General features: G+C 57.0%; 203 protein-coding genes, 4 tRNA genes and 1 riboswitch (1 of these 208 cut by a window edge). Of the genes, 126 read left to right on the top strand and 81 right to left on the bottom strand.

The window, feature by feature from the left end; genetic code table 11:
- From Q666_RS57940 to Q666_RS57915, 5 genes are all read right to left on the bottom strand, one after another.
- Positions 1-962 (bottom strand): tyrosine-type recombinase/integrase (locus Q666_RS57940; RefSeq protein WP_022998894.1); only part of this gene is annotated, 962 nt, incomplete at its 3' end.
- A 232-nt stretch (positions 963-1,194) separates the two neighbouring features.
- A complete protein-coding gene (locus Q666_RS57935; RefSeq protein ID WP_022998893.1) occupies positions 1,195-1,821 on the bottom strand; it encodes a hypothetical protein in 627 nt (208 codons plus the stop codon).
- On the bottom strand, positions 1,818-2,081 hold the full coding sequence (locus Q666_RS57930; RefSeq protein ID WP_022998892.1) for a hypothetical protein: 264 nt from the start codon (positions 2,079-2,081) through the stop codon (positions 1,818-1,820). The genes Q666_RS57935 and Q666_RS57930 overlap by 4 nt, the downstream gene beginning before the upstream one ends.
- Positions 2,081-2,389, bottom strand: coding sequence for a DUF2312 domain-containing protein (locus tag Q666_RS57925; protein ID WP_031268618.1), 309 nt, complete (start codon positions 2,387-2,389; stop codon positions 2,081-2,083). Before Q666_RS57925 ends, Q666_RS57930 begins: the two co-directional genes overlap by 1 nt.
- Before the next feature lie 479 nt (positions 2,390-2,868).
- Positions 2,869-3,327: a hypothetical protein gene (locus Q666_RS57915; protein WP_022998889.1), complete on the bottom strand. Its 459-nt coding sequence runs from the start codon at positions 3,325-3,327 to the stop codon at positions 2,869-2,871.
- Between the two features lie 293 nt (positions 3,328-3,620).
- Between Q666_RS57915 and Q666_RS57910 the strand changes: the two genes are divergently transcribed.
- Complete coding sequence (locus Q666_RS57910) at positions 3,621-4,349, top strand: hypothetical protein (RefSeq protein WP_022998888.1); 729 nt, start codon at positions 3,621-3,623, stop codon at positions 4,347-4,349.
- 910 nt (positions 4,350-5,259) lie between these two features.
- On the opposite strand, the gene Q666_RS57900 is transcribed toward Q666_RS57910, so the two are convergent.
- Positions 5,260-6,138, bottom strand: a complete 879-nt coding sequence (locus Q666_RS57900; RefSeq protein WP_152533434.1) for a helix-turn-helix transcriptional regulator — start codon at positions 6,136-6,138, stop codon at positions 5,260-5,262.
- A 119-nt stretch (positions 6,139-6,257) separates the two neighbouring features.
- Between Q666_RS57900 and Q666_RS66075 the strand changes: the two genes are divergently transcribed.
- Positions 6,258-6,740, top strand: coding sequence for a phage regulatory CII family protein (locus tag Q666_RS66075; protein WP_031268617.1), 483 nt, complete (start codon positions 6,258-6,260; stop codon positions 6,738-6,740).
- 11 nt (positions 6,741-6,751) lie between these two features.
- Here the strand turns inward: Q666_RS66075 and Q666_RS57890 are convergent, their stop codons facing one another.
- Together Q666_RS57890 and Q666_RS57885 are read right to left on the bottom strand one after the other, a co-directional pair.
- Positions 6,752-7,432 carry a hypothetical protein gene (locus Q666_RS57890; protein ID WP_152533433.1) on the bottom strand — a complete coding sequence of 227 codons (681 nt, stop codon included), beginning with the start codon at positions 7,430-7,432 and terminating at the stop codon, positions 6,752-6,754.
- Positions 7,433-7,600: 168 nt separating this feature from the next.
- Positions 7,601-7,945 (bottom strand): hypothetical protein, encoded by a 345-nt coding sequence (locus tag Q666_RS57885; protein WP_022998883.1) that lies wholly within the window; start codon positions 7,943-7,945, stop codon positions 7,601-7,603.
- 113 nt (positions 7,946-8,058) lie between these two features.
- Between Q666_RS57885 and Q666_RS57880 the strand changes: the two genes are divergently transcribed.
- Genes Q666_RS57880 through Q666_RS57870 form a run of 3 tightly spaced genes read left to right on the top strand, consistent with a single transcriptional unit; the run spans position 8,059 to position 9,523 of the window.
- A complete protein-coding gene (locus tag Q666_RS57880) occupies positions 8,059-8,553 on the top strand; it encodes a hypothetical protein (protein WP_022998882.1) in 495 nt (164 codons plus the stop codon).
- Positions 8,550-8,771, top strand: coding sequence for a hypothetical protein (locus Q666_RS57875; RefSeq protein WP_022998881.1), 222 nt, complete (start codon positions 8,550-8,552; stop codon positions 8,769-8,771). The genes Q666_RS57880 and Q666_RS57875 overlap by 4 nt, the downstream gene beginning before the upstream one ends.
- Entirely contained in the window at positions 8,765-9,523 is a 759-nt protein-coding gene (locus tag Q666_RS57870; RefSeq protein ID WP_022998880.1) for a DNA methyltransferase, read from the top strand. Before Q666_RS57875 ends, Q666_RS57870 begins: the two co-directional genes overlap by 7 nt.
- Positions 9,524-9,657: 134 nt before the next feature.
- Here the strand turns inward: Q666_RS57870 and Q666_RS57865 are convergent, their stop codons facing one another.
- Positions 9,658-10,857, bottom strand: coding sequence for a hypothetical protein (locus Q666_RS57865; RefSeq protein ID WP_022998879.1), 1,200 nt, complete (start codon positions 10,855-10,857; stop codon positions 9,658-9,660).
- Positions 10,858-10,964: 107 nt separating this feature from the next.
- On the opposite strand from Q666_RS57865, the gene Q666_RS57860 reads away from it, so the two are divergent.
- The 34 genes from Q666_RS57860 (at position 10,965) to Q666_RS57705 (ending at position 41,137) form a co-directional block, all read left to right on the top strand.
- Complete coding sequence (locus tag Q666_RS57860) at positions 10,965-12,173, top strand: CHC2 zinc finger domain-containing protein (RefSeq protein ID WP_022998878.1); 1,209 nt, start codon at positions 10,965-10,967, stop codon at positions 12,171-12,173.
- Positions 12,170-13,831: a primase-helicase family protein gene (locus tag Q666_RS57855; RefSeq protein WP_022998877.1), complete on the top strand. Its 1,662-nt coding sequence runs from the start codon at positions 12,170-12,172 to the stop codon at positions 13,829-13,831. The genes Q666_RS57860 and Q666_RS57855 overlap by 4 nt, the downstream gene beginning before the upstream one ends.
- A 334-nt stretch (positions 13,832-14,165) precedes the next feature.
- A complete protein-coding gene (locus Q666_RS57850; protein ID WP_022998876.1) occupies positions 14,166-15,011 on the top strand; it encodes a hypothetical protein in 846 nt (281 codons plus the stop codon).
- 157 nt (positions 15,012-15,168) lie between these two features.
- A complete protein-coding gene (locus Q666_RS57845) occupies positions 15,169-15,744 on the top strand; it encodes a hypothetical protein (protein WP_031268614.1) in 576 nt (191 codons plus the stop codon).
- A gap of 144 nt (positions 15,745-15,888) precedes the next feature.
- A complete protein-coding gene (locus tag Q666_RS57840) occupies positions 15,889-16,572 on the top strand; it encodes a hypothetical protein (RefSeq protein WP_208993808.1) in 684 nt (227 codons plus the stop codon).
- Positions 16,569-18,533 (top strand): terminase gpA endonuclease subunit, encoded by a 1,965-nt coding sequence (locus tag Q666_RS57835; RefSeq protein ID WP_022998873.1) that lies wholly within the window; start codon positions 16,569-16,571, stop codon positions 18,531-18,533. Before Q666_RS57840 ends, Q666_RS57835 begins: the two co-directional genes overlap by 4 nt.
- Positions 18,512-20,125: a phage portal protein gene (locus tag Q666_RS57830; RefSeq protein ID WP_022998872.1), complete on the top strand. Its 1,614-nt coding sequence runs from the start codon at positions 18,512-18,514 to the stop codon at positions 20,123-20,125. The genes Q666_RS57835 and Q666_RS57830 overlap by 22 nt, the downstream gene beginning before the upstream one ends.
- Positions 20,122-20,388 carry a hypothetical protein gene (locus Q666_RS57825; protein ID WP_022998871.1) on the top strand — a complete coding sequence of 89 codons (267 nt, stop codon included), beginning with the start codon at positions 20,122-20,124 and terminating at the stop codon, positions 20,386-20,388. The genes Q666_RS57830 and Q666_RS57825 overlap by 4 nt, the downstream gene beginning before the upstream one ends.
- 15 nt (positions 20,389-20,403) lie before the next feature.
- Positions 20,404-21,447, top strand: coding sequence for a head maturation protease, ClpP-related (locus Q666_RS57820; protein WP_022998870.1), 1,044 nt, complete (start codon positions 20,404-20,406; stop codon positions 21,445-21,447).
- A 3-nt stretch (positions 21,448-21,450) separates the two neighbouring features.
- Complete coding sequence (locus tag Q666_RS57815; RefSeq protein WP_022998869.1) at positions 21,451-21,831, top strand: head decoration protein; 381 nt, start codon at positions 21,451-21,453, stop codon at positions 21,829-21,831.
- A 12-nt stretch (positions 21,832-21,843) separates the two neighbouring features.
- Positions 21,844-22,857 carry a major capsid protein gene (locus tag Q666_RS57810; protein ID WP_022998868.1) on the top strand — a complete coding sequence of 338 codons (1,014 nt, stop codon included), beginning with the start codon at positions 21,844-21,846 and terminating at the stop codon, positions 22,855-22,857.
- A 101-nt stretch (positions 22,858-22,958) separates the two neighbouring features.
- On the top strand, positions 22,959-23,312 hold the full coding sequence (locus Q666_RS57805; protein WP_152533432.1) for a hypothetical protein: 354 nt from the start codon (positions 22,959-22,961) through the stop codon (positions 23,310-23,312).
- Positions 23,313-23,330: 18 nt separating this feature from the next.
- Positions 23,331-23,705 (top strand): hypothetical protein, encoded by a 375-nt coding sequence (locus Q666_RS57800; RefSeq protein WP_022998866.1) that lies wholly within the window; start codon positions 23,331-23,333, stop codon positions 23,703-23,705.
- Complete coding sequence (locus Q666_RS57795) at positions 23,639-24,520, top strand: hypothetical protein (protein ID WP_152533431.1); 882 nt, start codon at positions 23,639-23,641, stop codon at positions 24,518-24,520. Before Q666_RS57800 ends, Q666_RS57795 begins: the two co-directional genes overlap by 67 nt.
- The gene (locus Q666_RS57790; RefSeq protein WP_022998864.1) at positions 24,517-25,068 is read left to right on the top strand and encodes a phage baseplate assembly protein V; all 552 of its coding nucleotides are present in this window, start codon (positions 24,517-24,519) and stop codon (positions 25,066-25,068) included. The genes Q666_RS57795 and Q666_RS57790 overlap by 4 nt, the downstream gene beginning before the upstream one ends.
- 9 nt (positions 25,069-25,077) lie before the next feature.
- Positions 25,078-25,263 (top strand): hypothetical protein, encoded by a 186-nt coding sequence (locus Q666_RS57785; protein ID WP_022998863.1) that lies wholly within the window; start codon positions 25,078-25,080, stop codon positions 25,261-25,263.
- A gap of 3 nt (positions 25,264-25,266) precedes the next feature.
- The gene (locus Q666_RS57780) at positions 25,267-25,665 is read left to right on the top strand and encodes a GPW/gp25 family protein (protein WP_031268609.1); all 399 of its coding nucleotides are present in this window, start codon (positions 25,267-25,269) and stop codon (positions 25,663-25,665) included.
- A gap of 93 nt (positions 25,666-25,758) precedes the next feature.
- Positions 25,759-26,526, top strand: coding sequence for a baseplate J/gp47 family protein (locus Q666_RS57775; RefSeq protein WP_286133744.1), 768 nt, complete (start codon positions 25,759-25,761; stop codon positions 26,524-26,526).
- The gene (locus Q666_RS57770) at positions 26,523-27,626 is read left to right on the top strand and encodes a phage tail protein (protein ID WP_022998860.1); all 1,104 of its coding nucleotides are present in this window, start codon (positions 26,523-26,525) and stop codon (positions 27,624-27,626) included. Before Q666_RS57775 ends, Q666_RS57770 begins: the two co-directional genes overlap by 4 nt.
- Complete coding sequence (locus Q666_RS57765) at positions 27,626-30,910, top strand: DUF4815 domain-containing protein (RefSeq protein ID WP_022998859.1); 3,285 nt, start codon at positions 27,626-27,628, stop codon at positions 30,908-30,910. Before Q666_RS57770 ends, Q666_RS57765 begins: the two co-directional genes overlap by 1 nt.
- 81 nt (positions 30,911-30,991) lie before the next feature.
- On the top strand, positions 30,992-31,999 hold the full coding sequence (locus Q666_RS57760) for a hypothetical protein (protein ID WP_152533430.1): 1,008 nt from the start codon (positions 30,992-30,994) through the stop codon (positions 31,997-31,999).
- A complete protein-coding gene (locus Q666_RS65175) occupies positions 31,999-32,508 on the top strand; it encodes a hypothetical protein (protein WP_022998857.1) in 510 nt (169 codons plus the stop codon). Before Q666_RS57760 ends, Q666_RS65175 begins: the two co-directional genes overlap by 1 nt.
- Positions 32,509-32,573: 65 nt before the next feature.
- A complete protein-coding gene (locus tag Q666_RS57755; protein WP_152533429.1) occupies positions 32,574-33,173 on the top strand; it encodes a hypothetical protein in 600 nt (199 codons plus the stop codon).
- 68 nt (positions 33,174-33,241) lie between these two features.
- On the top strand, positions 33,242-34,477 hold the full coding sequence (locus Q666_RS57750; RefSeq protein ID WP_022998855.1) for a tail sheath protein: 1,236 nt from the start codon (positions 33,242-33,244) through the stop codon (positions 34,475-34,477).
- A 52-nt stretch (positions 34,478-34,529) separates the two neighbouring features.
- Positions 34,530-35,042, top strand: a complete 513-nt coding sequence (locus Q666_RS57745) for a phage major tail tube protein (RefSeq protein ID WP_022998854.1) — start codon at positions 34,530-34,532, stop codon at positions 35,040-35,042.
- Positions 35,043-35,108: 66 nt separating this feature from the next.
- A complete protein-coding gene (locus Q666_RS57740; RefSeq protein WP_022998853.1) occupies positions 35,109-35,474 on the top strand; it encodes a phage tail assembly protein in 366 nt (121 codons plus the stop codon).
- Positions 35,474-35,626: a hypothetical protein gene (locus Q666_RS66460; protein WP_022998852.1), complete on the top strand. Its 153-nt coding sequence runs from the start codon at positions 35,474-35,476 to the stop codon at positions 35,624-35,626. The genes Q666_RS57740 and Q666_RS66460 overlap by 1 nt, the downstream gene beginning before the upstream one ends.
- 74 nt (positions 35,627-35,700) lie before the next feature.
- Entirely contained in the window at positions 35,701-38,064 is a 2,364-nt protein-coding gene (locus Q666_RS57735) for a phage tail tape measure protein (RefSeq protein ID WP_031268603.1), read from the top strand.
- 10 nt (positions 38,065-38,074) lie between these two features.
- Positions 38,075-38,512: a phage tail protein gene (locus Q666_RS57730; protein ID WP_022998850.1), complete on the top strand. Its 438-nt coding sequence runs from the start codon at positions 38,075-38,077 to the stop codon at positions 38,510-38,512.
- Positions 38,513-38,514: 2 nt separating this feature from the next.
- Complete coding sequence (locus tag Q666_RS57725) at positions 38,515-38,730, top strand: tail protein X (RefSeq protein ID WP_031268601.1); 216 nt, start codon at positions 38,515-38,517, stop codon at positions 38,728-38,730.
- 4 nt (positions 38,731-38,734) lie between these two features.
- Entirely contained in the window at positions 38,735-39,751 is a 1,017-nt protein-coding gene (locus Q666_RS57720; RefSeq protein WP_022998848.1) for a hypothetical protein, read from the top strand.
- A 79-nt stretch (positions 39,752-39,830) separates the two neighbouring features.
- Positions 39,831-40,556 (top strand): M15 family metallopeptidase, encoded by a 726-nt coding sequence (locus tag Q666_RS57715; protein WP_022998847.1) that lies wholly within the window; start codon positions 39,831-39,833, stop codon positions 40,554-40,556.
- Between the two features lie 12 nt (positions 40,557-40,568).
- The gene (locus tag Q666_RS57710) at positions 40,569-40,787 is read left to right on the top strand and encodes a hypothetical protein (RefSeq protein WP_022998846.1); all 219 of its coding nucleotides are present in this window, start codon (positions 40,569-40,571) and stop codon (positions 40,785-40,787) included.
- A complete protein-coding gene (locus tag Q666_RS57705; protein ID WP_022998845.1) occupies positions 40,787-41,137 on the top strand; it encodes a hypothetical protein in 351 nt (116 codons plus the stop codon). The genes Q666_RS57710 and Q666_RS57705 overlap by 1 nt, the downstream gene beginning before the upstream one ends.
- Positions 41,138-41,186: 49 nt before the next feature.
- On the opposite strand, the gene Q666_RS66305 is transcribed toward Q666_RS57705, so the two are convergent.
- The gene (locus Q666_RS66305) at positions 41,187-41,336 is read right to left on the bottom strand and encodes a hypothetical protein (protein ID WP_161633208.1); all 150 of its coding nucleotides are present in this window, start codon (positions 41,334-41,336) and stop codon (positions 41,187-41,189) included.
- Between the two features lie 35 nt (positions 41,337-41,371).
- Here Q666_RS66305 and Q666_RS57695 point away from each other — a divergent pair, with 35 nt between their 5' ends.
- Positions 41,372-41,701 (top strand): hypothetical protein, encoded by a 330-nt coding sequence (locus Q666_RS57695; RefSeq protein ID WP_006933115.1) that lies wholly within the window; start codon positions 41,372-41,374, stop codon positions 41,699-41,701.
- 162 nt (positions 41,702-41,863) lie between these two features.
- Here Q666_RS57695 and Q666_RS57690 read toward each other — a convergent pair whose 3' ends face one another.
- From Q666_RS57690 to Q666_RS57665, 5 genes are all read right to left on the bottom strand, one after another.
- Positions 41,864-42,256, bottom strand: a complete 393-nt coding sequence (locus Q666_RS57690; protein WP_022998843.1) for a type II toxin-antitoxin system HicB family antitoxin — start codon at positions 42,254-42,256, stop codon at positions 41,864-41,866.
- Positions 42,257-42,273: 17 nt separating this feature from the next.
- Positions 42,274-42,456, bottom strand: a complete 183-nt coding sequence (locus tag Q666_RS57685) for a type II toxin-antitoxin system HicA family toxin (RefSeq protein ID WP_022998842.1) — start codon at positions 42,454-42,456, stop codon at positions 42,274-42,276.
- 283 nt (positions 42,457-42,739) lie between these two features.
- Positions 42,740-43,303: a TetR/AcrR family transcriptional regulator gene (locus Q666_RS57680; protein ID WP_031268599.1), complete on the bottom strand. Its 564-nt coding sequence runs from the start codon at positions 43,301-43,303 to the stop codon at positions 42,740-42,742.
- Entirely contained in the window at positions 43,300-43,836 is a 537-nt protein-coding gene (locus Q666_RS57675; RefSeq protein WP_022998840.1) for a dihydrofolate reductase family protein, read from the bottom strand. Before Q666_RS57675 ends, Q666_RS57680 begins: the two co-directional genes overlap by 4 nt.
- Before the next feature lie 898 nt (positions 43,837-44,734).
- Entirely contained in the window at positions 44,735-46,246 is a 1,512-nt protein-coding gene (locus tag Q666_RS57665) for an amidase family protein (RefSeq protein WP_022998838.1), read from the bottom strand.
- Positions 46,247-46,770: 524 nt separating this feature from the next.
- Here Q666_RS57665 and Q666_RS57660 point away from each other — a divergent pair.
- A complete protein-coding gene (locus Q666_RS57660; RefSeq protein WP_022998837.1) occupies positions 46,771-47,280 on the top strand; it encodes a CYTH domain-containing protein in 510 nt (169 codons plus the stop codon).
- A 42-nt stretch (positions 47,281-47,322) separates the two neighbouring features.
- On the opposite strand, the gene Q666_RS0133940 is transcribed toward Q666_RS57660, so the two are convergent.
- Together Q666_RS0133940 and Q666_RS57655 are read right to left on the bottom strand one after the other, a co-directional pair.
- On the bottom strand, positions 47,323-47,838 hold the full coding sequence (locus tag Q666_RS0133940) for an arsenate reductase ArsC (protein ID WP_022998836.1): 516 nt from the start codon (positions 47,836-47,838) through the stop codon (positions 47,323-47,325).
- A gap of 6 nt (positions 47,839-47,844) precedes the next feature.
- Positions 47,845-48,177 (bottom strand): metalloregulator ArsR/SmtB family transcription factor, encoded by a 333-nt coding sequence (locus tag Q666_RS57655; protein WP_022998835.1) that lies wholly within the window; start codon positions 48,175-48,177, stop codon positions 47,845-47,847.
- Positions 48,178-48,413: 236 nt separating this feature from the next.
- On the opposite strand from Q666_RS57655, the gene Q666_RS57650 reads away from it, so the two are divergent.
- Together Q666_RS57650 and Q666_RS57645 are read left to right on the top strand one after the other, a co-directional pair.
- A tRNA-Pro gene (locus Q666_RS57650) sits at positions 48,414-48,490 on the top strand.
- A 231-nt stretch (positions 48,491-48,721) separates the two neighbouring features.
- Positions 48,722-49,432, top strand: coding sequence for a hypothetical protein (locus tag Q666_RS57645; RefSeq protein WP_031268595.1), 711 nt, complete (start codon positions 48,722-48,724; stop codon positions 49,430-49,432).
- Here the strand turns inward: Q666_RS57645 and Q666_RS57640 are convergent.
- Both Q666_RS57640 and Q666_RS57635 read right to left on the bottom strand, forming a co-directional pair.
- A complete protein-coding gene (locus Q666_RS57640) occupies positions 49,404-49,910 on the bottom strand; it encodes a hypothetical protein (protein WP_022998833.1) in 507 nt (168 codons plus the stop codon). The two genes, Q666_RS57645 and Q666_RS57640, sit on opposite strands and share 29 nt — an antisense overlap.
- An 87-nt stretch (positions 49,911-49,997) precedes the next feature.
- Positions 49,998-50,246, bottom strand: a complete 249-nt coding sequence (locus tag Q666_RS57635) for a hypothetical protein (protein WP_022998832.1) — start codon at positions 50,244-50,246, stop codon at positions 49,998-50,000.
- A gap of 348 nt (positions 50,247-50,594) precedes the next feature.
- On the opposite strand from Q666_RS57635, the gene Q666_RS57630 reads away from it, so the two are divergent.
- A complete protein-coding gene (locus tag Q666_RS57630) occupies positions 50,595-50,900 on the top strand; it encodes an ETC complex I subunit (RefSeq protein WP_022998830.1) in 306 nt (101 codons plus the stop codon).
- A 236-nt stretch (positions 50,901-51,136) separates the two neighbouring features.
- Positions 51,137-51,213: transfer RNA gene (locus Q666_RS57625), tRNA-Arg, on the top strand.
- A 193-nt stretch (positions 51,214-51,406) separates the two neighbouring features.
- Here the strand turns inward: Q666_RS57625 and Q666_RS0133935 are convergent.
- Complete coding sequence (locus Q666_RS0133935) at positions 51,407-51,661, bottom strand: hypothetical protein (protein WP_022998829.1); 255 nt, start codon at positions 51,659-51,661, stop codon at positions 51,407-51,409.
- Positions 51,662-51,940: 279 nt separating this feature from the next.
- Between Q666_RS0133935 and Q666_RS57620 the strand changes: the two genes are divergently transcribed.
- Positions 51,941-53,836, top strand: coding sequence for a BTAD domain-containing putative transcriptional regulator (locus tag Q666_RS57620; protein WP_161633207.1), 1,896 nt, complete (start codon positions 51,941-51,943; stop codon positions 53,834-53,836).
- Here the strand turns inward: Q666_RS57620 and Q666_RS57615 are convergent.
- Positions 53,828-54,115, bottom strand: a complete 288-nt coding sequence (locus Q666_RS57615) for a hypothetical protein (protein WP_022998827.1) — start codon at positions 54,113-54,115, stop codon at positions 53,828-53,830. The genes Q666_RS57620 and Q666_RS57615 overlap by 9 nt on opposite strands.
- Positions 54,116-54,195: 80 nt before the next feature.
- Positions 54,196-54,486: a hypothetical protein gene (locus Q666_RS57610; RefSeq protein WP_022998826.1), complete on the bottom strand. Its 291-nt coding sequence runs from the start codon at positions 54,484-54,486 to the stop codon at positions 54,196-54,198.
- Between the two features lie 284 nt (positions 54,487-54,770).
- Between Q666_RS57610 and Q666_RS65170 the strand changes: the two genes are divergently transcribed.
- On the top strand, positions 54,771-56,144 hold the full coding sequence (locus Q666_RS65170; RefSeq protein WP_022998825.1) for a YcaO-like family protein: 1,374 nt from the start codon (positions 54,771-54,773) through the stop codon (positions 56,142-56,144).
- Between the two features lie 151 nt (positions 56,145-56,295).
- On the opposite strand, the gene Q666_RS57600 is transcribed toward Q666_RS65170, so the two are convergent.
- A complete protein-coding gene (locus Q666_RS57600; RefSeq protein WP_022998824.1) occupies positions 56,296-56,844 on the bottom strand; it encodes a CAP domain-containing protein in 549 nt (182 codons plus the stop codon).
- Positions 56,844-57,662, bottom strand: coding sequence for a phosphodiesterase (locus Q666_RS57595; RefSeq protein WP_022998823.1), 819 nt, complete (start codon positions 57,660-57,662; stop codon positions 56,844-56,846). The genes Q666_RS57600 and Q666_RS57595 overlap by 1 nt, the downstream gene beginning before the upstream one ends.
- A gap of 212 nt (positions 57,663-57,874) precedes the next feature.
- Here Q666_RS57595 and Q666_RS57590 point away from each other — a divergent pair, with 212 nt between their 5' ends.
- From Q666_RS57590 to Q666_RS57575, 4 genes are all read left to right on the top strand, one after another.
- Positions 57,875-59,692 carry a glycosyltransferase family 39 protein gene (locus tag Q666_RS57590; RefSeq protein ID WP_022998822.1) on the top strand — a complete coding sequence of 606 codons (1,818 nt, stop codon included), beginning with the start codon at positions 57,875-57,877 and terminating at the stop codon, positions 59,690-59,692.
- On the top strand, positions 59,676-60,587 hold the full coding sequence (locus tag Q666_RS57585; protein ID WP_022998821.1) for a phosphatase PAP2 family protein: 912 nt from the start codon (positions 59,676-59,678) through the stop codon (positions 60,585-60,587). Before Q666_RS57590 ends, Q666_RS57585 begins: the two co-directional genes overlap by 17 nt.
- Complete coding sequence (locus Q666_RS57580) at positions 60,584-61,345, top strand: glycosyltransferase family 2 protein (protein WP_022998820.1); 762 nt, start codon at positions 60,584-60,586, stop codon at positions 61,343-61,345. Before Q666_RS57585 ends, Q666_RS57580 begins: the two co-directional genes overlap by 4 nt.
- A gap of 64 nt (positions 61,346-61,409) precedes the next feature.
- A complete protein-coding gene (locus Q666_RS57575; RefSeq protein ID WP_022998819.1) occupies positions 61,410-61,724 on the top strand; it encodes a lipid-A-disaccharide synthase N-terminal domain-containing protein in 315 nt (104 codons plus the stop codon).
- Between the two features lie 28 nt (positions 61,725-61,752).
- On the opposite strand, the gene metC is transcribed toward Q666_RS57575, so the two are convergent.
- On the bottom strand, positions 61,753-62,931 hold the full coding sequence (gene metC, locus Q666_RS57570; protein ID WP_022998818.1) for a cystathionine beta-lyase: 1,179 nt from the start codon (positions 62,929-62,931) through the stop codon (positions 61,753-61,755).
- Positions 62,932-63,400: 469 nt separating this feature from the next.
- On the opposite strand from metC, the gene Q666_RS57565 reads away from it, so the two are divergent.
- The 5 genes from Q666_RS57565 (at position 63,401) to Q666_RS57545 (ending at position 68,620) form a co-directional block, all read left to right on the top strand.
- On the top strand, positions 63,401-64,420 hold the full coding sequence (locus Q666_RS57565) for an amino acid ABC transporter substrate-binding protein (protein ID WP_031268586.1): 1,020 nt from the start codon (positions 63,401-63,403) through the stop codon (positions 64,418-64,420).
- Between the two features lie 228 nt (positions 64,421-64,648).
- Positions 64,649-65,863, top strand: coding sequence for an amino acid ABC transporter permease (locus tag Q666_RS57560; protein ID WP_081713351.1), 1,215 nt, complete (start codon positions 64,649-64,651; stop codon positions 65,861-65,863).
- A 10-nt stretch (positions 65,864-65,873) separates the two neighbouring features.
- Positions 65,874-67,025 (top strand): amino acid ABC transporter permease, encoded by a 1,152-nt coding sequence (locus tag Q666_RS57555; RefSeq protein WP_031268584.1) that lies wholly within the window; start codon positions 65,874-65,876, stop codon positions 67,023-67,025.
- 69 nt (positions 67,026-67,094) lie between these two features.
- Complete coding sequence (locus Q666_RS57550; RefSeq protein WP_022998815.1) at positions 67,095-67,898, top strand: amino acid ABC transporter ATP-binding protein; 804 nt, start codon at positions 67,095-67,097, stop codon at positions 67,896-67,898.
- Positions 67,899-67,915: 17 nt separating this feature from the next.
- Positions 67,916-68,620 carry a TIGR02117 family protein gene (locus Q666_RS57545; RefSeq protein ID WP_022998814.1) on the top strand — a complete coding sequence of 235 codons (705 nt, stop codon included), beginning with the start codon at positions 67,916-67,918 and terminating at the stop codon, positions 68,618-68,620.
- Here Q666_RS57545 and Q666_RS57540 read toward each other — a convergent pair.
- Positions 68,603-69,235 (bottom strand): TetR/AcrR family transcriptional regulator, encoded by a 633-nt coding sequence (locus Q666_RS57540; protein ID WP_022998813.1) that lies wholly within the window; start codon positions 69,233-69,235, stop codon positions 68,603-68,605. The genes Q666_RS57545 and Q666_RS57540 overlap by 18 nt on opposite strands.
- 73 nt (positions 69,236-69,308) lie before the next feature.
- Between Q666_RS57540 and Q666_RS57535 the strand changes: the two genes are divergently transcribed.
- Entirely contained in the window at positions 69,309-70,118 is an 810-nt protein-coding gene (locus Q666_RS57535; RefSeq protein WP_022998812.1) for an HD domain-containing protein, read from the top strand.
- 266 nt (positions 70,119-70,384) lie between these two features.
- A complete protein-coding gene (locus tag Q666_RS57530) occupies positions 70,385-71,725 on the top strand; it encodes a globin-coupled sensor protein (RefSeq protein WP_022998811.1) in 1,341 nt (446 codons plus the stop codon).
- Between the two features lie 20 nt (positions 71,726-71,745).
- On the opposite strand, the gene sseA is transcribed toward Q666_RS57530, so the two are convergent.
- The 4 genes from sseA to Q666_RS57510 all read right to left on the bottom strand — a co-directional run bounded on the left by sseA (position 71,746) and on the right by Q666_RS57510 (position 74,384).
- A complete protein-coding gene (sseA, locus tag Q666_RS57525) occupies positions 71,746-72,591 on the bottom strand; it encodes a 3-mercaptopyruvate sulfurtransferase (RefSeq protein ID WP_022998810.1) in 846 nt (281 codons plus the stop codon).
- A 9-nt stretch (positions 72,592-72,600) separates the two neighbouring features.
- Positions 72,601-73,074, bottom strand: a complete 474-nt coding sequence (locus Q666_RS57520) for a GFA family protein (protein ID WP_031268580.1) — start codon at positions 73,072-73,074, stop codon at positions 72,601-72,603.
- A 22-nt stretch (positions 73,075-73,096) separates the two neighbouring features.
- Positions 73,097-73,813: an alanyl-tRNA editing protein gene (locus tag Q666_RS57515; protein WP_031268578.1), complete on the bottom strand. Its 717-nt coding sequence runs from the start codon at positions 73,811-73,813 to the stop codon at positions 73,097-73,099.
- Between the two features lie 145 nt (positions 73,814-73,958).
- Positions 73,959-74,384: a hypothetical protein gene (locus Q666_RS57510; protein ID WP_139314165.1), complete on the bottom strand. Its 426-nt coding sequence runs from the start codon at positions 74,382-74,384 to the stop codon at positions 73,959-73,961.
- A 575-nt stretch (positions 74,385-74,959) separates the two neighbouring features.
- Here Q666_RS57510 and Q666_RS66300 point away from each other — a divergent pair.
- Positions 74,960-75,538 carry an AraC family transcriptional regulator gene (locus Q666_RS66300; RefSeq protein ID WP_161633206.1) on the top strand — a complete coding sequence of 193 codons (579 nt, stop codon included), beginning with the start codon at positions 74,960-74,962 and terminating at the stop codon, positions 75,536-75,538.
- A gap of 53 nt (positions 75,539-75,591) precedes the next feature.
- On the opposite strand, the gene Q666_RS57500 is transcribed toward Q666_RS66300, so the two are convergent.
- The 3 genes from Q666_RS57500 to Q666_RS57490 all read right to left on the bottom strand — a co-directional run bounded on the left by Q666_RS57500 (position 75,592) and on the right by Q666_RS57490 (position 78,993).
- Positions 75,592-76,236 (bottom strand): LysE family translocator, encoded by a 645-nt coding sequence (locus tag Q666_RS57500; RefSeq protein ID WP_022998805.1) that lies wholly within the window; start codon positions 76,234-76,236, stop codon positions 75,592-75,594.
- A gap of 183 nt (positions 76,237-76,419) precedes the next feature.
- Positions 76,420-77,934: a cardiolipin synthase gene (cls, locus tag Q666_RS57495; RefSeq protein WP_022998804.1), complete on the bottom strand. Its 1,515-nt coding sequence runs from the start codon at positions 77,932-77,934 to the stop codon at positions 76,420-76,422.
- 24 nt (positions 77,935-77,958) lie between these two features.
- Entirely contained in the window at positions 77,959-78,993 is a 1,035-nt protein-coding gene (locus tag Q666_RS57490) for a cysteine synthase A (protein ID WP_022998803.1), read from the bottom strand.
- 314 nt (positions 78,994-79,307) lie between these two features.
- Here Q666_RS57490 and Q666_RS57485 point away from each other — a divergent pair, with 314 nt between their 5' ends.
- Together Q666_RS57485 and Q666_RS57480 are read left to right on the top strand one after the other, a co-directional pair.
- Positions 79,308-79,964 (top strand): ChrR family anti-sigma-E factor, encoded by a 657-nt coding sequence (locus Q666_RS57485; RefSeq protein WP_022998802.1) that lies wholly within the window; start codon positions 79,308-79,310, stop codon positions 79,962-79,964.
- Between the two features lie 58 nt (positions 79,965-80,022).
- Positions 80,023-80,829: an SDR family NAD(P)-dependent oxidoreductase gene (locus Q666_RS57480; protein ID WP_022998801.1), complete on the top strand. Its 807-nt coding sequence runs from the start codon at positions 80,023-80,025 to the stop codon at positions 80,827-80,829.
- Positions 80,830-80,868: 39 nt separating this feature from the next.
- Here the strand turns inward: Q666_RS57480 and Q666_RS57475 are convergent, their stop codons facing one another.
- From Q666_RS57475 to Q666_RS57435, 9 genes are all read right to left on the bottom strand, one after another.
- Entirely contained in the window at positions 80,869-82,098 is a 1,230-nt protein-coding gene (locus Q666_RS57475) for a cyclopropane-fatty-acyl-phospholipid synthase family protein (RefSeq protein ID WP_022998800.1), read from the bottom strand.
- 19 nt (positions 82,099-82,117) lie between these two features.
- Positions 82,118-82,900: a DUF1365 domain-containing protein gene (locus Q666_RS57470; protein WP_286133747.1), complete on the bottom strand. Its 783-nt coding sequence runs from the start codon at positions 82,898-82,900 to the stop codon at positions 82,118-82,120.
- A gap of 65 nt (positions 82,901-82,965) precedes the next feature.
- Positions 82,966-84,264, bottom strand: coding sequence for an FAD-dependent oxidoreductase (locus Q666_RS57465; protein WP_022998798.1), 1,299 nt, complete (start codon positions 84,262-84,264; stop codon positions 82,966-82,968).
- Between the two features lie 294 nt (positions 84,265-84,558).
- Positions 84,559-85,158, bottom strand: a complete 600-nt coding sequence (locus tag Q666_RS57460; protein ID WP_022998797.1) for a hypothetical protein — start codon at positions 85,156-85,158, stop codon at positions 84,559-84,561.
- A gap of 911 nt (positions 85,159-86,069) precedes the next feature.
- Positions 86,070-87,506, bottom strand: a complete 1,437-nt coding sequence (locus Q666_RS57455) for a M81 family metallopeptidase (RefSeq protein ID WP_022998796.1) — start codon at positions 87,504-87,506, stop codon at positions 86,070-86,072.
- Between the two features lie 20 nt (positions 87,507-87,526).
- Positions 87,527-89,437: a beta-N-acetylhexosaminidase gene (locus Q666_RS57450; RefSeq protein ID WP_022998795.1), complete on the bottom strand. Its 1,911-nt coding sequence runs from the start codon at positions 89,435-89,437 to the stop codon at positions 87,527-87,529.
- Between the two features lie 3 nt (positions 89,438-89,440).
- Positions 89,441-90,241 carry an SDR family oxidoreductase gene (locus Q666_RS57445; protein WP_031268572.1) on the bottom strand — a complete coding sequence of 267 codons (801 nt, stop codon included), beginning with the start codon at positions 90,239-90,241 and terminating at the stop codon, positions 89,441-89,443.
- Positions 90,234-91,100: a MurR/RpiR family transcriptional regulator gene (locus tag Q666_RS57440; protein ID WP_022998793.1), complete on the bottom strand. Its 867-nt coding sequence runs from the start codon at positions 91,098-91,100 to the stop codon at positions 90,234-90,236. The genes Q666_RS57445 and Q666_RS57440 overlap by 8 nt, the downstream gene beginning before the upstream one ends.
- A 4-nt stretch (positions 91,101-91,104) precedes the next feature.
- Positions 91,105-91,491 carry a RidA family protein gene (locus Q666_RS57435; RefSeq protein ID WP_022998792.1) on the bottom strand — a complete coding sequence of 129 codons (387 nt, stop codon included), beginning with the start codon at positions 91,489-91,491 and terminating at the stop codon, positions 91,105-91,107.
- A gap of 87 nt (positions 91,492-91,578) precedes the next feature.
- Here Q666_RS57435 and Q666_RS57430 point away from each other — a divergent pair, with 87 nt between their 5' ends.
- Genes Q666_RS57430 through Q666_RS57420 form a run of 3 tightly spaced genes read left to right on the top strand, consistent with a single transcriptional unit; the run spans position 91,579 to position 94,691 of the window.
- The gene (locus tag Q666_RS57430) at positions 91,579-92,100 is read left to right on the top strand and encodes a hypothetical protein (RefSeq protein WP_022998791.1); all 522 of its coding nucleotides are present in this window, start codon (positions 91,579-91,581) and stop codon (positions 92,098-92,100) included.
- 2 nt (positions 92,101-92,102) lie between these two features.
- A complete protein-coding gene (locus Q666_RS57425; RefSeq protein ID WP_022998790.1) occupies positions 92,103-93,620 on the top strand; it encodes a M81 family metallopeptidase in 1,518 nt (505 codons plus the stop codon).
- 3 nt (positions 93,621-93,623) lie between these two features.
- Entirely contained in the window at positions 93,624-94,691 is a 1,068-nt protein-coding gene (locus tag Q666_RS57420; RefSeq protein WP_022998789.1) for a D-TA family PLP-dependent enzyme, read from the top strand.
- A 91-nt stretch (positions 94,692-94,782) separates the two neighbouring features.
- On the opposite strand, the gene ugpC is transcribed toward Q666_RS57420, so the two are convergent.
- The 8 genes from ugpC to Q666_RS57385 all read right to left on the bottom strand — a co-directional run bounded on the left by ugpC (position 94,783) and on the right by Q666_RS57385 (position 102,923).
- Entirely contained in the window at positions 94,783-95,910 is a 1,128-nt protein-coding gene (gene ugpC / locus Q666_RS57415) for a sn-glycerol-3-phosphate ABC transporter ATP-binding protein UgpC (RefSeq protein ID WP_031268568.1), read from the bottom strand.
- Between the two features lie 72 nt (positions 95,911-95,982).
- Complete coding sequence (locus Q666_RS57410; RefSeq protein ID WP_031268566.1) at positions 95,983-97,194, bottom strand: sugar ABC transporter substrate-binding protein; 1,212 nt, start codon at positions 97,192-97,194, stop codon at positions 95,983-95,985.
- A 35-nt stretch (positions 97,195-97,229) separates the two neighbouring features.
- Positions 97,230-98,072 carry a carbohydrate ABC transporter permease gene (locus Q666_RS57405; protein ID WP_022998786.1) on the bottom strand — a complete coding sequence of 281 codons (843 nt, stop codon included), beginning with the start codon at positions 98,070-98,072 and terminating at the stop codon, positions 97,230-97,232.
- The gene (locus tag Q666_RS57400; protein ID WP_022998785.1) at positions 98,062-98,958 is read right to left on the bottom strand and encodes a sugar ABC transporter permease; all 897 of its coding nucleotides are present in this window, start codon (positions 98,956-98,958) and stop codon (positions 98,062-98,064) included. The genes Q666_RS57405 and Q666_RS57400 overlap by 11 nt, the downstream gene beginning before the upstream one ends.
- Before the next feature lie 8 nt (positions 98,959-98,966).
- Positions 98,967-100,136 (bottom strand): Gfo/Idh/MocA family oxidoreductase, encoded by a 1,170-nt coding sequence (locus tag Q666_RS57395; protein ID WP_022998784.1) that lies wholly within the window; start codon positions 100,134-100,136, stop codon positions 98,967-98,969.
- Entirely contained in the window at positions 100,133-100,879 is a 747-nt protein-coding gene (locus Q666_RS0133930; protein ID WP_031268565.1) for a copper homeostasis protein CutC, read from the bottom strand. The genes Q666_RS57395 and Q666_RS0133930 overlap by 4 nt, the downstream gene beginning before the upstream one ends.
- Complete coding sequence (locus Q666_RS57390; protein WP_022998782.1) at positions 100,876-101,787, bottom strand: ROK family protein; 912 nt, start codon at positions 101,785-101,787, stop codon at positions 100,876-100,878. The genes Q666_RS0133930 and Q666_RS57390 overlap by 4 nt, the downstream gene beginning before the upstream one ends.
- A gap of 254 nt (positions 101,788-102,041) precedes the next feature.
- Positions 102,042-102,923: an N-acetylmuramic acid 6-phosphate etherase gene (locus tag Q666_RS57385; RefSeq protein ID WP_022998781.1), complete on the bottom strand. Its 882-nt coding sequence runs from the start codon at positions 102,921-102,923 to the stop codon at positions 102,042-102,044.
- Between the two features lie 205 nt (positions 102,924-103,128).
- Here Q666_RS57385 and Q666_RS57380 point away from each other — a divergent pair, with 205 nt between their 5' ends.
- Genes Q666_RS57380 through nagA form a run of 3 tightly spaced genes read left to right on the top strand, consistent with a single transcriptional unit; the run spans position 103,129 to position 106,087 of the window.
- Positions 103,129-103,890: a GntR family transcriptional regulator gene (locus Q666_RS57380; RefSeq protein WP_022998780.1), complete on the top strand. Its 762-nt coding sequence runs from the start codon at positions 103,129-103,131 to the stop codon at positions 103,888-103,890.
- A gap of 5 nt (positions 103,891-103,895) precedes the next feature.
- Entirely contained in the window at positions 103,896-104,936 is a 1,041-nt protein-coding gene (locus tag Q666_RS57375; protein ID WP_022998779.1) for an SIS domain-containing protein, read from the top strand.
- Positions 104,933-106,087, top strand: coding sequence for an N-acetylglucosamine-6-phosphate deacetylase (nagA, locus tag Q666_RS57370; protein WP_022998778.1), 1,155 nt, complete (start codon positions 104,933-104,935; stop codon positions 106,085-106,087). The genes Q666_RS57375 and nagA overlap by 4 nt, the downstream gene beginning before the upstream one ends.
- 66 nt (positions 106,088-106,153) lie before the next feature.
- On the opposite strand, the gene Q666_RS57365 is transcribed toward nagA, so the two are convergent.
- Entirely contained in the window at positions 106,154-107,062 is a 909-nt protein-coding gene (locus tag Q666_RS57365) for a cupin-like domain-containing protein (RefSeq protein ID WP_022998777.1), read from the bottom strand.
- A gap of 681 nt (positions 107,063-107,743) precedes the next feature.
- Between Q666_RS57365 and hsdR the strand changes: the two genes are divergently transcribed.
- The 7 genes from hsdR (at position 107,744) to Q666_RS57335 (ending at position 117,857) form a co-directional block, all read left to right on the top strand.
- The gene (gene hsdR / locus Q666_RS57360) at positions 107,744-111,151 is read left to right on the top strand and encodes a type I restriction-modification system endonuclease (protein WP_022998776.1); all 3,408 of its coding nucleotides are present in this window, start codon (positions 107,744-107,746) and stop codon (positions 111,149-111,151) included.
- Between the two features lie 64 nt (positions 111,152-111,215).
- On the top strand, positions 111,216-112,679 hold the full coding sequence (locus Q666_RS57355) for an N-6 DNA methylase (RefSeq protein ID WP_022998775.1): 1,464 nt from the start codon (positions 111,216-111,218) through the stop codon (positions 112,677-112,679).
- On the top strand, positions 112,676-114,151 hold the full coding sequence (locus Q666_RS57350) for a restriction endonuclease subunit S (RefSeq protein WP_022998774.1): 1,476 nt from the start codon (positions 112,676-112,678) through the stop codon (positions 114,149-114,151). The genes Q666_RS57355 and Q666_RS57350 overlap by 4 nt, the downstream gene beginning before the upstream one ends.
- Before the next feature lie 18 nt (positions 114,152-114,169).
- Positions 114,170-115,417 carry a GIY-YIG nuclease family protein gene (locus tag Q666_RS65160; RefSeq protein WP_022998773.1) on the top strand — a complete coding sequence of 416 codons (1,248 nt, stop codon included), beginning with the start codon at positions 114,170-114,172 and terminating at the stop codon, positions 115,415-115,417.
- A gap of 11 nt (positions 115,418-115,428) precedes the next feature.
- Complete coding sequence (locus tag Q666_RS57345; RefSeq protein ID WP_022998772.1) at positions 115,429-116,358, top strand: restriction endonuclease; 930 nt, start codon at positions 115,429-115,431, stop codon at positions 116,356-116,358.
- 121 nt (positions 116,359-116,479) lie between these two features.
- Positions 116,480-117,187, top strand: a complete 708-nt coding sequence (locus Q666_RS57340; protein WP_022998771.1) for a hypothetical protein — start codon at positions 116,480-116,482, stop codon at positions 117,185-117,187.
- A gap of 112 nt (positions 117,188-117,299) precedes the next feature.
- Positions 117,300-117,857 (top strand): recombinase family protein, encoded by a 558-nt coding sequence (locus Q666_RS57335; RefSeq protein ID WP_022998770.1) that lies wholly within the window; start codon positions 117,300-117,302, stop codon positions 117,855-117,857.
- Between the two features lie 1,122 nt (positions 117,858-118,979).
- Here Q666_RS57335 and Q666_RS57330 read toward each other — a convergent pair.
- The gene (locus Q666_RS57330; protein ID WP_081713350.1) at positions 118,980-120,374 is read right to left on the bottom strand and encodes a site-specific integrase; all 1,395 of its coding nucleotides are present in this window, start codon (positions 120,372-120,374) and stop codon (positions 118,980-118,982) included.
- 92 nt (positions 120,375-120,466) lie between these two features.
- Positions 120,467-120,542, bottom strand: a tRNA-Asn gene (locus Q666_RS57325).
- Between the two features lie 334 nt (positions 120,543-120,876).
- A riboswitch (cobalamin riboswitch) is annotated at positions 120,877-121,095 on the top strand.
- A 32-nt stretch (positions 121,096-121,127) separates the two neighbouring features.
- Here Q666_RS57325 and cobU point away from each other — a divergent pair.
- From cobU to Q666_RS57300, 6 genes are read left to right on the top strand one after another with little or no spacing between them, the layout of a single operon-like run.
- Positions 121,128-121,679, top strand: a complete 552-nt coding sequence (cobU, locus tag Q666_RS57320; protein WP_031268561.1) for a bifunctional adenosylcobinamide kinase/adenosylcobinamide-phosphate guanylyltransferase — start codon at positions 121,128-121,130, stop codon at positions 121,677-121,679.
- Entirely contained in the window at positions 121,676-122,794 is a 1,119-nt protein-coding gene (cobW, locus tag Q666_RS0133920; protein WP_031268560.1) for a cobalamin biosynthesis protein CobW, read from the top strand. Before cobU ends, cobW begins: the two co-directional genes overlap by 4 nt.
- A gap of 34 nt (positions 122,795-122,828) precedes the next feature.
- Positions 122,829-126,587, top strand: a complete 3,759-nt coding sequence (gene cobN, locus Q666_RS57315) for a cobaltochelatase subunit CobN (RefSeq protein ID WP_022998765.1) — start codon at positions 122,829-122,831, stop codon at positions 126,585-126,587.
- Positions 126,584-127,222 carry a cob(I)yrinic acid a,c-diamide adenosyltransferase gene (gene cobO, locus Q666_RS57310; RefSeq protein WP_022998764.1) on the top strand — a complete coding sequence of 213 codons (639 nt, stop codon included), beginning with the start codon at positions 126,584-126,586 and terminating at the stop codon, positions 127,220-127,222. Before cobN ends, cobO begins: the two co-directional genes overlap by 4 nt.
- Positions 127,223-127,272: 50 nt before the next feature.
- The gene (locus Q666_RS57305; protein ID WP_022998763.1) at positions 127,273-127,572 is read left to right on the top strand and encodes a YrhK family protein; all 300 of its coding nucleotides are present in this window, start codon (positions 127,273-127,275) and stop codon (positions 127,570-127,572) included.
- 6 nt (positions 127,573-127,578) lie between these two features.
- Positions 127,579-129,060: a cobyric acid synthase gene (locus Q666_RS57300; RefSeq protein ID WP_022998762.1), complete on the top strand. Its 1,482-nt coding sequence runs from the start codon at positions 127,579-127,581 to the stop codon at positions 129,058-129,060.
- Positions 129,061-129,070: 10 nt separating this feature from the next.
- Here Q666_RS57300 and cbiB read toward each other — a convergent pair whose 3' ends face one another.
- Together cbiB and cobD are read right to left on the bottom strand one after the other, a co-directional pair.
- Positions 129,071-130,048, bottom strand: a complete 978-nt coding sequence (gene cbiB, locus Q666_RS57295) for an adenosylcobinamide-phosphate synthase CbiB (protein WP_022998761.1) — start codon at positions 130,046-130,048, stop codon at positions 129,071-129,073.
- A gap of 9 nt (positions 130,049-130,057) precedes the next feature.
- A complete protein-coding gene (gene cobD / locus Q666_RS57290) occupies positions 130,058-131,059 on the bottom strand; it encodes a threonine-phosphate decarboxylase CobD (RefSeq protein ID WP_022998760.1) in 1,002 nt (333 codons plus the stop codon).
- Positions 131,060-131,384: 325 nt separating this feature from the next.
- Here cobD and Q666_RS57285 point away from each other — a divergent pair, with 325 nt between their 5' ends.
- Positions 131,385-131,627, top strand: coding sequence for a hypothetical protein (locus Q666_RS57285; protein WP_031268556.1), 243 nt, complete (start codon positions 131,385-131,387; stop codon positions 131,625-131,627).
- 32 nt (positions 131,628-131,659) lie between these two features.
- On the opposite strand, the gene Q666_RS57280 is transcribed toward Q666_RS57285, so the two are convergent.
- The 3 genes from Q666_RS57280 to Q666_RS57270 form a co-directional block, all read right to left on the bottom strand.
- Positions 131,660-132,790: a carboxylate-amine ligase gene (locus tag Q666_RS57280; protein WP_031268555.1), complete on the bottom strand. Its 1,131-nt coding sequence runs from the start codon at positions 132,788-132,790 to the stop codon at positions 131,660-131,662.
- Positions 132,791-132,887: 97 nt separating this feature from the next.
- A complete protein-coding gene (locus Q666_RS57275; RefSeq protein ID WP_022998757.1) occupies positions 132,888-133,253 on the bottom strand; it encodes a hypothetical protein in 366 nt (121 codons plus the stop codon).
- A 187-nt stretch (positions 133,254-133,440) separates the two neighbouring features.
- Positions 133,441-133,514, bottom strand: a tRNA-Cys gene (locus Q666_RS57270).
- Positions 133,515-133,764: 250 nt separating this feature from the next.
- Between Q666_RS57270 and Q666_RS57265 the strand changes: the two genes are divergently transcribed.
- From Q666_RS57265 to Q666_RS57255, 3 genes are all read left to right on the top strand, one after another.
- Entirely contained in the window at positions 133,765-134,427 is a 663-nt protein-coding gene (locus Q666_RS57265; protein ID WP_031268553.1) for a protein-L-isoaspartate O-methyltransferase, read from the top strand.
- A 210-nt stretch (positions 134,428-134,637) separates the two neighbouring features.
- Complete coding sequence (locus Q666_RS57260; protein ID WP_228148040.1) at positions 134,638-136,029, top strand: TolC family outer membrane protein; 1,392 nt, start codon at positions 134,638-134,640, stop codon at positions 136,027-136,029.
- Between the two features lie 284 nt (positions 136,030-136,313).
- Positions 136,314-137,057, top strand: coding sequence for a DUF2497 domain-containing protein (locus Q666_RS57255; protein ID WP_022998753.1), 744 nt, complete (start codon positions 136,314-136,316; stop codon positions 137,055-137,057).
- Positions 137,058-137,077: 20 nt separating this feature from the next.
- Here the strand turns inward: Q666_RS57255 and Q666_RS57250 are convergent, their stop codons facing one another.
- Entirely contained in the window at positions 137,078-137,470 is a 393-nt protein-coding gene (locus tag Q666_RS57250) for a DUF1284 domain-containing protein (protein ID WP_286133743.1), read from the bottom strand.
- 219 nt (positions 137,471-137,689) lie between these two features.
- Here Q666_RS57250 and Q666_RS57245 point away from each other — a divergent pair, with 219 nt between their 5' ends.
- Together Q666_RS57245 and Q666_RS57240 are read left to right on the top strand one after the other, a co-directional pair.
- On the top strand, positions 137,690-140,620 hold the full coding sequence (locus Q666_RS57245) for a valine--tRNA ligase (protein ID WP_022998751.1): 2,931 nt from the start codon (positions 137,690-137,692) through the stop codon (positions 140,618-140,620).
- 177 nt (positions 140,621-140,797) lie between these two features.
- On the top strand, positions 140,798-141,280 hold the full coding sequence (locus Q666_RS57240) for a DUF2155 domain-containing protein (RefSeq protein WP_088665247.1): 483 nt from the start codon (positions 140,798-140,800) through the stop codon (positions 141,278-141,280).
- Positions 141,281-141,307: 27 nt separating this feature from the next.
- Here the strand turns inward: Q666_RS57240 and Q666_RS57235 are convergent, their stop codons facing one another.
- The 3 genes from Q666_RS57235 to Q666_RS57225 all read right to left on the bottom strand — a co-directional run bounded on the left by Q666_RS57235 (position 141,308) and on the right by Q666_RS57225 (position 143,402).
- Positions 141,308-142,099 carry a GNAT family N-acetyltransferase gene (locus Q666_RS57235; protein ID WP_022998749.1) on the bottom strand — a complete coding sequence of 264 codons (792 nt, stop codon included), beginning with the start codon at positions 142,097-142,099 and terminating at the stop codon, positions 141,308-141,310.
- 97 nt (positions 142,100-142,196) lie between these two features.
- Entirely contained in the window at positions 142,197-142,673 is a 477-nt protein-coding gene (locus tag Q666_RS57230) for a GNAT family N-acetyltransferase (protein WP_022998748.1), read from the bottom strand.
- Positions 142,674-142,733: 60 nt separating this feature from the next.
- Positions 142,734-143,402 (bottom strand): alpha/beta hydrolase, encoded by a 669-nt coding sequence (locus tag Q666_RS57225; RefSeq protein WP_022998747.1) that lies wholly within the window; start codon positions 143,400-143,402, stop codon positions 142,734-142,736.
- Between the two features lie 299 nt (positions 143,403-143,701).
- Here Q666_RS57225 and Q666_RS57220 point away from each other — a divergent pair, with 299 nt between their 5' ends.
- The 8 genes from Q666_RS57220 to tenA all read left to right on the top strand — a co-directional run bounded on the left by Q666_RS57220 (position 143,702) and on the right by tenA (position 151,448).
- On the top strand, positions 143,702-144,871 hold the full coding sequence (locus Q666_RS57220) for a cysteine desulfurase family protein (protein ID WP_022998746.1): 1,170 nt from the start codon (positions 143,702-143,704) through the stop codon (positions 144,869-144,871).
- A 103-nt stretch (positions 144,872-144,974) separates the two neighbouring features.
- Positions 144,975-146,447, top strand: a complete 1,473-nt coding sequence (gene sufB / locus Q666_RS57215) for a Fe-S cluster assembly protein SufB (protein WP_031268546.1) — start codon at positions 144,975-144,977, stop codon at positions 146,445-146,447.
- A gap of 66 nt (positions 146,448-146,513) precedes the next feature.
- Positions 146,514-147,269, top strand: coding sequence for a Fe-S cluster assembly ATPase SufC (sufC, locus tag Q666_RS57210; protein ID WP_006933229.1), 756 nt, complete (start codon positions 146,514-146,516; stop codon positions 147,267-147,269).
- A gap of 14 nt (positions 147,270-147,283) precedes the next feature.
- Positions 147,284-148,603 (top strand): SufD family Fe-S cluster assembly protein, encoded by a 1,320-nt coding sequence (locus Q666_RS57205; RefSeq protein WP_022998744.1) that lies wholly within the window; start codon positions 147,284-147,286, stop codon positions 148,601-148,603.
- A gap of 35 nt (positions 148,604-148,638) precedes the next feature.
- A complete protein-coding gene (locus Q666_RS57200) occupies positions 148,639-149,895 on the top strand; it encodes a cysteine desulfurase (protein ID WP_022998743.1) in 1,257 nt (418 codons plus the stop codon).
- Between the two features lie 11 nt (positions 149,896-149,906).
- On the top strand, positions 149,907-150,302 hold the full coding sequence (locus Q666_RS57195; protein WP_006933232.1) for an SUF system Fe-S cluster assembly protein: 396 nt from the start codon (positions 149,907-149,909) through the stop codon (positions 150,300-150,302).
- A gap of 73 nt (positions 150,303-150,375) precedes the next feature.
- Positions 150,376-150,753 carry a Fe-S cluster assembly scaffold SufA gene (sufA, locus tag Q666_RS57190; RefSeq protein ID WP_022998742.1) on the top strand — a complete coding sequence of 126 codons (378 nt, stop codon included), beginning with the start codon at positions 150,376-150,378 and terminating at the stop codon, positions 150,751-150,753.
- A gap of 32 nt (positions 150,754-150,785) precedes the next feature.
- Complete coding sequence (gene tenA / locus Q666_RS57185; protein WP_022998741.1) at positions 150,786-151,448, top strand: thiaminase II; 663 nt, start codon at positions 150,786-150,788, stop codon at positions 151,446-151,448.
- A 74-nt stretch (positions 151,449-151,522) separates the two neighbouring features.
- Here the strand turns inward: tenA and Q666_RS57180 are convergent, their stop codons facing one another.
- The 4 genes from Q666_RS57180 to parE all read right to left on the bottom strand — a co-directional run bounded on the left by Q666_RS57180 (position 151,523) and on the right by parE (position 157,329).
- Positions 151,523-152,602 (bottom strand): GGDEF domain-containing protein, encoded by a 1,080-nt coding sequence (locus Q666_RS57180; RefSeq protein WP_208984159.1) that lies wholly within the window; start codon positions 152,600-152,602, stop codon positions 151,523-151,525.
- 105 nt (positions 152,603-152,707) lie between these two features.
- Positions 152,708-154,156: a DEAD/DEAH box helicase gene (locus Q666_RS57175; protein WP_022998739.1), complete on the bottom strand. Its 1,449-nt coding sequence runs from the start codon at positions 154,154-154,156 to the stop codon at positions 152,708-152,710.
- A 299-nt stretch (positions 154,157-154,455) separates the two neighbouring features.
- The gene (locus tag Q666_RS57170; RefSeq protein ID WP_152533427.1) at positions 154,456-155,184 is read right to left on the bottom strand and encodes a sulfotransferase family 2 domain-containing protein; all 729 of its coding nucleotides are present in this window, start codon (positions 155,182-155,184) and stop codon (positions 154,456-154,458) included.
- A 99-nt stretch (positions 155,185-155,283) separates the two neighbouring features.
- Positions 155,284-157,329 carry a DNA topoisomerase IV subunit B gene (gene parE, locus Q666_RS57165; RefSeq protein ID WP_022998737.1) on the bottom strand — a complete coding sequence of 682 codons (2,046 nt, stop codon included), beginning with the start codon at positions 157,327-157,329 and terminating at the stop codon, positions 155,284-155,286.
- Between the two features lie 587 nt (positions 157,330-157,916).
- Here parE and Q666_RS57160 point away from each other — a divergent pair.
- Positions 157,917-158,774: a tetratricopeptide repeat protein gene (locus tag Q666_RS57160; protein ID WP_173013998.1), complete on the top strand. Its 858-nt coding sequence runs from the start codon at positions 157,917-157,919 to the stop codon at positions 158,772-158,774.
- A gap of 655 nt (positions 158,775-159,429) precedes the next feature.
- On the opposite strand, the gene xth is transcribed toward Q666_RS57160, so the two are convergent.
- Together xth and erpA are read right to left on the bottom strand one after the other, a co-directional pair.
- Positions 159,430-160,212: an exodeoxyribonuclease III gene (gene xth / locus Q666_RS57155; protein ID WP_022998734.1), complete on the bottom strand. Its 783-nt coding sequence runs from the start codon at positions 160,210-160,212 to the stop codon at positions 159,430-159,432.
- A 67-nt stretch (positions 160,213-160,279) separates the two neighbouring features.
- A complete protein-coding gene (erpA, locus tag Q666_RS57150; RefSeq protein ID WP_022998733.1) occupies positions 160,280-160,621 on the bottom strand; it encodes an iron-sulfur cluster insertion protein ErpA in 342 nt (113 codons plus the stop codon).
- 154 nt (positions 160,622-160,775) lie between these two features.
- On the opposite strand from erpA, the gene Q666_RS57145 reads away from it, so the two are divergent.
- The 3 genes from Q666_RS57145 (at position 160,776) to Q666_RS57135 (ending at position 166,465) form a co-directional block, all read left to right on the top strand.
- Positions 160,776-161,993, top strand: a complete 1,218-nt coding sequence (locus Q666_RS57145) for a deoxyguanosinetriphosphate triphosphohydrolase (protein ID WP_031268542.1) — start codon at positions 160,776-160,778, stop codon at positions 161,991-161,993.
- Positions 161,994-162,090: 97 nt separating this feature from the next.
- Positions 162,091-163,860, top strand: a complete 1,770-nt coding sequence (gene argS, locus Q666_RS57140) for an arginine--tRNA ligase (protein WP_022998731.1) — start codon at positions 162,091-162,093, stop codon at positions 163,858-163,860.
- 208 nt (positions 163,861-164,068) lie between these two features.
- Complete coding sequence (locus Q666_RS57135) at positions 164,069-166,465, top strand: SPOR domain-containing protein (protein ID WP_161633205.1); 2,397 nt, start codon at positions 164,069-164,071, stop codon at positions 166,463-166,465.
- Between the two features lie 56 nt (positions 166,466-166,521).
- Here Q666_RS57135 and Q666_RS57130 read toward each other — a convergent pair whose 3' ends face one another.
- Positions 166,522-167,439 (bottom strand): LysR family transcriptional regulator, encoded by a 918-nt coding sequence (locus Q666_RS57130; protein ID WP_022998729.1) that lies wholly within the window; start codon positions 167,437-167,439, stop codon positions 166,522-166,524.
- A gap of 132 nt (positions 167,440-167,571) precedes the next feature.
- On the opposite strand from Q666_RS57130, the gene Q666_RS57125 reads away from it, so the two are divergent.
- Positions 167,572-168,495, top strand: coding sequence for a DMT family transporter (locus Q666_RS57125; RefSeq protein ID WP_022998728.1), 924 nt, complete (start codon positions 167,572-167,574; stop codon positions 168,493-168,495).
- Between the two features lie 18 nt (positions 168,496-168,513).
- Here Q666_RS57125 and Q666_RS57120 read toward each other — a convergent pair whose 3' ends face one another.
- Positions 168,514-169,527, bottom strand: coding sequence for an alpha/beta hydrolase-fold protein (locus tag Q666_RS57120; RefSeq protein WP_022998727.1), 1,014 nt, complete (start codon positions 169,525-169,527; stop codon positions 168,514-168,516).
- 117 nt (positions 169,528-169,644) lie between these two features.
- Here Q666_RS57120 and nagZ point away from each other — a divergent pair, with 117 nt between their 5' ends.
- From nagZ to Q666_RS0133910, 11 genes are all read left to right on the top strand, one after another.
- Positions 169,645-170,664: a beta-N-acetylhexosaminidase gene (gene nagZ, locus Q666_RS57115; protein WP_022998726.1), complete on the top strand. Its 1,020-nt coding sequence runs from the start codon at positions 169,645-169,647 to the stop codon at positions 170,662-170,664.
- A 20-nt stretch (positions 170,665-170,684) separates the two neighbouring features.
- Positions 170,685-171,515 (top strand): ScpA family protein, encoded by an 831-nt coding sequence (locus Q666_RS57110; RefSeq protein WP_035909502.1) that lies wholly within the window; start codon positions 170,685-170,687, stop codon positions 171,513-171,515.
- Complete coding sequence (gene scpB / locus Q666_RS57105) at positions 171,505-172,212, top strand: SMC-Scp complex subunit ScpB (RefSeq protein WP_022998724.1); 708 nt, start codon at positions 171,505-171,507, stop codon at positions 172,210-172,212. The genes Q666_RS57110 and scpB overlap by 11 nt, the downstream gene beginning before the upstream one ends.
- Complete coding sequence (locus Q666_RS57100) at positions 172,212-173,351, top strand: ABC transporter ATP-binding protein (RefSeq protein WP_022998723.1); 1,140 nt, start codon at positions 172,212-172,214, stop codon at positions 173,349-173,351. The genes scpB and Q666_RS57100 overlap by 1 nt, the downstream gene beginning before the upstream one ends.
- Before the next feature lie 126 nt (positions 173,352-173,477).
- Positions 173,478-173,702 carry a twin-arginine translocase TatA/TatE family subunit gene (locus tag Q666_RS57095; RefSeq protein WP_022998722.1) on the top strand — a complete coding sequence of 75 codons (225 nt, stop codon included), beginning with the start codon at positions 173,478-173,480 and terminating at the stop codon, positions 173,700-173,702.
- 41 nt (positions 173,703-173,743) lie between these two features.
- Positions 173,744-174,172, top strand: a complete 429-nt coding sequence (tatB, locus tag Q666_RS57090) for a Sec-independent protein translocase protein TatB (protein WP_022998721.1) — start codon at positions 173,744-173,746, stop codon at positions 174,170-174,172.
- On the top strand, positions 174,169-174,969 hold the full coding sequence (tatC, locus tag Q666_RS57085) for a twin-arginine translocase subunit TatC (protein ID WP_022998720.1): 801 nt from the start codon (positions 174,169-174,171) through the stop codon (positions 174,967-174,969). The genes tatB and tatC overlap by 4 nt, the downstream gene beginning before the upstream one ends.
- Before the next feature lie 71 nt (positions 174,970-175,040).
- The gene (gene serS / locus Q666_RS57080) at positions 175,041-176,321 is read left to right on the top strand and encodes a serine--tRNA ligase (protein WP_022998719.1); all 1,281 of its coding nucleotides are present in this window, start codon (positions 175,041-175,043) and stop codon (positions 176,319-176,321) included.
- 189 nt (positions 176,322-176,510) lie between these two features.
- Positions 176,511-177,269 carry a 5'/3'-nucleotidase SurE gene (gene surE, locus Q666_RS57075; protein ID WP_022998718.1) on the top strand — a complete coding sequence of 253 codons (759 nt, stop codon included), beginning with the start codon at positions 176,511-176,513 and terminating at the stop codon, positions 177,267-177,269.
- A gap of 20 nt (positions 177,270-177,289) precedes the next feature.
- Positions 177,290-177,982: a protein-L-isoaspartate(D-aspartate) O-methyltransferase gene (locus tag Q666_RS57070; RefSeq protein ID WP_022998717.1), complete on the top strand. Its 693-nt coding sequence runs from the start codon at positions 177,290-177,292 to the stop codon at positions 177,980-177,982.
- Positions 177,983-178,209: 227 nt separating this feature from the next.
- The gene (locus tag Q666_RS0133910) at positions 178,210-179,640 is read left to right on the top strand and encodes a peptidoglycan DD-metalloendopeptidase family protein (protein ID WP_031268538.1); all 1,431 of its coding nucleotides are present in this window, start codon (positions 178,210-178,212) and stop codon (positions 179,638-179,640) included.
- Between the two features lie 118 nt (positions 179,641-179,758).
- Here the strand turns inward: Q666_RS0133910 and Q666_RS57065 are convergent, their stop codons facing one another.
- Complete coding sequence (locus Q666_RS57065) at positions 179,759-180,631, bottom strand: ATP-binding protein (protein WP_022998715.1); 873 nt, start codon at positions 180,629-180,631, stop codon at positions 179,759-179,761.
- A gap of 243 nt (positions 180,632-180,874) precedes the next feature.
- On the opposite strand from Q666_RS57065, the gene yajC reads away from it, so the two are divergent.
- The 5 genes from yajC (at position 180,875) to Q666_RS57040 (ending at position 185,124) form a co-directional block, all read left to right on the top strand.
- Positions 180,875-181,210 carry a preprotein translocase subunit YajC gene (yajC, locus tag Q666_RS57060; RefSeq protein WP_022998714.1) on the top strand — a complete coding sequence of 112 codons (336 nt, stop codon included), beginning with the start codon at positions 180,875-180,877 and terminating at the stop codon, positions 181,208-181,210.
- A 71-nt stretch (positions 181,211-181,281) separates the two neighbouring features.
- Positions 181,282-182,892 (top strand): protein translocase subunit SecD, encoded by a 1,611-nt coding sequence (gene secD, locus Q666_RS66850; protein ID WP_022998713.1) that lies wholly within the window; start codon positions 181,282-181,284, stop codon positions 182,890-182,892.
- 16 nt (positions 182,893-182,908) lie between these two features.
- The gene (gene secF, locus Q666_RS66845) at positions 182,909-183,859 is read left to right on the top strand and encodes a protein translocase subunit SecF (protein ID WP_022998712.1); all 951 of its coding nucleotides are present in this window, start codon (positions 182,909-182,911) and stop codon (positions 183,857-183,859) included.
- A 10-nt stretch (positions 183,860-183,869) separates the two neighbouring features.
- Entirely contained in the window at positions 183,870-184,247 is a 378-nt protein-coding gene (locus Q666_RS57045) for an Mth938-like domain-containing protein (protein WP_022998711.1), read from the top strand.
- Between the two features lie 25 nt (positions 184,248-184,272).
- Entirely contained in the window at positions 184,273-185,124 is an 852-nt protein-coding gene (locus Q666_RS57040) for a phytoene/squalene synthase family protein (protein ID WP_022998710.1), read from the top strand.
- Positions 185,125-185,251: 127 nt separating this feature from the next.
- On the opposite strand, the gene trmFO is transcribed toward Q666_RS57040, so the two are convergent.
- The 4 genes from trmFO to uvrA form a co-directional block, all read right to left on the bottom strand.
- Positions 185,252-186,670: a methylenetetrahydrofolate--tRNA-(uracil(54)-C(5))-methyltransferase (FADH(2)-oxidizing) TrmFO gene (trmFO, locus tag Q666_RS57035; protein ID WP_031268536.1), complete on the bottom strand. Its 1,419-nt coding sequence runs from the start codon at positions 186,668-186,670 to the stop codon at positions 185,252-185,254.
- Between the two features lie 294 nt (positions 186,671-186,964).
- The gene (locus tag Q666_RS65705) at positions 186,965-187,114 is read right to left on the bottom strand and encodes a DUF1127 domain-containing protein (protein ID WP_006933293.1); all 150 of its coding nucleotides are present in this window, start codon (positions 187,112-187,114) and stop codon (positions 186,965-186,967) included.
- 822 nt (positions 187,115-187,936) lie between these two features.
- Complete coding sequence (locus Q666_RS65700) at positions 187,937-188,086, bottom strand: DUF1127 domain-containing protein (RefSeq protein WP_006933294.1); 150 nt, start codon at positions 188,084-188,086, stop codon at positions 187,937-187,939.
- A gap of 244 nt (positions 188,087-188,330) precedes the next feature.
- A complete protein-coding gene (gene uvrA, locus Q666_RS57025; protein WP_022998707.1) occupies positions 188,331-191,261 on the bottom strand; it encodes an excinuclease ABC subunit UvrA in 2,931 nt (976 codons plus the stop codon).
- 584 nt (positions 191,262-191,845) lie between these two features.
- On the opposite strand from uvrA, the gene Q666_RS57020 reads away from it, so the two are divergent.
- Entirely contained in the window at positions 191,846-192,406 is a 561-nt protein-coding gene (locus Q666_RS57020; protein WP_022998706.1) for a single-stranded DNA-binding protein, read from the top strand.
- Between the two features lie 61 nt (positions 192,407-192,467).
- On the opposite strand, the gene Q666_RS57015 is transcribed toward Q666_RS57020, so the two are convergent.
- Positions 192,468-192,944, bottom strand: a complete 477-nt coding sequence (locus Q666_RS57015) for a hypothetical protein (protein ID WP_022998705.1) — start codon at positions 192,942-192,944, stop codon at positions 192,468-192,470.
- Positions 192,945-193,475: 531 nt separating this feature from the next.
- On the opposite strand from Q666_RS57015, the gene Q666_RS57010 reads away from it, so the two are divergent.
- Entirely contained in the window at positions 193,476-195,365 is a 1,890-nt protein-coding gene (locus Q666_RS57010; protein ID WP_022998704.1) for a L,D-transpeptidase family protein, read from the top strand.
- A gap of 80 nt (positions 195,366-195,445) precedes the next feature.
- On the opposite strand, the gene Q666_RS57005 is transcribed toward Q666_RS57010, so the two are convergent.
- Entirely contained in the window at positions 195,446-196,597 is a 1,152-nt protein-coding gene (locus Q666_RS57005) for a zinc ABC transporter substrate-binding protein (RefSeq protein ID WP_022998703.1), read from the bottom strand.
- Between the two features lie 171 nt (positions 196,598-196,768).
- Here Q666_RS57005 and Q666_RS57000 point away from each other — a divergent pair, with 171 nt between their 5' ends.
- From Q666_RS57000 to paaZ, 8 genes are all read left to right on the top strand, one after another.
- A complete protein-coding gene (locus Q666_RS57000; RefSeq protein WP_022998702.1) occupies positions 196,769-197,629 on the top strand; it encodes a PaaX family transcriptional regulator C-terminal domain-containing protein in 861 nt (286 codons plus the stop codon).
- Between the two features lie 129 nt (positions 197,630-197,758).
- Positions 197,759-198,751: a 1,2-phenylacetyl-CoA epoxidase subunit PaaA gene (paaA, locus tag Q666_RS56995; protein WP_022998701.1), complete on the top strand. Its 993-nt coding sequence runs from the start codon at positions 197,759-197,761 to the stop codon at positions 198,749-198,751.
- Positions 198,752-198,756: 5 nt separating this feature from the next.
- Positions 198,757-199,239: a DUF3291 domain-containing protein gene (locus Q666_RS56990; RefSeq protein WP_022998700.1), complete on the top strand. Its 483-nt coding sequence runs from the start codon at positions 198,757-198,759 to the stop codon at positions 199,237-199,239.
- 16 nt (positions 199,240-199,255) lie between these two features.
- Positions 199,256-199,540 (top strand): 1,2-phenylacetyl-CoA epoxidase subunit PaaB, encoded by a 285-nt coding sequence (gene paaB / locus Q666_RS56985; protein ID WP_006933303.1) that lies wholly within the window; start codon positions 199,256-199,258, stop codon positions 199,538-199,540.
- Entirely contained in the window at positions 199,540-200,316 is a 777-nt protein-coding gene (gene paaC, locus Q666_RS56980) for a 1,2-phenylacetyl-CoA epoxidase subunit PaaC (protein ID WP_022998699.1), read from the top strand. The genes paaB and paaC overlap by 1 nt, the downstream gene beginning before the upstream one ends.
- Positions 200,317-200,320: 4 nt before the next feature.
- A complete protein-coding gene (gene paaD / locus Q666_RS56975) occupies positions 200,321-200,833 on the top strand; it encodes a 1,2-phenylacetyl-CoA epoxidase subunit PaaD (RefSeq protein ID WP_031268525.1) in 513 nt (170 codons plus the stop codon).
- A gap of 128 nt (positions 200,834-200,961) precedes the next feature.
- Positions 200,962-202,035, top strand: coding sequence for a 1,2-phenylacetyl-CoA epoxidase subunit PaaE (gene paaE, locus Q666_RS56970; protein WP_022998697.1), 1,074 nt, complete (start codon positions 200,962-200,964; stop codon positions 202,033-202,035).
- A gap of 31 nt (positions 202,036-202,066) precedes the next feature.
- Entirely contained in the window at positions 202,067-204,115 is a 2,049-nt protein-coding gene (paaZ, locus tag Q666_RS56965) for a phenylacetic acid degradation bifunctional protein PaaZ (RefSeq protein ID WP_022998696.1), read from the top strand.
- Positions 204,116-204,247: 132 nt separating this feature from the next.
- Here paaZ and paaK read toward each other — a convergent pair whose 3' ends face one another.
- The 3 genes from paaK to paaG are packed head-to-tail and all read right to left on the bottom strand — an operon-like array spanning position 204,248 to position 206,829.
- Positions 204,248-205,558: a phenylacetate--CoA ligase PaaK gene (gene paaK / locus Q666_RS56960; protein WP_031268523.1), complete on the bottom strand. Its 1,311-nt coding sequence runs from the start codon at positions 205,556-205,558 to the stop codon at positions 204,248-204,250.
- 38 nt (positions 205,559-205,596) lie between these two features.
- Positions 205,597-206,022, bottom strand: a complete 426-nt coding sequence (gene paaI, locus Q666_RS56955) for a hydroxyphenylacetyl-CoA thioesterase PaaI (protein ID WP_022998694.1) — start codon at positions 206,020-206,022, stop codon at positions 205,597-205,599.
- Between the two features lie 12 nt (positions 206,023-206,034).
- Positions 206,035-206,829 carry a 2-(1,2-epoxy-1,2-dihydrophenyl)acetyl-CoA isomerase PaaG gene (paaG, locus tag Q666_RS56950; protein ID WP_022998693.1) on the bottom strand — a complete coding sequence of 265 codons (795 nt, stop codon included), beginning with the start codon at positions 206,827-206,829 and terminating at the stop codon, positions 206,035-206,037.
- A 292-nt stretch (positions 206,830-207,121) separates the two neighbouring features.
- Here paaG and Q666_RS56945 point away from each other — a divergent pair, with 292 nt between their 5' ends.
- Positions 207,122-208,405 (top strand): HlyD family type I secretion periplasmic adaptor subunit, encoded by a 1,284-nt coding sequence (locus Q666_RS56945; protein WP_208993806.1) that lies wholly within the window; start codon positions 207,122-207,124, stop codon positions 208,403-208,405.
- Positions 208,406-208,517: 112 nt separating this feature from the next.
- Here Q666_RS56945 and Q666_RS66840 read toward each other — a convergent pair whose 3' ends face one another.
- A protein-coding gene (locus tag Q666_RS66840) for a cadherin domain-containing protein (RefSeq protein ID WP_022998691.1) crosses the window boundary here: on the bottom strand, positions 208,518-218,164 show its 3' portion. Its footprint extends 535 nt past the window's final position; only the last 9,647 of its 10,182 coding nucleotides appear in the window; the start codon falls outside the window, past its right edge; it ends in the stop codon at positions 208,518-208,520.

The raw sequence follows: 218,164 nt of genomic DNA, 5'->3' as shown, positions 1-218,164 counted from the left end.
GGGCCGCAGACGGCGCTTACGCGTAAGTCGTGGATGCGGAAATCATTGATGCCGGCGGCTTTCAGGGCTGTGGACATGGTGCGGCGAAAGCCGGTGTAGGTGATTGGTTGGCGTTTGCCGCGGTTCGGGTGGCGCTGCATTTCGTAGCTCCAGACGGCTTTGCCGGGAGCCTTCTTTGCTTCCTGGGTGATGACGGTCATCTGTTCCCTGGTGACCGGAACCCAGACCCAGCCTTCACCCTTGATCCAGATCTGGATCCGGTAGCGTGGTTCGTCCAGGCGGTCTTTTGACATGCCGACGGCAGCATTGACGCGCAAGCCGCGGGACAGAAGGAACCAGACGAATGGGCCATAGTCTGGGCGCATTGCCTCCCAGAACCGGTCGGCTTCGTCGCCGACGAATTCCCGCACGCGTTCTTTGGGTTCCTTGAGCCGCATGCCAGCCCAATCGAAGGCGTCGAGATCGATCCGCACGTGCCAGACGCGTTTCGCGCGCTTCAGCACTTTGCGCATGATCTCGATGATCTGGCGGTTGACGGTTGCCGGCGCGACCAGGGACTTGTTCTTCTTGCCCTTGGTTTCACCCGCGCGTTTGCGGACGGCGATCGCGATGTCGTCAGTTGTGAGGGAGGTCAGGTGTCGATCGCTGCCAATCAGACGGCAGCAGTGTTTGATGGCGATCAGCTCGTCGACCTCGGAGGACTTACCCTTGATGAGTTCCTCATGATAGCGCAGGCACGCCTGGCCGAGGGTCATGTGGTCATTCGGGCCCTGGTCCCTTACGCGCCGTTTTTCCTTTTCTTCGAATTTTTGCGCGCGTCCTTTTGTCGTTTCTCCAGTTGAGCCATGAAATCGACGACGTGTCCCGTTGATCGTGAGGACGAAATCGAAGTGGTAATACGGCGAAGTGTAGACCCATTCGCCGCTTTCCGGGTCGCGTTTGCGCTTCCTGAAGACTGACATGTCGAGCTTCCTGTCATGGCCGCGGCAATGTCTTCTTTTGCATATGCGCGCCGCGATCCGCGAAGTCTGTAGAAAATCTGGCCATCATCACCCCAGCGTGTCAACGTCTTCGAATGCACCCCAAGAAACCGGGCGGCCGCAGCGTGACCGACTAACGGTCCGCCGGCCTCGGTAAAGAGGTCATCCAAAGACTGTTGAACGCTGGCGGGTAGGGGCTGCATCGGATTGCCGCTTAGCCTCGCGTCCGGATGCCGATGAAGGCTAGGCGCAGTTCCAGCTGCGCACGAGCTTCATCCAGCCCCCAAGGTTTGATGACTTCCTTGAAGGGGGCGGGCAGGTGCCATGTTTCCATGACGGCGCTTGCCTTCAGGAGATCGCGAACCTCGGTTGCTGTCACGGACTTGTCGAGGATCTGAAGGTACTTGAGCCTGGTGAACGTGACCTCGTCGTCTTCATCTTCAGGAAGGCCAGCAGCTGTGAAGATGGCCTCGGTCAGCTCGCCCTTCGCTTCGCGGATCGCGTCCATGAAAGCTTCGGTGAAATCGGTCTTTGCTGCGGCGAAGGCCAGAAAAGGCCAGGGCGGCTCGCAGGAAAACGCGACATGGAAATCAGACAGCAGCGCGTGCGCCTTGTAACCGTCCATTGCCCGGTCGTACATCAGGCAGCAATGCTGCGCAGCGCTGTAGTGGACGTGCGGTGTTGCACCGTTGAACCGGGGCATCTTTACAAGGGCTTCGACCAGGTCGGGCCAGAAGATATCCGTGGGCGTCAGGTTGGCGAGATCCACCGCGCGGCCGGATGCCATCAGCATCGGGTTTGCCATGCAGCGGGCGGAAACGGGGGTGGCATGCTGGGTCATCGTCCATCCTTGATATTCTGACAGGCCTGCACAGCCTGGCCGTGCAGCGTCATGGCGCGTTTCTTGATGGTTTCGGTCAGGCGGAGAATTTCCGCCTTGTTGTGCGGGCAGATCTCAAGGCAGGCCTTCAGATCCTTTTCACAGTCGACGATTGCGGCGATCAGGTCGCCGGAATCGGTCAGGAACCGTTCCGCCCTGTGAGCGGCCGGTGGCAGCAAACGTTTTGCATCGGCAACTTGCAGGGCGGACACCTGATGCATCAGCCTTCTCCAGATCCGGTAGCAGGTTCGGAGGCAGCGCCAGCACCCGGATCACGATCCGGGACAAGCATGCCGAGGGCGTGCATATAGAGATCAAGAACGGCCTCTTCCTCTTCGCGCTCGTGCGGCTGCTTCTTGCGCAGGGAAACGACCGTGCGCAGAATTTTCACGTCAAACCCGTTGCCCTTGGCTTCGGCGTAGACATCCTTGATGTCATCCGAGATGACTTTCTTCTCTTCTTCGAGCCGTTCGATACGCTCTACAAACGCGCGCAGCTGGTCGCCGGCAACGCCGCCTGGATCACTCATTCCGATCTCCTTGGTTTTGGGAAAGTCCTGCGAAACAGATTGAGGATTCAAAATCTGCTTGGCAGGACGGCGCACCTTTAGGTGATTTCCACCCGGTCAGGTTCGGGCGCCGTCCCTTGAAGGTGCAGCTTCATTCGGCTGCCCTTTCTGTTTGAGGGGCGGAACCAAAGGCTCGCCGATGGGGTGGCGCAGTCTGGATCTGTGTCCGGTTGATAAGGGGAAAGGGGCCGGCCGGAGCAGGGCTGCCAACACTCCGGCCGGGTCTGCCCGGATATGTCGCCGGGGAGGGCGCGGCGACATTGTTGTCTGCTGTGCAGGATTTCGGGCAGGGAAAAGTCGGCCATTGGCCGAAAATCAGGGAATCTGAAGACCGCGATCGGGGCTTGTTTGCGCCCTGGCGGTGCTGCATCCAGAAAACGGCGGCAATGCATAGGCCGGAAAGCCCTGTGGCAGCAAAGAGGGTGCCGTGGGCGATAAGATCAAGAACTTCGATGCTCATTCGGATCTCCAATTCCCGGTGGGTCGCATGCGTCCACCAGTTGCTGAGCAAGTTCACGGATGGGAGCGGGGCCGTACACCGACTGACCAGTGGCGGCCAAGGCATCGGCAATGGCTTTCAAGGCGGCGGGTTTGCCGTAGACAACTGCGTCCTCGGCCGAGCCGGGCAGGCGCAGGCACAAGGTTTCCACCTGCGCGCCATGCATGTAACGCTGCGAGCCATCCGGCTCTGTGATGGCCAGCGCGCGCGTCGGGCTTTTCGCGGAGTGATAGAATCGGATTTCTGCTTCCAGCCGTGAAATGCACTTCTGAAGGCTTTCGACGAGTGTGCCGACCATCCAGACTCGGTACTCCGGCGTTTCGTCTGTCGCCGTATGAAACCATTCCAGTCCGGTCTTCAGGACTTTCAGGCTCGACCAGGTGTTTTGAACGAAACTCATTTTTGCGGCTCCCGATTGCAAATTTTGAGGGAACGCTACCGCGCTGCCTCGATCTTTGGGAGCATGCAAAAGTGGCAGCAGTTGCTCTTTCAGAGTTTCCAACTTTCAAAAGCATGTTGAGGCACTTTTTTTAGAGGAGGCGTTCCGCTCAACCTCGACAAGATTACGCACCTATAATGCACGCAAATGCGTGCAAATCAACATATTGAACCTAAAAAAGTTGAATTTGGCGTACCCGCAACCGTAAAATTGCCGCGCAATTCGGGTTGAAACCGCTAGATTAGGTGCGAAATATGTTTGGTGAGGGTGTGATTTTGGCCGGGATTCGGTTTTCAGTTGTTGATTTGATGAGGGCGGGGGCGGCGTTAGAGGCAAAGATCAAATCGCTAGGCGTTAGCCAGATCGAGCTACATGACGAGGTGTCTACCTACGAGCAAAGCGTATCGCTCTCTGAGAAAGGTTACATCGGCGAGTACTTTCACCGAACGCTTAACACCTTGCCACCTTCGATGTTTCAAGGCGTCACATGCAGGTCTTCAGATGGCAAAGTTGTAGCCACCACCGCTATTCGTTGTGATGATATTTCAGGCTGGGACCTGGACAGGTACATCCGGGAGTTTTGGATGCGAGCGTACAGAACGAAAGACGGTGAACCTGTTCTGCTCTCGGACACCGCAGTTCCATTTGCAAAAGACGTCACCGGGTCCATTGCCTACATCGGCGATACGTTCGTGGCGCCTGACTTTCGTGAGAATAATTTGGCGGCCTATATCGTTAGACTGTGTTTGGTCATAGCCAATACCAAGTGGCGACCGGCGTACACTTACGGATGGATGGCTAGGCATCATGCCTTTGAGAAGGCGCTCTTCCTGAGGTGGGGGTACACCACCTGCTATCCAGGTGGCCTTATCTGGGAAAGACCGCCGGCGAACAAGGCATATGAAGATTTGTGCTTCCTGGGATGCACGCCTGCCGGAATTGCTCAGCTTTTGATGAGGCCTTTGGATATCGGCCTGGACTAGGCTTGAACGAGTAAACCCCGATAAACCATGCACCTTGTCCGTTTGTTATTGGTATCAGGGCGCGAACATAAGAAACAGGGAGTCGACCGACTAAGACCGTGTCGTCACACTCAATATGTTCAATGATTACAGATGTTTGGTTTATGCAGTCGCAGTATCCACCGGCAACAATTTGGCGGTACGTCTCGCTAAAAACAGACCGTGGGGACACGGGTGTTCTGGGCCAATCAAAGTTGAATTGCGCAGATGCCAGACTCTGACTGCCTCCCCACAAAATTTGTGGTGACAGCAGCCGTGACGGGTTCCCATCAAGCAGCACCAATTGTTCTGAATATTTCCCCATCTCTTCGCAGAGCAAAAAGTCGTTTCTAATGCACTCAGAAACAATGCTTTTAGCGGTTGGGTCGTTCGAGGAACTCAAGAATGAAAGATCAAGTCTCGTTACGCTATTGGTCATGACAGCAAGCTCCTTTGAAGCATTGCCGTCTGCAGAAAAGGGTCAGCGTGTTTCATAAACAGTTCAACGTCGTCACCCGTTAAGCGTTCAGGATGACTGTGCCCGAACAGATCGTGGCAAACAAAACAGCTTACAAAAACGGTCAAATTATAGTCGCTGCATTTACCGAGAAAGTTTTCAAGTTCCTCCTCTGGAGAGCGTAGCACGAGGTCTTTGTAAACCTCAGTTGCGAACGCCTCAATTTTCTTCCGTTCAAAGGAGTTACCCATTTCCAGCCCCGGTTGCACGGTCTTAAATTGATTGGATTAAGCATCTGATATGAATTGCCGTTCAGGCATTTAAGGGGCAAAGTTTCTTCTCTGTAAAGCTCAATTTCAAGTTGAATAGAAAAACATTAAAATGCAACCAAAGCGAAAGTGGAGAGTTGCAAAAAGGTCAGCTAAAAAATTCTGATTATGCGCCGCGATCTGACTTCGACAACTTCAGTGCGTAAATCTTCTTGACGAGTTGTGCACGTTTTTCAGGTGGGCCAAGGCGGCCTGCAATCGCAAATTCGAGTTCATACGCTTCCTCTAGGGATTCCTGGAGAAGCTCAATGTCTAACTCACGACCATTTGCTATCCGCGACAGTTCGTCGAACGCGGCTGTGCTGTGGTCAATTGTGAGAGTGGTCTCGTTTCCGGAGATCCATTCGCGCAGGTCTTCGATTGGTGTGTTGGTTTGTTCTGAGACGTGAGAGAGGTCCTCGACGCTCAGCTTTTCGCCTTCGGCCAGTTTAGCAATTGCCTCGCGTTTCTGATCAAACGACAGGTGCGAGAAAAGGTCCAAGAGCGTATCAATTCGCTTATTTCTTGGGAGCCCAGTCAGTACCCAGTTCATATCGACACCTACGACTTTACAGAGTGCAGCCAGAGTGTCGTTCTTGGGAAGTGTCTGCTTTATGAAAAAATGTGAAACGTAATTCACGCCGAGTTTTGCCGCCTCGGAAATCTTCCGAAAGCTTTTGCCGCTCAAAAGCAATGCGGCCGCAATTCTGTCGACTGGTGATGCGTTCATCCCAGATTTATAGAGTTGTTTTTCGTGTGCCGCACGCATCAAAAAGAGTTCGAACATATTGACCTGCACGCATAAGCGTGCATTATCCGGTCCATGGTACACGAGTTGCTCAAACCCATCGATCTTTTCCTCGCTCTCAAACGTGAGTGTGGCGAGCGCATGTCTGAAAGTCACTTCGGTCGCGTCGCTGCCAGAGACGGGCGGTTGTACGAGCGGCTGTCCAATGGCGGCGACATTGTTTCCAAAAAGGCTTTGGCGATCAGAGTTTTCATTCATGAGGAAACTCTCCGACTGATTCAGGAGCATGGATTGAGCGAAGTCGATCCGTGTTTGCTTGCTAAGTCTCTCCCGCGAACGCTAGGCGTGTCACCGCGTAAATCCCCCGAGGTTACGCAATGACGTTTCGCCCGACCACGGAACATGATCGTGCGGCAATCAAGGCTGCCTTCCGAAGGCTACTAAGAGACGCTGGTGGGCAATCGGAAGCTGCTGGTTCAACCCGTGTCGGGCAGCAGGCGCTGTCCAGATACGGTTCGCCCCATCATGAAACTGATCACGTTCCGGTGGACGTGTTGATGGACCTGACGATGGATGCGGACAACCCTGAAGTGGTCCGCACCTTGTGCAGGTTGGCCGGTGGTGTGTTTGTGCCGCTTCAGGCAGCGCGACCGGATGACGCCTGTTGGCCCCAACAATTGGGGGCGCTGGTGCGCAGTGGTGCAGAAGCTGCGGAATCCATCTGCAAGGCCTTAAGCGATGACGGCCGGGTCAGCCTGGAAGAGATCCAGGACCTTGATATTCGCGCGAAACTTTCCGCTGCCATTGAAGCGCTTGCCGTTCTTGACCGACACGCACAAGCGGTGGAGGGCAAGGAATGAGCATGGCCGCTTCACCTTCTGAGGACTGTCGCCAAGTGTATGCGGACAGTTCTCTCCATATCTTCAGTCGTTATGCCTGGATGATTGTCGACAAGGCCTTGTTCCTCCAGCTCGAAGAAAAGGTCTTCGATAAGGTCTGCGCGGGCATTTTCCAGATTGGTCTTGAGTTCCAGAAAGCCAATCACTTCATCAAAGAAGCGGTCGGCCTCGCGATCGGAAGCGAGGCACGTGTTCAACTGGAACTGCGCGACGGTTTCAGCAATGTAGGCGGCCTTGGGAATTGCCTCGTCGAGTTCCGAAATCAGTTCTACCGGATTCTTTGCTTTAACCGCCTGGCGCAAGAGGCTTTTGAACCGAGACCGCGCTTCCCGGTACGGCTGCATTTGTGCGTCAAGATCAGCTTTTTTCGTCAATCTTTTAGGTTGGTCTTCGGCTTCCTGGTCCGACAAACCCAGCATTTCCAGATTCACCCGAATTTCCTCATCTGGTTTGGCGAGAACCCTCAGCAACCGCATTGCAGGCTGTTCTTCCACTTCCTCAATCGGCTGGGGCGGTGCAGGCGGAATTTGCGCCATCGTCATCTCTCCGGACGGTGGCTGCACCGCAACGGCTTTCGGCTGTCTGTTTCTTTGGTGCAGCAAGCACCAGGCGAAGAACGCCAGCAAAGCAAGGATAATCCATTCCATCGGCACCCCCCTGGTTCACCAACTGCAAAAGTGTATCAAACCGGGTGCGCTCGCAAAAGTCGAGAGTGTTGCGTGATGACTGCATCCACCTTCCAAGCCGATGGCCCAGTAACGGCATTGGTTCCTGGCGCGCAACGGAACGCAACAGAGGTGCAACGCTGTGTCCTGCAGGTGTCAGGGAATGCGTTGGTCAAGCCAGCGGTGTGCTTCGGATGGGGCCAGACGTTCGCCGTTCATCACGGGAACCAGCCAGTCAACACGGGCGACTTCATAAACAGATTCGCGGCCGGTGAACGGGTCCATGGCAGAAAAGTAGCCTTTGCCTTTGCGCCGGAAGGCCCTGGAAACGATGACCTGCTCTTCGAGCTGGCGGCCATTTTCATGCCGGTAGCTGAAATGCAGGTCGAGGTGGCGCAATCCATCTGGCCGGAGGAGGCGGTAGAGCTTCCTTATAAACGCATAGCCGCCAACCACCGCTACGGCGAAGGCGAGCGCCGTAACAAGAACAATTTCCAACAATCCAAAGCCCCCAAGCTCAATGCATACATAAGAGCAAACTGCAGCGCGGGTGTCGAGAGGCTGGGACAGCAGGCAACGTGTTTGCGGGGCAGCCCGAGAGTTGAGGGCATGGCATGAACCTGTCCGCGCGCATTCTGCCTGACCTTCTGGCGCCAATGGCCAACCTGGTTCGCACGTTTGACCGGGTGATTGACCCGACCGCGATGGATTACCTCGCCAAGCGGCATCCGGATGGTGTCCGGGTCGTCGATATTGCTGGCCATCATGATCTTCTGTTCGTTGAGGCGCAGGACATTGTCGAGATTGCCTTGTGTTCCCGCCAGCTAAAAGCCCGGCGCGACCAGGACGGCGACATTCTGTTTGTCTGGCGCGCGGGCACGATGCCGCCGCTGTCTGGTCTGGAAAAGACACTGTTGCGCCAGGCGCAGCGTGACCTGGAGGCCGGACCCGATCGCATCTTTGTCGAAGGTGCCGCGATGGATCTGCGTGTCGGCCCGTCCGCTGTGCGCAAGGCGCTGGAATTTCTTGTTTCTGCAGACCTCTTGACCCGCGACGGCCGTGCCTACGCGCTGACGCCGCTCGGCCGCACCGAAGGAGACCCGGAATGAAAAGCATGACCGCCGAGCAAATCGTGCAGCTGGATCCGGCTGCTGTTGTCCTGTGGGTGTTCCATCCTGAGGGGCCGAAGGATGTTTATGAGCCGGCGTACGATGGCGAAGAGAAGATCGCTGCGCGCATGACAGTTCTGAAAGAGCTTGGTGCGGTGACGGCGGTTCAGACCCATCCGCATCTGTTTCCGGAAGAGCCGGAGGTGCTGTCGTGCTGACGTATCTCGACGGGCAGATCGAGCTGCACCTGGGGGATGCGCGCGACGTGGTTCCGAAGCTCGGAAGGCGTTTTCCTGTCGCCTGTTTCGACGCGCCTTACCGGTTGACGTCTGGTGGTTCGGCGCGCTCTTCGGAAAAGCACAAGGTCATGTCGGGCGGCTGGATGGCCGACTATGACAACTCCGGCCGGTTCATGGTCTGCGACATCACGTGGAACGAGATCATGCAGCTTGTCGTGAGCTGCCTGGCGGATGATGCGGACGTTTATGCCTTCTCCAACGACAAGAACCAATTTGAGGCGCAGCGCGAAGCGTTTGCCGCCGGGTTGAAGTTTCACAACATGCTGGCTTGGGACAAGAAGACCGCGACCGCAAACCGGTTCTACATGAAGAACCTTGAGTTCATTCTGTATCTCTACCGGGGCCGGGCGCGCAGGATCGCCAATTGTGGTGACAAACAGCTTGTGCCGTTTCCGCACCGCGACGTTACCGACCACCCGACCGAAAAGCCGGTTCCGCTGGTCGAGGCCTATATCCGCAATTCCGCCCGTCCGGGCGAATCCGTGATCGATCCATTCATGGGATCGGGGACTGCCGCAGTCGCCTGCGTGCGCACCGGCAATCCCTTTGTCGGGGTCGAGATCGACCCGAAGCATTTCGAGACCGCGCGGCGCCGTGTTGAGCGCGCCATAGATGGACATCAGTGCGACTTCGAAACCTTTCTGGAAAACAGAGGAGCACAGGCATGCTGATCGAAACGACAGCAGGAGAACTGCAGCTTGCTCGTTCTGCTGTGGTGCCAGCAGTTGATCGCCGAAACACCATTTCAGTTGCCGAAAGAGTCAAACCGGGGCTTGCACGGCTATCCAGCGAACGGTCACAAGACCTACGGCTTAACCTTCCCAATCAATTCAGCCAAGTTTGGTGGCCCGTCAAGAAGAGACGGAGCGTCAATTGGGCGAAACAGCTCTGTCAAAATCATCAATCGCTCAGCATCAGTGAGTTCCTGATCAGGGATCTCCTGCAAGCGCACAAAGGAAACCAACAATGCAAGCCGTTGGCGTGCATCATTTTCGAGCGCGAAATGGGACTGGCTCTGGCGACTCAAAATTCGAAGCAGCCAAGCAACGCCAAGAATCGGAATAAGCACTCCCTTGAGGCTCAGCAGAGCCATAAGCCAGTTTCCGTTGGCTCGTGCGACCAAAGAGAGGTCACTCAGATATTGCTGCCACCAGGAGGGGCAATAGGGAGAGCCGTCGCACCAATGATGAAATGTTGCGCGCAGCATTCCGGTTTGACTGAGGAAAAGCAGCACCAGTGCGAGAACAAGAACTATCGCGAATCCCCAAAAGCTGAAGTTTCGTCGGTTTTGGTGAAATGCTGCCTTTTCCTGCCAGTGCTGCGTAAGGCGTACCATGCCTTCGGCGGTGGCTTCGGCCCCCAAAGCAGCGTCGGTTTTTTGAAATGCACTTTTTGTGATTTTTTCTGCTTCGTCTTCTATTTCAATAGCTTGTACAGTTTTCCGTTGCGCTGCTTTGAAACGTTCAGTCGCTTGATCTTCTACGTACCTGCGATAGCTTTCCACGCCTTTTTCGAAAATTTGCCGAACAGGAAGCTGAAGGTTGTCAACAAAGCTTGGGATTTCATCTTTCAATTCTACCAAGAATGTTCCGACAAGATCGGCTTGGCTGAAGTTTTTTGCACCAAATGCCCTCAATTCTTCATGATTAATGATAGGTATTTCATCAAATCCAAAGAGTTTGTTATTCGCATTTCTAGACGGGTTTCGGTTAATATTCATAAGTACGCTGTATATGCTATTTATAATGCGCGCTGTCTCATAGATAGCCTTAAAAATTTCCAATGGATAATCTGTAGTGTGGTTCGAGACTATCTTGGTGGTTATGAAGTATTCTCTCTCTTTTACGGAAATAGTGCTATCAATACCAACGGATCGCGTAAACTCAAACCAATTTGCAAGTATACTGTCGCGCTGCGGGACAACCGATTGTTCGTTGGTCTCGATGAAATCGCCATTTGTGAAATAAATACTCTTTACTGCGCGGCTTTTAAAAAATGTCCCCATAATTCCCCCTGTTCATTCCGCGCGAACTTTTCTGATGTCTTCGAGCATCGGTTGTACGGCAAATTGGCTGTTTTCTACAACCTTCGCAAGCCGATGAGGCATTGCGCATGAAACGCTACACCGAAGCCGAGAAGGAACGCGTCAAGGCGAATAATCCGATCTCGAGCATCATCGGCTGGCACGTGACATGGGACAGGGCGAAGACGAACGCCAACGCTGGCGACTTCTGGGCTTGCTGCCCGTTCCACGCTGAGAACAGCCCGTCCTTCCACTGTGTTGACCGTGAACATCGATACAAATGCTTCGGTTGTGGCGCAACCGGCGATCAGTTCACGTTCCTGCAGAACGTTGAGGGGCTTTCCTTCGTTGAAGCCATGGAGCGGCTTGGTGGCAATGCTGAAGCGGAGCCGCTGAGCCCGGAAAAGATCGCCGAAGAAAAAGCGCGGGCAGAGGACAAGCGGAGAGAGCAGGAGGCTTTTGCCGAAGCCCGCCGCCAGGACGAAATCAAAAAGGCGTTCAAGCTTTGGGGCTATGGCGGGCGTGTTGGAGGCACTGAAGGTGTTGGTTACCTGAGGGGGCGGGGATTAGCGCCGCTGCCTTTCGTTCTGCCGCTGCGGTTTCATCCGCATTTCAAATATTGGCATTCGCGGCCTGTGCCGGGACAGAAACGGCAGGAGTTTTTCGTGCTGTTTTCCGGGCCGGCAATGCTGGCGCCGATCACCGGGCCGGATGGAGACTTTGCCGGTGTGCACATCACCTATTTCGACCCGCGCCGACCAGGACGGAAGATTGAGCTGGAAGACCCGTATGCGGACCCTCGCGACGATGGAAAGCCGTCTCTGATCGCGCCAAAGAAGATCCGCGGCTCGAAGCGCAACGCTTCTATCAAACTGTTGCAGCCTGAAGGCTTCACCCGGCTGGTTGTGGGCGAGGGATGGGAGACGACTGCGTCTGTCGCCCTGGCCGAATACGGAACCGATGTTTTCAGCCGAACGGCCTATTGGGTGTCGATCGATCTGCAGTCCATGGGCGGCAAGGCCATTGAGACGATCGCGCACCCGCACCTGAAGAACAGGGCTGGTCGGCCACTCAAGGTGCCGGGGCCTTTCCCGGATATGGATGACCCGAGGGCGCTGACCATTCCCGACCAGGTTGAGGAAGTGGTTCGTCTTGGTGATGGCGACAGTGACCGCTTTACCGCCGAACAGGTGATGGCGCGGGCGAACGCACGGTGGGCGAAACCGGGCCGCCGGCAGTTCGATGCCTGGGCACCTGAGGGGCAGGACTACAACGATATTTTGATGGGGGCGTCGTGACCGAGAAGAAAAAGACGACTGCCGCTGAAAAATCCAACAAGCACAGGCAGCTTCTTGATGAGCTGACGACGAAAAAGACGACGGAAACCGAGGCCGAGGGAGAACAGGGCCAAAGGGGGGAAACGCCTTCAGACGGTTCTGTTCCCGCTGGGAAAAGGGGGCTCGATCACATCCGCACGCTGATCGAGAACGCCAGCCAGCCCGGCACAACCGACGACGACGATGACGTTCTGACGGATCAGGACGATGATACGGATAATGACACCGGGTCGAACGCTCCTGTGCCGCAAGAATGGGGCTATTCCCTCGAAAAGATGAATGCGGAATGGTCGCTTGTCCTGATCGGCTCCAAGGTCGCGATGGTGCGCGAACAGCCGCATGCCAAGGAAGAAGACCGGGTTCGTGTTGTGCAGGTGGACTCCTTCCACCGGCTTTATAACAACAAGCCCACGCAGGTGATGGGGGCGGACGGCAAGATCAAGACTGTGTCCTGGTCGAAGCGATGGGAAGGCGAGCGCCACCGCCGGCAGTATGATGGCATCGAGTTCTTTCCGAACCCGGAAGGCAAGGCGGGAACGCGCGGGTACCTCAACCTTTGGCAGGGATTTTCCTATCGGCCAGATGCAAGGGCCGGATCATGGTCGGTGCTGAAGGACCACATGCTGACCAACATCTGCAACGAAGACACCGAGCTGTTCCGTTGGGTGTTTGCCTGGTTTGCCCATATGCTTCAGCGGCCGCGCGAACGGCCGGGCACTGCGCTTGTCATCCGTGGTTTGATGGGAACCGGCAAGTCGATCATGGGTGAAGTGATGGGCAGCCTGATTGCGCCTCATTTCTTCCAGGTGGATGATCCCCGGTACATTACCGGGCAGTTCAACGCTCACATGAGCGCGTGTCTGTTACTTCAGGCCGAAGAGGCTGTTTGGGCTGGCGACAAGGTGGCGGAAGGTCGTCTCAAGGGGTTGATCACCTCAAAAACGCAGATGATCGAGTCGAAAGGTGTTGACCCGTACCGGCTCGACAACTTCGTGCGGATCATGATGACCTCCAACGAGGATTGGGTTGTTCCGGCCGGCAAGGATGAACGCCGGTATTGCGTGTTGGACTGTGCGCCAAACGCCAAGGAAAACCACGGGTATTTCGGTGAAATGATGGCTGAGCTGGAGGAGGGCGGGCGCCAGGCGCTGCTGGCCGATCTGCTGGCTTTCGATCTGAATTCCGTCAACCTGCGCCAGATCCCGCGGACGGGCGCGCTGCTGCAACAAAAGCTGCGGTCACTGGACAGCGTTGATCAGTTCTTTTTCGAGCGGCTTTATGAGGGGACGCTGCTCAAGGCAGATGACAGCTGGCAACCAGGTGGCAGCATCATCAAGCAGATCCTCTACGAGGAATATCTCGCCTCGGCTGACAAGGTTGGGATCAAGCGGCGCGCAGACCTGAACCAGTTCGGCAAATCATTGTTGAAGCTTATTCCTGGGATTCCGGAGGCGCGGCCACGCGACGGTGGTACGCGGAAACGGGTCTATATCTTTCCAAGCCTGGAAGAGTGCCGGCGAAGTTTCGAAGAGGCTGTTGGGCAGGCTGTCGATTGGCCCGTAGAGATCGACTTGCCGCCCTTTCAAAGCGAGCTCTCCGCGTGGAGAGAGACAGGATGAGAGGGAGAAAACGGCTTTCCGGCAGCCTTGGTCCACCCTCTGTGTGGACCACCGGTCTCAGAGTGGACCGGGATTTGCCAATGAAATCAACGGTTGGTCCATATGGTCCACGTGGTCCATACAAAATCACGCCCCGCGCGCGCGTGAGGTCTGTTTGGCGATCTACCCCTTTGCACCTGCTCTCACCATGGCTGGTTTGCCTGGACCATCTGGACCATGGCGCTAAGTCATTGAAGAGCATTGAGAATGCCGGTCCATATAGTCTTTTATTTAACTGGACCACTATGGACCACATGGACCACTACTTGAAATCCTGCAAAACCGGGGCTTGGGCATGAAGAAACGCATCGATATCGAAAAGCTGCTGAAGTGGGCCTATTGCGAAGAGCTGCCGAAGGGGGCTCGTGACGGGGTTCAAAGCGCGGTGGCTGGCTCGAACTTCCTCGCCATCATTGAGCTGGGGCTGCTGGGCACCAGGGTCGATACCTCCGGCAGAGCACCTGACCGTCAATTCTCGCGATTTGATGAGGTCGTGCATCCCGATGCCATGAAGGTGCATGAGGCGGTCTGTTCTTTCAATTTTCTGGATCTCGATCTGCCGCCCGATTGGTGTCCGATGCCGGAACTGGCCGCCTTCGGCGAGCATGGGCGGAACGCAATCAATGGCGCTGTGAACAGTCTGACCGTCATGGATGGTCAGGGGCAGCGTTGGCTGCAGCGTCCAGTTGGTCAACTGGTGCAGACTTACGCGATCATGGGCGGCTGCCCGGATGGAAGTTGCGAAACGCCTGAGCTGCTGACTGTTTGCGGCGAGCACGGTGGCCCGGTCTGGTTTCGGTTGGTCAAGCACCGGTACTATGACGATGGCGGCACGCGGGTGACTGCGCAGGTTGAGCAGGATGATGGCTGGGACAAATACCGGAAGCGCCCGAAGCGTGGTGCGTATCAGAAGAGATATCTGCATCCCGATCCGCACGAGGCGTTGGTGAAGCGTGGCGAATATCAGCTTTGGCTGGCAGCCCTTGGTGAACTCGTTGAAATGCTTGGGAATAGTCTCACCGACTATGAGCCCGTGATGACCCCGAGGCCAGCAGAGCCGTGGAACGTTGTCGACACCGAGAAGCGGTTGAGAGGTCGCCCGATCCGTATTGCGCGAAAAATATCCTTGACTGCAACCTGACGCTTGACATACAAAAACCGCACTGAAAAAGGTTCACACCCCGCTGGCAACGCCCGCGGGGTTTTTTGTTGGGGGTGCCATGTGCGCGCTTGATCGTATCGACAGCTGTGCGCAGCTCTTCGGCAGTATCGATCAAACCCTGATCTGAGGTTCTGGCATGCTCGGTATGTATTGGTCTGATGTCACCGGCATCAGGGAGCTGGATCGTGCCATGTCCAAACTTTCGGGCCGGACGATCCGTTTGATTGGATCGCGGTCGTTGAACCGGGCGGGATCGCAGGGGCGGACCAGGACGGGCCGTGCGCTGGTGAAGCAAACCGGCCTGAAACTGCGAACCGTCCGGGCTGCCATGGTCCCGGTTCGGGCCTCGGCCTCGTCGCTCGTATACCGGATCAAGGCGCGGGGCGGGGATATCGCCCTCAAGCATTTCGACGCGAGGGAAACCCGCAGCGGTGTCAGCGCCAGGCCTTTCGGTCAGCGCAAGATCTTCAAAGGCACGTTCATCAGGGGCGGAAAGTTTCCGTCTCGTGTCGCTCTCAACATGGGCGGGCATGTCTATGCGCGTTCGGGTTCAGGACGCCTGCCGATCAAGAAGCAGAAGTCAGGCGTCATCTTGCCAAGGGAACTGGTGAAGGGCGCGAGTGCTGAAGCATGGCAGATAACTGTTGCCAAGGTCTTGCCGATGCGTGTCATCCATGAGGTGAAGCGCGAGACAGGCAAGGTCTTCAGCTGAAGGCTTTAGGGACCGTACACCGGGCCTCGCCCCGCCACGGGCGGGAAGCTCCCGAGATCTCGTCAGTCTGACGCTAAATTCAAAGCCTAAAATTAAAGTTGAGGGCTAAACTTCTAAAGTTGAGAACTTGAGGGGATCTGGGCGGTGGACGCACCTATGCCGGAAACCCTGTCCAAAGGAGAGTTTGCGCAACTGATCCGCGTCACTCCGGGCCGGGTTTCGCAATACATCAGCGAAGGCAAGCTTTCCGGTGAGGCGTTGGACGGCGAGGGCCGCCGCGCCAAGATCCGGGTTCAGCCTGCCTTGGCGCAGCTTCGCATGAAGCTGGATATCGGCCAGATGATGGGCAACGGTCTCGGCACGCGCCTCCAGCAACCGCCAGCCGATCCGCTGCATCCGGCTGGAAGGGAGCTGCCTTTCCAACCAGGTCCGGCGCAGCGATCTCCTGCTGCCTGGCCTACGCCAGAAGACACAGGCCCGACAGTTGAGGATCAGCTCAAGCAGGAAAAGCTCCTGCAGGCGCGCATTACCAGCCGGAAGGCTACAGAGGAAGAAGAGAAGCGGAAGGGCCGGTTCACTGAGACAGCCGCGGTAAAGGCTGAAATGAACCAGATGGCCGGCAAGCTTCTCGACATATTTGAGGGCAGCCTGCCGGACTTCGCAAATGCTGTTGCGGGCAAGTTCAAGGTGCCTTCAAGGGACGTTCTTCACCTCCTGCGGGGGGAGTTCCGAGAGATCCGCGCGAAGGCCGCGAAGGCTGCTCGCAATGAGGCGGATGAAGAACCCGAAACGATCAAGTCGGAAATCGAGACCAGCGAAGAAGAATGACCTGCCTCACAGTCGACACAGCGAACCCGCGCCGCTTGTCGCTTGAGGCCCTGTCTGAAGTTTTGAACCCGCCGCCGCCTGTCGATTATCTGGATTACGCCGAGAACAAGGTCAGCTTTTCCGAGCGTGAAAGCCCCTTCAAGGGCAACTACAACCGGAACCTGTTCGGATATTTTGACGAGATCTTGCGCGCGCTTTCGCCCGACGATCCTTGCCGGATCGTGACGCTGGCAAAAAGCGCGCAGCTTGGCGGCACTGTGCTCGCCAACATCTTCACCTGCGGCTCCATTGAAATGGACCCGGTTGATTTCCTCTATGTCCATCCGACTGAGGGGAACGCGAAGCGCTGGTCGAAGATGAAGCTGTCGCCGATGCTGAAGAACTCGGCATCGTTGAAGGCGCTGTTTCCGCAGTCGTCTCGCGATGGCAGCGACTCCGTTCTTTACAAGGAGCGGGTGGATGGTCGAGGAGCTATCCAGATCTCCGGTGCGAACTCGCCGGCATCGCTCAGCCAGGTGACGATGAAGCGCCAGGTGCAGGACGATCTGGCGAAATGGGAAACCAATACAGCCGGTGATCCGGAGGCGCAGGCCGACAGCCGCAGCCAGGCGCACGAATTCGCCAAGATCTTCAAGATCTCGACGCCGCTTGTGATGCCGGGATGCCGCATCACGCGCAACTTTGAAGATGGAAGTCAGGAGCTTCCTTACGTCCCGTGTCCGCATTGCGGTCACATGCAGGTTCTCAGATGGGAAAACATGCTTGCCCATCTGGATGAAGAGCACCCGGAGAATGCTTGTTTCTATTGCGAAGCGCCCGATTGCGGCGCCGCAATTGAGGAGCATCACCGGTCTGAGTTGAACAAGCGCCTGGAATGGCGCGCTCAGAACCCGAAGGCGAAGCGTCAGCATCGCTCTTTCTGGATCTGGTCTGCCTATTCGGTGTTGCAAACCTTTGAGCGGATCGCCCGCGCATGGTTGAAGGCCAAGGGAGATCCGGCAAGCGAGCAGACGTTTATGAACGACGTCGTCGGCCTAGCGTTTCAGACGCAAGGTGAAGCACCGCCGTGGGAAGGCCTGCGCGACCGCGGGGCGGTCTCTGACTATGCCCGTGGGCGCATTCCTCCGGGAGCTGTGATCCTCACGATCGGCATCGATTGTCAGGACGATCGAGTGGAATGGCAGGTCGTCGGATGGGGCCGAAACAAGAACCGGTTCGTGATCCAGTATGGCGTTTTTCCGGGGCATATCTCGGAAGAGAGCTGTCAGGAAAAACTAAATGTCCTGGTGAAACAGACCTGGCCGAATGCCTATGGCCGGAAAATCTCTGCTGATCGGATTGCCATCGACGGCAACGCCTACACCGAAGATGTTTGGGAATGGGTGAAGAAACACCCGGCCAGCGTCGTGATGATGGTTCGCGGCAACAATTCCGACAGCGCTCCGATGCTTCTGCCGGTCAAGAAGGAACGGCACAAGAAGACAGGCAAGCTCCTGAAGTGGTCGAAACGCTTCTATTCCTTCAATGCATCGGTAATGAAAATGGCGCTTTACAGGAATTGCCGCAAAGAAGATCCGCTGGCAGCCGGTTACATCGCGTTCCCGACCGGGTTGGACGATGAATATTACCGGCAGGTGACGGCCGAGCGTCGTGTCTCGAAGAAAAACAAGGATGGTTTTGACGTCTACAATTGGGAAAAAGACCCAAAGCAGGCGAACGAAGCCCTCGACACCATGAACCAGGCAGAGGCGGCGGCGCTTCGGTTTGGTGTTCGCGACATGCCCGAATTGCTTTGGGACAAATACGAGGCTGAACGGGAAACGTTCCCGAAAGAGGCGCAAGGCGATTTCGAGGATCTCCTGAGCCAGCCGGCACCGGAGCCCGCACCGGAAACCGAACCAGAAACCAACCCTGAACCTGAGAAGGCATCGCGCAGCAAATGGCGAAAACGAACGGGCTGATTGACGTGCATGGCCGTCCGCTGCGCGCGCGTTCCGATTTTCGGCCGCAGAGCCGCTATCTCCGGGACACCCGTTCCGGTGTCATTGCCTCGCGCATGGTTTCTCTGGTCGAGAGCCGGGACGATATCCGTCAATCGTGGCAACGCGCCGCGGCACTCGCGCTGGACCTTATCAAGAATTCCGGCCGGCTCCGCGGTGCTGCTGACCAGGTGATTGCCGACACGGTCGGAAGCGGGCTCAAGATGACGCCAACGCCCGACTTCTCAGGTTTGGGCTGGAGCGACGATGAGATCAAGGAATGGCGTCGCCTCGTCAAGCGTCGTTGGAACCGGTACCGGAAGAACCGGAAAGAGGTGGATTTCCGGGGCAAGTTCAGCTTGTCGCAGCTCGTCGACGTCGCCCTTCGCTGGGATATGGCATACGGCGAAGTTACCGGTCTTCTTGAGTACATGCCTCGCGCAGTCCGTCGCCGCTACGGGATCACAACCGGCACGAAACTTTGTCTGACACCGCCCCATCGTCTCGTTCAGGATACAAACGAGGTTGAGGGGCTCTATCAGGGCGTCTACCAGGACGAAAACGGCAGGCCTGTCGGCTATCTCTTTGAGGAGCGCGAGGCCGGGATTTCCGTCAAACGCAAGTATGATGCGTATGATCGCTCCGGGCGGGACATCGTCCTTCACGTCTTCAATCCGATGGACGCGACGGATGTTCGGGGGATCTCGGTTCTTGCATCTGCGTTCCGCAAGCATATCCAGCACGAGTTGCTGGACGATGCCACACTCCAGACCGCGATCTTGCAGACCGTTTTTGCGGCAACGCTCACGAGCGAAAAGCCGACCATGGAAGCCTTCGAGGCGCTTGAGGTCCTGAAATCGGAAAATGTCGAGGGCGCTTCTGACTACGCTAACGACTATGTCGACTACCTGAAGGGCAGTCTGGAAGCTGCGGCCGAGTCCGAGATCCGTATTGGCGGCGACCCGCAGGTTTCGCACCTGGCTCCAGGCGAGAAGCTCGATTTCAAGGCGGCCGGCACTCCGGGAAACCAGTATCTGCCGTTTTCGAATGCTTTGTCGCGCGACACAGCCCGCGCCATCGGTATTTCCTATGGCGCGCTTACCATGGATCATACCAACGCGACCTATTCGTCCGTACGGATGGAAAATTCATCCATCTGGCCGGTGGTCAAGCGGCGGCGCGATCATTGTGCAGTACCGGTTGAGCGTACCGTTTATGAAGCGTGGCTCGACGAGGAGATCGGAGAAGGGCGCATTCCCTTCAAAGGCGGGTATCGCGCGTTCCTTGCAAACCGTGAAGCCATCCTGCAGGCGTCCTGGGAAGGTCCGCCAAAGCCGACTGCCGACGATGTGAAGAGTGCTAAGGCCTCCAGCGAGCGGCTGAACAACGGCACAAGCTCTATCGAGATCGAGGCTGCGGATCTGGGGCTTGATCCGGACGATCTCTTCGAACAGCGGCTCGAAACACATCGCCGCTATTTAGAGGCCGGCATGGTTTCGCCCTACGCACCTAAAGAGCCAGCAGCGCGCATTCCGGTTGAAGAGTCCGACGATCCGAAGGAGGAAGAGGTTTGAGTATTTCCTCGATCATCCAGATCGGCGGTGAAGATGTCGACATCAACGCACCTTGCGACGTTGTTACGGCGTTGAAGAAGCGCCTGATCGCTGTCGCGAGCGGGTCTTCAGAATTGATCATCCGCATGGGTGGTGAAGAGGTCACCTTCAGCAAGGCCAACGTCACGCAGCTCAAAAGCCTGATTGCCGACTACGAAGGGCAATGCGCTCGCCCGAACGGGCAGGGGCGGCAGGGCCGTTCTCGCAGACTTCGTTTCATCTAAATCAAGGAAAGACCGATGGCGGTTTATGTGAACGGCGAACTCGTTCTTTACGGGTTCGTTGGGGAAAGTCTTTGGCGTGAAGGTTTCACGTCGAGCGAGGTGCTGCAGGCGCTTGCGGAGCACGGCACCGACAACGACCTGACCGTATTGCTGAACTCCGGTGGCGGATACGCCTTCGAAGGCATCGCGATCTACAACGCCTTGAAGGCGCACAACGGCACCGTGACCGTCAAGATCGACGCGATCGCCGCCTCGGCCGCCTCGGTCATTGCGCTCGCTGGCGACAGCATCGTCATGCGTGCAGGTTCCGAGCTGATGATCCACGATCCGTCCGGGTCGACCTACGGAACCGCCAGCGACCACGACAAAACCTCCGCAGCGCTCAACAAGCTCGCCGAGCAGATGTCGTCGCTCTACAGCGCTCGCAGCGGAAAGGATCTGGCAGAGGTTCGTCAGATCATGAAGGACGAAACCTGGTTCACCGCCGAAGAGGCGGTCGAGGCCGGGTTTGCCGACGAAGCCGAAGAGGCCAAGGCCAAGCAGGCAACCGCCTTCGATTATCGCGTTTATGCCAACGCACCGGCGCGTCTTGTCGCCCTTTCCGTCGAGAAGGGGTGGACCTTCGAACGCGAGATCAACCGAATTGCGGCGTCCGCCGCACCAACCAGCCAAGAGGAGACTAGCATGGCTGAAACAACCGAGGCGGGCGGCAAATCCGTCGATGTCGCAAAGGTGACTGCCGATGCGACCGCCGCTGCCCAGACGCGCATCAAGGCCATTCTTGGCTCTGATGAAGCAAAAGGTCGCGAGGCTCAGGCGCAGCACCTTGCGTTTAGCACCGACATGACCGCCGAAGACGCGGTCGCAATTCTCGCTGCAGGCGTCGCCGCACAGCCGACGAGTGAAGCAGAAGAAGAGGCGAACCCGGCCGCCTATGAAGCCGAGCGACTTCGTGCCTCCGGCCAGGCTCTACCCTCCGATGGCCCGAAGCCTGCACAGGCGAAACTCAACCGCGCAGGCATCTTTGCCTCCCGCGCTCAGCAGATGAAAGGTGCATAAGCCATGGAGAACAAGACCATGGGGCCGCGCAATCTGGCCTTTGTGCTGTCCGAAGCATCGGGCAAGCGGTCCGTCGACGCCGTGACTATCGCTTCCGGGGAAGGTGTTCTTGAGCCCGGTTCCGTCCTCGGCAAAGTCACCGCTTCGGAGAAATATGTTTTCTCGCCGAACGCCCAGGTCGCTGGCAAGGAAGGGGCAGAGGTTGCAACGGCGATCCTTGGATATCGTGTCGACGCAACCGACGCGGACCAGAAAGTCGTCGCCTACACCGCCGACACAGAGGTCAAGAAGCCGATGCTTCTTTTCCATGCCTCCGTTGACGATGACGCCAAAACTGCAACCAAGCTCGACCAGCTGCGCGCTGTCGGCATCAAGGCACGCTAAGGAGGACCCTGCATGCCGACACTCGATATTTTCAATGACGATGCATTCAGCGTTCAGAACCTCACGGCAACCGTCAACGAACAGCCTTACCGTCCTGGACAGATCTCTTCCTCTGGTATGTTCGAAGAGAACAGCGTCAATACGACCATTATCTCTGTTGAGAACCAGAAGGGGCAGCTGAGCCTTGTGGAGCCGACCGAGCGCGGTGGTCCGGGTGAGACGACTGGCGACGGCAGTCGCGGTCTGGTCCCGTTTTCGGTTCCTCACTATGAGCGCGATGACGCGGTCAAGGCAGATGAAGTTCAGGGCGTCCGTGCATTCGGTTCCGAAACCGAAGTCGAGCAAGTCATGGACCGGGTCCGGTCGAAGACCGATCGTCATCTGCGCGATCTCGACATGACGCTGGAACATCAGCGCGCCGGCGCGATCAAGGGCATCGTGGTCACCAAATCCGGCGTGGTCCTCGAAAATCTCTACTCGCGGTTCGGGATTGCCGTACCGGCTGCCGTCAGTCTGGATCTGGACAACGAAGCCGCCAAGGTCGACGAGATCCTTGAAACGGACGTTGCCTGGTCCATCGAAGACTCTCTCGACGATTACTATACCGGTTTCCATGTCTGGACCGGCCGCGAGTTCCACCTGAAGGTCTGGAACCACAAGCGTATCCGCGAAACGTTTCTGAATACTGTCGGCGCTGACCAGCTTCGCCAGGCCATTCCGGACAGGTACCAGATCGGCAAATTCACCTTTGAACGTTATCGGAACGGCAGCAGGGCCAAAGCCGATAACGGTGGCGTTGGCTACATCGCGGAGAACGAGGGCCGTGTAACGCCGATGGGTGTTTCCGGGCTTTTCATCAGCCGTTTCGCGCCGGCCGATTACATTGAGACGGTGAACACACCGGGCCTGCCGCGCTACGCAAAAGTCTGGGTGCCGCAGAACGGCAAGAAGGCAGAAATCGAGGTCCAGACAAACGTGATCTCGCTTTGCACCCGGCCTGGAGCGCTCCGGCGCCTGACGGTCTAAGCCGCCCGGATCTGACCTGCGAAAAACCCCGGAGCATTGCCCCGGGGTTTCTTTTGATCTCCGAAGGCATTCAGCCTTTCGACATCAAAAGGAGACGTGAAATGGCTTCCAAAACGACCATGAAAATCCAGTTCCCCCTCGGCGGCATCATCCCGAAGGACGTTCTCAATTCTGCGAAGGACCGGGTTTGCGAGCCCGGTGAGGTGGTCACTGTTCCGATTGCCTACGGCGAGCACCTTGTCAGCGACCGGTTCGCAGAAAAAGCAACTTCGACCACCAAGCAGGTCCAAAGCTCGGAGGGGACAGACAAGAAGAAGGCCGAACTCGCCGGGCTCGAAAAGGCCGTCGCGGCGGCGAAGGAAGCTATTGAGAAAGCGGAAAGTGACGAGGCCAAAGCGACTGCTCAGGCGGCCTTGGATGGTGCAGAAAGCGCCCTTGCTGACGCCAAATTCTGACAACGAGGCGCATGAAACATGTCGCAGTTCGATCAATACAAGCGCCGTCTTCACTCAAGTGTGGACGGCATGTTTGCAGAACGCGTCAGGATCGTTGCCTGGAAGGATGGCCGGGAAGATCCGGAGCGGCCGGCACGCGAGATCGTTGCCCCATTGGTTGAAGAGGATCGCGAGAACCAGTCTCTGTCTGGTGACCGGTCGGGCCAGTTCAGCGGCAATGTTCGGACAGGCGGTGCGGTTTTGAAGCCGGATCCAGCGGTCTATCCAGACCTCGATGTTCGGCAGGGTGACGAAGTCATTGCATTGGAGCGACCAGGCGAACCGCGTTGGCGCGTTTCTTCCGTCGATCCGAACGGCCATGGCCGTCTGATTATCAATCTTGGGGACAGCTGATGAGCCTTGTGCGGATTGCATTGAGAATGTTGGCGGTGAAGGCCCTCAAGGACCGCACCGTCGCCGGTGACAACGTGCTCGACAGCGAGATCGGCATTCTCGGCGAGGATGAAAAGGGCTTGCACATCAAACCCAAAAAGGGCCGCTTCATCGCGGTCTACACTGATGATGCGGAAGCCAAGCCTGACGAGCAGCGCGCGTTCCACGAGAACGGTCTTGTGAACCTCTGCCTCGAATACGGTGTCACCGACGCCATGCAAGAAGAGGTTGATGATCCGGATCGTCCGGGAAGTAAGATGAAGGTCATTTTCCCGACCATCCCTCACGCCAGCCGATTGCATGATTTCTACCTGGACATTCTGGGGCGGCAAATTCGGTCTGGTCTGTCAGATGGGCAGAACGAAGCTGCGGAAGTGTTGCGCGGCTTGATCCGCCGCGTCGTCAAAGTCACCTGTGAGCGCGCAGGTAGCGATCGGACGGGCGAGCGGGTGGCAGCGCAGAAGCTGACGTTTACGGTCGACGCCCTGCAAGATCCGCAGTTCCTTGACGACATCCCCGCCGGTGCTCCGTTTGCGAAGTTCCTTGCAATTCTGGCCTCTGGCGATGTCGATGATCAGAAGCTTGGAGCGCTGATCCTCGATCAGATCCCGGCGTCCCCTGAGGATCTTGAAGAGGCGCGCGAGCGGATCGGGCTGACCTTGGCCGAGCTCGGTTCGCTTGGCTTCGAATACGTCCCGAATGCGGATGAGGACAGCGAAATCACCAATGTGACGATTGATGTCACGGGCAGGCAGCCGGTCGAGGTTGGAGCATGATTGAGTTTCTGACAGGGCAGCGCATCGATATCGAGATGCTGAAAACCCGGTTCGGGCAGATGATCCGGATCGGACCTATTGAAGAAATCAACTCTGCCAAGGGTTACCGGATCAAGCTTGGCGATGGAGATGACGGTCCATTCCTGTCACCCTGGTTGCCACACCCGGAAAGCGGCGGCCAAACGTCATCCTGGATACCTCTATCGAAGGGGCAAGTTGTCGGCGTACTCAGCCCGAACGGCGACATTCGGCAGGGGGTGTTGCTTCGAGGTGGGTTTACCGACAGCAATCCTGCGCCGAGCTCCGATTTGATGGCAAATGTCCTAAAGGGATTGGGGGCTACGGTCACATTGAAAGACGGAACTTTGACCGTCGATTGTGGCTTGGTGAAATTCATCGCAGACGTCGAAATCGAAGGAAACTTGCTGGTCAAAGGCAAGGTCGATTTTGCAGCCGGGCACGTCAAACATAACGGCACCAACATCGGCGACGATCATGTCCACTCCGGGGTCATCCCCGGCGGAGCGGACACCGAAGGACCGCATTAGGAGAAATCCATGTCGAAGAAGACTTATTACGTCGCTGACGGTGTCAGCGCGATCAGCGCCGCTCGCATTCCCGCAAGCCGCAAACTGCGTCTGACCGAGGGAGAGGCGATGCATGACGTTTCGCTCGGGCGGCTCCTGACGACCAAGCCGATAGCTACGGCAGGCAGTGCCGAGTCCGTGGAAGGCGAAGAATAAGCCATGTCCGGTTTTGACCGCGTGACGATGCTCCCGCTCGACAATCTCACGCACACGCTTCAGAGCGTGGAAGTGATCCTGTCAACGGGTATCGGATCGCGCGTGATGCGCCGGCAGTTCGGTGGCGGGGTGGCGGAACTGCTCGGCCGGGCGGTCAAGCCGTCACTGATGGCGATCGTTCAGCAAGTGATCGGAACAGCCATCGATCTCTGGGAGCCCCGTCTGCATGTGCGCCGGGTTTCTTTCAGCGGTTCGGCTGACGCAGTGCGTCGCGGCACAGTCGGTATCGTCATTGAGGCGGACTATCGGCCTCGCGGTCATCTTGGTGACTTCACTATCGAGCGCAATCTTTCCTTTTCCGTGCGTTTTGCAGGCGGCTCCGCCTCGGCCTCGGTCATCTGAGGGTAAACCGTGATCGATCTTTCCAGCCTTCCAGATCCTCAAGTGATTGAGGAGCTGGATTACGAGACCATATTGCAAGGATTCACTGATGAGGTGAGGGATTTGTTTGCTGCCGCAGGTATCGACTATGATGTTGGTGCGCTCGAAACCGATCCGGTCAAGATCGTTCTGGAAGCCTTCTCTTATCGCGAGATCCGCTTGCGCACCCGTGCGAACCATGTCGCTCGGAACCAGATCCTTGCATATTCGTCCGGCACCGATCTTGAGCATCTGGCGTCGCACTACGGTGTTGCCAGGCTCGCAGGTGAAACGGATGATCGTTTGCGTGAGCGCGTTCAGCTGGCAACCATTGGAAGGTCTCCTGGCGGCACCCATGAGCGGTTCAAGGCCATTGCCATGGCATCGAGCCCCAAAGTTCGCGACATCGCGACATGGACCGTTGGAAGAGACCCGACCGTCAACATTGCGGTGCTGTCGACCGACGTTGGCGGCGCGGCTTCTGCGTCCCTTCTTGCGACAGTTCGGGCAGCTCTTGAAGCTCCTGAGGTTCGTCTGGTGTCTGACCGCTACAACGTGATTTCCGCTGTTCAGAAAGTGGTGGCGATCGATCTTTCCGTCACCCTGACACCGGATGCTTCGGAAGACGTTCTCGCAGAGCTTCCAGATCTCATTCGCCTGGCGCGCGATCAGGAGAACCTGTTGGGGCTCGACCTGTATCAGGCTTGGGTGAGCAAGGCTGCGATGGTGGCCGGCGTTTCAAATGTCGTGGTCAACGCACCGGTGGCTGATGTGGTCGCAAGCCCGGAGGAAGCCGTCAAGATTGGTGAAGTGACCGTTCAGTTTGCCGGGCGGGGCCGATGACCGAGACACTTCTTCCGTCCAATGCGACACCGATTGAAGTCGCGCTCGATCGGGCAGGGGATCAGGCACCGAAGATTGATCCCGCCCTGAGCTATATTTCCGGGTGGAAGCACATCGTGCAGCCCCCGGATCTGCGTCCCTATCTGGTTCAAGAGTTTGGCATGGGGGTTCTCCAGCCATTCGTTGAAACCTATGCCGCCATCCTTGCTCTTCGGCGTCCGTGGTGCGAGGTGAGGGGCACGCATGAAGCGGTCAACCGGGGCCTCGCGATTGTCGGCTATTCGGGCACTCTCAAGGACCCGCCGGCGCGGCGGCTTGCGTGGGCTGAGTTCCAGATTAATCTGGATCGGGTTCGAGATGATCGCGAAGATCTTTTCAAGATCGCCGGCATCGTTGACCTGAGTATCCCGGAGCGCTCGACGTTCCGGCGCGGCGTTCACGGGCATGACGTGCCAGCCGCCGAGGGGTGCCGGACGCGATTGAGCGGCTCGATCCTGTCCAATGACAGCGGTGTACGGATCGACGGCAAGGGGCCGAAATGGTCCTTCGGGCGAAACTACCAGTTCAGCCACGTTCTGACTGAAGCGGAACTGACCTCCATAGGCATCTGGATACCCGAGATTGATAGCTCTCTTTGGGCTGACATGAACTTTCGGTGGGTGTCTGCGACGTTCAAGTGGTCGAACGATGCGGAACAGGCCCGGCGGGTCTCGCTGGCGACGTCTCTGGAGGGGCTGCCGTGCTGGCTCCGGTTCGCGGATGCCCAGGCCCAAACCATCGGTTACCGCAAAGCGGTTTGCCGGGCTGTTGACCAGGGCCTGAGTGGTTACGCCTTCGGCCCCGACTTTCTGGAGCCCGGCACCGAAAACCCGCTCGGTGTGCATGTCTTCGCAAGGACGGGGTTCGGGGATGGTTACGGCTCTGAAGCCGCATCCGTTTCGGTCGTGATCGACGCCGATGTCACCGATCAAACAAAACCCGGCCAACTGTGGCTGGAGCCCGCCGGCCTGACCGGCGGCACGGAAATCGCTGCGCAACCCGTCTCCATTCTCTTTGGAGAGACAGTGCGGGAGCACGTCCAATTTTTCTTGAGGTTCTGATGGCATACGAACACGAGTCCGGCATTCCCGGAGCTTTCGACAGAACGCCTAGCGCCCCGGATAAGCGCACGGAATTGGTCTTTGTCGAGGATCGGTATGTCCAGGGTGCGGAACTCAATGAAATTCAGGGCCTGACTGGCCGCCGCATTCAGGCGATCGGCAACATGGTCGCCGGAAACGGTAACCGGGAAAGCGGTGCGGAAATCAAGGTTGCCCTCGACATCGATCCGGAAGATCCGAATGTCGTACCGACCACCGCCAGCATCATTTTGCAGCCCGGCCGGATCTATATCGATGGCCACGTTTTGGCCGTCCCAGCGGCTCAGTTCGACAATGTTGTCATTGCCGGCGACGTGATCGTTGGCGTGCGCCAAGTGGTCACATATGTCGGTCATGAAGAAGATGCGTCGCTTGTTGGCTTGCAGCCTGGTAGCGAAGCGGAGGGCGAACCCGGTGCCCATCGCGCTAACAGGACTCTCGCCTGGGCTTTGCTGAATGATGGCGGCGAAGGCCAGTTCATTCAGGTCTATCAGGTTCGTGACGGCACGGTAGTCGACCAGACAGCGCCGGCCGCCTTTGACGGACCTTTGGCGACGAATGCCATCTACGATCGCGCTCGCGGGTCCTATATCGTCTCTGGCTGTGAGGTAACCGCGCTCGGTAACGATGGCGAGGGCAATCAGATCCTCTCAATCGCTGCCGGCGCAGCCAACATTCAGGGCTGGCGGCGCACCCGTGAAACCGCCTTTACGCTGTTTCTGCCGGAAAATCCGGACCTTGAACTGGTCTCCGCTGAAACGCTCAGCTTCGCCGATGCCGGCAGCGGTACCGCTGTCCTGACAGTCGGCCGCCCGCCGATCGCCAACCTGGTCTCGGCCGTTGTGACCAAGCGCGTTTTGGAAAACGTCACCCGTGGGGCGGTGCCGAATGGCCTCGACACCTTGCAGGAAGGATCAATCGTCCGGATCGAAAGCGTGACGCAGGGCGGCACTACCTTCGATCCGGCAACCTACACGCTGCAGGGTGACGAGATCTCCTGGGCACCGGCCGGAGACGAGCCGGCGAGCGGCAGCACCTATGTCGTGACTTATCTCTATTTCGACCAGGTTGCGCCCGATGCGTTTGACGCCACCACTGTGACCTTGTCCGGAGGCGTTACCGGGGAAACGGTGTTGCTGACCTATAATTCCAAGATCCCGCGCAAGGATATTCTGGTTTTTGATATCAACGGCACGCCATTTGTCGTCGAAGGCGTATCGGCCCGCAAGGGCGCCTTGCCGCCAAAGGCGCCTGAAGGGCATCTGAAGCTTGCCGAGATCCACAACACCTGGGACGGTGCTCCGGAGATCGTCAACAACGGCACCCGCGTTGCGACCTATGAGGAAGTCCGGGCGCACTTCTCGCTGGTTGTTAAGCTGGCCGATCAGCTTAACCGGACCATTCTGGAGCAGTCGGTACCGGATGCGGCGGCTGTCTCTGCCGATGGTATTTTCACGGATGATTTCCGGTCTGACTTTTACCGCGACGCGGGCGTTGTTCAGTCGGCCGCCGCCAACCAGGGCGTCTTGCAGTTACCGGTCTATCAGACGTTCCTGCAAACGGTCGGCGGGCTGGAGATGCTGGATTACACCGAACAGGTGATTATCTCGCAGCCGCTTGCAACCGGGTCGATGAAGGTCAACCCCTATGCCAACTTCAACCCGATGCCGGGTTTGCTGGCGCTCAACCCGAATAACGATTTGTGGACGGCGACCGAAACGCAGTGGACGTCCGCCGTTACGCGTGAGTTCACCGCAGCGCCAGGGCAATCTCCGGGCAGGTCGACGATCAACGAGGAAGTCAGTCAATCGACCCGTGAGGCTGAGTTCCTTCGGCAGATCGATATCGATTTCAGCATTGAAGGCTTCGCGCCGAATGAGCAGCTTGAAAAGCTTCTGTTCGGCGGACGGGACGTAACGCCGGCCGGGCCTCTTGTTGCGGATGCCAACGGCGAGATTGCCGGCACATTCCAGATCCCGACGCGTGTCCCGACCGGGACGCATGCGATCCGGGCGGAAGGGGCCGCAGGCGGCTTTGCCCAGGCCTCTTTTGTAGGCAGCGGTCAGATCACGGTGGAGGTCATGCGGCAGGTGCATCTTGTCACGCATTCCGCTCCGCCGCCGGTGATCAACGTTATCAACCAGATCACGCGCGTCACCAATGTTACCAACGTGTCGAACCGTAACTCTGGTTCAAATGGTGGCAATGGGCGGGAAGGCGGGATGAACGGCGATCCACTGGCATGGACCTTTGTCCCACCGAACGATTGTTTCATGCTCGGCTTTGACGTGGAGATCGCGGCGGTTGGCAGCGCGTCGAACGGCCTTCTGTGTCAGCTCGCCACGACGCTCAATGGATATCCGACCAACGAGATCCTTGCCGATGCTTTCATCCCGATGGCAGGCGTTCAGCCGGGAGATACGGTTCAGCCTCGCTGGAGCATTCCGCATTATCTGAGTGCTTCGGAAAAATACTGCATCGTCATCATGACGGACGATCCGGACCACGCGGTCAAGATTGCAACACTTGGTGAAGTGGTTCCGGAAACGCAGCAACTCGTGGCATCGCAGCCCTATACCAACGGCGATCTGTTCTCCGGCTCCAACCGGACCACATGGGTTGCGCACCCGAAAAGCGATCTGAAAATCGATATCGTTGCGGCCCGGTTCAACCCGACTGAGAAGACGGTGCAACTGTTCGAAGGGGAGGTTGCGGCAATCACCGACCTGGTTGTGCGTGGCACGGCCGAATTGCAGTCCGACAAAACCCGTTTCCGCTATGAGCTGGAGAGAGCGAACGGCGATGTCATCCCGCTCGCACCGGGGCAGGCTATCGAGTTCGACGAGTATGTCTCCGAGACGCTGATCCTGCGGGCTGTTCTGAGCGGGACGGAATACCTGTCGCCAGTTCTTTGGCCAGGAACCACGATCGTCGGTGGTCAGCTTCAGGAGCAGGCCGATTATGTCTCCCGACATTTCACCATCGACGGGGCAATCGGTTTTCGCGAGATCTTCGATCGTTGGCAGCCAGCAGGGGCGACGGTTTCGGCCTTTGTCGATGCCGGCGACGACGATTGGCAGCCTCTTGTCCAGGAGAGCGCTCGTGCGATTGGTGGCGGCTGGACAGAGCCGAAACTTGCCCTTGCCGGCTTCTCCGCTCCCAACGGTGGCCGCGTGAAGATCACCCTGAACGGAACGCCAGCCGCCCGTCCGTCCATCGCGCGCCTGCGCGCCTACGGTTACTAAGAGGTTCCGATGCCGACAGACGCTGTAACTCAGCACAAAAACCTTCCGAAGCCGCACGTCGATAATGATCTCGACTATGACATGGCGCGGATCGCGTTGATGGTCGACATGGTCGACTTGCTCTTTAACGGCATTGACTCTGTACTGGCCGGCAAAGCGGCAAGCGCACACGATCACGAAATTGGTGACGTGACTGGTTTACAGAATGCGCTGGACACGTTGACCAACAGCGTCACGGGCCTCCCTGACACGCTCGCAGCCCTGCAGGACACGGATACAACCGACGTTACGCAGGGCATGATGCTGCAGTATCTGACCGGGAAGTGGACAGCGATTGTCGCCAAGGCGGCTTTCTTCGGCATCGATCCGATCTCCGGTCTTACCGCAAACAATGTGCAGGAAGCGCTTTCAAGCCTTCAGGCAACGAAGGCGAACCAGGCGGACATTCAGGCGGCACTTGATGACCTGGTTGGCTCGGCGCCCGGAACACTCGACACCTTAAACGAATTGGCGACCGCGCTCGGCAATGATCCGGATTTTGCAACCACCATCACCGGTCAAATTGCGGGCAAGCTGGGTGTCGGTGACAAGGCCGCTGACAGCTACCTGTTCGATGGATTGGATAGCTCGCAGTTTTTGCGGTCTGACGTCGGCGGGACGATCTCGGGAAGTCTCACGGTTGTCGGTCACGTTTACGCTACTGGCTACGTCTATGTGAATACGGATAACAGCGGTGATGCCTGGATCGTTTGCAAGGACGCCAACAGTGGTGGCGCGGATCGTCTTCTAGGCTGGGACGACAGCGTCAACGCCTTTGTTGCTGAAGAAAATGACGGTGGAATTCACCCTCTTGCGCTGGTCAACCAAACTTCGAGCAGCTCGGAAACCAACTACCCGATTGGGACCTGCCTGCTGGTCTACACGAACGGGACGGTAAACAGAAACGTCTCTTCCAGTGTCTACAACATGTCCGGGACCAGCCACTCATTCACGGCTGCAGGCGGCGGGAACTTTGGGTCGCAGCTGTCAGGTACATGGCGCGCCAAGGGTACATCCGGCGTGCATAGCATCTATCAAAGGATTGCCTAATGGACGCGATCATTATCGACTTTCTTGGCTTTTCAGCGCATCCGGACACTGATCATACAGCGACGGACATGCATGAAATTACCGGGGCTGCAGAGTACATTGTCCGCTATCCGAGCGGTGTAGAAGAAACTCTGGTTACAGGACTTCGCGCCGGCGAAAACCACGGCTGGTCGGTAACGGTGGCGCAGGTTGCACAAGCTTGGAAAACAAGCGGTGGCGTCATCCCCGAGTGGAACCCGCCGACGCCTGGTGAGGTAAGGGCGTCCATGCCGACAGTGACGGCGAGACAGCTGCGTCACGGACTTTTAAACGTCAACATGGACGAGGCAGACGTCGAAGCTCTTATCGCCGCAATGCCTGATGAAGAAGAACGAAAGCGGGCAAGTATCGATTGGCGCACGGCCAACGAATACGAGCGGCTTCACCCATTGGTCGTCCAAATCAGCGCCTCGCTTGGCTTAACACCCGAGTTGGTCGACAGTCTCTGGGACTACTACCGAACAATCTAACCGGCCACCAAAAACGAAACCCGCACCGCCTCCAAGGCGGTTTTTTTGTGCCTGAAAGGATGCCTATGCAATCGATCTTTCTTCCTTGGTTGGCAGCTTTGCCAGTCTTCATGGTGTTCAACCGTATCAGGGGCGGGGGAATGTCGAGCCTGACGGATCGGCTTCCGGGCCGCGCGCTCTATTATGTGTCGGCGATCTTCAGTGCGCTGACCGCCGCCATACTGGATCCGGTTCTTGGTCTTGTGGTCGGACTTGGTTTCCTGATTTGGGGCGCGCCTGGCTGGGGATTGTGGTTTGACCTTCATCGACATGATGACTTTCAAATCGATGACCGGCGGCGCAGTTCTGTTTTCGTCAAAGTCATGACGTTTGTCTCTTTCGGGTCAGACTACCTTGCACTGTTCCTTCGCCTTGGTTTGTTCGTGCTTCCGGCGCTCGGTGCCTGGTGCGTTTTGAGCGAGTCTAGCCCGTGGGTTCTTGCTGCTGCCGTTCCTTTCGCAGCCTTGGGCGTGGGGGCTTATGAGCTTCGTTTCCGCACGAGCTTCGGCAACACCTTATCGGAAATGCTTCTGGGTGCTCTTTGGTGGGCGCTTGTATTGACTATGGCCGTAATCGGGTCGGAGAGCTTATCGATACCGATCTTTGAGCCCGGAAGGTTCTTTTAAAACCAACCCAACACCGCCCGCGAGGCGGTTTTTTTGTGCCCGGTTGTCGGGCTGAATGTGAGGAAAGCATGACCGAACCAGTCTTTGGAATGAGCTTCACGCGCCCGGATGATGAGATCGTTTCGGCGCTTGGTGCCGACTTCTCCCAGATGCTCCTGATCGAAACGTCCGAAAACGCTTCGGTTGCGGAATACCCGGCTGATACACCGGTGCGGATCTCGACCAGCGATGCCGAGGCAGTATCTGCCCTCGGTACCGGGCTGCTGGCCGATGCCGTCAAAGGGATCAACGATCAGTTGACCGATCTGAACTCCGGTGCGGATGTGACGATCGTTCGTGTTGCCGAAGGCGTGGATGTGGCCGCGACCGCAGCTGCAATTGCCGCCATTGTCAACGGCATTGCCGGCATCCCCTCTGCGGTCAACAAGACCCCGCGCATTGTCGTTGCCGGTCGCACTGCCTGGCGCCCGGATCTCGAAACCACCAACCCGGTGATCGCGGCGCTGGAAGCCAACCTCGGCAAGATTATGGCTGTCGCACCGGTCGACGTCGACGACACTTCGGCGGCTAACGCTATTTATGCACGCGAGACGATGACCTCGGAACGTCTGATGCCGATCGGTGTGGCGGCAAAGGTCTGGGATGGTGCGCAGGTTGTCACCCGTCCGATGATGCCGCGCGTTGCCGGTCTGATGGCGCGGATCGACAACCAGGTTGGCGGCGGCAAGCCGTTCCACCCGTTTGCAAACCGTGAGCTGTACGGCCTTGCCGGTCTTTCCCGGAAGATCCCGTTTTCCACGCTGGACGGCTCCACCGAGGGCCAGCAGCTGCTTGCGGCGAACGTCGCCATCGTGGCCGAGGGCGAAACCGGTGTTGATGGCGCGATTGCCGATGGCGGGTATCGCTTCATCGGTACCGACAACGCTCAGACGGGGGAACTGTGGGAGCAGATCCACCAGGTGCGCGGTACCGATTACATCGTGACGCAGATCATCGAGATCACGAACCAGTTCCTCGGCCGCCGCATTCATGCCGACACTGCCGAGGCCTGGATCAACTCGATTGCGTTTGCACTGCGTGATCACGTCAACGAGGGCAACATCCTCGGCTATACGCCGAAAAACGAGATGTTCAAGAAGAGCCAGAACAGCCCGGAAAATATCCGCCTCGGCCGCCTGAAGCTGGATATTGGCATCGAGCCTTGCCCGGTCTTCAAGCTCGCCCAGCACGAGATCCGCCGGTACCGCCCGGCCGTCGACAACCTCGTCAACGAAATCATCGCCCGCCTGTCGAACGATCTCTGATCAGCGCTGACACGGTAACGACTAACCAATTTCCAGAACTCAGGATCTGATCATGCAGACGATTTACATGCTATCCGCCGTTGACGTTCGCCGGGCCGAGACGCCCGGCACGTCTCGGGTTCACACGATCGCGAAACTGACCATTCCGCCGATCAAGTTTGCAAACGCAGGGCATAACCCTGGCGGCGGTGTTATTGCCGTTGATTTTACTCTTCCGCGCATTGAGGCGCTGGAGCCCAAATTCATGTGCAAGGGGCTCGACACCGACGTCTTCGGAGGACTGGGGGCGCGTGACCGCTGGGTGTTTGCAGGTGCCTATAAGGACAAGCGCACCGGCCTGGATGTGCCGGGCCGAGCGATCATTGAAGGCGCTGTCACGCAGTGGGAGCCCGACGAAAGTGATCCCGTCGACTTCCAGGGCTGTAATCATGCGCTCACCGAAGTGACGCACTTTGAACTGACCCTCGACGGCAAGGAACTGTTCTACATCGATTTCTGGGAGCGGCAGCTGCGCCGGGACGGTGTCGACATGTTCGAAGGCGTGCGCGGTGCGCTTGGCGCGTAACTCCAACTTTCTATCCAACCTCAACCGGCCGGGCTCTGTCCCGGCTTTTCTTTTGAAAGATACGACATGTCTCAGAAAACCACTCCCGTCGAACTTACACTCGAAGAGCCGGTCGAGCACGGCGGCAAGACTTTCGACAAGCTGACATTCGCGCGCAAACGCAAGGTCCGGGACCTTGTCGCGGCGGATGATTACAAGAGCATTCTGCAGAAGACCGGCGCTGTCTATGCCTCAATGGCAGGCGTGCCGGCTGAAGTGATCTTCGATCTCGATGCCGACGATTATGCCAACCTTGAAGAGCAGGTCGGGCCTCTCATGGGAAAGTCCTGGGAGGACGTCAAAATGGGCTTCCTGACGGAAGAGGCGGCGAGCTACGGAATGCAGACGGCGGTTCAGGCGGAACTGGCCAGGCGGGCAAAAGCTTCGGATTGATGACCGCGCAGATCGCGCGGTACCTGCATCAGTCCCTGACGGAAATCGAGGATTGGGACGTCCCGACCTTCTTCCGTTACTTCGGCCACGTCGAAGAGGTTTTGCAGATCGAGGCGGAAGCCAAATCCAAGAAGCCTCAGGGCGGGAGTTAATTCCGCCCTCAGGTCTCCATTCTCCTTTCAGTCATTAGCCCGACCGAGGGCCGCACAATCAAAGGTGTGTTCCGTTGGCAACCCTCACGTCACAACTCATTGTGTCGCTGGTCGAGCGCGTGTCCCGTCCGGCGCGCGCCGTCAGCCAGTCCCTGACCGAAATGCGCCTGCGTGTTGATGCAAACGCCCGGGCGATGGATGCCATGCGCGGCCGGATGCTGGACGCGGTCGGCGTCGGCTATTTGCTCGCCAAGGCGATCTCTGCGCCGATCAACGCCGCCCGTGAATTCGAAGCGGTGATGGCGGATGTCAACAAGGTGGTCGATTTCGACACGCCGGACGGGCTCAAGCAAATGAGCGCTGATATCCTTGCGCTCAGCCGGGTCATTCCGGTGGCTGCAACCGGCATTGCGGAGATTGTAGCCGCTGCCGGGCAGGCCGGTATGCAGGGCGAGGAGCTGCTCGCCTTCGCTGAGATCGCGGCAAAGGTTGGCGTCGCCTTCGACCTGTCGGCCGACCAGGTGGGCGAAAGCCTTGCCAAGATCAAAACCGCCCTTGGTCTGACCGTGGAACAGACCGGCGAACTGGCCGATGTGCTCAACCACCTTTCCAATACGTCTGCGTCCTCGGCTGCTGACTTGCTGGACTTCATGCGGCGGGTTGGCTCGGCCGGTACCGCCATGGGCTTTTCGGCGCGCGAGGTTGCGGCGATTGGTTCGGCGATGGTTGCGGCCGGCGCGCAGGCAGATGTTGCGGCGACCAGCTTCCGCAATGTGACCAAGGCGTTGGCCCGTGGCGAGTCTGCGTCCAAACGCCAGCATGAGGCATACAAGAAGCTCGGCCTGTCCGCGACGGACGTGGCGCAGCGCCTTCAAAAGGACGCTGTCGGCACGCTGCAGGACGTGATTGCGCGGATCCGCGCGTTGCCGAAGGAATTGCAGGCCTCGACGATCTCCGATCTGTTCGGGGATGAGGCACGCGCCGTCATGCCTCTGATCGAGAATGCCGAGCTATTGCAGAACGCCCTCGGCCAGGTGGCGAGCGAAACCAACTACCTCGGCTCGGCGCAGAAGGAATTCGAGGTTCGTTCGCAGACCTTCAATGCGAAGCTTCAGAGTTTCCAGAACCGAATGACCGAACTCGCCATTGCGATCGGCAATGCGTTGTTGCCAGCGCTGACAGCGATCATCGAGGCGGTGATGCCGACGATCAGCGCGATCGCGGATCTGGCCGCGGCCTATCCGCAGGTGACTGCCGCGGTGCTCGGCGTGACGGCAGCGCTTGTCGCCCTGAATATTGCGGCCATCGCAAGCCGGTATTCCTTCCTGTTCCTGAAGGGCGGTGTTCTGAATGCGGCTCTTGTCATTGGTCGCAGTGCGGATCTGATCATCGCAGCCACAAAGCGGCTTCGCTTGGCTGTTCTCGGTGCATCCATGCTTGGCGCTCTGGGGGGCGGCACCTTCTTCGGGGTGCTTGCGGGAGCTGCGGGTGCCGCGGTCGGGGCGATACAGGCTGCAGCTGCGGCCATTGGGGCCGCGATCGCTGGCATCACCTGGCCAATTGCCCTGGTAATCGCGGCTGTCGCGGCGCTCGGCGCTGCCGTCTATCGGTATTGGGAGCCGATCAGGGAATTCACGCTCGGTTTTGCCGAAGTGATCGGGAGTAGCCTTGGGCAAGCCATGAGCGCCATTACCGGCTTCATGTCCAGCCTTGCCTCACACGTTGGACAGTGGGCAACCAAGAAGCTGGTGGACATCGGCAGCTTGCTCGGCATCGATGAGGCGGAGATCCGCGGGGCTCTGGACAAGGCATATGGGGCGATCTCCAGCACTCTACGCAAGATCGTCGACGCGGTACTGGCGATCCCCGGGCAGTTAGGCGATTGGATTGCCGACATCTTCTCGATGAAGGACTATTCAGCGACGGCCGAGGCGGAGTTCCGGGATGCCGGGCGAAAGTTCGGGCAAGCTCTCGTCGATGCGATCATTGATGCTTTCAGCGCTCTTTGGGAGTTCTTGAGATCCATTCCTGACCGCATCGTTTCCGCGATCGGCAGGATTGATCTCTCCAACATGCTGCGCCTGCCTTCGTTCCTTGGCGGTGGCGGCGGCGAAGCGCCTGCAGCACCTCAACTGAAGATCGAAGGCGCTCGCGCGCTCGGCGGGCCTGTCGTCGCCGGCAGGACCTACCGCACGGCGGAAAAGGGCGATGAGCTGTTCACACCTGATCGTGATGGGTTCATTCACAGCGCCGCAGCGACGAAACGCATCCTTGCCGGTGCGGGGCAGGGGCAGGGATCGGGCCAGGTCGCAGTAAACATCGAGCGAATTGTCATTCAGGAAGCGCAAAACGCTCGCCAGATCGCTCAAAAACTCGGTGACGAGATCGATGCCGCAATGGCGGGCGTTCATTCGGATACCGGTTGGTCAGTGTCATAAGGGAAAATGCATGCTCTACATGATCGGCGCGGTCGCGGTCGACACATACCCGTTTGCCTTTGATGCTGTCAGCCGGTCAGGTTCGGCGGACATTGCCTTCAAGCCTCTGTTGAACGGCCTCAAAGGCGCGGAGTTCATGGGTGAGGGGGATGACACGCTCAGCATGCGCGGTCAGCTCCTGCCTGCGAAAATCGGCGGACTGCCTCAACTGGAAGCCCTCCGATCGCACATGAACCAGGGCGCGGCCTTGCCGGTGATGCGCGGCGACGGTGTGCGGCTCGGCACCTACATGATTGTGAGCCTTCGCGACAATCACAGCGATCTATTGCGGGACGGTATCGGTGCCAGGGTTCGGGTTTCCGTTTCCCTGAAAAAGGTGCCTGCACAGCAGTCTACTGGCCTGCAGGTCATTCCTGCGCTTTTGCAGATCTTCGATCTCTTGGGGTGATCATGACTGAAACGATAAAGATCGTGGGCGATAATCTTACGCTCGATCTGATCTTGTGGCGCAAGCATGGTTTGCGCGGCCTGGCTCTCATTGAAGAGGCAATGAAGCTCAATCCGAAGCTGACCGGTGTCTATGTGCCGGTTGGTACAGATGTCGTCTTGCCAGACCTTCCAGCGGAAACCGTCCAGGCCCGCGAAGTCGTAACATTGTTCGGGTGATCTGATGGTGTGGAAAACGGAATGGGCGGTCGAGATCGACGGTCAGGACGTCAGTTCGAAGATGGCGAACTACCTGGAACAGATCACTGTGACCGACAAGGCCGGCGCTTCGTCTGACAGCTGTTCGCTGGCGCTCGATGACACCGGCGGGCAGATCAAGCTGCCGCAGCCAGGCGGCAAAGTCGTGGTGCGGCTGAATGGTGTTCAGGTGTTCTCGGGTGTGATCGACAGCGTGAAGTCCTCCGGCAACAGGTCCAGCGGTCGCTCGCTGTCTGTCTCTGCCAAGGGCTTCGACGTGAAAGGCAAGGCAAAGCAGCCGCAGCGCCTTCATCAGGATGAGGGCACGGTGGGCGACTTCCTGAAGAAGCTGGGGCAAAAGGCCGGTTTTGAAATGAAGATCGATCCGGCCTTGGCGAATATCGTGCGCGATTATATCGCAGCGGATGGCGAAAGCCTTCTGCACATCGGTGAGAAACTGGCCCGCGAACTCGGTGCTACCTTCAAGCTTCGCGGCCCTATGGCAGTTCTTGCCAAACATGGACAGGACTTCGGCCTTCCGATGATCTCCGGTCTCTTCAAGCCGGATGGGTCCGGCAACCTGATCACGTGGGATATCGAGCCGCTGTCGACGCGCACGGTGTTCAAGTCCGTTGAGGTGCCATACGTCGACAGGAAAAAGGGGCTGCCTCTGATCTACAAGACGGATGCGGGCAAGGCTGGTGAGCGTGCCGAAGCCGTCAATCTTGTTCGGTCCGTCGCGCACGATGAAAATCAGGCGAAGGAAATTGCCGAGGCTCGCAAGGCACAGATTGAGCGCGAGGGCGGAAAAGGCCGGGTCACTCTTGATCTGATGCCCGAAGCGCAGGCCGAGGCGCAGTTTCAGTTGAAGGGCACGCGAGCGGGTGTCGATGGCACCTACCGGATTGTTTCCGTCACGCACTCCGCAAGCCGATCGGGCGGCGCAACGACCGACCTGGAGCTGCAGCAACCTCAGGATGGCGCTGGCACAGACAGCCGCTGACGGTCGATCCAAATAGCTGAATTCACCCAACCCGCTCTTCGAAGCGGGTTTTTTCATGCCCAAACGATGGAGGGCGAACATGTCCAGCCTGCCTTTTGAAATGTGGCTTCAGAGCCGATTGACCGCGCATGGTTTTGCCTGTGGCGAAATCGACGGACGGATTGGTCCAAAGACTTTGCATGCGCTCCGGAGCTTCCAGAAAGCAATGGGGCTCGCGGTAACTTCCGAAGCCGATGAGGCAACAGTGCTGGCTCTGCGGCAATCGAGTTCGCGCGTGTCTGTCGAGGTGAGCGGCTTCATCCCGGATCGTGACAAGCCTTCCTCAGAAGACCGGCGCAAGTCCGCCTGGCCGCGTCAGAAGGATGTCATGCAGTTCTATGGTGCGGTTGGCACCAGTCAGACCCGTATCGAAGTTCCATGGGACATGCGCCTTGCGTGGGACAAAGATGTGACCGTGCGAACGATCACCCTGCACACGAAAGTCGCAGCCTCGGCCGAACGGGCCTTTCACGTGATCCGGGGGCAGTATTCCGATCGGGAGATCAGGGATCTCGGCCTCAACCTGTTCGGTGGTTCGTTGAATGTCCGGCGCATGCGGGGCGGCTCCATCTACTCAATGCACTCCTGGGGCATTGCCATCGACTTCGACCCGGAGCGCAACCGGTTGTCCTGGAAGCGCCCGCAGGCGCGATTGTCGCTCGATGACGCCATTCCGTTCTGGCGGGCATGGGAAGCGGAAGAGTGGGTGTCACTCGGCCGCGCACGCAATTTCGACTGGATGCATGTCCAGGCCGCTCGCCTCTAAGGAGATCCTCAAATGGTGAAGACCTACAAGCGGGAAACCGCATGGGCGCTGCTGGCTGGTCTGGCGGCGCTCTGTTTTTATGACTTGCTGCATGGCGGCGACACCGCGGCCCGTGATTGGGCGGAGCTGTTCGTCGCGCCGGTGATCACATTCGCCGTTGCCGCATTCGGCCTTGATGCTGTGGGCAAGCAGCTGATGTCGAAAGCGCCTTCGCCGCAGGAGTACGGCTGATGCTGGCGCTTGCCGCTGCGGTCTGGAAATCCAGAACCGGCGCCGTCCTGATCGCGTTTCTTGCGGTTGCGGCGGCACTCTACACCTGGCACCGGCTGGACAAGTCGAGTGCCGTTCGTGCCGCTGTGACGTCCTATGTCGCCGACGTCGAGCTGGCGGCGGCCGAGGCCGAGCTGACTGCCGCTCGCAAACGGGCAGAAGCCGCGGAGGCGGCGAATTTCTCCTTTCAACGGCAGCTCTCCGAAGCTGAAGCCATTGCCACTATCCAGGCGCAGGAGCTGGACAACTATGAACCGACTTCCCGTGATGTTGTTGATCAGCGTCTTCTTGACCGCCTGTCAAACCGATAGGGACCGGGCGATCTCAGCCGGTGCACGGATCGGCGCGGCAGCTGCGCAGTCACAGACAGACCCGCCGTTGCCGGAAGACTGCAGGAAGCGAGAACGATCGGGCGTTGTTTTCGGCGATCCGCTTGATGTCGCGCTCATAAAAACAGACCAGGCCCTCGGCCGGGCGAACAGCCGGGTCGCGCGCTGCGCGAACTGGCACGACACCTATCGAAACAGCTTAGGCGGGGATGTGGAATGAAAGAGTTTCTCGAATGGATATGGCACCTGCCACTTACCAAAATTGCGGCGATTACGGCTTTCGCGATGATTGGTGCAGCTCTGCCGAAGGACTTGTCGGCGCGCGATCGCTGCATGACTTTCTTTGTCGGGTTTATCGCTGCGCTTGTTTTCGGAGAGCCGGTGAGGGCGTTGCTCGGCTTTGGGGAAATGTGGGCTTACGGCATGGCCGGAATTCTGGCCATGACGGGAAGGAACATTGCCGTGTTCCTGCTGCGGGCGAGCCGGGACCCAAAGACATTCGCCCAGGATCTTCTGGAAATTTGGCGGGGGGTACCGAGGCAATAATGGCAGTGCCTGATTGATGTGCCTGTGTCGGCCGATCAGGAACTGGATGATCTGCGCAGTGCCTGCAGCGACGAAATCAGTTTGCGACGGGGCCGTCTGAACTCTAGGCCCCGAAGCTGCAGGCATTCATTCGTGGACGGTTCGAATTTCATTACCTTCCATTCAAACCGCAATATCACGCCGGGCGAGATCAGCCAGATAAGCGGATCTCGTAAGGCCACGAGCCTTGGCTGTGTGGTCGACCGCATCCAGCAATCCGGCATCCATTGTTATGTTCGCCTTTACCGTGCGGCCACTGAGAGAGATCAGCGGAACGGCGATCAGGAACGCACCTTCGGCAAGAGCGGAAGCAACATCCTCATCATTTCGGATCTCGGCCAGAGAGCGCGGAGAGGGCAGGGTTTCACCTTCAAGGTGAAGGGCTAGAGCTTCAGTAGCGTTTCTGACGAGCTGATCGATCTCATCGGCTGCTGAAAAGCAGCCCGGAACGTCCGGAAACTGGACGCCATATGCGCTATCACCATCCTGGTGAACAAGCGCGACATAGTTATGCATAGGCTGACATTCCCCAATCAGACCCATCCGGCTTGTTTGTAGATGCTGCGCACGGTCCCGACCGGCAGGTCTTTCTTCGGGTGCGGCACAGTTACAGTCAGTGAGCCTTTTTTGAACTTGTGATGGGAACCGACAACCTTCACCAATTCGAAGCCGTCTTCTTCCAGCTTCTTAATGATGTTTCGGCTGTTTGTTTCCATCTGAAAGGCTCCGCTAGTGCGCATTTAAATACGCCTACGCGGTCGATTCGTCAAGGGAGGCGCACTATAATGCGCATGAATGCGTGCTGGGGAATAGTTCCTTGAGGTCATCTGACTATGTGATGGTTTGCCTGTGTTTGCGTGTCGGATTGCAAACAATCGGGATTTCCAACTACGAACCAAGCATCGGTCTAGTTCGGTGTGAAGTGTTCTAGCCCATTGCGGAACGTTGATCGATGTGCGGTGAAAGTCGGCTTCGAGCCCCTGCGGACGGAAGTGCCTACTATCTGGCCAGGCCTGTCAGCAGTTCGTTCAGAGCTAAGGTAAACCCGTGATCTTCGGTGGGTTCACAGGTGCAGCTTTGACCATTCATTGCAGTGGCCAAGGCAGCGCCATGGGTGAAGTCCACGAGTATTTCGAGCCAGAGCCGCTTCTTGTGTTCTGGTAGGCCGACTTCGGCCAGAAGGGTCGAGATTTCATTGGTGATCCGCACTGCCTGCGCCGGAAAGACATTCGGTCGACTGAAGATGAGCATCGTCAGACCCGGGTAGCGGAGTACCCGGTCATGGTAAGTATTCAGGAGCTCGCGTATCCGCTCAATCGGCGTGCCGTCGTCAGGTGCTGATACCGGCTCATAGGCGTATTCCGACATTGCGCCGATCAAGCCGTCGCGTCCCCCGAAGTGATGATGGATCGTCATAGGGTTGATGTCGAGCCGCTCCGCCAGCGCTCTCATGGTGAAGGCACCGGCGCCCTTGTGATCCAGAAGGTCAAAGGCGGCTTTGAGCATGTCTTTGCGCGAGACAGGTATGTCTGCCCGGAGCGGACGTCCTCTAGGCCGCTTCATGCTTCGATCCGATAGTGAGACTGGACAAGCCCGGAGGGAAAACTCTTCGTCTGCTCGTGGCGCAGCGAAATGTCGGTAGGAATGCTACCGAACAATCGGCGTCCCTCGCCGAGTAGCACGGGCACACTCGTAATTACCATATCGGCGATCAAGCCAGCCTTGAGGAACGACTGAATGAGGAGCCCACCATCGATATAGACCTTCCGGTGCCCCTCGCTTTGCAGCATGCGCATTGCCTCTTCGGGCGAGAAGTTGGCGACCCGGACCTTGTCGAGCAGGTCTTCCGACAGATCACTCCTGGTAAGGGTCGAAGACAGGACAACAACCGGACGATGATAAGGCCAAGGTCTTACAGTGTGCATTTTCTCGAATGTGCCACGGCCCATCATAATGACGTCGATGTCCGCGATGAAGGCATCGTAGCCATGATCTTCGGCGGGATCATCTCGCTCCAGCAGCCAGGCGATATCCCCGTCGCTTCGAGCGATGAAACCATCCAAACTTGTGGCGATAAAAACATGTCCAGTGATCATTTCAATCCTCTATTTATACGGTGTATAATAAATGACCTTTTTGTATCGACAGTGTCAAGATCAGCGCTGATCCAGTGGTTTGCCAAAGGTGGAGTGCTACCGAACGTAACCTTCGGGGTGGAGCCGAGTTTACAGGCCGAATTCGGGACACGAGTAGGCTGCATTCACAATCGCTCTGCTCTACCTAATTATCTTTTGAGCGGATCTTTCCTCGGCTCAGTTGATGCCGGCTTGTTTTGAAAATGGGTCCGGTCACCGGTCAGTTTCTCGACCATGTCGTCAATCGCTTCGCAAAGGTGCATGGCGGTCCGATATTGAGGTGAACCGATCTTTGCCGATCGCATGACCTGGATAGCTCCAGCTCTGCCAAGGCTTAGCTTTTCCAGCACTTCGTGAGTGTTGATGAAACCGCGTCCGCTGCGACGTGACATATTCAGACCTGAAACTTGTTCCCTCTTTGTACTGATATTGACTGACCGATCGATTTGGCAAGGGTGGTGATGCGCATTCTAGGTAATGGTGCCGAGCGATTTCCGGACCATGACCCAACGAAGCAGACGTTATGACTAATCGGATGGAAGGAAAGTTCCGGCTCGAACTGTTCATTCACCCACTGGTTCGCTACTGCGGTGCAATCCGTCGAAGCCGCCATTCGTTGCACCTGCAAAAACGATTGTCTGCCAGATACCAGCACTGCTGGACCTTCCTGCCGTTCGTCAGATCTAATGCAATGACTGGAGCCGGCACAAAGCGGACACGATCTGCAAGTCGCTTCGACAGTGCAGAATCCCTAGGTTGGGCGGAAAGCGGAAGTGCGCCGAGCTGCGCATAGCAGTCTTCAGTCCCAAAACCGCCAGAGGAACCATGTCCCCTCAATGATCGTATGATAAAGAAAACTTCAAATAGGAATAAACTTCGCTGAATAAGGTGCCCACTTGTCTTTCCACGGGCGAGCCTCTTCCAGTTCATAAGCCAGCTCATAAAGCATTTTGTCGCCTCCAGCTTTTGCCTGAAACATGGAACCTACTGGCATGCCGGTCGCCTTGGAGACTGACAGTGGCACTGAAATAGCGCAGTCGCCAACAGCATTAGTCGGCGCGGTGATGCTCATCACGCGTTCAAATAGATGGCCCTTCTCTTCCCAGCTATCACTTGGTCTCATTAAACCCAGCAAAGGCGTTTCATCGGGTGAAACGGGTGTAAAGAGCAGGTCATATTTGTTGAAGACACCTCCATATATAGCTTCCGTGTTCTCGAAGTAAGCGTTCCCCTCGCTGATCTGATCATCAGTGAAGCTGCGACTTGTTTCGATCATGGTTGCAGTCCACCGTGACAGAAGGCCCGACTCTTCAGGCGTCCTGCCGGTGATTGCTGTTACTGTTTCCAACAACGGCGTGAATTTGGGTAAGAAGGCGAAGCGGAAATTCTCAAAGAACTCAAGGCCGTTAACGGGGTGTTCAATGACTTCGACATTATGCCCCAGCTCTGTCAGAAGGCGGGCCACATCGTCTTGAGCCTCTTTGATGGAGTCCACAGTCGGATAGCCCTGCACCCCGTTTGGAGCGTAGGCGATCCGAAGACGTCTAGAGGAGGGGCCGGTCACAGTCCCGATCGGTTCGTAGACCTCGCCAGTTTTGTCTTCGGTATCACTGAACAGGGCTGCGCTGTCGCGCACCGTTCGACTGATGGCATTATTCGTTTTGAAAAAATCATGCCCGCCACCGGCTTCGCCGGAGAGCATGCGATATCGGCTAGGCTTGAAACCGAATGTCCCGCAGGCATGGCTGGGCAACCTGTTTGACCCCCCGCCATCTGTTCCATGGGCAAGGGGAACAATGCCGGAGGCGACAGCTGCCCCCGCCCCTGCGCTCGAGGCGATGCAGGAGTACTTCAAGTTCCACGGGTTTCGGGTCTGCCCATACAACTCACTTTCCACGCCACTGGCAAATTCGGGCACCGTCGTTGTCCCGACAATGTTTAGTCCCGAGGCTTCGAGCGCTTTGATATATTTTACGGAGTCTTTCGGAACGTTATTCGCCAATAGTCTCGATCCATCGGAACGACGCAGCCCACCAACATCAATCATGTCTTTGGCGAGGGTAGGAACACCGGCGAATGTCGAGCTTGAGGAGAAGGTAGGCGCCGCTTCCAAAGCTCTTTCGTAAGCCGGGGTCGCAATGCAATTTATAATCGGATTGACTGCCTCGATCCGCCGAATCACGACCTCGGTCAACTCTTTTGCCGTCGTTTCTCTTTTCTTGATCAGTTGGGCCAAGCCAAGCGCATCATAATCGATGAATTCGTCAAGGGTCCGGGGCGCTTTCGCCGCCGTTTCAGCTTTTGCCGGAACCGTTGCGGAAAAGGCGAACGCTGCTGCGCTTGATTTCAGGAAGACGCGCCGTGTCTGCATTTGATTTCTCCACAGTTTGCGAACAATCAGTCCCTCGCCAAGACTGAAATGCAAGCAAACTTTCGGTTTTACGTGGACAATTCTCTTTCATCCGCATCCCTGCCGTACGATAGTGCCTGGCGGCTGAACCCGCCGCGAAGGGCGGCTTTCTGCGCTTTACGGCCGCTCGTGGGCAACGCAGCATCGGTCAAAGTGGGCTCGTAGAAGACTTGCGGCGGTGCGGCATCCCGATCCGGACCTTGGTTGGCGATTGATCGATACAACCGACCCTAAGTTGCCGTTGGGCGATCCCTGGTTGAGTGATGTCTTTGCTTCCGTTTGGCAGACAGATCATAGTCTAAAGGCTTTCGGGTTCAGTCCTTCACGCCACACTTCACCATCGACCGCCAAGCACCAAGCCCATCGTTCCTCGCGGAGACCATGAGGATCAATACTCTGGAATTAATTCGGACTTCCAAATCGTATGTTCGACAGTATAGTCTTGGCAGTCTCCTGATCGCAGCGTAACCAGGCGAGGCGCCGATTTGGCGAAAGAAATCGAGCGTAAGTTTCTGATCGTATCTGACGAATGGCGAAGACTGGTATCCCACCAGGTGGAAATCCAGGACGGCATTCTAGCCGTTAACAACGGTCGAAAAGTACGCGTGCGTTTTTACGACAATCGCGCCACGCTCACCGTGAAAGGTCCTCGCAACGGCATTGTGCGGGACGAATTTGAGTATGATATCCCCGCTGAAGACGGTCGGGCCATGCTCCTGGAACATCGGGTCGGTGAGATATTGAGAAAAACCCGTTATTATGCGCCGGTAGACTACGGCTTATGGTGCATCGACCAGTATCACGGATCGTTGTCTGGCATATACTTCGCTGAAATAGAGCTAGGTGAGACTGACACGTATTTTGAAAAGCCAGCTTGGCTTGGACGAGAGATTACAGGCGACAAAGAGTTCAGTCAGACGTATTTGATCAAGAAGCGCCGCCAATCAATTCAAACGGCAAAAGAAGCTGAAAAATCAGGAATACCGTCACATTAGAACTGTGTTGGCGTTTGAGCCGAATTCAGCCCCAATCGTTCATCATCCGGTTTCGGCGCTTTCTTGATTCTTGCCGATTTCATCTAGCTTCGTCTGAAGTGACAGTCTGTCGAGTGATTTCAAAGGCAGGCTGACAAAAATCGAAATCCGATTGCGCAACATGCGGTAGGCGTCCGAGAAAGCGAGACGAATTTCCGCCTCGCTTCCCTGAGCTGCGGCTGGGTCGGCCAATCCCCAATGCGCCGTCATGGGCTGTCCGGGCCAATAGGGGCATTGTTCTGCGGCAGCCTGATCGCACACGGTAATGACGAAATCCATTTTAGGAGCGCCTTCGACAGCAAATTCGTCCCAGCTTTTGGATCTGGCCGCGGAAACGTCATGGTTTAGGCGATTAAGCAGGTCCAACGTATTAGCGTGTACTTCTCCTTTGGGATGTGATCCAGCGGAGAAACCTCGAAACCTTCCCATTCCTTCACGGTTCATGATCGCTTCGGCCATGATCGACCGCGCGGAATTACCAGTACACAAGAACAGAACGTTATAGACTTCCGACATCATTGCCTCCTAGCTAGCGCAGGCGATTTCGCATATGACCGATTGGCACAATTCCGGGTGGCCGCCGCAACAGTCTTCCATCAGGAAACCCAGCAGACCGCGCATCCCCTCCATGTCCGCGAAGTAGCGGATTGACCGTCCTTCTCTGACGTTCTTTACGAGCCCTGCCTGGTGCAGGATCGAGAGATTTGCTGACATGGTGTTCTGGCGAACGCCAAGCTGTTCTGCGACCTCTCCAGCAAGCAGGCCGCGAGAGCCGGCCCTAACAAGCAATCGAAAGACGTCGAGCCTTGTTTCCTGGGCGAGGGCAGACAGTGCAACGAGAGTGGTTTTCTTATCCATATATCAAGAATACACGATATATGGATGCGTGCAATGCCTTTGCTCCAACAAATTTTCATTGGCGCAAAGAATCGAGCGGATCGGCGAATCGGAGAACCGTGAACAAGCCATGAACGGATTTCGGTACTATTTCGGGACTCGTTTGTCACTTCTTGTCCACAAATGCGCTATTTTCATGGTTTGTTCTAGCTTGACTGGCCTCTGTCAGAGCTATAAACCCAAGCAAATCAACGGATCGGGGTATAGCGCAGCCTGGTAGCGCATCTGGTTTGGGACCAGAGGGTCGCAAGTTCGAATCTTGCTGCCCCGACCATTCATTCTCCTGAAAATCGATGTGATGCGGTGCGCGTGACTTGGGACTTTGCAACGCAAATCCATGCGCTTGCTGTGGTTCCGTGCCTAAAGGCCGGGATAACTAGGGCCAAGCTACGCAGGCGTCTTGTGCAACTTATCGCCGCATAACAGACTGGTCAGACGGGCGTTTCCAATGCCTGTGGGAGTGACGCCGCTTGCGACGGCATGCAGGCCGCGCCGGATGGGGCTGATGATACCGGATCCTGACGACCAGGCGACGCTGGATGTATCGGCGGCGATAGCCGTGCTGCAGTCCAGAATTGAAAAGGCCGGGCTTTCTCTGAAGGAAAGCGCGGATTTTGCGCTTTTCGAAAAAACCGTCCGGAGCACCGAAGACAAATACCTGATGGAAGACTTTTCACCGCGGTTTTTCGACCTGCACGGGACGACAGCGTTCTGGGTAGGGGCCGTCAACAGCCATGGTAACGTCGTGTCTGTGCAGGCTGCAAAGGTGGAAGACCTGAAAGACAGGAGCCTTGCCGAGCACTGGCATCAGCAGCAACGCAGGATCTTTGTCGATCCAAACCCTCAGGTTCGCTTCGGTACAGACCACGCACATGACGCCTATTTCATGCGCGGGCGTATTGTCTATCACGGCAATCTCTGGCTGAGACGGGACATCCGGGGGCAAGGCCTTGCCGAGCCCTTGACCCAGTTGGGGTTTCTGCTCTCACTATTGAAGTGGTCGCCGGATTATCTCTATGGCCTGATGGCAGCAAAAAGCGCAGAAAAAGGCTTCGGCATCCGGGTCGGCTACCGCAGGTTTGTGCCACGCGGCACGCATTGGGAGATTGCGCCTGGACATATCAGGCCGGACGACTGGCTGGTCTATGCCACCAGAAGCGATCTACACGGCCTTGTAAAACTTATCCTCAGGTCGTCCGCTGAAGATCCTGAATGACGCCCAGGTAGGCGCAGAAGCGAAGATCGGATTGCAGCGAAGGTCGCACGGCGACGATCAAACGCTCGAATGCAACTTCATAGAGTTCGCCATTGACCTGAATTTTCGTGTGGGCGTAGCCGTAATAAGGCGTGCCTTCCAAAGCCTTGCGATAACCTTCCGCCGAAGCCTTCTCAAGGTCCGGATCAGGTGTGCGCAGACCGCAGGCGGGTGTCGCCGGGCTTGCCCAATCTTCGCCGAACAAGTGTCGCTGCCCACTTTCCTTGCCGACATAGAAGATCGGAGGGGGAGCGTTTCCGGGCATCTTGTCCGAGCAAAGGCTCAAATGAGGCAGGAACGGTTTCAGGCATTGCTGAATCTGAACCGTATCGGTCGACATGATGCTGTCGTAGAACGCAGACACAGCCGGGTCGGCAAGCCCTTTTTCAATGGCCTGTATGCCGAGTTCCGAAAAATGAGTATCAGGGCGTGTTAGCACGGTCCTCTCTCATGTTTTGATTTGTTCCATCCGGCAAAAATCGACCAGGGACACCGCACATGTTTGGCCGTTTGCCAATAACCATTTCTACCGGTCGAAGGCTTTCAACAACAGCGACATGACATTCAGGAATTCGTCGCGTTTTTCCGGTGACAGATCGGTGGGATCGGAAACCGAATAGTCCAGCGTCAGGATCATGTCCCACATTTCAGTGAGATTGGCGTCGTCGATCGCCGCTTTCAGTTCGATCGGCGCAATTTTTTCCGGCGCTCTGGTGACCGGCCGAACATGTTCCGGAACATACCCTTCCAGTCTTTTCAGAAATTCGTAATGCATGTCAAAGCCTTATCGTTTTGATCTTTGGATCGGCCCTTTCAGGCTGTCCGGCCCTGCGATTCTGTACTTTTTGAACCTGCACTGCGTTCCGAAAATCGGCGTCTTCCAGACAAGTTCACGTTAGGGTAGTTAATAGCATGAGTTGCGCCTCCATGTCATGTTACGTGAATGTCATAAATTGCCTCTCCATCAACACCGTTAATACATACTTGTGCTGTTAAATGAGTCGCCGACGAACCGAAGATTGCGGGTTGCGGCCAATATCGGTGTTGACACCGGCGGCAAAGGCGGGAAAAAGCTGCTGTAAGGAATTGCATCTCACATATTCAGACTTGAGGGCACTGTCACATGGTTGCGCGCATCTACCGTCCGGCGAAAACCGCCATGCAGTCAGGCAAGGCGAAAACCCAGAGATGGGTGCTGGATTACGAGCCGGAGGTCGCCAAGTCCGTCGAACCTTTGATGGGCTACACGTCGTCTTCCGACATGAAGCAGCAAATCCGGCTTTATTTCGAGACTTCTGAAGAAGCTGTCGCATATGCGAAGCGCCATGGCATTCCGCACAGGGTTGAGAAAGCCCAGGAACGCAAAGTGCGCGGGTCTGCCTATGCGGACAATTTCAAATTCAACCGGTCTGCGCCCTGGACCCACTGAACAAGAACGTTCGGCTCCTCTGACCTGTTCGGCAAGAGATCGGATTGTCTGTTGAAAGCGCCGATTTCGAATCGACACGAGCCGGGTTTTTGACGCATTAGGGCGGTGGAGGCGATCGCCGGATCGGGTTGCCTCCGGACGTTTGGTCTCGATCCAAGTTTGCATGAACGTCTGGCAGGCCTCAGAGATGCTGCCCGATAGTCTCATCTGGGAACGGTTTGCGTTCCTGAGAAATTGGCTCCGTAGCTCAGCTGGATAGAGCACTCGCCTTCTAAGCGAATGGTCGCAGGTTCGAATCCTGCCGGAGTCGCCATCTCCTTGATTTTTTTTGAATAAGTCCTGAGCTTCGATGCCTCTACCTTGCGTGGAAAGGCTTCCTGCCGTGCAGATGTCCTTAACTGGACGTTCAAGTCAGGTACTTGGAAAAAGCCTGCAAAAAACAAAAACCGCCGGCCCCTGCAATATAGGAGCACGGCGGTGTTTCTAGACCGCGATTCGCCTGAAGGTCAGAGCGTCTCGGACTTTCCCGATTCCACCTTCTGGCCAACCATGAGCGGCGTGATCTTTGTTTTGAGGATCATGTCCACGTCCTCGGAACCATCTTCCAGGGACTGAAGAGCCATATCCAGGAAATAGGAACAGAACGTACGGCCGTCCTTGTCCGATTCTTTTTTCGTGTAGCGGATCATGCGCTTGATCGCCTCGATTGCAGGCTCCTGCTCGAGTTCAGTGCGGTCCGATTTGCTAACGGTCTTAGACATTTTACTACCCACCAGTATTTGATTTGCCGATTGCAGCGTCGCTGCTGTGACCATCCGTTTAAAGCATGCTGTTGCAGCGTGAAATGAGCGTGATAAGGTGCTGTTGTGTTTCAGGTTGCGTGATATTCGCGGTTGCGCGAAGGCGACGGCTGAAGCGTGCATTTCAAATACGGGGAATTGATGGCAATCGCGTCCTGCTTTGCATGCCTTGGGCGGCCTTTGCTCCTTGATAGCGACCAGGAACCTGTGGCGGTCAAGACCCGCAAGGCTCTGGCGATCATGGGCTATCTGAGCCGCATGAGCGGTATGGCGTCGCCCCGGGAAGCACTGGCGGATTTGCTTTGGAGCGGGACAGACCGCCACAAGGCAATGCAATCCTTGCGTCAGGCATTGCGCCAGTTGAAGAGCGCCGAAGAAACGGCCGGCATCGATGTAGTGCGCTCAGCGCCAGGTCACATTCAACTCGACCCATCGGCGTTTGCGTCTGATCTCATGGCCATGAATACGCTCCTGGAACGTGGCCAGGCAGCGGATTTCCGCAAGGCGGGGGAACTGTGGCGCGGCGAGTTCCTGACCGGCTACGACGATATCGATTCTGAATTTTCCGAGTGGCTGACGGTCGAGCGTGAACGGGTGCGCTCAGAACTCATCAGCGCCGCCTTCAAGCATCTGAACAGGATATCCACGGAAGACGGGGGTGTGCAGGCAGAGGCCGGGGCGCGTTTTGTCCTGAAGCTCGATCCTGCGTTTGAGGCGGCCCATCGCGTTCTTATTCGTCTCTACATGAATCTGGGTCAGCCCGAGCGCGCCGAACAGCAGCTCAGATCCTGCGAAAGGGAAATGCGGCTCCATCTGGATGCTGAGCCTGATGAAGAGACGCGGAAGCTGATGATCGTATCGGAGGTCGAAGCTTCTCCGGTGCCGGTTGGTAGAAGTGATGGTAATAGCGGCGGAAACCGAGGGTTCCTGCCAAATTATGATGACTTCGTTCCCTTGCCAGAAATTTCCATTGTCTCGTCATCCCTATTGAAAAAAGGGCTGAACGACGCGATCCATCTGAGAGAGGAAATCGTTTCCGGCCTTTCTTCGTTTCGGTCGTTCGAGCTGTTTGAATCTGAGTATTTCGGCGAAGAAAACGTGCCACGTCCAACCTTGATGGAAGGTCACGAACTTGGCTGTTATCTGCTCAGGTTCCGGCATGACGAGCGATCGGGCAAAGTGGTTGTCCAGTTCGAGGACAGGGGCAACGGTCAGATTGTCTTTAACGAGATAATTGACCTGCAATACTGGGACGGTCTGGTGCCGGCTGCGAGCCAGATTGTGAGCCGCATCCATAACCACGCGACCAGCAGACTAAGAAACCCCGCGAAAACATCCGTTTTCGCCCGTTGGTGTCAGGCCGAAGCCCTGCTGTGGGATTTCACGCCGCAATCCGACGAAAAAGCGATGCGCTTGCTGGATGATCTGGAGCGCACAAATCGCTCGTTCTCGATGACGTATGCTGGCAAGGCATCGATCATCATGAAGCAGGAACTGCATTTCCCGCTCATGGACAAGACGTTTTCCGGTGAAGAAAACAATCTTCTGAACCTTGCCGAAAAATCGATCAGGCTCGATCCCTGGCAGGCGGTAAATCAGCGTGTTTATGGTTGGGCACTTATTCTGTCCAATATGCCTGACGAGGCGCGAAGAGCATTCCAGAATGCTGGCCGTCTGAGCTCGGCTGATCCCGCCAACCTGATGTCCGTTGCCGAGGGCCTGGCTTTCTCCGGCGACATCAACGAAGCACGCGTTACGGCTGAAAGAGCTTTCTCACTCTTCGCGTTTGTTCCCCGCGTTTTCTACGAGTACCTGGCGAACATCTATTTTGCCGCGGAAGATTACGACAGCGCGATAAAGCAGATAGAGCGGGGAGCCGGGGTTGGTATCAGTGGCTTGACCACTCGTGTGGCCGCTTTGGTCTGTGCCGGGCGAGAAGAAGAAGCCATGCAAACGCTTGAACGCTTTGGTGAAAACCGTGCTGCCTTGCTGAAAAACTCTCCCGAGCTTGCGCAGGACCCCAAGAGCTGGAGAAAGAAGATCAATTTCTTCCAGAACGAGAAAGTGCGAAACGATTTCGATAAGGGCGCAGCTTTGGTGCAGCGGTTCCTGTTCGACGGTTCCGGTTCAATTTAGCGCGAACGTCGAAGACAGAGCTTTCAGATACTCCTCATTAGCACTGTTCAGCTTTTCTTCGTTCAGACGAAAAGGCAGAGCTACGGCGTTCGGATTGTTTTTCTGATCGACGATCTTGAACCGCATGAGCGCCACCGTCTCTTTCGGCAGGCCAATATTGGAAATTGCGGCTAACGGGTCTCGCTCGAGCTCGCGTCGGAAGTTTTCGTCGGTCGCTGCCCTGGCGATGAGTTTGCCAAGGTCTTTGACGTTGCTCTGGTAGTAGGGAAATCTGGCCATCGTTACCCCAATCGGAAAGAACGACGGCCTTCCTGCGCGAAGCAAGAAGGCCGGAGACGTATCGTGACGACCTTACCGGCTTACTCCGGGACGTCTTCGTAAAAGCAATTGCCGAGAGCTGCTTTACCGAGTTCTTCGAAATATTTCTCATCGCCAGCAGCAACGCGCGCTGCATCGATTTCTGCCGGGATGATGAGGTGGACGAGGTCAGCAGTGTCGGCGAAGATTGCGGCATCGGAGTTGATGCCAACTTCAGCCAGGACTTCAGCCGGGTTGGCAACCAGCCGCTCACGTGCTGTGGCGTTCTGAATGATCGCGCCAAGTTTCGCGCCAATTTCCAGTTCAGTCCGGGAAGTTGTGTCAGCGTGCATTATGAGCCTCCGATAGGTTGAGTTGCAATGTGTCCTGCCTGGTGGTGGGATGGTCACCTGGCTTTTTGAAATTCGGTCAAACTTTAGTAAATAGTTATGTATTGAGACTGTTTACTACTGATCGACTGCTTTCGAATAGAATGTAGAACGGGGGAATGAACTCGCTCAATGGCAGTTTTGTTAATCTACGTTGTGTGCAATTGCAGGGTGAGGCGAAGTAAATTGCCATATCAAAACATAAGCAGCCGTCCCGCATCCTCACTGTTGGCGGCGGTGTCTCTTCTATGATCGTTGAAAGTGGATTTGCGGACGACGTACTTGCGGACCTGTCGCGTTTGGGCCTGATAGCGGTGGAGCCGGGCGTTGAGGGAGATCGTGTGCGCTTGCTGGAGCCGGACCTTCGTCTTTTCCTGAAGCTGCTTTCGTCATTCTCCCCAAGACTGGTCCCGATGACACGCCCCGGATGCCCGGTGCATTTTTGCACGGGGTTGCTCAAGTCATCTGAAACTGATGCAAAAGAAGTAACTGCTGCAGGGGCACCAATTCCTGCCGGTGGACAGGGGGATGTCGCATCAGTTGCAGCCATTAGTTGTATTGGAGAGCTTTCCGAAAGGCTAACCCTTTGTAGTATCGGGATTAGTGACAATAGGATTTTCAATTACGACAAAAAACAACCTCAGGTAGATTTCGGTCGATTGCTTGGATTGAGTGAAGCCCAGGCAAGTGTCGCTCTCGGCAGGCTTCGTCTCGGGCGGGATCTTTCACGCGTCAACTCTTCAGACTGGTCATCTCTTTCAGATAGGCGCGTCCGGTTGCGGAATCTGCAGACTGATGAAGAGGCGCAGTGCCTTAGTTTGGGAATTTTGTTTAACGAAGCCGATGAGGTTACGGGCTTACGTTTGCCCTTTGCTTCGAGCGTAGGATGCGCTGTCTGGCATGACCTTGAGGGAGCGCGCGCGCGCGCGCTTCTTGAGCTTGTAGAGCGTGATGCAGTTGCGCAGGCCTGGTACAACCGCCTGGGGATAACTTCTCTACCTGAAGGCTATGTGAGGGAAATGCTCCCTCCAGATCTGGTCCAATATCTCGATGACCAGCCGCGGGAATGGGAGCTCTTGCACGTCGACACGGACCTGCCGGTCCAGGTGGTGATTTGTGTCTCTCATGACGTTTACGGCCGGGGTAGTGCGTTTGGATCATCCGCCGGTTGGGACACCGCACAGGCCTGCACCAGTGCAATTCAGGAAATGTTGCAATCGGAAAACGCGCTCTCTCTGATGGACAAATCCTATCCCGCCAGTCACGGCGCAAAAGAAGCGCTGAGGTCTCTACCCAGGCAGCTGGCGTATGCCAGAGAGCGCGTGATTTTCGAAGATCTGCCGTTGCAGGGTGCGGTTGCCACGCGTCCTGAGGTTCTGGAGAAGACCTCGACTTTTGAAAGCCTGCTTCAGGGCTGTTTCGACCGCGAGATCAGCCTTTGGGAGTTTGATGCGACCCGCCAAGACCTTGCAATTCCCTGCATCAAGCTGTTGTCCCCCGAGCTTTGCAGTTGGGAGCCAAGGTTCGGCAAAAAAAGGTTGTTCGACGGGGTTGTAGAGCGTGGTTTGCGAGACATTCCCGCGTCCGAAGCAGAATTTGCCGCCCGACCATTTCCCTTTTGAACGATTGACAGGCTGATGCGCCGGCCTTAATAAAATATGAGCCGTGCATTCATGTTTTGTTTGCGAGGCGTCCGGATGACAACTGGGTCATTCGATCTCTGGAAGAAGCCTTTTGGCGGAGCTTGGCTCCGCCCTTTTTTCAGGTGTCTTGTTATCGGACGGTCGGTCTGCCGTCCGCATAAGGGCGGGACAGTGTCATCACCCAGAAATTGCGCCATTTGCCATTGTTGCGGTTGGTTCTGGCAATACCTACCCGTGTCACGTAGGGGTTGAGAAGGTTCTTGTTGTGGCCTTCTGAGCCTTGCCAGCCACGGAAGGCTGCTGCCAGATCAGCATATCCCGCCCCCAGGTTTTCCGCGCCTGCGTAATTTGCGTATCCTGCCTTGTCGAGCCGTTGTGACAGACCGAAGGCACTGTGAGCCCAGGTGTCCATACTGTCGCGCTCGGCGATATGGCGTGCCATCTTTTGGGAAACGACATCCAGTTCCGGGTCGTGGCGCAATGCGGGCAGGCCTTTTTGCTGCCGATAGGCGTTTATCATCGACAGCATCTGCGCCTTGTCGACCGGCTGGTCCGTCAGCACTGTCTTGTCTTCAAGGTCGCTTTTTCCCGGCAAGGCACCGCAGGCGCTGAGGGAGGCCGCGAAAAGGCCAAGCAGCAACAGCGCCAAGAAGCGTTTGGGCAGGGCGATTACGGACATCAGGTTTCATCTCCCGGCCAGACGACGCCTTCATCGGCGAAGAAATGGTACGGGCCAGGATACGCTTCCACGTAGGCCATATGTGACACCACTCCGGTTTTCGGCGAATGATAGTGGAGAAAATAGGCCGCGGGTTCGAAGTTGAACATGGCAGGGCCGTCTTCCGTCAGGTCGAGGACGACCTGGTGACCGGTGCTAGGAGCAAGCGTCATCACCTTTCCGGCAAAGCTCGCAATGATAGGACGGTGAAGATGACCGCACAGGAAGCGCGCAACATGCCGGTGTGGCGAAACAACTTCTGCAAGCGCATCGGCATCCACAAGTCCGATGTCGTCCATGTGTCGGATCCCGGAAAGTGCAGGCGGGTGGTGGAGGGCGATCAGCGTTGTCTTGGCGCTTTCGCGCAGCCGGCTGTCGAGCCAGTCAAGCTGTGCCTGACCGAGCCGACCACGCGGATCACCTGGAATATGGGTGTCCAGCGCAATCAGGCGGATATCGCCGATGTCTGCCGTATAGCAGATCTTGTCTTCAAGGCTGCCTGAAAGACCTGGAAAGCTGCTGAGCTCGCGGCGCATGACTTCTGTGCCGTCGTGGTTCCCGGGCACAAGATAGACAGGCATGTCGACGCGCGAGAGGATCGAGCGGGCGAGTGCGTATTCCCTTGGATCGTTTCTGTCGGTTATATCGCCGGTTATGACGAGAGCATCAGGTTTCGGGGTGAGACTCTGCAGCGACTTGATCGCGCGCTCGGCGAGCATATTGGTGTCCGAAACGCGATAGCAGGGCAAACCTCGCGGACGCAAATGCAGGTCCGTCATATGAGCAATCAATGTCATGGAAAACCTTGTGACTCGTCAGGTGGATCATCTGCCCGGACGATAACCGTGCGTTCGAAGAGGGCAAGCACTAGTTTCCCTTTTTGAAAAGCTCATGTAGGAGAAGCGTTCAGAAACGGGCGGGCAGGGGCGACCGCCCAGACGCAGAACACCGGGCGCAGGACACCGGACGCAGGAACTGGACAAGAAAGTTGATGTCGGACACGCGCGACGATCAGAAGCCCGAGGCGGCAGGCAAGGCAGCCGGGAATTCCGAACGCAAGGACAACGTGGACAGCCCGTCGGCTGCCCCGGTTCGGAAGCCGATCTGGTTGCATATCTTCGGCCACGACATCACAGCCCCGTTCCTTCTGTTGCTCCTGTCGCTTGCCTTGTTCGTACCAGGTCAATGGACGGTACCTCCGCTGGACAGGGACGAACCGCGTTTTACCCAGGCAACCAAGCAGATGCTGGAAACGGACGATTACATCGACATTCGTTTTCAAGATCAGGCACGTCACAAAAAGCCAGTCGGGATCTATTGGCTTCAGGCAGCTGCCGTAAAGCTGACAGGGCAGGGGGCGGACGCTCCGCTTTGGGCTTATCGACTGCCTTCCGTCATAGCCTCGATAATCAGCGTTCTGGCAACCTTCTGGCTTGCACGGGCATTCATGGGGCCTGCCGGTGCGCTGTTGGCGGCAGGTTTCGTGGCGCTGGCGATCATTGTCGGCGTCGAGGCGCGACTGGCAAAAACTGATGCCGCGCTGTTTGCAATGATCATAATAGCGCAAGGTGCCCTGGCGCGGATCTGGTTGAAGGATCCGGACAAACGGCTATGGGGTCTTGGGTTCCTGTTCTGGACTGCACTTGCGGGCAGTGTCCTCATCAAGGGGCCGGTTGGACCCATGGTGATTGGCCTTACGGTTGTTGGCCTCATGGCCATGAAACGGAAAGCTGCATGGTTCAAGGGAACGGCGCCAATCGCGGGTCTGCTGTGGTTCGTGCTGCTCGTCTCGCCCTGGTTTGTGGCAATCTGGATCGCGACGGACGGAACGTTCTTCACTGAAGCCATCGGCAAGGACCTCCTTGGCAAGGTCGGGCAGGGTCAGGAAGGTCATGGAGCACCCCCGCTTACCCATCTCGGGGCGATGTTCGGCATATTCTGGCCTTTGCCTGCATTCTTCGTGATTGCCCTGCCGCTCATCTGGCATGAACGAAAAAGTCCGCTGGTGACGTTTGCCGTTGCCTGGTTCGTCCCAAGCTGGATCGTGTTCGAACTGGTTGCAACGAAGCTTCCGCATTACACAATGCCGCTGCTGCCTGCGCTCGCGCTACCTGTTGCTGCTGCGCTGATGGAGGGGGCTGGCGCCACGACGAGAACGTGGCTGCGTTGGGTAGCGGCAGTGTTGCTGGCGGTGCCTGCGTTGGGGTTGGCCGTCGCCGCGTTTGCCGGTCCTTTTGCCCTGGGTGTCTGGCCGTCACCTCCCGGAGCCGTTCTGCTTGCAGTGGGAGCTGTTTTTGCGATTGCGGCAGCATCCCGGGTTCTGCGAGGACCGGCACTCTATGCTTTCCCCGCCATCTGTCTGACAGCGATCTGCGTCAGCATCGGGTTTTGGGGCTTTGTCGGCCCAGCTCTTACGCCGATCTGGGTCAGTCCGCGCCTTGTCGCGGCCATGGACGAAATCCCCGGTTGCGCAGACAAGTCGAACCGTCTGGTCGTGACCACCGGTTTTCACGAACCCAGTTTCATATTCCTGGAAGGCACGACGACAAAGATCGTTTCGGCGCAGGATGCCGCCGCCTTTCTTGCTGCCGATGAAGCCGCGAATCCAGCTACCTGCCGTATCGCGGCAATAGAAAGCCGGGAAGAAGCCGCGTTTTTGGCCGCCGCAAAGGAGATTGGTCTTGTGCCGGAGGCTGTAAAAAGGGTAGACGGCCTCAATATCAATGGCGGGGACGATGTCGATATCGGGCTTTATGAGAAGTCCGTGCCGACGACGGTTTCAGAAGACGGCAATGAGCAACAGCAGTAAATTTGTCTGGCATGTTCTGGCGCGCATGCGCGGGAATTCTCGGCGGGCTGCAATACTGTTTTCCGGTCGCAGGGAACGTGCGCGCCACAATAGGGATCCGCTTCCTCCCGGGCAGCGGCCGCAGGATATCCTTGCAGTCCTCTTGTTGACGGTTGGCATTGCAGTCGTTGCGTTCGATGTTCCGACCTATCCGTGGCTGCGCTCGCTCCCGGGCGAATACCGGGCCGCCTTCCGAACCTTCACCGATATCGGCAAGGCCGACTGGATCCTCGTTTCTACCGGTCTATGCTGCTTGTTTCTGCTGGCGCTGGATGCCGGGCGCTACGCATTCCGCCTGCGCATGGCAATCGGCGCAGTGTTCACTTATGCGGCCTTCATCTTTTATTCAGTCGCCGCGACGGGGCTTCTGGCCATTGCATTCAAGTGGTCGCTCGGCCGGGCGCGTCCCAAGCTTTACGAGGAAGTTGGTCCGGTCCGCTTCGACTTTTTGGCCTTCGACGGCACCTTCACCAGTTTCCCCTCTGGTCATTCGACCACTGTCGCTGCGCTTGCAACTGCGCTGGCCTTTATTTTCCCGGCCTACCGTTGGCTGATCATTGTTGCGGGCTTCTGGCTTGCGTTCAGCCGCGTCATGGTCGGGGCGCATTACCCCAGCGACGTCATCGCAGGCACGCTATTGGGGATGACGTTCACCTTTTTCACGGTTCGTGCCATGGCCCGGCGGCGGATCGGCTTTCACCTGTCTTCCTCCGGAAAGATTGTACCCAACATGAATGTCCTGTCTGCCAAGGCCTGTGTGCGGGCTGTCTGGCAGGTTCTGCGCGGCCAGCGTGGCGCTGACCGTGTGGAAGCCGAGGTCCCTGCGGCAGACACGACAGAACGGACAAGCGCATGACACAAAGCTATCTGGAAGCTGTTGCGGCCAGCAAGGGCGCGCTCGCCGTCACGGTCGTGGTTCCCGCGAAGGACGAAGCGGAAAACCTGCCCATCCTGCTGGATGAAATCGAGGCAGCATTGCAGGGCAGGCGTTTCGAGGTCATCGTCATCGACGATGGCTCGTCCGACGGCACGGATATCGTGTTGCAGGATTACGCGGCAACCCATGACTGGCTGCGGCCGGTCAGGCACGAGAAGTCTTGTGGCCAGAGCTGCGCGGTGCGCACTGGTCTTTTGAATGCGAGGGGCGACGTCGTCGCGACCATAGACGGCGATGGCGAAAACAACCCCGCCTATATTCCAGCGCTTTTGGACGCTCTCGACGCTGCCGGCCCGGCAGTTGCTCTTGCCGCCGGGCAAAGGCTTGGCCGCAAGGCCAGCCTGGCCAAGCGCTATGCGTCGAAGTTTGCCAACAAGCTGCGCGGCGCGATCCTGCGGGATAACACTCGCGACAGCGGTTGCGGCCTGAAGGCCCTGCGCCGAGAAGTGTTCCTGCAACTGCCGTACTTCGACAGTTGGCACCGGTTCTTGCCCGCACTCGTGATCCGCGAGGGTTACGGTGTCACCCATATCGACGTTCAGGACCGGCAGCGGCGCCATGGAACGTCTAAATACGGGATCTTTGACAGGGCGCTGGTCGGTGTGCTGGATCTGTTCGGAGTGTGGTGGCTGCGACGCCGCCGTAAAAAAATTCCGGATGTTCGGCCACTGACCTGATTAATGCCCCAATCCGGGTGGAGAAGCCCGCCGACCTTTCAAAAACACTGACTGGACCTGAGACATGAGCGCTCTATACGAATGGATCCATGCGGTTTTCATCGCGCAATTGGACTTCTGGATCATTCTGGGTTTCTTTGCCCAGGCCATGTTCATGATGCGCTTCGTCATCCAATGGATCGCATCCGAGCGCGTCGGCCGCTCAATCGTGCCGGTCGCTTTCTGGTTCTTTTCCGTTGCGGGTGGGTCGCTGCTGCTGATCTACGCCATTCAACGACAGGATCCGGTCTTCATCGCCGGTCAGGGACTGGGTCTGCTAATCTATTTCCGGAACCTGTGGCTGATTTTCAAGGAAAAGCGGAACGACCCTACGATTTGAGCCGTTCCGCCCTTCGCTCGACAGTCTGTCAGCCGAATGCCTTCGTCAGTGCCTGATCCAGATCGGCAATCAGATCTTCCGGGTCTTCCAGGCCGATGTGGAGGCGAACCGACTGGCGATCCAGGTTTACCGGGGTTGCCGTGCGGCCGCCCTTGAGGCGAACCGGAATGGCAAGGCTTTCAAAACCACCCCACGAATAGCCGAGACCATAAAGCGTGAGCGCATCCAGGAAGGCGTAGGCCTGTTCCTGTGTCGTGCTTTCACTGAAGTCAAAGGCGCACAGGCCCGAGGCTCCCGAAAAATCTCGTTTCCAGAGAGCATGACCAGGATCCGATTCAAGGCCTGGATAGCGGATGCGATCGATGTTGGGCTGGTCCTTCAGCCAGCCAAGAACGGCTAGTGTGTTGCGCTGGTGCCGTTCAAGGCGCACGGACAGAGTTCTGAGGCCTCGCAGGCCGAGGTAGATGTCATCCGGCGCGACGTGACACCCCATGGCACCGCAGAACGCATCCAGTTTTTCCCAGGCGCGTTCGCTGGCAGCGACCGTACCGAGCATGGCGTCGGAGTGTCCGACAAGATATTTGGTGCCCGCCTGGATCGACAGATCGACCCCCATGGATAGTGGCTGGCAGTAAATCGGGCTCGCCCAGGTATTGTCCATCAGAACGGTCGCGCCGATGGCACGGGCCTCGGCGGCAATCGCCGGAACATCCTGCATCTCGAAGGTGAGGGAGCCGGGTGCTTCGGTGAACACGGCTGTCGTGTTTTCCTGGAACAGTGACTTGATATCGGCGCCGATCTTCGGATCGTAGAAGGTCACGGAAACCCCGATGCCTGGCAGAACAGTGTCGGCGAAATGGCGGGTCGGTCCGTAAGCCGTATCGACAATCAGGATGTGGTCACCGGATTTCACGCAGGACAGGATGGCCAATGCAATGGCATTCAAACCCGAATTCGCGATCTTGACCCCGGCTGCCCCTTCGATCTCCTTCATGGCCCCTTCAAGGGAGTCCGTGGTCGGGTTGCCCCTGCGGGCGTAGGAATAGGTCTGGGCACCCGTCACCATGGTTTTGGTGTCGGGGTAGAGAACAGTCGAAGCATGCACGACAGGCGGATTGACGAAACCGTGAAATGCAAGCGGGTCGCGCCCTGCATGCGCCAGTTTGGTATCCTGCCTCAACGGCGGCTTGGAATTGGTGGAAGACATGAAGGCTCTTGGGTGTGTGTTTTGCGAGAGGCGGCGCGACATGAGCTGCCGTGCGCCGAGCGCTCACTTTAGTCATTCGCGTCATGGTCGCAACCGCCATTTCACGTGTTGTGCGCGGGTCTTTGTGTGGAGAATTTTTCGATTAGCGTTAACCTTCGCAAGGTCTCCGCTAAATGCATTGAACCCTTTTTAGGCATTGAATGAATTCGATTTAGACATGTTCGCTGTTTGTGCATCCAACCTGATGGCAAATGGCGGATAGCTCGAGAAATTTGACGAGATATCTGCAGCAAGTACTTGACCCGAACAGCTAAATGCCATCGTATGGAACCGTTGGGTGGGACGAAAGATATCTGGAGGAAGCAGCCGTCAAGGCTGGCATCCGTCCGGTTACAAGAGACGGAGAAGATGTCTTTCGAACAAACCCGGCATAATAAAAGTATGGGTAACAAATAAAGGCTGCATATCCATGTCCAATAAATTCCTTCCGCTCGTAATCGGCGCTGCTATGGGAGTCGCCGCGACGACGGCTGCTGGTGCAACGACGCTGGAAGACGTCAAGGCAAAGGGCTTCATTCAGTGTGGCGTGAGCCAGGGTCTGCCGGGTTTCTCGAACCCGGATGCTCAGGGGAACTGGACCGGTATCGACGTTGACTACTGCCGCGCTATGGCTGCAGCAGTGTTCGGCGATGCGTCCGCTGTGAAATACACTCCGCTGTCCGCAAAAGAGCGTTTCACCGCGCTTCAGTCCGGCGAAGTTGATGTTCTGTCCCGTAACACTACCTGGACCATGTCCCGCGACACCCAGCTGGGTCTGAACTTTGCTGGTGTGAACTACTATGACGGTCAGGGCTTCATGGTTCGCAAGGACCTGGGCGTGACTTCCGCACTGGAACTGTCCGGCGCTTCGGTCTGCACCAACACCGGTACGACCACTGAGCTTAACGTTGCCGACTACTTCCGCGCCAACAACATGCCGTACGAAATCGTCGCCTTCGAAAAGGCCGACGAAGTTGTGGCTGCATACGACGCCGGCCGTTGCGACGTTTACACCACTGACGCATCCGGCCTGTACGCACAGCGCCTGAAGCTGACCAACCCGGGCGACCACATGGTCCTGCCGGAAATCATCTCCAAGGAGCCTCTGGGTCCGGTTGTCCGTCAGGGCGACGATGAGTGGTTCAACATTGCAAAGTGGACGCTGAACGCGATGCTCAACGCAGAAGAGCTCGGCGTGACCTCTGAAAACGTTGACGAGATGAAGTCTTCCGACAACCCGTCCATCAAGCGTCTTCTGGGCGTTGAGGGCGCATTTGGTGAAGCTATCGGCCTGCCGAACGACTGGGCCTATGCGATCATCAAAAACGTCGGTAACTACGAAGAGTCCTTCAACGCCAACGTTGGTCCGGACACTCCGCTCGGCATCTCCCGTGGCGTAAACGCTCTGTGGAACGACGGCGGCTTCATGTACGCACCGCCGGTCCGCTAATCCTCTTCTTTGATTGAGGATTGAAGGGGTTCCGGCGGTTGTTCTGCCGGAACCCTCAATAAATTCCACGCAATAAAAACCGGACAACATACCCGGCAACCGCGTGGGGGAACAGACTGCTTCCGTCGATAGGGGAGTGCCGACGAAGTTCGGCCAGGGAAGCAGGTCAGACACGATTGAGGAGAGGCTGCGTGCCGGGCTCTTTCGTGAAAACTTGGGCGAGGTTCTATGTCAGTAATGGAGCAGGACTCGGCGGGGGCGCCGGCGCGTGCTTCGCTGTTGAACGATCCCAAAGCGCGCGGCATCTTTTACCAGCTGCTGCTGGTCGTCGCGCTGGTGACTTTGGGATATGTCATCGTTTCGAACACGATAGCCAACCTGGAGAGGCAGAACATCGCCTCCGGTTGGAGCTTTCTAGAAAATACAGCCGGGTTTGGAACCAACCAGTCACTGGTTTCCTACTCTGAGACATCAAGTTACGGAAGAGCGATCTATGTCGGCTTCCTGAACACTCTGCTTGTGGCGGGCGTCGGTATCTTCTTCGCCACGATCTTTGGGTTCATCATCGGTATCGCCCGCTTGTCGAACAACTGGGTCATCAGCCGTCTGGCGTATTGCTACGTCGAGCTGGTCCGTAATATCCCGCTGCTGCTGCAGATCTTTTTCTGGTACTTCGCGGTGCTGCGATCGATCCCCGGCAAGCGTGAAAAATGGTCGTTGTTCGACACATTCCACCTGAATATTGGCGGTCTTCGGCTTCCCAAACCCATCATGGGGACCGGATCGGAATGGATCGGCTATGCGTTCCTGATCGGGATAGCAGCAGCGTTCCTCGTGGCACGTTGGGCGCGCAAGCGTCAGGAGGCCACAGGGCAACCGTTCCCGTCATTCCTGACGGGGGTCGGATTTATTATTGGGCTGCCTTTGCTGACGTACTTTGCAACCGGCATGCCGATCACTCTTGAACATCCGAACTTCGTCGAAACCGGGCCAATCCTGCGTCAGGGGTTCGAGCTCAATGTCGGGCTCAATATTATTCCTGAGTTCCTGGCTCTTACCGCAGCCCTGGCAATCTATACCGCATCGTTCATCGCAGAGATCGTACGTGCCGGTATTCAGGCGGTGAGCCATGGTCAGACCGAAGCAGCGCATGCACTAGGTTTGAGGAACGGACCGACGTTGAGACTGGTGGTCATTCCCCAGGCGATGCGCGTGATCATTCCGCCGCTGACGAGTCAGTACCTGAACCTTACCAAGAATTCTTCACTGGCAGTTGCCATTGCCTATCCGGACCTCGTCTCGATGGGTGGAACGGTGCTCAACCAGACCGGCCAGGCGATTGAAATCATCGGTATCTGGATGGTTGTCTATCTGTCGCTCAGCCTCATCACATCGGCCTTCATGAACTGGTACAACCAGCGCATGGCGCTCGTGGAACGGTAAGGAGCGCAAAATGGCTAACACTGATATGTTCCAAATCAGAACCGAGGAGGCGCCGCGACTGCCGGCGCCGATCTCGACCACCGGCGTCATCGGCTGGATGCGTCAGAACCTGTTTTCGTCCATCGGCAACACCGTTCTGACTGTAATCGGCATTCTGATCGCCTACTCACTTATCGCGCCTTTGATCCAGTTCGCATTTATCGATGCTGTCTGGAGCGGCGACAATCGTGAAGCGTGTCTGCCGCAGGACGGCGGCCATAGCGGTGCCTGCTGGGCTTACGTGGAAGCATACTTCCCGCAGTTCATCTATGGCCGGTATCCGACCGAGGAAATCTGGCGGGTGAACATCGTCTATTTCCTGTTCGCGGTGTTGCTTGTACCGCTTGCAATCCCCAGCGCACCGTTCAAGAAAATCAACGCAATCCTGTTTCTGGTCGTCTTCCCGATCATCGCATACTTCCTGCTGACCGGCCTGGTCATCGGAGATGCGGTAATCCTGCCGATCGTTGAAACAGCGGTTTGGGGCGGTTTGCTTGTCACGCTTGTTATCGCGGTCACGGGTATTGTGGCCTCGCTACCGCTAGGTATCGCGCTGGCGCTTGGACGTCGATCAAGAATGCCGATCATCAAGCTTGTCTCGGTTATCTTCATCGAGTTCTGGCGCGGTGTTCCGCTGATCACGGTTCTGTTCATGTCGTCGGTGATGCTGCCGTTGTTCCTGCCGGAAGGCGTGACCTTCGACAAGCTGCTGCGCGTTCTGATCGGCGTGACCCTGTTCTCTGCCGCCTATATGGCAGAAGTGGTCCGTGGTGGCCTGCAGGCCATTCCGAAGGGGCAATATGAAGGTGCCATGGCGCTCGGGCTCCGGTTCTGGCCGATGATGTATCTCATCATTTTGCCGCAAGCTCTGAAGCTCGTGATCCCCGGGATCGTCAACACCTTCATCGGATTGTTCAAGGATACGACTCTGGTTCTGATCGTCGGCATGTTCGACCTTCTCGGCCAGATCCAGTCGTCCTTCACGGATCCGACATGGTCGACGCCCAGCACCGGTCACACGGGTTACCTGTTCGCTGCAGTGGTGTTCTGGACCTTCTGCTTCGGCATGTCGCGCTACTCCATCTTCATGGAGAAGAAGCTTCATACAGGACACAAACGCTAGCAAACCGCTTCCGGGGCGCGCGATGAACCGCAGCGCCCCGGCCACAGGACACTCTTGGAGTTAAAAACTATGTCTGAAAACGCTGTACGCGACGAAGAACTCGCAGCCGACCGTTCCAGAATGACCATCTCCGATACGGACGTGGCTATTGAAATCAAGAACATGAACAAGTGGTACGGGGATTTCCACGTTCTGCGCGACATCAACCTGAAGGTCATGCGCGGAGAACGTATCGTTATCTGCGGACCGTCAGGTTCCGGCAAATCCACGATGATCCGTTGTATCAACCGTCTGGAAGAACATCAGGCGGGACAGATCCTTGTCGATGGCATCGAGTTGACGGACGATCTGAAAAAGATCGACGAAATTCGCCGCGAAGTCGGCATGTGCTTCCAGCACTTCAACCTGTTCCCGCATCTGACGATCCTGGAGAACTGCACTCTGGCTCCGATCTGGGTTCGCAAGATGCCCAAGAAGGAAGCCGAAGACATCGCGATGCACTATCTCGAGCGCGTCAAGATCCCGGAGCAGGCCAACAAATATCCGGGGCAGCTGTCCGGTGGCCAGCAGCAGCGCGTTGCTATTGCACGGTCTTTGTGCATGAACCCGAAAATCATGCTGTTCGATGAGCCGACCTCGGCACTCGACCCGGAAATGATCAAGGAAGTTCTGGACGTGATGGTCGGACTTGCCGAAGAAGGCATGACCATGCTGTGCGTCACTCACGAAATGGGCTTTGCCCGCAAGGTTGCAAACCGCGTTATCTTCATGGATGCGGGGCAGATCGTGGAGCAGAACGAGCCGGAAGAGTTCTTCACCAATCCGCAGCATGAACGTACCAAGCTTTTCCTGAGCCAGATCCTGCACCACTGATCGGCTAAAGACTACGGATGATGAAACTGCTGCGCAGGTTCCTGATTGGAATTTGCCTTGTTGTCTTCACTGCTGTTGTAGCACTGGGCCTCGGAGCACTCGTTCCGAGGCCTTTGTTCGATTCCAACCCGGTTATGGAAGTTGCGCAAAGTTCAGCAGATAAACGGCGTATTCTGATACTCAACAATCCCATCCATACTGATATCGCCCTCCCGGCCGATCCGGACGTGCTGGAGGCGTTCGCATTCGTATCGGATGGCGGGCTGGAGCTGGATTATCCGGGTGTTTTCTGGATTGCTTTCGGCTGGGGTGGGCGGTCCTTCTATATCGAAACGCCAACGTGGGGCGATTTGAAACCGGGTCCGGTAATAGACGCGTTGACCTGGGATGCCTCGGTCATGCATGTCCGTCGCACCGGCGATATTCCGCTTGAGCAGGAAAGCGTCCGCGTAGTTGAACTGAGCCAGCTGGAATTTGATGGACTGGTCAATGATATCAGGACCAGTTTCCAGTCAGATGGCACAGCGCCTCCGACGGCAATTCCCGGAGTGGCGTACGACGCACACGACATTTTCTTTCCGGCAGTTGGCGGCTTCAACGCGATGATGGGCTGCAACACCTGGACGGCCGACATGTTGAGGCGGGCAGGGGTGAAGACCGGCATGTGGACGCCGCTGCCCCTGACGCTTGACTGGTCGCTGGATCTACATAACGGGCGCTGAAGCAGGGTCCGGTACAAGCCGGTCAACAGCAGCCTCTGCCAGTTCCACCAGGATATCGCGAGATTCCCCAGCGCGGGCGCGAACCGAAAGACCGTGCAGCATCAAAGACAGATGCTGGGCGGCGAACTGGACGCTTGCTTCCGGAACCGAGTCTTGCATCTCCGCGTAAATCAGACCGGCGAACCCTCGATCCATTCGCTCAACGACATGCGCCAGCATTGATCTGAAGTCAGGATCGTCAGCAGCTTCAGTCGTCAGCGTGGAGATGGCCAGGCAACCATAGGCCGCATCGTTAAATGTCGACCTGCCGCAATAAAGATCGATAGCAGCTGTCATGATGGCCTTGAGCCGGGGTTTCAGCCCTGTCTTTGTCTGTCCTGCCGCCTTCAGGTGGGCCTGCATCTGGTCCGCGAACCGTGAAATCACCTTCAGATACATGTCTTTCTTGCTGCCAAATGCGGCATAGAGGCTGGGTCTGTTCAGGCCGGTTGCTTCTGCTATCTGGTCGAGACTGGTAGCGGCATAGCCGTGTTGCCAGAACACCAGCATGATGCGGTCGAGCGTGATGTCTTCGTCGAATTTGCGCGGTCGTCCGCGTTTGCTTTCGGATTTCATTTTATACCAATTCGCACATAAATATCGACATGTCTATTTTTGTGCGATACGGTACATAAAAATGGAGCAATCAATGGAGACGTTTTGGGAGATGCCGGAAAACACTGCAGACATGGGGACGGTGGCTTGGGGACGAAGGTCTGGTCAGTTCAGCAATGGGCGACTGACAAGAACTGAAAAGCTGAAGGTGCTTACAAATCTTGGCCGTATGGGGATGCTTGAAGCGCTGGATGCTTTCAGAGGAAAACTGGGCCTGATCAACACCTTCGGTGCAGACCTTGAAGGACTGCAGCCACCGGAGACCGCATTGGTCCGGGATGCGTTGGACTTTGCCGACGAAGTCCAGAATTTGGACCTGATGCGGCACAGTTGGCGCACCTATTACTTTGGCCTGTTGTTAGGTGGCTATCGTAAGCTCACTGTAGACAAGGAAATCCTCTTCTGTGCAGCCATATTGCATGACGTAGGCCTGGCGTCAGGCCGGACCAGTGAGCCGCGGGATTGCTGTTTCGTGGTCCATGGTGCGGAACGCTGCCAGCACCACCTTGTCGGCCAGGGACATGACCGGGCAAAGGTACATCGGATTGCCGATGCTATCGGACTGCACCTTAACGGGTATGTGTCTGCCAGAAGATATGGTGCAGAAGCACATCTTATTTCGCGAGGAGCAATGTGTGACGTGTTCGGAATGGGGCAGCGCAGGATCGCGCAGAACGTTCGCAAGGACATCTTCTCTCGATACCCGAAAGGGAAACTGAACGATGCTCTGGAAATCTGGCCAGGCCATCATCTTGCCGGCACACGTGCCGACTTTCTGATCAGTCTGGAGCCTTCACGCAAGAAACCGGATGGGTTGAAGGCAAGACCCCAGCCGGGAGAGTGAGCCTTGTTTTGGACAACCGGAATACGACCAAAGTATCGCTGCCTGCGTTTTCAGGTTGTGTTCGCCGCTCCCATCGGAAAGAATCGGGTATCGCGTTTTTATTGCCTAAAAAACGGCCAAAAACCGGGGGGATTGGTAATTATTCCTATTTCGTTTTCGTTGTGGCTCAACGCGCCATTGTCACTATGTCGTACGTAAAAATACAATTTATGGTTTATTTAGAATTGTCGGGTCACGTAGGGTCAGTTTTATCAAGGTGACCTGCCATGAGCGATCAGGAATACGACTTCCAATCCCGTTTGAAATTCGCCCAAATTGATCATTCCACAATCGAAAATCTCAGAAAGCTCTGGCCGGTAATCGAGCCCGTGTTGGACGATGTGCTGGCGGGTTTTTACGTTCACATCAACACCCAGCCAAATCTTGCTGCACTCGTCGGCTCGCATCAGCCCCGACTTGTTTCAGCTCAAAAGGGCCATTGGAAGAAGCTGTTCACGTCGGGCTTCGACCAGAGCTACCAGCAGAGCATCAACCAGATCGGTCATGTGCATTGCCGTATCGGGCTGGAACCGCGTTGGTACATTGCCGGGTATCTTTATGTCCTGCGCCATCTGCATGCCCATCTGACCCGTAAATACAGACGGTCTTTTCAAAACCTTGCCGTCTTGTTGAACGATGTCACGGCGGCCGTCTTCCTTGACATGGACCTTGCCATATCAACCTACGAAGAAGAACTTCTTCTGGAGCGCGCAGCGCAGACGGAACGATTGAACAAGGCTATCGAAAAGTTCCAGAGCAGCGTCAAGCAACCGTTGGCCGATGTGGAGGCCGGTGCTCGCAGCGTTGCGGGGGAAGCCGAGCATTTGACGAGCGTATCGCAGACCGCGAGAAGCCAGGTTGAGAACGCCGGTCATGTTTCAAAAGACTCTAGCGTCAGCGTCCAGACCGTAGCCTCTGCAACGGAAGAGCTCTCCAGTTCCATCCAGGAAATTTCGAAGCAGATCTCCGGTGCATCCCGTATTGCCAGCCAGGCGGCAGGCGGCACAGAACAATCGAGCCTTCAGGTGGCCAGCCTGGCAGGTGCAGCCCAGAAAATTGGGGATGTGATCGGTCTCATTCAGGCGATTGCCGAACAAACCAATTTGCTGGCTCTGAACGCAACGATCGAGGCTGCCCGTGCCGGCGATGCCGGCAAGGGATTTGCGGTGGTCGCAAGCGAAGTGAAAACCCTCGCAGAACAGACCGCGAAGGCAACCGAGGAAATCAGCCAGCAAGTCACCGAAATCCAGAGTTCGACGGACAATGCCGTTGCCTCCATCCAGTCGATTTCCGAAGTGGTCAAGCAACTAGACGAAATGACGTCGTCGATTGCAGCGGCGATTGAAGAGCAGGGTGCTGCAACGCAGGAAATTTCCCACAGTATCCAGACGGTCGCTTCGGGAACGCAGACCCTCGATGAGAACATTGGCGGTGTCGAACAGGCAATCACCGCCACCGATCAGGCGGCCGACAGTCTGTTGGCTGCATCCAGCAGAATGTCTTCAAGCACCAGTTCTATCTCGGATGAGATCCGGGATTTCTTTGAAACCTTGAAGACTGGCACCTGATCAAAGCGCTATTTGATCTCTCAAGCTGGGCCGGTGACGACGTCCGTGTCGTCCCGGCTTCCCCATTCCGCCCAGGACCCGTCGTAAAGCGAAAGATCCCGAGCACCGAGCACGGTAAGGCCAAGGGTCAGGATCGCCGCTGTGACACCGGAGCCGCAAGAGGTCGTGACGGGCTTGTCGAGATCCACTCCAGCATCCTGAAAAGCCTTTGCCAGGTCTTCCTTCTGCAAGAATGTGCCGTCTTCCGCGATGAGTTGGGTGAAGGGTAGGTTGAGCGCGGTCGGCATGTGACCCGACTTCAGTCCGGCACGCGGCTCTGGCGCTTCTCCGGCAAATCGTTCGGCAGACCTTGCATCCAGTATTTGCCGCGAACCATTTGCGATTGTGGAGCGGATCTGGTCGAGGTCAGCAACGGCACCATGGTTCAAACGGGACGAGAAGTGGCTTTGAACTCTGCGGGGCGTATCGTCGTCAAAGGCACGGCCTTCTGCCCGCCACTTCGGAAATCCACCATCCAGAACATAAACTCGTTCCGCGCCCATGCTGCGCAGCGTCCACCAGACGCGTGGGGCGGAATAGAAACCGAAATCATCGTAGACCACCAGTGTCTGACCGTCGCCTATCCCCATCTTCCGCATGGTTGACGAAAACACATGCGGAGCTGGCAGCATGTGAGGCAGATCGCTGGTCTTGTCACAGACCTCGTTGACGTCGAAGAAGACGGCGCCTGGAATGTGGGCGTTCGGATAGACAGGCGGAGCATCTGGATGCGTGACCGGCGGCATCCAGGCATTGATGACAATCAGATCAGGCGAGGAGAGATGATCGTCCAGCCATTGGGTCGATACGAGGGGATGGTCGGTCATTACGGCTCCTTAGGTCTCCAGCAAGCCTTTGGACTTGTGCCAGTCTTCGATGGAGAGGTCCGGATAGTTCTGGAAATGAACGTGTCCGGGACCGCTCGGCACATCGATCCAGTCAGGCTTGAACGCCAGCATGATATGGACAATCTCTGGCGGTGTTGGCAAGGGGCTATCGACCGCTCCTGCATGTGGATGCACCAGTTCAGGCCAACGCGGATCCCAAAGCCACAAGTGAGATCCACAAGCCTTGCAGAAATGACGTTCCGCAGGACTGGTCTTTCCATCAATGACAGCGTTGTAGACCGACTTCGTCTCCGCGCCCGATACCTCAAGGCTGCCGGCGTCTCCCATCAGATTGACTGCATAACCGCCGCTGCCACCTGTCTTACGGCAGATGGAACAGTAACAGCGCATGTAGGGGTATGGGGTTCTGCTTTCCACTTCGAAGGAAACAGCTCCACACCGGCAGCCACCTGACAGTTTCATTTCAACTTCCTCCGTTTGCTTGTCAGTCGGTCAGGCGGATCCGGACGCGCCTGTTCTGCTTGCCCTTCTTTTCGATCTTGCCGAGTTCAAGCAGGCCGATTTCAGAGGTTCTCGTTACATGGGTACCGCCACAAGGCTGCAAGTCCACATCATCGCCGATCCTGACCAGTCTTACCCTGCCAGACCCACGGGGCGGCTTGACGGACATGGTCTTGACCAGACCCGGGTTGGCATCGAGTTCTTCGTCTGTGATCCATTGGGTGGTTACTTCGTGATCACCAGAAGCCAGCGCATTGAGCTTCTCCAGAAGCGCTTCCCGGTCGATTGTGTCTTCGCCCATATCGAAATCAAGCCGCCCTTCGGGATCCCCGATTTGACCACCTGTAACGGGAAAGGGCAGGGCCACGGACAATAGATGCAAGGCAGTATGCATGCGCATCAACCGGTACCGTCTCGCCCAGTCCAAATGGGCGGTCACTTTTGTGCCGGCAGCAGGCAGGTTTTGTCCTTCTGAAGGGACATGGACGATGGTTTTCTTGTCGCCATCATAGACCGTGGTGGCAATCTCGATCTTCGTGCCGTCTTCCAGCTCCAATGTGCCGCTGTCGCCCGGTTGACCGCCACCGGTCGCGTAAAAAACCGATCTATCAAGCACTATGCCACCACGCTCGTTGATGCCGGTCACTTCGGCTTCACATGTTCTGAGATAGGCATCGTCGCGAAACAAAGGCGTGGTCATCCGGAACTCCCTGAAACGAATAGCGTCGAATTGACCAACGAACAGCATGCGGTGCAAGGCCCTATTTGCAGGAAACCGGGGTCATGAAAAACAAACGCCCGCAATCCGGCCGGACCGCGGGCGATAACAATGATGTGGACCAAGTTCAGTCGGCGAAATTCAGATCGACAAAACCTTCTGACCAGTTCTGTGCGTTTGCCTTGCCTTTTGCATTTGTGAAGATTGGCTTGGCCGGGTTTTCGCGCGTCACCGTGAAACAGAGTTTGCCCCAGCCATCGCCGCTCCAGTCTTCGCAATATTGACCGGTTCCGTTAATTTCGACGGCTTCCCACGGAATGTTCCGGATCTTGTCGCCCTTGACCACGACAACGGCGAAGCCGTCGGCGTGGTTGTTCTGCTTGTACTCCGTCACGCCGTCGGGAAAGAAACCATGGATGGAGTTTCCCGACATCATGTCGTTGATCTCGTCTGCCGTCAGGTTGGCCGGATCAGCCAGTGCGTAAAAGCTGCCCGTCAGTGTTGCCAGCGACGTCAGTGCAAGAAGTCGTAGCTGAGATTTCAAGTTGCGCATGTTCCCCTCGATTTCGATGCTTGCATTTGCGCTAAACCCTTGGTTTCGTTCCAGGGCACACTTCATCCTGCAGCACGGTCGAAAGAAGACCTGTGAATATCGACGCCAAAATTTCCATTGAGCCGCAACAAGGTGCGGAGAACGTGCGTGTCAACGAGCCGCTCGGAGAAGCCTATTCGGCGTATTGGAACTGGTGGTTGAGGCATTTTGCGAAGCAGGCTGAGGCACGGTTTCCCGCAATTTATGGGAATTCCGTTTTGCAGGGCACTGAGGCGAAGGATCCGCTGTCCCGTATCGGAATGCTCTACGCTTCACGAGGATGCGGAGCGGTTTTCAATCTGGCGCGTGCTCTAGGTCGCCCAGCCGGTTTCGATGTGATCAGTCATCTCCTGACGAGTGCGCCGAGCATGCCTGACCTGGTGAACAGATGGTCGGGTGTCCTGGCACTGCAGGCGTCCTTTCGGTTTCACGAGAACGGTCAAGGAAAGGATTTTATTTCTTCCTGCCAGCGCAATTCACTGGTCTTGTCACCCTACAAGGTACGTCCCGCGAACCAGAAACCATTCGGACCGGCAATGCTGGCCGGTGTCGTGACCGGAACGCTTGAAAGCGCAGGGATACATATTCAGGACATCTGGGCGGTTAGCCGCGGCGGTGCTTCCCGGCCGATCTATCGGTTTGGCAATTTCGTCGACGGCAACTTGGACTTCGACAGCGATATCCTGATTATTCCTGCAGAAGAAACTTCCGGGTTCAAATCCGAAATCGGAATGATGTCTTCTGCTTCAAGCCTGTCTTTTCGCCACCTGCTGAACAGGCCGCAGGGGCCGGGTACAAACCGACTTCTTGCGCGGGTCGTCGGCGTTCTCGAACTTTCAGTGGGGGAGCATCCTGGCTTGTCGTCAACAGCGGCGGGACTTGGTTTGTCGCCGAGAAGTCTGTCCCGGCGGCTATCGGAGGCGGGGTTGGGCTACGCCAGGCTCGCTCGTTTCGTCCGTCTGCGAAAGGCGACGCGTATGATGGCGTCGGGCGACTGCTGTCTCGATGAGATTGCCTACCAGGCGTCCTATTCGGACCGCCACCATATGAGCCGGGACTTTCGTAAGATGGCCCAAGTTACTCCCGCCGGCCTGAGAGAGCTGCTGGCACGCTAGACTGGTTTTGGACGCTCAGTCACCACGGGTCACCGGCAGCCAAAGGAACCGGTTCAGCTATTTGCCTTGGCCACCAGAAGCTTCAGGGCGAAGGTGCCCATGATGCCCGCAAAAGCCCAGTCGAAGGCTCGCATGAACTTCGGCGAGGACTTCAGGAAACGGGCAAACGCACTGGCTCCCAGAACCATCGCCGCGCAGATGGGCATTCCCAGAACGACGAAGTAAAACCCGAGGAACATCAGTTTTCCTGTCGCGTTCGGATCCGCCGCGCTGACAAACTGAGGCAGGAAGGTCACGAAGAACAAGACGATCTTGGGATTGAGGATGTTGATCCCGAGTGCCTGTAGCCAGACCCGGTGAATAGGTTGCTTCTTCACGGAGGCTGCTTCCAGCGCAAGGCTGGACCCGTTCCTGACGGCTTGAACTGCGAGATAAATCAGATAAGCGGCGCCGACGATCTTCAGCACTGTAAATGCAAGTGCCGATGCTGAAAGCAGGGCGGAAACACCGATCGCGGCAAGCACGGTGTGCAGGATCAGACCACAGGTTGCCCCAAACACAGCAGCAAGCCCGGCTCGTCGGCCTTGTGTCAGCGTCTTGCTCATGAACAGCGTCATGTCGGGTCCTGGCGTAACGGTCAACACCAGTGCTGCGGCCGTAAAGGCAAGCAGGGTCGCGTAGTCGGGTATGTAAGCCATGGTTTGCAGATGCCGGAGAAGTTGGTCTGATAGAGGTTTAGATCATTCGCCTCGACGGCACCAGCCCGGAAGGGGGCGCTCTTCGTTCGATTTCACAAAACAGGCGCTGGATATTGCCTTTAAGCTGCACGAGGCGCTCTGCATGGCCGCGCAGTCAGAGACTGAATATGTCCCGAACACTGATCAAAGTATGGGAGACAGCAACCTGGCACCTTGAGCCAGCACACGAAAAACATAACTGCGGGACTGGAACGCGTCCGGCCAGGTCAGGCGGGAGTTCTGGAAATCGGTCTCCAGCATGCTTTCGACATTGTCGATCATGCGCGGATGGGTGAACCAGAGGGTCAATTCAAAATTGATCTGGAAAGATCTGTTGTCGAAGTTGACCGTGCCGATGGAAACGAGTTCGTCGTCCATCAGCGTAACCTTCTGGTGCAGAAAACCGTCGATATAGCGGTAAACCTTCACCCCGCGCTGCACCAGGGTGTCCTCGTAGGCGTGGCTTGCGAGCCATACAGTCCAGTGATCACGTTTTTCCGGCATCAGAACGCGTACGTCCACACCGCGCATTGCTGCCGAGCAAAGCGCTGTCTGGATGTCGAGAGACGGCACCAGATACGGTGTGGTGATCCATAGCCTCTTTCGTGCCCGGGCTGCCGTTTCGACAAAAGCCAGAGCGCATTCCTCCAGCTTGTCTGCAGGCCCTGTCGGCATCACCAGAACGGCTTCGTCACCTGGCATCGGAATTTCGCCAACCTGAGGCAGTTCGATGCGCTCGCCGCTCGCCCAGAGCCAGTCTTCGACAAAGGAGAGTGCGCAAGCAACGGCAGCGGGCCCTTCGACACGGACATGGGTGTCACGCCAGTGGCCAAACCAGTTGTCCCGGCCGACATACTGGTCCGCAACATTGTGGCCGCCAACAAATGTGACGCGGTAGTCGATCACGACCAGTTTGCGATGATTGCGATAGTTGAGACGCATCGGTCCAAGCAGTCGCAGGAACTTGTGGTTTTCGTTGAAACCGCAAACCTTGACGCCGGCGTTCTTCAAGCGGGTCAGATAGTCTTTTGACAGAGAATGGCTGCCGACATCGTCGTAGAGGAAATAGACCGTTATGCCATCCTTGGCACGGGCGATCAGGGCGTCGGCCATGTCACGTCCCAGTTCGTCGTCATGGATGGCGAAGAACTGGAAGAATATGACGTTTCTGGCCTTTGCAATTTCATTCTTGATGGCTGTGAACGTCGCATCACCATCGATAAGAAGGTCTGCCTTGTTGCCGGCCATGAAGGGAACCCCGGCAACGCGGGAAAGAACCGGCCAGTCTCTGGTTTCCTCGTGATCGGTCAGGCCAAGTTCGTCTGCACGCCTTGCCCGTTCTGCCCGGCCAAGGGTCGCTTGAATCTTCTCGTAGTCGGAAAAGGATCGCCAGCCGAACACGAAATAGAGTGGCACCGTGAGATAAGGCAGAAAAAACAGGGACAGCAGCCATGCGACGGACCCTTGGGAAGTTCTTGAATTCATTACTTCGCGAACGGCGCAGATGCCTGCCGTCACGTACATGATCGCGACAAATGCCGCGACCAGTCCGAGATTGTTTGCCATGACATCCAGAACGCCGGCATCTGTGACGGCATCACGGATCACCGCTTCGGCCGCGTCACCGCCTTGCGCCAATGCTTGATCCGCTGAACTCATGTAATGCCCCCCGGTGTCAATCGATCAGGCGAAGGGTGGCTGGATCGTGACTTTTCGCTCCAGCCACTCCGGAACCGGCAAATTCTTTGATCTGAGGAAGTCCGGATTGTAGAGTTTGGACTGGTAGCGGGTGCCGTGGTCGCACAGAATCGTGACGATCGTCTTGCCTGGCCCAAGCTCGCGTGCGAGGCGCCGGGCGCCGGCCAGGTTGATAGCGGTCGACCCACCCAGCAGTAGCCCTTCCTTTTCTGCGAGATCGAACACCAGCGGCAAGGCTTCTTCGTCTGGAATTGTGTAGGCGTGATCGATTTTAAGATCGCCGACAATCGCGGTACTGCGGCCAAGGCCGATGCCTTCGGAAACCGATCCGCCTTCGGAGGCGACAGCCTTGCCGGTGGTGAACAGCGATTGCATCGCAGCGCCACGCGGGTCGGCGCAGCCGATGACGACACCCGGCTTGTTCTCCTGAAGATAGGTTGAAACGCCAGCCAGCGTGCCGCCGGAACCAACCGCACAGATGAAACCGTCAACACGGCCACCCGTTTGGGCCATGATTTCAGGACCTGTGGTTACGAAATGAGCCTTGCGGTTGTCGAGGTTGTTCCACTGATCGGCAAAGATAACGCCATTAGGTTCAGTCCGTGCCATCTCTTCTGCAAGACGGCGGGCGACGTGCTGGTAATTGTTGGGGTCGGAAAAAGGCTTGGCCGGAACTTCGACAAGTTCAGCACCACACAGGCGCAACATGTCCTTCTTTTCCTGGCTTTGCGTTTGCGGGATAACGATCACGGTCCGGTAACCGCGCGCACTGGCTACCAGCGCCAGTCCGATACCGGTGTTTCCGGCCGTGCCCTCGACAATCACACCACCGGGCTTGAGATCACCGCGGGCTTCGGCTTCAAGAATCATCTGCCGGGCAGGGCGGTCCTTGACCGATTGACCGGGGTTCATGAACTCGGCCTTGCCGAGAATTTCGCAACCCGTTTCCTCGGACAGAGCTTTCAGACGGATGAGGGGCGTGTTACCGATCGCATCGACAACAGAAGCGGACACAGACATTTATTCTTTCCCGGCTGATCTGGTCCGGTGGCGCTGACCGGCCAGATGAAATCTGATAAGCCCCGGACGCTAAAGGTCTGAAGGGCCTTGATCAAGGTCGCAATGTAAGGCTTCAAATGGGGAATGCCAGCACCTGAGGCCAATCAGGTTCCTTTTTCCCTCTGGTGTCAAAAACACGCCATCAGTTGTTCCGTGAAATCAGCTCACTGAAATTCTATTTCTAACAATTCTGGTGTAATTGTTGATCCGATTTTTGTTGCCTGTCGTATCGCCGGTAAGGCAACTTGGGATTCTAAAGCCAAATGAGAGCGGTAATGGAAAAAAACGTGACCGGAATGGACGAGTTACTGGCCGGATATGCGGCCGGGACCTTGACCTATCCGGCGCAGGCATTGGTTGGTGCTCATCTCGAAATGAGCGACTGCAACAGGTCATATGTAAGCTCACTTGAAACTCTTGCCGGCTTTGAACTGGAAGACGCCGAACCGGTCTCCATTTCCAATCGGGACGAATTTCTCGGATCGATATTCAGTGGCGCCGTTGATGAACTGAACGATAACGCGCCTGCCGCCGAACTGTCTGAGAAAGGCGGACCGGCCGTTCCCGAATCGCTGCAGTCGATTATCGGTTCCTCGATGGATCAGCTCCCCTGGAAAACGCTCCTTCCAGGCGTCAAGGAATGCAAGTTCGGTGAAATTGACGGCTGCGCAAGCAGTCTCCTTTGGGTGCGGGCAGGTCGAGCAATGCCGTCCCATACGCACCACGGCACTGAGCTTACGCTCGTATTGACGGGCGGGTTCAAGGACGAAGACGGCCACTATGTGGCTGGTGACGTTGCCTTTGCCGATGGCGATGTGGACCACAAACCTATCGCTGACGAGGGCGAAGACTGCATTTGCTTCGCGGTGACGGCAGGACGCCTGCAGTTGACCGGCCCTGTTGGCCGCTGGTTCGCACCCTTTATCCGCTAAAATTCAATCCGACACCCGGTCTGTTTGCGTAAAGAGGCAAACGAACCGGGAGAATGAATTGCCCAAGACGAATTATGTTGCCCAAGCTGATCACGGTTGCGCCTGGATCACGGGAGCAAGTTCCGGTATCGGCCGGGAGCTTGCACTTGACCTCGCCCGTTCGGGCTGGAAGGTCATTGTAACTGCCCGCTCGGAGCAGGAATTGGCGGAGCTGGAGAACCAGTCCAAGGCGCTTGCCGGTTCAATTCATGCGCTGCCTGGGGATGTCACGAAGACGGACCTCATGGCCGAACACGTGAAAAAGATTCAGCAGGACTTCGGCGGTTTGAGCCTGCTCGTGGCCAATGCGGGCATTTATCTGCCGCAGGATGGCCTCGATGCCGATGCAGACGCCTTTCGCAAAAGCTTTGATGTGAACCTCATGGGGACGGTCAATGTGCTTCTGCCGGCCATCACAGCCATGAAGGTGGCGGGCAAGGGGCAGATCGCAGTGGTGTCGTCTGTGGCAGGTTATGGCGGTTTGCCGACGTCAGCTGCATACGGTGCCACCAAGGCGGGGCTGATCAACCTTGTTGAATCCTTGAAATTCGATCTGGACCTTGCAGGGATCCGAATTCAGATCATCAGTCCCGGTTTTGTCGATACGCCTGCAACAAAGTCCAATCCGTTTCCGATGCCTTATCTGATGTCTCCGGAAGAGGCTGTCGAGGAAATCAGGAAAGGCCTGTCCCATCCAGCCCGTTTCGAGATTGCATTTCCGCGTAAATTTGTTCGGCAACTGAAGCTTTTGCGCTGGTTGCCGTACAGTGCCTACTTCGCGCTGGTCGCCCGGTCCACGGGTTGGAACAAGAAAAAGGCCGGGTGACCCGGCCTTTGAAATGTGTCTTCAACGTCAGTGCCTTGCTCAGGCAGATTTGACGTAGACCATCTGGCGAACATCGATATTGCCGGACCGGAAGCCTGCCTCGCAATAATGCAGGTAGAACTCCCAGAGGCGCTTGAAGCGCTCGTCAAAACCCAGCGGACTAATCCTTGGCCAAGCCTGTCGGAAGCTCTGACGCCATTCTGCAAGCGTTCTTGCGTAGTCCTGGCCGAAAATCTTCTGATCCATAAGGTCCAGGCCCAGTGACTTGCCGATTTCTGCCAGTCGGCCGGGCGGCGGCAGCATTCCACCTGGAAAGATATAGCGCTGGATGAAGTCTGTGCCTCTGCGGTAGTCCTCGAACATCTTGTCCTGGATCGTGATGATCTGCAGACCCGCCTTGCCACCCGGCTTGAGGCACTTCGACAATTGGCGGAAGTAGGTCGGCCAGTATTTTTCACCGACGGCCTCGAACATCTCGATGGAGGCTATCCTGTCGAACACGCCATTTTCGTCGCGATAGTCCTGGAAGACCACTTCAACCTTGTCGTTGAGGCCAGCCTTGTAGATCCGCTCGCGCGCGTAATCGAATTGTTCCTGCGAGATGGTCAATGCTCGCACGTTGGCACCAACCGATTTTGCGACATATTCGGCAAAACCGCCCCAGCCACACCCGATTTCCAGAACCTTGTGATCGGGAGTAATGCCCGTCTGCCGTACCAGAGAAGCGTACTTCTCGGTTTGGGCCTGTTCCAGATTGTTGGTTTCGTTGCTGTAGATCGCCGAGGAATAGGTCATCGAAGGATCCAGCCACTCCCGGTAAAATGCATTTCCGAGGTCATAGTGCGCCGAGATGTTACGCTTCGACCCGCGTTTGGTGTTGGAGTTCAGCCAGTGGCGTACCGACATCAGAAAACGTGTAAACGGTTTCCCCTGGAGAGCTTCCAGCGTCGATTCCTGGTTTATGCAGAAGACTTCCAGAAATGTGGTCACGTCGGGCGACGACCAGTACCCCGCCATGAAGGCTTCTCCGACACCAACGTCGCCTGCTTGGACGACCATCCGGAAAAACGCCCAGTTATGGATCTTGAGAACACCGTGTGGGCCATCTTCCTGCCCTTTGATATGGAACCTTCGACCGTCTGGAAATTGAACTTCAAGAGACCCATAGCGGATTTTGAGGGCAAGGCCGGCCGCCATTTTGGCGAGGCGTGGAGTACCCTTCAACTCCGCGCGGAAGTTTTCCTTGGTCAGAACAATCGGCTCACTCATAGCAGAACCTCTTGAAACGTCAGTTGTTTGAAACTGGCAAGACAGAACCTGTCTGCCCAGGCAACCCGTCATTCCCTGCATCTTCTGCGGGTCGAGCGTGAAATGGTACACGCTTGCGCCAGATTTTAAAGGCTTCCCAATGGATGGCGCCGATGACCTTGAACGTCAGCAGCGGCACCTGAAGGCAGGCCTGCAGAATCGAGCCGTTGGACAGGGGGTGTTGTGTGCCGGAAAATGTCGCCGACAAAAGCGGGCCTTCGCAATCCTTTTCCAGAATGCGAACGCGGACGGTTTTTCCCGGCGGCATCATGCGAAAGAAATAGTGTTGTTCCATGCTGACGAAGGGCGACACGTAGAACAGCTTCTTCTGATCCTGGCGTATGCCTGCATCACTGCACTGGCCGGCTTTGACAGGTGCTACGTAGGTGTGGATGCCCCCAAACGTGTTGCGTACCTCGTAAACGAGTGCAATCAGTTGGTTCGACCGGTCATAGGCATAATAAACGCTGAGAGGGTTGAAGCCGTAACCCAGCATCCGCGGATATGCGAGCAGCAGGACCCGAGCAGGTGCCTCTAGTCCTTCCTTGGCGAGCAATCGGTCGACATGGAGCCGCAAATCAGACCCGTCCCTTGGGCCGTGGTCCTTCTGATGAAACGACAGCAAATTGAACCGGTTGACGGAGAAGAACAGGCTGGACTGCGCAGCTTCTTCAAGCCGATCCAGATCGAGCAGCACGGAAAAGACCTTATAGGAAAACCTGTGCTCACGGGGTTTCATGCGGTGATGCATGACCGAGCCCATGAACAAGGATGCCGCCGGATCAGGGGGCGGTCCATTGTCATGCATACAATTGCTCGGCCTTGCCTTCATTCGGCAGCCTCCAGATAGGTATCGCCAGCCACGTCTTTTTCCCATGGAAGCCGGGCACCGAGCGAACGGGCAACATCAAGTCCGGACGAAAGTCCATCTTCGTGGAAGCCGTGACCGCGCCACGCACCACAATACCATGTGTTGTTCACGCCTTGAATTTCCCCAAGCCGGTTCTTGGCCTGCTGAGCCATGGCATCGAACTGGGGATGATCATAAACATACTTTGCGAAGGTCTTGTCTTCCTGAGGTGGTGCATAGGGGTTCAATGTAACGAAGACCGGTTTGGAGTGATCGAAGTTCTGCAACCGGTTCATCCAGTAGCTGACGGTTACGTCCCGTGTTTCGCCGGCTTCGCGATCGGACATGTAATTCCAGGAAGCCCAGACGTTTTTGCGTTTCGGCATCAGGGCCTGGTCGCGGTGAAGGTAAACCTCGTTTGGACGATACCGGATGGATCCAAGAATATCGCGCTCCTGTGGTGAGGGATCACCCAACATGGCAAGGGTCTGGTCCGTGTGGCTGGCAAGGATCACATGATCGAAGACGTCCTGGTGGCCGGATGCGTCGCGCACGATGACCTGACCGTTTTGCCGGAGAACTTCTGTGACCGGCTTGCCAAGCCTGATCTTTCCCTGAAGTGGCGCCAGCAGCTTTTCCACGTAGTTGCGGCTGCCACCGGAAATGGTACGCCACAGCGGCCGATCGAATGAAAGCAGGCGATGATTTTCAAAGAAAGCCACGAAACTTTCCGCAGGATAGTCCCGCATTTCGTTGATCGGCGTCGACCAGATGGCAGCGCCCATCGCCAGCAGATAGTCGTTTATGAAACCGGAAGAGTAGTGTTCACGCTCCAGGTAGCCACCGAGCGTTTGCCCGCTGAGGCGTCCGGCCTTCAGATCTTCAACTGCTTTGCCATTGAAGCGGAAGATATCCCGCAACATGCGCAGGAACCGCGGTGAGACCAGATTACGCCGTTGTGCGAAGACCGCGTTCAGAGAATGGCCTGACCATTCAAGCTTGCCGTTGTCCGCCGACAAGGCAAAACTCATGTCGCTTATCTCGTTGGCGACCCCCAGATGGTCAAGCAGCGCAGTAAAATTCGGGTAGTTGAGCTCGTTGTAGACGATGAAACCGGTGTCCACCGAAATCCGGGCGCCATCATAGTCGATATCCGCCGTGGCGCTGTGACCACCTGGCCGTTCGCGCCGCTCGTAGAGAACAACGTCATGAAGATCATTAAGGGCCCAGGCTGCACTGTTTCCGGAAATTCCGGAGCCGATTACGGCAATCCGCATATCATATCCTTCGGGGCGTCGGTGTTACCGCGGGAAACCTGGTTGGACGCCAAGTTTTCCAGTTGATGTGCAGCGGTTACGCCTCGCCTTGAAGGGCGGATCACATAGGGCGATGAATTTTATGGATTATTTTTGACGCAAAACCATTGGCGCGACTTCAGCCAGCGCCATCCGAGGTTTTGCGACCTCGGAAGAGCGGAAAGTCTCACACGCGCGTCGCCGCTGCCCGGCAAAAAAGCCGGGCAAGCGAATGGCGTGTCGCAAGTCTGCAAGGCAATTGCGCCAAAACAAGCCTCAGGCCTGGATCGTGTCGACAATCCAGTTCCATGCGATTTCGACGCGTGTGCGTGCGGCATCGAAGAAGGCAACGACCTTCTGCCATACCAATTCGCCAAAATCTGCGACCTGCAGCATGGTGCCGCGTTTCTGCGAGGGTTGCTGGCCGGTTTCGATAAGTTCAATTGTGGTCGCATCAACACCTTCATTGACCACACGACGCGTGACCGTAAGGGTGCCTTCATTGACCAGTCTTGATTCATCCTTGCCGGCGACAACCGTATCCTGATCCATGGCGCGAACGACAACGGCCCGGCCATCTGGAAGCAGATGGGTTTCGTTGGTGTTCACTTCACTGTCATAGATAACTTCGCCGAAGGAATCGATCAGTTCTACCCAGATCGTTTTCCGGCCTTCAAGCTCGATTTCGCCCACCCATATCGTGAGCTCACTTTCCAGCGGATCGGCCTGATCCTGTGACGCTGACGCGACTGTGACCGCCAAACGATCCTCAGGCAACGTTATCGTTTCCTGAGGCAGTGGGGCCGCAGCAGCGCTTCCCGCCAAGGCAAGGATGAGGCCAAGCGCAAGAGTTCCTGCTCTGGTATTCCGTTGCATGTACGCCTCCCAAGGCTAATACAACTTAATTTACCGCGCGTGGGGTCTGTAAACGGAGGTCCATTGTAGGACTTTTCAGGTCTTCCGCGCTTTTGCGCCCCGTTCGTGCGGTCACGATTTTGCCATTATCGCACCACAATCTCCCGAATGCGTGTAACAAAGATCACAAATCCGGGCTTTTTCAGTTATATTTCGGTAATAAATGTGGGTTGGACTACGAAGTTCAAGGCCAATCACCAGTTCGTGAACGCAAAGCCATCGTCATAACTAACAATGAACGTAGAGTAAGTTTGTTGACTGTGGTAATTTTGTCGATGTTTTTCGATGATTTTGATCGGTTTCCGCTATCGCCTGTGCACTTGCCTCGAACTCGAGGTCAGAAAGCCGGGTTGCTCAATGCGGCTAGAAGTAACTACCTGACAGAAGTTCAAATTAAAAAGCTCCACCGGCAGAGGTCCGGCGGAGCTTTGTGGGATCGGCACAGTTGATGGGGTACGTGCAAATCTCCCTACAGATCAAATCCTTGCAGCAATCAGGCCGTTTTAGTTTGCCGTTGGATCTGCAGATCGGGGCAGGTCCTGAAGGCTGAGTTTCGATCATCCCATAAATTGATACTGACCGACCATTCACATTCAACCTTGGTAAAAATTACAATTAGTGTGTTTGAGGGCGCGCTGCTGAGCTCAAGATCCCATGTAAGAGTATGATTGATTTGAGAAATGCAAATGCAGGCGGATGACCGATTTTAAATTCGGTACTGAAAATAATAGAAATAAAACTTTGCGAGTGCTTGTATTTGCAAGCAAAATGCCAATTATCCGTGCATTCAGGACGCGCTTGGTAAGCAATGCACCCCTTTTAGTCGGCTGGATTCGTCAGTTACTCATGCCGCTCGAAAGAGCGCGCAATACTCAAGAGGACGCCCTGCGAGATAGACTTGTAACCGGTTTCCAATCGAAGACCCGCTGAAAAGGGTAGCTCGGCACAGGGCGGTGTTGGTTTGTGAGCGCCTCAATGTCCTGGTTAACCGCACCATCTGTGAGGGCCATACGGGCGGGATTGGCGATTGGGGCCAACTCTGGCGACAGGTATCCGGATTTCACGATCAAGAAACTTGCAGTGTATGGTTCAATGGCAAAACGCCGAAAATCCTCCAGTTGATGGAAGGGGCGTCTGTGTTCCGTCAGGATCACCAAATTACCTGCGATCCTGGTCAACACTTCCCGATTATGATCCTGTTTTCTGCCTAGTTTAGACAGCAAGACAGCTTCTGTGCTAACGACCTTGCAATCGCTGCCCAGGGCACCGCCAATTGTGAGGCGGGAAGAAGAGCCGTCTGGCAATGCCCAGAGTTTATCGACCGAAACCGGATCAGCGATCCCTGCAAATACACCTCCAGTGAAGCCTCGTTCCAACCAGGCCGCCAGGACATCGGATCTGTCACCAACACCACCACCTGTCGGATTGTCGCCACTGTCGGCAAGGATGAGGGGAGACGAGCTTTCTGTTGCAGCATCGTCCAGGCACAGTTCGAGCGGCTTCGCGGGGACACCAAACTCGAAGTCTTGCCTTGCGGACCAGTACTGCGCAGCAATTTCGGAAGCCGCCTGTTGAATGGCATCCAGGTCTGTTCCCGTCACCACGGCGGCCGCGGTGGCTCTTGCCGTATCAGCCCAGACATATCCCACCATCAGATTGGCATCGGTCACCCCGGATCTCTGATCGAACTCCGGCAACGTTGCATAAAGCGATTTTGCCGGTTCATCTTCCGTGCTGGTTCGTTCCCCGGGCAGGAGAACCGGCACAGGAGCCCAGGCCACGAACCTCTTGGGACCGCCACCCAATTGGTTGACAAGATTTGCCGCGGCACGTCGGTGGGTTTCGGTCACGTCGATATGAGGGGCAGTGCGATAAGCACAGAAGATGTCGATCTGATCGACAATGGTTTGCGTGACATTGCCGTGCAGATCGTAACTGGCAGCGATTGGCACTTGCGGCCCGACAAGTTGGCGAACGGCAGAGATCCAGTCCCCTTCCGCATCGCTCAGACCGATCACATGCATGGCGCCATGCATAATCAGGAGAACACCGTCGCATGGCGTCTCGGCTTCAAGTTCGGCAAGAAAGGCAGACTTGAAGCTCGCATAGCAATCCGCAGACACCGGTCCGCCTGGAATGGATCTGGCGTGAAACAATGGACAAAAGGTGACGTCAGGAAATCTGCCGCCGTCGACGCCTGCCTGTGCCAGCAAGTCCTTGCCACGGGTGACCGTGAAGTCTGATACGGTTTGCTGGACCGGTGAATAGGTACTGCATTCGGTATGAATGCCCCCAACTGCAATTTTCATCTTCCTGCCTCGTCACGCATTCAAAGCTGGGGGAAGAAGGGGGCCTGTGCTGCAAATCGCAGCCAGGCCTTGCTGGCGGGATCGGTCCAGCCGGCTTCAGCGACCGCATAAAGCCGAGGAAAGACCATATGATTGAAGATGACGTTGTCAGTCATGTGCTCGCACCAGATGCAGGCCTGCACCCCTTTGAGGCGCTCTTCACTGCCGGTGCTGAGACCGGCAGCTGCTTCATAGCCGTAACAGTCTTCCGGTGTCGAAACGCCAGCCCAACCCGCACCCGGCTCATGCCAGCCGGACGCCTGGACCATATCCATGTAATAGTGCTGTCCCGGGGTGCAGATGACGTCGTAGCCCTGATCGATCAGGTCCTTGGTGACTTCCTGTCTTTGCCAGGCCATCAGAAGCACGCCATCCGGGTCAATGCCGCCACCGTGTGAGACTTCGTCCCAGCCGGCAAGTTTCCGGTTGAGTTTTCTCAGGATGTCGCGCACGCGGCCCATGAAATAGGCTTGTACTTCCATTGTATCCGCAAGACCCTTTTCTTCCATGAGGCGTTGGGTCTTCGGAGAGGCGAGCCATGAATTGACGTCGACTTCGTCGCCGCCGATGTGGATGAAGTCGAACGGAAACAGGCTGGCAACTTCCGCAAAGACCTTTTCGAGAAATTCGTAGGTTTCATCCATCGCCGGGTTCAGTGCGTTGTTCGGATAGCCCTGAATGGAATGGTAGCTCTCCGGGGTCTCCGCCTGATCGGCGAAGCGCGGGTAGGTTTTCAAAACGGCGGTTGAATGCCCCGGAACATCGATTTCCGGCAGGATATCTATGTTCAGGCTGGTGGCATGGGCGACAATCTCGCGAACCTCGTCCTGCGAATAGGCCCCTTCGTAGACTTCAGCGGCAAAGCCAAGCTGGGGCACCTGCTGGCACCCAGGGCCACGCCGCGCGCCGCCCACGGTCAGTTCGGGATAGGCCTTGATTTCAAGTCGCCAGCCTTCATCGTCTGTCAGATGCCATTGGAAGACGTTCATCCGACCCCAGGCGAGAATGTCGAGCAGGCGCATGATGTCTTTGGGGCCACGGAAATGTCGTGACACATCCAGATGCGTTCCACGCCAGGAAAACCTTGGGGCGTCTTCAATCACGCCCTGTGCAGGATACTTGAATGTACCGGGTGCCTCATAGGTGCCGTAGGCCATCTGGGCGAGTACCGTCAGGCCATAGTCACGGCCGACGGGGCCGCTGTAGTGCAAGGCTGCTTTCGCTTGGGCAAATTCGAGCCGGTAACCGTCAGCTGCAAGGCTATCGTCCTGCTGGAACTCAATCGCGATTTGATGATGCGACTGAGTAAAACGGAAAGGATGTGGCGCTCCTGGAAAAAGCCTTGCTGCGAGCGCGTTGATCTTTACCGCCGCCGCCTTTTCCTCTGCAGAGCCCTGGGCAACAAGAAAGCTTGTCTTGTCGTCCGCAAAGGCCGTTATTTCCACTTTCTGGGGCCAGGGAACGATATGCAGCGGTTCAGAAAGGTGCCCAGCCGGCATGCTGCGGCGTTCTCCGCTGTCCAGCTCTTCCGGCGCTTCAAGATCATTGCACAGCACCTCGATGACGCTGCCACCGGTGCTGACATAGGCGGACTTAGGACCATCAAGCCGGTGTCTTGCCACGTTCGCCAGGCCGGTGATGGCAAAGGTCCAGGTTTCGCCTGGTTCGATCGTTTCGCCAGTGTTTGGCGTGATTTCGTGAAAATTCGCAATCCGGCTGAAACTCGCCGCGTTTTCAAGCTTGGCATTTGCCGTGGCCCGGTTGACCGCCGTGTAGGCCAGCGTGAAATCCTTCAGGGGCCTGGAGCTTGTATTGGTCAGTGCAAACTCCTGACGAGACGCAGCAAGATCCTCCGCAGGGCGGTAGAAACAGTCGAGCACAAACTTGGTCATGACTTAAAATCCGTCGAAATCGGGAGATTGAGTGAAGGTTCGGGCAAGGGCAGGTGACCCGGCAGTGAGCCCACTGTCGACAGGCAGGCAAACACCCGTGATGCAACGCGCCGCCGGACTGATCAGGAATGAAACGGCCGAGGCAATGTCGTTCGGTTCTGGCAGGGATTTGAACGGATACCAGGACAGGGCCTCGTCAAAGACGTCCGGATTGGCAGCCTGCCGTATTTTCCAGGCCTGGGTCTTAACAGTGCCAGGCGCGATGGCATTCGATCTGATGCCATACTTCCCATATTCGACGGCGATGGACCTTGTTGCATGGATCAGGCCGGCCTTTGCAGCGCTGTAGGCTGGGTGACCGAAGACAGACAGTCCGTTGACAGAGGCAATATTGACCACGTTGCCGGCACCGCTTGAAATCAAGGCTTGTTCAAAGGCCTTGAAGCAGTTGAGCGCGGCCTCCAGATTGAGGGCGAGATCCCTGGACAGCGTTTCGGCAGTCATCTGATGCAACGTAAGTGCCGCAGCGGCGCCCGCGTTGTTGATGATTGTATTGACCTGCCCCAGTCTGGCAGCTTCCTTGGCAAGCCGGGCTAGGTCGTCAGCCTTGGTCAGGTCGCATTGGATCGCAGCAATATCAGCACCGTGGTTTTCAAGACTTTCCACCGCGCCTTCGAGGGCAATCATGTCGATGTCGACAGCGGCGATGATGTGGGTTGCTGACAGCTGCGCAGCAATGGCCATGCCGATGTCGCCGGCTGCGCCCGTTACTACCGCAACGGGTTTCGGAGTTTGATCAGTCACCGAGGGCTTCCTTGTCATCCGGATCGCGCGTGTTGCTGAGCTGGTATTTGACGCGTCTGAGGTTTTCTCGAGCCTCGTCGCCCCGCCGCATGGCGACAAGCGTTGCCAAGAGATCTGTCACAAACAGGAAGGCATAGCGGCTGGTACTTGGCCGCAGGATGTTGTCACCTTCGGGCAGGTCGATGGCAATCGTGATGTCCGCCAGATCGGCGACGGGCCGACCCGGGCGGGTGAGGGCGATTACGATTGCCCCGTAGGTCTTCGCTGCCTCCAGCGCACGTGCCATTTGCAGGTTCCGGCCAGAGACAGACGACGCAATGATGACGTCACCGGTCCTCATGGTGGCTGCCTGCATCAGCTGCATGGCATGATCCGTCACGCTCACCGTACGCAGACCCAGGCGGAAAAACCGGTTCTGCATTTCGTCCGAAATCATCGAGGATGTCCCGCCCGCACCGAACGCTGCCAGCAGATTGGCGGTCGAGATCGCATCTGCAGCTGCAAGCACCGACTCCATGTCCAACGCTTTGCGCGTACTGGTCGCTGCATCCTGAAACTGAGCCAGAAGACTGTCAGCAATATCGCGCGGCGCGTCAGAAGCCGCATTAGCGGTCAGGTACCTGGTTCCGGCGAAGGTGACCTGGGCAACCTGCACCTTGAAAGCGGTGTAACTCTCGCAGCCAAGCCGACGGCAAAAACGGGTAACGGTCGGCGGCGAAATACCTGCCCGTTCAGCAACATCCGTAATGCCGGCATTGACGATGAACTCGGCATCGTTGCGCAACAATGCAGCCAGGATCCGTTCCGACTTGGACAGCTCCGGCTCGATCTGTTGCAGAACGGACAGGATATCCCGCATGGGGTCAGGCCGGCTTCTTGTAAGCGACGCAATCAATCTCGACCTTGCAGTCCACCATCATGGTTGACTGGACACAGGCGCGTGCCGGTGGGTGTTCACCGAAATAGCTTTTATAGACTCCGTTAAACGACCAGAAATCGCGCGGATCATCGAGCCAGACACCGACGCGGACAACATGTTCAAGGCCGTACCCGGCCTCTTCCAGGATCGCGATAACATTCTTGATGGTCAGGTGAGTCTGTTCGACAATCCCCGTGCCGACAATCTCACCATCCTTCATTGGTACCTGTCCGGAGACATAAAGCCAGCCGTCAGCTTCAACGGCTCGAGCGAAGGGCAGATTCTGGCCGCCGGCACCTGATTTTTCAGCACCATAGCGTTTGATAGACATATTTGGCTCCAAAATGAAAATGATTTACATAGTGGTTTGACATTGGTTTTATTTCACCCTTATATTTTTCAAAAATCAACCGTCAAAATGAAAATGGTTTCCGATATGCAGGCCCTTTCAGACAGCCAGACAAATCCATTTGAAGGAAAAGACGAAGATCGCTCCGAGATCTGGGACATGCTTGTCATGCGGGACATCAATGCTTTCGTCGCAGCGGACTGGGAACAGGTGGCCGATGATTTTGACGAACCAGCCTTTTTTGGCGTAGACGGCGGAAAGGTACCTAATCCCGACGACTGGAAACTCGGGTTTCCGGATCTCGGCTCCTACAGGGAGCGCTGGTTGAGCCAGGCGGAAATTTTCAAGTCGACGGAATTTGCCGAAGACGCGCGTGCCGCCATTTTCGACGCTACCCGCCTGACCGAGATCGACATCAACGGAAACCGGGCGATCGCGCACAAGAAATTCGACGGCCGCATCCGGAAAGCAGATGGCGGTGAGGACCGCTTGTTGTGGCAGACGCTCTATTTCTGTGTCCGAAGGGAGGGGCGCTGGAAGATCTGCGGCTTTGCCGGATATTTGCCCAATCCTCTCGGAGCCGCGTCCTGATCATGACGAAGCCCCGCGCTTTTACGGCAGCTCTGGCAACAGAAACCAACACGTTTTCACCGATCCGGATTGATATCAACGCATTCAGGGCGTCGCTGCTGGCAAGGCCGGGGGAGCATCCGGAAACCCCGACCCTGTGTTCTGCCGTCGTCACCGTGGGGCGCCGGTTTGCCTGTGAAAACGACTGGGAACTGGTTGAAGGTACGGCGGCGTGGGCAGATCCGGCCGGATTGGTTTCGCGGCAGACCTTTGAGGGCTTGCGTGACGAAATCCTGGATCAGATCGTGGCAGGTGGACCTTTCGACGTTGTCGTCATTGGCCTGCATGGTGCGATGGTGGCTGATGGGTATGATGATCCGGAAGGGGATCTGCTGAGCCGAATTCGATCCGCGGTCGGCCCGGATATCCCTGTTATTGCAACGTTCGACCCGCACAGTCATCTGACTGCAAAGCGTGTTGCCGCGGCTGACGCGCTCATCGCCTTCAAGGAATTTCCCCACATCGATTTTGTCGATCGGGCCGAGGATGCATGGCGTATTGCCGGGCAAGCGGTTGCAGGCGAAGTCAAACCTGTAATGAGCGTTTACGATCCCAAAATGATTGACGTCTTCCCGACAACATCCGAGCCTATGCGCCGGTTTGTCGATGACATGATCCGCCGGGAGCAGGAAACGCCGGGCCTTTTGTCTCTCTCGGTCATCCATGGCTTCATGGCGGGCGACGTCCCCGAAATGGGGACCAAGTTGCTGGCAGTGACAAACAACGATCCGGCACTTGGGTCCGAAGTTGCCCGTGACCTTGGAGAAGCCCTGTTCAAGCTGCGCGGCAAGGTTCGAAGTGCTGAACTTACGCCGGCCGAAGCCTACGCCAAGGCATTGTCCTGTGAAGGTGGTCCGGTCACGATCGCTGACATGTGGGACAATCCCGGTGGAGGAACGGCCGGGGATGCGACCGTCCTGCTGGCAGAAGCCATTGCCGACAAGCTCGAGAACATTTCCTTCGGCTCAATCTGGGACCCGGTAGCAGTCCAGCTCTGTCACGCAGCGGGCGAGGGGGCTCGCATGATGCTGCGGTTCGGAGCGAAATCAGCACCGGAAACCGGTGACCCGATCGACGCCGAAGTTGAAATTCTCCGCAACATCCGGAATGCAGAGCAGTTTTTTGGCCAGAGCATCGTTCCCATCGGTGACGCGAGTCTGATCCGGATTGGCGGGATCGAAGTGATCCTGAATTCGACCCGCGCCCAATGCTTCGACACGAGCCTGTTTTCCAACTTCGGTATCGATCCGACCAAAAGGAAGATCCTGGTGGTCAAGTCGACGAACCATTTTCATCAATCGTTTGCCCGCATCAGTCCGTTGATCCTCTATTGCGCCGCCGGACGTCCCTATCCCAACGACCCGAGGGTAACCCCCTATAAGAAAGCGCCGAGGGATATCTGGCCGATCAACGAGGCAGTCAACGCGAGCGGGCATGAAACCGATACCAGTGCCGGTACTGCCGGCCGCAAGGGAGGCTAAGCGATGAGTGTCGGGCTGTCAGTGCATGATCTTCTGACCCCTGTCGCCGTGATCGATGAAACGGTCATGGAGACTAACATCAAGGTTGCACAGGAGTATTTCGACCGTATTGGCCGGAACTTCCGGCCACATATCAAGACACACAAGATCCCGGCGCTGGCCGCATTGCAGCTGGCCTACGGCGCACGCGGTATCAACTGCCAGAAAATAAGCGAAGCGGAAGTGTTCGCCGACGCAGGCTTCACCGATATCCTGATCACCTTCAATATGCTCGGCAAATCGCGGCTCGACAGGTTGAAGTTGTTGAATACCAAGGTGGATCTGCAGGTTGTTGCCGACAATGAAGTTGTCGTCGACGGTCTGGCGAGTGCGTTTTCCGGGGATCAGCCGCTGAAGGTTCTGGTCGAATGCGATACAGGGGCCGGACGCAACGGCGTGCAAAATCCGGATGCTGCGGTCGCGCTGGCCAAGCGCATCGATGCATCGCCCGGACTGGTATTCCATGGTCTGCTGACCTATCCGAAGGCATCCTCCGAAACGGCGGTTGAAACTTTTTTTTCTGAAACACTGTCACTTCTGAAACAGGCAGGTCTTGAGTGCCCCGTCGTCTCGCATGGAGGTTCACCGAGCCTGTTCGACAGTGATCTTGTGCCTAGCGCGACGGAGCACCGGGCCGGAACCTATATCTTCAACGACCGCTCGATGGTGCGCGCCGGTATGTGCGATTTTGACGATTGCGCCATGCATGTGCTGGCCACAGTCGTCTCCCGGCCGACCGAAAACCGGGCGGTTCTGGATGCGGGATCGAAAGCGTTGACGTCCGATTTGTTGGGTTTTTCCGACCACGGCCTGTTGATCGATTATCCGGAGGCATCCATTGCGGCGCTCAGCGAGGAGCATGCCGTCGTCGACCTGACGGAGTCCGGCAAAAAACCGCAGATCGGCGAACGGGTCCGGATCATCCCCAACCATACGTGCGTCGTTTCAAACCTTTTCGACCGCCTGGTGTTTCACAGAGACGGCGTGGTGACCCGCATCGAGACGGTCGCCGCCCGTGGGCAAGTCGTCTAGTCCTCCAGACGGCTTGCCCGCCGTTTCCCGAAATTTCAAACGGCCGCCTTTCGGGGCGGCCGTTCTCATTTGGGGTATCTGATGGCAAGTGTCAGATATGCATGTCCGCAGCATCCAGTTCTTCAAGCGAAAGCTGGCGGTCAAAAGCGTTTCCGTTACCGTCGAACAGGTGGCAATCCACACCCTTCAGTCCCATGGAAACAGGCACACCAACCTTCGCCGGGGCGGATCCGGGCAAGACGCTGCAAAAAGTGGACTTGGCACCGGCAACCGTGCTGTAGGTGACGGTGTGAATGCCGAGATGTTCAACGACGGTCGGAACAATCTCTATGGAGGCATCGGCAACGCCTAGTGTCAGATGTTCCGGGCGAATGCCAAGGGTAAGGCTCTTTCCTGCAACTTCTTCCGCGGCATCTACCTTGACTGTCAGGTCCTTGCCTGATGGCAAGGTGACGACAACGCCTTCAGTACCGGAACTTTTTCCGGACACCTCGATGAAGTTCATTTTGGGGTTGCCGATAAAGCCGGCAACGAAGGTGTTCTGCGGTTTGTGATAAAGCTCCAGCGGCGAACCGACCTGGGAGATGATACCGTGATCCAGCACCACGATCCGGTCCGCCATGGTCATGGCTTCAACCTGGTCGTGGGTGACGTAGATCATGGTCGCGTCAAGTTCCGTGTGCAGCTTGGCAAGTTCAACACGCATTTCCGCTCGTAGTGCCGCATCCAGATTGGACAGGGGTTCGTCGAACAGGAAAACGGAAGGCTCGCGCACGATGGCCCTGCCGATGGCGACGCGCTGGCGTTGCCCGCCGGAGAGTTCGCCCGGTTTGTGCTGCAGTCTTTCCTTCAGTTGAAGAATGCCGGCAGCGGCTTGAACCTTCTCCTCCACCTTGTCCTTGGAAAGGCGTTCGACGCGCAAGGGGAAGGCGATGTTCTCGTAGACAGACATATGCGGATAGAGCGCATACGACTGAAATACCATGGCGATGCCGCGTTTGACAGGCGGCAGATCGTTGACGACCTTGTTCTCGATCGTGATATCGCCGCCCGTGATTTCCTCCAACCCTGCAATCATGCGCAGCAAGGTCGATTTTCCGCATCCGGACGGACCGACAAAAACAATGAATTCGCCATGGTCCACATCAAGATTGACACCCTTGATGACTTCCATATGGCCATAGCTTTTGCGTACGTCGCGCAGCTGCAACTCGCCCATGGTCATTCCTTTTTTGAAGAGGTGACCGGGCCCCCGAAAGTGGGAGAGGGGGCCCGGACAGTGCTCAAGGTGTTACTTGAATTCCTCAAGCTGTTCCGCGGCGATTTCGACGGCTTCAGCCGGATCGACTTCACCAAGGACAACACCCTGAACGGCTTCGTTGATCGAGTCCTGAAGGCCGACGTAATCGGTGACGAACGGCTCCGGACCACCGGTCGGGATCGCATCGAGGAAAGCAGACCAGGTCGGGTCCTTCTCAACCAGCGCACGCACTTCCGGCAGATCGCGCAGCGGTGTGAACCCTTCAGCCAATTCGAAGGCCATCTGGTTTTCCGGGTTGGTCAGAAGCTTTGCGAGCGAAAGCGCCTGTTCTTCAACGCCGGACCCCTTGAAAACGGCCAGCGAGTCGGTGATCAGCAAAGTGCCCGGAGTGCCGGACGGACCGACCGGGATCGGTGCGACGCCCCAGTTCACGTCGGTCACGCGGGTGCGCTCCCACGGACCGGAGATGAACATGCCGATTTTGCCTTCGGAAAACAGCGGACGCAGCTTCGCGCGGTCATAGGCGATCGGGCCCGGCTGCGAGACCTCGGCCATCTTGCCGTAGAAGGCTAGGGCTTCAACGTTGTTTGGGGAATTGAAGACGATTTCGCCGTCTTCGTTGATGACCTGACCACCGTTCGTATAAACGTAGTTCATGAACTGGTGCATGGTGTTGTCGAAGGACGCGGCCGCGAGGCCGAAACCGTCAGAGTCGGTCTTGTCCTTGATAGCCTTGGCGAAATCGTACATTTCGTCCCAGGTCTTCGGCGGCGTATCCGGATCCAGGCCTGCAGCCTCGTAGAGATCCTTGTTCCAGTAGAGTGCCTTGGTGGAGAAGGCGCGCGGCAGGCCCCACTGCTGACCGTTCGCAGTGATCGTTGCCAGGATCGGGGCCGCGTAGGTGGCCTTTTCTTCTTCTGTCATGTTGACCGGAATGATCAGGTCATTGGCTGCGAGCTGCTTCAGCGTGCGCGAACCCATGTAGGCAACGGCCGGCGGGTTACCGGCGGACGCGAGCGTCGTGGATTTTTCCTGGCACTGGCCCCAGGGAACGAACTCGAGCTGGACCTTGTAGCCCGGATTTTCGCCTTCCCAACCCTTGATCAACTCATCCTGCAATGGAATTCCGGCGCCGGTGTTGTCGCCGCAGTTGATCATGTGAATGACCTTGTCTTCTGCCTGGGAGGCTCCGACGAGAGAGAGCGCGAAGACCCCTCCCAATAGCACTGATTTAAGTGTCATCTGTTTTCCCTTTTCTGGTTGGTTTCTTCTTTTTGTTATTCTTTGACGGCGCCTGCCGTGAGACCGGCGACGATGAAACGTTGCAGGAACACATAGACGAACAGCACGGGGAGGATGCCCACGAGGCTGGCGGCCATGAGTTCGTTCCAGACCACGGTCTGGCGTCCGAAGAACTGGAACAGCCCCACAGGAAGCGGGTTCAGTTCGTTCACGGAGTTGAAGGTCAGCGCATAGATGAATTGCTGCGCATAAGCGGTGATGAAAGCGGTGATCGTGACCACCACGATGCCCGGCAACGCCACGGGAATGATCACGCGCCAGAGCGTGTAGATCTTGCCAGCACCATCCACCCAGGCTGCTTCCTCAAGCTCCTTGGGGATCCGGATCAGATAGGAGCGCAGAAGCCAGATACCGGTCGGAATGACGAAGGCCGTTCCAGGCGCAATCATCGCGAAATAGGTGTTCAGCAGCCCGTATTGCTGCATCAGCTTGAACAGCGGAATGATCAGTACGGCACCGGAGAACATGTTCACCGCTATGAAGATGCCGAGCAGCGAGTTTCGCGCTGGAAACTCGAACCGGGCGAAGGCATAGGCAGCCGGGATGATGCAGAACAGGCCGAGGACCGTCACCACCGTGGCGATGAAGAACGAGTTGAGCATGTAGACCCACAACAGCGGCACGTTCTGCCACATGGTGATGTAGGCATCGAAGCTCATCTTGTCGGTGATGAACTTGTAGGGGATCGAGAACAGGCTGCTGAGCGGCCTCAGCGACACCACGAAGGCTTCGACGAAGGGAGCCAGGACGAAGGTCAGAAACACCGCGAGACCGAGATAGATCAGCACATATTCGTACCAGCGATACTTATGCAGCATTGTGCGGGCTCCTTTTGGCAAGGCGCGACAGCAGCATGAAATAGACCAGCATGAACGAGCCCAGGAACACCACGATCATCACCGTTCTGGCGGCGCCTTCGCCGTATTTGAAGCGGCTGATCGCGGTCTTGTAGGTGTCGATGATCATCGTGGTGGTTGCGCCGCGCGGACCGCCTTCTGTCAGGATCCAGATGATGTCGAAGGAGTTGAAGGTGGCGATGGCCGACAGAAGCGCCATCGTCGCGATCGAGGGAATGATCAATGGCAAGGTAATGCGGCGGAACCTGTAGAGCCGAGAGGCCCCGTCCACCCAGGCCGCTTCATAAAGGTCCTTAGAAATGGACTGCATGGCGGCCAGCAGATAAAGCGTCACCATTGGAACACCGATCCACACGTCCGTCACGATGGTCGACATGAAGGCGGAGTTCTTGTAGGCGAGGAATTCGAACGGCCCGCTCAGAATGCCGAGCCGTTGGGCCATTCCGGAAATCATTCCGAACTGACCGTTGTACATCCATCCCCAGATGAAGACGCCAATGGCAATCGGGATCACCCACGGCGGCATGACCAGCACGCGAAACAGGGTGCGACCCGGCACCATCGCGTTGAGAAGCACGGCTCCCAGGGTTCCGATCAGCATTTTCAGCGCTACAGAGAGAGCCATCCAGTAGAAGGTGCGCGCAATCACTTCCGGAAAGCGGCGTGACATGAGCTTCTCGTAGTTTTCCAGCCCTACGTATTCGTAGTTCGGGCTCATGCTCGTGTTGGTGAAGGAAAGCCGGAATGTTTCAAAAAGCGGATAGGCGACGATAGCCAGCATGACGAGGGACGCCGGCACCAGAAGCAGATAAGGAAAATAGTCGGTCTTCTTTCGCGAGTGCGCCATGGTGCCTCCTATGCCACGCCGTAGCTGTCGAATTGCTGCCAGGTTTCGGCAAGGTCGATGACGCTGCGCGTCCGGCGCGCTTCGTCCAGCTTGATCGCCGTCAGACCGGCCTCAAGCGCATCCAGAACGCTGACCGGCAGATGTCCGCCGTTGTGGAAGTAATGGTCGAGGTCACGCGCCATGGCTTCATCGGCGCCATAGTGGCCGTGCCGACTGGCATCGACGACCTGCGGCTTGTCGATCAGGCAGGCGGATGTCAGGGCGTCATGCACCCGGTAGTAATTCCGAATGAAGTCTCCTTCCGCCATGCCCTTGGTCCCCATGACGGCAAAGCGCCGGAATTCGTCCGGTACATACATGTTGGTGTGAAAGCAGAGGTTCGCGCCGTCCTCGTATTCGATCAGCGCTGTCTGGTAGTCGATGATGTCGCCATCACTGTCGAAGTCGGCGTTGCCCCCACCCCAGCGTGGTGTGAACGGATCGACCCTGCCTTCGATTTTCGGTGTCGGAAAGGTATGGTCCTGATCCGGCCGGTTCTCCGGAACAAAACTCTTGCGTCCGCCGAAGCTGGAAACGAAACGCGGCCGACAACCTGTCACACCTTGGTAGAGATCCAGATCGTGGCAGCACTTCTCCAGCATGAAGCCGCCGGAATTCCGGTCATAGCGGCGCCAGTCGCGCATGAAGAAGGACCCGTGGTAGGGGCCGATATGCTCGGACGCCTCGATCGAGACCACTTTGCCGATCTGGCCGGACTTGAGACTTTTCTGAAGTTCGGTGTAGAGCGGCGAATATCGCAGCACCAGTCCGACAAGGACACGTTTCGATCCACCATGTTCCTTCATCAGGGACAGGAGTTCGAAGGTTTCCTCTTCGCTGACGACAACCGGCTTTTCACAGAAGATGTAGCGTACATCGGATTTGAGCGCGGTTCGCAGATGATCGAGGTGCATGAAATTGGGGGACCCGATCATCAGGAGGTCTAGCTTTTCCTTTCGGATCATCCTGTCGAGATCGGTGTAGGCGGTCAGGCTGTGGCCGCATTTGGCCTCGACATGCTTGAGGCCGGCGGGTGTCGGGTCGACGTAAGCGCAGGGATCAAGATCTCCCGAAACCTCCTGCAGGCAGTTGCTGACATTGGCAATTCTCGCGCCTAGTCCGACATAGCCGGTCTTCATGCTGCGGCCTCCGTAAATTGGTCCATGGCACGGCGAAGTGCCTGGACGACGTTTCCATCGGTGTCCTTGATGCCTGCCTCGGAAACGAAGCCGAGGCGCGTTTCCAGGTCCTGCGGCTCCGGCAAGGGCTTCACGGAAGAACAGGACGCATGCAGTTCCTGCACGCCGGATCGTTTGAGAATTTGGGAAGCATTGGCGGCGGTGACACCCGATCCTGCCATAATGGAAATCCGCCCTGCAGCGACATTGACCGCCTGCTGAAGCAGTGAAAGGCCGTGTTCTGCTTTGCTGGCCTGTCCAGAGGTCAGCACGCGTTCAAAACCGAGCGTGATCGCGTCTTCAATCGCTTTTTCGTAGTCGCGTGCGGTGTCGATGGCCCGGTGCAAAGTTGCCGGCAGTCTGGTGCCGTTAATGGATGCGGCCAGAAAGTCTCGATCGAGATTGTGCTGGCTGTCGACTGCCCCGATCACGATTCCCGCAAGACCTGCTTTTTCAGCCGCGTGGATGTCGCGCAGCATCAAGGCCTTTTCCAGGTCCGAGTACTCAAAATTACCGGATCGGGGGCGGATCATCGCGTAGACGGGAACCGGTAGTCTGGCCGCGGCCACCATAAACCCCTGTGAAGGGGTCAGGCCGCCTTCGGACAGAGCTGCGCATAATTCAATTCGGTCAGCGCCGTTTTCGGCTGCCGTCCAGGCGCCTTCGAGGGTGTCTACACATACCTCGAGGGGGATCCTGGTCACCGGGCCGCCTCCTTGATGAGCGTACGGGCCACGATGCCGGCACCATGCAGGCCGCCATTGGCGGCAAATTCACCCTTAATGACGAGTGGCTCGCTATAGTCGGCAAGAACAAGGTCACGTGTCTTTCGATCGATCACGTCGAGAAGTACAAGATCGTTCGAAAGGCCACCACTCACCGGTATGACATCCGGACCAAGTGTGTTGACGAAAGCGGAAAGCGCTCGCGAAAGCAGAGTGGTGAAGGCGTCGAGCGTTTGTGTGGCTGCTGCATCACCGGCATGCCAGGCGGCAGTAATATCCTTGCTTGCCAGATCCAGCCCATGCAGTGACCGATGGATCTTCTCCATGCCACGGGCCGAGCAGATCGCGTCGATGCATCCTGTCTGGCCGCAGCCGCAGGGATAGTGCTCAATACCCTTCAACTGGCCACCAGCTGTCGGGTCCATGATGGGGCCGTGACCCCATTCACCCGCGATGCCGCCATAACCGGTAACAAGCGTGCCATTGACGACGAGCCCGCCGCCGACACCTGACCCGAGAATAATACCGAAAACGACCGGCTTGCCCCGTCCGGTGCCGTCGACGGCTTCGGCAAGCGCAAAAGCATTGGCGTCATTTGTAATGGCGACAGGACGTTTGAGGGCGGTTTCCAGGTCCGATTGCACGGGGCGTTTATGCAGGCAGGGGATGTTGGCCACATCCGCGATGCCGCTGCGGGTATCAAAGGCGCCTGCAAGCGAAATCGAGATAGGAGATCCATCCGGCCCGGAGCAGTCGGCAATCGCGTCTACAAACGCCTGCCAGTCAGATCCGGGTGTCGCTACCCGGCCTTTTTCCGCAACGGTTCCATCCGCTTGGAGTTCTCCATGTCGGATGAAGGAGCCGCCAATATCAAAACAGGTGGTCATCGCCTGTTCAAACGCCTCTGGGTTATATTTGTTAACGTCCAGTTATAATACCAATATGCAACCAATCGCATTGGTAGTAAACCAAAAAAAGAAATTGGCATCATTTTTTAAAGGAATTGGGCGGCTGACACCTGTCAAAAACAACGGCTACATCGCGCAAGCTCAATAGTGCCGTGAGAAGGCTCGGCCTGCGGTTTGCGGACGGGATTATGTTCGAAAGTGTGCCCGGTGTCTGTTGGAGGCGCTGGCACGCGTCAAAGGAAAGGACGCAAGTTTCCGCTGTGTTCGTTGAGCGACATTTCGGCGCTTTCGGCGTCGAGGCCTTCTCGAATCATGAGAACCGCAACCTTCACTCTGCCTTGGGCCTGCTGGAGCTTTTCTGCTGCAGTTTCTGCCGTACAGCCCGTCAGATCCTGAAGGATGCGATAAGCGCGCTGGCGCAGTTTTTCATTGTCCGCAACCAGGTTGACCATGTGGCCACGAACTGCGTGTCCAAGCCTCAGTGCCACCAATGTAGAGATCATGTTGAGTGCAGCTTTTTGGGCGCTTGCCGCCCCGAGGCGTGTAGAGCCTGCGATGATTTCGGGAGGTGTTTTCAGGAAGATCGGAAAATCCGCCTGACGGAGGAGGGGAGTGTCTGGATTGTTTGCCAATGCAACGGTTTTTGTGCGTGCCGCCTGTGCACCTCTGAACGTACCAAGAGTATAAGGAGTTGATCCACTTGCAGAAACTGCAATCAGAATATCTCCTTCTCCAAGGCCTGATTTTTGAAAGTCAGCGAAGCCGGCTTCCTCGTCGTCCTCATATGTGCCGGCAAGGTGAAGCAGGTTTGCAGCCCCCCCGGCATAGAGCATGCGCATGCGCTCAACGGGAAAGCCGAACGTTCCCGGCAATTCCAGGCAATCCGCCAGGGCTGTCAGTCCGGCACTGCCGGCGCCGGCATAACCGATTTTTCCACCTGAAACAGTGACTGTCTGAAGTGCTTCGGCGGCTTTTGCGATCTCCGGAATGGCCGTTTCGGTGGCATTCAGCGCATCTTTCTGCCGTTGCAGCAGCAGCGACAGGACGTCTTCATCAGACTTTTTGGACAGGCCAATGGAAATCGGATCGCGGTCTTCGGTCGTCGGCAAATTCATGGTTCAGGAACTCGGAGGCACACCAAGTTTCGTATCGCGGAATTAAGTCTCTCAAGGCAATCACGCGCCTGGAACGTTTCCGTTGGGTGCTCCAGCGGCGGTGATGCAGGTTCGGAAATTGTTTTAACACTTGATTTTCGGTTTCGATAGAGTTTAAATTGGTATCTGAAAGGTATTATTTTCATCTCCTAAGGCGCCCCTTTTCATGACTGACTTCATTTCCTTGCTGGAAAATGGTGACTGGTTGGCGAATTCCAGCGGTCCCCGATACCTGCAGCTGCGGCGGCGCATTCAGCAGGCTATTGACGACGGCGTGCTGAAGGAGAATGAGCCGCTTCCGTCTGAACGCGAGATTGCCTCCATTACGGATCTGTCCCGTGTGACGGTGCGCAAGGCAGTTGCCGGACTTGTTGAGGATCAGGTCGTTGTCCAGAAGCGCGGCAGCGGATCCTTCGTTGCCCCCAAGGTGCATAAAGTTGAACAGCGCCTTTCCAGCCTGACGTCCTTTTCCGAGGATATGGCACGCCGTGGTCTTTCCGCCAGCAGCGAGTGGCTGCGCCGCGGACTGTTTCCAGCTTCGCCCGAAGAAATGTTCACGCTCGGTCTCACGTCCGGTCAGCGCGTTGCCCGCGTCGACAGGCTTCGCAAGGCAGACGGCACCCCGATGGCAATCGAGCGTGCCTCCCTTTCCGAGAGCGTCCTGCCTCATCCGGAGCGGGTCACCACGTCTCTTTATGCCATCCTGCGCACGGCCGGCTTGCAGCCTGTTCGCGCTATCCAGCGCATTTCAGCCCGCAATCTTGAGCCTATCGATGCCGATATTCTCGGTGTGCCGGCCGGGTCTGCCGGGCTGAAAATAGAACGTGTGTCCTATCTCGCCTCCGGAAATGTCGTCGAATTCACCCGTTCCGTTTACCGCGGCGATGCATATGACTTCATCGCCGAACTTCAGATTTCGGAAGACTAATCCTGATGATTGAAGCAAGTACCATGGCCACGCCGACGCACATGCGCCGGGAAATCGAAGAAATCCCGGACGCTGCGCGTCGTCTGTTGGCCGATGGACACCCGTTGATCCGCGACATTGCAAAGAAGGCAGGCGCGCCGGTGTTCCTGGCAAGCGTCGCTCGGGGTTCTTCTGACCACGCTGCGACGTTTCTCAAATATGCCTCGGAGATCTACCTTGGTCTTGCCATGGCCTCTCTCGGCCCATCCGTTTCCTCGGTTTATGGCGGCAAGGTCAAGCTGGGCCAGGCACTTGTGATTGCAATTTCCCAATCCGGCGCCAGCCCGGACAGTCTCTCGGTTGTTGAAAGTGCAACCGAGCAGGGGGCTTTCACGGTAGGGTTTACCAATACGTCGGGAAGTGAACTGGCAAAGCTTTCCAGCGCCGCCATCGATATCTGCGCAGGTCCTGAGCGTAGCGTCGCGGCGACCAAGACCTTCGTCAATTCCGTCTTGGCGGGCCTGCTGCTTTTGGCGGAAATCGGAGCTGACAAGGAACTGCTCGACGCGTTGGCTGCCTTGCCGGAGCATTTTGAAAAAGCAATCGACAAGGACTGGCGCGCGCTTGCCAAGCCGATCGAGCAGCGGGGGTCGCTTTATGTCATTGGACGTGGACCTGGTCTGGCAATCGCAAATGAAGCTGCGTTGAAATTCAAGGAAACCTGCCAGATCCATGCGGAGGCTTATTCGTCCGCCGAGGTAATGCACGGTCCTGTCTCGATCGTCGAAAACGGATACCCGATCCTGGCACTTGGTGTGCGCGATGCAGCCGAAGAGGGGCTAGCCCAGGCTGCGGATCGCATGGTGGACCAGGGTGGAAGTGTTTTTGCAACGACCGACAAGGTGGAGCGGGCAGAAAAGCTGGCGTTCCAGGCAACCGGGCATCCATTGACCGACGCCTTGGTGCAGATTGTTTCTTTCTACGCCTTCATCGAATGGTTTGCACGGCAGCGCGGTTTCAATCCGGACGTTCCCAAGCACCTGAAGAAAGTCACCCAGACCGTATGACCTCCACAACCGCCTATCTCTGCAGCCGGGTTTTCGATGGTGAGAAAATCCATGCGAATGCTGCCCTGCTTGTCGAAGATGGCAAGGTGGCTGGCCTTCTTTCGGCCGATCAGGTGCCCGTTGGCGTAGAGACTGTCGATCTTGGTGACGGCATTCTCGCACCGGGATTGATCGATCTGCAGGTCAATGGCGGCGGTGGCTTGATGCTGGGGGATGCGGAAACAGTCGACGATATCGAACGTATTTGCGCCGCCCATGTCAGCCTCGGGACAACAGCCCTGACACCGACTTTGATTACGGACACGCCCGAGGTGACGCGAAAAGTCGTTGATCTGGCAATTGCCGCATGGTCGCGGGGCGTGAAGGGGTTTCACGGTCTGCATCTCGAAGGGCCGCATCTGTTCGCGGGGCGCAAGGGGGCGCATGACCCGAATCTGATCCGGCCTTTGAACCGCGAAGATATGGCGCTTTACCAGCGCGCGGCGCGGGAATTGCCAAGCCTCATCATGACTGTGGCACCGGAAACGGTGCCGCCAGAACAGATGCGGGAATTGGCTGACGCGGGAATTCACATCAGTCTTGGCCACAGCGGAGCAACATACCGGCAGTGCAAGACAGCTGCTGAAGCGGGTGCTTCGATGGTCACCCATCTTTTTAACGCCATGAGCCCGTTGCAACACCGCGAACCCGGCCTTGTGGGCGCCGCGCTCGATCTGGGCGCGCTCAACGTGGGCATCATTGCTGATGGTGTCCATGTCGACCCGGTCGCGATGCGGGTTGCGCTCAAGTCAAAGACTGGCCCGGGCAGGATCTTTATCGTTACCGACGCCATGTCCCAGACCGGCACCGATGTTACGTCCTTCTTTCTCGGAGGTCGGGAAATCTTTCGCCGCGATGGCACATTGACCCTCGAAGACGGCACGCTTGCCGGCGCCGATATAGATTTGCCGGCGTCCTTGAAGTTTCTCACCGGTACACTCGAGCTTCCGGTCGAAGCTGCTCTTGCAATGGCGACCAGTGATCCTGCGGACGTTCTCGGGCGCCCGCTCGGTCGTTTCGAAGAAGGCTATCCGGCTGACTTCGTACAGCTTGGCAATGCCTATGAGGTCGAGGGCGTATGGATTGCGGGAGAGCAATTCTCGAATACGTAGCCCGGCATATACGCTGGTGGTCTACATACCGCGCCAAATTTGTGGGATTGGCAGCGCGTTCGCCGGTTAGGTCTTGTCGACCTTTTTCAGCGTTGAGCGAACGTTTGGAAGTGTCAGCAGCGTATTCGGTATTTGCAGCAATTCCTTGAAGAAGCGGCTGACCAACGCTCCGCGGCTTGGCGTATAGGGTGATGAAATGAACGATTTCAGACCCCAGCCAATACCGCCAACATTTGGAAGGGCGCGGATAGCGGTTTCGTAACAGCGCCGAACCAGCGCGGAATCACTGTTCTTGAATGAATGCAGCAGGCCGCACCGCTCCATGTCACGCTTGAATTCTTTCGAGATGACCGAGGTTTCGCGTTTCGTGAAAGTCCAATTGATGTTGATGTTCTCGTCTTCCTTGGCAACCACCCGGTGGTACCAATGTGGCGGCAGATAGAGAAGATCGCCTTCCTCCAGATCGAATTTGTAGAACCGCTTGTTCCTCAGCAATCGCTCTTCGTCTTTCAGTAAAGAGAAGTTGGTGAACGGGTAGCACGGTAGCGGTGTTTCGGGCGAAACCAGTACCCATTCCTTACGGCCCTTCACCTGAACTGTGATGACATTCTCGGCGTTGGTATCGTAGTGGAACTCTGTCCGGTTGTTCCTGCTGTTGATCCAGAACCTCCAGGCAACGGAATCTTGCATTATCCGATCGGACGCGAGGATCTCCTTCAGGAAATCCGGCATCTCGAAATCTTGTTCGAGTACGGGGGAGCGGCTGACGAAAAAGACACCTCTGTCGCGGACCTTTGGCAGTGTATGGAGTTCTGCTCGTAATCGGCCGGATTGCCACCTTTCCCGCGCGGGCCAGTTTTTCGCTAGTCCCTTTATCAGCAGGGGCTGTTCCTTGTCGCAGTAGGCTTCAAGAAATTCGGCATAACCTGGTGCTGCGGTTACGGTGGCAATGGTGTGTGTGTTGTCGCCGCTCATAAAAGGTACCACGCATGTGAAGATTTGCGGGTTCAGGGGTGCTGGATTTAGCTGCGATTTTCCATGATGCTCCCTTTGGAGAAATCACGATAGGAGCAACCTGGAGCTTTATCAAGAAGCGCTATTCAAAGACGCAGAGCCACTGGAGGCGCGATCTTCGTTAAAAACGTAGCCAGGAAATGTTGTTTAGGAAGATGATACGGAACGTTACTGCTGCGAAAGACGCGTTCGCATCAAATGGCTGTCGATTTTTGAGGCGGTGCAGATTGTTGCAAGATCAAACGTGAATAAGATCAACCTGGACACTTAACAGTGTCCGTGCCTTCAGAAATGCAGCATTCGGGAGGATTAGGAAGAGGTGGTGATGGCTCCCCAGGCCGGGCCTAGGCGGTAAGTCGAACTGAGCCGTACTACGTCGAAACGTTTCGTGAAATCAATTGCTTGATGTGGGTCTCTTCCGATGCCTTTCGGTAGGCGGTGTACCTCGTTGTGTGTCCATGGTGTACCTCATCCTTGAGCACATTCGCGTACCCTGTGCAAGGGCCCTCATGGTTTTCGGGCCGAATGTTGCGCAGGCTGGTACAAGCACACCATCCAGATATCCGTGGTTGAAACAAAGGTTGTTGACTCCGGAGGGTATTCTCAGAAATTGTAAGGCATTGATCAGCCTTGGTTTCTTTGATGTCTTCGACGAACTTTGACCATCTTCAGTCTCTCAGCCCCGAGCTTCACCGGCTTGGTGTTCTGGCTGAGCGGTTCTTTGCGGAAGATGCCAACACCTCTCTCATCAAGAGTAGGCAGTTCGCGGAGTACATGGTGAAGGAGGTTGCGGCTCTCAGCGGCCACTACGATCCCACGTCGAAGGACGGCACCAACGAGATCCTGAGGCGCCTTGCAGCCAGCCAGGTGATCCCTCGGGAAGTCACTGATGTCTTTCACGCGGTGCGCAGGAAGGGCAACGAAGCAGTTCATGAGGTGGGCGGTTCTGCAGGTGAAGCCCTTGCAGCGCTGAAGTTCTGCCGGTCACTGGGCGTCTGGTATCGCAGGACCTACGGCAAGGACCCAGCCTTCAAGGCAGGGCCTTTCGTTCCTCCGCGCAGCCCGAAAGACATCGAGGACGAAGCATCGGCTGAGCTTGAAGTCCTCAGAAAACAGGTACGGGAGGCCGAAGCCACGGCGGCGGCAGCTCAGGCATCCGCTGAAGAACTCCAAAAGGCTCGGGAAGCCGCAGAGGAGCTTGCCCGTCAGGCAACGGAAGAGAGCACCATCTGGGAGCAATCAGCCGTTCAGCTGGAAGAGGACACGGTTGCTCTCAAGGAACAGCTGGAGGCCCTTCAGAAGCAGGCTGAGGAAGCACCTGAACAGGACAAGGTCCTCATCCAGAAGCTGGCCTTCGAGGCCGCTGGCAAGCTGGATCTGGACGAGAGGGACACCCGCCGCCTCATTGACGTGCAGCTCGCCGATATGGGCTGGGAGGCCGACACCGCCACTCTGCGCCACTCCAAGGGAACCAGACCTGAAGCTGGACGGAACCTGGCCATAGCGGAATGGCCCACCGAGACAGGACCGGTCGACTATGCGCTCTTCGCCGGGCTCACCTGTGTCGCTGTCGTCGAGGCGAAGCGAGAGTCTGTCGACGTACCGGGTGTGCTGACACAGACCGAACGCTACGCCAAAGGCATCTTGCTCGAACCTGAGAACCTCGTGGAAGGCGGCCCCTGGAAGCATGGGCTCGGTGAACCGTTCCGCGTCCCGTTCATCTTCGCGACCAACGGGCGTCCCTTCATCCGTCAGTTCAAGGTGAAATCCGGAATCTGGTATCTGGACACCCGCCGCCAGAGCAATCAGCCGCATCCGCTGCGCCAATGGTTCTCCCCCAAGGACCTCACCGACAAGCTGGAGACAGATGTCGACGCGGCTGCCCAAGGGTTGGCTGAGGAGAAGCTCGGCAAGGGCAAACTCAGACCCTATCAGGAAGACGCCATTGAGGCTGTCGAGAAGGCCATTGAAGACGGGTCCCGGGATGCTCTGGTGTCGATGGCAACGGGAACAGGCAAGACACGAACGGCCATCGCGCTGATGTATCGCCTTCTCAAGCACAAGAGGTTCCGCCGTATCCTGTTTCTGGTCGACAGGAAGGCGCTTGGCAAGCAAACAGCAGATGCCCTCGAGACGACAGAACTCGACGGCATGCTGAACTTCGCACAGATCTACAAGGTGGCCAGGCTCGACAAGAAGGTGCCGGAAAAGGACGATCAGGTGCAAGTGGCAACCGTTCAGTCACTGATCGCCCGCATCCTGAACGAGCCTGACGTTGCCCAGCGCCCGACGCCGGGAACCTTCGACTGCATCATCGTGGATGAGGCCCACAGGGGCTACACGCTCGATGCCGAGCTTCGTGAGAGTGACCTTGGTTTCCGGAACCTTGAGGACTACCAGTCTGCCTACAGACAGGTGCTCGACTACTTCGATGCGGTGAAGATCGCCCTGACCGCGACACCTGCGCTGCACACGCGGCAGATCTTCGGGCACCCGGTGTTCCACTATGGCTACCGGCAAGCCGTCGTCGAGGGTTTCCTGAACGATCACCTGCCGCCGAAGCGGATCACCACGGCGCTGGCCGAGGCTGGCATTCACTACAGCGGGGGCGAGGAGGTCGAGATCATCGACCGCAAGACCGGCGTCGTCGATCTCTTCGAACTGCCGGACGATGTCGAACTGGACTACGACCTCGCGACCTTCAACAAGCGGGTCTACTCCGAAGCCTTCAACGAAACGGTCTGCCGCGCCATAGCCGCCGAGATCCCGCCTGACAAGCCGGGCAAGACGCTGATCTTCGCCGCAAGGGACAGCCATGCGGACGATGTGGTCCGGCTCCTCGTGGAGGCTCTGCAGGACGAATACGGCGAGGACGCCGTGCCCTATGGCATGGTCCAGAAGATAACGGGATCGGTCGACAAGTACCAGGACCTGATCCTGAAGTTCAAGAACGACAGCTATCCGAAGTATGTCGTTACCGTCGACCTCCTGACCACCGGTGTCGACATTCCCTCGATCTGCAATCTGGTCTTCCTGCGCAGGGTGAGAAGCCGCATTCTCTATGACCAGATGATCGGGCGTGCAACCCGCCTTTGCCCGGAGATCGGCAAGGAGCACTTCCGGATCTTCGATGCGGTCGACCTCTACGCCGAACTTCAGGACATGTCCGACATGCGGCCCGTGGTGGTAAAGCCGGATGTCTCCCTCGGCCAGCTGGTGGCTGACCTCACCAATGCCACTGATGACGAGGACAAGAACTGGGTCGCCGGTCAGGTGATCGTGCGCATTCGGTCCCTTGCCGGTCACATGGATGACGAGACCCGCGAGAGCTTCGAGCACCACACCGGGCAGTCCCCCGAAGAGGCCGTGCAGACATTGGCGACGAGGACCGGGGCTGAGCTTCAGGAATGGCTGAAGGAGCATCCAAGGGCCGTCGAGCTGCTGGAACGCCGACCGGTCGGAAGCGGTAGCGACGGCATCGTGATCTCCCATCACGAAGACGAACTGCTTCGGATAGAGGAGATCTTTGGCGAAGGGACCAGGCCGGAGGACTACATCGAAGGCTTTGAGCGCTTCATCAAGGAGAACATGAACAAGGTGCCGGCGATGATCGCGGTCACGCAGCGGCCTCGTGACCTGACCCGCAAGGAACTCTCCGAGCTGGCGGCAGCTCTTGATGAAGAGAACTACTCGGAGTCCATGCTCAGGGCAGCCTACGGCAAGGCCCGTAACGCCGACATTGCGGCTCATATCATCGGCTTTGTCCGGCAGGCCGCCCTGGGGGACCCTCTGGTGCCCTACGAGAAGCGGGTGGAAGATGCCATCACCAGAATCGAAGGCTCCCGCGACTGGACACGCAAGCAGAAGGACTGGCTGCGCCGGATCGGTCGGGCGCTGAAGGACAAGCCGATCGCGGACCCGTCATTGCTTGATCAGGGGTCCTTTGCCGACAAAGGGGGCTACGACAAGATCGCCGAAGAGTTTGATGGAGACCTTGATGCTGTTCTGCAGGATTTGAATGCCGCGATCTGGGAAACACCCGCTGCCTGACACACGGGCAAGGAATCACGATAGAAGGCGCTAAGAACGCCCACGGGAAGGAACGAGTCCGCTCATGAACGCCAATGCCATCGTCCAGAAACTCTGGCGCCTCTGTGCGGTTCTCCGCAAGGACGGCATCACCTATCAGCAGTATGTGACCGAGCTGACCTACCTGCTGTTCCTGAAGATGATGGCCGAGCGCAAGCGGGAAGAGGGAACGATACCTGAAGGCTACCGATGGGGGGCTCTGGTGAAGGCCGAACCGCTCCAGAGACTGAGGGTCTACCGCGAAGCCCTCACCAGGCTGGGCGATCCGGAAGGCGGCCACCCGCGCACGGTGCAGTCGATCTTCGACAACGCCTCGACATTCATTCGGGAGCCACAGAACCTGTCAACGCTGGTGACCGCCATAGACGAGCTTCACTGGTTCTCCGAGGAGCGGGACCAGTTCGGTGATCTCTACGAGGGCCTCCTTCAGAAGAACGCGGAAGAGACCAAGCGAGGGGCGGGGCAGTACTTCACGCCGCGTGTCCTCATCGACGTTCTTGTGAAGCTGATGCAGCCGAAGCCGGGTGAGGTGATCCAGGACCCGGCGGCGGGAACGGGCGGCTTCCTGATCGCGGCTGACAAGGCCATGCGCAAGGCGACGGACGACTACTTCACGCTCGGGGAGAAGGAACAGGCCTTCCAGAAGCAACAGGCGTTCCACGGCATGGAGAACGTGCCGGGCACATTGAGGCTGCTTCTGATGAACCTCTACCTGCATGATCTCGACAGCGATCACGTCGATCTGGGCGACACCCTGTCGGACAAGGGCAAGACTCTGGGCAAGGCCGACCTGATCCTGACCAATCCTCCCTTCGGTCCTGCTGGCGGGGCTCCGACACGGGACGACCTGACGGTGACGGCCTCGGTCTCCTCCTATCAGCTTCCCTTCGTGGAGCACTGCATCCGTGCTCTGAAACCGGGCGGCCGGGCAGCCATTGTTGTGCCGGACAATGTGCTGTTCGAGGACGGGCGCGGCAAAGCTCTCCGCCAGATGATGATGAACTGGTGCGACCTTCACACCATCCTGCGGCTGCCCACCGGTATCTTCTATGCGCAGGGGGTGAAGACCAACGTCATCTTCCTGACAAGGGGCAGGACAGAGAGCGGCAACACGGACGAGGTCTGGGTCTATGACCTTCGCGCCCAGATGCCCAAGTTCGGCAAGACCAACCAGCTGACCGAAGACCACTTCAGGGACTTCGAGACGGCCTTCGGATCGGACCCTCACGGCAACGAGCGGGGTGAAGATCAGGGAGAGGAAGGCCGCTGGCGTTGCTTCACCCGCGAGGAGATCGAAGCCCGGGGAGACAATCTGGACATCTCCTGGCTGCGGGAGGCCGAGGAAGAGGCGGAAGAGGGGCTGAGCGAGCCGGAGGACATCGCTGCTGCCATTCTGGGGCACCTTCAGGCAGCGATGACGGAGATCGAGGCGCTGAGTGCGGAGCTGGAAGAGACAGCGCCTGCAGAGGCTCCGGAGGCAGCGGAATGAGCGAGCTGCCGAACGGGTGGGCTGAGGTCGAACTGGGTAGGTTGCTCGAACCGATCCAGACAGGAGACCCTCGCAAAACGCCCGACCAACACTTCCGCTACGTCGATATCGGCTCAATTGACAACAAAACGCAAAGCATCGCGGAGCCCAAAGAAATTTGCGGCGCTGATGCCCCTTCAAGAGCAAGGCGTTTCATCAAGGGTGGAGATGTCCTTTTTTCTACTGTCCGAACTTACCTCAAGAACATTGCCATGGTTCCAGATGAACTAGACGGTCAATTGACTTCGACCGGAATCGCCGTATTGAGGGCCTCCCAAGCTACTGAGCCTAGGTTCGTTTTCAACCTCGTTTGTAGCGACCAGTTCATCTCTGCAGTTAGTCTGAAACAAGACGGGACTATGTACCCCGCCATCAGTGACAAAGACCTACTGTCGCATACGATTGCTCTCCCGCCCCTGGCAGAACAGAAACGCATTGTCGCCAAGCTGGACGCCTTGAGCGCCAGATCCGCCCGCGCCCGCAAGGACCTCGCCCGCATCGACACCCTCGTCACCCGCTACAAACAGGCGGTGCTCTCCAAGGCGTTTTCCGGGGAGCTGACGAAGGATTGGCGAATACAGCACACAGCCGGCGAAGACTCACTGCAAGAAGTGGAAGCTGCGGAGCGACTGAAGCAGGGACGACTTAGAATCAGAGGGGCAAGCAAGGTTCTTGAGGGAATCGAACTGGAAAAGCTTCCAGTGGGTTGGAATTGGATACAGAATTACAGGCTGGCGAAAGATGCGTCGAACGCGATTTGTGCCGGTCCATTTGGTACTATATTCAAGGCAAAGGACTTTCGGTCGGAAGGAGTGCCTATCATCTTTCTCAGGCACGTTGGAGAAGGTGAATATCTGACGCACAAGCCCAACTTCATGGACCCTGAAGTATGGTCCAAGTTGCATCAGCAATACTCAGTACATGGCGGTGAGCTTCTTGTCACAAAGCTAGGAGACCCTCCGGGGACCGCTTGCATATATCCAAAGGGAATCGGAACTGCCATGGTTACGCCCGACGTCATGAAGATGAGCGTCGACGAGTGCGTGGCCTCTAAGCTGTATCTGATGAACTACTTCAACTCTCCAACCTGCAAAAAAATGATTGGGGAGTTAGCCTTCGGGCTCACGAGGCTGAGAGTAGACCTGGGCATGTTCAAGGGATTCCCTATTCCTCTAGCGCCGATCTCCGAACAGCAAGAAATCGTCCGGCGCATCGAGAGCGCCTTCCAGAAGATCGACCGGCTGGCCGCCGAGGCCAAGCGGGCACTGGAGCTGACGGACAAGCTGGACGAGGCCATCCTTGCCAAGGCCTTCCGGGGCGAGCTTGTGCCGCAGGACCCCAACGACGAACCCGCCAGCGTGCTTCTCGAACGCATCAAGGCTGAGCGGCAAGCTGCACCGAAGGCGAAACGCGGTCGGAAGAGGAAAAGCTAAGGCTATCGGGGGAACGCCATGTTGGATCTTGAGGAAACAAAAAAGGCTGTTCTGAGCGCCGCGCGGGAGGGGCGCTTCATCTCCTACAAGCAGGTGGCAGAGGCCAGCGGGGAAGATTGGATCAAGGTTCGGCGTCAAATGCCGCAGCACCTGAAGGACCTTATCAGCTTTGGTCATAGCCAAGGTTGGCCAGTGCTCAGTGCAATTGTGGTCAATCACGATAACCTGCAGACGGGACGTCTAGAGCCGGATTCGCTGAAAGGGTTCGTGAGCGCGGCCCGAGAGCTGGGCTATTCGATCGACGATGAGGAAGGCTTTCTCAGGGCGGAGCAGGACAAGGTTTTTGCCTGGGCTGCCTCGCACGAGGAGGGACCAGAATCCGCCGAAGATCACCATTCAAGCAAGGTCTTCTTCACCTATGTCTGGGGTGTGCCAGGCGATCCGGCTTGGCCGCTGACCTTTGCCAGTAAGGCCGCGCGAACCCATGCCAAGAGAGTGCTCTCAGCAGGCGATGTTGTTTTTACTGTCGGAACGAAATCCGAGCCGACGCCTGCAGAATCTCATGGCATGGTGCTGGGAGCCTATAAGGTCTCCGGCCTTGAAGTGAACACACAGGACTACGTTGATCGTGACGAGATCGATGAGGGCGTTGCTGACGCCATTTCGCGGTTTCCCTACGCCCTCCATCCAATTGAAGTGCAGGCCTTCGATCCCCCCTCTGATCTTTTCTCGGAACTTGTTGGACCCTTGACCCCCAACCATCATTTGCAGGCCCAAACGAAGGTCGTCGAGCTGGATGCGATTACCGCTGAACCATTGCTGCGTTTGAGAGGGCGGCAAGTAGCGGTTACCGAGCCAAGGTCTTTGCTTGGAAGGGGGCGTATCGCTCAACATGTGAGCAAATTGGCTCCCAAGCATGAGGGTGATTACACGGGAAGCTTTGGCGATCATGAGGTCTGGTACGTCTACGTGCTTGCCTTGAAAGACGCACGCGGAAAGTGCCTGGCGTATAAGGTCGGTTACTCCAATGAGACAAGTGCTCGTTTGAAAGCACACAACAAGCCGATGGCAACTGAAGTGACTGGCCTGGAGTGGCACATACTCGTTGACCAGCCGACCTCCTCAGAGGATGACGCAAGGACGGTTGAACAGCTTTTGCTGCAGAAGTTTTCTGCGCATCGGCTTCCTAGCAATGGAGAGATTGTATCCGGGGTCAAAGAGACCGCGCTACAAGCAGCACTCGCAACCGCGCTGCGCCAGAACTGAAGGCGATTTCGATGATCCCAGATTACCAGTCCCTGATGCTTCCCGTGCTTCGCTATGCAGCTGAGGGCGAACAGAGGGTGCCCGATCTTGCGGACAGGATCGCCAATGATCTTGGACTATCGGAGGAAGAGCGGGAGGAACTGCTCCCCAGCGGTCGTCAGCGGGTGCTGCACAACAGGGTCCACTGGGCGAAGTTCTACATGAGCAAGGCCGGTCTGATCGACAGCCCCGCTCGCGGCCGCTTCATTGCTTCCGAGGCTGGCAGGCGGTTTCTCGCGAGCAATCCGCAGCGGCTGGACACCCGGACACTCATGCAGATCCCCGAGTTTGTCGAGTTCTATGAGAGCAGCAAGCAGGGAAGCGGAGGTGGCGGTCAGGACGCTGCGGACCAAGGAGAAGCGGAGGGTAGTTCCGCCACGCCGGAAGAGCAGATCGAGCAGGCGTACCGGTCGCTCAATGCGGCCCTCAGGGCAGACCTTCTGGACCGCATCCGCGAGAACTCACCAGTCTTCTTCGAGAAGCTGATCGTCGACCTTCTGGTCGCCATGGGCTACGGCGGCTCTCACAAGAACGCGGCCGAACAGCTCGGACGATCCGGGGATGGCGGTGTCGACGGTGTCATCAACGAGGACCGGCTGGGGCTCGACAGGATCTATGTCCAGGCCAAGCGCTACGCCGAGGGGAACTCCATCGGTCGCACTGAGGTGCAGGGCTTCGTGGGCTCTCTGGTCGGGCTGGGAGCGACCAAGGGCGTCTTCGTGACCACCTCGGGCTTCTCAAGGGGAGCCGTGGAGTACTCTCACAACCTGCCCCAGAGGGTCATCCTGATCGACGGCAACAGGCTCGCCGACCTGATGATCGAACACGGCGTCGGCACCCGCTCACAACAGACCATCCAGATCCAGCGGCTGGACGAGGACTTCTTCACCGAGGACGGGTAGGGGGTCGGAATGTTTGCTGCAAATTTCCGAGCGGCCAATCAGAGTAGCGGCTTAGGCGGCTCCCCCCGGTGGGGGAGGTCGGTCAATAGTATCGCGACAGATGCACTTGAGGAGGTGAACCATGGCAAAAGAGGTGCTGGGATTGGCTCTCGACCCCGCCACAGAACAGCTTGATGCTGAAGTTGAAGAACTATTCGGTCAAGCAGTTGTCTATCGCTCGGAACCAGCGTTAGTCGCTCACGCTGCTTGTACAGTGGAAAACGCCACTCCCGTCGTGTGTGTGAAAACACTGTCTCATTACAATATCGCACACGAACTTTGCCATCTAAGGTATCGAGCGAAGGGATTCCCCTCTACGATCACTTTGGATACGGCCAGAGACACTTGGTTGGTCTCGCTTGTCTGCAGAGAACTGCTTTCGATTATCGAGCACGTTCTAATCTATCCCGAACTATTGGAACTTGGATTTGACCCTCATGCAGATGTCAACTCTTCAGTGCGAAACTCGCCGATCGGGCAGACAGGTCCGTTTCCGGTTGATGTAGAATCGGCACAATTGGTCACTGTTTACGTACGTGTGCTGCTTGAAAGCTCAGATGAAGAATTGAAGACACATATCAGGAAAAGATATAAGGCTCACGCTCGACGGGAAATGCTGAAGGCTAGAAAGCTTATCAATATCATCCAGAAAGCAGATCTTGCAAATCTGCGGTCATTCGTTCGTACAGTGCACCTCTCAATTCAGTCGCTCGGCGTTCGCAATACTGAATATGCTTTGCTGTATGACTTTCCAGAGCACAACGTAGTGCCCGCTGAGCGAGTTTCTTGACGCTATAGCGCCTCGCGCAGTCGCAAATTCTATAACTTCTGAGACTGACTCTTGACACGTCTCTTTTCGTGTCTCATAAGTGTCTTCTCGTTTCATCTTAGGAGTTTTGAGAATGGCGCTGGTGGGGTATGCCCGTGTGTCCACCCTTGGACAGTCCCTGGACGTCCAGAAGGAGAAGCTTGAAGCGGCTGGTGTCGACAAGCTCTTTGAGGAGAAGAGGTCCGGTGTCGATGCAAACCGTGAGGAACTCAAGCGATGCCTTGAGTACCTGCGTGAAGGGGACACGATGGTGATCTCCCGGATCGACCGGCTGGCCCGTAGTGCCGAGGATCTCCTCAGGATCGTCCGAGAACTTGAAGGCAAAGGGGTTACTCTCAAGGTGCTCGATCAGTCCATCGATACAAGAGACGCCGCTGGGAAAGCCTTTCTGGGCATGTTGGGGGTATTCGCCGAGTTCGAGAGCAACATCCGCACGGAACGCCAGATGGACGGCATTGCAAAGGCGAAGGCCAAGGGCACCAAGTTCGGTCGCAAGCCTGCACTCACCCCTGATGTGATCGCCTCGATCAGGACGATGCGTGAGAAGGATGACTTCACCGTACCCCAGATCATGTCGAAGACGGGTCTATCGAAGGCGACCGTCTATAGGGCACTTGCCACCCAGAAATGACTCTCAGGAGCCCTGAGGAGTCCACTGAGGGGCGTTTGAGGGATGACTGGTAGGATGCCACCAGAAAGGCCCCAGAAGGCCCTCAGCGACTCTTATTTTGGGCTCTGTTGTAGGAGGTGTTCCGCTGAAGGGCTCCTGCGGTCGGCACGAGGGGGAAAGAGCAAGGTCCCCTAATTAGTTGCACAAGAGACAACTTGCATGTTGTTGGGGGCTCTCAAGTGGCTGGACTGAAGGTTCAGGCTGTCTCCCTTACCTCTTTGAATGGGGGGTAAGGGGGCAACTCAGTGGCGACCTGAAGGGGAATGCCCCTCAGGTTACACCTTAGGTGCCTCCCATAGTGGTACCTAAGAAGTTGCTCTGGTGACACCTGCAGGTAAGGGGACACCTGCTCAGGAGCAGTCCCCTCAACCAAGGTTTCTCTCTCTGATCATGTCCGTTGGCATTTGGTCGCCAGGCCACCGGAGGCTGCCAACTTGAAGGGGCCACCAAGGGTCGACAAAGGGGCAATCTTCAGATGGATCCGAAAAGTTGCGTCACAGACAACTTGTATGTTGTTGGGGGCACTGCGGTGGCTGGACTGAAGACCAGACACTCCCTCCTTATCCTCAGTCCATGGGGGGTAAGGGGGGCAACTACAGTGGCTCCCTGAAGGTATTTCCCCTGAGGGGAACCCATAGGGTCCACTATGGTGGCACCTTAGGGGCACCTGAAGAACCAATCAGGTGGATCTAAGGCTGACCATACCCTTCCTATGGTGACACTGCCGGGGAATGGTTCCTCCTGGTGGAGGAGATCATCATTTCAAGGGGCACCTGCAAGGACATCCATGGTGGACCCGATGCGATCTCTAGGTGTCACCGAGGGAAAGGGGACACCTGCTCACAAGCAGTCCCCTTCAACCATGGTGGGCAACTCGGGTGGACGGAAGGCGTCTGTCGATCAGCTGAGGGTGGGCTTGCGGTTCGACGACAGGCGGCTTCGACGAGAACCTGATCGGCATAAGAGGGCTGCCGCCGGGAGGTAGCCTTTGTTAGAGCCGCCAGGAAGATAGTCATCAATTGTTTTGTTGCAAAAATACAACAATAGGGTGCCGCAATCTGTTCTCTTGTCGAGGCCAGGTTCTCAACCAGTTTGATCGGCGATGGACTGTTTCAGCTTATCTGCTTCCTCATAGGCAGCAAGGAGTGCACGTCTCGCGGCGACAAGGCGGGTGGGCTCGTCATCGTACACTTCTTCGCTGCCTCCTCCTTGCGTATGTCCCAGCAGAATACGCCGCTCGTCTCTCGGTACACCTGCTCGAAGGGTCAGCGTCTTGATGCGGTGTCTCAGCGAGTGCGTCGTCACCTTCCGATCATCGATGCAAGCCCTCACATGCTTTCCCAGAGCCGCCGAGGCGGAATCACCGCCGCCTTCTCGTCCGTACGCTGGAAACACCATTTCCCCGCTGCTCAGTGAGAGAGCTTCTCTGGCTGCGTCGATGGCATCACCTACCAATGGCACCAAGCGGTGCGAAGCCTCGGTCTTGATTCTCCGGTTCTCATGCCATTCGACACGGATATGAGGTATCGTGTCCTGCAGCGCGATATCTGTTCGACGAAGCCCGGTTATCTCACTGATGCGACATCCCGTTGCTTCGAGCAGGCGCCAGATCAACTTCAGGTCATCCCTCGCCATGCTCAGGACGCGGGCTCGAACCACTTCCAACTGAGGTTCGGAAAAGGGTTTCCGCTTGTTGAGCTTGAGGTCCGGCTTGTCAGCCTTCTCGACAGACAGCCGCATGAAGGGATTCTTGGCAGGAGCGATTTCAAACTCAGTGTTCGCGTGGTTGATCATCGCTCGGACAACGTTCAAATACCGCTGGACGGAGGCGGCGGACCTGCCATCAAGCATGTGATCTCTCACTTCGCGAGCTTGCTGACGGGTGATGTTTGAAAGAGGGGTCAAGGCGGGCAGGACCTCGGTCATCAATCTGAAGACCCGCTCCAACTGAGCGATCCGCTTTTTGTTCTCACCAACGACGTCCTTCAAGTACTGTTTGCGGGCGTCTTCAAGAGTTGGTTTGGGTGGTTTCGCTTTTGCGCCACCAGCGAGTATCCGCAAGAGTTCCGAATCCTCCGGCGAGACATCGATGGGGTAGCCCTCGTCATCCCTCCTGTATCGCCTTTCAATCGTATCAATCATCGCGTCGCGAGCGATACCTCTTGGATCTGCTTCGGTGTCCCACTCGACAGCTTTGGGGTCAAAGCCCCACTCAGCGACCGTGGTCTGAGCTTCCTTGTAACGCTCTAAAGGAGTGGAAGGGGTCGCGCTGTGCAGTCCCCTTTCTGCAGTCAAGATGTCCAGTTCGACCTTGGCGTGGACCCTTGGGTAGGCCCTGATTGCAGCAGATTCGCTGTTCCCAAGCGGGATAACGAACTCGGTTTTCTGGAGAGTGTCCCGGAGATGCTTTGCGACTTTGCGGCGATATCGCCAAGCGGACTTGCCGCGTTTCTGGAGATATTTCACGTCAATCAACATGCCGTTGTACCTCTAGGTGTACCGCGCGGTGTACCTTTGAGGAAACGGAAGCCCTTGAAAGCTAATGATTTTCGGAAGTTAGGAGGTGGTGATGGCTCCCCAGGCCGGACTCGAACCAGCGACCCAGCGATTAACAGTCGCTTGCTCTACCAACTGAGCTACTGGGGATCACCACGCTCGGGGCCAGCGCGCTGCCGCCCCGTCGATGGAGATGCGTATATCAAAGGCTTGATCCGTTTGCCAAGCCCCCGAGGGCGTTTTTTTCATCAAGCCGTCATTTTTTTGATCTCGGTGTGGAAAACTCGATATATTTCAGATGGCTAGGCGTTCTGTCGAGCTTGGAAAACCCTACGTTTCGCGACGATTGGAACACCCCGGGCAGACTAAATCGGCTGTGCCTTTTTCTGACTTTGGCGCAAGAAGGCGTCCGTGTTGAATGCCTGGCCGATTTTCAAGGTTAGTCGTCAGCGACTTTCTGCTGCTTGTGTCGGCCTCAAGATACGTTTAGGAAGAAACCGACGGTTCCGGAAAAGGCCTTGCCTGATCCGGATGAAACGGGAATCCGGTGCGGTCTTTTTCAAGTCCAGATCCGGAGCTGCCCCCGCAACTGTGAGCGGTGAGTGGCTGTACGAAAACCACTGGCGTCCTGATGGGGCCGGGAAGGGGTACAGACCGCGCTGAGCCGCAAGCCAGGAGACCGGCCGTCACATTGTCAACCCTATGGCGCTGTCGGGCGGACGGCTGGGAGAAGGAATGACGCATTCAAACGGCGAGAGGACGACGCTGGTCCTCGGCGGCGCCCGCTCCGGAAAAAGCCGGTTCGCGGAAAAGCTTGTCCATGAAACCGGTCTGCAAAAAATCTATATCGCGACTGGTGCTGCCCACGACGATGAAATGGCCAGCCGGATCGCCGCTCATAAAGATCAACGCGGCCCGTCCTGGATCACCGTGGAAGAACAGCTCGAACTTGCAGCGGTGCTTGAAAACGAATGCAGGCAAGACCGGGTGGTTCTTGTTGACTGCCTGACCCTGTGGCTGTCGAACCTGCTGTTTGCAGACAAGGACATCCCCGCCGAAACGGCACGGCTTTGCGCGGTTCTGAAGGGTCTTCAGGGGCCGTGCGTTTTCGTTTCCAACGAAGTTGGTATGGGGATCGTGCCGGAGAACCGTCTGTCGAGGTCGTTCCGCGATGTGCAGGGACGACTGAACCAGGATATGGCGCATAGGTGCCAACAGGTCGTCTTCGTTGCTGCGGGCCTGCCGATACTTTTGAAACCCACATCACAACCGGATATCAAATTATGACCACTTCATCCCTGCAGCCGGGCGCAAAAATTCCGGCAACGATCGTCACTGGGTTTCTCGGAGCAGGCAAGACTACGCTGATCCGCAATTTGCTTACCAACGCCAATGGCAAACGCATTGCCCTCATTGTCAATGAGTTTGGGGACATGGGCTTCGACGGTTCCCTGGTAAATGGATGCGCTGATCCCGATTGCGCCGCGGAAGAGGTGGTTGAGCTTACCAATGGCTGCATATGTTGCACCGTTGCCGACGATTTCCTGCCAACCATGGAAATGCTGCTCGCGCGGGACAATCCGCCGGAGCATATTGTTATCGAAACCTCTGGCCTGGCTCTGCCGCAGCCGCTCGTTCGGGCCTTCTCCTGGCCGAGCGTCAAGCCGAAGGTAACGGTAGATGGTGTTGTAACAGTGCTGGATGCTGCAGCACTCGCCGAAGGCCGGATCGCACTTGATGAAGATGCACTTGCCGCGCAGCGTGCCGCCGACGAGGCTCTTGATCATGACAGTCCTGTTGAAGAACTCTTTCACGACCAGTTGCGTTGCGCAGATCTCGTTGTTCTGAACAAGGCTGATCTCGTCTCCGAAGACGCTTTGAAGCAGGTGCATGAGAAGATCGCCGCCGATGTTCGTCCGGCGGTTCACGTGGTGACATCCGAAAAAGGCACGCTTCCGATTGAAGTTCTGCTCGGCAGGGGCTCTGCTGCCGAGGACGATATGGCTGATCGGCACGAGCATCATCACCATCATGATGATCACGACCACGACCATGACCACGATGATGATCATGATCATCACCATGACGACCATCATCACGATCATCACCATCACGATGATTTTGAAAGTCACGTGCTGGCTGTCTCATCTTTCGCCAGCCTGAAAGATGCAGAGGCAAAGGTTCTGGAAGCCATGGCGCAAAAAGGCGTCCTGCGCATCAAGGGGGCTGTAAAAATCGAGGGCAAGGCAGCACCTGCAATGGTTCAAGCTGTCGGACCGCGTGTCGAAACCTGGTTCGCCGCCGGCGCTGAGAGCAGCGGCAGATTGGTCGTGATCGGTTTGAAGGGCCTCGACCTGACTGCGGTTCGTGGCCTGCTGGGTGAATTGACGGCTGCTGCCTGACACGCTGGATAGAAGCTGGAAATAAAGACCAAGCATGCACATTCTCGCCAGCCAGACGCGCCGGATCGATGACGGTGGGGACGCGGTCGATCTCGGCCAGTCTCCAGCCGACATTCTGTTCCTGTCCGCTGCAGACACCGAACTGGGAAGCTTTGCCGCTGCGCAATCACGGCTTGGAACAGGCCGGGCAGGCCTGCGGCTCGCCAATCTCATGGCCTTGTCGCATCCCTATTCGGTCGATCTTTATGCCGAACAGACCGTCCGTGGGTCTCGGCTGATCGTTCTGCGAATTCTGGGTGGAGTGGAGTACTGGCGCTACGGCCTGGAAAGGTTTGAAGAAGAAGTCCGCGCGAATGGCATCGATCTGATTGTCATTCCGGGCGACGACAAGTGGGACGAAGAACTGACGTCTCGCTCCACCCGATCACCAGCTGAAGTGCATCGCTTCTGGCGATATTGTGTGGAAGGCGGCGCGGAGAATTACGCCAATGCCTTGAGATATGCAGCGCACCTGATCGGAAAGGGAGAAGAGCCCGCGCATCCGGTGCCCCTTCCTCGCGCGGGTATCTATCTTGCTGGCAAGGCCGCCCCCGATATAGCGCAACTGAAGGCCGCGTGGCGGGATCCTGAAAGACCTGTTGCAGCGATCACTTTCTACCGCGCTCTGGTGCAAGGTGCCCAAACCGCACCACTGGATGCGTTGATCGCTGCTCTCGACAAAGCCGGCGTAAATGCATTGCCGATCTATGTTTCCAGCCTGAAGGAAGCGGAATCCGTCGCCGTTCTGGAAAGCCTGTTCGATGAGGCACCGCCTGATGTCGTGTTGAACGGTACTGCCTTCGCCGTCTCGAAGGCCGGAGCAGCCCATCAGCCGACACCGCTCGATCGACCCGGCAAACCTGTGCTGCAGGTCGTCTTTTCGTCTTCCTCCAAAGAGGGCTGGGAAGACAGCGATCAGGGCTTGTCGATACGTGACCTCGCCATGCATGTCGTCTTGCCGGAAATTGACGGCCGGATCTTGACCCGTGCTGTCTCCTTCAAGGAAGAAGGGGTCTTCGATGAGGCCACCCAGTCGACGCCGGTTGCCTTTACGCCTGTTCCGGATCGGATCATGTTTACCGCGGCGCTTGCGGCCGCCTGGGGGAAACTTGGCCGGAAACCGACTGCAGCCAAGAAGTCAGCCCTTATCCTGGCAAACTATCCGAACCGGGACGGGCGTCTTGCCAACGGCGTAGGGCTCGACACGCCTGCGTCATGCGTTCATTTGCTCAAGGCCATGGCCGCCGCGGGCTATGACGCCGGCAAGGTTCCAGCAAGCTCCGTCGATCTGATGGAAATCCTGACTTCGGGCGTAACCAATGCCCTGGAAGGCCGATCAGGCAAGGACGAATATCAGGCCTTGTCGCTTCAGGACTACGAGCGCTCCTTCGACAAGTTGCCCGACGTTGTTCGGTCAGCAGTTGTTGATCGTTGGGGAGCACCGTCGGACGATCCTCATGTAACGGATGGCCATTTCCGCCTGGCCCTGCACCGGTTCGGCAATCAGGTGGTCGGTATTCAGCCGGCGCGTGGCTACAACATCGATCCGAAGGAAACCTACCACGATCCGGCATTGGTACCGCCGCACCACTATTTTGCCTTCTACATCTGCCTGCGGGAACAATTCGCTGTCGATGCCGTCATTCACCTCGGCAAACACGGCAATCTGGAATGGCTGCCCGGCAAGGCACTGGCCCTGGCTGAAAGCTGTTTCCCGGAAGCTGTTCTGGGGGCAATTCCGAACATCTACCCGTTCATCGTCAATGATCCTGGCGAGGGGGCGCAGGCCAAGCGACGGACCTCGGCCGTGATCGTCGATCACCTGACACCGCCTTTGGCCCGGGCGGAGAGCCATGGCGTCGCCGAAGAGCTGGAGACGCTGCTTGATGAGTATTATCTGGCGAGCGGCGTTGACCCGCGCCGCCTTAAGGCATTGACGCGGGACATCCTGGACACCGCTGCGCGGCATGGTCTGGACAAGGATATCGGTATTACCGAGACCATGGACGAGGAAACCCGCCTTGCGCGCCTCGACGCTCACTTGTGCGACCTGAAGGAACTGCAGATCAGGGACGGGCTGCATATTCTTGGCGAAAGTCCCGAAGGCGATCTTCTGATGGATCTGCTGGTTGCGTTGGCAAGGGTGCCGCGCGGCAACAGACCGGAACAGCAGAGCCTGCAAAGGGCCATCTCTTCGGACCTCGGTTTTGAAGGATTTGATCCACTGGATTGCGATTTCGCTGCCTCCTGGCAGCAGGGTCGACCGGAGCACCTCGCACATGTTCTGGAGGCTCCCTGGAGATCGCAAGGCGATACGGTCGAACGTATCGAGCTTCTTGCCCGCGAAATCGTTGCGGGTAATCGCGGAGTGCCTGAGGCGTGGCAATCGACCCGTGCTGTTCTGGATGATCTAAACCAGGTTCTGCGACCGGCGGTAACCGGCTCCGGACACGCTGAAACAAGCGCAGTGCTGACGGCATTGGAAGGTGGGTTCGTTGCCCCCGGGCCGTCCGGCGCGCCTTCGCGTGGGCGTCCGGATGTGCTGCCCACTGGCCGGAACTTCTACTCCGTCGATGTACGTGCGGTGCCGACCGAAACCGCATGGCGGCTCGGCTGGCAATCCGCATCTCTCGTTGCAGAACGGTACTTCCAGGAAGAAGGCGAATGGCCGAAATCGCTGGTCCTGACATGTTGGGGTACTGCCAACATGCGAACCGGAGGTGACGACATTGCCCAGGCGCTGGCGCTTATAGGGGCGCGTCCGGTGTGGGAGCAGGGTTCGGGCCGTGTCACCGGGTTCGAAATTCTGAAGCTTTCAGAGCTTGGACGACCGCGTGTCGACGTTACCTTGCGGGTTTCCGGGTTTTTCCGCGATGCCTTCCCGCATCAAATGGATCTTTTTGACAGCGCCGCCCGTGCGGTCGGTGCGCTTGAAGAACCGGACGAAGCCAATCCGATTGCCGCACGAATGCGATCGGAAAGTGCACGGCTTCAGGCTGAAGGGCTGGACAAGAACGAAGCCGAACGCAGGGCCGGGTTCCGTGTCTTTGGCTCAAAACCGGGTGCCTATGGTGCTGGTCTGCAGGCGCTGATCGACGAGAAGCTTTGGGAGGAACGTTCGGATTTTGCCGATGCCTTTCTGACATGGGGTGGTTACGCCTACGGTGGCGGTGCGGACGGCTCCGTCGCCAGGCACGATCTCGAAACGAGGCTGAAAACCGTGGACGCAGTCCTGCACAATCAGGACAACCGCGAACACGATCTTTTGGACAGTGACGACTATTATCAGTTCGAGGGCGGACTGGCAGCGACTGTCGAAGCACTGAAAGGCGAAGCACCGACGGTCTACCACAACGACCATTCGCGGCCTGAGCGTCCGGTGGTCCGCACCCTTTCGGAAGAGATCGGCCGCGTGGTGCGCGCTCGTGCGGCAAATCCGAAGTGGATCGCAGGTGTCATGCGGCATGGCTACAAGGGCGCGTTCGAGATGGTTGCGACGCTCGACTATCTGTTCGCGTTTGCCGCGACCACCCGTGCCGTGGGAGATCACCATTTTGATCAGCTGTATGACGCCTACGTGGATAACCAAGCCGTTCTGGATTTCCTCAAGGACGCCAACCCGGCGGGTCTCAACGAAATGCTGGACCGCTTTCATGAAGCAATTGAACGCGGCCTCTGGACGCCGCGGCGCAATTCGACCCATGCTGCGCTGAATGATTTGAAAACAAGACTGGAAGGGACGGACGCATCGTGACCGCCGACAAGGACAAGCCGGAACTGACCGAAGAAGAACTCAATGCCCGCCATGCCGAGAAGATGCGCAAGAAAAAGGCCGCACGTGACAAGATCATGGCGACCAAGACCATCGAAAAGGGCTTGCTGATCGTCCACACGGGCAAGGGCAAAGGCAAGTCGACAGCCGGTTTCGGGATGGTGTTCCGTTCTCTCGGTCACGGCCACAAGGTGGGCGTGGTGCAATTCGTAAAGGGGCGGATCGAAACCGGTGAGCGCATGGCTCTGGAACGGTTCTCCGATCTCGTCACGATCAAACGGATGGGTGAGGGGTTCACGTGGGAAACACAGGACCGGCAGCGGGATATCGATGCGGCGAACGAAGCCTGGCAAGCCGCCAAGGACATGATCACGTCTGGTGAATACCGCCTGATCCTGTGTGACGAGCTCAACATCGTTCTGCGCTACGATTATCTGGACATCGCCGAAGTGGTCGATTTCCTGAAGAACGAAAAACCGGACGATGTGCATGTCGTCATCACGGGGCGCAATGCCAAGGACGAGCTGATCGACATTGCAGATCTTGTCACCGACATGACCCAGATAAAACACCCCTTCCGGTCTGGTGTGAAACCACAGGAAGGCATCGAGTTTTAAACCCGGGCACTTGGATCACGAAACCCAGAGGTAATCAAAGGGGATCGAGGATGAGCAAGCTATTCGACCACAGTCTTCGCACGGCCTCGCAGGCGCATGTGGAAACGGTCCGGAAATACGAACTGTACCGAACCGTTGTCGAATTTCTGGCTGCATTGACGTTTCTTGTCGGCAGCGTCTTCTTTTTCTACGACAGCCTGATGTATGCAGGAACATGGTTGTTCGTGATCGGATCCGTTCTCTTTGCCGTTCGGCCGACGGTTCGCTTGATGCTGGAATTGCGGCTCGCCAATCTTCCGGTGCCAAGCGAATTTCGGCCATATGGCGCAGCACCATTCGGCAAAGATTGACGTTGCATGGTTGAGACAAAAGCGGCCGGCAAGGTGCCGGCGATCATGGTCCAGGGCACAGGCTCGAATGTTGGCAAAAGCCTGATCGTCGCCGGTCTGTGCCGTCTCTTTGCCAACCGTGGCCTGAGCGTTCGCCCCTTCAAGCCGCAGAACATGTCGAACAACGCTGCCGTTACAGCCGACGGCGGCGAAATCGGCAGGGCCCAGGCGCTTCAGGCCATGGGCTGCCGTGTTCCGTTGAGTGTTCACATGAACCCCGTACTGTTGAAGCCCGAAACCGACACCGGTGCTCAGGTAATCGTACAGGGCAAGCGACATGGCACGATGCGGGCGCGCGAATATGGAAAGCAGAAAGCTGAATTATTACCGAAGGTTCTGGAGAGTTTTTCGATAAACGCCTCAGGTGTTGATCTGGTGATTGTCGAGGGGGCAGGAAGCCCTGCGGAAATCAATCTCCGCACTGGAGACATCGCCAACATGGGATTTGCCGAGGCGGCGGATCTGCCGGTGATCCTGTGTGCGGATATAGATCGCGGCGGGGTTATTGCATCAGTCGTCGGAACTTGTGCTGTGCTGGAAGAAAACGAACGGCAGCGCATCAAGGGCTTCTTCATCAACCGGTTTCGGGGAGACCCGAGCCTGTTCGACGAAGGCTTGCGAGAAATCGAGCAGCGCACCGGTTGGCAAGGTGTCGGTGTTGTCCCGTGGTTTGCGGATGCTGCGAAACTTCCGGCAGAAGATGCGCTCGGTCTGGCGGACGGATTTGGTGACGGGGGGCTCAAGATCGTTGTTCCCGTGATCTCGCGGATCGCGAACTTCGACGACCTGGATCCGCTCCGGCTTGAACCGGGTGTAACGCTTGAGCTTGTTCAACCCGGCACCCCTTTGCTGGGAGACGCCGATGTCGTGCTTTTGCCCGGGTCCAAGTCCACGGTTGGTGACCTTGCCTTTTTCCGCAGACAGGGTTGGGACATAGATCTCAAGGCACACCACCGGCGGGGTGGGCACATCCTGGGCGTCTGCGGTGGATATCAGATGCTGGGCAAGGTTATCTCGGATCCGGACGGTATCGAGGGATCCCCCGGAACGGTCGAAGGCCTGGGCTATCTGGATGTCGAGACCATCTTGACGGCAGATAAATCGACCGTTGCCGCACGCGCGACCCATGTTGCCAGCGGAGCCCCTGTCTCCGGCTACGAAATTCATGTTGGCAGAACGTCCGGGCCAGACTGTACCAATCCCATGATGCGCCTTGATGATGGTCGGTTCGATGGTGCGGTCTCAGCGGATGGCCGAGTGTACGGAACCTACATTCACGGCCTGTTCACCGCCGATGCGTTCCGGACGGCATACCTGAATGCCTTCGGCGTGCGCTCAGACATCAGTTATGACAGGGACATAGACAGGATTCTGGATGATCTTGCAGGGCATCTGGACAGCGTCCTCGACGTGGAGGCCATCCTGAAGATCGCACGCGGCGCGGCTTAAAACGCCTGACCTAGAAGGCCAGCAATAGCGCCAGACCTGCAATCAGCAACGCCTCGAGTGCGTAGCAGCCAATGAGGATCCTCAAGGCGCGCGAAATATCTTCTGCCCTCGCATCCTTTCGTCCACTCGCATTCAGATACCGGTCATTGACGGTGTAACCCGGATAGATCCGAGGTCCTGCAAGAGCCAGGTTCAATGCGCCTGCCATGGCAGCCTCCGGCCAACCGGCATTTGGCGAGCGGTGCTTGCGGGCGTCGTCCAGAATACAGGCAATGCTCTTGCGGACCGAGCCTCGGGACAAGGGCGCACACAGGGCGATAAACAGCCCTGCCAGGCGCGAGGCGGGCAGATTGACCAGATCGTCGAAACGGGCAGCCGCCCAGCCGAAGTCGGCATAAACCTCGTTCTTGTGGCCAATCATGCTGTCGGCTGTATTCACCGCCTTGTAGACGATCAATCCAGGCAGGCCGAGCACGGCGAACCAGAATACGGGCGCCACGATACCGTCGGAATAATTCTCGGCGCAGGATTCGATGGCTGCCCGCGAGACACCGGCTTCGTCCAGCCGGTTCGGGTCACGTCCGACAATCATAGAAACCGCCTTGCGGCCACCTTCCAACCCGTCCTTCAACAGGCCATCCCGCACGGCTGCCACGTGACGGTAAAGACTGTTTTGGGCGATAAACACCGCAGCTACGACAGCTTCAAGCACTCTGCCATATGGCAACCACTTCGCAACGGCCTCAATGACGACGCCGGCAAGTCCGGCGCTGGCAAGCAACGCCAGGAGTGTCAGCACGCCGCCGAGCTTGCGTGTCGCCGGTGCGAATTCCGTTTTGTTGAAATGCCGGTCGAACAGGCCGATCAACTTGCCGATCCAGACAACCGGATGCGGCAGGCGTTGCCACATCCAGTCGGGATCACCGATCAGGGCGTCCAGCAACAGCGCGGCGACAAGCAGCCAGAGAGCGTGGTCGTAAAGCAGCATCCCGGTCCGTCAGACCTCTTTTAGCGCTTCTGCAAGAGCGTCTGTCAGACGTTTGAGATTTTCCGGTCCACCTGGAAGGCCAAAGCGGATCCAGGTTGGTGCGTAGTCGAAGATCCGCGTCCAGATCCTTCTGCGGGCAAGGGCCTCATGCAGGCCCTTGGGATTGCGCAGACCGGCAAGCGCATAGAGAGGCGTGCCGCCGAAGACACTGAGACCTGCCTCGGAAAGCGCGACTGTCAGGTCCGCCATGTCTTCGATCAACTGCCTGGTTGTCCGATCTTGCCAGGTGCTGTCACGCAGTGCCCTGGCTCCGATTTCCAGTGCCGGTCCGCTGAGGCTCCAGCTGTCGAGCAGGCCGGACATTCTGGAAATGGCGGTTTTTTCGCCTGCAAGAAAGCCGATCCGCAGTCCCGCAAGACCGAAGAACTTTCCGAAGGACCGCAAAACGACAACGTTTTCGGTTCCGATGTGCGGCAGCAAGGTCGCGCCCGGTACGACATCGGCAAAGGCTTCGTCCACCACCAGATAACCGCCGCGTGCGCTCAGTGTCCGCGCGATTTCGATCAAGCTTTTGACATCTATCAGACGTCCGTCCGGATTGTTCGGATTGACCAGAACCACGATCTTTGCATCAGCGGGCAGGGAGTAGACGCTGGATACTTCGATAGGTGCTCGGCTTTCCCGCGTCCAGGCATCCCTGTGGCTGGTATAGGTGGGCGAGGCGAGAACGACCGGCCCTTCAGGAAGGATGGTCGGTAGAAGCGACAGCAGGACCTGTGTTCCAGGCGCTGCACAGACAGCGAGATTGTCGGGAATGCGATAAGCTTGGCGAGCAGCTGCAATCAGGTGTTCTTCGGCGCCGCGTGCCGGCAGGCTGGTCCAGGTGGACAGCGGCAGGTCGTCAGGCACGGGATAGCTGTATGGATTTATCCCGGTTGATAAATCCAGCCAGTCGTCATGCGTTCCGCCAAAGCGCTCAATCGCAAGGGTCAAATCCCCGCCGTGTTCCATGAAAATGCCTCTTGCAGTTGGCAGGTCGGCCGATCTGCCTTTCGTCACTCATCTAGCCGGTAGGAAGGCCAAAAGTACAGACGGTTCCCGACATGCGTTGCCGCAAGAACGTCCTGCGCTTTTGTTCGTCCTGTCCCAAAAGCTGTTATGCGCTGTTGCCTGCCTTTTCAAACATTTATCCGTGTTCGGTACCGCGCTTCTGTCATTAGGGTGCAAGTGAGGCGGGTAAGGACGAAGGCGACGCAACTTTGGGCGCATTGACAGATCCGTCAAAGTGCAGAAAAAAAGAACAAAAGAAGAACAATGTGCACCGAAGGACGCCTCGATGGCAAAGACCAGCCACCATTCACCATTGCAGGACGTGGAACGCGACGCCCTGCTGGCTCAGCTTGCGCTGGCGCGGCAGGCCTTGATCAAGGCGCAGCGCGGCATGCGCCCCAGATCCGGACTGTCACGCTCTGCCGCTGCGGTGATAGAGGAAATCGACGAGTTTGCCTTTGTGCTGACCGGTTCGACCGAGTTTTTTCACACAGACGCTCACGGAACGCCGCCAAGACAACCAGGTTGATCGTGGCGAGAGCCGACCCACGATTGGATTGATCAAAGCCCTCGTTGGGTCTCGGAAATCAACTGGTCGACAATCCTGTCGAGAATGTCCTGGGGCAGGTGACCGTCTTCAGGAATATCACCAGCCAGTTCCAGCTGGCGTTCTGCGGAGGTGCCCCTGGCGGCGATTTGCCTCAAATGGTTCACGTCGGACACGCAGTCAAAATGAACTGCGTCCGGAAGAATGAGTTCAATCAGTTCCTCGATCATGTCCGGAAAGGCTGCCGTTTCGTTGCGGCCGAAATCGATCAGTTGTGCATTTGTGCCGTGTCGTTGTGCCTGCCAGCGGTTTTCCGCCAGGAGAAACCGTGAATATTGCCGCCACCCCTGATTGGCGCGGCGCAAGCGGTAAAGCATGCGGCACAGGCATCTGAAAGTCGCCGCTATGGCGACGGCATCGTCAAGCAACGGACAGACATCGGTAATGCGCATTTCCAGTGTCGGAAACCGGTCGGACGGGCGCAGGTCCCACCAGATCTTGGTGGCATCTTCGATGACACCGGCGCGAACGAGAATGTCGACCGTGTGCCGATAGTCGAAGTAACTGTCGAATCCGGGTGGCAGGCCGGTCCGCGGCATTTCGTTGAAAACCGATAGGCGATAGGACTTCAGGCCGGTGTTCCGACCACGCCAGAACGGGGATGAAGTGCTCAGTGCGAGCAGGTGCGGCAGGAAATAGGCGAGCTGATTGAACAGCTCGATGCGCAGTTCTTCGTCTTCGATACCGACATGAACATGCATTCCGCAGATCACCATGCGCTTGACCACGAGCTGCATGGTCCTGGCGATCTCGTTGTAACGTTCCTTGTCTGTGTGCGGCTGGTCCGTCCAGTCGGCGAAGGGGTGGGTTGAAGACGCAATCGGCGCCAGGTCGAACACTGCCGCCTCGCGCGCAATGGTCTTGCGGAAATAGCCGAGTTCCGTGCGTACTTCCTGCAGACTGGAGCAAACCGGTGTTCCAACCTCGATCTGACATTTCAGAAATTCAGGACTGACCCGTCCTTCGAGGGCCGTTTCGCAGGCCTTGAACAGTTCCGGTGGCGGCGAACTCGCCAACATGCGGGTCGATCTGTCGACGAGGAGATATTCTTCCTCGACGCCAATGCTGAAACTCGGTTCCTTCATGCAGGCAGCTTCCGTGCTGTTGCAGCGGTCGGTCAAGGCAGGATAAATGCGGATGGGGCACCTGCGGAACGATCGACACCCGGGTCCTTGCCAAAAACTACCAGATGTTACCCGCGCCAGGCGTATAGGCAGCACCCATCACCGTGTTCGCCTTGACTATGTCGCACTCAAGAATGCCGGAAAACCTGGCGATGGGAGTGCTTGTCTCGGTCATGCTGGCAGAAACCTTGAATTTGCTGCCGGCCGAGATCTCGACAGTGTCCATGCCCTGGATGAGCACGCTTTTCGGCGCACTGATGATGACATCCTGGTTCTGTAGCGAAATCACGCTTTCCAGATCAGCTATTCGGTTTTCCAGGTCATTGATGCGCTGGCGCAAGGCTTCCACAAGAGCCGCGGTATTGTCGCTGGCGGAAACCGCTTGCGGTGTCTTGCGCGGCCGGGGCGGTTCAACGCGTTTCATGGTTGATGTCGTGATCACTCGCGCCGGTTTGCCTGGCGCTGGCGGACTTCCACCTGGTGTTTTCATGGCACATCCCCTTTTTCAAGGCTTCTGGCCAGAAGCTAACATGACGCAAGGGAAAGATGTAGCATCGGCTTCGTTCAAGACAACGAACGCCTGAAAACATGCAATGATCTGAAAAAGTGTCTGGAGGCCCCGACCGGAATCGAACCGGTGTACACGGATTTGCAATCCGCTGCGTCACCACTCCGCCACAGGGCCCCTAGGTGGTGTGCCGCGCCTTATCAAACAGTTGCGCGATTTGGTCAAGCCCTGTTTTCAACGTCGTACACATTTCCACCGTTGCCGATTATCGATTTGAGGAAAGCCATGAGTTGCTGCTTATTTTCCGCAGAAACCGGGTGCCATCGCAGGATCTGCTCGCGCGCATACTTGTCAGGCAGCCTTTGCATCGCTAATGAACGTTTCTCAAGAGGCGCCGGTAATCCGGCATGTCAAAGTGAGGGCCGATATGACGGACTTTAATCAGTCCCGCCGCAAGATGGTGGATAACCAGCTGCGCACCAACGATGTGACCGATCACCGGATCCTGGACGCAATGGAAGTGGTGCCGCGCGAGCGCTTCGTTCCCGCATCCAAACGTGCCGTTGCCTATATCGACGAAGATCTGCCGATCGGAGCAGTCGAAACCGGCCGGATGCTGATGAAGCCGCATATTTTCGGAAAGCTGGTTCAACTGGCGGATATCCGGGAAGGCGATGTCGTTCTGGTCATTGGAGCTGGCACCGGTTACAGCGCTGCAGTCGTTTCCAAACTTGCTGCTTCCGTCGTGGCTCTTGAGGAAAATCCGGACCTTGCCAAGACGGCAACCGAGGTTCTGGTCGATCTCGGCATCGAAAATGCGGTTGTTGTGGAAGGTGCTCTGGCAGCAGGCTATTCTTCCGAAGGCCCTTACGACGTCATTTTCGTGGACGGAGCCGTCGAGGTGCTGCCAAAGGCTCTGACTGACCAGCTGAAGCCGACAGGACGTCTGGCAGTGATTGAAGGACGCGGTGGTGCTGGCGTCGCCAAACTCTACCAGAAATCGGGTTCTGCGGTGAGCAGCCGATTCGGTTTCAATGCCTCCGTTAGCGTGCTTCCTGGCTTCGACAAGGCTGACGAATTCGTTTTCTGAGCGATCAATTTGGTCCGGACTGACAGAAACCCGCCGAATGATGGCGGGTTTTTGCTTTAAAAGCGGAGAAATGGCTTAACGCAGCGATAACTTGTTGCCATTAAGCCGCACTCGCGGAAATTCGCAATTATCCGCTCTCAAACGGTTGAAGAATAACACCCATCAGTTTACTCAACAGGATCAAGTAGGTTGACCCGGAAGGAGTGTGGGGTGTCTGGTCGTTCAACTCTAAAAGTTTTGACCATTGCTATTGGCCTGTTGGGTGGCGTTTCCGCCACCGCCTTGACCGGTGCCTCCCTGTCTCCCGCTGATGCTGAAACCATCAGAGAATCGCTGGCGCTTGCCTATTCGAACAATCCCACCTTGAACGCGGCGCGTGCGCAGCTTCGTGGTGTGGATGAGAATGTGCCTCAGGCACTGACGGGCTGGCGGCCAACCGTGACAGCATCCGCAGCGGCCGGACGCCTCGCAGCCGGGGCCGACTCGGCGATCGACTATCGCAACAATGCGTCGATCTCGCTGACGATCAGTCAGACCCTGTTCCGCGGCTTCCGGACGATCAATTCCACCCGTCAGGCAGAAGCTGTCGTGCGTGCTCAGCGTGAAAGCCTGATGTCGACGGAGCAGGACACGCTGCTGGATGCGGCAACGTCCTACGTGGATGTGATCAGGGATACGGCTCTGGTATCGCTTCAGCGCAGCGACCTTGCCTTCCTTCAGGAACAGGTAAGAGCCGCACGTGACCGGTTCGACGTAGGTGAGGGTACCCGGACGGACGTCAGCCAGGCAGAAGCCCGCGCTGCCGAAGCCCGCGCCAGCCTCAACACCGCGATGGCCAACCTGAATACAAGCCGCGCCATCTACCGTCAGGTGATCGGCGTTGAGGCACGCAGCCTGTCGGCGGATACGTCGATCAGCCGCTACGTTCCCAAGTCCATTGACGAGGCGATGCAGCTGAGTGAAACACATCAGCCGTTGATCCGTCAGGCGCAACACCTTGTCGATGCCGCCATTTTCAACACCAAGACGATCGAAGGCGAACTTCTGCCGACCGTCACCTTGGATGGCAGCATTTCCAGATCGTGGAACCCGTCTGCAACGACCGACTACAGCGATAATGCGCAGATCTTCGGTAACGTCAGCATTCCGCTCTATCAGGGTGGTGGCGTGTCGTCGCGTGTGCGGCAGGCCAAGGAAGAACTGGGCCAGACCCGTCTGCAGCTGGATGTGGCGCGCGATCAGATTCGCGCCAACGTCATTTCCGCCTGGGGTAACTACCAGGCGGCAGAAGCTTCCATCGTTGCAGCCCAGGCCGCTGTCGAAGCACAGCAGCTGGCTCTGGAAGGCGTTATTGAAGAGCAGCGCGTCGGTCAGCGCACCACGCTCGACGTTCTTGACGCTCAGCGCGAACTGGTCATTCAGCAGTCCAATCTCGTAACAGCGCAGCGCAACCGGATTGTCAGCGGATATCAGCTGGTTGCTTCGATTGGCCGGTTGGACGCTGAATCACTTGGCCTCAACGTTGCCCGCTACAATCCGAAGCAGCATTACGAGGCTGTGCGGGACCAGTGGTTTGGTCTGCGCACTCCGGATGGCCGGTAAGAAACTGGTAACTTATATTCTTCACGATGGCGGCTGATGGTCGAAAGATCTTCAGCCGCTTTTGTTATTCGGCTGAACATCCTGACAAATTTACGAAGGATGACGTGAAACGCCTGGCCGAATTCCACCCTTGATCGGTAATTCCCGACTAAAAAGGGGATAAGGCGATGCTTCGGGGCGCGTTCACTTTGCGCGTTTCTTATTGACCCGCATAATTTCGGTTAACGAATCATTTTGATGGAACAGACTGTTCCTGAGCGTAGCCGGTAAGTACGGGGGAAGTCATGGCGCAGGCGAAGAAGGCTGATGAGCCGTCGATGGAGGAAATCCTCGCGTCGATCCGCCGAATCATATCCGATGAGGACTCCCAGGGAGCCGAAGACGGCGAAAGCGGCAGCAGCGAACCCGTAGAGACACCAGTAGAAGAAGAGGCGGCGGACGATATGGGCAATGCCTCCGAAATGTCCCAGGACGATCTCGACAAGCTGTTCGACATGAGCAGCGACGATGATGAAGACGACCTTCCGGTAGAAGACGACGACGCGGATGACATGGCTGCAGCCATGGCTGCGGATGCCGAAGAGGACGAAGGCGAAGACGTTCTGGAGCTGACCGAGGAACTGGCGATTCCTGACGATGATGCGATGGACATTGTCGAAGGAATGGCAGAGGACCTGGACGGCGACGAAGGAGACATTTCCTTCGCGGCTCCACCTGCTCCTGAATTTGACCCCGAACCGGAACCTGTTTTCGACCCTGAGCCTGTGATGGCCGCTCGGCCGGTGCCTGACGATTTGCCGAATGTGGCGGACGATGCCCCTCTGACATCGCAGAACACCGGTGAAGCCGTTCACGCGGCATTCGACAACCTGTCGAACATGTTTGTTGGCTCGCAGGCGCAGACTGTTGAGGAGCTGGTCAAGGAAATGCTGCGGCCGATGCTGAAGGCATGGCTGGACCAGAACCTGCCTGGCATGGTCGAGCAGATGGTTCAAAAGGAAATTCAGCGCGTGACGCGCCGGCGCTAGGCCGGATTTGTCCGAAGATTTCAGTCAGGGGGTGTCAGATGGCATCCCCTGAATTCGTTTCTGGCAATCGCTGAGCACATATTCTGCCATTCGCAGCCTTGGCAAGCCTTGCGGATTGAACCGTTTGAGAACGCATCCCTCAGAAAAGACAGGGTCTGTCGGTCCAAAATGATGGAATTGCCCTTTTCAAGAGGGCGTCCGAGCACCAGTGCAATATCAGCGGCCGCTGTCCGGTCCCGGTTGCGAACGCTTTCATTTCGACAATGGCAACCCGGTTCGTCCAACATTGGCTGGCACAAGGTGTCAGGACCTTCTACCAGCTCAATGGGTTCACCTTCATTCAGGCGCTGAACGATTGTGCTGTAATTTTCGACAAAGGCCGGCGTATAGCCTTTGCCCAGATAGGTCAGCATGCAAAGCAGGTGGTGCGGACGGATTGAAACGGTCATGACCCGCTTATCGCAGCAAACGTCATTCAACCCAAGTTCTGATCGGCAGACCGGTACTTCACCTATCAAAAGCGCTACCGGGCAGCAGGTTTGCCCCGCATAGGCGGTTGACTTGCGGCAGCGCATCCGATTTACACGGTGCTTCACGAAAATCGAAATTCATTCTCCCATTGAGTGACCCTGATGCTGGATAAGACCTACGATGCGGCCAGCGTTGAGCCGCGGATTTACGAAACCTGGGAAAAGGCGGAGGCCTTCAAGGCCGGAGCTGGTGCCAAAGAGGGCGCAGCCTCCTTTTCCATCGTAATTCCGCCGCCGAACGTAAACGGTTCGCTGCACATGGGGCATGCTCTCAACAACACGCTTCAGGACATCCTGATCCGCTGGAAGCGCATGCAGGGCTTTGACACCCTTTGGCAGCCGGGCACCGACCATGCGGGGATCGCGCTTCAGATCGCTGTCGAAAGACAGATGGCCGAACGCAACGAGCCGAGCCGCACAGAGATCGGCCGCGAGGCATTCGTGCAGCGTGCGTGGCGCTACAAGGGAGAAGTCGGCAGCGCGATTATCGCTCAGCTCAAGCGTCTGGGCGCATCATGCGATTGGTCACGTGAGCGATTCACCATGGACGAAGGCCTGTCGGAGGCCGTCCGCAAGGTTTTTGTCGACCTCTACAACGAGGGCCTGATCTACAAGTCCAAGCGGCTCGTCAACTGGGATCCGAAGATGGAGACAGCCATTTCGGATCTCGAGGTCGAGAACATCGAAACCGACGGACACATGTGGCACTTCCGCTACCCGCTGGCCGGTGGCGCGACCTATGAATACGTCGAGAAAGACGAAGAGGGGAACATCACCCTTCGCGAGACCCGTGACTATATTTCGATTGCCACGACGCGGCCGGAAACCATGCTGGGTGACGGTGCCGTTGCCGTTCATCCGGACGATGAGCGTTACAAGCCAATTGTCGGCAAACTCTGCGAAATCCCGGTCGGGCCGAAGGAACATCGCCGTCTGATCCCGATCATCACCGACGAATATCCGGATCCGGATTTCGGCTCGGGGGCGGTCAAGATCACCGGTGCACATGATTTCAACGACTATGGTGTCGCTCAGCGCAACAAGATCCCGATGTACCGCCTGATGGACACCAAGGGTGCGATGCGCGCCGATGGTGCGCCTTATGTCGAAGAGGCCGCCAAGGCCCAGGCGATCATCGATGGCGCAGAGATGACCATTCAAGAGGTCGATCTCATCAACATCGTTCCGGACGATCTGCGTGGACTTGACCGGTTCGAGGCGCGCAAACGCGTTATTGAACAGATCACGGCGGAAGGTCTGGCAGTTACGGCGCCGGCGGATCATCCGGACGTTGCCTGGATGAAGGGGCAGGCCCCTGAATGGAACACGCTTGGCCGGGCCGTCGTTCGTCCGCTGGAGGAAGGCGCGGAAGCGCCGGAGCGGTTGCCGCTGGTTGAATCCAAGAAGATCATGCAGCCGTTCGGAGACCGCTCCAAGGTGGTCATAGAGCCTATGCTGACGGACCAATGGTTTGTCGATGCCAAGACACTGGCGGCTCCCGCCTTGAAAGCCGTTCAGGACGGCACGACCAAGCTCATTCCCGGCAACGCCGACAAGGTCTATTTCAACTGGCTCAACGACATTCAGCCCTGGTGTATTTCCCGCCAGCTCTGGTGGGGCCATCAGATCCCTGTCTGGTACGATGAAGATGGCAAGGAATACTGCGCACATTCCGAGGAAGAGGCCGTTGTAATGGCAGGCGGCAAGGCGCTGACGCGGGACGAGGACGTCCTGGACACGTGGTTCTCCTCTGCGCTCTGGCCGTTTTCGACGCTTGGTTGGCCACACAAGACGCCGGAACTCGAGCGCTACTACAAGACGGATGTGCTCATCACCGGTCTCGACATCATCTTCTTCTGGGTTGCCCGGATGATGATGCAGGGCATTCATTTCATGGACGAAGTGCCGTTCCACACGGTTTACTTCAACTCGATCGTTGTTGACGGCAAGGGCAAGAAAATGTCCAAGTCGACCGGCAACGTGATCGATCCTCTCGATCTGATCGGCCGTTTCGGCGCCGATGCCACCCGGTTTGCGCTTGCGAGCCAGGAGGTTCAGGCCCGCAGAATGCTTCGGATGTCCGACCAGGCAGCCGAAGGCGGTCAGCGCTTTGCCACCAAACTCTGGAACGCTGCCCGCTTCGCCGAAATGAACGGCTGTGCCCGGATGGAAGGGTTCGACCCGGCAGCAACCAAGCACACGCTCAACCGTTGGATCGCAACGGAAGCAAGCCGCTGTATCGCCGAGGTGACCTCAGCGCTAGAGGATTTCCGGTTCAACGATGCATCCGGTGCTGCCTATCGGTTCACCTGGAACACGTTCTGCGACTGGTACCTGGAACTCGCAAAGCCGATCTTCAACGGTGATGATGAAGCTGCCAAGGCTGAAACCCGGGCAACGGCAGCATGGGCGTTGGACGAAATCCTGAAGGTCCTGCATCCGATCATGCCGTTCCTGACGGAAGAACTGTGGGAGCGTCTCGGAGACGAAGGCAACGCGCATGATGGCTTGCTGATGCTGACTGCCTGGCCGGAGCCCAAGGTTTCCGATGAGGCTGCGGCAGGTGAGATCAACTGGCTCGTGGATCTGATTTCCGAAATCAGATCGGTTCGCGCGGAAATGAACATTCCGGCAGGTGCGAAGGTCTCCGTGGTCGTCACAGGGGCCAGTGAACAGACCAAGGCTCGGCTCAAGACCCACGAATCTGCCATTCTTCGTCTGGCAAGGGCAGAGACCGTTTCCCTGGCTGATGCAGCTCCCTCCGGAGCGGCCCAGATTATTGTTGGCGAAGCCACGGTCTGTCTGCCACTCGCCGGGGTCATCGACCTTGGTGCAGAAAAGACCCGACTTCAGAAGGAAGCCGGCAAGCTGGAAGGAGAGATCTCGAAGATCGAGAAGAAGCTTTCCAACCCGGCATTCGTTGCCAAGGCCCCCGAAGAGGTTGTTGACGGCGAACGCGAAAAAGTTGCCGAATCCAAGGAAAAGCTGGAGAAGGTCCAAACGGCGCTCGGTCGTCTGGCGGAAATCGGCTAGATCATTTCTCGGCCCGGAACGAGCTTTGTCTTTTCCGGGCCGCAATTCGGTGCTAGCGCCGCATAAAAGAACACACGTATGCTTAGCACCTGAGGAATCGAATTGAAGCTGATGGCGGACCAGTTTGACACGATGAAAGCGGTAAAGCGCCTGGGCGCAGGCCTTGGAATCGCGGCGATGGCGATGGTCATGCCCCTGGTTTCTGCAAACGCTCAAAAGATCGAAAACCCGGTCGCCGTCTTTTCGGGCCTCGACAAGATCACCGGACGTATCATCTCCTTCGATGTTTACATTGGTGAAACGGTCCAGTTCGGTGCGCTGCAGGTCACGCCAAGGGTCTGTCACACGCGCCCTCAGACAGAATCGCCTCTCACGACCGGTTTTGTTCAGGTCGATGAAATCACGCTCAACAACGAAGTACGGCGGATCTATTCCGGCTGGATGTTTGCAGCCAGCCCGGGCCTCCACGCGGTTGAGCACCCCGTGTACGATATCTGGCTGACCGATTGTAAACTTGCCTCAAGCGTTCCGCCGCCAGAAGATTATGCCGGTCCTCCGATCAAAGGCACCGTTGCAGAGGGCGAAGACCCATTGGCTGGACCTGACGACGGTCTGGATACTGGTCCGGGCGTACCGCGTCCGAAACCCTTCCAGGGGTAGGCAGAAGTCGGAAAACAGCTTTGGGTCTTATCGCGTAAACCGTTCTGCTCCCCTGGTCGCGAGCCCGGAATAGAATTCTTGCGACAAAGACAGCCCGCAACCTTCGACCATTCGGCGCGATGTTGTGTTCGTTGCCGCTACCAGTTCATAGACATGTGTCGCTGAAAGTCGTGTCAGTGCAGCGTCCGCCATCAGCGCATTGACGTAAGTGCCGAGCCCTTTACCGCGATGTTCAGGCGCAACGGCAACGAGACCACCCCAGGCATACTTGTGATAGGGGCTGTGATGATTGTGCGGCAGATAGGCGTGGGCACAGGCGGCAAGGCAACCTGCGTCATCCATCAAGCCGACGGAAACAACCGCACCATGATCGCCATTCAGAAACGATCCTGAGAACGGAGCGATTCCAGCCGTTACCATGAATTCCTGGAACGAACGCGTCAGCGGACCCTCTGCGCCGTCAAGCTCTGAAAATGCGCGAATGCCGCCTGGAAGGGCGGTTGAAAGGGTCGGCCTTGTTGCGTCGCGGATCGCATTTGTGTCGCCGACGAAGACATCCCAGGTGTCCAGCCGGTAACCGTTTTCTGTCAGAGCGTTTTCCAGGTCGGGCTGACGGGCTTTTTCAAGCAGACGAAATCCGAACACGCCATCTTCTGCCAGTACTTCGAAAATGGAGTTGAACCCCAGGGCATCAGGGTCGTCCGTACCGAGCGTGCGTACATTGCAGCAGGCTCCGGGCGTCTTCATGGTCCAGCCGTAACGTTCTTCCGCTCGCTGCTGGAGCTTGATTTGCTGTTCCGTCCCGAAGTAGCCGGCCATCGTGTTCACGCCTCCCGGTTCTCAATCTGGGAAATCAAGGCAGGCAAATACCGGTCTGTCCAGTCTGCTAATTGTTACAGGGACTTGGCGGTTGCTCTCAATTGCGTGCAGGGTACCCTGGAGCGCGCAATTCAAAGCCAGTCTTGGAGGTGGTGAACCCGAGGTTCTCGTAGAACCGATGAGCGTCCTTGTTGGCTGAACCCGACAGCAACATCACCTTGAAACATCCGGCCGAAAACGCCTTGTCGGTGGCAACACGAAGTAGTGCCTTTCCAATTCCGCTCCCCCGACAGTCGGCATGTGTAACGACATTTTCAACAAGGGCGAATGGTGCGCAGCCACGCGTCAGATTAGGCACGACAATCAGCATGCAGGTCGCAACCAATGTGCCTTCCATTTCTCCGACAAGCAAATCGACACTTTGTTGCGTCAGGATCTGGTGAAAAGTTTCGAGGCGAAAATCATCATCAGCGGCAATGTCGTTGGAAATCAGTTGGGCATAGAGCGCGCAAAGTCCCTGGAAATCTTCGGACTTTGCCGAGCGGATGACGAGACTGTCTGTTGAGACGGGCATGAGAACCGCAGGCGTTCGGACAAATGAAAAGCCCGCCGGGAGGCGGGCTTCGGTGTCGTGTCAGTCGATGTCGACGTAATCGGATGGCGTCAGCCCAAGCCGCCCATCCACATATGTGCCGCAACGCTGCATGAGCTCGTCCATATCGTTTTCGAAGAAATGGTTGGCTCCCGGAATGGTCTCATGATCGATCACGATGCCTTTCTGGGTTTTCAGCTTGTCGACCAGCGTCTGCACATCCTTCTGCGGAACGACCTTGTCGTTATCACCATGAATGATCAGGCCGGAGGACGGGCAGGGGGCCAGGAAAGAGAAGTCGTGCAGGTTTGCCGGTGGGGCGACAGAGATGAAGCCTTCGACTTCAGGGCGGCGCATCAGCAACTGCATGCCGATCCAGGCACCGAACGAGAAACCGGCAATCCAGCAGGCGCGGGCGTCTGTGTGTACGGTCTGCACCCAGTCGAGAGCCGCCGCTGCATCGGACAGTTCGCCCTGGCCATGGTCGAAGGAGCCTTGCGACCGGCCGACGCCGCGGAAGTTGAAACGCAGCACTGCAAATCCGCGCCGGGCGAACATGTAGTACATCTGGTAGACGATCTGGTTGTTCATCGTGCCGCCGAATTGCGGATGCAGATGCAGAACCAGGGCAATGGGCGCGTTGCGTTTTCTGGCGGGATGGAACCGGCCCTCAAGCCGGCCGGCGGGACCGTTGAAGATCACCTCAGGCATGAAACGCTATGTCCTTGTCATTTTGTCGCGCAGAAGAAGATCGCGCGGTAATTTGGGCTCACGATACGTGGTTTCCCGTAAGTCTAAACTTGACTCTTTGTCTCCGAGTTTCTAGAACCCTGTTTAGAATTATTCGAAAGTTCGCACCATCCCTCAACAGGCAGACGATGCTCGGTTCGACCGGTTGGGGGCAGTTATCGTCATCATGGCGGAAAAATTCAAGGTTTTTCGCACATGTGACTGATAATAAAGCGAAAATTCGATTTTTGCGAAACTCGAGTTCAAGCGTAAGAGGCGCTATGCAGCAGCAGTCAGCCCCGATCTATCTGGACTACAACGCCGGCGCGCCTCTGCGCGAAACCGCGCGTGAGGTCATGATCGAGGTGCTGAATGATGCAGGCAACGCATCCTCCGTTCATGCTCACGGCCGCAAGGCGCGTGGACGCATTGAAACCGCACGCGAACAGGTTGCCCGTCTTTGCAACGCCAGGAACCGTGCTGTGACATTTGTGTCCGGCGGAACGGAAGCGAACATGACGGCGCTATCACCGGCCTGGCAAGACCAGGGAGCGCCCGTTTACCTCGACAAGTTGTTCAGGAGCGCTATCGAGCATCCTTCCGTGATGACTGGCGGACGCTTTGCGGTTTCCGATCAGGTGGTCATACCTGTCGACAGCGATGGCCGTGTTGAGCTGGGTGCCCTCGAACTGGCTGTCAAGGACGCTGGGCCAAGCCTCATTTCCGTGATGGCTGCCAACAATGAAACCGGTGTCATCCAGCCTCTTGCCGAAATCGGTGCCATTGCCGAAAGACACGGCCACTTCTTTCACGTCGACGCGGTTCAGGCTGCCGGCCGGATGCCGATCGATCTGGAAAGCTGGAAGGCAGATGTCCTGACGCTGTCTGCTCACAAGTTCGGTGGTCCGCAAGGCATTGGCGCGGTTGTGGTGCGTTCAACGGCCCGTGTACCTGCGCCACTCATGGTTGGCGGTGGTCAGGAAAACTGGCGCCGTGGCGGCACGGAGAATGTCTCGGCAATCGCCGGCTTCGGCATTGCCAGCAAGGCCGCTCTTGAAGAATCGGCCGATACGCGCCATCTGAGCGATATGAAGGCGAAGCTCGAAGCCGGGCTGTGCGCGATTTGTCCTTCGACAGTTATTTTTGGCGACAAGGCTGAAAGACTGTCCAACACCTGTTGCTTTGCCGTTCCGGGCATTCCGGCAGAGACCGCGCTGATCGCCTTCGATCTCGACCATATCTCGGTTTCATCCGGTTCAGCCTGTTCTTCCGGCAAGGTGTCCGTGTCTCATGTGCTGACAGCCATGGGCGTTCCGGAAGATCTTGCCCGCTGCGCCTTGCGTATCAGCATGGGGTGGAATACCAGCGGCGCCGATATCGACAGGTTCCTTGAGCTGTGGCCGAAAATCGTCGGCAGGCTCAATCCGCAAGCACGTCATCAGGCGGCTTGACGACAAGATTTAGGCAGCTTCGCTGCCAGACATGGCGCAGGTGACAAGGTCCCTGCAGGAAATAACAAAAGCAGGCACGAGGCCTGTTGAATGGAGGCAAGACATGCCAGCTGTACAGGAAACCATCGATACGGTGAAAGCCATCGATGTCGACCAGTATAAATACGGCTTTGTGACCGATATCGAGTCGGAAAAAGGCGCCAAAGGCCTATCCGAGGAAACCGTTCGCTTTCTGTCGGCTAAAAAGAACGAGCCGGAGTGGATGACCGAATGGCGCCTTGATGCGCTCCGCCGCTTTCAGCAGATGGAAGAGCCGACCTGGGCGCGCGTTTCCTACCCGAAGATTGATCTCGACGACCTCTATTACTGGGCGTCCCCGAAATCCGTCGAAGGCCCGAAAAGCCTGGACGAAGTCGATCCGGAACTGCTGGCGACCTACGAAAAGCTCGGTATTCCGCTGCGCGAGCAGGAAATCCTGGCCGGTGTCGAGCCGAAGAACCGGGTTGCGGTCGATGCTGTGTTCGATTCCGTTTCCGTCGTCACCACGTTCAAGGAAGAGCTGAAGAAAGCCGGCGTCATCTTCTGCTCCATTTCCGAAGCACTGCGAGAATATCCGGATCTGGTGAAGAAGTATCTCGGCTCCGTCGTTCCGGTGACCGACAACTACTACGCGACGCTGAACTCGGCAGTCTTTTCGGATGGATCCTTTGTCTATGTGCCTGAAGGCGTTCGCTGCCCTATGGAACTGTCGACCTATTTCCGTATCAACGAACAGAACACCGGTCAGTTCGAACGCACGCTGATCATCGCGGAGAAGGGCGCCTACGTCTCCTATCTGGAAGGGTGCACGGCACCTCAGCGTGACGAGAACCAGCTTCATGCCGCTGTCGTTGAACTGGTGGCCCTGGATGATGCGGAGATCAAATACTCCACCGTCCAGAACTGGTTCCCGGGCGACAAGGACGGCAAGGGCGGCATCTATAATTTCGTCACGAAGCGTGGCGACTGCCGCGGCAAGAATTCCAAGATCTCCTGGACGCAGGTCGAGACCGGATCAGCGATTACCTGGAAATACCCGTCCTGCATCCTGCGCGGCGAAAATTCGCGTGGTGAGTTCTATTCGATCGCGGTTTCCAACGGCTACCAGCAGGTCGACAGCGGCACAAAGATGATCCACCTGGGCAAGAATTCTTCCAGCCGGATCATTTCCAAGGGCATTTCCGCAGGCAAGTCCCAGAACACTTATCGTGGCCTGGTTTCCGCTCACCGAAAGGCCTCGAATGCACGCAACTTCACCCAGTGTGACTCACTGTTGATTGGCCAGGACTGCGGTGCTCACACCGTGCCTTACATCGAGAGCAAGAATGCCTCGGCCCAGTTCGAACACGAGGCGACTACTTCGAAGATCTCGGACGACCAGATGTTCTATTGCCTGCAGCGCGGCCTTTCCGAAGAAGAAGCCGTGGCGCTGATCGTCAACGGTTTCGTCAAGGACGTCATCCAGCAGCTGCCGATGGAATTCGCCGTCGAGGCACAGAAGCTGATCTCGATCAGCCTGGAAGGATCCGTGGGCTAGAGGGCCTGCAAAGTTACGAATTGATTTGGGCCTTGAATGCCCGCCGAAATACGAGGAACAATCTCAATGCTTGAGATCAAAAACCTGCATGCCCGCATTGCGGAAGACGAAACAGAGATCCTGCGCGGCATCGATCTGACCATCAATGCAGGCGAAGTACACGCCATCATGGGACCGAACGGTTCCGGCAAGTCGACGCTGTCCTACATCCTGGCCGGCAAGGACGACTACGAGGTTACCGAAGGCGAGATCCTGTTCAACGGAGAAAACCTTCTTGAGATGGAGCCGGATGAGCGCGCTGCTGCGGGCCTGTTCCTGGCGTTCCAGTACCCGATCGAGATCCCGGGTGTTGCCACCATGGAATTCCTCAAGACGGCGATGAACGCACAGCGCAAGGCGCGCGGTGAGGACACGCTGTCGATCCCGGACTTCATGAAGCGCGTCAAGGAAGCCGCCGGTCACCTGAACGTCTCCATGGACATGCTGAAGCGCCCTCTCAATGTCGGCTTCTCTGGTGGTGAGAAGAAGCGTGCGGAAATTCTGCAGATGTCCTTGCTGGAGCCGAAGCTCTGCGTTCTCGACGAGACCGATTCCGGCCTCGACATCGATGCGCTCAGGATCGTTTCTGAAGGCGTGAACAAGCTGCGCGGTCCGGATCGCGCCATGGTGGTGATCACCCACTATCAGCGTTTGCTTGACCACATCGTTCCGGACGTCGTCCACGTTCTGTCCAAGGGCCGCATCGTCAAGACCGGCGACAAGGACCTGGCGCTGGAGCTGGAAAAGAACGGTTACGCCGACTACATCGACACGGCCGCCTGAGGGAGCAAAGCGATATGAACGCCAGCGCACCCATCAAACACACCCAGGCGGAAAGCGACCTGCTGGAGCGTTTCGACAGCGCGAAAGACGGTTTGGCCGGCTCGGTTGCCGTCAAGGCTCTGCGCGAAGCGGCGCTCGGCCAGATTCGGGACCGTGGACTGCCGCATCGCCGGGTAGAGGAATACAAGTATTCCGACCTGCGCGCCTACATGAAGTCAGCAGCCCCGCTTGCAGGATCGGCTGATGAAGCCGCGGCCAGAAGCCTGATCGAGACACAGGACGGTTTCGGAGATCTCGACCGCTTCCGTATCGTCGTTGCCAATGGGTCCTATCTTGCCGCGCTTTCGGACGTGGAAGCGCTCGCAGGCGAAGGTGTAACCCTGAAAAACGTTGCCGATGCTCTCGGCGGCGAAACAGGCACCCAGCTGATTGCGTCGCCAAAGACGGGACCGTCCGACGGTGTCGTTGCCTTGAACACTGCCTTCCTCCAAGGCGGCGTCGTCATGACAGTCGCGGCGGGCGTGGAAGTGTCCAAGCCGGTCGAGCTGGTTCAGGTGGCGACTTCCACGGGCGCGCAGGCCGTACGCAACCGCATCGAACTTGGCGAAGGCGCAAAATTACGTCTTCTGGAAACCTTTGTCGGAGATACCGGCGAAGGGGAACTGAACACGGTGTTTGACTACGATCTCGCCGACAAGGCAGCGCTTGCTGCCACGCGATTGATCGTCGGCAAGACGGACGCCGCGCAGCTGTTTACGACAATCGCAACGCTTGGCGCTGAAACCGAGCTGAAATCGCTTGGCTTCATCGCTGGACCGCAGTTCACGCGCAACCAGCAATTCATCAACTTTACCGGCGAAAATTCGGAAGCGAAAATCTACGGCGTGACCATGGCTGGCGGTAAATCGCTGGCTGATCAGACGCTGATCGTCGATCATGCTGTGCCACACTGCAACAGCCGCGAGTTCTTCAAGACCGTGCTGGACGGCGAGGCCAGGGGGGTCTACCAGGGCCGCATCAACGTTGCCCAGCATGCGCAGAAAACCGATGGCGAGATGATGACCCAGGCTCTGCTCCTCTCCGAGGATGCGGAAATGGCGAACAAGCCGGAACTGGAGATTTTCGCGGACGACGTATTGTGTGCCCATGGTGCGACCAGCGGACAGATAGATGAAGACCTGCTCTTCTACCTTCGTGCCCGTGGCATTCCGGAAGACGAGGCAAAGACCCTTCTGGTACTCGCTTTCCTGTCCGAAGCGATTGAAGAATACGGCGAGGACGATGTGACCGAAGGCCTGGAAGCGCGCGTGCGTGACTGGCTTGCCAATCACTGACATCTGAAGCGAACGGGAATAAGGAGCAGCGCCGCATGACGGTCGCGACCGCAGAAGAAACAACCGGCAGCACCGGTTACGACGTCGAAACCATCCGTCGGGATTTTCCGATCCTGTCGCGGGAGGTTTACGGCAAGCCGCTGGTCTATCTGGATAACGGTGCTTCCGCCCAGAAACCCCAGCAGGTGATCGATGCGGTGACCAAGGCTTACTCGGAGGAGTACGCCAACGTTCATCGTGGCCTGCATTTCCTGTCGAATACCGCAACGGACAACTATGAAGCCGCGCGCGAGAAAGTGCGCCGTTTCCTGAATGCCGGATCCGTCGATGAGGTGGTTTTCACCAAGTCCACGACCGAAGCGATCAACCTGGTGTCATATGGCCTCGGGCCCGACTATTTTGCCGATGGCGGTGAAATCGTTCTGTCGATCATGGAGCACCACTCCAACATCGTGCCTTGGCATTTCCATCGGGAGCGTCACGGTGCGAAGCTGAAATGGGTCTATGTGCGCGAGGATGGCTCGTTCGATCTTGATGCCTTTGCTGATACCTTGACGGACAAGACAAGACTGGTTGCGCTCACGCACATGTCGAATGTTCTGGGCACGGTCGTTCCGGTGAAGGAAGTTTGCCGGATCGCTCATGAACGGGGCATCCCGGTGCTTGTGGACGGAAGCCAGGCGGCCGTACATCTTCCTGTCGACGTTCAGGACATCGACTGCGACTACTATGTCTTCACGGGACACAAGGTCTATGGGCCGTCGGGCATCGGGGTCTTGTGGGGCAAGCCGGATCGGTTGAAAGCCTTGCGTCCCTTCAACGGTGGCGGCGAGATGATCCTCGACGTGACCGAGGACCTTGTTACCTATAATGAACCGCCGCACAGGTTTGAGGCAGGTACGCCACCGATCGTGCAGGCAATCGGTCTTGGCGCGGCTCTCGACTATATGGATGCGATAGGCCGTGAAAACATTGCACGCCACGAAGCTGATCTGAAGGATTATGCCCACCGGAAGCTGCGCGAGATCAACTCGCTGCGGATTTTCGGGGATGCGCCGGACAAGGGTGCAATTGTCTCGTTCGAACTGCAGGGCGCCCACGCGCACGACGTTGCCACGATCATCGACCGGGCAGGGGTCGCCGTGCGGGCAGGGACCCATTGTGCACAGCCGCTCTTGGCAAGATATGGTGTGACCTCTACATGTCGGGCAAGCTTCGGGCTTTACAACACGCGTGCGGAAGTGGACGCGCTGTATGAAGCCCTGTTGAAGGCTCAGAGCTTTTTCGGGTAAGGACGGACCCCATGGAAAACGCTACCACAATCGATACCGGCGCGGACGGCGAAGAGTTGCAGACGGAAGTCTCGGCCAAGAGCGCCATTCCGGCAAATGAACTCGACCAGCTGACTACCGATATCATCGGTGCTTTGAAGACGGTCTACGATCCGGAAATTCCGTGTGACATCTATGAGCTTGGCCTGATCTACAAGGTCGATATCGAGGATGACAGGTCGATCAACATCGACATGACCCTGACGGCCCCGGGCTGCCCTGTGGCTGGCGAAATGCCGGGCTGGGTGGAAAATGCCGTTTCTGCGGTTGCAGGGGTGGGGCCGGTCAACGTCGATATGGTCTTCGATCCTCCCTGGACACCCGATCGCATGTCTGACGAAGCGAAGGTTGCGCTCAACTGGTATTGAGCTTCAAGCCTTTAATCGGATAAGCTGAAACCCCATATCAGGTTTAGCATTCGCTGCACTGAACGAGGATCATATGGCTTCCGCCGCTAAATTCCAGGTGATGACCCTGACTGACGCCGCCGCCGAGCGCGTGAAGGAACTTGTCGAGAACTCCGACAAGAATGCCATCGGCTTGCGTGTCGGTATCAAGAAGGGCGGCTGTGCCGGTATGGAATACACCATGGAAATGGTGGATGCGGCGCGGCCAGGTGATGATGCCGTTGAAGACAAGGGGGCGAAACTCTTCGTGGATCCTTCTGCCGTGCTCTTTCTGCTCGGCACGGAAATGGACTTCGAAGTGACGAAGTTCCGTTCAGGCTTCATCTTCAAGAACCCGAATGAAGTGTCCGCCTGTGGCTGTGGGGAATCCGTTTCGCTTCAGGCTGCGGACCTGAATGCCCTGGCACGCTGATCGCGCCTTTCTATCTATTCGATGAGAGTTTCATGAGCCTTTTCGAGCGGCTGAAGGCCGACGCCGGCCCGCAATGGTCTGACTACACCCGTCATGCATTTGTTCAGCAGCTTGGCGCGGGAACGCTGCCGTTATCTTGTTTCAAGCACTACCTGGTTCAGGACTATCTGTTTCTCATCCAGTTCGCCCGCGCTTATGCGCTTGGCGTCTACAAAAGCCCGTCAGTCGCCGACATGCGTCAGTCACTGGACGGGGTAAAGGCGATTCTGGATGATGAACTCGATCTGCATGTCGAGATGTGCCGCAGTTGGGGCATGGAGCGTGACATGATCGAGCAGGCACCAGAAGACACGCCCACAATGGCTTATACGCGCTTTGTGCTCGATGCCGGAATGGCTGGTGATCTCCTGGACCTTCAGGCAGCTCTTGCACCTTGCGTAATTGGTTATGCGGAAATTGGAGCCAGGCTGGCCGCGGAAGGTTGCGACACCGATGGCAATCCCTACGCACGCTGGATCCGGGAATACGCCAGCGAAGGCTATCAGGAACTCGCAAAGGGCTTTGTCGCCTGGCTCGACGGTACTGCAGGCCAGACGTTGACGGAGCACCGCTATCCGCGCGTCCTGTCCATTTTTGAGAAGGCCTGCCGCTTGGAAAGTGATTTCTGGCAAATGGGGCTGAATGCAAAAGACTGAGACAGTTTTCTGCTCAGCCCCTGTTTTCCGATGGATTTTGAGACTCGATACTTGATCGGGGACAATGCCTTGGATCAGGCAACGTCTTCCCGCTGATCCACTCCTGCAAGATCCTTTTCAGTCTTCACAAGGTTTCGACCGGCATCTTTTGCAAGGTAGAGCGCTTCGTCCGCGCGCGAAACGATGGAATGGACCGTATCGATGTTCTCGTAGGTCGCGATGCCGACAGAGATGGTCACACGGCCGAGATTTTCTCCCGTTGAACGTTTCACGAGTTCTTTAGACATCACCGCATTTCGGATGTTTTCGCCAATTTCGGCGGCATCTTCGAGCCCGACATGTGGCAGAATGATCGCAAATTCCTCACCGCCATACCGGCAGGCGATGTCCTGTGCCTTGATGTTCTGTTTAACCGCAAGTGCGACAAGCCGCAGAACCTGGTCGCCAGTCTGGTGGCCATAGGTGTCGTTGAACTTCTTGAAGTGATCGATATCGGTCATCAGCAAGGAGAAGCCACGACCGCTCTCCTTTGATTGATCGATGACACGTTCAATCGAGTTCTCGAAGTGCTTGCGATTGTTGAGTGTCGTCAGCTCGTCCGTCAGGGATTCGTAGCGGATCGCTTCCAGTGACGACTGCAGGTTCTCAATGTGTTTCTTGGACTCCAGCAGCTGGCTCTCCAGCTTGCGGTTGGACGCAACTGCATTCTGGGTCGATTTCACCAGATGTGTGACATAGTTCTGTAATTTCTCCGGATCGGAGACCGACCTGATCTTTTCGCCAGCCTGCTCGAGCGCGGTGCCATAATCGGACGTGGCGTCGGCACTCAGCTTTAGTGTGTCGACCAGTTCTTCAACTTCCCGGGAAACCTTGGAGCCAACTTCATCCAGGCGATCACCGAGCCGTGTCGGCGACAGGAAACGGCCGTAAAGGGTCAGCATCTCGTCGGTGCTGATCCTGCCGTTGGATTTTATGGATTCATTGACGGCCCTGTTCAGGCCTTGATTGTATCCAGCCGCGTAAGTGTACCAAAGCTCGTAGGAACGAGGGTAGGCTGGCAGCACATTCTTCTTGATGTAACTGATCGCGGATTCTCCATACTGGATAGTCCGCTTATGGTCGTCTTCATCCGCCATCAAGTTTCTCTCACCCATGCCTTGCGAATCCGCCCCACACGGACACAAGAACTAGGTTTTAAACTCGGCTGGAAGGTTTAAGGAGCCGTTAAGCTTAAAGCAAAACCTGGAGAGAATTCGGCGTTACGATGCCTTTTTAGGCCGCGGCTCACGCAGAAGAAACGCAGGAATGTGAACGCCAGCACCGAAGGCAGGTTCCAGTTTATCGTTTCTGGAGCGCTTGCCAGTCTGCCGTTGCGGCAGGTTTGAGACCGGTGTCGGGTTCAGCATTTCCGGGAGTTCCTCCATCTGCTCTTCCACGACTTCGCTTGGCTTGCTCTGCGACCGGCGACGATTGGAAGGCTTGGGTTGTTCTGCAGCCTCGTTGTCGTTGCTCGACCGTGCGTTCCTGGAAGGCTTGCCGGCCTTGCGGCGTGCCTTGCGTTCCTGAGCGGCAGCTTCGAAGTCGATCGCATCGCCCAGCCAGTCGATGTCCTTCTTGATCAATGTCTGAATGGCATCGAGGTATTTCTGGTCTTCACTGGTTACGAGCGTGAAGGCTGTGCCCTTGCGTCCGGCGCGGCCCGTCCGGCCGATCCGGTGGACATAGTCTTCGGCATTGCTCGGAACATCGAAGTTGAAGACGTGGCTGACCTCGGGAATATCGAGGCCACGCGCGGCAACGTCACTCGCGACAAGGAGCTTGATCGTTCCCTTCCGGAAATTGTCCAGCATCATCATGCGTGTACGCTGGTCCATGTCGCCATGGAGAGCGCCGACGTTGTATTCATGACGCTCCAGAGACCGGTAAAGCGTCGTCACGTCCCGTTTGCGGTTGCAGAAGACAATCGCATTCTTGAGGTCTTCAGCACCTTCCAGCAGTTCGCGCAGGGCTGCGCGCTTTTCGTAGTCCTTGGACTCGGCTGCCTTCAGAAACTGAGCGACGTTTTCAGCCGTCGACGAGGTTGGAGCGACTTCGATACGGGCAGGATTCTGCAGGAACGTTTCGGTCAGACGCTGGATTTCCGGTGGCATCGTCGCCGAGAAGAAAAGAGTCTGACGAGTGAACGGGATCAGTTTGCAGATCCGCTCGATATCCGGAATGAAGCCCATGTCGAGCATACGATCGGCTTCGTCGATGACGAGGATTTCAACGCCCTGCAACAACAGCTTGCCGCGCTCGAAGTGATCAAGCAGACGGCCAGGCGTCGCGATCAGAACATCTGTGCCACGGTCGAGCTTCTTGTCCTGGTCGGAAAAGGAGACGCCGCCGATCAGCAGGGCAACATTGAGTTTATGGTTGGTGCCGTATTTGGCGAAATTCTCTTCGACCTGCGCAGCGAGTTCGCGCGTCGGTTCCAGGATGAGCGTACGCGGCATCCGCGCACGAGCGCGGCCCTTTTCGAGCAGCGTCAGCATGGGCAGTGTGAAACTTGCGGTCTTGCCGGTTCCGGTCTGAGCAATGCCAAGGATGTCGCGGCGCTCAAGCACCTGCGGAATGGCTCCCGACTGGATTGCCGTGGGTTCCTTATAACCTGCTGCTTCAACTGCAGCGAGGACCTTCTCGCTAAGACCGAGAGTATTAAATGCCATGGAGCGCTTTGCCCGAATGTTGTGATTGTTAATCGGCGGCGCCGTGGGAACCGCCGGTGCCAATGTGCGCACACCCTACATTCATGCGCTCAGGTGTCAATGCGCTTGAGAGGTAAAGTCTCAAGAAAATCGAGTAATTCCGAGTACGATTTGCCATCTCAGTTAATAGTGCAACCAAGTTGGTTCATGAAATCGGCTGGAAAATCAGTATGCGTTGCCCAAAATGCAGGCGCAAACGAAGGTATGTGTTTCCGAAAGTATCGCTTCAGCCGGTATTCGATACGTAAAATTGCGCAGCGTCAGGCAGAAAGAGCCGTCGGTTTGTAGAACAGGTCGTAGTCTGACTTGTAGCGCCGCCGCAGCTGCTGAACCAGGCTGTCTTCGGTAAAGGACAGCAGCGTCTCCCTGCCGACAAAATTGTCCACGTGATACGCGACAGGAGATTTCGTGCGGAACCTGAGAGAGCTTTCCGAAAGAAAAGTCGCGAATGACTGGTCGAAATCTTCAAGCTGCAAGATCAGATCGGCCGTCAACATGCCTTTGTAGGTGAGGGCAGCTGTCTGGCTGCGAAACAGATTGTCTGCTTCCAGGTCCGAGATCGACGCAACGTGTGACACGAACTCCTGAGGTGTCATGTCCTGATTGAACTGGCGCTCTTCATAATAGGCAGGAAGCGGATCGGCACTCAGGATGACTTTCTCATAACAGTAGGCCAACCGATGCATCGGATCCTGGACCCAGGCCGCGACTTTCATTTCGGGATGCCGCCGCTTGAGTTCGCGTGCTGTCAGTAACTCCACATTCCCGTGGAAGAGCAGCCGTTCCGTGGCAGCGGTCCGAAGATCAAAACCGGAAAGGGCCTTGAGCTTGTCGGTGCCGGCAAGGCAATGAAGAACCGGGCGCAGAAGTTGAAAAGCAGGTTCTGCGATACGGGCAAAGGCGATCTTGTGCTTGGGAAAAGCCAGGAAGACATGATTTCGCAAGGGGCGAAGCCGTCTGTCCAGTATCGAATACATCCGGTTTAACATGCTACGTTTCCGACCGGTCAAATAGGCAGTGCGGGCAAAAATATACGCCCGCCCAACCTCTTCAAAAAAAGATATAGATCAAAATACCTGCTGTTGCGGCTAAATATCAAGATCCTCAGCGAATTCAGCGTTGTCCTGAATGAACCGGAAGCGCGCTTCCGGCTTGTTGCCCATCAGCCGTTCAACGGTGTCGTTGGTGTCTGTTACAGCTTCTTCTTCGACAACGACCTTCAGCATGGTCCGCTTGGACGGATCCATCGTCGTTTCCTTCAGCTGAGCCGGCAACATTTCACCCAAACCCTTGAAACGGCCGATTTCCACCTTGGATTTACCCTTGAAGACGGTCTCCATCAATTCGTCTTTATGGGCATCGTCGCGTGCATAGAGGGTCTTCCCCCCCTGGCTGAGACGATAGAGTGGTGGCACGGCCAGGAAGAGATGGCCGCCACGGATTAGCTCCGGCATTTCGCGGTAAAAGAAAGTAATCAAAAGTGATGCAATGTGGGCACCGTCGACGTCAGCATCCGTCATGATGACGATCTTCTCGTACCGCAGGTCACTTTCCCGGTATTGGGAGCGCGTGCCGCAGCCAAGGGCCTGGATGAGATCGGCAAGCTGCTGGTTGGCAACGAGTTTGTCGCGGCCGGCGTTTGCGACGTTCAGGATCTTGCCGCGCAACGGCAAGACGGCCTGGTTGGAACGGTTGCGCGCCTGTTTGGCCGAGCCACCTGCCGAGTCACCCTCAACGATGAAGAGTTCGGTGCCATCGGACTGGTTTGCCGAGCAGTCGGCAAGTTTGCCCGGGAGGCGCAGCTTGCGCACGGCTGTCTTGCGGGCGACGTCTTTTTCCTGGCGACGGCGCAAGCGCTCATCCGCGCGATCGATCACCCACTCCAGAAGCTTGTTTGCCTGGTTGGGGGAGGCTGTCAGCCAATGGTCAAATGCATCTCGGACAGCCGTCTCCGCAATGCGCGTGGCTTCGTTGGTCGCCAGTTTGTCTTTGGTCTGGCCGACGAATTCAGGCTCACGGATGAAGACGGACAGCATTCCGCCGGCTGATGTCATCACATCATCGCCGGTGATGATGGATGCCTTCTTGTTGTTTGTCAGTTCGCCATATGCCTTGAGGCCGCGCAGCAGGGCATATCGGAAACCCGCTTCGTGAGTTCCGCCTTCCGGTGTCGGCACGGTGTTGCAGTAGGAACTGACAAAGCCGTCGCCGGCAAACCAGCTCACTGCCCATTCCACGGATCCATGTTTGCCGGCGTTGTCGGTGCGGCCGAAGAACACGTCGTCGACGACACGGCGTTCCTTGGTCAGTCTCTCGTTGAGAAAGTCACGAAGACCGCCGGGGAAGTGAAACACGGCCTCAGCCGGTGTCTCGTCCTTTTCAGACAGCAATTCAGGTGCGCAGTGCCAGCGGATCTCGACACCGCCAAAGAGATAGGCCTTGGACCGTGCCATCTTCAAAAGGCGCGCCGGGACAAATTTGGCGCCTTTGCCGAAGATTTGATCGTCTGGTTTGAAGCTGACCTGGGTCCCGCGTCTGTTCTGGGTGTCGCCAACCAGCTCGAGAGGACCCTGGGCGTGACCGCGGCGGAAAATCTGGCGATAGAGCTTGCGGCTGCGTGCGACCTCTACAATCAGTTCCTCTGACAGCGCATTGACCACGGAAATGCCGACACCGTGCAGACCGCCAGAGGTCTCATAGACCTTGCTGTCGAACTTGCCGCCCGCATGCAGCGTCGTCATGATCACTTCGAGTGCGGACTTGTCCTTGAACTTCGGGTGAGGGTCGACAGGAATACCGCGGCCGTTGTCGGTGATCGTCAGATAGCCATCGCTGGAAAGCGACACGTCGATCCACGTCGCATGGCCGGCAACCGCTTCATCCATGGAGTTGTCGATCACTTCGGCAAAGAGGTGATGCAACGCCTTTTCGTCAGTGCCGCCGATATACATGCCTGGCCGGCGCCGAACCGGCTCGAGCCCTTCGAGAACTTCGATGTCGGCCGCTGAATAATCGTCGCTGACCGCGACAGGCGCAACGGGACGCGGCTTTTGCGGAGCTGGGGCGGGCTCATCTTGTGTCATTGGGGCAGAGACCGCCGCGTTGCCTGCAAACAGATCGTCTTTTGCGCTCATTCCGTATCGCCTGATGGGTCTTGGGTCACAGTTTTTACAAACTCAGCGCTGTTACCTACACCGAATCATGTCTCAGTTTGAAGGACAAAGATAGAACGGCAAAGGTAATTGGCCAAAAGCCCCCGTTTTCAACAGCCCGGGACCCAAAAATCCGATCTGGAAACACATCATCAACCCGCCTGTGTTGAAATAAGGGTCTTGAATGGGAGAGGGGTGGTCACAATATGTGCCAATTCCGCAACAGTTACTGACAGAGTCATTTGCAGGGCCCCGGTTTGCCGCCGTTGCCCCTGTTCGGCCATGTTTGCCCGTCACCCGTTACGCTAATGTCTGGGACGACCAGATCGGGATCAACTCCTGAAGTGGTTCACAGTCCGGACAAAAGTGTCAGGAAATGGTCTTATTTCGGCGTCGTATGGCCCAACTTAAGACGAAATGATCGGCCAATTTAGGCCACTCCGAAACAGTGGGTCCCGCAGGCATATGCTTTGGGGCCGAAGAGACAGCAAATGCGCTTGGCGCGGACAAAAAACAAGAAAGTCCGTCGGGGATCTGTTTCGTTGCCGACGGATAATAGTGTGACTGGGATGCCTAAGAACAGCACAAAGCTTCAACGCATGGGAAGAGCCGGAACCGTGCTCGGTGCGTTGATCCTGATCGGCCTGACAGGGCCCGTGGCCGCCTTTGACGGTCAGCCGGCGCCTGCACGGGCGATCGGTCCGAACGATCTTTCCCCGTCTGAAGCACTGCGGGCCGGTGCCCGCCAATATTATTCCGGCGACAAGGCCGCTGCGCTTGGGTCGCTGCAGTATGCCGCCGAAAACGGTCAGCCTATGGCCGCCTGGAAGCTGGGCGAAATGTATGCCTCCGGCGACGGCGTCAAGGAAGACGATCTCAAGGCTTTCGAATATTACAGTCAGATCGTTCGTGAGCACGGGGAAGATCGCCCCGATGCACCGGATGCTCCCTTCGTCTCAAGCGCCTTCGTTGCGCTCGGTTCCTACTATCTGAACGGCATCGACGGCGCTGTGCCCAAGAATGAATCACGTGCCCGTCAGATCTTCACGCATGCCGCGTCCTATTTCGGCGATGCCGATGCCCAGTATGAACTTGGCCGCATGTACCAGGAAAACAACAGCCGCATGGCCGTTCGTTGGTACAATCTTGCCGCGCTCAAGGGACATGTGGGTGCCCAGGCACGCCTTGGTGAAACGCTCTATGCACTCGGTACGTCGGACAAGAAAAAAGCTCGCGGCCTGATGTGGATGACCGTTGCCCGGGAACAGGCCAAGGGGACGGATGCCAGCTGGATTCATTCCATGCACGAGCAGTATTTCGCGGTTTCGCCCGAGCCTGTCAGGCAGATGGCCAGATCAATGGCTGACGGATGGTTGAAGCAAAATCGCCCGGACGTGCTCACCGCACAGCAGTTGCCCGCACAATAACCTCAAGATCGTAGAGCCCGATCTGAACACCAGGTGCGTGTGATCGGCTGCAATGGGTTTCGCACAGCCAAGTCATGTCTTGCTCCGGTTCGAAGCTGGAAAGTGCCAGGGCTGCAGAAAATCCGCTTTATCTTATGATTGGACTTCAACCGAAGGATGAGCCGGTGTCGTCGGACGACTGGTCGTGAATTTATCGATCGCAGGGCTTTGAATTTGGGTCAGTGGGCAAGGCGCGTTGCTGATCTGCCAGGACGTGTTGTTCAGCACCATTTCACATGTCGCCATTCGCAGCCCGGATGGGCTCTTCAGGCATATAGATTCACCTACGCCGTATTTCTCGCCCTGGTATCGGCAGGTACAAGAGACGTCTTGCGCCCGAGCCGCGCTGCCTGACCCAAGAACCAGACCGAAAATCAGACCGAAAAACAACCATGCGGTGACAGTAAAGACCGAACGACCGGCAATCGAAGTCGTTACCGGTGTGTCTGTTCCGCATGTCGCCGTCGCGGATGTTGGTCGGCTGAGCGTCATCCCATGATGGAAAAAAGCTTACCATGACGTCAGCCGACTGCAAGCCCGGTTTCCGGGCACGCACCGCGCTTCACGCCTGTATCAGCAATGGTGTGGTGTCGGATTTCTGGAGGCAGTTTCTGTTTCAAGCAGCCAGCTTCACCCAGACTGGCACATGATCCGACGGCTTTTCCCAGCCGCGCACATGCTTGTCTATACCGCAGCCTGAAAACCGGTCTGTGGCCTGCGGAGACATCAGAATATGATCGATCCGAATGCCATTGTTTTTTTGCCAGGCACCTGCCTGATAGTCCCAGAACGTGAAGGTTTCCGGCGCTTCGCTGCAGGACCGGACTGCTTCAGTCAAGCCGAGGTGGGTGAGGGCACGGAAGCGTTGCCGGCTCTCAGGCTGAAAGAGAGCGTCTTCCAGCCAGTTCTGCGGGTTCTTGGCATCCACGGGATCGGGGATCACATTGTAGTCTCCAAGCAGCAGGAATGACGTTTCCTCTGAAAGACGCTTTTGAGCATGCGCAATCAAGCGGTCCATCCACTCGAGCTTGTACGGAAACTTTTCTGTTCCCAGCGGATTGCCGTTGGGAAGATAGAGGCAGCCGATTCGAACCTGGCCACTATCCGTCGACAGACTGCCTTCAATATAACGGGCCTGTTCGTCCGCATCGTTTCCGGGCAAGCCGCGCTGAATATCAGTCAGCGGCGTCTTGGACAGAAGCGCCACGCCGTTGAAACCCTTTTGGCCGTGCGTTTCGACGGCGTAACCGAGGTCTTCAAACGGTTGACGGGGAAAGTTCTCGTCGACGGACTTGATTTCCTGAAGGCAGGCAACATCCGGAGACGCTTCCTTGAGCCACTCAAGGACAGTGTCGATACGTGCCTTGACGCCGTTTATGTTCCAGGTCGCAATTTTCATGAGCGCGGTTGCCTCAATTGTTCGAAACTGCCGGGGCAACCGGCGTCAATGCGGTATCGCAACAGTGTCAGATCGTGAAACTGGTGCCGCAGCCACATCCGGCGACCGCATTCGGGTTGTTGATCTGAAAAGATTGGCCAATCAGATCATCGACGAAATCGATTTCCGATCCGCTCATATATTGAAGGGAAATGGAATCGATCAGAACCGTTGCCCCCGGCTTTTCGATCACCAGGTCGTCGTCTTCGCGGCTGTCGACCACGTCATATTTGTACTGCAGTCCGGAACATCCGCCACCTTCCACGCTGACACGCAGCATGCTGCCGCCCGGTTCCTTCGACAAAATCGATGCAATGCGCTTGGCAGCGCGGTCGCTGACTGTTACGCCAATTTCAAGTGTTTCGGTCATCTTTCACCGACTCGCTTAGTTCCGGCAATGTGCGGGAACGTTAAACCTGATTTGTTCAGATAAGTATGTTTTGCGACCGCCCGCGTCAATGTGTTGCCCGCGGCCCGAGCAACAGCAAACGCAGACCGGTTCTGTGAAGGATGGCTGGAAACTGATGAAAGCGGATATCGGATTTGGGGGACAATCCCGCGCAATCTACGCGGAAAACCCTCTGGAAAGCCGGGGAAGGCTCTTCCCCGAGCCTGACAGCCCGACGCGGACACCCTTCCAGCGGGATCGGGACAGGATTATTCATTCTTCCGCGTTTCGCAGGCTCAAGCACAAGACGCAGGTTTTCGTCTATCACGAAGGTGACCATTTTCGCACACGGTTGACTCACACCATCGAGGTATCGCAAATCGCGCGCTCGCTGGCACGCGCTTTGCGGCTTGATGAAGATCTGGCGGAATGCCTGGCCTTGTCACATGATCTCGGTCACACGCCGTTTGGGCATGAAGGCGAAGACGTCATGCATGAGTGCATGGCACCCTTCGGCGGGTTCGATCACAACGCGCAATCACTGAGGGTCGTGACCCATCTGGAGCAGCGTTATGCCGAATTCGACGGTCTGAATCTGGCCTGGGAAACTCTGGAAGGGTTGGTCAAGCACAACGGCCCCTTGATTGATGCCAGCGGTGCGCCGCTCGGAAAGTTCAAGGACAGCCAGTTGCCGTTTGCGATCCGCGACTATGCCAGGAAACAGGACCTCCTGTTGCATACCTGGCCTGGTGCAGAGGCGCAGGCTGCTGCCATTGCCGATGATATTGCCTATGACGCGCATGATCTCGATGACGGATTGAGGGCAGGGCTGTTCGCGATCGAAGACATGCGCGATGTGCCGTTCCTGGCCGACATCCTTGCCGAGGTCGATGGCAAATATCCGGGTCTCGAAGAGAGCCGACGTATTCACGAGATCGTCAGGCGATCGATCACGCGCATGGTCGAGGATGTCATTCGCGAAGCGGTGCGTAATCTGAATGACGTTGCTCCGCAAAGCGTCCAGGAGATTCGCATGTCGGGGCGTTGTCTCGTCGGTTTCTCTGCGGACATGACCGCTGCGGAAAAGGAAGTGAAACGGTTCCTGTTCGCCCGGGTCTACCGGCATGAAGATGTTCTTGCAGTTCGAAAGCTGGTTGCCCGGGTTGTGCGGGACCTGTTCACAAGGTTCCTTGCGGAGCCGGACCTCATGCCGAAACCATGGAACAGTGGCCTTGGCAATCTGGGTGAAGCGGAAGTCGCGCGACTGGTTTGCGACTATATCGCCGGAATGACCGACCGATACGCCATCGAAGAGCACCGCAGACTGTTTGACGACACTCCTGATTTGGGGTAGGCGCAGAGGCGACTTTACAGCCCCGTGGCGCCGAAGGCTTTTCCTTCGCAGCGCGCGGGGGCTTTGTGTTTGAAAACCAAAACCAGACCGGTGTTCTATGAATATCTTCGCGGACTTCACGCTGCGCGTCAAAGACGCTCTCCAAGGCCTTGATCTAAAAGATTCAAATGGAGAGGCCCCGGATCTTTCGCGAGTCGTCGTGGAAGCACCGCGTGATCCGGCACATGGCGATCTTGCCACCAATGCTGCAATGGTGCTTGCAAAACCACTCGGCATGAAGCCGCGCGATCTTGCCGAGCAGCTTGTTGCCAAGCTCAACACTGACCCGGAAATTACCGAGACGACGATCGCCGGCCCTGGTTTCATCAACCTGCGTGTCGCCCAGGGGGTCTGGCACAAGGTTCTGGCCAGCGTATTGGATCAGGGTATCCGCTTCGGAGCCCAGGAACGTTCTCCTGCTCCGAAGGTCAATGTCGAATACGTTTCCGCGAACCCGACAGGTCCGATGCACGTCGGTCATATCCGTGGCGCGGTCGTGGGTGATGCTCTGGCGAACATTCTGGCATTTGCCGGCAATGACGTGGTCAAGGAATATTACATCAACGATGCTGGCTCGCAGATCGATACGCTGGCTCGTAGCGCCTTCCTGCGTTACCGAGAGGCACTTGGCGAGGACATCGGCGACATTCCGGCTGGCCTTTATCCGGGAGACTACCTGAAACCCGTCGGTGAAAAACTGAAAGCGGAGTTCGGTCCGTCGCTGGTAAGCAAGGAAGAAAGCGACTGGCTGCCGCTGGTAAAGGAACGCGCGATTGCCGCCATGCTCGAGTTGATCCGGCAGGACCTGGCAGCGCTCGGTGTGGAACACGAGGTGTTCTATTCCGAAAGAACCTTGCATGATCGCGACTCAGGCAACGGTTCGAAGATCGATCACATGCTCGAAACTCTCCGGAACAAGGGTCTGATTTACGAAGGCACGCTTCCGCCACCCAAGGGTCAGGTTCCTGATGACTGGGAAGACCGCGAGCAAACACTGTTTCGCGCAAGCGACTTTGGTGACGATACCGACCGGGCTCTCAAGAAATCAGATGGTTCCTACACGTATTTCGCTGCCGACGTCGCCTATTTCCAGGACAAGTTCGAGCGGGGTTTTTCCGAGACGATCTACGTTCTTGGTGCCGATCACGGCGGTTACGCCAAACGCCTTCAGGCAGTCGGGAAGGCGATTTCCGACGGCAAGACGGAAGTTATTGTCCGGTTCTGCCAGCTTGTGAAGCTGATGCGTGACGGCGAACCGGTCAAGATGTCCAAACGCTCCGGCGATTTCATCACACTGCGCGATGTCGTGGATGAAGTCGGGCCGGACCCGGTTCGCTTCATGATGCTGTTCCGCAAGAATGATGCACCGCTGGACTTCGACTTCAAAAAGGTTACGGAACAATCGAAAGACAATCCGGTCTTCTATGTTCAATACGGCCATGCGCGTTGCTGTTCGGTGTTGCGGCAGGCGGCCGATGAGCTCAAGGAAGCCGGGTATGCGGTTGATGATCTTGCAGGGGCCGATTTCACCTTGCTGGATGATATCGGCGAGCAGGAGCTTATCGCCAAGATGGCGGAATGGCCGAAAGTGGTCGAAGCAGCTGCAGAAACACATGAGCCGCACAGAATTGCGTTTTATCTACATGAACTCGCTAGTTCTTTGCATGGCCACTGGAATAAAGGCTACGAATTGCCTCATTTACGTTTTATTCAGGCCGGTAACTTGAAATTAACCCTAGCGCGTCTTGCTTTGGTTCGTGCAGTATCTTTGGTGCTCGCTTCAGGTCTAACGATTCTCGGCGTGAATGCTCCTGAAGAAATGCGCTAGTTTTAATGGCCGCTGGGAACGACTAAATGGCTCGCCAGCGACTTGAAGTGGACCGGTTTTCGTAAAGCTCATGTCACAAGACTACGAAACAAAGCGATCAGATTTGCGCGCCTCGCAAAACGAGGCGGGCGGCGAACGGCCGGCCGCGGAGGATCCGCTGGTTGAATTGGCCCGGATTGTCCACAAGAACAAGCAATCGGGGGCAAATGTGAGCAGCGGCCGCGTTGGTAGTACAGATTATTTTGCGGGGCTGGACGATGTGGCAGGCGATGCGCCTGCACAATCCACCCCGGCGCCGTCGCGCATCGAACCTTCGTTTTCAAATCTACGTCCGGTGTCGAATACGCCTGAAGCCACTGCTGGCGCGGACTTTGCGGAAGAACCTGAAGGAACATACAGCGCCTCCAGGAATGATTTCTATGCGGCGACACCGCCGTCCAGCTTCGAGCAGTCTTTCCAGCTGGAAGAGCCGGTTCAAACAGCCCCTGTGACGCCTTCTTCACACGTTTCTTCGCTTTGGCCGAGCGAGCCGGAGCAGGCCGCAGAACCTGTACAACCAGTCGCTCCCCCGGTTGGCGTGTCACATGCTCCGGTGGATCATGTCGTGCAGTTTCGCACGCCGCAGGCTGCCCCAGTGCAGGCTGAGCCAGAGGGCGCAAACGACAAGTCTTATCTTGCACCTTCCGTTGCCATGGATCTCGAACAGAATCTTACGGCAGAACTGGAAGACGAGTTGATCGGCGCCTTGCGTCAGTCCGTTGACGAGACACATCCGGCAAGCGCGCCCGATATGGGATATGCAGACGAGGTGGAAGAGGCTGCTCCTCAAACTCCCTCAATTCCTGTGATGCCAACGGCATCTTCATACTCCCGCGAAAAAACGGATTTTGCTTCCTCTGACAGCTTGACCCGCGCAACCCAGGTGCCGAGCGCGCCGTCCGTGTCTCCCGCCATTGGGACCGCAGCGTCCAGCATTTCGAAGCCAATTGATGCGCCGCGTCCCTCGGACGACTACCGGATTGGTGGCGTGCAACACGATGAACCGGTTGAGGCAGTTGCTGGAGATGAGGAGGTATTCGAAACCTCCAGCTACCAGCAGCCGGTAACCGGGCAACGTCCGCAGATTGACGAGAATGACTTCTTTGCTGCGCTGAACCCGGTTCAGTCCGAACCGGCGGCGCAAAAGGTGGAAGCCGCGCCGGAACAGGCAGGAGATCCTGCCGGCATTGACGCCCTTTTTGCCGATCTTGACTTCCCGGCTCCAACGTCTCGGAAGCCTGTTGGTGGCTCGATCGACCCATCGTCGCAGGACACTCCGTCAACAGAGCCGGACCTGGACGATATGGCTTGGCCTGCTGCAGCTGCAGCGGTTCCTCAATCGGAAGACGACGAAACGCCGCCACCACCGGAAGGTTATGACCTTGATGCGGTTGCACGGGCAATGCAGGAAAGCGATCCAAGCCTTACCGGTGCTGGCGTCCTGCCGCCTCACTCGGCAGCCGAACGCAACGCAATACCGCATGCGGGCGAAAAATCCCGGAAAGGCTTGTTCGTTGCAGCTGGAGTGCTTGGCGTTGCTGTCCTGGGCGGCGCAAGCTTCTTTCTGTTCGATAGCGACGCCGTTCCTGTACCCAGTGGTCCGCCACCGGTCATCAGCGGTCTGCAGGAGCCGCTCAAGGTATATCCGGAGCAGAGCCAGGCTTCGGCAAACGATCAAGCCGGAAAGCTTATTTATGATCGGGTCGACGGCACTGGTGTAGCCGGACCAGACAGGCTTATCCCGACAGAATCTCCGCAACCCGCAGAGTTGCCGCCGGCACCTGCAGGCACCAATGGCGACGCCGATCTCGTTCCCGGAACTCCGAAACGGGTAAGGACTGTGGTCGTGCGACCGGACGGAACCATCATTCCTGAAGGTGAAGAACCTGCTGTAGCGACACCTGCGCAGCCTCAGCCGGCGGTTCCTGCAGAGCCTGATGCGGCTTCCGGCGAAAACGGTTCGCGGGTTGTTTCCACCTCGCCCGTCGTGACCGGTGCGGATGTCGCGCCTGCAGATCCGTCAGCCACGGCTCCGGAACCGGCTCAACCCGATACACCCGCAATCGTAACCGGTGCCGACGTAGCGCCGGAGCCAGCTGCAAGTGAACCTGCTGCACCGGTGCCGTCTGTTGTGCCTCGCAAGAAGCCGGATGCTCCTGTTCAGGTTGCCAGTGCCCCAGCCGCCGTCACACCGCCGGTGCAGGCGCAGCAGAACGATAGTCCTCTTAACCTGACGCAACAGCCTGCCGCCCCGGCAATAGCTGCGCCCGCAGCTCCGGCGCCAGTTGCCAGCACCTCCGGCGGCAGCATCCCGTCTGGAACCTATATCGTTCAGGTAACGTCTCAACGTTCTGAAGCTGCTGCAAGCGACGCATACTCTGGACTGCAACGGCGGTTCCCGGCCGTATTGGGTAACCGGAACGCAGTGATCGTTGCAGCGACTGTTGAAGACAGGGGTGTGTTCTACAGGGCGCGGATCCCGACCGGGTCGCGCGATGAAGCAATAAGCTTGTGCGAAAGCCTCCAGGCAGCCGGTGGCGACTGTTTCGTTCGCAGACAGCCCTGACGACGGACTACACAATCGAAAAGCGTAAGTGAGACGGTCGGGTATTCCCGGCCGTTTTATTCTGCTGCTGCGACGGCCTCGTTCAACAAGCTGCCGCGCAACTGCGGTCCCATGTGACGGAAGACCTCGGCGATGGCATCCATGGCCTGACGCACGGCGGGTTCCCGGCGCAAGTCCCGGTGAACGATGATGTGCTCGACGTTCGTGAGTTCCGCAAGCGGCTCAGTCAATCTGACGAGCTCGCGGTTACTGTCGCCCATGAAAACCGGCAAGAGACACAATCCGGCTCCCGATGCGGTCATGTTCATGAGAGTCGTCATGGTATTGGAACGCAGCTTCGGCATCTGAGCCAGCCGGGTTTCCAGCCAGCGCATCTGCGAGGGATACCAGAGGTCGTCTGGAGCAAAGCCAAGCCATGTACAGAGTTTGTAACGGTCCGGTGTTCTGGCAGCAGGGTGTTTTGCGACGTAATCGGCCGAACCGTAAACCGCGTAGGCCAATTCACCGATTTTCCGTGCAATCAAGGTGTCGGTTTCCGGAAGGCAATTGCGGATCTGCAGCTCAATACTGCGTGACTGGTGATTGACATGCTGGTGGCTTGATATCAGTTCAAGCTCAACACCGTCGAGCAGGCCCGTCAGCAATTCAAACCGGTCAGTCAGAACCCGCGCACGGACTTCGTCCACGGCGACACGAACAACCTTCAGTGCCGAACCGGACAGATCGGGCAGGATCCGTGCGGCCGCCTCCGCCTTCTTGCGCATGTCATCTGCCAGTGGGATCAGCCGCAGCCCGGCATCCGTCGGTTTCAGTCCTGTCGGCGTGCGGTCGAACAGTCTTGCGCCTATCCGGTCTTCAAAGCTCTTCAGGCGGCGGCTCAGTTGCGGTTGGCTGATGTCCAGTGCCTTTGCCGCCCCGGAGAGAGAGCGCATGCGGGCAGCCGCATCAACCAGTTTCAGATCATCCCAGTTCATGGGCGGGTTATACCAATATACAAGGCGAGGAGCAATGTGATGCGTATACGCATACCCGTTATGGGGTTTTCACGACTGATTTGGCTGCCGGACCAGTGATAAGACTCTCTTGAAATTACCTGGAACCGTTGAATGTCAGAGAACTCCGTCTATCACCGCCCGGATAACACGTTGCTCGCCCTGTTGCTTGCACTTGCCGGCATGGCTGCTTTCACACCGATATTTGCCGCTGGCAAACTGTCCGGAGGTTTGTTGCCGGTTGCTGTGCTGGTATGGCTTCGGTTCATTGGGGGAGCTGCAACGATCGTGAGTGTTGCGGCCGTCAAGCGCGTTCCGGTGTTCACACGTGTCAGCCCGCTCTGGAAACTGCACCTCATGCGAGCATTTTGTGGTGTTGGTGGACTTGCCTGCTCCATCTACGCCGCCAGCGTTCTGCCCTTGGCGGATGCAACCGCAATAGGCCTCACAAAAGGTATCATCGCCATCATCTTGGCTGGTCTTGTCCTCAAGGAGGTGATCACCGGTCGTCATTGGGTCGCAGGTGTGTTGTGCGCTGCAGGTGCGTATCTCGTGGTCCGGTCTGCGGAAAGTGCCGCGGGTTATGACGAGCTTGCGTTGGCTGGCGTCATGTCAGCGCTCATGGGCGCCGTGTTCATGGCCTGTGAAGCCCTGATCATGCGCTATATTGCCCAGCGCGAGGACACCGTCACCATCCTGGCATATGTCAATGTCTTTGCCGCGGTGCTGTTGAGTGGGCCGGTCCTTTGGCTGATCGTCAAAGAGGGAGTTTCCTGGAGCGATCTGCTGATTTTTGCCTGGATGGGTCCACTGGCAATTGTCGGCCAGTCTATGAATATTTCCGCCTACAGAAGAGCAGGGGCGGCAACACTTGCCCCCGTGTACTACGGCACAGTCGTGATGTCGGCTGTTTTCGGTTTTGCAGTCTGGGGAGAAATTCCCACTCGCGTTGCTGTCTTTGGGGCCGTTCTGATTGTGGCGGGAGGAGCTATTCTGACACTGCCGAACCCTTTCAGAAAGTTCCGCCAGGCTTCCTGAGATGCCTTGCGCCAAAGGTCAATGACTGAGCTTTTCTGCCAGAAACGGCAGGCTTTCATCCAGCCGGTAATCCACTGAGGAATGATTGTCGCTGAATTCCTGATAGACGTGGTCAACGCTGGCTTCGCTCAGTTTCCTGTGCAGGCGGCGCACACCATAGACCAGGTTGTATTGATCGACATCACCGCATTCGATCCAAAGTCCCTTCAAGGATTTCAGAGCATCGATGTGATCACCTACGATGTGCACAGGGTCCCACTTCAGCCAGGCATTCCAGCGTTCTTCAATGAGTTCGCATGTTTCCAGATCGACAGGCAACCGGATGCCGCAAAAGACCTCCGGATCGGGATCCGGATCGTAGGTTGCAGCCATGGCAAAGGTCATCAGGTCATGAAGTGAGTTGCCCGGATATTTCGGACCCTTTTCAAAATCCCGGACGAAGGCTTCGATTGAGCCCGCTTTTGCAATTGCCCTCAATGCGCTTGGCATTTCGGGCAGGTAACAAAGTTCAAACGCCATGTCACCGGAATGGCAGGCGGCGGCAGACCAGACGTCTGAGTGTTTCATCGCGTGAATGATCGCGCCGTAGCCGCCTGAGGATTTTCCGAAGATACCGCGCTTGCCGGTGCCGCCGCACTTGAAGCGATTTTCAACATCTTCCAGCATTTCGGTTGTCAGCCAGGTTGCCCAGGGCCCCATTGTGTCGCTGTCGATGTACTGGTTCCCGCCAAGACGCGTGAAACAGTCGGGAAAAGCGACTGCAACAGGTGGCATGGCACCGTCATGGATGAGCCGGTCGAGCCGCTCCGGTACGTTCTCACCGAAATTCTTCCAGTTTGTGTGAGCCGGGCCGCCGGCAGTAAATCCGACGATATCCACCAGAAGCGGCAAGCCGCTGCCATCATGACCATGCGGGGTATAGACGTGGATCTCGCGCGTTGCCGTATCTCCCAGCCGGTTTCGTCCAAGGATTTCAGATCTATGGGAAAAACGGTGCAGGGTACCGGCAGGAATGTCGAGACGCGCGCGCATGGGGGCTCCAATCAGATCTGGGACGAAGGTCGTCTAGATTGCAAGATAGTGACAAGGGTGCAAGAGGCAGCACTTGCATTTCTTGACGGCTCCCGGCGCTGCGGCTAAGCCGGATCAATGACCAAAGCCTTTGTATCCGGGTGTGCCGGACCGACCCTGACAAGTTCCGAAATCGACTTTTTCCAGCAGGAAGACCCTTGGGGACTGATCCTGTTCGCGCGCAACATCGAAACGCCGGAACAGGTCAGGATACTCACGTCGGCTTTTCGGGAAGCTGTAGGCCGGAGCGATGCACCCGTTCTGGTGGATCAGGAAGGTGGCCGGGTGCAACGGTTGAAGCCACCTCATTGGCCAAAGTATCCGGCACCGAAGGCATACGGTGATCTGTACGACCGGGACGCTGCAGCAGGACAAAGAGTTGCCTGGCTTGCCGGGCGGCTGATTGCAGATGATCTCTACCAGGTTGGCATAACGGTCGATTGCCTGCCTTGTCTGGATGTCAGGTTCCCCGAAACTGTCGATGCTATCGGAGACAGGGCGATTTCACAGGATCCGGAAGTCGTTGCGATACTCGGCAAGGCGATGGCGGAAGGTGCTTTGGCGGGTGGCGTGTTGCCCGTGATCAAACATATTCCGGGCCACGGACGCGCACGTGTCGACAGTCATTTGGAGCTGCCGCGTGTCAATGCGGCCATTTCTTCTTTGGAAAGCGTGGATTTCCGGCCCTTCAAGGCCCTTTCTCACGTGTCATTGGGGATGACAGCCCATATTGTGTACGAGGGGATCGATCCGAATACAGCTGGGACGCAGAGCGCGAAAGTCATTCAGGAAATCATCAGGGGTGAAATCGGCTTCGACGGCTGTCTGATGAGCGACGACATTTCCATGAAGGCGCTCGGAGGCAGTTTTGAGGATCGGTCCGGCAAGATCATCGAGGCAGGGTGCGACATCGTTTTGCACTGCAATGGTGATATGGATGAAATGATTGCAGTCGCGAAGGTGGTGCCCGAGCTTTCGGGTGAAGCCAGGCGGCGTTGCGAGACGGCCTTGAGCGGATTCCAGGTTCCCGATCCGGAATTTGACAGGCTTGCGGCCTTTGATGAGTTTCACTCCTTGACCGGCTGGCAGGGCGTTTGACCGGAGCGGCAATGGCGGAAATGGAAAACAGCTCGAAGAGACAGCAGGATGGTTCTTACGATCTTCTCAGTTCTGTCAGCACTCCCGAGGAGCGTGCGAGTTCCGATCCGCAACTTGTTGTCGATGTGGAAGGTTTCGAAGGCCCGCTCGATCTCCTGTTAGGCCTGGCGCGAACGCAAAAGGTAGATCTTGCGCGTATTTCCATTCTCGAACTCGTCGAACAATACCTGGAATTCGTGGCCGAAGCCCGCAGGATGAGGCTGGAGCTGGCCGCGGACTATTTGGTCATGGCTGCATGGCTCGCCTTCCTGAAGTCCAAACTGTTGCTGCCTGAGCAGAAGAATGAGGACGAACCGACAGGTGAGGAACTTGCCGCGGCTCTCGCTTTCCGTTTGCGGCGTCTGGAGGCTATGCGGGAGGTTTCCGAAAAACTCCTGACCCGGAACAGACAGGGTCGTGACGTGTTCCATCGTGGTGAACCTGAAACCATGTCTGTGCAACACAAGAGTATCTGGGACGCTTCCATCTACGATCTGCTGTCTGCGTATGCCACGCAGCGCCAAAGGCAATCCGTAACCTCCGTCCGTGTATTGCGCAGAACGGTATGGTCGCTGCAGGAAGCGCGCGAACTGCTCACCAAACTGGTTGGCCGTGTCGGTGAATGGGCCCCAATGAATGCCTACCTGCGCGATTATCTCTACGACAACAAGGATTGGGCGACGATTGTCGCAAGCACCTTCAGCGCCAGTCTCGAGATGGTGCGCGAAGGTCAGGTCGAAATCCGGCAGGGCGAACCTTTTTCGCCGGTTTATATCCGAGCCGTCATGAAGGAGCCGGATCATGGCGTCTGATTTCGATCTTCTGCAGTTGGAAAACGACGAGGAAACCGCTCCATCTAAGCCTCTGGATCCGGCTGGCCTTCGCATGGTCGAAGCGTTGCTGTTCGCCTCGTCCGAACCGCTGTCGCTTGAAGAGCTGACACTACGTCTGCCAGAAGGCACGGATGTGCTGGCCCTTCTCGAGGAGTTGCAGAACACCTATGCCTCGAGAGGCGTCAATCTGGTGAGGGTCGCGGGGAAATGGTGCTTCCGAACGGCTGAGGATCTCGCCTACCTGATGCACCGGAACGTCGAAGAGCAGCGCAAATTGTCGCGCGCAGCACTCGAGACGCTTGCGATCATCGCCTATCATCAGCCGGTCACGCGCGCCGAGATTGAGGAAATTCGAGGCGTTTCCACGTCCAAGGGAACACTTGATGTTCTGCTTGAAACGACATGGATACGAATGCGTGGACGCCGCAGAACTCCCGGCCGTCCGGTCACCTACGGAACCACCGATCATTTCCTGATCCACTTCGGTCTGGAGAATGTCCGAGACTTGCCGGGACTTGAGGAGCTGAAGGGAGCTGGGCTTCTGGACAGCGCCGTGCCGGCCTCGTTCCTTGTGCCGACACCCAATGACGATATCGCATTGACGGAAGATGAGGATCCACTAGAAGACGGGTCTCTGTTTGACGATGATGACGCGGACGAGACCGCCGGATCCTGATGCCCGATCGCAAAAAGCCGACTTCAAACAATGGCAATGGCCATACGCTGAGCTGGGGTGCGCCCGGAACAGCCGGTGCAACCATCGCCGCAGGTCTCGTCTTTGAGAATGTGTCTCACGATTATGATGGCGTGACATCGGTTCAGGACCTGAGCCTGTCCATCGCACCAGGCGAGATCCTTTGTCTGCTTGGTCATTCCGGCTGCGGCAAGACCACATTGATGCGTATTGCCGCAGGCGTTGAGCGTCAGAGCAAGGGCAGAGTGCTGATCAACGGCCGGGAAATTGCCGGCGATGAACTGTTTCAGCCTCCCGAAAAGCGCGGTGTCGGCCTGATGTTCCAGGATTACGCGCTTTTCCCGCATATGAGCATTCTGGCGAATGTAATGTTCGGCCTGACCAACATGCCAAGGCGGGAAGCCCAGACCGCCGCCCTGAGTGCTCTCGGCCGCGTCGGTCTGGCGGACTATGCAGCCGACTATCCTCACGCACTTTCCGGTGGTGAACAGCAGCGTGTCGCGTTGGCCCGTGCACTGGTTCCCAGGCCCGGCATTCTCCTTATGGACGAACCATTCTCGGGGCTCGACAAACGTCTTCGTGACAATGTGCGCGATGAAACGCTCGCGGTTATTCGCGAAACGCGCGCCACCTGCATCATTGTGACCCACGATCCGGAAGAAGCCATGCGCATGGGCGACAAGATCGCACTGATGCGCCAGGGCCGCCTGGTTCAGCACGGCACGGCCGCAGACCTATACAAGGCGCCCGTCGACCTGTTTGCCGCCAGGTTCTTTTCTGAACTGAACCAGTTGGAAGGTGTTGTGACCCCGGCAGGTGTCGAAACGCCGGTCGGCGTCTTGTCATCGGAGGGTTTGTCGCCGGGGCAGAAGGTTGATGTTTGCGTTCGGCCACAAGGCGTTGTTTTGAACAATGCGGGATTGTGCGGTGTTCCCGGCAGAATTCGTTCGAAACGATTCGTCGGCGAGGTCGATTTGTTGTCTATTGCAATAGACGGGCTCAATCATCCCCTTCAGGCAAGGGTTCGTGCGGGCAGTCCCTGGGAGCGTGGAATGGACGTCGCCGTCACGACTGATCCGAAAGACGTGCTTGTTTTTCCGCGTTCACCTTCCCAAGTCTAAGGGGAGGACAACTTATCATTCCGTCTAAGTGATCGAAATCAAATAGACTGGCATGTTGCAGGGAGTGGGCCGTTTTTGTAAGAAGGGCCTAAGGGCTTTTAAAGCCGATTATCAGGAGTTTGGCGTATGGGCATTAGTATTTGGCAGATCTTGATCATCGCAGTGGTCGTTGTTCTGCTGTTCGGACGTGGCAAGATTTCCGATCTCATGGGTGATGTTGCAAAGGGAATCAAAAGCTTCAAGAAGGGCATGGCCGAAGACGACGTAGCCGACTCTCCGAAGACCATCGACCACAAGAGCAGCGAAACGGCATCGTCCGTGAACGCCGAAGATCAGACCAAAGCGAGCTGATCTCAATCTGCATCGCGTCTCCTTAAGGGACGATACATCTCATGTTCGATATCGGGTGGACCGAACTATTGGTGATCGCCTGTGTGGCGATCATCGTCGTGGGGCCAAAGGATTTGCCGCGCATGCTGCGCACACTTGGCCAGACGATTGGGAAGATGCGAAAGCTTTCGCGTGAGTTCCAGTCGACCTTCAACGACGCGCTGCGTGAGGCCGAACAACAGGCCGATATCGCTGACATGAAGAAGCAGGTCGAATCGGCCGCCAACTTCAATCCGTTGGGTGATTTGAAAAAATCCATCGAAGAAGACGCGACCAAGAAAGCCGACAAGCCAAAAGTGGCAGCCAGCGAACCGGCGTCGCCGCCGGCAGACAGCGCAAATGCGGACAAGGTTTCTCCTACGGAAACAGCCCAGGCTGAAACCGAGGCAAAGCCGAAAACCGCGCCGGTGACGGAAGATGTAAAGGCATGAGCCAGGACGAAATCGACGCCTCGAAGGCGCCACTGATCGAACATCTGATCGAACTGCGTCAACGACTTATGTGGTCGATCGGTGCGATCCTCGTGATGTTCGTTATTTGCTTCTATTTCGCCACGGATATCTACAACATCCTGACTGTGCCTTACCTGCGTGCTGCAGGAGAGGGCCACCCGGTGGAGATGATCTTCACCGCGCCGCAGGAATGGTTTTTCACCCAGTTGAAGCTCGCGCTTTTCGGAGCCCTCTTTCTGGCTTTTCCTGTCGTGGCCAGCCAGATCTACATGTTCGTGGCACCCGGGCTCTACAAGCACGAGCGTGGCGCGTTCCTGCCGTTTCTGGTCGCAACGCCTGTTCTGTTCCTGATCGGTGCCTGTCTCGTCTATTTCCTGGTCATGCCCATGGCCATGGGCTTCTTCCTGTCTCAGGAACAGGCTGCGGCCACCGGTAAGGTTGCCATTCAGCATCTTGCCAAGGTGAGTGAATACCTGGGCCTGATCATGATCCTGATCTTCGCCTTCGGCCTGGTGTTCCAGTTGCCGGTGGTGCTGACCTTGCTCGGCAGGGCAGGCCTGGTGAGCTCCGATACGCTTCGCCAGAAACGCAAATATGCGATTGTTGGTGCCTTTGCTGCTGCTGCAATTTTGACACCACCCGACCCGATCTCGCAGATCGGTCTTGCGCTGCCTACGCTGCTTCTCTACGAAGTCTCCATTCTGTCCGTCAAACTGGTGGAACGCCAGCGTGCCGAAAGGGAGGCTCAACGCGAAGCCGAGGATGCGGCCGCTTGATGCTTTGAACGCTGCGTTTCCCGGATTGACAGACGGATTAGATTGAAACGACCGTCGTTCGGGAAGCGAAGATGTTTGATATTAGATGGATACGGGAAAACGCAGTCGCCTTTGACCAGGCTTTGGCTAAACGGGGTTATGAAGCTTCCGCAGCCAAGCTGATCGCACTGGACGATTCCCGCCGCTCCCATATCACCAAACTTCAGGAAGCCCAGGAACGGCGCAACGCCGCCTCCAAGGAAATCGGCAAGGCCAAGAGCTCGGGCGATGACGCGCGTGCGCAGGAGCTGATTGACGAAGTCGCACAGATCAAGGCTTTCATTCAGTCGGGTGAAGAAGAAGAGCGTAAGCTCATTGCCGATCTGGAAGCGGCCATGGCCGTGATCCCCAATCTGCCGCATGACGATGTTCCGGTGGGCGAGGATGAAGCCGGCAACGTGCTTCTGAAGACGCACGGTGAAAAACCGGTCTTCACGTTCAATGAAGCTCCGAAAGAACACTATGAGCTGGGCGAAGACCTCGGCGGCATGGACTTTGCCGCTGCGGCCAAGCTGTCCGGTTCGCGCTTCGTGATCCTCAAGGGTCAGATTGCCCGGCTGGAACGTGCTCTTGGCCAGTTCATGATTGACCTGCACACCCAGGAAAACGGCTATACAGAGGTTTCGCCGCCGCTTCTGGTTCATAGCGATCCGCTCTACGGGACCGGGCAGCTGCCGAAATTCGAGGAAGATCTCTTCAAGACCACTACGGATCACTACCTGATCCCGACGGCTGAAATACCGCTGACCAATCTGGTTGCCGGTGAGATCCTCCCGGAAGATCAACTGCCGCTTCGTGTGACTGCGCTCACCTATTGTTTCCGGTCCGAGGCCGGGTCTGCCGGGCGTGATACGCGTGGTATGCTGCGCCAGCATCAGTTCCAGAAATGCGAACTCGTTTCCGTTACCAAGCCGGAAGACTCGCTCGACGAGTTGGAACGCATGTTGGGCTGCGCGGAGAAAGTTCTGCAGAAACTCGGCCTGCATTACCGGGTGATGACCTTGTGCAGCGGCGACATGGGCTTTGGTGCACGCAAGACCTACGACATCGAGGTCTGGTTGCCCGGACAGGATACCTACCGCGAGATTTCGTCCTGTTCCGTTTGCGGCGACTTTCAGGCGCGCCGCATGAATGCAAGGTTCCGGCCCACTGACTCAAAACAACCGCTCCACGTGCACACCCTCAACGGATCGGGTATCGCAGTTGGGCGGGCATTGATTGCCGTTTTGGAAAACTATCAAAATGGCGATGGCACGATCACCGTTCCCGACGTTCTGCGACCTTACATGGGTGGTCTGGAAAAGATCGGCTGAGCGGGACCGGCGGGAAGGGCGGCCTGATCGGCATTGCCTGGATCGTGAGCGCCGGCGTTCAGTCGCAGCATACCGCCGGAATTTTGATTGCAATGGACGGCAACCGCGCAAGTTTGCCGTCCATCTTCATTTGGGCCTCTTCGGACCTGATGTCAGAAGAGCTCGTGGGAAAACGGAGCAAAGATCGAGATGCGTATCCTCATCACCAATGACGACGGAATTCAGTCTCCCGGGCTGACGGTTCTGGAAAACATTGCCAGGACACTTTCCGACGATGTCTGGGTAATCGCTCCTGAAACCGACCAGAGTGGTGTTGCCCATTCCCTGACACTGAGCGACCCGCTGCGCCTTCGTAAGCTCGATGACCGGCACTACGCCTTGAAAGGGACACCAACCGATTGCGTGATCATGGGCGTGCGCAAGGTGCTTCCCGGTTTGCCGGATCTTGTGCTGTCGGGAATTAACAGGGGCCAGAACCTCGCTGAAGACGTGACCTATTCCGGAACCGTTGCCGGAGCGATGGAAGGAGCCATCCTCGGGATCAGGTCGATCGCCGTTTCCCAGGCTTACAACTGGGATGTGCGTGCCGAGCCGGACTATTCGACCGCTGAAGCCCACGCACCAGCGCTCTTCCGCAGGCTGATCGATTTCGAACTTCCGCAATATACGTTGTTGAATGTCAACTTTCCGGCCTGTGACGCCAAGGACGTGAAGGGGATCAAGGTTACCGTACAGGGGCACCATGAACAAAGCGGACTGTCCATCGACGAGCGTTCGGACGGGCGTGGTTATCCCTATTACTGGCTGCGTTTTCAGGATCGCGGCAAATCCGTACTTGATAATTCCGATCTGCAGGCAATTGCGGATGGATATGTTTCCGTTTCGCCGCTACGCATAGATCTGACAGCCCACGACCTGGTGACACACTTGGCGGAGGCTTTGGGGTAAACCCTGAGGGGGAACGGTTCATGGCCGGTCAATTGCCCGGCAAGGAAAACAGGACGATGGCGTCCGCTTTGCCGGATGAAGCGGAAGCCCGCGCTGCATTGGTTCTGGCACTGCGACAGCGCGGTGTCGGGGCGAGGGACGTACTGGCTGCAATTGAACGCGTCCCCCGGCGCCTTTTCCTGTCCGCACGCCATCACAGTCTTGCCTATGAAGACGCAATGCTGCCGATCGAATGCGGGCAGATCGTTTCAGCACCTTCAATCGTTGCCTTTACGGTACAGGCGCTAGCAATCGACTCCAGTCACGTGGTTCTGGAGATAGGGACCGGTTCCGGCTATCAGGCAGCCGTTATGTCCCATCTGGCCGCCCAGGTGGAAACGCTCGACAGGTTCGCCACCTTGACGGATCTGGCAACACGACGTTTTGAGGCGCTCAAACTCACGAACGTGAAAGCCCGGCAGGCCGACGGCTTGAGCGAGTTTCGCCAGAAAGGCCCCTACGACAGGATTGTCGTCAACGCGGCAGTGGAAGAAGTGCCAGATCCTTGGCTGCAACAGTTGAAACCGGGAGGCATCCTGATCGCGCCGGTCGGTCAGGCAAAAAAGGCCCAGCCGTTGATCAAGTTCCAGAAAACCGAGAGTGTTGTGACTGCGGAAACGCTGATGATGGTGCGGACGGTCATGTTGCAGCCGGGAATCGCCAAGAAGCTCTAGAACGGTGTTTCATGCCGATTCTTGGCCCCATGCATTCGTTGAGCTTGCTCGACCACTTGCCTGTTCAAATTTACTATAATCGGCGCGATTGCTGGCTTTCTGGTTTGCTTCAATACTGAGAAATCGTTGTTTTTCAGCGAAAGCGTCAACCGTCTTTAGCCTTTATAAACCTTACTGCCGTCTACTCTTAACCATAACAGCCACAGTCAGCGGTTAGAGTTAAGGCGATGATGAAGCGGAAGCGTACCCTCCGCAGGGATCTGATGGGCAAGGTAGCGACAGTGTCGCTGGTTGCTGTTGCTCTCGCGGGATGTTCCAGCGCGGTCGAGCGATTTGGTGAACCACCCTATTATACGGGCAATACCCAGAATCAGCGGGATATTCTCAACGGCGGCCAGAAGCAGCCGACATACCAGGATATCGTGAATGGGCCTGGAGGGACCGCCGCAGGGCTTCCACAGAGTTCATCCCAGCCGGTGACGACGGGGTCCATCCCGAACAGAGCACCATCTGTCCAGTCTGCGCCGTTGCCGGCGCCGGTGACGACTGCTCAGCGTCCTGCACCTGTCCGCACAGCGCCAGTTGCGACACAGCCCGCACCGGAAGCGGTGGCATCGGCCGGGAATGTGAGGAGCTGGAAAGGGTGGACATCTGCCGGCGGAACCCGGGTGCAAATGCGTCAGGGTGATTCCATCAATTCCATGGCACGCCGGTATGGTGTTCCGATCCAGGCTATTGTTGCTGTCAATGGCATCGACGACCCGGCAAAGGTACAGCCGGGTCAGAGCGTCATCATCCCGACTTACGTTTACGCTGAACGAAACGGTTCAACGAGCACGACTGAAGGCGAAAGCGGCAAGGTCAAACTGCCGTCAGCTGGACGAAGCGATAATGTTGTCACTGGCTCCGTGCCGACGTCTGTCGGGACGATGCCGAGGCCTGATCAGAAGAACGGTCAGCAGCCGACATTTGCTGATATCAGCCAAGGCAAGGTCGACGTTGTCCGCGTCAGCACCTTGCCGAGGCGCAAGCCCGGTGGATTCGATCAAACTCTGACGACGGCTTCCATTTCGTCTGGATCGTCTTCCTCGAGCGTGCCGACACCGCGCCGTCAGCCAGAGACTTCGTCCGCGGGCTCGCAGCCCGTTGCTGCGGCACCGTCGGGAACGGTAAAGAAAACCAAGCTGCCACAGCCCGCTCTCACGCAGGAAGCCCGGCCCACAGAACCGATCAAGACGCCAACTGTCGTTGCCAAGGTTCAGGAAGACGATAGCGCGGATGCCAAGTTCCGGTGGCCTGTTCGTGGCCGTATCATCTCCGACTTCGGCGCGAAGCCGGGTGGTGGCAAGAACGAGGGTGTGAATCTTGCTGTTCCTGAGGGAACACCTGTTCATGCTGCTGACGACGGCTCTGTGATCTATTCAGGTAACGAACTGAAGGGTTACGGTAATCTGATCCTCGTTCGTCACAATGACGGCTGGGTCTCCGCCTATGCACATAACAGCGAGTTGAAGGTCAAGCGGGGAGATACGATCCGCCGCGGCGACGTGGTTGCGCTGGCGGGCGCGACTGGGTCAGTCAACCAGCCGCAGCTCCATTTCGAACTGCGCCAGGGCAACAAGCCCGTCGATCCGCTAAAATACCTGCCGCGACGCTGACGCTGACAATTCTCGTATCCGGTGGGACCTTGCGATCCGCCGGATGAGAAAAGGCAGTCCGTGGCCAAAACCGTGAATCTTGTCAATCAGCCCGGCCCTTGCGCCGGGCTTTGTCATTTCAGGAAATCGTCTTGCCGAGCCTGCCGGCCAGATCCTGAATGAACTGAAAGGCGACACGGCCCGACCGGCTGCCGCGCGTCGTCGCCCATTCCAGCGCTTTTGCCCGCAATTCGTCTGCTTCGATCTTCAGGTCAAAGTGTGCGGCATACCCGCGCACCATATCCAGGTAGTCGTCCTGGCTGCACTTGTGAAATCCGAGCCAAAGCCCGAACCGGTCCGACAGCGAAACCTTTTCTTCAACGGCTTCTGCGGGGTTTATTGCAGTCGAGCGTTCGTTCTCGATCATGTCCCTTGGCAGAAGGTGACGGCGGTTCGAAGTGGCATAGAAAATGACGTTATCAGGCCGACCCTCGATCCCGCCCTCAAGAACGGCTTTGAGCGACTTGTACGAGGTGTCGTCATTGTCGAAACTCAGGTCGTCGCAAAAGACGATGAACCTGCAGGAAACGTCCCGGATGAGGTTCATGAGTTTGGGCAGCGACTCGATGTCTTCTCGATGAATTTCAATGAGTTTCAAGCCGGCGGAAGCGTTCTCGACGGCGATCGCTGCATGGGCAGCCTTGACCAGTGAGGATTTGCCCATGCCTCTGGCGCCCCAGAGCAATGCGTTGTTTGCAGGTAATCCCTTCGCAAACCGGCGCGTATTGTCGAGAAGAAGATCACGCACATGGGAAACCGCACAAAGCAACGTGATATCGACGCGATTGACCTTTTGAACCGGTAGCAGTTCACCTGGATCAGGCGCCCAGACGAAAGCGTCAGCAACCGAAAAATCCGGGCGGCCGGGACGGGCCGGCACCGCACGTGCGATAAGGTCGATCAGGGAATCGAGTTTTGCATTTAATGCGGTGAGGTCGTTTTCAGCGTTCATTCTTCTTGCAAGCCCTGTCAAAAAGGCCCATGTCAGGCCCTGAATTAAGTGATGGCAGGATTAACACGGTGCGGGAAACACGAAAACGTCAGTTATTCCCATACCGGTACGCTGGAAACTGCTTGCAAAGCTTGAAATGAGGCGCGCCGCAGTTATAGTCCGCGCCACCAGAATGAGAGCGTTTTTGCCGAAGACCCGACAGCGGGGTCGGTGGTCATCAAAAACGCCACTTAGGAGAAGTGAATGTTTATCACCCCAGCCTACGCGCAGGCAGCCGGTCCGGCAGGCGCTTCCGGTTTCTTGATCCAGATCCTGCCTTTCGTGGCGATCTTCGCAATCATGTATTTCCTGATCATCCGCCCGCAGCGTCAGCGCATGAAGAAACATCAGGACATGGTTGCCAACCTTCGCCGTGGTGACACCATCGTGACCACCGGTGGCCTGATCGGCAAGGTTTCCAAAGTCGTAGACGACGGTGAAGTGCAGGTCGAACTTTCCGAGGGCGTCAAGGTTCGTCTCGTACGTTCCATGGTGCAGGAAGTGCGCTCCAAAACCGAACCGGCCAAGGAAAACGCGTAACGCGATCCCCGCCGCTTCGATGATACCGCCGGGCCGGTTCAGATCGGCCTGGCTGCATTTAAGGCTTGACCATGCTCTATTTCGCACGCTGGAAAATCGCGCTGATCGTGCTTGTGGTTGCCGCTGGCATCCTGACCACGCTGCCGAATTTCTTCTCCCAAAAACAACTTGAAAGCTGGCCGGACTTCCTGCCGAAGAACCAGATGGTTCTCGGTCTCGACCTTCAGGGCGGTGCTTATCTGCTTTATGAAATCGACAAGCAGGATTACGTCCAGAAGCGCATGAAGGCGCTGGTCGGCGATATCCGGTCAACCCTGCGCGAAGATCCGCGCATCGGGTATACGGGGCTCGGAGTTCAGGGAGACGCCGCTCAGGTTCGTATTCGCGATCTGACCCGGTTGGCCGATGCGGAAGAGCGTCTGCAACCACTCGTCAACCCGCTGGCCTCCAGTGTTTTTGGCGGTCAGGCGGTCAATGAGTTTGACATGACCGTGACGGAAGACGGTCTGGTTCGATTTTCCTATTCCGAGCGTGGCCTTGAGGATCGCATGACGAATATCGTCCAGCAATCCATCGAGGTCATCCGGCGTCGTGTCGATGAACTGGGGACTACGGAACCCAGCATCCAGCGCCAGGGCGCCGACCGGATTCTGGTCGAAGCGCCGGGTGAAGATGATCCGGAACGCTTGAAAGATCTCGTCGGCCAGACGGCGCAGCTCACTTTCCACATGGTCGATACGTCCATGTCCGGCGAACAGGCGCTTCAGAACCGTCCGCCTGCAGGCACTGTCATCATGACTTCGGTTGATGATCCGCCCATTCCTTATCTTCTCGAGGAAGCGCCGCTCCTGTCGGGCGAAGACCTTGTCGATGCTCAGGTCAGCTTCGACCAGCGCAACAACGAACCGGTTGTGAACTTCCGCTTCAATCAGTCCGGTGCGCGCAAGTTCGCCCAGATCACGCAGCAGAACGTCAACCGTCCGTTTGCAATCGTGCTCGACAATGAAGTCATTTCCGCGCCGGTTATCCGTGAGCCGATCACCGGTGGTTCAGGGCAGATTTCCGGCAGCTTCACGCTGGAGGGTGCCAACGATCTTGCCGTGCTGTTGCGCGCCGGTGCGTTGCCGGCCAAGCTGACCGTCATCGAGGAACGCTCTATCGGTCCGGGCCTCGGCGCTGACTCCATTGAAGCAGGCAAGTTGGCGTCTATCATCGGCGGCGGTCTGGTGATCGTCTTCATGATCCTGGCCTATGGCCGCTTCGGCATCATTGCCGACCTGGCTCTGATGGTGAACATCTTCCTGATCTTCGGTGCGCTGACAATGCTGCAGGCAACACTGACCTTGCCCGGCATTGCAGGTATCGTTTTGACGATCGGTATGGCGGTGGATGCGAACGTGCTGATCTTCGAGCGTATTCGCGAAGAAGCAAGGGCAGGGAGATCTGTCATTTCTGCGGTGGATGCTGGCTTCAGCCGTGCCCTCGGTACGATCCTGGATGCCAACATCACGACCCTGATCGCCGCCGTGATCCTGTTCCAGCTCGGCTCGGGTCCGGTCAAGGGCTTCGCCGTGACATTGGCCATCGGTATCTTCACCACAGTGTTCTCGGCATTCACGTTCAGCCGGTTGCTGGTAGCCCTTTGGCTCCGCCACCGCCGTCCGTCGAAATTGCCGATTTGATCCGGGAGACTTTCAAATGTTGCTGAGAATTGTTCCGGACAACACCAAAATCAAATTCATGTGGCTGCGGAAAGTCAGCTTTCCGCTGTCCATCGTACTGGTGATCGCCTCCATTGCCGCCTTCTTCACCATTGGGCTGAACTACGGCATCGACTTCAAGGGCGGTACCATCATCGAAATCAAGACCGATGGTCCGGCCGATGTTGCCTCGATCCGTTCCGATCTGTCTTCCCTGAACCTTGGGGATGTCCAGGTACAGGAATTCGGCGGGTCGGACGACATATTGATCCGTGTTGAAGAACAGCCGGGTGGCGAGCTTGCCCAGCAGGCCGTTATCGGCAAGGTGCGAACCATTTTCGAAGGTCAGGAAGTGGATTTCCGCCGTGTCGAAGTTGTGGGCCCGCGTGTTTCGGGTGAGCTGGCTCAGGCAGGGGCAATCGCGGTTGCCGCCTCGTTGCTGGCGATCCTGTTCTACATCTGGTTCCGCTTCGAGTGGCAGTTTGCGGTTGGGGCCATTCTGACAACGGCCAACGACGTGGTCATAACCATTGGCCTGTTCGTCCTGCTGCAGCTTGATTTCTCGTTGTCCAGTATCGCGGCCGTTCTGACCATCATCGGTTACTCACTCAACGATACCGTGGTCGTTTATGACCGTATTCGCGAGAACCTGCGCAAATACAAGAAGCGGCCATTGACGGAAGTGCTCGACATGTCGATCAACGAGACGCTGTCTCGTACGACCATGACGTCTCTCACGACGCTGCTGGCGCTTTTCGCGCTTTACATCTTCGGCGGTGAGGTCATCCAGTCGTTCACCCTGGCAATGATCTTCGGTATCGTGATCGGCACCTATTCGTCGATCTTCCTGGCGGCTCCTTTCCTGATCCTGTTCAATCTTCGTGCGGAGGCCATGTCTCCGAAGGACGACGATGGCGAAAAGGATCCAAAGGCGAAAGCGTCGGCTTAGGGACGGTACGATGGAAATCCGCGATGCGCATTTTCCCGGTCGGGCGCCGCTCGAAGCTTATGGCAATGGCGGCTTCCGGTTTGCCGGGATGTCTCATCGCGGATCCTTGTTATGCGTTCCGAGCGGAATCTACGGCTGGGACGTTAGCGATGCGTCCGCCTTTACTCCTGAAGCCTTTCAGAAGGTTCTGGAGGAACAGGCGGACATTGAAGTGCTTCTGGTCGGAACCGGCAAGGAACTTCGACCATTGCCGGCAGAGCTGAAAACGCTGTTTCGGGAGGCGGGCATATTGTCCGACCCGATGTCGACAGGCGCCGCGCTTCGGACCTTCAACGTGCTTCTGTCGGAAGACCGGGCTGTCGCAGCTGCACTGATCGCTGTCGACTGAAGCACCTCAAAGGCTATCGGGCTCTATGACGACCGATTTTGACCATGCTGCCGATGTGGTTCGTCAATTTGACAAGGACCGCTATCTCAGTGCGTTGCTGGCACCAGAAGCCCATCGCAATGGACTGATGGCGCTCTATGCCTACAGCGCCGAGATTTCCCGTATTCGAGAACTGGTGTCGGAACCGCTTCCAGGTGAAGTTCGGCTACAATGGTGGCGAGACCTGCTCGAAGGCACGGAACATGGAGCTGTTGCGTCCAATCCGGTTGCCAATGCCTTGTTGCAGACGATCGACCGATACGAATTGCCGAAAGAAAGCCTTGTGGCGATGGCGGAGGCAAGGGTATTCGATCTCTACAACGACCAGATGCCAAGTCTCAACGATCTGGAAGGTTACGCTGGTGAAACCGTTTCTGGGGTCATCCAGCTGGCTTGCCTTGTCTTGAATGATGGCAAGGAAGCCGGCACGGCAACGGCCGCGGGGCACGCGGGAGTGGCGTATGCGCTGACCGGTTTGATGCGCGCACTTCCTTGGCATGCGTCGCGGCAGCAGATGTATTTGCCGAAGGACGTCTGTGACCGGCACAATCTTGACGTCCAGTCAGTGTTTCGAGGAGAAACGACGGCTGAACTTCGGGCTGTGCTTGCTGAAATGCGTGGCCATGTCCGCCACCACATCGGCCGTGTGCGTCAGGCGTCGAAGGATGTACCAACTGCCTGTCAGGCAGCCTACCTGCCATTGGTTCTTGTGGAGCCATTCCTGAAAAAACTGGAACGGGAAGACCTGGATCCGTTGAAGCAGGTCACGGAGATGTCTCAACTCAGGCGACAATGGATACTCTGGCGAGCGTCCGGGAGCGTACTGAAGGCCATCTGATACCGTACGGATGATTTCCAGACACACAAACAGGCGCTTTCCCGCGAGAAAAAGCGCCTGTTTGAAAATCATGAAAATGCAATCGATCCGGCCGCACATGCCTGAACATGGGGCCAATCGGCACCGACTATTCGGCGGCCTGTTTCACAAGGCCCAACTTGGCCTGCCAGCCCGTGAAGTCCGTCTTGGCCCGGTTGGTCATCGCAAGCTTCTTGGCACGGGTTTTGTCCTTGCCTTTCAGTCGCTTGCCGTTTTCATCCTTGTTTGGTGCGTCCACTTCGGGGAAGAGGCCGAAATTGACATTCATCGGCTGGAAGGACCCCGGTTTGCCGGCACCTTCGTCCCGTGTAATGTGTCCGCCGGTTATATGACCGAGCAGCGCACCCATGGCAGTCGTTGCGGGGGGCGGGACGATCTCCTGACCGCGGGCTTCAAGGACTGCAAACAGTCCGGCGAGGCAACCGACGCTCGCCGATTCCACATAGCCCTCACAGCCGGTGATCTGACCGGCAAACCGCAGCCGAGGATCGGCTTTGAGCCGTAAGGTTCCATCGAGAACCTTCGGCGAGTTCAGGAAGGTGTTGCGGTGAAGGCCGCCAAGGCGGGCAAATTGTGCGTTTTCAAGGCCTGGAATCATCCGGAAAATGTCGGCCTGGGCACCGTATTTCAGCTTTGTCTGGAAACCGACCATGTTGTAGAGCGTGCCGAGTGCATTGTCCTGACGCAGTTGCACAACCGCGTAGGCCTTCACCTCCGGATTATGCGCGTTGGTCAGTCCCATGGGCTTCATCGGGCCATGCCGAAGTGTTTCGCGGCCGCGGGCAGCCATGACTTCAATTGGCAGGCAGCCATCAAAGTAGGGCGTGTTTTCTTCCCATTCCTTGAAGTCCGCTGTTTCACCTTCAAGAAGCGCATCGATAAAGGCTTCGTATTGCACCTTGTCCAGCGGGCAGTTGAGATAGTCCTTGCCAGTGCCACCAGGCCCCACCTTGTCATAGCGTGACTGGAACCAGGCCTTGGAAAGATCAACACTTTCGAAGTGGACGATCGGTGCAATAGCGTCGAAGAATGCAAGAGCATCTTCCCCGCTTTTTTCCAGGATTGCCGCCGAGAGAGCCGGTGACGTCAGCGGTCCCGTTGCAATGATGACCTTTTCCCAGTCAGACGGGGGCAGACCTGCGACTTCCTCACGCGAGATCGTCACATTTGGATGATTTTGAAGTGCGGTCGTGACGGCGTTCGAGAATCCGTCCCGATCCACGGCAAGTGCACTGCCGGCAGGTACCTGATGAGCGTCAGCGCAAGACATGATGAGAGAACCGAGCTGACGCAGTTCATGATGTATCAGGCCAACGGCGTTTTGCTCGGAATCGTCAGAACGAAAAGAATTCGAGCAGACAAGTTCGGCAAGACCTTCGGTCTGATGAGCATCCGTTTTGCGGACAGGGCGCATTTCGTGGAGGACGACGGGCAGTCCGGCTTGTGCGATCTGCCAGGCAGCCTCTGAACCGGCAAGGCCGCCGCCGATGATATGGATGGGGGTCATTTTGTGTCCCTGGGACTTGTTCCGGCCGCCTTTCGTCACCGACTTGCGGCAAGGTGGATCCGGACAATTGCTTTGCCGCCCTGATTACAGGCAAAGTCGGGCAACCGCAATGTGCGCCATATCGATGTGGCGGAATAGTCTGATGTCGGGCACCGATATGATTGCCGACAAAACAAAAAAAACGCCCGCCGGTGGGAGGAGGTACCGGCAGGCGCTTTTGGAGTTCCACGCATGGAGCGCGGAAGATGCGGTCATCAGGTTGGGAGGAGGATACCTTCTGACCGCGAAGCTTGGTTATTTCGCAGACATGCGCGCGTAGCGAGCGATGTCGGAGCGGGCAATGCCCAGGTCGTCCAGTTCGCGGTTGGACAGGTTGGACAGCTCGTCATAGGTCTGACGGAAGCGTTTCCAGTTATTGAATTTGCGAACAACAGTATCGATCATGGTTTAGGCCTTTCGCTATCTCATGGCCATGGCACCGCGGATCGGCGTCTGGCCCGTTCATCTCTTACAGGCTGGAAGATAGGTGTTTTGTGCAGTGCGAGGTAGAGGGGAAATCGCGAAGCTGATATGCAAAAAATGCAGATTAAAAAAGCCTTAAAGGGGTTGAAATGGCAAAACGACCCGCATGCTTCGCATAGCTGTCATGATTTGAGTGTTCGCAAGTGCGAAATGGAAATGCAGTCGGGAGGGTTTCTTTCTACGGATCAGTCCGTCATTTGGTATCGCCTGAAAACTTTAGACTGACCTGGTACGCACGGGTGATCTGCGCTTACGGAAGGCAGGCGGCGATAGACGGAGAAGTTCACAAGACAGGTTGTCGATCTACCAGCCCACTCGAAAACATGGCATCGCAGCAAGCGAAGACATCAAATTATCCGAATGCGACCCCGGCCCGGGTAACGACCCAGCTTGTGAATACCTATTTTGTGCTGACTCGCATTGCTTGGGCGTTCTCACAGGGATTGCTTCGCTTGGAGGAATGAGCGAGCTGTTGCCGCAAGAGCAGAGACATCGACCTGGAGATAGTTCAACACATCCAGATATCGCACTTGGCGTTGGAGTGTCAGAATTTTGAGGACTCTTTTGCCTGACCAGACAGGCATGGGAGGAAATCAGGACGCCAGAAAAACGAACGCCCGCCAGCGGGAGGAGGTGCTGGCGGGCGACGTTTCGACGTGACAGGGCTGGGAGGAGGATGCCCTGCGTGTCACACGCCCGTCGGCTGGGAGGAGGATGCCTAGGGACGCGATCTCTTTATTTCATTCAGCCAATCTGACGACGCGCGACAAATTTGATGTCGCTGCGGCAGATGCCGAGGTCGGCAAGCTCACGAGCCGAAAGGCGGGACAATTCGTCAACCGCACGGCGGTAGCTCACCCAGTTGCTGTACTTTTGGCGCACGGTGTCAAACATCTTCTTATTCCTTAATTATCGAAACGCGTGTGCGTTCCGCGCCGTTGTTGTCCAATGATATATTTCACCACTCGAAATAAAAGAAGTGCCATCTCTGCATGCCTGACATGCGTTTGATGCAATGCAGCAAAGCTTGCGCAGCCAGATTCGAGATGATTCGTGGAACGTGCGGAAATACAAATGAAAAAGGCATGTGTGCGGTGCACACATGCCTGTCGTCACGTAACTGGAGACTGGTTAAGACCTATTCCGCAGCGTCGTGTGCCCGTTGCGGACGTCGCTGCAGCAGTTCCTGCAGGAATTGACCCGTGTAGCTTTCTGAAACCTCGGCAACGTCTTCAGGCCGTCCGGTTGCAACCACCGTGCCGCCACCGTCGCCTCCTTCCGGTCCCAGATCGATAATCCAGTCTGCCGTCTTGATGACTTCAAGATTGTGCTCGATCACCAAAACCGTGTTGCCCTGGTCGACCAGTTCGTGAAGCACTTCCAGCAGTTTTGCGACATCGTGAAAATGCAGGCCTGTCGTGGGTTCGTCCAGAATGTACAGCGTACGCCCCGTCGAGCGCTTGGAGAGTTCCTTCGCAAGCTTTACGCGCTGCGCTTCACCACCTGAGAGCGTGGTTGCCTGCTGGCCGACCTTGATGTAGCCGAGACCGACACGCGCCAGAGTCTCCATCTTGTCGCGTACGGCGGGAACTGCGGAGAAGAACACGGCGGCTTCATCCACGGTCATGTCGAGCACGTCGGCAATCGACTTGCCCTTGAACTCGACCTCGAGCGTTTCCCGATTGTACCGTTTGCCTTTGCATACGTCGCAAGTGACGTACACATCCGGCAGAAAGTGCATTTCGATCTTTATGACGCCGTCGCCCTGACAGGCTTCGCAGCGGCCTCCCTTGACGTTGAAGGAGAACCGGCCGGGCTGATAGCCTCTGGCCTTGGCTTCAGGCATGCCGGCGAACCATTCACGGATCGGGGTAAAGGCACCAGTGTAGGTCGCCGGGTTGGATCTGGGTGTCCGGCCGATCGGTGACTGATCGATGTCGATGACCTTGTCGAGCACTTCCAGGCCTTCGATGCGATCGTGCGGGGCAGGGTTGTCCCGCGCGCCATTGAGGCGACGAGCCGCGGCCTTGTAGAGCGTATCGATCAGGAACGTGGACTTGCCGCCACCCGACACACCGGTGACACAGGTAAACGTGCTGAGCGGCACGTCGACGTCAATGTCCTTCAGATTGTTGCCGCGGGCGCCGCGAACAGAGATCTTCCGCTTCTTGTTGATTTTTCTGCGCTCGTCGTTGCGCGAAACCATCATGGATCCAGACAGGTACTGCCCCGTCAACGAATTGGGATTGGCCATGATTTCGGAGGGAGTGCCCTTGGCGACGATCTGCCCACCATGGACGCCTGCTCCAGGTCCGACGTCGACTACGTAATCGGCAGTCAGCACCGCGTCTTCATCATGCTCGACCACAATCACCGTATTGCCGAGATCGCGCAGGTGTTTCAGCGTTTCCAGAAGACGGGCGTTGTCGCGCTGATGAAGGCCAATGGACGGCTCATCCAGTACATAGAGAACTCCTGTCAGCCCCGAGCCGATCTGCGAGGCGAGGCGGATACGCTGGCTTTCGCCGCCTGACAGTGTTCCGGAAGACCGGGACAAGGTGAGATATTCAAGGCCAACGTCATTCAGGAACTTCAGCCGCTCGCGAATTTCCTTCAGGATGCGGCCTGCGATTTCGCTCTGTTTGTCGTTCAGTTGCTCCGGCAGGGCTTCAAACCAGAGGCTTGCATCGCGAATGGAATGTTCGGTGATCTGACCGATATGCCTGCCGGCGATCTTGACGGCAAGCGCTTCCGGCTTCAGACGGAACCCGCTGCAAGCCGGGCAGGCATGATCGGATTGAAACCTTGCAAGTTCCTCGCGAACCCAGGTGGATTCCGTCTCGCGCCACCGCCGTTCGATATTGCCGATTACACCTTCAAAGGTCTTCTCTGTCCGGTAGCTGCGGACGCCGTCATCATAGACGAATTCAATCTTCGCATTGCCGGTTCCATGAAGGATTGCCTCGCGCACTTCCGAAGGAAGATCCTTCCAGGGCGTTGCCATGGACACCTTGAAATGACTGCAGAGTGCTTCCAGCGTCTGGGCATAATAAGGTGATGTCGACCCTGTCTTCGCCCACGGCAGGACAGCTCCTTCGCGCAAGGAAAGCGAGTGGTCAGGAACAACCAGGTCTTCCTCGAAGGCGAGTGTTGTTCCAAGGCCATCACAAGTGGGGCAGGCACCGAAGGGATTGTTGAACGAGAACAGACGCGGCTCGATCTCCGGAATGGTGAAGCCGGATACCGGGCAGGCAAATTTTTCGGAAAAGATCAGCCGTTCCGGGTTGCCGTTCTCGTCGGTCTTGTCGGCAAATTCGGCAATTGCAATGCCATCGGCAAGTTTCAGCGCCGTTTCCAGTGAATCTGCAAGCCGACCGGAGATATCGTCACGCACGACGATACGGTCTACGACGACGTCGATATCGTGCTTGAATTTCTTGTCGAGGGCAGGGGCCTCGGAAATCTCATGGAAGGTTCCGTCGATCTTGACGCGCTGGAAACCCTTCTTCATCAGCTCGGCAAGTTCCTTGCGGTACTCGCCCTTGCGGCCGCGAACCATCGGCGCGAGCAGGTAGAGGCGGGCACCTTCTTCCAGCTCCAGAATGCGATCGACCATCTGGCTGACGGTCTGGCTTTCGATCGGCAGACCGGTGGCGGGGGAATAGGGAACGCCGACACGCGCAAACAAAAGGCGCATGTAATCGTAGATTTCCGTAACCGTTCCGACCGTGGAGCGCGGATTGCGGGACGTGGTCTTCTGTTCGATGGAGATTGCCGGCGACAGTCCGTCGATCTGGTCGACGTCCGGTTTCTGCATCATTTCCAGGAACTGGCGCGCGTAGGCGGACAGGCTTTCCACGTACCGCCGCTGTCCTTCTGCATATATGGTGTCGAAGGCGAGTGACGACTTGCCTGAGCCAGACAGGCCGGTCATGACAATCAACTTGTCGCGGGGCAGGTCCAGATCGACGCCCTTGAGATTATGCTCCCGTGCGCCACGGATGCTGATGACCCGTGTTGGGTCCGCCTTCCAGGCTTCTTCCGACTGCGATCCCTTGGCTGTCTTCATTGTCGTTCTTCCTGACCGCATGCGTCGCCCAAAGCCGATTGTTGCTCTCGCATACGCTAAGATGGTCCATTGCCGATGATGTCTGTTTGCCCCGATATAGCAGTTTCGGGCGGAGCTTCCAGTGAGGCATTTTCATTATCGTGCCGGAGGCACTTGTCGATGCGAGGCCTGATTGAATCGCTTTTACAGAAATGGTAAGAACAAAACAAGTACATTAACGATTGCCGCGTCAGGAGCCGAGCAGAAATAGGTGACCGAAACCTCGCAGTTCGTGAGATAATGTCCTGACAGAAAAATCGGGGCTTGATTGGAACAAAAGTGGAGCAAATTGTAACTTGGCGCAATCAAGGATTGTGTCTGTTGACTTTGCTCGAATTTTAGGCGGATGAACCAGGCGGCAGTTTGTGAGTTGCCTTGTGGAAAATGAGTGAAGCCTGGCGAAAATAGCGGCGAAGCTGTTGGCGTGCCGTTAGGGTTCTTGTTTCTAGCAGCAAAGCTTGCAACGTTGACCGTTTATCGACACGTGCCGGAGAAGCACACGAACATCGTCGGCGGGGTCAACGAAAAACAAACAGGAGTTCAGTATGGCGGGCAGCGTCAACAAAGTAATTTTGGTCGGCAATCTGGGAGCAGACCCGGAAATCCGCCGTACGCAGGATGGCCGCCCGATCGCCAATCTCCGGATTGCGACGTCGGAGTCCTGGCGCGACCGCAACACCGGTGAGCGTCGTGAAAAGACGGAGTGGCACCGCGTCGTGATCTTCAACGACGGTCTTTGCAAAGTTGCGGAGCAATATCTGCGCAAGGGATCAAAGGTTTATCTCGAAGGCCAGCTTCAGACCCGCAAATGGCAGGATCAGTCCGGTCAGGACCGGTACTCCACCGAGATCGTGCTACAGGGCTTCAACTCCAACCTGACCATGCTTGACGGCCGCGGCGAAGGTGGCGGTGCATCCGGCGGTCTTCCCGATTACGGCAATGACTCACAAGGCGGTGGCGGAGGTGGCTTCGGCGGCGGCGGTTCCGGTTCCGGCGGGAATTTCGGTGGTGGCTATGGCGGCGGTTCCAGCAGCGGTGGCGGTTACGGCGGTCCGTCCGGTGGCGGTGGCGGCGGCGGCCCCATGGACGACGAAATTCCGTTCTGATCTTTTTCTGCGCTACCGGGTGCGGTCCCATGCTTTGGGGCCGCGCACCAGGGTATGTTGATCAACCGCCGACGTTTGGGTCGTAAGGCGTGTTCGGGTCATCAACGCCGTCGTAATATTCCTTCGCACTGCCGAGACCGCAGTGATAGACGGCTTCTTCTGCGCGTGTGTCGCCACCCGTAATCGGGGCGCCGTTGTGATGCGCGAATTCATGAATGATGGTGGCCAGCACCATCCACCTGCCCATTTTAAAGGCCCGGTCACCAACCGCGATTTCCCCGGAAGGAACGTGGATTTCCCCATGTAGCGGTGAAATGGTCGGTCCGTAATTCACCCAAATCGAGCTGTCGTTGATCATGTCCGACAAGCTTCGCCCCTTGGGCAGCGTCCGGAAATAGGCATTACATCCCGGGTTGTTCTTGACCATCTTGAAAAGCTTGTTTCTGGCCCATTTCAGCTTTGAATACTGGGAAGAGTTGAAACTTGTGTATTTCCAGATCGGTGACGAATGGTCACCAACATTGAATTGAAACGGCATTTGGCTCTCCGGTAATGTCTCACGTACTCGTGAAGCCGTAGATACGCCTTTGATGAAGAAGGTGGCGTGATGCCAATCACGCCAGGTTGTTTTTCCAAACAGCCGCAGTTCTGCCGTTTCTGGCACCGTGATGGTGGGCAGCTGTACTGTCAGCAACGAGGCAAAATCGTCACAGTCGACTGATTTCAAACCTGTGTAGGACGGCGCCCCTTAACCATCTGATGAACCCTGTTATAGTATCAAACGGTTTACGGGCGCAGTTTCCGGGAATCGGGTCGCGGGGCCCGGTTGCACGGTAACTGCGTTGCCATATCACGCTCGGATGTAGAACATCCTCGGCGGATATGCCGAACAGCCTTCGATCCTTGCAGGGAAGCAATAAAACCCTGGTGACTTGGGCAAGGCGTCAGGTTCGAAAAGATTTAAAAAAAGCGGGTTTAGACAATGCGAGCGAATGCAATGGCACTGAGCGAATGTACCGGGAAAAAACCGAAACGTTCTGTCCTGGGGACGTCCCTCAGGGCTGGCTTGATGGCGACGGTGCTTTTTTCCGGTTTTAACCTGGTCTCGGTTGAGCCTGCTTCCGCGCAGGGGTTGTTCCAGCGTCTGTTCAATCCGGAAGCGCATCGCCGACAGCAAGAGCGTGAGCGCCAACAGGATCTTAGCAAGAAGGTCGTTACCGCAAAGGTCTCTGCGCCGCGCTACCTCAATTACACGGCCGACAGCTGGAAGAAGGTTTCGCTGGCTGAATTGTCGGAGATCAAGTCCGCCGAGGTGAAGCCTGATGTCCAGCCCGTTGAAACGACGGATGCCCCGAGCACCGAAAGCGATAGCCTGCCACAGGCTCCGGTCGTTCTGACCGCATTCGACACGGCGCGTCCGGCATTGAAAGACATGTCGCTCACCGTCCTTCCGGAAGTGGGGGCTGCAGTCATTTCATTCTATCGTGAGCATCCCGATTTCGTCTGGGTGAAAGACGGTCAGCCGACAGAAAAGGCAATCGCGGTCCGTAGCAGTCTCGCTGATACAGGCAAATTTGCGCTGAACCCGGAAGACTATGTCGTCGATCTTCCCGTAACTGAAGGTCTTGAAGGTGAGGCACTCGATGCCGCTACGATGCGGTTCGAGATGGAGATGAGTGCAGCCGTTCTGACATATGTTCTGGATTCCAGGCGCGGCCGTGTCGATCCGAACCGGATATCCGAATACCACGATCTTCCGAGGCATGAAGTCGATCTCGTTGCAGCCCTGGAAGGCTTCAAGGCAGCGGCCAATGCCGAAACAGCAGTTGCCAAAGCGCAGCCTCAGAGTGAACATTTTCGCAAGCTGACCGAAGAGTTAGCCCGCCTGCGAGCAGAAGATGAAGACGCCGACCAGATCGTCATCGCGCCCGGCACATTCCTGAAGGCTGGCAAATCCAGCCCTGAAATGAAGAACATCGTCGCCGCGATCGCCAAGAACGGCTCGGAGGAACTCAAGTCGGCTCATGAAGAGACGCTGACTGCCTATGATGGCGCTGAACTTTATTCTCCGGAACTCGTTGAGCTGGTGAAGGCTTTCCAGAAGGAAGCCAAGCTCACGCCGGATGGTATCATCGGCAAGAACACCATCAACGCGATGGTCGGCGAAACCAACGCGGCGAAGATCGCCAAGGTCGAACTGGCCATGGAGCGCAGCCGCTGGCTTCCCGAAGAGCTCGGCGAACGCAAGGTTTTCATCAACCAGGCTGCCTTCACCGCGACCTATACCGCACCTGACGAAGCTCCATTGAGCATGCGGGTGGTTGTCGGCAAGAAGTCCAATCAGACCAACTTCTTCTACGACAAGATCGAAATCGTTGAATACAATCCCTATTGGGGCGTGCCGTATTCGATCATTGTCAATGAAATGCTGCCGAAACTGGCCAACGACCCGAGTTATCTCGACCGCGCCGGTTATGAAGTAACGACACCAAGCGGCCGGCAGGTTTCGTCTTCCGCAGTCGACTGGTACGCGGTTGCTTCCAAACAGCAATCGGTCAACGTCCGCCAGTATCCGGGCAGCTCGAACGCGCTTGGCGAAGTCAAGATCCTGTTCCCAAACAGGCATCACATCTACATGCACGATACGCCGTCAAAGAACCTCTTCAACAAGGATATGCGCGCATACAGCCATGGCTGCATCCGTCTGCAGGATCCGAAGGCCATGGCCGCTGCGGTTCTCGGCAAATCCAAGGATTACGTGAGCTCGCGTATTTCGGGCGGTCAGAACCAGCAAGAACAGGTGACCGGCGATATTCCGGTTTATGTGTCCTACTTTACGGCGTGGCCTGAACTGGACGGGACGGTTGCCTTCTATACCGACGTCTACGACAGGGACATGCATCTGTTGAAGGCCATCGAGAAAACCGAAGCAGAGCGGGAAAAAGTCAGAACGTCCTGATCTGGGATAGCAGAACAACAAAAGCCGCCGAAGGGGTGACCTCCGGCGGCTTTTTTGTTTGCCCTCGCGAAGAGGCAATATCAGGAGGCGCCGCCGAGGCATTCCTTCAGAGAACTTGAGAGCCCCTTCAGAAGTTGCGGATAAAGGTCCGGGCCATTTTCAAGATCGGTGCCCAGCGGGTCAAGCGTACCTGACCGAGCGCTGCTGCCTTCCAGAACAACCGAAACCAGCTTTGCGTCAAATTGCGGTTCCTGAAAAACGCAGCTTACGCCGAGGTCCCTGATCTTGCCCTGGATTTCCTGAATTCGGTCTGCACTCGCCAGAGCTTCCGGAGAAACGGTAACCGATCCACTGGCCTCGATTTCATAGTGATGTTCGAAATGATGATAGGCATCGTGGAAGACGATGAACTTTTTGTCTGCAAACGGAGCCAGTTCAGCGGAAATGTCCTGATCGAGTGACGCGATCCGCTTGGAAAACGCCGCTGCATTCTTTTTATAGATTTCGGCGTTGGCAGGATCCTGTTTCGCTAGGGTATCTGCCATGATTTTTGCGATCTCGATGCCGTTTTCCGGGTTCAGCCAGATATGCGGATCGACAGCCTCATGTGCCGCGTGCTGATGCTCTGCGTCGTGGTCGTGACCCGAGTGGTCATGGGCATCGGCGTGGCTGTCGTCGTCATCATGTTCGTGGCCGGCATGTTTATGTGCGCCCTCTTCGTGATCATGTTCGCCGCCAGCGTGGTCGTGGTCATCTTCTTCTTCTTCTGCATGATCATGCGCATGCTCTTCGCCACTGTGCCCATCGTCGTGATCGTGATCATGGGCGTCGAAGCTGGCACCTTCGCGAATGTCGAGTTGATGAATTCCAGACGCATCGATCAGTTCGACCGTTACAGCATTCTTGGCCATGGTTTCGATCGGCTTCTTGAGCGAGGGAGCCAGTTCTGGCCCAACCCAGAACACCACATCGGCTCCCTGTAGTAGAAATGCCTGCGACGGTTTCAGCGCATAGCCATGAGGAGAGGAGGCGCCGTCGACAAGAACATAAGGCGTCCCGACACCTTCCATAACGGCCGATGCGATGGAATGGATCGGTTTGATGGACGTGACGACACTGGGGGCGTCGGCGTGCGCATTCACTGTCAGGGTCACAAGTGCTGCTGCGGCGGGAGCCGTCAGATAAAGTGACCTGCAGGCGCTGTTCTTGATGGCGGAGAAGGTGAGGGGCATAGGTAGGCCTTCAGGATGATGTAATTTTATAACGTGTTATTTTATAACGTTCAAAAATCGGGTTTTCAAGTCCGCTTTCGCAGGAATGTTGTCGAGAGCATCCGTGAACATCTTGGTTTGCAGCCGCCGTACAGATAAGCTTTAGAAAAATGCTGACGGATCAGAAACTTCATGCACACCGGAACCGAAATACTTGCTGACAGTTTCCTGCGGCCCTTTCCGCCCAAGGCTGCGCAGCTGATCGTGACCATCTACGGCGACATCGTTGAACCGCGTGGCGGTGTGCTTTGGATGGGAGACCTGATCAGCCTTTGTGCCGGCTTCAGCGTTAATGAATCGCTTGTCAGGACAGCAGTGTCTCGCCTGGTTTCAAAAGGTCAGTTGAAAGGTGAGCGGGAAGGCAGGCGAAGCTTTTATGCCCTGACACCGGATGCCCGGGAAGAATATCACCTGGCTGCAGACTTGTTCTATGGCCCCGAGGATCCGGATTGTGGCTGGCTGTTGACCCGTTGTACGGAAGCCGCGGATCAGGCCGTTCTGATGCGGTTTGGGTTCGCGTCACTTGAGGGGAATGTCTACATCGGCGCCGACAGACCGGGACGCCCCATCCTTGGCACCGCGTTTCGCGCGTCGGCTTTGAACCTGAAATCAGGTGAACTGGAAAATATAGCTGCTTCCTCATTCGGACTGGAGCTGCTGGCTCGGGACTACACAGGCTTTGTCTCCCACTTCAAACCCATGCAGAACCTGATCGCAGATGGTGTTGCACCTGCCTCAGCATTGTTGTTCCGACTGGCATTGGTGCATGCCTATCGCGGCATTCGCCTGCGGGATCCCCGCCTGCCACGCTCGGTCCTGCCGGCAGACTGGGCCGGATATGAAGCGCGTTCGTTATTCGCCGCGCTCTACGCGAGCCTTTCTCCTGCAGCCGACAGTTACATCGGTCGGAACCTGTTGAATCAGGACGGTCCACTACCGGCCACACCGAATGCGGTGCAGGAACGTATGCGGTCACTTTCCATAACTGATTGAATTATAGGAAGTTTCGGCAATCATCTGAAACAGGCGACGAAACATCACAAAAATAATTAATTTCATGCTTTTTCTGTGATGTGTTGTGAGGTATCATTTTGGAAATTCAACATGACGAAAGGAGGCGTCATGTATGCCCAGATGGTAAAAACCGACTCGACCAAAGTTCTCTCTCTCGCGGAGATGACGGACGAGGAAAGAGCCTTTCAGGAACGCATTGATCGTGGTGAGAAAATCGAACCCACGGATTGGATGCCGGAAGGCTATCGCAAGACCCTGATCCGTCAGATCGGTCAGCATGCTCATTCGGAAATTGTCGGCCAGTTGCCGGAAGGCAATTGGATAACCCGTGCGCCTACACTCGAGCGCAAGGCGATCCTGCTCGCCAAGGTTCAGGATGAGGCAGGCCATGGCCTTTACCTCTACTGTGCGGCTGAAACCCTCGGCGTCAGCCGGGACGAGTTGATCGAGCTGCTCCATGCCGGCAAAATGAAATATTCCTCGATCTTCAATTACCCAACCCTGACGTGGGCCGATATCGGTGCTGTCGGATGGTTGGTGGATGGCGCGGCGATCATGAACCAGGTGCCGTTGCAGCGGACGTCCTTCGGGCCGTACTCGCGGGCGATGATCCGTATCTGCAAGGAAGAAAGCTTCCACCAGCGCCAAGGCTACGACATCATGATGAAGATGGCGAAGGGGTCGGAAGCGCAGCGCCGCATGGCGCAGGATGCCTTGAACAGGTTCTGGTATCCGTCGTTGATGATGTTCGGTCCGTCCGACAAGGACTCTGTCCATTCCGCCCAGTCGATGGCCTGGAAGATCAAGATCAACACCAACGACGAGCTGCGCCAGAAGTTTGTCGATCAGACCGTTCCCCAGGCTGAGTATCTCGGGCTGACAGTTCCTGACGAGAACCTCAGGTGGAACGAGGAAAAGGGCGGCTACGATTTTTCCGAACCGGACTGGAGCGAGTTTTTCGAAGTTCTCAAGGGCAACGGTCCTTGCAACCGGGAACGCATGGAAGCCCGGGTGACGGCCTGGGAAGATGGTGCCTGGGTGCGTGACGGGTTGATGGCGCATGCTGACAAGCGGGTCGCTGCCAGAACCGCGGCCGAGTAAGCGCCATGACCGAAACTCATCTGGCCGAATTGAATGTGGCTCGGCTCCGTTACGATATCAACGATCCGCGGATTGCCGATTTCGTCAACAATCTGAACCGGGTAAACGCCGCCGCCGAACGCAGCAACGGTTTTGTCTGGCGGTTGAAGGATGAGGCCGGCAACGCGGTTTCCATGACGCGCGAAAGCGACCCGTTGGTCATCCCGAACCTTTCGGTATGGACGGACGTCGGGTCTCTGGAAAACTTCGTGTTCAAGACCGTTCACAAACGCATCTACGACCGACGGGCGGAATGGTTTGAAGTGATGGAGCGCATGCATTTTGTCATGTGGCCGGTCGCCGCTGGCCATGTGCCAACGCTCGAAGAAGCCTGGCAGAAGCTCGACTATTTGAACGAGCACGGGTCAACGGATCTTGCCTTCGGCTGGGAGCATGTGAAAGACGCCAATCTGTGGCGGTCGGCACGATGCTCAAGTTCTGCAGCCTGACATTTCGGAGGAAATCATGAAAAAGGAATGGCCCCTCTGGGAGGTCTTTATTCGCGGCCAGCATGGTCTCAATCATCGCCATGTAGGATCACTGCATGCACCGGACGCTGAAATGGCAATCAAGAATGCGCGCGACGTCTATACGCGCCGCAAGGAAGGCGTTTCGATCTGGGTCGTGCCGTCGGCACAGATCACTGCTTCTGATCCGGGCGCGAAGGATGCCTTGTTCGAGCCGTCCATGGACAAGATCTATCGTCACCCAAGTTTTTACGACATTCCGGATGAAGTCGGAAAAATGTGATGACCAGAAAAGACGAACTAGTCGCACGCGACACTCTCTTCGAATGGTTACTGCGCAGAGGCGATACCGCGCTTGTTCTGGGGCACCGCGTTTCGGAATGGTGCGGGCATTCTCCTGTCCTGGAAGAGGATATAGCACTCGCCAATGTCGCTCTCGATCTAATCGGGCAGGCGCGCATGTGGCTGGGGCTTGCCGGTGAAGTCGAAGGTAAGGGACGCGGCGAAAATGAGTTGGCTTACCTTCGGGACGCCTGGGACTTTCGCAACTTCCTGCTGGCCGAGCAGCCAAATGGTGATTTTGGCCAGACGTTGATGAGACAGTTCCTGATCGATGCCTATCAGGTGCCGTTGCTCGAGGCCCTGAAAAGCTCGAAGGACGAGCGGATCGCTGCCATTGCAGCGAAGGCTGGCAAGGAGGTTGCCTACCATCTCGACAGATCCGCGGACCTCGTGATCCGTCTAGGAGATGGTACTGAAGAGAGCCATCGCCGCATGCAGCAGGCTCTTGATGCGTTGTGGTCCTACACTGGTGAAATGTTCGCCAGTGATGCCATCGACACCGCGATGGCGGAAGCTGGGCTTGCTCCAGATGCCGCCTCCCTGAAATCGGAATGGAAAGAAACAGTCGAAGCTGTTCTGGATGAGGCTACGCTTACCCTTCCGGAAAGCGACTTCGCTCATATGGGCGGCTTGACCGGTCGTCATTCGGAACACCTGGGGCACATGCTGGCAGAAATGCAGTTCCTGCAGCGGGCCTATCCCGGCGCAACCTGGTGATCCAATGCCAGTTTCCATGGACACGGTCTGGCAATGGCTTTCCGAGATCCCTGATCCGGAAATTCCGGTTCTGTCGCTGACGGACCTGGGCGTCATTCGTGATGTCTCCTGGCAAGACGAAACGCTTGTTGTAACCGTCACGCCGACCTACAGCGGCTGCCCGGCAACTGCGGTGATCAATCTGGACATTGAAACCAAGTTGCTGGAATGCGGCGTTACCAAGGTGCGTCTTGAGCAGCGGCTCAGCCCGCCTTGGACAACCGATTGGCTGACGCAGGAGGGCCGGGCGAAATTGCGTGCCTACGGCATTGCACCGCCGGTAGACGGAACCCGTTCGGACAGTTCGGCAGCCGGAAGGCTCGCGCGGCTGACAGGTCAGGGGAGCTTTCAGGTCGCCTGTCCTCGCTGTGGTTCGGAAAACACGGAAAAGGTCAGCCAGTTTGGCTCCACGCCCTGCAAGGCGGCTTATCGCTGCCGGTCGTGCCTGGAGCCATTCGATTACTTCAAGTGCCACTGAGAGGGCACTTCAATTAGTTGGGACGCACGGGAAGGTGAAATGCTTCCATTGGCCGTCCTGAGTTATTTGAGCATCCGTTTTTGCCGATATCGGCAGGGTGCAGCAGATCATGTTTCGGGAGGACATGCATGTCGCGGTTTCATGCGCTGACAGTGACTGACGTAACGCCGGATACAAGAGATTCCGTCGTTGTGACCCTTCGGCCGCAGTCGGAGGAACAGGATCTGTTCCGTTTCGAGCAGGGGCAATATCTGACCTTCCGGCGTGATTTCGACGGACACGAGGTGCGCCGTTGCTACTCAATCTGTGCCGGGACCGAAGACGGTGCACTGAAGGTCGGGATCAAGCGCGTCGACGGAGGGGCTTTTTCCTGCTGGGCGCATGAAAGCATGCGGCCGGGAGACATGGTCGAGGCCATGCCGCCACTCGGCAGCTTCAACGCCCCGATCGAACCGGATCTCGCGCGTTTTTATGTCGGTTTCGCAGGTGGGTCTGGCATCACGCCGATCCTGTCGATCCTGAAGACAGTACTGGCCCGCGAGCCGAATTCTCAATTCACACTGGTCTATGCCAACCGGCAGATATCCTCGATCATGTTCCGAGAGGAACTGGAGGACCTGAAAAACCGGTATCTCGGTCGCCTGCAGGTGATCCACATCCTCAAAAGCGATGCGCAGGACACCGAGCTGTTTTCCGGCCGCGTCGATGAGCAGAAGCTGAACGATCTCTTCGATACGCTGATCGATCCTCAGGACATTGATATTGCTTTTCTTTGCGGACCTCACGGCATGATGGAAACCGTTCGTGGCAGCCTGGAAACGCGTGGTGTCGCGGCGGACAAGATACGGCAGGAACTGTTCAAGTCCGACCAGCCGGGACGCTTGCCGGCACGGCTGCGGCCGGAGGTCATCGATGGTTCAGCGAAGGAGGCCGATCTTCGGTTGACCATCGACGGCACCACGCGGGAAATCCACATGGAACCGGGCGAGACCATTCTGGAAGCAGCGCATCGTCACAACATCGATGCACCATATTCCTGCTGTGCAGGCGTGTGTTCCACATGCCGCGGCAAGGTGCTGGAAGGTGAGGTCGAAATGGCGGCCAATCATGCTCTGGAAGACGACGAAATTCGGGATGGCTACGTACTGACATGCCAGTCGCGGCCGCTGAGCAAACGCCTCGTCGTGACTTACGACGCCTGAGACCATTCCGTTTCAAGAACTGGAATTCGATATGACCGTTCATCCGCAAAAAGTCCGCGTTTTGGAAAGCTATCTCGCTGGCAGCTGGAGGCAAGGCAAGTCCGAGGGAAAGCCGCTGCTTGACGCCGCAACCGGTGCGCCTGTCGCCGCCATTGACGCATCCGGTCTGGATCTTGCCGAGGCACTTGCCTGGGGGCGTGACACCGGTGGCAAGGCCTTGCGCAAGATGACCTACCACGAGCGCGCCTTGATGCTGAAAACCCTGGCGCAGGCGCTGACCGAGCAAAAGGAAATCTTCTACCAGGAGAGTTTCGCGACCGGGGCAACGCGCAAGGACAGCTGGATCGATATTGAAGGCGGCATTGGAACCATGTTCGCCTATTCCTCCAAGGCCCGTCGCGAGATGCCGAACACCCGGGTGTTCGTCGAAGGTGCGGTGGAGCCGCTGTCGCGGGACAATAGTTTTTCAGGGCAGCATGTGCTGACACCACTGCGCGGTATTGCCGTTCATATCAACGCCTTCAACTTCCCCTGCTGGGGAATGCTGGAAAAGATCGCACCCGCCCTGATCGCGGGCGTACCCTGCCTGGTCAAGCCTGCCAGCCAGACTGCTTATCTGACCGAGCTGATGGTTCGCCACATACTGGCGACCGGCATTCTTCCTGAAGGCTCGCTTCAGCTTCTTTGCGGGTCGGCGGGAGATCTGATCGACCATGTCACGGGACAGGATGTTGTTACCTTCACCGGATCCGCCGCCACCGGGCAAATGCTGCGTCGGAACCCGGCAATCGTGCAGAATTCCGTTCGCTTCTCCATGGAGGCCGACAGCCTCAATGCTGCGGTTCTGGGCCCGGATGTCAGCCCCGAAGATCCCGAATTTGACCTCTTCATCAAGGAAGTTGCCCGGGAAATGACCGTGAAGGCAGGGCAGAAGTGCACTGCGATCCGACGGGTCATCGTGCCGCGTAAATTGTCCGATGCGGTCGCAGATGCGCTCGGCAAGAGGCTTGGGAAGGCCGTGATCGGAGATCCGCGAGACGAAGCGGTGTCGATGGGGCCACTCGCTTCAGCCGGTCAGCGTGAGGAAGTGCTTGCGCGGGTAAGTGATCTGAAGGTGGAAGCAGAGATCGTCTCCGATCTTGCGGGCTCAAGCCCCGCAACCGGCGCGTTCGCGGCTCCTGTACTTTTGCATTGCGCCAACCCGATGAGCGCAGAAGCGGTTCACTCGGTCGAAGCGTTCGGACCGGTTGCGACATTGATGCCCTACGACGAGCTGGAGGAAGCGGTCGAACTCACCCACAAGGGCAAGGGCTCTCTTGTTGTCTCGCTGTTCACAAACGACCCCTTGGTTGCCGAGGAAGCCGTTCTCGGCATGGCGCCTTTCCATGGACGCGTCATGATCGGCAATCGGAAGAGTGCAAAGTCTTCAACCGGACATGGTTCTCCCTTGCCCATGCTTGTGCACGGCGGACCGGGCCGGGCAGGTGGCGGCGAAGAACTTGGCGGCCTTCGCTCGGTCAAGCATTACATGCAACGGACGGCGGTCCAGGGAACGCCCGCCTTGCTGGGCGCAGTGACCGGCCGCTGGATTTCCGGTGCACCAGGTCAGGAAGACAGCCGGCACCCGTTCCGCAAGTCATTGGCCGACCTCAAGATCGGCGATCAGCTGAACACCGGGGCACGGGAAGTTTCCCTGGAAGATATCGAGCATTTTGCCAAGTTCACCGGCGACACCTTCTATGCGCATATGGATGAAGCCGCCGCGAAACGGAACCCGTTCTTCGAAGGCCGCGTGGCACATGGCTATCTGATTGTTTCCTTCGCCGCCGGTCTGTTCGTCGATCCTGATGAAGGTCCGGTGCTGGCGAATTACGGCGTTGATAATCTGCGTTTCATGACGCCGGTGAACGCAGGTGATGCACTCAAGGTTCAGTTGACCGCCAAGGAGATTTCGCCGCGTATTTCAGCAGACTATGGCGAAGTGCGGTGGGATTGTCTTGTGACCAACCAGAATGATGAAGCTGTTGCCCAGTACGACGTTCTGACATTGGTCGCCAAGGAATGGCCGATGTCTGCGTAAGCCGACCACATATCCAAATGAAAAAGGCCACCTGATCAGGTGGCCTTTTTCTTTGGCGAAAGGTCTGGAAAGGACCGGCTGACTTTGATGTCTTGGAGAAACGTCCTCCGGACGCCTGGCCTGCGTGTTCCCTTATTCCTTGGGTCTGTTGTCGACGACCCGCTTTGCCTTGCCGGCGGAACGTTCCACTTTGCCGGGCTCGGCAACATCGATCCTTGCGGATACGCCGACCACGCTCTTGATGTGATGCGAGAGTTCCTTCGCCGATGCCTGACGTGCGTCACTTGTTGCTGCTGTCGGCAGGGCTTCGACGTGCACTGTCATGACGTCCAGGCGGTCGGATCGGGAAAGCTCTATCTGGAAATGCGGCGACAGGCCTTCGCATTTCAGGATCTGTTCTTCGATCTGGGTCGGGAATACGTTAACGCCGCGCAGAATGATCATGTCGTCAGATCGACCGGTGATCTTTTCCATTCGCCGCATGGACCGGGCCGTGCCGGGCAGGAGCCTGGTCAGGTCGCGCGTGCGGTAGCGGACCATTGGCAGGCCTTCCTTGGTAAGCGTGGTGAAGACCAGCTCTCCAATTTCGCCGTCCCGCAGAACGTCGCCGGTCACCGGATCAATGATTTCCGGGTAGAAGTGGTCTTCCCAGATATGGAGACCGTCCTTCGTCTCAACGCATTCGTTGGCAACGCCCGGTCCAAGCACTTCCGACAAGCCGTAGATGTCGACGGCATGCATGTCGAACGCGTCTTCGATTTCCTTGCGCATTGCGTTGGTCCAGGGTTCGGCGCCGAAGATCCCCGTCGCAAGCGACGTTTCCCGAGGATCGATGCCTTGCCGCCGGAATTCATCCAGAATGGACAGCAGGTAGGACGGCGTCACCATGATGATGCGCGGTTTGAAGTCCTGGATAAGTGTCACCTGGCGTTCCGTCATGCCACCGGAGACCGGTACAACCGTGCAGCCTAGTTTTTCTGCGCCGTAATGGGCGCCCAGTCCGCCGGTGAAGAGACCGTAGCCATAAGCAACATGGATGATGTCACCCGATCGGCCGCCAGAGGCTCGAATGGAGCGGGCGACGAGACCGGCCCACATGTCGATATCGTTGGCTGTGTAGCCAACCACCGTCGGTTTGCCGGTCGTGCCCGAGGAGGCGTGTACGCGTACGATCTTGTCGCGCGGGACAGCGAACAAACCGAACGGATAATTGTCCCGGAGATCGCTCTTGGTCGTAAACGGAAATTTCGACAGGTCCGAGAGGGTCTTCAGGTCGGAAGGGTGTACGCCTTTCTCGTCGAAGCGTTGTTTGAAAAGCGGAACGTTTTCATACGAATGGGTGAGGGACCATTGCAGTCTCTTCAGCTGCAGGGCCGACAATTCGTCCCGGCTGGCTGTTTCAATAGGCTCAAGATCTCCCGGTCGCGGAGCCAGATTTTCCATATTTTCCTCCCTTGAGCAGCCCGCCGGGCCGCTCGCCGTCATTCCGGCAAGATTGTACCTTTGGTCGTTCTGGAATTGCCGCGGAATTCGGCAATGACAGTGCCATTCTGGTTGGCCACCGTCACGTCGTAGAGGCCGGATCGGCCGGTACGCGATTTCTCGCTGGCCGTAGCCGTCAAGCGGTCTCCGAGATGGGCCGGTGCCAGAAACGTGATGTCGCAATGCTGGGCAACCGTAACCTGGTTGTATGTGTTGCAGGCAAAAGCGAAGGCACTGTCGGCGAGCGTGAAGATATAGCCGCCGTGGCAAATGCCGTGGCCGTTGGTCATGGCCTTCGTAACCGTCATCGCCATCGTCGAATGTCCAGCACGTACATCTTCAAGTTTCATGTCCAGGTGCTGTGTCGCCGTATCCTGCGACCACATGCGATCGGCGCAGGCGCGCGCAAATTCATCCGGTGTCATTCTGTGCCTCATTCAAGCGCCGGTAAATCGGGCGGACCGCTTTTCAAGGAAAGCGGTGACGCCCTCCCGATAATCATTCGTTCGTCCCGCCTGGCGTTGGCTATCGCGCTCGGCGTCCAGTTGCCGATCGAGCGACTGGTCTGCTGCCGATTGTATCAGTTCCTTGGTAAGCGCAAGGCCGGTGGTTGCCCCCGCGGCCAGCTGCGTTGCCAGCGTCCCGGCCTCCGTCATGAGGTCCGTGTCCGGAACTGCCTTCCAGATGAGGCCCCAGGAGGCCGCTGTCTCTGCCCCCAACGGTTCGCCCGTCATGGCGAGTGCCTTCGCACGGGCTTCTCCAATCAGGCGTGGCAGCAACCATGTGCCGCCCGAATCGGGAACCAGGCCGATCTTGGAGAAAGCCTGGATGAAACGGGCAGACTGGGCGGCGAGGACGATATCGCAGGCAAGCGCTACATTGGCGCCTGCACCCGCGGCAACGCCGTTGACCGCACAGATGACAGGCTTTCTGAGAGCCCTGATTTGCCGAACCAGGGGATTGTAAAGTGTCTCGAGTGTTACGCCGAGATCAGGTGCCTCGCCACCTCCGCGCATGTCGCGATCGGAAAGGTCCTGACCAGCGCAGAAAGCGCGGCCGGCCCCGGTCAGCAGCACAGCCCTGATTGAGCTGTCTTCCGTTGCTGTGGTCAAATGCTTGCGAAGCGCATGATGCATGGCTTCGTTGAAGGCATTGAGCCGGTCCGGTCTGTTGAGTGTTAGAAAAAGACAGCCATCCCGCTGTTCAGCGAGCACAGTATCACGGTCTGTCATGCGCCCCTCCCAAAGCATCACACCTTTTGCATGAAAATCGATAATGTTGTGACATTAATGCACGACGAACCGTTCTGGTCAAAGGCAGAATGCAGTTTTCCGGTACGCCAAATCACTTTGGTCGGTTCGCCACTGGCAACACGTCCGGTTTTCAACTCTTGTGAGAAAAGGCGCTTAAAATATGGTCAGCCCGATTCAGCTGATATTTACTTTAATCGTCAATAGTTAGCCCAGTTTCGGCCAGCGCTAGGGCAACATGTTTATCCGTAAAACCACCGCTGACAATTTTTCGTTGGACATTCCTCTGGAACTTGAGGAAGGCCCACCGCCAGTCGCGTACCGGCGCGTTTTGCAGGTTTTGTCGCTGACTGCGGCGGCTTTTCTGGCGTGGGCGGCAATCGGACAGGTGCGTGAAGTCGCCAGTGCGACAGGGGAAATTGTCCCGGCAGGCAAGGTGCAGACTGTCGGACACCTGGAAGGTGGCATCGTTGCAGAAGTGTTGGTTCAGGAGGGCCAACTGGTTGAAATAGGCACCCCCATCGTTCGGTTGCAGGAAACCGCGGCGTCGAGTGATCTCGAGAAGGTCCAGACCCGCTTGAAGTTTCTGGCGACCGAAGAGCAGCGGCTCGGAAATCCGGGTCTTGGCAGTGCCGCCAATGGCCTGAGACTAGGCGCCGATGCAGGCTTCAGCGAAGCGCAACAGGCTGCCTATGACGCTCAACGCCTGGCACTGGAAAAAGAACAGCAGGCCTTGAAGGCGAGGGTGAGCGAAAAGCAGGCGGAGCTAGGCAGTATCCTTGAACGGATAGCCCTGCAGGAAACCCAGATCGAGATCCAGCAGGAACAGTACAAGATCCAGGAAAACCTCTTCGAACAGGGTTACACATCCAAGCGGCGCTTTCTGGAAGCCAAGTCGTCTCTTCAGAATGCCCAGAGCCTTTTGAGCGAACTGAACGGTATGAGCGGCAGCGTTCGAGCACAGTTGACGGAGGCAACCGCCAGCCTGGAACGTTCGATTGCCGTGGCCGAAGAGGAACAGGCCGTTGAGCGCAGCCGGGTTGCGCAGGAGCGCAGTGAGCTGACTTTCGAAGCCGATAAACAGAAAGACCGGTACGACCGACTGTTCGTGCGAGCTCCGGTCAGCGGGCACATCAAGGCGCTTTATCTCAAAGGTCCGGGCAGTGTACTGGCGCCTGGCGATGTGGTTGCCGAAATTGTGCCGAGCGATAGCGATCTTGTTGCCGAGGTTCGTGTTTCACCGCGCGATATAGGCCATGTGGATGTCGGTGACGAAGCAGAAATCGCCGTTACGACCTTCGACCCGAATATCGAAGGTACCTTGAAGGGGGAAGTTTCCGTCATCTCGGCGTCAAGTTTTCGGGACGAATACGGCAACTACTATTTCAAGGCCATGATCCCGCTGAAAACCAACACGATCGGGCAGGGTGCGCGCGCTGAAACAATCTCGCCAGGCATGGTCGTTGACGCAAAGATCGTCACAGGGTCCAAGTCCGTGCTTCAGTACATGTTGAAGCCGGTCACCCGCGCAATCGGAGATCCGCTCAGCGAACGTTGAGCCGGGTTCTGTCCAGATCCCATTTTCCGAATTCTGTCGCTGGCAGATAAATGAAAAGCCCCGCCGTTTCCGGCGGGGCTTTTCGTCAGTTACCGCTGTCCGGTGACATCAGCTACCAGCGGATTTCCTCAACATCGTTGAAGTTGACACGGCTGCCGTCTGCAAAGTCGATGTAGCCATCGGCATCCTGGGAAAGGTCGAGCCTGCCGCCTTCAAGGTCTGTTGTCTCGATCGAGCCGTTGGTGATCGTCACTGTCCAGTCCGTACCGTATTCGCCGGCGGCAGTGATCCCTGGACCACCACCCAGATCGATAACGTCGGTCCAACCGGCCCCCATGCCTGCGTTGATGGTGTCACTGCCGTCGCCCAGGCCGTACATGAACAGGTCGGAACCGTCACCACCGCTCAGGTTGTCGTTGCCAAGACCACCGATGATCACATCATCTCCAGCGCCACCGCTGATGTTGTCGTGCCCGTCGCCACCGAAGATAAGGTCGCGGCCGTCACCTGCCGAAATGTTGTCGTTACCGGTGCCGCCTTCGATCCTGTCGTTGTTTGAACCGCCTTCGATAACGTCATCACCACCGGCGCCGTCAAGGTGGTACGTATAGTCGTAGCCTGCACCGCTGCCGGTATTGCTTTCGTCAGTATCGTTGTAGGTGACATCATATTCGCCGGTGACGGCAATCGAGAAGGATTCACTCGACTGGGATCCATCCGCGGAAGTGGCGGTGATCGTCAGATCGATCGAATTTTCAATCTCGCTGTCGAAGAACGCATGGTCTGCAATCGTGACATTGCCGTCGGCATCGATCTCGAAGCGGTCGTCACTCAGAGTGTAGGTAACTGCATCGCCGTTCGGGTCGTCGGCAAAGGCGGTGATCCCAACCTGTGTGCCGGCACCATCCAGTTCGTGGATTGTGTTGGCGGACGCGTTGGTATCGGTCACATCACTAATTGGGCGATCGATCAGATGTTCCGATTGGATTTCTCCGTCGGCAAACCTGAAGTTCTCGACGTTGGACACCGTATCGATACCGTCAGGAGCGCCGGAGCGAAGATCGGAAATCGTGTAGCTGCCATCTTCGTTCTGGACGATGTTGTAGTCTTCCCAGTTACCGGAATAGATGGCGGTATCCGCGCCCTTGCCGCCGTCGATGGTATCGTTGCCGGAGCCGCCTTCCAGCATGTCCGCGCCGTCACCGCCAATCAGTGTATCGTTGCCCGCACCGCCTTCGAGCGTGTCGCCCGGAACCTGGTATTCGGAGTCAAGCCTGTTGGCGTACATGCTAGCGTCGTTGATGGTCAGCGTATCAAGTGAAATTCCAACGATAGGTTTGCTGGAAAGCAGGTCGGAATCCGCATTCGACATGTATTCCGGAGCCAGATAGACATCACCATTGTCGAGCTGAATGACGACCGCCGAGATGGTTCCGGTGGTTCCGTCCGTGAACGTGACGGTCGCATCGAAGGTCTGCAGGGAATCGAGAGCATAGTTCGTGCCGCCGATTGTCAGGGTCTCTGCCGTGCCGTTGAAATCGTTGTCCGCCAGTACCCCGTCACCATTGGTGTCGTTTGCGGTTGCTCTCACCGTCTGCGTGTAGAGGGGGGTACCTGCATCGCCATAAGATCCCAGCAGGCTGGAGGCATTCTCGCTGACGCCGTTGTTCTCATCCGTATCGACATCCGCCATGGTTCCCAGGTGGATGAGAGAGTAGGTGGCGCCAACCGTATTGGTTCCACCGTTTGTTGGGGCAGCGCCGTCGCCGGCAATCAACGTGTCATCGCCATCGCCGCCCTGAAGCATGTCGGAACCCGCTCCACCGGACAGCGTATCGTTGCCTGAGCCACCAATCAGCGTGTCATCACCTGCGCCACCATAAAGGTTGCCACCGTCGTCATGGGCCGTGATCGTGTCGTTGCCAGACCCGCCGCTGATCGATGTTTCAGACACACCGGTGTCAGTGAAGGTGGCGCCGCCGTCTGCAAGCTGCAGGTCTTCTGCCACATCCATGACATCCAGCGTGAAGGATTCCTGCGATGTCGATCCGTCTGTGGAAGTTGCCGTAACGGTGATCGTGATTTCCGTCTCGGTTTCGTAATTGAAACTCGCACCGCTCGCGACGGTAACCACACCGTTTTCGTCAACCGTGAAACGGTCGTCATCGACAGTATAGGTCACACTGTCTGAGGTGTTCGCGTCGTCGGCAAAGGCTGTTACGCCAACAGTGCTGCCAGCGCCTGCGTTCTCAGCGATGCTGTTGGAAGTACCGTCCGTATCCGAAACCGCAGAAATATCTTTCGCGACAAGATCGCCTGCAAGAATGTCGCCATCCGCGAAGCGGAAGTTCTCAACTCCGACGACAGTGTCGGTTCCGTCCGGCGAGCCGGAGCGGTTGTCGACTACCGTGTAGGTGCCGTTCGCGTTTTCGGTAACGGTATAGTCGGAACGGTTACCGGAATAGATTGCGGTGTCTGTACCGCTTCCGCCGTCGATATAGTCGTTGCCGGCCCCACCTTCGAGCGTGTCGTTTCCGGCACCGCCGTACAGCTTGTCGCTGCCTGAGCCGCCCAGAAGGGTGTCGTCGTCATTTTCGCCGGACAGGCTATCGTTGCCTGCGCCACCGATCAGTGTGTCATTCCCGCTGCCGCCAAAGATGGTGTCGTTACCTTCGCCGCCATCCAGGTAGTTGTCACCGGTGTTCGGCTGGGTGCCACGCTCATCATCGATGAAATCGTCGCCCGCACCGCCGTAAACGACGTCATTGCCTTCGCCGAACAAGATGGTGTCATTGCCAGCGCCGCCATAGATCGTGTCGTCGCCCGCACCGCTGTAGATGGTGCTGCCGTCGTCATGAGCGGTAATCGTGTCGGCACTGTCGTTGCCAGTGATGGATGTTTCGGCGACGCCGGTGTCGGTGAAGGTCGTTTGACCTTCGGCCATCTGATAGGCTTCAGCGACGTCGGCAACCGAAAGAGCAAAGGTTTCCTGAGACGTGGAGCCGTCAGAAGAGGTCGCGGTCACCGTCAGGTTGATGGTCGGTTCGCTCTCGTAGTCAAACGTTGCTCCGGCGGCTACCGTTACCAGGCCATCGTCGCCAACTGTGAACCGGTTATCGGACACCGTATAGGTTACCGTGTCGGTCACATCACTGTCCGTTGCCTGAACAGTAATACCGACTGTGGTGCCTTCTCCGGCATTTTCCGCGAAGCCATTGGCCGTCGCATCGATGTCGGTCACCGCAGATACGGCAACTTCATTGACGTCGGAAACGGCGATCGTGAAGGTTTCTTCCGAAGTTGAGCCATCGGTTGAAGTTGCCGTCACGATGATGTCGATTGACCCTTCGGTTTCCGCATCAAAGCTCGCACCTTCCGCTACCCGAACCACGCCGTTTTCGTCCACGGTGAAGCGGCTGTCGTTGACAGCATAGGAAACCGTATCCGAGACATCGGCATCGCTTGCCGACGCCGTGATACCAACCTGTGTGCCTGCGGTCGCATCTTCTGCGATTGTGTTTGCCGAGATGTCTGCGTCAGTCACGCTGGAAACGTCGAATTCGTCGACATCAGACACCGCTACGGTAAAGGTTTCCGTTGAAGTCGAGCCGTCAGAAGACGTCGCGGTCACGGTAACGTTGATGGACCCTTCGGTCTCTGCGTCGAAGCTGGCACCATCTGCAACACGAACGACACCGTTTTCATCGATTGTGAAGCGCGTGTCATCAACGGCGTAAGAAACCGTGTCAGAGGCATCTGCATCTGTTGCCAGGGCTGTGATGCCAACCTGAGTGCCGGCAGTTGCTGCTTCCGATATCGTGTTATCAGAGGTGTCCGTATCGGTGACGTTTGAAACGGCGCCCTCGTTGACGTCGGAAACGGCAATCGAGAAGGTCTCCTGCGACGTGGAACCGTCAGAGGAGGTGGCAGTCACGACAATGTCGATGGATCCTTCGGTTTCTGCATCGAAGCTGGCGCCATCGGCAACACGGACGACACCATTCGCATCGACAGTAAAGCGGCTGTCATCGACGGAATAGCTCACAGACGCGGTGATATCCGCGTCACTCGCGTGTGCTGTAATGCCAACCTGTGTCCCGGCAGATGCGTCTTCGGAAATCGTGTTTGTCGCGGCGTCGGTGTCGGAAACGGCTGAGACGTCGTATTCGTTGACGTCGGACACGGCAATCGTGAATGTTTCTTCGGAAGCCGAGCCATCGGAAGACGTGGCGGTTACAACGATGTCGATGGAACCTTCGGTTTCCGCGTCGAAGCTGGCCCCATCCGCAACCCGGACAACGCCGTTTTCGTCCACAACAAAGCGATCGTCATTTACGGTGTAGGACACAGTATCAGACGTGTTTCCATCTTCAGCGAACGCGGTAACGCCGACAGCCGTTCCAGCAGTAGCGTCTTCCGCAACCGTGTTTGCACTGCTGTCCTTGTCGGACACGGCAGAAATATCCTGCGCGATCAAATCGCCCGAAAGAACATCGCCATCGGCAAACCGGAAGTTTTCAACGTTCACGACCGTGTCGGTACCATCGGGAGAACCTGGACGATTGTCCGTAACGGTGAAGATGCCTTCGTTCTCGGTAATGGTGTAGTCGGCGAAATTGCCGCTGTAGACCGCTGTGTCAGTACCTAGCCCGCCGTCAATCATATCGTCGCCGGCACCGCCCGTCAGCGTGTCGTCCCCCGGGATTACCGCGGCCGCACTGACGAAATCGGAGGTGAACAGGTCTACTGACGTTCCGCCCGGAGGCGTTACAGTTGCATCGAGAACCTCTTGTCCCTGGTTCTCCCAGACCTTGACGACAATGGTGTAGATCTCACCCGGTTCCAGATCAACGTCCGCCCAGCGGGTGGTCGCTGATTGGTGGTAATCGTTGTCGAGATAGTCGGTCTGCGTACCGTTCTGGTTGGTAAACGTCAGTCGGTTGCCATATGCATCGAAGATCTCGATGGTGGATCCATCGTCCGAGCGGGTGGAGAAACGATAGGTGCCGCCATCTGTGGCGGTGAAGTTGGACGTCAGAATGACACCAAAATCTTCAGGGTTATCAGTCGACCCGCGTGCACCCTGGACAACGGTGTCCAGGTCGAACGCATCCGTCGTTCCTTCGTCGATCAGCGTGCCTGAGGAAATGTCGACAGTCTGGCCGGCATCGCCGCTGAAGTTGTGGTCATAAACCTGGTAGTGCCAGGTGCCGGACACAGGTGCATTTTCACCATAGATCGTGTCATTTCCGGCGCCACCTTCGATCGTGTCGTCACCCGCACCACCTGCAAGAGTATCGGCAGCACTGTTTCCGGAAATCGTGTCGTTGCCATCTGCGCCATCGACGTTGCCACCGTCGGCGTGTGCCACAATGGTATCGTCACCGGAGCCGCCGGTGATGCTGGTTTCAGCGACAGAAACGTCGGTGAAGGTCTGGCCGCCGTCTTCGAGCTGATAGTCTTCAGCAACGTCGGTTACTGAAACCGAGAATGCATCCGAAGACGTGGAGCCGTCGGAAGACGTCGCGGTCACCGTCAGAGTGATGTTGGGTTCGCTTTCAAAGTCGAAAGAAGCACCATCTGCAACGCGGACAACACCGTTTTCGTCCACCGTGAAACGGTTATCGTCTACCGAGTAGGAAACCGTGTCAGTGATGTCGCTGTCGGTCGCAAGAACCGTGATGCCAACCTGCGTTCCGGCAGCGGCATCTTCGGTAATCGAATTTGCCGTTGCGTCCGTATCAGTTACGGGAGTGATGGCACTTTCATTGATATCGGAAACAGCGATTGTGAAGGTCTCTTTAGAGCTCGATCCATCGCTTGAGGTCGCCGTCACGATAATGGCGATGGAACCTTCGGTTTCTGCATCGAAGCTCGCCCCCTCAGCCACACGTACGACACCGTTGTCATCAACAGTGAAGCGCGTATCGTTCACCAAGTACGAGACAGTATCTGTGACGTCCTTGTCTTCGGCAAATGCTGTCACACCAACCTGGGTACCTGCCACAGCATCTTCCGCAACGGTGTTGGCAGAAGTGTCGGCATCGGTAACAGCTGAAATGTCAAACTCATCAACATCAGACACCGCGATGGTGAAGGTCTCTTCCGAGGTCGAACCGTCGGAGGAGGTCGCCGTGACGGTGATATCGATGGACCCTTCGGTTTCGGCATCGAAGCTTGCGCCGTCAGCAACCCGAACCACGCCGTTCTCATCGATAGTGAATCGTGCGTCGTCGACGGAGTAGGAGACAGTGTCGGTGGCGTCTTCATCTGTTGCCAGGGCCGTCACGCCGACCTGGGTGCCTGCGCTTGCATCTTCTGCAATTGTGTTGTCGGAAGAATCCGTGTCGGTGACAGCGGAGACTGCGCTTTCGTTAACGTCTGAAACGGAAATCGTGAAGGTCTCTTCCGAAGTCGAACCGTCAGTCGAAGTCGCCGTGACGATGATATCGATGGAGCCCTCGGTTTCGGCGTCGAAGCTCGCGCCATCTGCAACCCGAACCACACCGTTTTCGTCCACCGTGAAACGGGCATCGTTGACGGTGTAGGAGACCGTGTCGGTGATGTCCTTGTCCTCGGCGAATGCGGTGACACCAACCTGTGTGCCAGCGACAGCATCTTCTGCAATGGAATTGGCAGATGCGTCTGTGTCGGTCACGGCGGTGACGTCATACTCATCAACGTCAGAAACGGAGATCGTGAAGGTCTCTTCCGAGGTCGAGCCGTCGGTGGAGGTCGCCGTCACGATGATATCGATGGACCCTTCGGTTTCCGCGTCGAAGCTTGCACCGTCGGCAACTCGAACCACTCCGTTTTCGTCGATGGTAAAGCGGCTGTCGTTGACAGCATAAGAGACGGTATCGGTGGCGTCTGAATCAGTTGCCAGGGCAGTCACGCCGACCTGCGTGCCCGTGCTTGCATCTTCCGCGATGGTGTTGTCGGAAGAATCCGTATCGGTAACAGCGGACACGGCGCTTTCGTTGACGTCGGAAACCGCAATCGTGAAGGTCTCTTCCGAGGTCGAGCCGTCGGTCGAGGTCGCCGTCACGATGATATCGATGGACCCTTCGGTTTCGGCATCGAAGGTTGCACCGTCAGCAACCCGAACCACGCCGTTCTCATCAACAGTGAACCGGCCATCATCGACGGAGTAGGAGACGGTGTCTGTGGCGTCTGCATCCGTCGCCAGTGCAGTCACGCCAACCTGGGTGCCCGCGCTTGCATCTTCGGCGATGGTGTTGTCGGAAGAATCCGTATCGGTGACTGCGGATACTGCACTTTCGTTGACGTCGGAAATCGCAATCGTGAAGGTCTCTTCCGAGGTCGAACCGTCAGTCGAACTCGCCGTTACGATGATGTTGATGGACCCTTCGGTTTCGGCATCGAAGCTCGCGCCATCGGCAACCCGAACCACGCCGTGTTCGTCCACCGTGAAACGGGCGTCGTTGACGGTGTAGGAGACCGTGTCGGAGATGTCCTTGTCTTCGGCGAATGCGGTGACACCAACCTGTGTACCTGCGACAGCATCTTCTGCAATCGTATTGGCAGATGCGTCTGTGTCGGTGACAGCCGTGACGTCATATTCATCAACGTCTGAAACGGAGATCGTGAAGGTCTCTTCCGAAGTTGATCCATCGGTGGAGGTCGCCGTCACGATGATATCGATGGAGCCTTCGGTTTCGGCATCGAAGCTCGCACCATCCGCAACCCGAACCACACCATTGTCGTCAACGGTGAAACGGGTGTCGTTGATCGAATAAGAAACCGTGTCGGTGGCGTCTGCATCAGTTGCCAGGGCAGTCACGCCAACCTGCGTACCAGCGCTCGCATCTTCGGCGATGGTGTTGGTTGAGGAATCCGTGTCGGTGACAGCGGAAACGGCGCTTTCGTTGACGTCGGAAACCGCAATCGTGAAGGTTTCTTCTGAAGTTGAACCATCGGTCGAGGTCGCCGTCACAATGATGTCGATGGACCCTTCGGTTTCGGCATCGAAGCTTGCGCCGTCTGCAACCCGAACCACGCCGGTTTCGTCAACGGTGAAACGGGCGTCGTTCACGGAATAGGAGACGGTGTCCGTTACATCTTTGTCTTCGGCAAATGCAGTGACGCCCACCTGCGTACCAGCCGCAGCATCTTCCGCGATGGTGTTGGCGGAAGTGTCTGTGTCGGTCACTGCGGTGATGTCATACTCATCAACGTCTGAAACGGAGACCGTGAAGGTCTCTTCCGAAGTTGATCCATCGGTAGAGGTTGCGGTCACGGTGATGTCGATGGACCCTTCGGTCTCCGCGTCGAAGCTCGCGCCGTCGGCAACCCGAACGACACCGGTCTCATCAACCGTGAAGCGGGCATCATCAACCGAATAAGAAACCGTGTCGGTGATGTCCTGGTCTTCGGCGAATGCAGTGACGCCCACCTGCGTGCCAGCTGCAGCATCTTCTGCAATTGTATTGGCAGATGTATCTGTGTCGGTTACGGCGGTGACATCATATTCATCGACGTCGGACACCGATATCGTAAAGGTCTCTTCCGAGGTCGAACCGTCGGTAGAGGTCGCCGTGACAGTGATGTCAATGGAACCTTCGGTTTCGGCATCGAAGCTAGCACCGTCAGCAACCCGAACCACGCCGTTCTCATCGATAGTGAAACGTGTGTCGTCGACGGAGTAGGAGACAGTGTCTGTGGCATCTGCATCAGTCGCCAGTGCAGTTACGCCAACCTGGGTGCCCGCGCTCGCATCTTCCGCGATGGTGTTGGCCGAAGAATCCGTATCGGTAACAGCGGTGACGTCATACTCATCGACGTCAGATACCGCGATCGTGAATGTCTCTTCCGAGGTCGAACCGTCGGTCGAGGTTGCTGTAACGATGATATCGATGGAACCTTCGGTTTCGGCATCGAAGCTCGCGCCATCCGCAACTCGAACGACGCCATTCTCATCAACCGTGAAACGGGGATCATCGACGGTGTAGGAGACGGTGTCCGTTACATCTTTGTCTTCGGCGAATGCAGTGACGCCCACCTGCGTACCAGCCGCAGCATCTTCCGCGATGGTGTTGGCGGAAGTGTCTGTGTCCTGAATTGCAGACGTAGCGTATTCGTTTTCGTCTTCGACCTTCAATGTGAAGCTTTGCGTGGACTGCGAGCCGTCGGTGGAGGTGGCGGTCACAGTGAAGGAGACAGTCGCTTCGGTTTCAGCGTCAAACACGGCGTCTTCGGCAATGCTGACCACACCCTGGTCATCGATGACGAAGCGCGGGTCGTCTATGGAGTAGGAGACACTGTCGCTCACGTCCCGGTCGGTCGCCACAACAGTGATGCCAGCCTGACTGCCGCCGTCTACACCTTCGGAAATTGTGTTCGCAACAGCGCCGACCGTGCTGATCGGGCTGACGTCGTATTCGTTCACGTCACGGATATTGATCGTGAAGGTTTCTGTTTGCGTCGCTCCGTCGGATCCGGTGGCAAGCACGATGATCTGGTGACTTCCAGCCGTTTCGGCATCGAGCGAACCTGCTACCGTAACGATGCCCGTCTCGGGATCAATGGAGAACAGACCACCCGCATCGTCCAGGAGGCTGTAGGTTACGCTGGCCCCTTCTGAGGCGGTTGCGCTTGCCCGAATGCCGGTTGCAGATCCGACTGCTGAATTTTCGTCAACGGCGTTTTCAGTTGCATCGATATCGGTGACCGCAGACAAATCGGAAGCGACGATGCCCGCAGCAAGGTCGTCGTTGCCGTCATCGAAACCTGCGCCTG

Origin of the sequence: Labrenzia sp. C1B70 (assembly GCF_000475395.1) — a bacterium.
In the GTDB taxonomy this organism is placed as follows: domain Bacteria; phylum Pseudomonadota; class Alphaproteobacteria; order Rhizobiales; family Stappiaceae; genus Roseibium; species Roseibium algicola.
The sequence above is the reverse complement of the archived record's forward strand: the minus strand, read 5'-3'. Positions and strand labels throughout refer to the sequence as shown.

Excerpts from the sequence above, each read along its gene's own strand:
- Q666_RS57935 (WP_022998893.1), bottom strand. The coding sequence starts at position 1,821 with ATGACCCAGCATGCCACCCCCGTTTCCGCCCGCTGCATGGCAAACCCG.
- Q666_RS57930 (WP_022998892.1), bottom strand. The coding sequence starts at position 2,081 with ATGCATCAGGTGTCCGCCCTGCAAGTTGCCGATGCAAAACGTTTGCTG.
- Q666_RS57925 (WP_031268618.1), bottom strand. The coding sequence starts at position 2,389 with ATGAGTGATCCAGGCGGCGTTGCCGGCGACCAGCTGCGCGCGTTTGTA.
- Q666_RS57915 (WP_022998889.1), bottom strand. The coding sequence starts at position 3,327 with ATGAGTTTCGTTCAAAACACCTGGTCGAGCCTGAAAGTCCTGAAGACC.
- Q666_RS57910 (WP_022998888.1), top strand. The coding sequence starts at position 3,621 with ATGTTTGGTGAGGGTGTGATTTTGGCCGGGATTCGGTTTTCAGTTGTT.
- Q666_RS57900 (WP_152533434.1), bottom strand. The coding sequence starts at position 6,138 with ATGAATGAAAACTCTGATCGCCAAAGCCTTTTTGGAAACAATGTCGCC.
- Q666_RS66075 (WP_031268617.1), top strand. The coding sequence starts at position 6,258 with ATGACGTTTCGCCCGACCACGGAACATGATCGTGCGGCAATCAAGGCT.
- Q666_RS57880 (WP_022998882.1), top strand. The coding sequence starts at position 8,059 with ATGAACCTGTCCGCGCGCATTCTGCCTGACCTTCTGGCGCCAATGGCC.
- Q666_RS57875 (WP_022998881.1), top strand. The coding sequence starts at position 8,550 with ATGAAAAGCATGACCGCCGAGCAAATCGTGCAGCTGGATCCGGCTGCT.
- Q666_RS57865 (WP_022998879.1), bottom strand. The coding sequence starts at position 10,857 with ATGGGGACATTTTTTAAAAGCCGCGCAGTAAAGAGTATTTATTTCACA.
- Q666_RS57860 (WP_022998878.1), top strand. The coding sequence starts at position 10,965 with ATGAAACGCTACACCGAAGCCGAGAAGGAACGCGTCAAGGCGAATAAT.
- Q666_RS57850 (WP_022998876.1), top strand. The coding sequence starts at position 14,166 with ATGAAGAAACGCATCGATATCGAAAAGCTGCTGAAGTGGGCCTATTGC.
- Q666_RS57845 (WP_031268614.1), top strand. The coding sequence starts at position 15,169 with ATGCTCGGTATGTATTGGTCTGATGTCACCGGCATCAGGGAGCTGGAT.
- Q666_RS57835 (WP_022998873.1), top strand. The coding sequence starts at position 16,569 with ATGACCTGCCTCACAGTCGACACAGCGAACCCGCGCCGCTTGTCGCTT.
- Q666_RS57830 (WP_022998872.1), top strand. The coding sequence starts at position 18,512 with ATGGCGAAAACGAACGGGCTGATTGACGTGCATGGCCGTCCGCTGCGC.
- Q666_RS57820 (WP_022998870.1), top strand. The coding sequence starts at position 20,404 with ATGGCGGTTTATGTGAACGGCGAACTCGTTCTTTACGGGTTCGTTGGG.
- Q666_RS57815 (WP_022998869.1), top strand. The coding sequence starts at position 21,451 with ATGGAGAACAAGACCATGGGGCCGCGCAATCTGGCCTTTGTGCTGTCC.
- Q666_RS57810 (WP_022998868.1), top strand. The coding sequence starts at position 21,844 with ATGCCGACACTCGATATTTTCAATGACGATGCATTCAGCGTTCAGAAC.
- Q666_RS57805 (WP_152533432.1), top strand. The coding sequence starts at position 22,959 with ATGGCTTCCAAAACGACCATGAAAATCCAGTTCCCCCTCGGCGGCATC.
- Q666_RS57800 (WP_022998866.1), top strand. The coding sequence starts at position 23,331 with ATGTCGCAGTTCGATCAATACAAGCGCCGTCTTCACTCAAGTGTGGAC.
- Q666_RS57790 (WP_022998864.1), top strand. The coding sequence starts at position 24,517 with ATGATTGAGTTTCTGACAGGGCAGCGCATCGATATCGAGATGCTGAAA.
- Q666_RS57785 (WP_022998863.1), top strand. The coding sequence starts at position 25,078 with ATGTCGAAGAAGACTTATTACGTCGCTGACGGTGTCAGCGCGATCAGC.
- Q666_RS57780 (WP_031268609.1), top strand. The coding sequence starts at position 25,267 with ATGTCCGGTTTTGACCGCGTGACGATGCTCCCGCTCGACAATCTCACG.
- Q666_RS57770 (WP_022998860.1), top strand. The coding sequence starts at position 26,523 with ATGACCGAGACACTTCTTCCGTCCAATGCGACACCGATTGAAGTCGCG.
- Q666_RS57765 (WP_022998859.1), top strand. The coding sequence starts at position 27,626 with ATGGCATACGAACACGAGTCCGGCATTCCCGGAGCTTTCGACAGAACG.
- Q666_RS57760 (WP_152533430.1), top strand. The coding sequence starts at position 30,992 with ATGGCGCGGATCGCGTTGATGGTCGACATGGTCGACTTGCTCTTTAAC.
- Q666_RS65175 (WP_022998857.1), top strand. The coding sequence starts at position 31,999 with ATGGACGCGATCATTATCGACTTTCTTGGCTTTTCAGCGCATCCGGAC.
- Q666_RS57755 (WP_152533429.1), top strand. The coding sequence starts at position 32,574 with ATGCAATCGATCTTTCTTCCTTGGTTGGCAGCTTTGCCAGTCTTCATG.
- Q666_RS57750 (WP_022998855.1), top strand. The coding sequence starts at position 33,242 with ATGACCGAACCAGTCTTTGGAATGAGCTTCACGCGCCCGGATGATGAG.
- Q666_RS57745 (WP_022998854.1), top strand. The coding sequence starts at position 34,530 with ATGCAGACGATTTACATGCTATCCGCCGTTGACGTTCGCCGGGCCGAG.
- Q666_RS57740 (WP_022998853.1), top strand. The coding sequence starts at position 35,109 with ATGTCTCAGAAAACCACTCCCGTCGAACTTACACTCGAAGAGCCGGTC.
- Q666_RS66460 (WP_022998852.1), top strand. The coding sequence starts at position 35,474 with ATGACCGCGCAGATCGCGCGGTACCTGCATCAGTCCCTGACGGAAATC.
- Q666_RS57730 (WP_022998850.1), top strand. The coding sequence starts at position 38,075 with ATGCTCTACATGATCGGCGCGGTCGCGGTCGACACATACCCGTTTGCC.
- Q666_RS57725 (WP_031268601.1), top strand. The coding sequence starts at position 38,515 with ATGACTGAAACGATAAAGATCGTGGGCGATAATCTTACGCTCGATCTG.
- Q666_RS57720 (WP_022998848.1), top strand. The coding sequence starts at position 38,735 with ATGGTGTGGAAAACGGAATGGGCGGTCGAGATCGACGGTCAGGACGTC.
- Q666_RS57715 (WP_022998847.1), top strand. The coding sequence starts at position 39,831 with ATGTCCAGCCTGCCTTTTGAAATGTGGCTTCAGAGCCGATTGACCGCG.
- Q666_RS57710 (WP_022998846.1), top strand. The coding sequence starts at position 40,569 with ATGGTGAAGACCTACAAGCGGGAAACCGCATGGGCGCTGCTGGCTGGT.
- Q666_RS57705 (WP_022998845.1), top strand. The coding sequence starts at position 40,787 with ATGCTGGCGCTTGCCGCTGCGGTCTGGAAATCCAGAACCGGCGCCGTC.
- Q666_RS57695 (WP_006933115.1), top strand. The coding sequence starts at position 41,372 with ATGAAAGAGTTTCTCGAATGGATATGGCACCTGCCACTTACCAAAATT.
- Q666_RS57690 (WP_022998843.1), bottom strand. The coding sequence starts at position 42,256 with ATGCATAACTATGTCGCGCTTGTTCACCAGGATGGTGATAGCGCATAT.
- Q666_RS57685 (WP_022998842.1), bottom strand. The coding sequence starts at position 42,456 with ATGGAAACAAACAGCCGAAACATCATTAAGAAGCTGGAAGAAGACGGC.
- Q666_RS57680 (WP_031268599.1), bottom strand. The coding sequence starts at position 43,303 with ATGAAGCGGCCTAGAGGACGTCCGCTCCGGGCAGACATACCTGTCTCG.
- Q666_RS57675 (WP_022998840.1), bottom strand. The coding sequence starts at position 43,836 with ATGATCACTGGACATGTTTTTATCGCCACAAGTTTGGATGGTTTCATC.
- Q666_RS57665 (WP_022998838.1), bottom strand. The coding sequence starts at position 46,246 with ATGCAGACACGGCGCGTCTTCCTGAAATCAAGCGCAGCAGCGTTCGCC.
- Q666_RS0133940 (WP_022998836.1), bottom strand. The coding sequence starts at position 47,838 with ATGATGTCGGAAGTCTATAACGTTCTGTTCTTGTGTACTGGTAATTCC.
- Q666_RS57655 (WP_022998835.1), bottom strand. The coding sequence starts at position 48,177 with ATGGATAAGAAAACCACTCTCGTTGCACTGTCTGCCCTCGCCCAGGAA.
- Q666_RS57645 (WP_031268595.1), top strand. The coding sequence starts at position 48,722 with ATGATACCGGATCCTGACGACCAGGCGACGCTGGATGTATCGGCGGCG.
- Q666_RS57635 (WP_022998832.1), bottom strand. The coding sequence starts at position 50,246 with ATGCATTACGAATTTCTGAAAAGACTGGAAGGGTATGTTCCGGAACAT.
- Q666_RS57630 (WP_022998830.1), top strand. The coding sequence starts at position 50,595 with ATGGTTGCGCGCATCTACCGTCCGGCGAAAACCGCCATGCAGTCAGGC.
- Q666_RS0133935 (WP_022998829.1), bottom strand. The coding sequence starts at position 51,661 with ATGTCTAAGACCGTTAGCAAATCGGACCGCACTGAACTCGAGCAGGAG.
- Q666_RS57620 (WP_161633207.1), top strand. The coding sequence starts at position 51,941 with ATGGGCTATCTGAGCCGCATGAGCGGTATGGCGTCGCCCCGGGAAGCA.
- Q666_RS57615 (WP_022998827.1), bottom strand. The coding sequence starts at position 54,115 with ATGGCCAGATTTCCCTACTACCAGAGCAACGTCAAAGACCTTGGCAAA.
- Q666_RS57610 (WP_022998826.1), bottom strand. The coding sequence starts at position 54,486 with ATGCACGCTGACACAACTTCCCGGACTGAACTGGAAATTGGCGCGAAA.
- Q666_RS65170 (WP_022998825.1), top strand. The coding sequence starts at position 54,771 with ATGATCGTTGAAAGTGGATTTGCGGACGACGTACTTGCGGACCTGTCG.
- Q666_RS57600 (WP_022998824.1), bottom strand. The coding sequence starts at position 56,844 with ATGTCCGTAATCGCCCTGCCCAAACGCTTCTTGGCGCTGTTGCTGCTT.
- Q666_RS57595 (WP_022998823.1), bottom strand. The coding sequence starts at position 57,662 with ATGACGGACCTGCATTTGCGTCCGCGAGGTTTGCCCTGCTATCGCGTT.
- Q666_RS57590 (WP_022998822.1), top strand. The coding sequence starts at position 57,875 with ATGTCGGACACGCGCGACGATCAGAAGCCCGAGGCGGCAGGCAAGGCA.
- Q666_RS57585 (WP_022998821.1), top strand. The coding sequence starts at position 59,676 with ATGAGCAACAGCAGTAAATTTGTCTGGCATGTTCTGGCGCGCATGCGC.
- Q666_RS57580 (WP_022998820.1), top strand. The coding sequence starts at position 60,584 with ATGACACAAAGCTATCTGGAAGCTGTTGCGGCCAGCAAGGGCGCGCTC.
- Q666_RS57575 (WP_022998819.1), top strand. The coding sequence starts at position 61,410 with ATGAGCGCTCTATACGAATGGATCCATGCGGTTTTCATCGCGCAATTG.
- metC (WP_022998818.1), bottom strand. The coding sequence starts at position 62,931 with ATGTCTTCCACCAATTCCAAGCCGCCGTTGAGGCAGGATACCAAACTG.
- Q666_RS57565 (WP_031268586.1), top strand. The coding sequence starts at position 63,401 with ATGTCCAATAAATTCCTTCCGCTCGTAATCGGCGCTGCTATGGGAGTC.
- Q666_RS57560 (WP_081713351.1), top strand. The coding sequence starts at position 64,649 with ATGTCAGTAATGGAGCAGGACTCGGCGGGGGCGCCGGCGCGTGCTTCG.
- Q666_RS57555 (WP_031268584.1), top strand. The coding sequence starts at position 65,874 with ATGGCTAACACTGATATGTTCCAAATCAGAACCGAGGAGGCGCCGCGA.
- Q666_RS57550 (WP_022998815.1), top strand. The coding sequence starts at position 67,095 with ATGTCTGAAAACGCTGTACGCGACGAAGAACTCGCAGCCGACCGTTCC.
- Q666_RS57545 (WP_022998814.1), top strand. The coding sequence starts at position 67,916 with ATGATGAAACTGCTGCGCAGGTTCCTGATTGGAATTTGCCTTGTTGTC.
- Q666_RS57540 (WP_022998813.1), bottom strand. The coding sequence starts at position 69,235 with ATGAAATCCGAAAGCAAACGCGGACGACCGCGCAAATTCGACGAAGAC.
- Q666_RS57535 (WP_022998812.1), top strand. The coding sequence starts at position 69,309 with ATGGAGACGTTTTGGGAGATGCCGGAAAACACTGCAGACATGGGGACG.
- Q666_RS57530 (WP_022998811.1), top strand. The coding sequence starts at position 70,385 with ATGAGCGATCAGGAATACGACTTCCAATCCCGTTTGAAATTCGCCCAA.
- sseA (WP_022998810.1), bottom strand. The coding sequence starts at position 72,591 with ATGACCGACCATCCCCTCGTATCGACCCAATGGCTGGACGATCATCTC.
- Q666_RS57520 (WP_031268580.1), bottom strand. The coding sequence starts at position 73,074 with ATGAAACTGTCAGGTGGCTGCCGGTGTGGAGCTGTTTCCTTCGAAGTG.
- Q666_RS57515 (WP_031268578.1), bottom strand. The coding sequence starts at position 73,813 with ATGACCACGCCTTTGTTTCGCGACGATGCCTATCTCAGAACATGTGAA.
- Q666_RS57510 (WP_139314165.1), bottom strand. The coding sequence starts at position 74,384 with ATGCGCAACTTGAAATCTCAGCTACGACTTCTTGCACTGACGTCGCTG.
- Q666_RS66300 (WP_161633206.1), top strand. The coding sequence starts at position 74,960 with ATGCTGGCCGGTGTCGTGACCGGAACGCTTGAAAGCGCAGGGATACAT.
- Q666_RS57500 (WP_022998805.1), bottom strand. The coding sequence starts at position 76,236 with ATGGCTTACATACCCGACTACGCGACCCTGCTTGCCTTTACGGCCGCA.
- cls (WP_022998804.1), bottom strand. The coding sequence starts at position 77,934 with ATGAGTTCAGCGGATCAAGCATTGGCGCAAGGCGGTGACGCGGCCGAA.
- Q666_RS57490 (WP_022998803.1), bottom strand. The coding sequence starts at position 78,993 with ATGTCTGTGTCCGCTTCTGTTGTCGATGCGATCGGTAACACGCCCCTC.
- Q666_RS57485 (WP_022998802.1), top strand. The coding sequence starts at position 79,308 with ATGGAAAAAAACGTGACCGGAATGGACGAGTTACTGGCCGGATATGCG.
- Q666_RS57475 (WP_022998800.1), bottom strand. The coding sequence starts at position 82,098 with ATGAGTGAGCCGATTGTTCTGACCAAGGAAAACTTCCGCGCGGAGTTG.
- Q666_RS57470 (WP_286133747.1), bottom strand. The coding sequence starts at position 82,900 with ATGGGCTCGGTCATGCATCACCGCATGAAACCCCGTGAGCACAGGTTT.
- Q666_RS57465 (WP_022998798.1), bottom strand. The coding sequence starts at position 84,264 with ATGCGGATTGCCGTAATCGGCTCCGGAATTTCCGGAAACAGTGCAGCC.
- Q666_RS57460 (WP_022998797.1), bottom strand. The coding sequence starts at position 85,158 with ATGCAACGGAATACCAGAGCAGGAACTCTTGCGCTTGGCCTCATCCTT.
- Q666_RS57455 (WP_022998796.1), bottom strand. The coding sequence starts at position 87,506 with ATGAAAATTGCAGTTGGGGGCATTCATACCGAATGCAGTACCTATTCA.
- Q666_RS57450 (WP_022998795.1), bottom strand. The coding sequence starts at position 89,437 with ATGACCAAGTTTGTGCTCGACTGTTTCTACCGCCCTGCGGAGGATCTT.
- Q666_RS57440 (WP_022998793.1), bottom strand. The coding sequence starts at position 91,100 with ATGCGGGATATCCTGTCCGTTCTGCAACAGATCGAGCCGGAGCTGTCC.
- Q666_RS57435 (WP_022998792.1), bottom strand. The coding sequence starts at position 91,491 with ATGTCTATCAAACGCTATGGTGCTGAAAAATCAGGTGCCGGCGGCCAG.
- Q666_RS57430 (WP_022998791.1), top strand. The coding sequence starts at position 91,579 with ATGAAAATGGTTTCCGATATGCAGGCCCTTTCAGACAGCCAGACAAAT.
- Q666_RS57425 (WP_022998790.1), top strand. The coding sequence starts at position 92,103 with ATGACGAAGCCCCGCGCTTTTACGGCAGCTCTGGCAACAGAAACCAAC.
- Q666_RS57420 (WP_022998789.1), top strand. The coding sequence starts at position 93,624 with ATGAGTGTCGGGCTGTCAGTGCATGATCTTCTGACCCCTGTCGCCGTG.
- ugpC (WP_031268568.1), bottom strand. The coding sequence starts at position 95,910 with ATGGGCGAGTTGCAGCTGCGCGACGTACGCAAAAGCTATGGCCATATG.
- Q666_RS57410 (WP_031268566.1), bottom strand. The coding sequence starts at position 97,194 with ATGACACTTAAATCAGTGCTATTGGGAGGGGTCTTCGCGCTCTCTCTC.
- Q666_RS57405 (WP_022998786.1), bottom strand. The coding sequence starts at position 98,072 with ATGCTGCATAAGTATCGCTGGTACGAATATGTGCTGATCTATCTCGGT.
- Q666_RS57400 (WP_022998785.1), bottom strand. The coding sequence starts at position 98,958 with ATGGCGCACTCGCGAAAGAAGACCGACTATTTTCCTTATCTGCTTCTG.
- Q666_RS57395 (WP_022998784.1), bottom strand. The coding sequence starts at position 100,136 with ATGAAGACCGGCTATGTCGGACTAGGCGCGAGAATTGCCAATGTCAGC.
- Q666_RS57390 (WP_022998782.1), bottom strand. The coding sequence starts at position 101,787 with ATGACCACCTGTTTTGATATTGGCGGCTCCTTCATCCGACATGGAGAA.
- Q666_RS57385 (WP_022998781.1), bottom strand. The coding sequence starts at position 102,923 with ATGAATTTGCCGACGACCGAAGACCGCGATCCGATTTCCATTGGCCTG.
- Q666_RS57380 (WP_022998780.1), top strand. The coding sequence starts at position 103,129 with ATGACTGACTTCATTTCCTTGCTGGAAAATGGTGACTGGTTGGCGAAT.
- Q666_RS57375 (WP_022998779.1), top strand. The coding sequence starts at position 103,896 with ATGATTGAAGCAAGTACCATGGCCACGCCGACGCACATGCGCCGGGAA.
- nagA (WP_022998778.1), top strand. The coding sequence starts at position 104,933 with ATGACCTCCACAACCGCCTATCTCTGCAGCCGGGTTTTCGATGGTGAG.
- Q666_RS57365 (WP_022998777.1), bottom strand. The coding sequence starts at position 107,062 with ATGAGCGGCGACAACACACACACCATTGCCACCGTAACCGCAGCACCA.
- hsdR (WP_022998776.1), top strand. The coding sequence starts at position 107,744 with ATGTCTTCGACGAACTTTGACCATCTTCAGTCTCTCAGCCCCGAGCTT.
- Q666_RS57355 (WP_022998775.1), top strand. The coding sequence starts at position 111,216 with ATGAACGCCAATGCCATCGTCCAGAAACTCTGGCGCCTCTGTGCGGTT.
- Q666_RS57350 (WP_022998774.1), top strand. The coding sequence starts at position 112,676 with ATGAGCGAGCTGCCGAACGGGTGGGCTGAGGTCGAACTGGGTAGGTTG.
- Q666_RS65160 (WP_022998773.1), top strand. The coding sequence starts at position 114,170 with ATGTTGGATCTTGAGGAAACAAAAAAGGCTGTTCTGAGCGCCGCGCGG.
- Q666_RS57345 (WP_022998772.1), top strand. The coding sequence starts at position 115,429 with ATGATCCCAGATTACCAGTCCCTGATGCTTCCCGTGCTTCGCTATGCA.
- Q666_RS57340 (WP_022998771.1), top strand. The coding sequence starts at position 116,480 with ATGGCAAAAGAGGTGCTGGGATTGGCTCTCGACCCCGCCACAGAACAG.
- Q666_RS57335 (WP_022998770.1), top strand. The coding sequence starts at position 117,300 with ATGGCGCTGGTGGGGTATGCCCGTGTGTCCACCCTTGGACAGTCCCTG.
- Q666_RS57330 (WP_081713350.1), bottom strand. The coding sequence starts at position 120,374 with ATGTTGATTGACGTGAAATATCTCCAGAAACGCGGCAAGTCCGCTTGG.
- cobU (WP_031268561.1), top strand. The coding sequence starts at position 121,128 with ATGACGCATTCAAACGGCGAGAGGACGACGCTGGTCCTCGGCGGCGCC.
- cobW (WP_031268560.1), top strand. The coding sequence starts at position 121,676 with ATGACCACTTCATCCCTGCAGCCGGGCGCAAAAATTCCGGCAACGATC.
- cobN (WP_022998765.1), top strand. The coding sequence starts at position 122,829 with ATGCACATTCTCGCCAGCCAGACGCGCCGGATCGATGACGGTGGGGAC.
- Q666_RS57305 (WP_022998763.1), top strand. The coding sequence starts at position 127,273 with ATGAGCAAGCTATTCGACCACAGTCTTCGCACGGCCTCGCAGGCGCAT.
- Q666_RS57300 (WP_022998762.1), top strand. The coding sequence starts at position 127,579 with ATGGTTGAGACAAAAGCGGCCGGCAAGGTGCCGGCGATCATGGTCCAG.
- cbiB (WP_022998761.1), bottom strand. The coding sequence starts at position 130,048 with ATGCTGCTTTACGACCACGCTCTCTGGCTGCTTGTCGCCGCGCTGTTG.
- cobD (WP_022998760.1), bottom strand. The coding sequence starts at position 131,059 with ATGGAACACGGCGGGGATTTGACCCTTGCGATTGAGCGCTTTGGCGGA.
- Q666_RS57285 (WP_031268556.1), top strand. The coding sequence starts at position 131,385 with ATGGCAAAGACCAGCCACCATTCACCATTGCAGGACGTGGAACGCGAC.
- Q666_RS57280 (WP_031268555.1), bottom strand. The coding sequence starts at position 132,790 with ATGAAGGAACCGAGTTTCAGCATTGGCGTCGAGGAAGAATATCTCCTC.
- Q666_RS57275 (WP_022998757.1), bottom strand. The coding sequence starts at position 133,253 with ATGAAACGCGTTGAACCGCCCCGGCCGCGCAAGACACCGCAAGCGGTT.
- Q666_RS57265 (WP_031268553.1), top strand. The coding sequence starts at position 133,765 with ATGACGGACTTTAATCAGTCCCGCCGCAAGATGGTGGATAACCAGCTG.
- Q666_RS57255 (WP_022998753.1), top strand. The coding sequence starts at position 136,314 with ATGGCGCAGGCGAAGAAGGCTGATGAGCCGTCGATGGAGGAAATCCTC.
- Q666_RS57250 (WP_286133743.1), bottom strand. The coding sequence starts at position 137,470 with ATGCTGACCTATCTGGGCAAAGGCTATACGCCGGCCTTTGTCGAAAAT.
- Q666_RS57245 (WP_022998751.1), top strand. The coding sequence starts at position 137,690 with ATGCTGGATAAGACCTACGATGCGGCCAGCGTTGAGCCGCGGATTTAC.
- Q666_RS57240 (WP_088665247.1), top strand. The coding sequence starts at position 140,798 with ATGGCGATGGTCATGCCCCTGGTTTCTGCAAACGCTCAAAAGATCGAA.
- Q666_RS57235 (WP_022998749.1), bottom strand. The coding sequence starts at position 142,099 with ATGGCCGGCTACTTCGGGACGGAACAGCAAATCAAGCTCCAGCAGCGA.
- Q666_RS57230 (WP_022998748.1), bottom strand. The coding sequence starts at position 142,673 with ATGCCCGTCTCAACAGACAGTCTCGTCATCCGCTCGGCAAAGTCCGAA.
- Q666_RS57225 (WP_022998747.1), bottom strand. The coding sequence starts at position 143,402 with ATGCCTGAGGTGATCTTCAACGGTCCCGCCGGCCGGCTTGAGGGCCGG.
- Q666_RS57220 (WP_022998746.1), top strand. The coding sequence starts at position 143,702 with ATGCAGCAGCAGTCAGCCCCGATCTATCTGGACTACAACGCCGGCGCG.
- sufB (WP_031268546.1), top strand. The coding sequence starts at position 144,975 with ATGCCAGCTGTACAGGAAACCATCGATACGGTGAAAGCCATCGATGTC.
- sufC (WP_006933229.1), top strand. The coding sequence starts at position 146,514 with ATGCTTGAGATCAAAAACCTGCATGCCCGCATTGCGGAAGACGAAACA.
- Q666_RS57205 (WP_022998744.1), top strand. The coding sequence starts at position 147,284 with ATGAACGCCAGCGCACCCATCAAACACACCCAGGCGGAAAGCGACCTG.
- Q666_RS57200 (WP_022998743.1), top strand. The coding sequence starts at position 148,639 with ATGACGGTCGCGACCGCAGAAGAAACAACCGGCAGCACCGGTTACGAC.
- Q666_RS57195 (WP_006933232.1), top strand. The coding sequence starts at position 149,907 with ATGGAAAACGCTACCACAATCGATACCGGCGCGGACGGCGAAGAGTTG.
- sufA (WP_022998742.1), top strand. The coding sequence starts at position 150,376 with ATGGCTTCCGCCGCTAAATTCCAGGTGATGACCCTGACTGACGCCGCC.
- tenA (WP_022998741.1), top strand. The coding sequence starts at position 150,786 with ATGAGCCTTTTCGAGCGGCTGAAGGCCGACGCCGGCCCGCAATGGTCT.
- Q666_RS57180 (WP_208984159.1), bottom strand. The coding sequence starts at position 152,602 with ATGGGTGAGAGAAACTTGATGGCGGATGAAGACGACCATAAGCGGACT.
- Q666_RS57175 (WP_022998739.1), bottom strand. The coding sequence starts at position 154,156 with ATGGCATTTAATACTCTCGGTCTTAGCGAGAAGGTCCTCGCTGCAGTT.
- Q666_RS57170 (WP_152533427.1), bottom strand. The coding sequence starts at position 155,184 with ATGTTAAACCGGATGTATTCGATACTGGACAGACGGCTTCGCCCCTTG.
- parE (WP_022998737.1), bottom strand. The coding sequence starts at position 157,329 with ATGAGCGCAAAAGACGATCTGTTTGCAGGCAACGCGGCGGTCTCTGCC.
- Q666_RS57160 (WP_173013998.1), top strand. The coding sequence starts at position 157,917 with ATGCCTAAGAACAGCACAAAGCTTCAACGCATGGGAAGAGCCGGAACC.
- xth (WP_022998734.1), bottom strand. The coding sequence starts at position 160,212 with ATGAAAATTGCGACCTGGAACATAAACGGCGTCAAGGCACGTATCGAC.
- erpA (WP_022998733.1), bottom strand. The coding sequence starts at position 160,621 with ATGACCGAAACACTTGAAATTGGCGTAACAGTCAGCGACCGCGCTGCC.
- Q666_RS57145 (WP_031268542.1), top strand. The coding sequence starts at position 160,776 with ATGAAAGCGGATATCGGATTTGGGGGACAATCCCGCGCAATCTACGCG.
- argS (WP_022998731.1), top strand. The coding sequence starts at position 162,091 with ATGAATATCTTCGCGGACTTCACGCTGCGCGTCAAAGACGCTCTCCAA.
- Q666_RS57130 (WP_022998729.1), bottom strand. The coding sequence starts at position 167,439 with ATGAACTGGGATGATCTGAAACTGGTTGATGCGGCTGCCCGCATGCGC.
- Q666_RS57125 (WP_022998728.1), top strand. The coding sequence starts at position 167,572 with ATGTCAGAGAACTCCGTCTATCACCGCCCGGATAACACGTTGCTCGCC.
- Q666_RS57120 (WP_022998727.1), bottom strand. The coding sequence starts at position 169,527 with ATGCGCGCGCGTCTCGACATTCCTGCCGGTACCCTGCACCGTTTTTCC.
- nagZ (WP_022998726.1), top strand. The coding sequence starts at position 169,645 with ATGACCAAAGCCTTTGTATCCGGGTGTGCCGGACCGACCCTGACAAGT.
- Q666_RS57110 (WP_035909502.1), top strand. The coding sequence starts at position 170,685 with ATGGAAAACAGCTCGAAGAGACAGCAGGATGGTTCTTACGATCTTCTC.
- scpB (WP_022998724.1), top strand. The coding sequence starts at position 171,505 with ATGGCGTCTGATTTCGATCTTCTGCAGTTGGAAAACGACGAGGAAACC.
- Q666_RS57100 (WP_022998723.1), top strand. The coding sequence starts at position 172,212 with ATGCCCGATCGCAAAAAGCCGACTTCAAACAATGGCAATGGCCATACG.
- Q666_RS57095 (WP_022998722.1), top strand. The coding sequence starts at position 173,478 with ATGGGCATTAGTATTTGGCAGATCTTGATCATCGCAGTGGTCGTTGTT.
- tatB (WP_022998721.1), top strand. The coding sequence starts at position 173,744 with ATGTTCGATATCGGGTGGACCGAACTATTGGTGATCGCCTGTGTGGCG.
- tatC (WP_022998720.1), top strand. The coding sequence starts at position 174,169 with ATGAGCCAGGACGAAATCGACGCCTCGAAGGCGCCACTGATCGAACAT.
- serS (WP_022998719.1), top strand. The coding sequence starts at position 175,041 with ATGTTTGATATTAGATGGATACGGGAAAACGCAGTCGCCTTTGACCAG.
- surE (WP_022998718.1), top strand. The coding sequence starts at position 176,511 with ATGCGTATCCTCATCACCAATGACGACGGAATTCAGTCTCCCGGGCTG.
- Q666_RS57070 (WP_022998717.1), top strand. The coding sequence starts at position 177,290 with ATGGCCGGTCAATTGCCCGGCAAGGAAAACAGGACGATGGCGTCCGCT.
- Q666_RS0133910 (WP_031268538.1), top strand. The coding sequence starts at position 178,210 with ATGATGAAGCGGAAGCGTACCCTCCGCAGGGATCTGATGGGCAAGGTA.
- Q666_RS57065 (WP_022998715.1), bottom strand. The coding sequence starts at position 180,631 with ATGAACGCTGAAAACGACCTCACCGCATTAAATGCAAAACTCGATTCC.
- yajC (WP_022998714.1), top strand. The coding sequence starts at position 180,875 with ATGTTTATCACCCCAGCCTACGCGCAGGCAGCCGGTCCGGCAGGCGCT.
- secD (WP_022998713.1), top strand. The coding sequence starts at position 181,282 with ATGCTCTATTTCGCACGCTGGAAAATCGCGCTGATCGTGCTTGTGGTT.
- secF (WP_022998712.1), top strand. The coding sequence starts at position 182,909 with ATGTTGCTGAGAATTGTTCCGGACAACACCAAAATCAAATTCATGTGG.
- Q666_RS57045 (WP_022998711.1), top strand. The coding sequence starts at position 183,870 with ATGGAAATCCGCGATGCGCATTTTCCCGGTCGGGCGCCGCTCGAAGCT.
- Q666_RS57040 (WP_022998710.1), top strand. The coding sequence starts at position 184,273 with ATGACGACCGATTTTGACCATGCTGCCGATGTGGTTCGTCAATTTGAC.
- trmFO (WP_031268536.1), bottom strand. The coding sequence starts at position 186,670 with ATGACCCCCATCCATATCATCGGCGGCGGCCTTGCCGGTTCAGAGGCT.
- Q666_RS65705 (WP_006933293.1), bottom strand. The coding sequence starts at position 187,114 with ATGATCGATACTGTTGTTCGCAAATTCAATAACTGGAAACGCTTCCGT.
- Q666_RS65700 (WP_006933294.1), bottom strand. The coding sequence starts at position 188,086 with ATGTTTGACACCGTGCGCCAAAAGTACAGCAACTGGGTGAGCTACCGC.
- uvrA (WP_022998707.1), bottom strand. The coding sequence starts at position 191,261 with ATGAAGACAGCCAAGGGATCGCAGTCGGAAGAAGCCTGGAAGGCGGAC.
- Q666_RS57020 (WP_022998706.1), top strand. The coding sequence starts at position 191,846 with ATGGCGGGCAGCGTCAACAAAGTAATTTTGGTCGGCAATCTGGGAGCA.
- Q666_RS57015 (WP_022998705.1), bottom strand. The coding sequence starts at position 192,944 with ATGCCGTTTCAATTCAATGTTGGTGACCATTCGTCACCGATCTGGAAA.
- Q666_RS57010 (WP_022998704.1), top strand. The coding sequence starts at position 193,476 with ATGGCGACGGTGCTTTTTTCCGGTTTTAACCTGGTCTCGGTTGAGCCT.
- Q666_RS57005 (WP_022998703.1), bottom strand. The coding sequence starts at position 196,597 with ATGCCCCTCACCTTCTCCGCCATCAAGAACAGCGCCTGCAGGTCACTT.
- Q666_RS57000 (WP_022998702.1), top strand. The coding sequence starts at position 196,769 with ATGCACACCGGAACCGAAATACTTGCTGACAGTTTCCTGCGGCCCTTT.
- paaA (WP_022998701.1), top strand. The coding sequence starts at position 197,759 with ATGTATGCCCAGATGGTAAAAACCGACTCGACCAAAGTTCTCTCTCTC.
- Q666_RS56990 (WP_022998700.1), top strand. The coding sequence starts at position 198,757 with ATGACCGAAACTCATCTGGCCGAATTGAATGTGGCTCGGCTCCGTTAC.
- paaB (WP_006933303.1), top strand. The coding sequence starts at position 199,256 with ATGAAAAAGGAATGGCCCCTCTGGGAGGTCTTTATTCGCGGCCAGCAT.
- paaC (WP_022998699.1), top strand. The coding sequence starts at position 199,540 with ATGACCAGAAAAGACGAACTAGTCGCACGCGACACTCTCTTCGAATGG.
- paaD (WP_031268525.1), top strand. The coding sequence starts at position 200,321 with ATGCCAGTTTCCATGGACACGGTCTGGCAATGGCTTTCCGAGATCCCT.
- paaE (WP_022998697.1), top strand. The coding sequence starts at position 200,962 with ATGTCGCGGTTTCATGCGCTGACAGTGACTGACGTAACGCCGGATACA.
- paaZ (WP_022998696.1), top strand. The coding sequence starts at position 202,067 with ATGACCGTTCATCCGCAAAAAGTCCGCGTTTTGGAAAGCTATCTCGCT.
- paaK (WP_031268523.1), bottom strand. The coding sequence starts at position 205,558 with ATGGAAAATCTGGCTCCGCGACCGGGAGATCTTGAGCCTATTGAAACA.
- paaI (WP_022998694.1), bottom strand. The coding sequence starts at position 206,022 with ATGACACCGGATGAATTTGCGCGCGCCTGCGCCGATCGCATGTGGTCG.
- paaG (WP_022998693.1), bottom strand. The coding sequence starts at position 206,829 with ATGACAGACCGTGATACTGTGCTCGCTGAACAGCGGGATGGCTGTCTT.